This window comes from Undibacterium pigrum (genome assembly GCF_003201815.1).
Classification (GTDB): domain Bacteria; phylum Pseudomonadota; class Gammaproteobacteria; order Burkholderiales; family Burkholderiaceae_D; genus Undibacterium; species Undibacterium pigrum.
Map to the genome: position 1 here is coordinate 586612 of NZ_QJKB01000002.1, position 230686 is coordinate 817297.

At 51.3% G+C, this 230686-nt stretch carries 209 protein-coding genes and 1 pseudogene (2 of these 210 running past the window's edge); 107 read left to right on the plus strand and 103 right to left on the minus strand.

Annotated features, from left to right (window positions below):
• On the plus strand, window positions 1–26 hold the final stretch of the coding sequence (locus DFR42_RS09610) for a hybrid sensor histidine kinase/response regulator (RefSeq protein WP_110254727.1). Its footprint begins 1165 nt before the window's first position; 26 of the gene's 1191 nt are visible here — the last part of the coding sequence; its start codon lies beyond the left edge, outside the window; it ends in the stop codon at window positions 24–26.
• Window positions 27–35: 9 nt separating this feature from the next.
• On the opposite strand, the gene DFR42_RS09615 is transcribed toward DFR42_RS09610, so the two are convergent.
• The 6 genes from DFR42_RS09615 to DFR42_RS29130 form a co-directional block, all read right to left on the minus strand.
• Window positions 36–326, minus strand: a complete 291-nt coding sequence (locus DFR42_RS09615) for a hypothetical protein (protein WP_110254728.1) — start codon at window positions 324–326, stop codon at window positions 36–38.
• Entirely contained in the window at window positions 326–862 is a 537-nt protein-coding gene (locus DFR42_RS09620) for a DUF6985 domain-containing protein (RefSeq protein ID WP_110254729.1), read from the minus strand. The genes DFR42_RS09615 and DFR42_RS09620 overlap by 1 nt, the downstream gene beginning before the upstream one ends.
• A gap of 43 nt (window positions 863–905) precedes the next feature.
• The gene (locus DFR42_RS09625) at window positions 906–2102 is read right to left on the minus strand and encodes an HDOD domain-containing protein (RefSeq protein WP_110254730.1); all 1197 of its coding nucleotides are present in this window, start codon (window positions 2100–2102) and stop codon (window positions 906–908) included.
• Window positions 2103–2260: 158 nt separating this feature from the next.
• A complete protein-coding gene (locus tag DFR42_RS09630; protein ID WP_110254731.1) occupies window positions 2261–2842 on the minus strand; it encodes a gamma carbonic anhydrase family protein in 582 nt (193 codons plus the stop codon).
• Between the two features lie 52 nt (window positions 2843–2894).
• Entirely contained in the window at window positions 2895–3326 is a 432-nt protein-coding gene (locus tag DFR42_RS09635) for an MAPEG family protein (protein ID WP_110254732.1), read from the minus strand.
• A complete protein-coding gene (locus DFR42_RS29130; RefSeq protein ID WP_170133468.1) occupies window positions 3323–3589 on the minus strand; it encodes a tautomerase family protein in 267 nt (88 codons plus the stop codon). The genes DFR42_RS09635 and DFR42_RS29130 overlap by 4 nt, the downstream gene beginning before the upstream one ends.
• A 129-nt stretch (window positions 3590–3718) precedes the next feature.
• Here DFR42_RS29130 and DFR42_RS09645 point away from each other — a divergent pair, with 129 nt between their 5' ends.
• Complete coding sequence (locus tag DFR42_RS09645) at window positions 3719–4732, plus strand: GlxA family transcriptional regulator (protein WP_110254734.1); 1014 nt, start codon at window positions 3719–3721, stop codon at window positions 4730–4732.
• Window positions 4733–4749: 17 nt separating this feature from the next.
• Window positions 4750–5916: an NAD(P)/FAD-dependent oxidoreductase gene (locus DFR42_RS09650; RefSeq protein ID WP_110254735.1), complete on the plus strand. Its 1167-nt coding sequence runs from the start codon at window positions 4750–4752 to the stop codon at window positions 5914–5916.
• A 21-nt stretch (window positions 5917–5937) separates the two neighbouring features.
• Here DFR42_RS09650 and DFR42_RS09655 read toward each other — a convergent pair whose 3' ends face one another.
• Window positions 5938–6852, minus strand: coding sequence for an AraC family transcriptional regulator (locus tag DFR42_RS09655; protein ID WP_110254736.1), 915 nt, complete (start codon window positions 6850–6852; stop codon window positions 5938–5940).
• 104 nt (window positions 6853–6956) lie between these two features.
• Between DFR42_RS09655 and DFR42_RS09660 the strand changes: the two genes are divergently transcribed.
• Entirely contained in the window at window positions 6957–7703 is a 747-nt protein-coding gene (locus DFR42_RS09660; protein WP_110254737.1) for an SDR family oxidoreductase, read from the plus strand.
• 67 nt (window positions 7704–7770) lie between these two features.
• Here DFR42_RS09660 and DFR42_RS09665 read toward each other — a convergent pair whose 3' ends face one another.
• The 10 genes from DFR42_RS09665 to DFR42_RS09710 all read right to left on the minus strand — a co-directional run bounded on the left by DFR42_RS09665 (window position 7771) and on the right by DFR42_RS09710 (window position 17501).
• Window positions 7771–8799 carry an adenosine deaminase gene (locus DFR42_RS09665; RefSeq protein ID WP_110254738.1) on the minus strand — a complete coding sequence of 343 codons (1029 nt, stop codon included), beginning with the start codon at window positions 8797–8799 and terminating at the stop codon, window positions 7771–7773.
• Window positions 8800–9086: 287 nt separating this feature from the next.
• The gene (locus DFR42_RS09670; protein ID WP_110255008.1) at window positions 9087–9344 is read right to left on the minus strand and encodes a BTH_I0359 family protein; all 258 of its coding nucleotides are present in this window, start codon (window positions 9342–9344) and stop codon (window positions 9087–9089) included.
• Window positions 9345–9626: 282 nt separating this feature from the next.
• The gene (locus DFR42_RS09675) at window positions 9627–10016 is read right to left on the minus strand and encodes a GTPase (RefSeq protein WP_110254739.1); all 390 of its coding nucleotides are present in this window, start codon (window positions 10014–10016) and stop codon (window positions 9627–9629) included.
• 21 nt (window positions 10017–10037) lie between these two features.
• Complete coding sequence (locus DFR42_RS09680; protein ID WP_110254740.1) at window positions 10038–10760, minus strand: response regulator; 723 nt, start codon at window positions 10758–10760, stop codon at window positions 10038–10040.
• Between the two features lie 169 nt (window positions 10761–10929).
• On the minus strand, window positions 10930–13362 hold the full coding sequence (locus DFR42_RS09685; RefSeq protein ID WP_110254741.1) for a sensor histidine kinase: 2433 nt from the start codon (window positions 13360–13362) through the stop codon (window positions 10930–10932).
• A complete protein-coding gene (locus DFR42_RS09690) occupies window positions 13359–13946 on the minus strand; it encodes a DUF4390 domain-containing protein (protein WP_110254742.1) in 588 nt (195 codons plus the stop codon). Before DFR42_RS09690 ends, DFR42_RS09685 begins: the two co-directional genes overlap by 4 nt.
• 56 nt (window positions 13947–14002) lie before the next feature.
• Window positions 14003–15433: a 16S rRNA (cytosine(967)-C(5))-methyltransferase RsmB gene (gene rsmB, locus DFR42_RS09695; protein ID WP_110254743.1), complete on the minus strand. Its 1431-nt coding sequence runs from the start codon at window positions 15431–15433 to the stop codon at window positions 14003–14005.
• A gap of 187 nt (window positions 15434–15620) precedes the next feature.
• On the minus strand, window positions 15621–16505 hold the full coding sequence (locus DFR42_RS09700; RefSeq protein WP_110254744.1) for an alpha/beta hydrolase: 885 nt from the start codon (window positions 16503–16505) through the stop codon (window positions 15621–15623).
• A gap of 4 nt (window positions 16506–16509) precedes the next feature.
• Window positions 16510–16854: a DUF1840 domain-containing protein gene (locus tag DFR42_RS09705; RefSeq protein WP_110254745.1), complete on the minus strand. Its 345-nt coding sequence runs from the start codon at window positions 16852–16854 to the stop codon at window positions 16510–16512.
• A 143-nt stretch (window positions 16855–16997) separates the two neighbouring features.
• The gene (locus DFR42_RS09710; RefSeq protein ID WP_110254746.1) at window positions 16998–17501 is read right to left on the minus strand and encodes a hypothetical protein; all 504 of its coding nucleotides are present in this window, start codon (window positions 17499–17501) and stop codon (window positions 16998–17000) included.
• Between the two features lie 258 nt (window positions 17502–17759).
• Here DFR42_RS09710 and DFR42_RS09715 point away from each other — a divergent pair, with 258 nt between their 5' ends.
• Both DFR42_RS09715 and DFR42_RS09720 read left to right on the plus strand, forming a co-directional pair.
• Window positions 17760–18095: a hypothetical protein gene (locus tag DFR42_RS09715; RefSeq protein ID WP_110254747.1), complete on the plus strand. Its 336-nt coding sequence runs from the start codon at window positions 17760–17762 to the stop codon at window positions 18093–18095.
• Between the two features lie 6 nt (window positions 18096–18101).
• Window positions 18102–18602 (plus strand): GNAT family N-acetyltransferase, encoded by a 501-nt coding sequence (locus DFR42_RS09720; protein WP_110254748.1) that lies wholly within the window; start codon window positions 18102–18104, stop codon window positions 18600–18602.
• A 101-nt stretch (window positions 18603–18703) separates the two neighbouring features.
• On the opposite strand, the gene DFR42_RS09725 is transcribed toward DFR42_RS09720, so the two are convergent.
• Window positions 18704–18970 carry a DUF1161 domain-containing protein gene (locus DFR42_RS09725; RefSeq protein ID WP_110254749.1) on the minus strand — a complete coding sequence of 89 codons (267 nt, stop codon included), beginning with the start codon at window positions 18968–18970 and terminating at the stop codon, window positions 18704–18706.
• Window positions 18971–19367: 397 nt separating this feature from the next.
• Here DFR42_RS09725 and DFR42_RS09730 point away from each other — a divergent pair, with 397 nt between their 5' ends.
• On the plus strand, window positions 19368–21569 hold the full coding sequence (locus DFR42_RS09730) for an ATP-binding protein (protein WP_110254750.1): 2202 nt from the start codon (window positions 19368–19370) through the stop codon (window positions 21567–21569).
• Here DFR42_RS09730 and DFR42_RS09735 read toward each other — a convergent pair.
• A complete protein-coding gene (locus tag DFR42_RS09735; RefSeq protein WP_110254751.1) occupies window positions 21541–22743 on the minus strand; it encodes a DUF1501 domain-containing protein in 1203 nt (400 codons plus the stop codon). The genes DFR42_RS09730 and DFR42_RS09735 overlap by 29 nt on opposite strands.
• Before the next feature lie 21 nt (window positions 22744–22764).
• Window positions 22765–24402: a DUF1800 domain-containing protein gene (locus tag DFR42_RS09740; protein ID WP_110254752.1), complete on the minus strand. Its 1638-nt coding sequence runs from the start codon at window positions 24400–24402 to the stop codon at window positions 22765–22767.
• A gap of 320 nt (window positions 24403–24722) precedes the next feature.
• Here DFR42_RS09740 and DFR42_RS09745 point away from each other — a divergent pair, with 320 nt between their 5' ends.
• The 3 genes from DFR42_RS09745 to DFR42_RS09755 all read left to right on the plus strand — a co-directional run bounded on the left by DFR42_RS09745 (window position 24723) and on the right by DFR42_RS09755 (window position 27474).
• Window positions 24723–25832, plus strand: coding sequence for a hypothetical protein (locus DFR42_RS09745; RefSeq protein ID WP_146218814.1), 1110 nt, complete (start codon window positions 24723–24725; stop codon window positions 25830–25832).
• 33 nt (window positions 25833–25865) lie between these two features.
• Window positions 25866–26660 (plus strand): CHAP domain-containing protein, encoded by a 795-nt coding sequence (locus DFR42_RS09750; RefSeq protein ID WP_110254754.1) that lies wholly within the window; start codon window positions 25866–25868, stop codon window positions 26658–26660.
• Between the two features lie 76 nt (window positions 26661–26736).
• Entirely contained in the window at window positions 26737–27474 is a 738-nt protein-coding gene (locus DFR42_RS09755) for a hypothetical protein (RefSeq protein ID WP_110254755.1), read from the plus strand.
• Window positions 27475–27501: 27 nt separating this feature from the next.
• On the opposite strand, the gene DFR42_RS09760 is transcribed toward DFR42_RS09755, so the two are convergent.
• Window positions 27502–29025 carry a YifB family Mg chelatase-like AAA ATPase gene (locus DFR42_RS09760; RefSeq protein WP_110254756.1) on the minus strand — a complete coding sequence of 508 codons (1524 nt, stop codon included), beginning with the start codon at window positions 29023–29025 and terminating at the stop codon, window positions 27502–27504.
• 9 nt (window positions 29026–29034) lie between these two features.
• Window positions 29035–29277, minus strand: a complete 243-nt coding sequence (locus DFR42_RS09765; protein WP_110254757.1) for an accessory factor UbiK family protein — start codon at window positions 29275–29277, stop codon at window positions 29035–29037.
• A 410-nt stretch (window positions 29278–29687) separates the two neighbouring features.
• Here DFR42_RS09765 and DFR42_RS09770 point away from each other — a divergent pair, with 410 nt between their 5' ends.
• From DFR42_RS09770 to DFR42_RS09780, 3 genes are read left to right on the plus strand one after another with little or no spacing between them, the layout of a single operon-like run.
• Window positions 29688–30446 carry a TorF family putative porin gene (locus tag DFR42_RS09770; protein WP_110254758.1) on the plus strand — a complete coding sequence of 253 codons (759 nt, stop codon included), beginning with the start codon at window positions 29688–29690 and terminating at the stop codon, window positions 30444–30446.
• Between the two features lie 14 nt (window positions 30447–30460).
• The gene (locus DFR42_RS09775; protein WP_110254759.1) at window positions 30461–30799 is read left to right on the plus strand and encodes a P-II family nitrogen regulator; all 339 of its coding nucleotides are present in this window, start codon (window positions 30461–30463) and stop codon (window positions 30797–30799) included.
• A 19-nt stretch (window positions 30800–30818) separates the two neighbouring features.
• Entirely contained in the window at window positions 30819–32420 is a 1602-nt protein-coding gene (locus tag DFR42_RS09780) for an ammonium transporter (RefSeq protein ID WP_110254760.1), read from the plus strand.
• Window positions 32421–32673: 253 nt separating this feature from the next.
• Here the strand turns inward: DFR42_RS09780 and DFR42_RS09785 are convergent, their stop codons facing one another.
• The 3 genes from DFR42_RS09785 to DFR42_RS09795 form a co-directional block, all read right to left on the minus strand.
• Window positions 32674–33954 carry a tetratricopeptide repeat protein gene (locus DFR42_RS09785; protein WP_110254761.1) on the minus strand — a complete coding sequence of 427 codons (1281 nt, stop codon included), beginning with the start codon at window positions 33952–33954 and terminating at the stop codon, window positions 32674–32676.
• Window positions 33955–34061: 107 nt separating this feature from the next.
• Complete coding sequence (locus tag DFR42_RS09790) at window positions 34062–34685, minus strand: hypothetical protein (RefSeq protein WP_110254762.1); 624 nt, start codon at window positions 34683–34685, stop codon at window positions 34062–34064.
• Between the two features lie 54 nt (window positions 34686–34739).
• Window positions 34740–35045 (minus strand): DUF2288 domain-containing protein, encoded by a 306-nt coding sequence (locus tag DFR42_RS09795; protein WP_110254763.1) that lies wholly within the window; start codon window positions 35043–35045, stop codon window positions 34740–34742.
• A 237-nt stretch (window positions 35046–35282) separates the two neighbouring features.
• Here DFR42_RS09795 and DFR42_RS09800 point away from each other — a divergent pair, with 237 nt between their 5' ends.
• A complete protein-coding gene (locus DFR42_RS09800) occupies window positions 35283–37241 on the plus strand; it encodes a bifunctional diguanylate cyclase/phosphodiesterase (RefSeq protein WP_110254764.1) in 1959 nt (652 codons plus the stop codon).
• Between the two features lie 9 nt (window positions 37242–37250).
• Here the strand turns inward: DFR42_RS09800 and DFR42_RS09805 are convergent, their stop codons facing one another.
• Window positions 37251–37952 carry a transglutaminase-like cysteine peptidase gene (locus DFR42_RS09805; protein ID WP_211324223.1) on the minus strand — a complete coding sequence of 234 codons (702 nt, stop codon included), beginning with the start codon at window positions 37950–37952 and terminating at the stop codon, window positions 37251–37253.
• Window positions 37953–38096: 144 nt separating this feature from the next.
• Here DFR42_RS09805 and ltaE point away from each other — a divergent pair, with 144 nt between their 5' ends.
• Complete coding sequence (gene ltaE / locus DFR42_RS09810; RefSeq protein WP_110254765.1) at window positions 38097–39146, plus strand: low-specificity L-threonine aldolase; 1050 nt, start codon at window positions 38097–38099, stop codon at window positions 39144–39146.
• On the opposite strand, the gene DFR42_RS09815 is transcribed toward ltaE, so the two are convergent.
• The 3 genes from DFR42_RS09815 to DFR42_RS09825 form a co-directional block, all read right to left on the minus strand.
• Window positions 39147–40199, minus strand: a complete 1053-nt coding sequence (locus DFR42_RS09815; protein ID WP_110254766.1) for a hypothetical protein — start codon at window positions 40197–40199, stop codon at window positions 39147–39149.
• A gap of 97 nt (window positions 40200–40296) precedes the next feature.
• Window positions 40297–40599 (minus strand): hypothetical protein, encoded by a 303-nt coding sequence (locus DFR42_RS09820; RefSeq protein WP_110254767.1) that lies wholly within the window; start codon window positions 40597–40599, stop codon window positions 40297–40299.
• A 46-nt stretch (window positions 40600–40645) separates the two neighbouring features.
• Window positions 40646–41197: a hypothetical protein gene (locus DFR42_RS09825; RefSeq protein WP_146218815.1), complete on the minus strand. Its 552-nt coding sequence runs from the start codon at window positions 41195–41197 to the stop codon at window positions 40646–40648.
• Between the two features lie 199 nt (window positions 41198–41396).
• On the opposite strand from DFR42_RS09825, the gene DFR42_RS09830 reads away from it, so the two are divergent.
• Window positions 41397–42914 carry a sigma-54-dependent transcriptional regulator gene (locus DFR42_RS09830; protein WP_110254769.1) on the plus strand — a complete coding sequence of 506 codons (1518 nt, stop codon included), beginning with the start codon at window positions 41397–41399 and terminating at the stop codon, window positions 42912–42914.
• Between the two features lie 182 nt (window positions 42915–43096).
• Here DFR42_RS09830 and DFR42_RS29135 read toward each other — a convergent pair whose 3' ends face one another.
• The 8 genes from DFR42_RS29135 to DFR42_RS29170 all read right to left on the minus strand — a co-directional run bounded on the left by DFR42_RS29135 (window position 43097) and on the right by DFR42_RS29170 (window position 44901).
• Window positions 43097–43240, minus strand: coding sequence for a hypothetical protein (locus DFR42_RS29135; RefSeq protein WP_170133469.1), 144 nt, complete (start codon window positions 43238–43240; stop codon window positions 43097–43099).
• 79 nt (window positions 43241–43319) lie between these two features.
• Entirely contained in the window at window positions 43320–43469 is a 150-nt protein-coding gene (locus DFR42_RS29140; RefSeq protein WP_170133470.1) for a hypothetical protein, read from the minus strand.
• Between the two features lie 91 nt (window positions 43470–43560).
• Window positions 43561–43713 (minus strand): hypothetical protein, encoded by a 153-nt coding sequence (locus DFR42_RS29145; RefSeq protein WP_170133471.1) that lies wholly within the window; start codon window positions 43711–43713, stop codon window positions 43561–43563.
• A 92-nt stretch (window positions 43714–43805) separates the two neighbouring features.
• On the minus strand, window positions 43806–43949 hold the full coding sequence (locus DFR42_RS29150) for a hypothetical protein (RefSeq protein WP_170133472.1): 144 nt from the start codon (window positions 43947–43949) through the stop codon (window positions 43806–43808).
• Window positions 43950–44026: 77 nt separating this feature from the next.
• Complete coding sequence (locus DFR42_RS29155; RefSeq protein WP_170133473.1) at window positions 44027–44170, minus strand: hypothetical protein; 144 nt, start codon at window positions 44168–44170, stop codon at window positions 44027–44029.
• Between the two features lie 73 nt (window positions 44171–44243).
• The gene (locus tag DFR42_RS29160; RefSeq protein ID WP_170133474.1) at window positions 44244–44411 is read right to left on the minus strand and encodes a hypothetical protein; all 168 of its coding nucleotides are present in this window, start codon (window positions 44409–44411) and stop codon (window positions 44244–44246) included.
• 82 nt (window positions 44412–44493) lie between these two features.
• Window positions 44494–44649 (minus strand): hypothetical protein, encoded by a 156-nt coding sequence (locus DFR42_RS29165; RefSeq protein WP_170133475.1) that lies wholly within the window; start codon window positions 44647–44649, stop codon window positions 44494–44496.
• 81 nt (window positions 44650–44730) lie between these two features.
• Window positions 44731–44901, minus strand: coding sequence for a hypothetical protein (locus tag DFR42_RS29170; protein WP_170133476.1), 171 nt, complete (start codon window positions 44899–44901; stop codon window positions 44731–44733).
• A 242-nt stretch (window positions 44902–45143) separates the two neighbouring features.
• Between DFR42_RS29170 and DFR42_RS09835 the strand changes: the two genes are divergently transcribed.
• Together DFR42_RS09835 and DFR42_RS09840 are read left to right on the plus strand one after the other, a co-directional pair.
• Window positions 45144–46412 carry an HlyD family secretion protein gene (locus DFR42_RS09835; RefSeq protein ID WP_110254770.1) on the plus strand — a complete coding sequence of 423 codons (1269 nt, stop codon included), beginning with the start codon at window positions 45144–45146 and terminating at the stop codon, window positions 46410–46412.
• 47 nt (window positions 46413–46459) lie between these two features.
• Window positions 46460–48586, plus strand: a complete 2127-nt coding sequence (locus DFR42_RS09840) for a peptidase domain-containing ABC transporter (protein ID WP_110254771.1) — start codon at window positions 46460–46462, stop codon at window positions 48584–48586.
• Window positions 48587–48728: 142 nt separating this feature from the next.
• On the opposite strand, the gene DFR42_RS29175 is transcribed toward DFR42_RS09840, so the two are convergent.
• The 4 genes from DFR42_RS29175 to DFR42_RS09850 all read right to left on the minus strand — a co-directional run bounded on the left by DFR42_RS29175 (window position 48729) and on the right by DFR42_RS09850 (window position 52661).
• Complete coding sequence (locus tag DFR42_RS29175) at window positions 48729–48887, minus strand: cytochrome c family protein (protein WP_170133477.1); 159 nt, start codon at window positions 48885–48887, stop codon at window positions 48729–48731.
• A gap of 116 nt (window positions 48888–49003) precedes the next feature.
• Window positions 49004–49471: a hypothetical protein gene (locus DFR42_RS28980; protein ID WP_146218816.1), complete on the minus strand. Its 468-nt coding sequence runs from the start codon at window positions 49469–49471 to the stop codon at window positions 49004–49006.
• A gap of 128 nt (window positions 49472–49599) precedes the next feature.
• Entirely contained in the window at window positions 49600–51828 is a 2229-nt protein-coding gene (locus DFR42_RS09845; RefSeq protein ID WP_110254772.1) for a serine/threonine-protein kinase, read from the minus strand.
• Between the two features lie 245 nt (window positions 51829–52073).
• A complete protein-coding gene (locus DFR42_RS09850) occupies window positions 52074–52661 on the minus strand; it encodes an IMPACT family protein (RefSeq protein WP_110254773.1) in 588 nt (195 codons plus the stop codon).
• Window positions 52662–52829: 168 nt separating this feature from the next.
• Between DFR42_RS09850 and deoC the strand changes: the two genes are divergently transcribed.
• The 3 genes from deoC to deoD are packed head-to-tail and all read left to right on the plus strand — an operon-like array spanning window position 52830 to window position 55697.
• Window positions 52830–53630, plus strand: a complete 801-nt coding sequence (gene deoC / locus DFR42_RS09855) for a deoxyribose-phosphate aldolase (RefSeq protein WP_211324225.1) — start codon at window positions 52830–52832, stop codon at window positions 53628–53630.
• A gap of 1 nt (window position 53631) precedes the next feature.
• The gene (deoA, locus tag DFR42_RS09860) at window positions 53632–54987 is read left to right on the plus strand and encodes a thymidine phosphorylase (RefSeq protein ID WP_110254774.1); all 1356 of its coding nucleotides are present in this window, start codon (window positions 53632–53634) and stop codon (window positions 54985–54987) included.
• Window positions 54984–55697: a purine-nucleoside phosphorylase gene (gene deoD / locus DFR42_RS09865; protein WP_110254775.1), complete on the plus strand. Its 714-nt coding sequence runs from the start codon at window positions 54984–54986 to the stop codon at window positions 55695–55697. The genes deoA and deoD overlap by 4 nt, the downstream gene beginning before the upstream one ends.
• Window positions 55698–55709: 12 nt before the next feature.
• On the opposite strand, the gene DFR42_RS09870 is transcribed toward deoD, so the two are convergent.
• Window positions 55710–56123: a flagellar basal body-associated FliL family protein gene (locus DFR42_RS09870; protein ID WP_110254776.1), complete on the minus strand. Its 414-nt coding sequence runs from the start codon at window positions 56121–56123 to the stop codon at window positions 55710–55712.
• Between the two features lie 200 nt (window positions 56124–56323).
• A complete protein-coding gene (gene ettA / locus DFR42_RS09875; RefSeq protein ID WP_110254777.1) occupies window positions 56324–57991 on the minus strand; it encodes an energy-dependent translational throttle protein EttA in 1668 nt (555 codons plus the stop codon).
• A 267-nt stretch (window positions 57992–58258) separates the two neighbouring features.
• Here ettA and DFR42_RS09880 point away from each other — a divergent pair, with 267 nt between their 5' ends.
• The 8 genes from DFR42_RS09880 to DFR42_RS09915 all read left to right on the plus strand — a co-directional run bounded on the left by DFR42_RS09880 (window position 58259) and on the right by DFR42_RS09915 (window position 67166).
• Window positions 58259–58873 (plus strand): OmpW/AlkL family protein, encoded by a 615-nt coding sequence (locus DFR42_RS09880; protein ID WP_110254778.1) that lies wholly within the window; start codon window positions 58259–58261, stop codon window positions 58871–58873.
• A 451-nt stretch (window positions 58874–59324) separates the two neighbouring features.
• Window positions 59325–60572, plus strand: a complete 1248-nt coding sequence (locus DFR42_RS09885) for an efflux RND transporter periplasmic adaptor subunit (protein ID WP_110254779.1) — start codon at window positions 59325–59327, stop codon at window positions 60570–60572.
• 37 nt (window positions 60573–60609) lie between these two features.
• A complete protein-coding gene (locus DFR42_RS09890; protein ID WP_110254780.1) occupies window positions 60610–61272 on the plus strand; it encodes an ABC transporter ATP-binding protein in 663 nt (220 codons plus the stop codon).
• A gap of 9 nt (window positions 61273–61281) precedes the next feature.
• On the plus strand, window positions 61282–62517 hold the full coding sequence (locus DFR42_RS09895) for an ABC transporter permease (protein WP_110254781.1): 1236 nt from the start codon (window positions 61282–61284) through the stop codon (window positions 62515–62517).
• Window positions 62517–63719, plus strand: a complete 1203-nt coding sequence (locus DFR42_RS09900; RefSeq protein WP_110254782.1) for an ABC transporter permease — start codon at window positions 62517–62519, stop codon at window positions 63717–63719. Before DFR42_RS09895 ends, DFR42_RS09900 begins: the two co-directional genes overlap by 1 nt.
• 73 nt (window positions 63720–63792) lie before the next feature.
• Entirely contained in the window at window positions 63793–65208 is a 1416-nt protein-coding gene (locus DFR42_RS09905) for a sigma-54-dependent transcriptional regulator (RefSeq protein WP_110254783.1), read from the plus strand.
• Window positions 65205–66563 carry a sensor histidine kinase gene (locus DFR42_RS09910; RefSeq protein WP_110254784.1) on the plus strand — a complete coding sequence of 453 codons (1359 nt, stop codon included), beginning with the start codon at window positions 65205–65207 and terminating at the stop codon, window positions 66561–66563. Before DFR42_RS09905 ends, DFR42_RS09910 begins: the two co-directional genes overlap by 4 nt.
• A 93-nt stretch (window positions 66564–66656) precedes the next feature.
• Entirely contained in the window at window positions 66657–67166 is a 510-nt protein-coding gene (locus DFR42_RS09915; protein ID WP_110254785.1) for a DUF1993 domain-containing protein, read from the plus strand.
• 191 nt (window positions 67167–67357) lie between these two features.
• Here the strand turns inward: DFR42_RS09915 and DFR42_RS09920 are convergent, their stop codons facing one another.
• The 3 genes from DFR42_RS09920 to DFR42_RS09930 are packed head-to-tail and all read right to left on the minus strand — an operon-like array spanning window position 67358 to window position 71280.
• The gene (locus DFR42_RS09920; RefSeq protein ID WP_110254786.1) at window positions 67358–69085 is read right to left on the minus strand and encodes an MFS transporter; all 1728 of its coding nucleotides are present in this window, start codon (window positions 69083–69085) and stop codon (window positions 67358–67360) included.
• Between the two features lie 9 nt (window positions 69086–69094).
• The gene (locus DFR42_RS09925; protein WP_110254787.1) at window positions 69095–70186 is read right to left on the minus strand and encodes a M24 family metallopeptidase; all 1092 of its coding nucleotides are present in this window, start codon (window positions 70184–70186) and stop codon (window positions 69095–69097) included.
• Window positions 70183–71280 carry a proline racemase family protein gene (locus tag DFR42_RS09930; protein WP_110255011.1) on the minus strand — a complete coding sequence of 366 codons (1098 nt, stop codon included), beginning with the start codon at window positions 71278–71280 and terminating at the stop codon, window positions 70183–70185. Before DFR42_RS09930 ends, DFR42_RS09925 begins: the two co-directional genes overlap by 4 nt.
• A 516-nt stretch (window positions 71281–71796) precedes the next feature.
• Here DFR42_RS09930 and DFR42_RS09935 point away from each other — a divergent pair.
• Entirely contained in the window at window positions 71797–74607 is a 2811-nt protein-coding gene (locus tag DFR42_RS09935; RefSeq protein WP_110254788.1) for a TonB-dependent receptor, read from the plus strand.
• Window positions 74608–74669: 62 nt separating this feature from the next.
• On the opposite strand, the gene DFR42_RS09940 is transcribed toward DFR42_RS09935, so the two are convergent.
• Window positions 74670–75176 carry a helix-turn-helix domain-containing protein gene (locus DFR42_RS09940; RefSeq protein WP_110254789.1) on the minus strand — a complete coding sequence of 169 codons (507 nt, stop codon included), beginning with the start codon at window positions 75174–75176 and terminating at the stop codon, window positions 74670–74672.
• 407 nt (window positions 75177–75583) lie between these two features.
• Here DFR42_RS09940 and tagH point away from each other — a divergent pair, with 407 nt between their 5' ends.
• The 4 genes from tagH to DFR42_RS09960 all read left to right on the plus strand — a co-directional run bounded on the left by tagH (window position 75584) and on the right by DFR42_RS09960 (window position 79930).
• Window positions 75584–76822, plus strand: coding sequence for a type VI secretion system-associated FHA domain protein TagH (gene tagH, locus DFR42_RS09945; protein WP_110254790.1), 1239 nt, complete (start codon window positions 75584–75586; stop codon window positions 76820–76822).
• A 33-nt stretch (window positions 76823–76855) separates the two neighbouring features.
• Window positions 76856–77608, plus strand: coding sequence for a PP2C family protein-serine/threonine phosphatase (locus DFR42_RS09950; RefSeq protein WP_110254791.1), 753 nt, complete (start codon window positions 76856–76858; stop codon window positions 77606–77608).
• 93 nt (window positions 77609–77701) lie between these two features.
• The gene (locus DFR42_RS09955) at window positions 77702–79420 is read left to right on the plus strand and encodes a serine/threonine protein kinase (RefSeq protein ID WP_110254792.1); all 1719 of its coding nucleotides are present in this window, start codon (window positions 77702–77704) and stop codon (window positions 79418–79420) included.
• Window positions 79421–79432: 12 nt separating this feature from the next.
• Window positions 79433–79930 (plus strand): TssQ family T6SS-associated lipoprotein, encoded by a 498-nt coding sequence (locus DFR42_RS09960; RefSeq protein ID WP_110254793.1) that lies wholly within the window; start codon window positions 79433–79435, stop codon window positions 79928–79930.
• An 83-nt stretch (window positions 79931–80013) separates the two neighbouring features.
• On the opposite strand, the gene DFR42_RS09965 is transcribed toward DFR42_RS09960, so the two are convergent.
• Both DFR42_RS09965 and DFR42_RS09970 read right to left on the minus strand, forming a co-directional pair.
• A complete protein-coding gene (locus DFR42_RS09965; protein WP_110254794.1) occupies window positions 80014–81225 on the minus strand; it encodes a M24 family metallopeptidase in 1212 nt (403 codons plus the stop codon).
• A gap of 642 nt (window positions 81226–81867) precedes the next feature.
• Entirely contained in the window at window positions 81868–84639 is a 2772-nt protein-coding gene (locus DFR42_RS09970; protein ID WP_170133478.1) for a TonB-dependent receptor plug domain-containing protein, read from the minus strand.
• 483 nt (window positions 84640–85122) lie between these two features.
• Between DFR42_RS09970 and DFR42_RS09975 the strand changes: the two genes are divergently transcribed.
• Window positions 85123–86028 (plus strand): collagenase, encoded by a 906-nt coding sequence (locus DFR42_RS09975; RefSeq protein WP_211324230.1) that lies wholly within the window; start codon window positions 85123–85125, stop codon window positions 86026–86028.
• A 52-nt stretch (window positions 86029–86080) separates the two neighbouring features.
• Here the strand turns inward: DFR42_RS09975 and DFR42_RS09980 are convergent, their stop codons facing one another.
• The 6 genes from DFR42_RS09980 to DFR42_RS10005 form a co-directional block, all read right to left on the minus strand.
• Window positions 86081–86749 carry a cupredoxin domain-containing protein gene (locus DFR42_RS09980; RefSeq protein WP_110254796.1) on the minus strand — a complete coding sequence of 223 codons (669 nt, stop codon included), beginning with the start codon at window positions 86747–86749 and terminating at the stop codon, window positions 86081–86083.
• A gap of 28 nt (window positions 86750–86777) precedes the next feature.
• Window positions 86778–87218, minus strand: a complete 441-nt coding sequence (locus tag DFR42_RS09985) for a group I truncated hemoglobin (protein WP_110254797.1) — start codon at window positions 87216–87218, stop codon at window positions 86778–86780.
• Window positions 87219–87276: 58 nt separating this feature from the next.
• Window positions 87277–88125, minus strand: coding sequence for a DUF3034 family protein (locus DFR42_RS09990; RefSeq protein WP_245936915.1), 849 nt, complete (start codon window positions 88123–88125; stop codon window positions 87277–87279).
• Window positions 88126–88298: 173 nt separating this feature from the next.
• Window positions 88299–88736 (minus strand): group I truncated hemoglobin, encoded by a 438-nt coding sequence (locus tag DFR42_RS09995; RefSeq protein ID WP_110254799.1) that lies wholly within the window; start codon window positions 88734–88736, stop codon window positions 88299–88301.
• A gap of 10 nt (window positions 88737–88746) precedes the next feature.
• Window positions 88747–89604, minus strand: a complete 858-nt coding sequence (locus DFR42_RS10000) for a DUF3034 family protein (RefSeq protein ID WP_245936916.1) — start codon at window positions 89602–89604, stop codon at window positions 88747–88749.
• 191 nt (window positions 89605–89795) lie between these two features.
• Window positions 89796–90947, minus strand: coding sequence for a tetratricopeptide repeat protein (locus DFR42_RS10005; RefSeq protein WP_110254801.1), 1152 nt, complete (start codon window positions 90945–90947; stop codon window positions 89796–89798).
• A 338-nt stretch (window positions 90948–91285) separates the two neighbouring features.
• Between DFR42_RS10005 and DFR42_RS10010 the strand changes: the two genes are divergently transcribed.
• Entirely contained in the window at window positions 91286–92998 is a 1713-nt protein-coding gene (locus tag DFR42_RS10010; protein WP_110254802.1) for a sensor domain-containing diguanylate cyclase, read from the plus strand.
• Window positions 92999–93032: 34 nt separating this feature from the next.
• Here DFR42_RS10010 and DFR42_RS10015 read toward each other — a convergent pair whose 3' ends face one another.
• A complete protein-coding gene (locus DFR42_RS10015; RefSeq protein WP_110254803.1) occupies window positions 93033–95432 on the minus strand; it encodes a bifunctional diguanylate cyclase/phosphodiesterase in 2400 nt (799 codons plus the stop codon).
• A 34-nt stretch (window positions 95433–95466) separates the two neighbouring features.
• Window positions 95467–96090, minus strand: coding sequence for a methylamine utilization protein (locus DFR42_RS10020; RefSeq protein ID WP_110254804.1), 624 nt, complete (start codon window positions 96088–96090; stop codon window positions 95467–95469).
• A gap of 307 nt (window positions 96091–96397) precedes the next feature.
• Here DFR42_RS10020 and DFR42_RS10025 point away from each other — a divergent pair, with 307 nt between their 5' ends.
• Window positions 96398–97447, plus strand: coding sequence for a GGDEF domain-containing protein (locus DFR42_RS10025; protein ID WP_110254805.1), 1050 nt, complete (start codon window positions 96398–96400; stop codon window positions 97445–97447).
• A gap of 55 nt (window positions 97448–97502) precedes the next feature.
• Here DFR42_RS10025 and yedA read toward each other — a convergent pair whose 3' ends face one another.
• The gene (gene yedA, locus DFR42_RS10030; RefSeq protein WP_110254806.1) at window positions 97503–98390 is read right to left on the minus strand and encodes a drug/metabolite exporter YedA; all 888 of its coding nucleotides are present in this window, start codon (window positions 98388–98390) and stop codon (window positions 97503–97505) included.
• A 247-nt stretch (window positions 98391–98637) separates the two neighbouring features.
• Here yedA and DFR42_RS10035 point away from each other — a divergent pair, with 247 nt between their 5' ends.
• From DFR42_RS10035 to DFR42_RS10055, 5 genes are all read left to right on the plus strand, one after another.
• Complete coding sequence (locus DFR42_RS10035; protein ID WP_110254807.1) at window positions 98638–99084, plus strand: Lrp/AsnC family transcriptional regulator; 447 nt, start codon at window positions 98638–98640, stop codon at window positions 99082–99084.
• A gap of 3 nt (window positions 99085–99087) precedes the next feature.
• Window positions 99088–100026, plus strand: a complete 939-nt coding sequence (locus DFR42_RS10040; protein WP_110254808.1) for a LysR substrate-binding domain-containing protein — start codon at window positions 99088–99090, stop codon at window positions 100024–100026.
• Window positions 99993–101108: a sensor histidine kinase gene (locus tag DFR42_RS10045; protein WP_245936904.1), complete on the plus strand. Its 1116-nt coding sequence runs from the start codon at window positions 99993–99995 to the stop codon at window positions 101106–101108. The genes DFR42_RS10040 and DFR42_RS10045 overlap by 34 nt, the downstream gene beginning before the upstream one ends.
• Complete coding sequence (locus DFR42_RS10050) at window positions 101105–101803, plus strand: LytR/AlgR family response regulator transcription factor (RefSeq protein WP_110254810.1); 699 nt, start codon at window positions 101105–101107, stop codon at window positions 101801–101803. The genes DFR42_RS10045 and DFR42_RS10050 overlap by 4 nt, the downstream gene beginning before the upstream one ends.
• Before the next feature lie 145 nt (window positions 101804–101948).
• Complete coding sequence (locus DFR42_RS10055; protein ID WP_110254811.1) at window positions 101949–103148, plus strand: acyltransferase family protein; 1200 nt, start codon at window positions 101949–101951, stop codon at window positions 103146–103148.
• Here the strand turns inward: DFR42_RS10055 and DFR42_RS10060 are convergent.
• Window positions 103118–103600, minus strand: a complete 483-nt coding sequence (locus tag DFR42_RS10060; protein ID WP_110254812.1) for a nuclear transport factor 2 family protein — start codon at window positions 103598–103600, stop codon at window positions 103118–103120. The two genes, DFR42_RS10055 and DFR42_RS10060, sit on opposite strands and share 31 nt — an antisense overlap.
• Before the next feature lie 128 nt (window positions 103601–103728).
• Here DFR42_RS10060 and DFR42_RS10065 point away from each other — a divergent pair, with 128 nt between their 5' ends.
• From DFR42_RS10065 to DFR42_RS10205, 28 genes are all read left to right on the plus strand, one after another.
• On the plus strand, window positions 103729–104628 hold the full coding sequence (locus DFR42_RS10065) for a LysR substrate-binding domain-containing protein (RefSeq protein ID WP_110254813.1): 900 nt from the start codon (window positions 103729–103731) through the stop codon (window positions 104626–104628).
• A gap of 240 nt (window positions 104629–104868) precedes the next feature.
• A complete protein-coding gene (locus DFR42_RS10070; RefSeq protein ID WP_110254814.1) occupies window positions 104869–106110 on the plus strand; it encodes an ABC transporter substrate-binding protein in 1242 nt (413 codons plus the stop codon).
• 87 nt (window positions 106111–106197) lie between these two features.
• Window positions 106198–107022, plus strand: coding sequence for a carbohydrate ABC transporter permease (locus DFR42_RS10075; protein ID WP_245936917.1), 825 nt, complete (start codon window positions 106198–106200; stop codon window positions 107020–107022).
• Window positions 107022–107888, plus strand: a complete 867-nt coding sequence (locus DFR42_RS10080; RefSeq protein WP_110254816.1) for a carbohydrate ABC transporter permease — start codon at window positions 107022–107024, stop codon at window positions 107886–107888. Before DFR42_RS10075 ends, DFR42_RS10080 begins: the two co-directional genes overlap by 1 nt.
• A gap of 49 nt (window positions 107889–107937) precedes the next feature.
• Window positions 107938–109002: an ABC transporter ATP-binding protein gene (locus DFR42_RS10085; RefSeq protein WP_110254817.1), complete on the plus strand. Its 1065-nt coding sequence runs from the start codon at window positions 107938–107940 to the stop codon at window positions 109000–109002.
• Between the two features lie 99 nt (window positions 109003–109101).
• The gene (locus tag DFR42_RS10090; protein ID WP_110255013.1) at window positions 109102–110130 is read left to right on the plus strand and encodes a LacI family DNA-binding transcriptional regulator; all 1029 of its coding nucleotides are present in this window, start codon (window positions 109102–109104) and stop codon (window positions 110128–110130) included.
• A gap of 693 nt (window positions 110131–110823) precedes the next feature.
• On the plus strand, window positions 110824–112257 hold the full coding sequence (locus DFR42_RS10095; protein WP_110254818.1) for a GH1 family beta-glucosidase: 1434 nt from the start codon (window positions 110824–110826) through the stop codon (window positions 112255–112257).
• 278 nt (window positions 112258–112535) lie between these two features.
• The gene (locus tag DFR42_RS10100; RefSeq protein WP_110254819.1) at window positions 112536–115235 is read left to right on the plus strand and encodes a TonB-dependent receptor; all 2700 of its coding nucleotides are present in this window, start codon (window positions 112536–112538) and stop codon (window positions 115233–115235) included.
• 64 nt (window positions 115236–115299) lie between these two features.
• On the plus strand, window positions 115300–116130 hold the full coding sequence (locus tag DFR42_RS10105) for a glycoside hydrolase family 16 protein (RefSeq protein WP_110254820.1): 831 nt from the start codon (window positions 115300–115302) through the stop codon (window positions 116128–116130).
• A gap of 87 nt (window positions 116131–116217) precedes the next feature.
• Window positions 116218–118791, plus strand: coding sequence for a glycoside hydrolase family 3 protein (locus DFR42_RS10110; RefSeq protein ID WP_110254821.1), 2574 nt, complete (start codon window positions 116218–116220; stop codon window positions 118789–118791).
• Complete coding sequence (locus tag DFR42_RS10115; RefSeq protein WP_110254822.1) at window positions 118788–119792, plus strand: glucokinase; 1005 nt, start codon at window positions 118788–118790, stop codon at window positions 119790–119792. The genes DFR42_RS10110 and DFR42_RS10115 overlap by 4 nt, the downstream gene beginning before the upstream one ends.
• A 12-nt stretch (window positions 119793–119804) precedes the next feature.
• Entirely contained in the window at window positions 119805–121115 is a 1311-nt protein-coding gene (locus DFR42_RS10120) for a sugar MFS transporter (RefSeq protein ID WP_110254823.1), read from the plus strand.
• Window positions 121116–121250: 135 nt separating this feature from the next.
• Entirely contained in the window at window positions 121251–121697 is a 447-nt protein-coding gene (locus tag DFR42_RS10125; protein ID WP_110254824.1) for a hypothetical protein, read from the plus strand.
• 437 nt (window positions 121698–122134) lie between these two features.
• The gene (locus tag DFR42_RS10135; protein ID WP_110254826.1) at window positions 122135–125764 is read left to right on the plus strand and encodes an indolepyruvate ferredoxin oxidoreductase family protein; all 3630 of its coding nucleotides are present in this window, start codon (window positions 122135–122137) and stop codon (window positions 125762–125764) included.
• 87 nt (window positions 125765–125851) lie between these two features.
• The gene (locus DFR42_RS10140; RefSeq protein WP_110254827.1) at window positions 125852–126274 is read left to right on the plus strand and encodes a hypothetical protein; all 423 of its coding nucleotides are present in this window, start codon (window positions 125852–125854) and stop codon (window positions 126272–126274) included.
• Between the two features lie 222 nt (window positions 126275–126496).
• Window positions 126497–129775: a fused isobutyryl-CoA mutase/GTPase IcmF gene (gene icmF, locus DFR42_RS10145; RefSeq protein ID WP_110254828.1), complete on the plus strand. Its 3279-nt coding sequence runs from the start codon at window positions 126497–126499 to the stop codon at window positions 129773–129775.
• Window positions 129776–130099: 324 nt separating this feature from the next.
• On the plus strand, window positions 130100–130417 hold the full coding sequence (locus tag DFR42_RS10150) for a hypothetical protein (protein WP_110254829.1): 318 nt from the start codon (window positions 130100–130102) through the stop codon (window positions 130415–130417).
• A gap of 63 nt (window positions 130418–130480) precedes the next feature.
• The gene (locus DFR42_RS10155) at window positions 130481–130750 is read left to right on the plus strand and encodes a hypothetical protein (protein WP_110254830.1); all 270 of its coding nucleotides are present in this window, start codon (window positions 130481–130483) and stop codon (window positions 130748–130750) included.
• 53 nt (window positions 130751–130803) lie between these two features.
• The gene (locus DFR42_RS10160) at window positions 130804–131298 is read left to right on the plus strand and encodes a nuclear transport factor 2 family protein (protein WP_110254831.1); all 495 of its coding nucleotides are present in this window, start codon (window positions 130804–130806) and stop codon (window positions 131296–131298) included.
• A gap of 14 nt (window positions 131299–131312) precedes the next feature.
• Entirely contained in the window at window positions 131313–131609 is a 297-nt protein-coding gene (locus DFR42_RS10165; RefSeq protein ID WP_110254832.1) for a cupin domain-containing protein, read from the plus strand.
• Window positions 131610–131685: 76 nt separating this feature from the next.
• Complete coding sequence (locus DFR42_RS10170) at window positions 131686–132162, plus strand: VOC family protein (protein ID WP_110254833.1); 477 nt, start codon at window positions 131686–131688, stop codon at window positions 132160–132162.
• A 207-nt stretch (window positions 132163–132369) separates the two neighbouring features.
• Window positions 132370–132738: a hypothetical protein gene (locus DFR42_RS10175; RefSeq protein ID WP_146218818.1), complete on the plus strand. Its 369-nt coding sequence runs from the start codon at window positions 132370–132372 to the stop codon at window positions 132736–132738.
• 181 nt (window positions 132739–132919) lie between these two features.
• Window positions 132920–133417, plus strand: a complete 498-nt coding sequence (locus tag DFR42_RS10180) for a DinB family protein (RefSeq protein ID WP_110254835.1) — start codon at window positions 132920–132922, stop codon at window positions 133415–133417.
• 10 nt (window positions 133418–133427) lie between these two features.
• A complete protein-coding gene (locus DFR42_RS10185; protein WP_170133480.1) occupies window positions 133428–133859 on the plus strand; it encodes a GNAT family N-acetyltransferase in 432 nt (143 codons plus the stop codon).
• 76 nt (window positions 133860–133935) lie between these two features.
• A complete protein-coding gene (locus DFR42_RS10190; RefSeq protein WP_146218819.1) occupies window positions 133936–135519 on the plus strand; it encodes a hypothetical protein in 1584 nt (527 codons plus the stop codon).
• A 106-nt stretch (window positions 135520–135625) separates the two neighbouring features.
• Window positions 135626–137650 carry a PAS-domain containing protein gene (locus DFR42_RS10195; protein ID WP_110254838.1) on the plus strand — a complete coding sequence of 675 codons (2025 nt, stop codon included), beginning with the start codon at window positions 135626–135628 and terminating at the stop codon, window positions 137648–137650.
• Between the two features lie 74 nt (window positions 137651–137724).
• Entirely contained in the window at window positions 137725–138066 is a 342-nt protein-coding gene (locus DFR42_RS10200; protein ID WP_110254839.1) for a zinc ribbon domain-containing protein YjdM, read from the plus strand.
• Window positions 138067–138096: 30 nt separating this feature from the next.
• A complete protein-coding gene (locus tag DFR42_RS10205) occupies window positions 138097–138735 on the plus strand; it encodes an SGNH/GDSL hydrolase family protein (protein WP_110254840.1) in 639 nt (212 codons plus the stop codon).
• A gap of 82 nt (window positions 138736–138817) precedes the next feature.
• On the opposite strand, the gene DFR42_RS10210 is transcribed toward DFR42_RS10205, so the two are convergent.
• The 6 genes from DFR42_RS10210 to DFR42_RS10240 all read right to left on the minus strand — a co-directional run bounded on the left by DFR42_RS10210 (window position 138818) and on the right by DFR42_RS10240 (window position 145658).
• Window positions 138818–140740, minus strand: a complete 1923-nt coding sequence (locus DFR42_RS10210) for a M64 family metallopeptidase (RefSeq protein ID WP_110254841.1) — start codon at window positions 140738–140740, stop codon at window positions 138818–138820.
• Window positions 140741–141059: 319 nt separating this feature from the next.
• On the minus strand, window positions 141060–142535 hold the full coding sequence (locus DFR42_RS10220) for a sulfite reductase subunit alpha (RefSeq protein WP_110254843.1): 1476 nt from the start codon (window positions 142533–142535) through the stop codon (window positions 141060–141062).
• Between the two features lie 38 nt (window positions 142536–142573).
• Window positions 142574–143590 carry an FAD:protein FMN transferase gene (locus tag DFR42_RS10225; RefSeq protein WP_110254844.1) on the minus strand — a complete coding sequence of 339 codons (1017 nt, stop codon included), beginning with the start codon at window positions 143588–143590 and terminating at the stop codon, window positions 142574–142576.
• Window positions 143591–143617: 27 nt separating this feature from the next.
• Window positions 143618–144427, minus strand: a complete 810-nt coding sequence (locus DFR42_RS10230) for a DUF4198 domain-containing protein (RefSeq protein WP_110254845.1) — start codon at window positions 144425–144427, stop codon at window positions 143618–143620.
• Window positions 144428–144447: 20 nt separating this feature from the next.
• Window positions 144448–144966: a DUF2271 domain-containing protein gene (locus DFR42_RS10235; RefSeq protein ID WP_110254846.1), complete on the minus strand. Its 519-nt coding sequence runs from the start codon at window positions 144964–144966 to the stop codon at window positions 144448–144450.
• A 53-nt stretch (window positions 144967–145019) separates the two neighbouring features.
• Entirely contained in the window at window positions 145020–145658 is a 639-nt protein-coding gene (locus DFR42_RS10240) for a PepSY-associated TM helix domain-containing protein (RefSeq protein ID WP_110254847.1), read from the minus strand.
• Window positions 145659–145849: 191 nt separating this feature from the next.
• Here DFR42_RS10240 and glmU point away from each other — a divergent pair, with 191 nt between their 5' ends.
• Window positions 145850–147208: a bifunctional UDP-N-acetylglucosamine diphosphorylase/glucosamine-1-phosphate N-acetyltransferase GlmU gene (gene glmU, locus DFR42_RS10245; protein WP_110255014.1), complete on the plus strand. Its 1359-nt coding sequence runs from the start codon at window positions 145850–145852 to the stop codon at window positions 147206–147208.
• An 81-nt stretch (window positions 147209–147289) separates the two neighbouring features.
• On the opposite strand, the gene DFR42_RS10250 is transcribed toward glmU, so the two are convergent.
• A complete protein-coding gene (locus tag DFR42_RS10250) occupies window positions 147290–148027 on the minus strand; it encodes a hypothetical protein (RefSeq protein ID WP_110254848.1) in 738 nt (245 codons plus the stop codon).
• 307 nt (window positions 148028–148334) lie between these two features.
• Between DFR42_RS10250 and DFR42_RS10255 the strand changes: the two genes are divergently transcribed.
• The gene (locus DFR42_RS10255; protein WP_110254849.1) at window positions 148335–149384 is read left to right on the plus strand and encodes a porin; all 1050 of its coding nucleotides are present in this window, start codon (window positions 148335–148337) and stop codon (window positions 149382–149384) included.
• 122 nt (window positions 149385–149506) lie between these two features.
• Here the strand turns inward: DFR42_RS10255 and DFR42_RS10260 are convergent, their stop codons facing one another.
• The 3 genes from DFR42_RS10260 to DFR42_RS10270 form a co-directional block, all read right to left on the minus strand.
• Complete coding sequence (locus tag DFR42_RS10260) at window positions 149507–150325, minus strand: SDR family oxidoreductase (protein WP_110254850.1); 819 nt, start codon at window positions 150323–150325, stop codon at window positions 149507–149509.
• Window positions 150322–151077 (minus strand): class II aldolase/adducin family protein, encoded by a 756-nt coding sequence (locus tag DFR42_RS10265; protein ID WP_110254851.1) that lies wholly within the window; start codon window positions 151075–151077, stop codon window positions 150322–150324. The genes DFR42_RS10260 and DFR42_RS10265 overlap by 4 nt, the downstream gene beginning before the upstream one ends.
• 229 nt (window positions 151078–151306) lie before the next feature.
• Window positions 151307–151897: an HD domain-containing protein gene (locus DFR42_RS10270; protein WP_110254852.1), complete on the minus strand. Its 591-nt coding sequence runs from the start codon at window positions 151895–151897 to the stop codon at window positions 151307–151309.
• A 141-nt stretch (window positions 151898–152038) separates the two neighbouring features.
• Here DFR42_RS10270 and DFR42_RS10275 point away from each other — a divergent pair, with 141 nt between their 5' ends.
• From DFR42_RS10275 to DFR42_RS10285, 3 genes are all read left to right on the plus strand, one after another.
• Window positions 152039–152707: a Crp/Fnr family transcriptional regulator gene (locus DFR42_RS10275; RefSeq protein ID WP_110254853.1), complete on the plus strand. Its 669-nt coding sequence runs from the start codon at window positions 152039–152041 to the stop codon at window positions 152705–152707.
• 80 nt (window positions 152708–152787) lie between these two features.
• On the plus strand, window positions 152788–153612 hold the full coding sequence (locus DFR42_RS10280; protein WP_110254854.1) for a substrate-binding periplasmic protein: 825 nt from the start codon (window positions 152788–152790) through the stop codon (window positions 153610–153612).
• A 53-nt stretch (window positions 153613–153665) separates the two neighbouring features.
• The gene (locus DFR42_RS10285; protein WP_245936905.1) at window positions 153666–154493 is read left to right on the plus strand and encodes a substrate-binding periplasmic protein; all 828 of its coding nucleotides are present in this window, start codon (window positions 153666–153668) and stop codon (window positions 154491–154493) included.
• A 117-nt stretch (window positions 154494–154610) separates the two neighbouring features.
• Here DFR42_RS10285 and DFR42_RS10290 read toward each other — a convergent pair whose 3' ends face one another.
• A complete protein-coding gene (locus tag DFR42_RS10290; protein ID WP_110254856.1) occupies window positions 154611–155081 on the minus strand; it encodes an Lrp/AsnC family transcriptional regulator in 471 nt (156 codons plus the stop codon).
• A gap of 155 nt (window positions 155082–155236) precedes the next feature.
• Between DFR42_RS10290 and glmS the strand changes: the two genes are divergently transcribed.
• Together glmS and DFR42_RS10300 are read left to right on the plus strand one after the other, a co-directional pair.
• Window positions 155237–157054, plus strand: a complete 1818-nt coding sequence (glmS, locus tag DFR42_RS10295; RefSeq protein ID WP_110254857.1) for a glutamine--fructose-6-phosphate transaminase (isomerizing) — start codon at window positions 155237–155239, stop codon at window positions 157052–157054.
• A gap of 60 nt (window positions 157055–157114) precedes the next feature.
• Window positions 157115–157456 carry a YciI family protein gene (locus tag DFR42_RS10300; protein WP_110255015.1) on the plus strand — a complete coding sequence of 114 codons (342 nt, stop codon included), beginning with the start codon at window positions 157115–157117 and terminating at the stop codon, window positions 157454–157456.
• A 189-nt stretch (window positions 157457–157645) separates the two neighbouring features.
• Here the strand turns inward: DFR42_RS10300 and DFR42_RS10305 are convergent, their stop codons facing one another.
• Both DFR42_RS10305 and DFR42_RS10310 read right to left on the minus strand, forming a co-directional pair.
• Window positions 157646–158518, minus strand: a complete 873-nt coding sequence (locus DFR42_RS10305; RefSeq protein WP_110254858.1) for a hypothetical protein — start codon at window positions 158516–158518, stop codon at window positions 157646–157648.
• Window positions 158515–160248, minus strand: a complete 1734-nt coding sequence (locus tag DFR42_RS10310) for a caspase family protein (protein WP_110254859.1) — start codon at window positions 160246–160248, stop codon at window positions 158515–158517. Before DFR42_RS10310 ends, DFR42_RS10305 begins: the two co-directional genes overlap by 4 nt.
• Before the next feature lie 618 nt (window positions 160249–160866).
• Between DFR42_RS10310 and DFR42_RS10315 the strand changes: the two genes are divergently transcribed.
• On the plus strand, window positions 160867–163068 hold the full coding sequence (locus DFR42_RS10315; RefSeq protein WP_110254860.1) for an OsmC domain/YcaO domain-containing protein: 2202 nt from the start codon (window positions 160867–160869) through the stop codon (window positions 163066–163068).
• Between the two features lie 85 nt (window positions 163069–163153).
• Here DFR42_RS10315 and map read toward each other — a convergent pair whose 3' ends face one another.
• The 5 genes from map to DFR42_RS10340 form a co-directional block, all read right to left on the minus strand.
• Window positions 163154–163921: a type I methionyl aminopeptidase gene (map, locus tag DFR42_RS10320; protein WP_110254861.1), complete on the minus strand. Its 768-nt coding sequence runs from the start codon at window positions 163919–163921 to the stop codon at window positions 163154–163156.
• Entirely contained in the window at window positions 163918–164130 is a 213-nt protein-coding gene (locus tag DFR42_RS10325) for a ParD-like family protein (protein WP_110254862.1), read from the minus strand. Before DFR42_RS10325 ends, map begins: the two co-directional genes overlap by 4 nt.
• Window positions 164131–164759: 629 nt before the next feature.
• Window positions 164760–164885: a hypothetical protein gene (locus DFR42_RS29870; RefSeq protein WP_281275146.1), complete on the minus strand. Its 126-nt coding sequence runs from the start codon at window positions 164883–164885 to the stop codon at window positions 164760–164762.
• Between the two features lie 180 nt (window positions 164886–165065).
• Window positions 165066–165848 (minus strand): cephalosporin hydroxylase family protein, encoded by a 783-nt coding sequence (locus tag DFR42_RS10335; protein ID WP_110254864.1) that lies wholly within the window; start codon window positions 165846–165848, stop codon window positions 165066–165068.
• Window positions 165845–166708, minus strand: coding sequence for an NAD-dependent epimerase/dehydratase family protein (locus tag DFR42_RS10340; protein ID WP_110254865.1), 864 nt, complete (start codon window positions 166706–166708; stop codon window positions 165845–165847). Before DFR42_RS10340 ends, DFR42_RS10335 begins: the two co-directional genes overlap by 4 nt.
• 241 nt (window positions 166709–166949) lie before the next feature.
• Between DFR42_RS10340 and DFR42_RS10345 the strand changes: the two genes are divergently transcribed.
• Window positions 166950–167582 (plus strand): ABC transporter ATP-binding protein, encoded by a 633-nt coding sequence (locus tag DFR42_RS10345; RefSeq protein ID WP_110255016.1) that lies wholly within the window; start codon window positions 166950–166952, stop codon window positions 167580–167582.
• Window positions 167583–167647: 65 nt separating this feature from the next.
• On the opposite strand, the gene DFR42_RS10350 is transcribed toward DFR42_RS10345, so the two are convergent.
• Both DFR42_RS10350 and DFR42_RS10355 read right to left on the minus strand, forming a co-directional pair.
• The gene (locus DFR42_RS10350; protein WP_110254866.1) at window positions 167648–168373 is read right to left on the minus strand and encodes a substrate-binding periplasmic protein; all 726 of its coding nucleotides are present in this window, start codon (window positions 168371–168373) and stop codon (window positions 167648–167650) included.
• A gap of 140 nt (window positions 168374–168513) precedes the next feature.
• Window positions 168514–169437: a LysR family transcriptional regulator gene (locus DFR42_RS10355; protein ID WP_211324234.1), complete on the minus strand. Its 924-nt coding sequence runs from the start codon at window positions 169435–169437 to the stop codon at window positions 168514–168516.
• 118 nt (window positions 169438–169555) lie between these two features.
• On the opposite strand from DFR42_RS10355, the gene DFR42_RS10360 reads away from it, so the two are divergent.
• The 3 genes from DFR42_RS10360 (at window position 169556) to DFR42_RS10370 (ending at window position 172406) form a co-directional block, all read left to right on the plus strand.
• Window positions 169556–170104 carry an ester cyclase gene (locus DFR42_RS10360; protein WP_110254867.1) on the plus strand — a complete coding sequence of 183 codons (549 nt, stop codon included), beginning with the start codon at window positions 169556–169558 and terminating at the stop codon, window positions 170102–170104.
• A 45-nt stretch (window positions 170105–170149) separates the two neighbouring features.
• Entirely contained in the window at window positions 170150–171016 is an 867-nt protein-coding gene (locus DFR42_RS10365; protein WP_110254868.1) for a polysaccharide deacetylase family protein, read from the plus strand.
• 118 nt (window positions 171017–171134) lie between these two features.
• Window positions 171135–172406: an O-acetylhomoserine aminocarboxypropyltransferase/cysteine synthase family protein gene (locus tag DFR42_RS10370; RefSeq protein WP_110254869.1), complete on the plus strand. Its 1272-nt coding sequence runs from the start codon at window positions 171135–171137 to the stop codon at window positions 172404–172406.
• On the opposite strand, the gene DFR42_RS10375 is transcribed toward DFR42_RS10370, so the two are convergent.
• The gene (locus tag DFR42_RS10375; RefSeq protein ID WP_110254870.1) at window positions 172403–174730 is read right to left on the minus strand and encodes an ATP-binding protein; all 2328 of its coding nucleotides are present in this window, start codon (window positions 174728–174730) and stop codon (window positions 172403–172405) included. The genes DFR42_RS10370 and DFR42_RS10375 overlap by 4 nt on opposite strands.
• A 410-nt stretch (window positions 174731–175140) precedes the next feature.
• On the opposite strand from DFR42_RS10375, the gene DFR42_RS10380 reads away from it, so the two are divergent.
• The 4 genes from DFR42_RS10380 (at window position 175141) to DFR42_RS10395 (ending at window position 179476) form a co-directional block, all read left to right on the plus strand.
• Entirely contained in the window at window positions 175141–175617 is a 477-nt protein-coding gene (locus DFR42_RS10380) for a rhodanese-like domain-containing protein (RefSeq protein ID WP_110254871.1), read from the plus strand.
• A 48-nt stretch (window positions 175618–175665) separates the two neighbouring features.
• Complete coding sequence (gene epsC / locus DFR42_RS10385) at window positions 175666–176622, plus strand: serine O-acetyltransferase EpsC (protein WP_110254872.1); 957 nt, start codon at window positions 175666–175668, stop codon at window positions 176620–176622.
• A 108-nt stretch (window positions 176623–176730) separates the two neighbouring features.
• Entirely contained in the window at window positions 176731–177672 is a 942-nt protein-coding gene (locus DFR42_RS10390) for a family 2A encapsulin nanocompartment shell protein (RefSeq protein ID WP_110254873.1), read from the plus strand.
• Complete coding sequence (locus tag DFR42_RS10395; protein WP_110254874.1) at window positions 177647–179476, plus strand: family 2A encapsulin nanocompartment cargo protein cysteine desulfurase; 1830 nt, start codon at window positions 177647–177649, stop codon at window positions 179474–179476. The genes DFR42_RS10390 and DFR42_RS10395 overlap by 26 nt, the downstream gene beginning before the upstream one ends.
• A 74-nt stretch (window positions 179477–179550) precedes the next feature.
• Here DFR42_RS10395 and DFR42_RS10400 read toward each other — a convergent pair whose 3' ends face one another.
• Window positions 179551–180132, minus strand: coding sequence for a TetR/AcrR family transcriptional regulator (locus DFR42_RS10400; protein ID WP_110254875.1), 582 nt, complete (start codon window positions 180130–180132; stop codon window positions 179551–179553).
• Window positions 180133–180278: 146 nt separating this feature from the next.
• On the opposite strand from DFR42_RS10400, the gene DFR42_RS10405 reads away from it, so the two are divergent.
• Genes DFR42_RS10405 through DFR42_RS10415 form a run of 3 tightly spaced genes read left to right on the plus strand, consistent with a single transcriptional unit; the run spans window position 180279 to window position 183553 of the window.
• Complete coding sequence (locus DFR42_RS10405) at window positions 180279–181166, plus strand: alpha/beta fold hydrolase (RefSeq protein WP_110254876.1); 888 nt, start codon at window positions 180279–180281, stop codon at window positions 181164–181166.
• Window positions 181163–182560, plus strand: coding sequence for an MFS transporter (locus DFR42_RS10410; protein WP_110254877.1), 1398 nt, complete (start codon window positions 181163–181165; stop codon window positions 182558–182560). The genes DFR42_RS10405 and DFR42_RS10410 overlap by 4 nt, the downstream gene beginning before the upstream one ends.
• A gap of 60 nt (window positions 182561–182620) precedes the next feature.
• Entirely contained in the window at window positions 182621–183553 is a 933-nt protein-coding gene (locus DFR42_RS10415) for a LysR substrate-binding domain-containing protein (protein ID WP_110255018.1), read from the plus strand.
• Here the strand turns inward: DFR42_RS10415 and DFR42_RS10420 are convergent.
• From DFR42_RS10420 to DFR42_RS10445, 6 genes are all read right to left on the minus strand, one after another.
• Entirely contained in the window at window positions 183538–184170 is a 633-nt protein-coding gene (locus tag DFR42_RS10420) for a 2-hydroxychromene-2-carboxylate isomerase (protein ID WP_425450872.1), read from the minus strand. The genes DFR42_RS10415 and DFR42_RS10420 overlap by 16 nt on opposite strands.
• 13 nt (window positions 184171–184183) lie before the next feature.
• Complete coding sequence (locus DFR42_RS10425) at window positions 184184–185065, minus strand: CmcJ/NvfI family oxidoreductase (RefSeq protein ID WP_245936906.1); 882 nt, start codon at window positions 185063–185065, stop codon at window positions 184184–184186.
• A 148-nt stretch (window positions 185066–185213) separates the two neighbouring features.
• The gene (locus tag DFR42_RS10430) at window positions 185214–185768 is read right to left on the minus strand and encodes a riboflavin biosynthesis intermediates N-glycosidase (RefSeq protein WP_110254879.1); all 555 of its coding nucleotides are present in this window, start codon (window positions 185766–185768) and stop codon (window positions 185214–185216) included.
• Entirely contained in the window at window positions 185743–186306 is a 564-nt protein-coding gene (locus DFR42_RS10435; protein ID WP_110254880.1) for a protein-tyrosine phosphatase family protein, read from the minus strand. Before DFR42_RS10435 ends, DFR42_RS10430 begins: the two co-directional genes overlap by 26 nt.
• Window positions 186296–186850 carry an RNA 2'-phosphotransferase gene (locus DFR42_RS10440; protein ID WP_110254881.1) on the minus strand — a complete coding sequence of 185 codons (555 nt, stop codon included), beginning with the start codon at window positions 186848–186850 and terminating at the stop codon, window positions 186296–186298. The genes DFR42_RS10435 and DFR42_RS10440 overlap by 11 nt, the downstream gene beginning before the upstream one ends.
• A 9-nt stretch (window positions 186851–186859) precedes the next feature.
• Window positions 186860–187726: a TIGR02452 family protein gene (locus tag DFR42_RS10445; RefSeq protein WP_110254882.1), complete on the minus strand. Its 867-nt coding sequence runs from the start codon at window positions 187724–187726 to the stop codon at window positions 186860–186862.
• A 438-nt stretch (window positions 187727–188164) separates the two neighbouring features.
• On the opposite strand from DFR42_RS10445, the gene DFR42_RS10450 reads away from it, so the two are divergent.
• The 4 genes from DFR42_RS10450 (at window position 188165) to DFR42_RS10465 (ending at window position 193111) form a co-directional block, all read left to right on the plus strand.
• Window positions 188165–189028, plus strand: a complete 864-nt coding sequence (locus DFR42_RS10450) for a cysteine hydrolase family protein (protein WP_110254883.1) — start codon at window positions 188165–188167, stop codon at window positions 189026–189028.
• Between the two features lie 73 nt (window positions 189029–189101).
• On the plus strand, window positions 189102–190292 hold the full coding sequence (pncB, locus tag DFR42_RS10455; protein ID WP_110254884.1) for a nicotinate phosphoribosyltransferase: 1191 nt from the start codon (window positions 189102–189104) through the stop codon (window positions 190290–190292).
• 39 nt (window positions 190293–190331) lie between these two features.
• Window positions 190332–192029 carry an NAD+ synthase gene (locus DFR42_RS10460; protein ID WP_110254885.1) on the plus strand — a complete coding sequence of 566 codons (1698 nt, stop codon included), beginning with the start codon at window positions 190332–190334 and terminating at the stop codon, window positions 192027–192029.
• 47 nt (window positions 192030–192076) lie between these two features.
• A complete protein-coding gene (locus tag DFR42_RS10465; protein ID WP_110254886.1) occupies window positions 192077–193111 on the plus strand; it encodes a bifunctional nicotinamide-nucleotide adenylyltransferase/Nudix hydroxylase in 1035 nt (344 codons plus the stop codon).
• Window positions 193112–193147: 36 nt separating this feature from the next.
• On the opposite strand, the gene DFR42_RS10470 is transcribed toward DFR42_RS10465, so the two are convergent.
• A complete protein-coding gene (locus DFR42_RS10470; RefSeq protein ID WP_110254887.1) occupies window positions 193148–193969 on the minus strand; it encodes an NAD-dependent epimerase/dehydratase family protein in 822 nt (273 codons plus the stop codon).
• A gap of 51 nt (window positions 193970–194020) precedes the next feature.
• Complete coding sequence (garD, locus tag DFR42_RS10475) at window positions 194021–195586, minus strand: galactarate dehydratase (RefSeq protein WP_110254888.1); 1566 nt, start codon at window positions 195584–195586, stop codon at window positions 194021–194023.
• 399 nt (window positions 195587–195985) lie between these two features.
• Between garD and DFR42_RS10480 the strand changes: the two genes are divergently transcribed.
• The 6 genes from DFR42_RS10480 to DFR42_RS10505 all read left to right on the plus strand — a co-directional run bounded on the left by DFR42_RS10480 (window position 195986) and on the right by DFR42_RS10505 (window position 207100).
• Window positions 195986–196687 (plus strand): FadR/GntR family transcriptional regulator, encoded by a 702-nt coding sequence (locus DFR42_RS10480; RefSeq protein ID WP_425450873.1) that lies wholly within the window; start codon window positions 195986–195988, stop codon window positions 196685–196687.
• A gap of 252 nt (window positions 196688–196939) precedes the next feature.
• Window positions 196940–199633 (plus strand): TonB-dependent receptor plug domain-containing protein, encoded by a 2694-nt coding sequence (locus DFR42_RS10485; protein WP_110254890.1) that lies wholly within the window; start codon window positions 196940–196942, stop codon window positions 199631–199633.
• Between the two features lie 41 nt (window positions 199634–199674).
• On the plus strand, window positions 199675–201585 hold the full coding sequence (locus DFR42_RS10490) for a glycoside hydrolase family 28 protein (protein ID WP_245936907.1): 1911 nt from the start codon (window positions 199675–199677) through the stop codon (window positions 201583–201585).
• A 65-nt stretch (window positions 201586–201650) separates the two neighbouring features.
• Window positions 201651–202460 carry a rhamnogalacturonan acetylesterase gene (locus DFR42_RS10495; protein ID WP_110254891.1) on the plus strand — a complete coding sequence of 270 codons (810 nt, stop codon included), beginning with the start codon at window positions 201651–201653 and terminating at the stop codon, window positions 202458–202460.
• A gap of 44 nt (window positions 202461–202504) precedes the next feature.
• Window positions 202505–205165 carry a pectinesterase family protein gene (locus tag DFR42_RS10500; RefSeq protein WP_110255021.1) on the plus strand — a complete coding sequence of 887 codons (2661 nt, stop codon included), beginning with the start codon at window positions 202505–202507 and terminating at the stop codon, window positions 205163–205165.
• A 51-nt stretch (window positions 205166–205216) separates the two neighbouring features.
• Window positions 205217–207100 (plus strand): glycoside hydrolase family 28 protein, encoded by a 1884-nt coding sequence (locus DFR42_RS10505; protein ID WP_110254892.1) that lies wholly within the window; start codon window positions 205217–205219, stop codon window positions 207098–207100.
• Window positions 207101–207168: 68 nt separating this feature from the next.
• Here DFR42_RS10505 and DFR42_RS10510 read toward each other — a convergent pair whose 3' ends face one another.
• The 6 genes from DFR42_RS10510 to DFR42_RS10535 form a co-directional block, all read right to left on the minus strand.
• A complete protein-coding gene (locus DFR42_RS10510; protein WP_211324236.1) occupies window positions 207169–208062 on the minus strand; it encodes an SMP-30/gluconolactonase/LRE family protein in 894 nt (297 codons plus the stop codon).
• A gap of 204 nt (window positions 208063–208266) precedes the next feature.
• Entirely contained in the window at window positions 208267–209634 is a 1368-nt protein-coding gene (locus DFR42_RS10515; protein ID WP_110254893.1) for an MFS transporter, read from the minus strand.
• A gap of 92 nt (window positions 209635–209726) precedes the next feature.
• Entirely contained in the window at window positions 209727–211307 is a 1581-nt protein-coding gene (locus DFR42_RS10520; RefSeq protein ID WP_110254894.1) for an aldehyde dehydrogenase (NADP(+)), read from the minus strand.
• Between the two features lie 23 nt (window positions 211308–211330).
• Window positions 211331–212242: a 5-dehydro-4-deoxyglucarate dehydratase gene (gene kdgD, locus DFR42_RS10525; protein ID WP_110254895.1), complete on the minus strand. Its 912-nt coding sequence runs from the start codon at window positions 212240–212242 to the stop codon at window positions 211331–211333.
• Window positions 212243–212604: 362 nt separating this feature from the next.
• The gene (locus DFR42_RS10530; protein WP_110254896.1) at window positions 212605–213369 is read right to left on the minus strand and encodes a FadR/GntR family transcriptional regulator; all 765 of its coding nucleotides are present in this window, start codon (window positions 213367–213369) and stop codon (window positions 212605–212607) included.
• A gap of 105 nt (window positions 213370–213474) precedes the next feature.
• The gene (locus DFR42_RS10535) at window positions 213475–214776 is read right to left on the minus strand and encodes a TolB family protein (protein WP_146218820.1); all 1302 of its coding nucleotides are present in this window, start codon (window positions 214774–214776) and stop codon (window positions 213475–213477) included.
• A gap of 229 nt (window positions 214777–215005) precedes the next feature.
• On the opposite strand from DFR42_RS10535, the gene DFR42_RS10540 reads away from it, so the two are divergent.
• Both DFR42_RS10540 and DFR42_RS10545 read left to right on the plus strand, forming a co-directional pair.
• Window positions 215006–215608, plus strand: a complete 603-nt coding sequence (locus DFR42_RS10540) for a hypothetical protein (RefSeq protein ID WP_110254898.1) — start codon at window positions 215006–215008, stop codon at window positions 215606–215608.
• A 60-nt stretch (window positions 215609–215668) separates the two neighbouring features.
• A complete protein-coding gene (locus DFR42_RS10545) occupies window positions 215669–216691 on the plus strand; it encodes a DUF2804 domain-containing protein (protein WP_110254899.1) in 1023 nt (340 codons plus the stop codon).
• A gap of 9 nt (window positions 216692–216700) precedes the next feature.
• Here the strand turns inward: DFR42_RS10545 and DFR42_RS10550 are convergent, their stop codons facing one another.
• The 3 genes from DFR42_RS10550 to DFR42_RS10560 all read right to left on the minus strand — a co-directional run bounded on the left by DFR42_RS10550 (window position 216701) and on the right by DFR42_RS10560 (window position 220129).
• Complete coding sequence (locus DFR42_RS10550; protein ID WP_110254900.1) at window positions 216701–218131, minus strand: trypsin-like peptidase domain-containing protein; 1431 nt, start codon at window positions 218129–218131, stop codon at window positions 216701–216703.
• Window positions 218132–218303: 172 nt separating this feature from the next.
• Entirely contained in the window at window positions 218304–218714 is a 411-nt protein-coding gene (locus tag DFR42_RS10555) for a hypothetical protein (RefSeq protein WP_110254901.1), read from the minus strand.
• Window positions 218711–220129: an ammonium transporter gene (locus tag DFR42_RS10560; protein ID WP_110255023.1), complete on the minus strand. Its 1419-nt coding sequence runs from the start codon at window positions 220127–220129 to the stop codon at window positions 218711–218713. Before DFR42_RS10560 ends, DFR42_RS10555 begins: the two co-directional genes overlap by 4 nt.
• A gap of 365 nt (window positions 220130–220494) precedes the next feature.
• Between DFR42_RS10560 and DFR42_RS10565 the strand changes: the two genes are divergently transcribed.
• The gene (locus DFR42_RS10565; protein ID WP_110255024.1) at window positions 220495–220998 is read left to right on the plus strand and encodes a YHS domain-containing (seleno)protein; all 504 of its coding nucleotides are present in this window, start codon (window positions 220495–220497) and stop codon (window positions 220996–220998) included.
• A gap of 70 nt (window positions 220999–221068) precedes the next feature.
• Here DFR42_RS10565 and DFR42_RS10570 read toward each other — a convergent pair whose 3' ends face one another.
• Window positions 221069–222313: a nitronate monooxygenase gene (locus tag DFR42_RS10570; protein WP_110254902.1), complete on the minus strand. Its 1245-nt coding sequence runs from the start codon at window positions 222311–222313 to the stop codon at window positions 221069–221071.
• Window positions 222314–222519: 206 nt separating this feature from the next.
• The gene (gene rlmF / locus DFR42_RS10575; RefSeq protein WP_110254903.1) at window positions 222520–223533 is read right to left on the minus strand and encodes a 23S rRNA (adenine(1618)-N(6))-methyltransferase RlmF; all 1014 of its coding nucleotides are present in this window, start codon (window positions 223531–223533) and stop codon (window positions 222520–222522) included.
• A 356-nt stretch (window positions 223534–223889) separates the two neighbouring features.
• On the opposite strand from rlmF, the pseudogene DFR42_RS10580 reads away from it, so the two are divergent.
• The 4 genes and pseudogenes from DFR42_RS10580 to DFR42_RS10595 all read left to right on the plus strand — a co-directional run.
• Window positions 223890–224228 (plus strand): annotated as a pseudogene (locus tag DFR42_RS10580) (lysozyme inhibitor LprI family protein); the annotation flags it as partial.
• A 99-nt stretch (window positions 224229–224327) separates the two neighbouring features.
• On the plus strand, window positions 224328–224900 hold the full coding sequence (locus DFR42_RS10585) for a DUF3455 domain-containing protein (protein WP_110254905.1): 573 nt from the start codon (window positions 224328–224330) through the stop codon (window positions 224898–224900).
• Window positions 224901–224959: 59 nt separating this feature from the next.
• Window positions 224960–225418 (plus strand): Lrp/AsnC family transcriptional regulator, encoded by a 459-nt coding sequence (locus DFR42_RS10590; protein ID WP_110254906.1) that lies wholly within the window; start codon window positions 224960–224962, stop codon window positions 225416–225418.
• 68 nt (window positions 225419–225486) lie between these two features.
• Window positions 225487–225852 (plus strand): hypothetical protein, encoded by a 366-nt coding sequence (locus tag DFR42_RS10595; protein WP_146218821.1) that lies wholly within the window; start codon window positions 225487–225489, stop codon window positions 225850–225852.
• A gap of 17 nt (window positions 225853–225869) precedes the next feature.
• Here DFR42_RS10595 and DFR42_RS10600 read toward each other — a convergent pair whose 3' ends face one another.
• The 3 genes from DFR42_RS10600 to DFR42_RS10610 form a co-directional block, all read right to left on the minus strand.
• Entirely contained in the window at window positions 225870–227288 is a 1419-nt protein-coding gene (locus DFR42_RS10600; RefSeq protein ID WP_110254908.1) for an ABC transporter substrate-binding protein, read from the minus strand.
• Window positions 227289–227402: 114 nt separating this feature from the next.
• Window positions 227403–228095 carry a response regulator gene (locus DFR42_RS10605; protein WP_110254909.1) on the minus strand — a complete coding sequence of 231 codons (693 nt, stop codon included), beginning with the start codon at window positions 228093–228095 and terminating at the stop codon, window positions 227403–227405.
• 9 nt (window positions 228096–228104) lie between these two features.
• Window positions 228105–229610: an ATP-binding protein gene (locus DFR42_RS10610; protein WP_110254910.1), complete on the minus strand. Its 1506-nt coding sequence runs from the start codon at window positions 229608–229610 to the stop codon at window positions 228105–228107.
• Between the two features lie 257 nt (window positions 229611–229867).
• On the opposite strand from DFR42_RS10610, the gene DFR42_RS10615 reads away from it, so the two are divergent.
• Window positions 229868–230686 carry the 5' portion of a cytochrome C gene (locus DFR42_RS10615; protein WP_245936908.1) on the plus strand. 780 nt of this gene lie beyond the right edge of the window, so only the first 819 of its 1599 coding nucleotides appear in the window; its start codon is at window positions 229868–229870; its stop codon lies beyond the right edge, outside the window.

Here is a 230686-nt window from a genome sequence, read left to right on the forward strand (position 1 = left end):
TCGTATTGCCTTTGACAGAAACCTGAAGCCAATATTTATGGCATTGCAGTGAGCTGGAATTTTTGTATCAGAGGTAACAGGTAGTCGTAAGCAATGCCTGGTGTCACCAGCAATTGTGTTAAACGCTCATCCTGATAGTAGATGGTGATGGAACTGCCATCCAGGATTGATTCCCAGATCGACATGGCTGCGGTGAAATTCATGTAGTGCCATGTGCCACCGGCTTCCGATAATCCATCCCAGATCAACTGGGACAGCGTATCGGCTCCGGCAAAATCAGCCCAGCCTTGTATATTGATTGGGGGCTTGATCTCAAGTGTCGTCATCAGCCCCGGCTTTGATATACCACTTTATCGAGGCTGGCTTCACCAAAGGCATCGGCATTGCTGAGGTAATCATCAAAAGGACCTAGCTTGCTGATTTCTGCGCCATGGCGGAAAACCAGTTGCAAGCCGTTTTCTTCATCCCAGTCGCAATCACATTCAACAGAAACATACACTGTCTTGTCGCCATTCGGGCGCTGGCTGACCAGGGCTTCATAGCCATACTGTATGTGCTGCCATACATCTGCTGGCTGGACTATCTGCACGACATCCAGTTTTTCAGATTTGCGGTAGTTGGCTACATCCTGATAATAGGCAAAGATAGCGGCTTCTGCTTTTTTCAGGACGGCAGGATCAAGCTTGATGAAGTTGGCAATGGCAGTATGAAAGTCTGCCTTGCTGGCATCATCGGCTTCGTCATAGCCTTCCAGCAGGAATTCATATTCTTGCTCTTGCAAGGCGGGGATGAGTATGGGCTGGCTGATGTACCAGCCATTTTCTTCATCTTTTTCTACTTGCCCAAGTCCTGGGATATGCATGGTGGGTTTTCTTTAGTGAGTTGGGCAATATTTGCCATGACCACTATTGTCCCACACTCCTTGCCTGAGTTTGTGGTTCTGCTTCCGGATGTTGCTGTACCCCGGTTGTATCATATAGCTGGATTTCATTCAAATGATCCAGGCAGTGGATTTCATCCGGGCTGAGGCCTAGCCTGAGTTTTTTGTCGGCACTATTCAATTGCGCATGATTGACCAGCAAACGGGTCTTGGCAATCAGGTCTGCCGTATGCAGCAAGCGGCCCAGTGGGCTCCATTCTATGGCCTTGCTACCACCAGTCTGTTGTTGCAACGCCAGTATGACATGTGCAGGAAATTCCCAGCGCTGTGCTACGCGATAAGACAGGGTTGCCGCAACTGAGGCGAATATGGGCTGGAAGGCAGGCGAATACTTGAATTTGCCTTGCACGCAAACCTGGTCCAGCAGTCGGAAGGCGATGATAAGACCGACATTTTTCATCAAGCCAGTCAGGAATGCATGGAAGGGGTCCATATCGCGTGCCAGAGTATGACAGGCAACTGCACATTTTTCTGACTGTGCCCAGATATGCGGAGCCGCACGACGGGTGAACTTGCCTGCATTGAGGTTGATGATAGGCCTGAAAGCAACCTTGGAAATCACCAGGCGCAAGCCTTCTTCACCCAGTATCATGACCGCTTTTTCGAGGCTGTTGATGCGGTCAGCCGGGTTGTACAGGGCGCTATTGACGGTATTGATGACTTCACCGACCAGCACTACATCCTTGACGATCTGGCCCGACAATTCTCCGGTAGAGATAGTCTTGCTGCGCAGGCTGTTCAGCAACTGGGGTATGACGCTGGGTACTCGCGGCACGATGACGGCGTCGTTGAGGTCAGATGCCAGTAATTTATACAAGGCTTGCAAGGCATGTTGTTCATTGTCTATCAGGCTGCTGCCTTCGCCTGGGTAACCCATGATCCAGTCAAAGAACAGGCTGTCGACAGGGAGTGCCGGTTTCCATGCGATTAGTTTCTCTGGCGCGGCGGCGTTGGCTGCTGCCTCTGGCGTTGCCACTACGGCCGCTTGTGCCTGAGGTGTGACAACGGGCGCAGGTTGGGCAACGATGACTGGTTCTGGCGCTTTGGGGGCAGGTACGACTTCAGGGGGAGGTAAGGATACAGATCCAGGCTGGCTGCTGACAGGCGCGTCTTGCTCCGCACCGAACAGGCGGTTGAAGAATTTGCTCAGGGTATTCGCCACGGCTTCCCTTTCTGTTCAAACTACGCAAACTGCACAAACTGCGGTTGCGCCTTGAATGTGCTAAATGCGACCAGGCTTTCAGTTTGTATATTTGCCGTGGGCATGTCAATCCCATTCTGCGCGCTGATGAATTTGTGCCGCGTTTTTAACCTAAATTGTCATTCTCCGGCGGCAAGCTGGGCATTCAATATGGCAATTTCTGCCATGATTTCCGCGGGAAATTCTTCCCTGGCCCATTCCCTGTATTCACCACGCGCATAAGCCAAGCCATTCTTGTAATACATATAGGCATTCAGGCGGTTGCGCACATAATTGTTTTGCGTGCGTATGGCCTTGCCCGGCGTACCCATGACGATGGAATTGTCAGGAATGACAGTACCTTCTTTCAAAAAAGTATGTCCGGCAATAATGCAGTTATTGCCGATCACGCAGCCATCCATGATGGTGGAATTGATACCGATGAGGCAGTTGTCACCTATGGTGCAGCCATGGATGGTGCAGTGATGGGTAATGGAGCAATGGCTGCCTATGATGGTGGGCGTCTGGTCACCGATATGCAGCATGACAAAATCCTGGATATTGGTATAGGCACCGATGATGATTTCCTTGTGTTCTGACCGTGCCACCACATTCACCCAGATCGAGGCATTGGGACCTACGCTGATCTTGCCATACAGTTGCGCCGTGTCATGGATATACGCGGGCTTGTCGAGTTTGACGTCTGGACCTATGAATGCCATTTGCTCCCCCCAATAAACTGGATCAACCAATCAAAGATAACAGCATACTGGGTTACGGATGCATTTGCAGAAGTATTCTGATAACGATCATCCAGCACACCGCCATGCCAGACAGGTACAGTATGGCCCGCCAGGGTTGCAGGCCGCGCAGGTAGACGGCGGTATGCAGATAACGTATCAGCACATAGCTGCCAAACAGCCAGTTGGCGCTGGATTGTGTGCCACCGAGCAAGGTGTAAGTCAGTGCCAGGGCGAGAAAGAGTGGCAGGTTTTCTACATCATTGCGCCAGACTCTGGCGCAACGTTGGACCAGATCTGCCTCTGCTTCTACAGAGCGCAGGCCAAACATACCAGCGTCCTCTGGCAAAAGGTAGCGGCGGCTGCGTATGCGGCTGATGACCTGTACACCGCTCAACAGACTGGCTTTCAGGAATAGTGTAAGCAGCGCCAGGACAAAGCTGGACAGGGCAGGGTAGTTCATCATATTGTCACCTCAGTATTTTGTGTGCAGGATTTGGTATCTCTGGCTGTCGTAAATTGTGCGATTTGCTGGCTAGAGGGACGTAAGCCACTCATGGACCAGGCTTCTGCCTCGCTTTCCTGGATATTGATCCAGATGGATTTCTTGAATTCAGTATTGCCACCGCCTTCCACTTCCATCAGTACATCGGCAATTTTTTCCAGCAGGCGCTGTTTCTGTTCCGTGTTCAGCATTCCTTTAATCGTATTGATTTGCACGTAGGGCATGTCGTACTCCTTGTGTGATTGCTTGTAAGAGACTTCATTGTGCAGTCTGCGGAAAAGTACTACCATTGGCTGAATCGACAAAAAAAGGTGTTTAATGGACGGTGGGGGCAAATTGGACAGGATAGCCAAATGACAATGAAGACAACAAAAGATGGAATTATCCGTATAGGCGTACTGGTCTACCCAGGCTGCCTGCGCAGTGGGGCAGTCATGCCGCTGGATGTGTTCAACATTGCCAATACTCTGGCAGGCATACGTCCGGCGGGTAGCAAGCCTGTGCAATTCGAGGCATGTTGGGTCAGTGCTCGCGGCGATATCTTGCAGGAAGTCGATGGCCTGTATTTTCAGGCACATGATATTCATAAGCAGAAACTGGATGCCCTCATGGTGCCGGGCATAGATCACAGGGACAGCAGCCAGCTCGATGGCTTGCTGGATGCACTGGCACCGGAACAGGCGCTGATGGAGAGTTATCTGCGGGACGACGGTCTGCTGATTTCCAGCTGCTCCAGCACCAGCCTGCTGGCACGTACTGGCAAGCTTGATGGCCGCCGCGCTACAACGAGCTGGTGGCTAAGCGCTTATTTTCGCAAGAATTTCCCGCAGGTTTTGCTGGAAGCAGAAGAACTCATCGTGCAGGATGGCCAGCTGGTTTCTTCTGGTGGCGTGACTTCCTATATCGATTTGTCCTTATGGCTGGTAGGACATTTTGCGGGGGAAGAACTGCGCCAGATGACGGCCAAGATACTGGTGGTTGACGCCAATAGAAATAGCCAGGCACCCTATGTCGCCAAGGCCATCATGCAGGATCAGGGCCATGCCGTCATTGAACGTGCACGGCGCTGGCTGAACAAGCGACTGGATCAGCAATGGGCCATGGCTGACCTGGCCAGCTATTGCAATGTCAGCCAGCGTACTTTGCTCAGGCGCTTTCAGGAATCCATGAAACTCAGCCCCATCCACTATGTGCAACAATTAAGGGTGGAGCGCGCCAAGGCCTTGCTGGAAACCACGCGCCTGTCGCTGGAAGATATTACGACGCGCTGCGGTTATGAAGATGTTTCGAGTTTCAGTAAAATCTTCAAGCATTGGGCGCAGGTGACGCCCAAGGATTACCGACGCAGGTTTGGATTGAGATTCTAGAGTGCATAAGGATGACAATGGATAACAGACATATAGTGATCGTTGGTGGTGGTGTCATAGGCAGTGCAGTAGCTTATTTCCTGGCAGTGCATCCACGCTTCCAGGGCAGGATCACCGTGCTGGAACGTGACCCGACTTATACCCACGCCTCATCTGCGCTGTCTGCCAGTTCCATACGCCAGCAATTCAGCACGGCGCTGAATATACAGATGTCGCAATTTGGCATCGCCTTCCTGCGTGACCTGCATCATCACCTGTCGGTTGATGGGGAGTTGCCGGAACTGGGTCTCAGCGAACATGGTTACCTGTATTTGGCAACTGAAGCTGGTGCTGTCACTTTGCGTGAAAATCATGAGATACAAAGGGCCGAACAAGTAGATGTGGCTTTGCTGAATCAAGCCGTACTGAAGCAGAAATTCCCCTGGCTGAACGTTGATGACCTGGCTTTAGGTTCGCTGGGCCTCAGTGGAGAAGGCTGGTTTGATGGCTATGCCTTGCTGATGGCATTTCGCCGCAAGGCACGCAGTCTGGGTGTCAGTTATGTACAGGCAGATGCGCAAGATTTTGAACACGACAAGGGCAGGGTGACAGGTGTGCGCTTGCGGGATGGCAGAGTCATTAAATGTGATGTCGCCGTCAACGCAGCCGGTGCCTGGGCGCGGCCTTTACTGGCGGGCACGGGTTTTGATTTGCCCGTGGTTGGCCGCAAACGTACGGTGTTTGTGGTATCCAGCCCGGCGCAGACGCCGGCTTGCCCGCTCATCATCGATCCAACCGGTTTATGGTTGCGGCCAGAAGGCCAGCACTGGATATGTGGCTTGCCACCAGAAGATGATCCCGATGATGCACCGCTGGAAGCAGACTATGAGCAGTTCGACACGGTCTGGCAAATCATGGCGAATCGCGTTCCTGCTTTTGAAGCTTTGCGCATGCAAAGAGCCTGGGCTGGTTATTATGAATACCATGTGTTTGACCAGAATGCCGTCATCGGTGCACATCCGCAACTGGCTAACCTGATATTGGCGAATGGTTTTAGCGGACATGGCATGCAACATGCACCGGCCACCGGGCGCGGCATTGCTGAGCTAGTGGTTGACGGCGCTTACAGCAGCCTGGACCTGTCGCCACTTTCGGCGCAGCGCGTGCTGCTGAATCAGCCTTTAATGGAAAAGAATGTGATCTGAAGCTGCGCTTGCAAGGCAGCTTTAGCCTGCTGCCTTCATCACCTCTCTGGCGAAATGCGTGGGTGGCATACCAACATGGCGGCTGAAGGCGACGCTGAATGCACTGGCGGAGCCATAACCCACATGTTCTGCAATTTCTGTGATGCTGGCTTCTTGCTGTGCCAGCATTTTTTTGGCCTTAGCCATGCGCCAGGTTTGCAGGTATTCCATAGGCGCGATGCCTACTGTGCGGCTGAAGCGCTCGAAAAAAGTCGAACGTGAAAGTGCCGCTTGTCTGGCCAGTTGCGCCACTGTCCAGGGCTGCTGGATATTTTCATGCATGGAGCGCAGTGCGATCGCCAGTCTTTCATCTGCCAGCCCGCGTAGCAGGCTGGGCGATGCGTTACTCCCCGCAGTGGAACGCAGCGCTTCGATGAGCAAGACTTCCAGCAGATGTGCAAGTATGACTTCCCGCGCGGGCCGCTGCGCACGCGATTCTTCGCTGATCAGCTGTACCAGCGCGCTCAACCTCTGTTCACCGCGGACATGCAGCAATTGCGGCAGCAACGACACCAGCAAGGCAGCGTCTGGCGAAGCAAAACTGCAATGCCCTACCAGCAGTATTACTTCAGGCGCGCCATCTTGCCTGCCCAGCCTGAATTCACCATGCAACAAGGCCACTGGTTCGGTATCGGCATCTTCTTCAGCCAGTGCTTCCATGCTGGACATGCTAAAGCCCTGGGTGGCGGGGATGAGCGCAAAGTCACCCTGTTGCAGCAGGACTGGGGACTGCCCCATCACTGTCAAGCGGCTGCTGCCTTCAAGTATAAGGCAGTAGAAGGTCTGTCCTGATTCATGGCGACTCACCCGCCATAAACCCGCAGCCTTGACGACCTTTGCATGCCTGGCCTGAGGCTGGAGCAGGCTGACTACTTCGGCAAGAGGATCTGTGCTCATGAGATGTTCGGACGATTGCTAATAAAAGGTGGACTATTACTTATGGATAGTCCGGTTTCGACTGATTATAGTCTGATTTCCAAAAACTACTTTCGGATATCATCATGAAAACTGTACTCATCACCGGATGCTCATCCGGTTTCGGCCTGGTAACGGCACAATACTTTCTTGAGCGCGGCTGGAAAGTCATCGCCACCATGCGTACACCTCGCGAAGAGCTGTTGCCACGCTCAGAACACTTGCGTGTGCTGGCCCTGGATGTCAGCAATCCAGACAGCATACGCGCCGCAGTCGAGGCGGCAGGAGATATTGATGTGCTGGTCAATAATGCTGGCATAGGCATGCTGGGTGCGCTGGAGGGGACAGAGATGGCAACGGCGCGGGAAGTCTTTGAAACCAATACTCTGGGAACCATCGCCATGACACAGGCCATGCTGCCGCAGTTCAGGCTGCGCAAGCAGGGCGTCATCATCAATGTCACGTCCAGCGTGACCCTGAAAGCCTTGCCTCTGCTGGCTGTATATACCGCCAGCAAGGCGGCAGTGAATGCCTTTACTGAATCGCTGGCGCTGGAAATGCAGCAATTCAATGTGAGCGTAAAGCTGGTGCTGCCAGGGCGTGCACCAGAGACGCGCTTTGGTGACAATGCCAGGCCACGCATGCAGACAAGTATCCCACCTGCTTATGCTGAGCTGGCGCAGGGCGTGTTTGCTGGTTGGGCAGAATCACCAGCGCTGCTGACCCAGGCGAGTGATGTGGCAGAGGCTGTATGGTATGCCGCGACAGATGCATCCAGCCCCATGCGCATTGCGGCAGGGGCGGATGCCCAGGCATTGATGGATGTGGACTAAAGCGAGGTATATCAAGCGTTCCTGCTGCGGCTTCTGCCGTGGCAGGAATGTCCCAAGTTGATGGCGCTCAGTGTTGCTGCGCGTATGCTTCCAGCTCGTCCAGCCAGAGCTGTTTTTGCTCATCTGACACAAACGAAGCTTCAAAGGCATTGCGGGCCAGTTGTACCAATTCTTCTTTACCCAATTCCAGCGCATCGGCTGTGGCGATGTAATTCGCATTCATATAACCACCAAAATAAGCCGGATCATCTGAGTTGATGGTTACGCACAAACCTGTCCGCAGCATACGCGCCAGATTATGCTCACGCATATCCTTGACTACGCATAGTTTTAAATTCGACAGCGGGCATACCGTCAAAGGCATGCGGCTTTGTTGCAACCTGGCCATCAGCGCAGGGTCTTCTTCTGCACGCACACCGTGGTCTATGCGTTCAACTTGCAAGACATCGAGGGCGCTATGGATATAGGCTGGCGGGCCTTCTTCACCAGCATGCGCGACCAGACGAAAACCCATGGCTTGCGCTATTGTGAAGACATGGGCAAATTTTTCTGGCGGGTTGCCAACTTCGGCAGAATCCAGGCCCACGCCTGTCCACAGGTCGGCATATTCATCGCGCAGGGGCAGGGCTGCTTCCAGCGTGGCAATGGCATCTTCTTCACTGAGGTGGCGCAGGAAACACAAGATCATGGCACCAGAAAACCCGTTTTTGGCACGCGCTTCGCGCAAGGCGCGGGCGATGCCGGAAAATACCGTGGTGATGTGTATGCCGCGTGCAGTATGGGTTTGCGGGTCAAAGAACAATTCCACATGGCGCACATTGTCAGCCAGGGCACGTTCTATATAGGCATGTGTCAGGTCAAAAAAATCCTGCTCAGTTTGCAATACGGCAGCACCGGCATAATACAGGTCCAGGAAAGACTGCAAGTCTGCAAAGTCATAAGCTGCGCGTACTTCTTCTACGCTGGCGTAGGGTAATTGCACGCCGTTTTTTTGCGCGAGGGCAAACATCAGTTCAGGTTCCAGTGAACCTTCTATATGCAAATGCAATTCTGCCTTGGGCAGGCCACGGATAAAGTCGTGCAGTTGAGTACTCATGATCTTGAACCTGAAAGGGGTAATTCCGGATAATAGTATGGCAATGATACGCTGAAGATATCACTCCACCCTTTTCAGGATATCAAAACCAGATGATGTTCTGTATAGATGGCCACATATTGATACTGTGATACTGACCATTGCCTGATGCTGCGGGAATTGTGTTGCTGCCGGTATGTGAACAACGGGTTAACAGACGCGAAGCAGTACAGACGACAGCCATCGTCCCTATCTATCTTCGCGCCGTTTTCATAGTCTGTTGATGAAGCCGATACCTGTAGTGCAGATTAGTGCAATAAAACGCTTTGCCCCATATAGCCGTCAAACTGGCCGAGGAAGTCGTCGATTTCTTCTATGCTGGGTTCACTGGCGATGAGGTCAGTCACATCTTTACGGAAATTGATTGCCAGGGGGCCACCAATAAACCATTCACGACGTACTGCCTTGTCAGTGATTTCATAACCGCCAAAGCGCAGGGCTTCATGGTCGGTATCTGCGCCATATTCTATGACGCTGTATTGATCGCTGTTATAGATGATGTTCATTTTATGCATCCTTTCTGGCGGGAGGATAGTTCCTCTGGTTTTCCGTTCATGGTGCTTACATTGATGCAATGACAGCGAATTTCAAGCAATTGCCGCTGATGAAGCTAAACGCGACGCGATTTTGAGCCTGTGATGCTCGCCGTACCATTGTACGGCTGCGCTTCTCGGTTCAAACTAGCGCCGCTCGCTACGCTTCCTCAACGACACTTGCGATTGCGTTTCTGTGCTGTTATTAAGTATTACGGCATGGCAACGTCTGGACTTTAGCGACTTAACATTGGTTCACAAGCTAGTGTTGCTATTGATCTCAAGCAGTTGATTGTAGGTGGGATCCTGGAGTGTTAGCAGGAGTTTATCTAAATGGGCATCGCTGGCGATGCCTAGGTATATATTAGCTGGTTTTTGCCTGAGTGCGCGGTTCAGGGTGACGCGCAGGCTGAGGTTGCCTATACAACAAAAGCAGCCGGGGGCAATGCGGCTGACATGCAGCAGCTCGGTAGGATGCAGGATATCTTGCCCATCTGGCAAGCCTTCGAGTATGACGACATTCTTGTCGGCGTTATTGCCAGCACTGTTATTGCGTAAACGGGCAAGGGAGGCTGCGATTGCTGCCTCCCTCTGGGTATAACTCGCGCCATGTACCAGATGTAATTGCGCTTTTGCGGTATTCACACTGCTAGTGATACTTAAGGCTTACTCGCCACGCTTCGCATATTTCATGGACTCGACGCCCAATTGCTTGAGTTTGCGATACAGATGCGTGCGTTCCAGACCGGTTTTTTCTGCCACCCTTGTCATGCTGCCGCCTTCGCGGTTCAAGTGGTATTCAAAGTAGATACGCTCGAAAGCATCCCTGGCTTCGCGCAGGGGCAAGTCAAATGACAGGCTGGCGAATTGATTATTGGGTGCAGCGGCTACGGGCTGGGCAGCAGAAAAATGCCTGGCTTCATAGGCTGGTGCAGCACTGCCAAAGCTGCCTGAGATATTGGCGCTGGCAGGGCTGTCATTGCTGATCACGCGCAAGGCAGGGGCGGCAGGTTTTGCTGGTTCTGTGCTGCGGGTCAGGCCTTGCTGTACTGCTTTCAGCAATTTTTGCAGGGCGATGGGTTTTTCCAAGAAATTCAAGGCACCTATCCGGGTTGCTTCAACCGCAGTATCTATCGTGGCATGCCCGGACATCATGATCACAGGCATAGTCAGCAAGCCATCACGCTGCCATTCTTTTAACAGGGTAACGCCATCTGTGTCCGGCATCCAGATGTCAAGCAGGACCAAGTCCGGCCTGGCTTCTTGCCTGGCCTGACGCGCCTGCTGAGCATTTTCAGCAAGTTGAACCACATGACCTTCATCGCCGAGAATTTCAGACAACAATTCACGGATACCCATTTCATCATCTACGACCAATATGTTTGCCATAAATCTACCCTATTACCGCCTCTATGTTTTCTTGGGTGCTTCTTACCGTTAGATGTCCGGTTTTACATTCGCTACCGGATAAAAAATTTCAAAGTGCCCCTACTGCATTTTTTTCTGTATTCCTCTTTTGGGAATATCAGACGAATAGCCGTCAGCAAGTATGGCGAACTTATGCCGTATTTGCATCCGGTGCTAACTTTAACAGCAAAATCGCCACTTTTGCACCGTTTGTATCGCTGCGATTTTGAATATCGATCCTGCCACCATGTTCATCGATGATTTTCTTTACCATTGCCAGGCCCAGGCCAGTACCACGTGGCTTGGAAGTGGCATAGGGCTCAAATGCGCGTGCCAGGATTTTGCTGGAAAATCCCGGGCCGTTATCGATAATTGACAGGCGTACTGCAGAGTGAGCAATCTGGTCAGTACCGGTATAACGCACCACATCAGTAATGACATCAATGCGCGGCACGAAACCGGGAGTGGTATTGTCGGCCACCGCATCTTGTGCGTTTTGTAAAAGATTGTGAATTACCTGGCGCATCTGGGTGGCGTCACCCATGACCTTGGGTAAATCAGCCGCCAGTGTCAGCTTGATGGCATCGCGGCCATCACCGGCAATATACAAATGCAGCACTTCATCGATCAGGCCAGCCAGATTCAAGGGCATGAGAACTGCTGGTGGCGTACGTGCATAATCGCGGAAATCATCGACCATGCGCTTCATGGAAGTCACCTGGTTGACGATGGTGGTGGTGCTCTTGTTGAGTATCAGGACATCGGTTTCGCTGAGCTTGTCCTGCAATTTCATTTGCAGGCGCTCGGCGGATAATTGGATAGGTGTCAGCGGGTTCTTGATTTCATGTGCCAGGCGACGTGCTACTTCACCCCAGGCGATGGAGCGCTGGGCAGAAATGATATTGCTGATGTCATCGAACACAACGACATAGCCACTGCCTGAAGCCACCGGCAAATGCGAGCCACGCGCCAGCAGGGTAATGCTTTGTTCATCTTCCGCGACAACCGCCTCACCAGGCGCAGTTGATGTTCCTTGCGTTGCTGGCAATGTGGCTTTCTTGCCTTTATTGGGGCGGGGAACTTCGATTTGCTGTTGCCAGTGTTGTTCGCGTTCGTTTTCACCACCAGCGGCTGACTGTGCATGTTGTTCAGAAAAAGCCTTGGAAATGGCAAAGGCAAAAGCCTGCATGCCATCAATATCTGCCAGGGGTTTATTGATTTCGCTTTCCAGCCTGCGCTGCAATATGCGTTCTACCGATTCATTGCAGGTCACCAGATTGCCATTCTGATCCAGCACCATCACACCAGCCGACATGTTCGCCAACACTGATTCCAGATACGCCTTGGCGTTTTCCAGCTCGTTGCGGTTTTTTTCTACCGTGGCGCGGGCATCAAACAATTGCCTGGTCATGGTGTTGAAAGACTTGGTCAGGCTGCCCAGTTCGTCAGTACTGGTGACGATGGGACGGGGGGAGAAATTACCCTCGGTCACGGCCTTGGTGCCTTCTGCCAGCAGCAGCAATGGTCTGGCCAGCTCGCCTGAAATCAAAAAGGCGCTGGTGATGGCGGCGACAATTGCCAGCAATAATGTCAGCGTCAGGGTGATGATGTACATCTTTTTCAGATTCACCCGGCCTATGGAGCGCACCTGGTATTCACGCGAAGCATTGCTCAGGGCTTCGGCATGCATGGCCAGGTTGATGGGTACGGGTTGTATCAATTGCAGATACAGGGCTTCGTTTTGCAGGGAAATCCAGCCTGTGCTCATGCGCAAAGGTACGACCACGCGCGAACGCAGGATGCGGGCAGGTTCCGGGGCCAGAGCGGGACGGGTAGCTCCGCGGGTTTCAGTGATACCGCTGGCAGAGTTGGCGGCACTGTTGCTACTGGATGAGGCCGTAACCGGGTCGTCATCACTACCTGGGGTAGGAACGAGTTTTTCATCCCTGGCGGCATAAAAGCGCGACAACTTGACTTGCCTCAGCATCTCAGGTGTAGGCAGTTCAGGCAGCAGGCTGTTGACGTTTTCATTGGCAGAGGCAATCAGGCGGCCCTTGCTGTTGACGATGGTGGCTTCCTGTACCTGCATGCGTTCACGCAGGCGTGACAAGTGGATGGACATCGAACTTTCAGACGGGTCAGACAATTCCGAAGCCATGTCCTTGGCCTTGGATTGCAAGTCTGCCAGCAGGAAATCCAGTGCAGTCATACCCATGTTCTTGCCAGAATCGAGGGCAGATTCCACCTTGACGTCAAACCAGGATTCAATCGAGCGTGAAACGAATTGCACCGACACTACATAAATCACCGTGCCTGGCAAGATACCCACCAGGGCAAACAAGACCACCAGCCTGGTCATCAGCTTGGAACCAAACTCACGCGCCCGGAAACGGCGGAAGAGTCGTAATACCAGGGTCAGTACCAGGATCAGCAGGGCCAGCGCAACGACGGCATTGGCATCCAGCAGCCATTCATAATAGCGCTCGAAGCGCGAGGAATTCTCGGAAACGGTGGTCAGAAAGAACAGCAGGATGCTCATCAGAGCACCACCGATAATCAGCGCATACCGCAAAAATCTTGTCACTTGTCTTCAGCCTTGAAGGAAAAACGCTTCCACTCGGTTTTCTGACTCCAGTGACTGTCGTTGAAGCTGGGTATCTGCAAATGCATGGGGATCTTGCTCAGACCCATGCGCAATTGCACTGCTGCGTTGTAGTTGGCACCAGCAGACAGCAGGGATTTATCTGCGATCAGCCAGCGATTTGGCCGGGTGACCAGGTTCAGTGCGGTATCAAGCGAGGCAAAATTCTGTTGCAGGCCACCGTTGATAGTGACGTTGTATTGCTGCGTCCATTCATTATAGGCAATCCTGACCAGGTATTCGCTACGCACCACCTTTTCATCCACCCAGTACCAGCGTGAGCGGGTCAGTTCAACTTCGGTAGTAAATGAGACGGGGATGCCGTCGCGGATAGCCTTGCGCAGGCTGTCACTGAGTTCCAGGGAAAAAGTGGCCGCCAGCCGATAACCTTCGTCGCTGGCTTCTATTCTTGCCGTTTTGACTTCCACATCGGCGGCCTGGGCCGCAGGCGTCACTGCCATTGCCAGCAGCGCCAACATCAAAGTCAGCGATAACTGGCGCAGCAGGGAAGCGAAACGTCTGAACATGCAATCAATACGAAATCAAAAGTCTGCTAATGATAGCTTGAACTTGTTGGCATTCGTTAATTTTGCAGTGGTTTTTGAAACAATGCATAGAACAAACCGTCATGTTCGTTGTTGCTTTCGGACGTAGTTGCCATGCTTGGCAGTAATTGGCCAGGTGCATCCAGGCGCTCTGCGCCGTTGCGGGTAGCAAAAGCGGCGGCCTGGGCTTCGGATTCCAGCGGCCAGATTGAACAGGTGACCATCAGCATCTTGCCGCCCGGTTTCAGCATGCGCCACAGATTGTCGAGGATGCGGGCAGACAGTGCTGCCAGCTGGGCTGCATCAGTCTTGCGACGCAACCAGCGGCTGTCAGGGTGACGCCTGACCACGCCAGAAGCCGTGCAGGGCACGTCAGCCAGGATGCGGTCATAAGGCTGGCTGTCCCACCAGTTATTACGGGAAGCATCGCCTTCCTTGATGGTGGCAAACAGTTTCAGGCGCGCCAGGTTTTCATGGATGCGCTGGATACGGGCCGGGTCGGTGTCGACGGCAGTCAATTCTATGTCTGCCAGTTCCAGCAAGTGGCCAGTCTTGCCGCCTGGGGCTGCACAGGCATCCAGCACCCGCATGCCTGTTTGCACATCCAGCAAAGGCGCTGCCAACTGGGCGGCGGCGTCCTGTACTGATACGACACCAGCTTCAAAGCCAGGGATGTTCAGCACCGGCATGGGGCGGTCAAGGCGTACGGCAAACGGACCTATCTGGTTGGCACCGATTTGCAGGCTGGTCAGTAATTCCAGATACGCGGTTACTGTGCTGGCACGCTGATTGACCCGCAAAGTCAAAGGCGGGGCATGGTTGCCGCAGTTTAAGATGGCTTGCCAGTCTTGCGGATAAGCTGCCTTGCACTGGTCTACCCACCATTGCGGGTAATTCCAGGCTGCGGCTGGTTGCTTCATGACCAGCTTCAGTAATTCATCTTTTTCGCGCAGGTAACGGCGCAACACAGCATTCACCATGCCTTTGGCAAATACCATATGCGGGCTGGAAGTGGCAGCAGTGACTGCCTGATCCACCACCACAAATTCTTCATACGCCTTTTCCTCATCACCTTCATTGCCCACCAGCAAGGTCAGGGCGCAGCACAGCATGCTATATAACAAGGCCGGTTCTGGCGTCTTGTTGGTCATGATCTTCAACAAGGCATCAACCCTACCAACCTGGCGCATGGTGCGGTAGGCAATATCCTGTATTGCGCCACGGGCTTGCGGCAAGGGATTGGTTTGGGTGAAGACCCTGGTCAGTGCCTGCGGCAAGGCTGTACCTTCTAGCACATAGGCTACCGCCTGGGCTGCGCCAACCAGGCTGAAAGCCAGGGAATCAGTTTTGACTTCTATGGTTTCAAATTCCACCTGTGGCTTGCTGGGCACAGGGGAAGTGCTGCCTGTACTGGCACTGCGGGCAGGTTTGGCTGGTCGGCCCAGGGTTTTTCTTGGTTGATCTTGCATATGTCTGGATAGTTTTATTGCAATAAATTGCTTTAGTGGCAATTTAACATGGTCAGCCTGATAAGGCGAGAGGGCGCTAGTGTAACAGCCTTGTCGCCTGCATTCGCTTTCTGTGGTCCGCCAGCACGCCGGACCACGCTACCTGACTGTAGCCAACTTCTAAACCAACATCTGAAAATCCATCAGCTCAGGCTGCCTGTTGTATCTGTTCCAAAGGGGTAAATTGCTGCAGTTCCAGCCAGGTGCGCAAGTCATCGAATACCCTGGTGGCATCGAGCTCATTAAATATTTCGTGATAGAAGTCGGCATAAAAATGCGCGCTGAGCTGGTCATTGCTGAGCTTCTCCAGGAAACGGCGGCTGCCTGCCGGGTCAACCAGATGGTCGTCATCCGCCACCATCATCAGCAAGGGCATGCTTAATTCTGTTGCGTGTGCATGGCAGTAATCCATGGCTTGCAACATGCTGGTCAACAAGCGCGCACTGAGGCGATTATGTACCAGGGCATCATTTTCATAGGCCAGCACTACTTCACCATCGTGTGACAGATAGCGGGTTTGCAAACCATTCGGCAAGCCGACGCCGGGTATCAGGCTGGAAGCCACTTTCAGCAAACCATGCTGCAAGTTCGACATGCGTATCGCCAGCGCGGGGGAAGATAATATGAGTGCGCGTAGCGGTGTCAGTTGTTCGAGTGCATAGCGGGCAGCAAATAAGCCACCCATGCTATGCCCCAATAAGATGGGCGGCCCCGCCAGTTGCTGGCTAAAGTCGCTGATGACCATTTGGGCATCGCGCAAGAGGCACATGGAGTCTGGTACATCACCGCTGCCGCCGTCAGACTGACCATGGCCGCGGTGATCATAAGTGCGCACGACAAAACCCAGAGCATTGAAAAATCTGGCGACATGGGCATAGCGCCCGCAGTGTTCGCCCAGGCCATGCATGATGACCACCCCTTGCTGCGGCTGGGCCATGACGGCCTCTGCCAGTGGCCAGTCGCGCACAAAAATCGCCTTGCCATCGGCGGTCTGGAGTTCGAATTCCCTGGTATTTTCTACGTGGGAAGTCATGGCTTTATACGCCCCACATGACTTCGCGTTGCATCTTGTTGGCGGCGTGCAGCATTTCCAGCACAGGGAAGGCCCTGGTGGCAAAGCTCACCGGTTCTGGTGTTTCGTGTTCGTTGTCATCACCATTTTCATTATGGTGGGCATTCACATCGCGGCTGACTTCTTCGGAAATCGGGTGCGCCTTGCTTTCGGCGACTGCTGCTTCGATTTTTTGTATGGCTTGTGGCAGTTCCGGAGGTGTAATGATGCCGCGTTCTACATCCTTGTGCAGCAACTCAAGGATACGACGGGCATGTTCTTTGTACATGGTGATTTCTGTGGCAGCTTTGGATTTGAACGTGATCAGCATGGACACTTCCCCTTTTCTTTTAATCTTGTAAGTCTGATATAGGCAAAACGGGCAAGCCAACTCTGCGCTCGGGCACAGATGGCTGGCTAAGCTTACTCATATAATAATCCCAAAATGCCTGTTTGTTGTTTCAGATTGTTGATTCAGTGTGTTTTGAATGAGGTCATGAAGGTGTCTGTCACTTCCTGTTTCATGTCTTTTTCCTGGCCCAGCATGACGATTTGATAGACCCAGGGGCCGCGTATCAGGAAGCGGCCTACCATCATGATGGGCTGGCCATTGCGCAATTTGCCACGCACTTCCACGGTGTCCGGCGCTGTGGTTTTTGTGGTTTCAGGTGTTCCCTGGATATTATTGATCATGCCTTTTTTCATGGCTTCCATGATCTGGCCAGCCTTGCCTGCATCCTCAGCCCTGGTGCTGCCGACGGCAAAACTGATACCACCTGCTTCACCTGCCAGCATGCTCATCTTCAGGCTGATACCTTCAAGTTGCAAGTCCTTGCTATCGCTCAGAGGCTTGCCTGGCATCAGAATAGTGTACGGCGCGTCATTGCTGCGGGCGTCGCGCCAGTCAAATTTGGGGCTGCAGGCACTCAGCAATACCAGGCTAACAAACAATACGACACGATGGATGACAGATTTCATGAGGTGTACTTGAATAAGATTGCAAGAAGACATTCATGTTTATGGCTTTCTTGCCGTCAACAATAAGTCTGAACATAGCGCTACATGATAATTCCTTTAGACAGATTCCGGCTGTTTTTGCATGCAGATGGTGCGCCAGCCAGATAATTGGACGGTGATTCCATTGCTGTCCTCTGCAACAAGCCATTCTGTACAGGTATACACTGAGTTATCATAAACAGACCTGTTTGATTGTTTTACTTAATTTTTGGTGCTGTGATGTCATTTTCCAAGTTTTCCGGGATTTTTTTACTGATGCTGACATCGCTGGCTGGCTGCGACCGTCTGGGCTTGCCCGACCCTGCCAAGGATGCTGCCGCCCGTGAGTCGGATGCTCGTGCAACTGGCAGCGCCTGTCGCCATGCCGGTCGCGCCATTGAAGACTGTTATGCTCTCAACCCGGATGCTGCGAGGGCAGCCGTGTATGCGGGATGGAAGGAAATGAATGACTATATGCGTGAAAACAAGATCGATATAGTCAAGCCAGAGCTGGCAAAACCAGAAGCATCGGCTAGTGCTCAGGAAGGCAGTGCCAATGCCAAGGCCACCAAATAATTCTTTATGACCGTGTTGTTGCGCACTATGCAGGCAGATGATCTGGCTGCGGTTTATCAGATACAGACCCAGGCTTATGTGGCAGACATGGTGGAAGCACCTGCCTTGCTGGCAGCCCGCCTGGCCAGCGCGCCAGAATGTGCCTGGGTAGCAGTACAAAATGGCCAGGTACTTGCCTATCTGGCGGCTTATCCCTCAATACGTGGGAAAATTTCTGCTCTGGGGGAGGACTTTCAAATCGCCCAAGCTGCGAATGCGCTGTATTTACATGATATGGCGGTAGCTACTGAACATAAGGGCAAGGGCCTGGCACGCGCCATACTCGAATTTGCCCTCGCACATGCGAGGAAGCAGGGCTGGCAACATGCCTGCCTGGTGTCGGTACAAAGCACACGGTCTTACTGGCAAAGCCTGGGCTTTATGGAGCAGACTGAGCTGGATACTGAGCAAAAGGCCATACTGGCGACTTATACCGGCACTGCGCATTACATGCTGATGGATTTATAAGACAACAGTAAAAGCAAAACGGACCCGCCTGCTGCCTGCAGGCGAATCCGCTCTGGTTTTACTTTTTGCTGTGGCGTGATGTGGTGAGACAGCGGGCCTGATTACTCTTCAGTTTTACCACTGGCCTTTTCTTTTTTGTAAATAATCTTTTTCTTGCCGCCTTCGCAGCTGCCTACCACGCGGTGCTTGGTTTCTGTATCGCTGGAGACTACTTGCAGGCTGTAATTATTCACTCCCTTGCGTTCCAGTTTTGCTGCGACTTTGTCTTTAATGGTTTCACAAGAAGTGATTTCGGCCCACGCCGGGGCGCTGCTGAGCAACAAACTGATGACCAGACCCTGGCCTGAAATCAAAACGCTTTTTCTCATTTTGCCTGCTCCCTTTCTAATGGTTTGTTATAGCTTTATGGCAAGCTGGTCGTCACGTAGACGCTGGCTTGGCTGCATAAAACCGTAACATTTCCCCAGTGTTTTTGACAGGAAAAAATAGTTTCTTCTGTGAAAGCGTGGTAAATCGTCTGCAAATTTGCTGTAACAGATGTAATTTCTTGGGTTTCCCTTATATTCTTTCCTATGCTGCAGTTCGAGCTGGGCGATGGCTGGCTGCTGTCGGGGTAGAATGCGTTTTTTGCTTGCTTTGCTTTATCATTCTGGTAACTTGGTGATATCTGATAAGACAACTCTATATTCGGGCAACATGCAGGTTTCAGCAACTTGCCAGACTTGAGCACAAGGATGCGCTTTGAGCAAGACCGGACGACATGACATGAAGCCAGCAGGATTACCCACCAGCCGCTTAGCCATTGCGCTGGCGGCCAGTCTGGTGCTGGCTATCATCATCGGTGCGGCCACAGCCATCTGGATGTTGCGCATACAGGAAATCGGCAAATGGGAAAAACAGACCGAGACCTTCAGCATCGTGCTGGCAGAAACCGTCAGCCAGCAGATGGACTTTGCCTATACCGCCCTCGACAGTATTTCCGAGCGCATACAAGACCGCTGGAGCGTCAGTGCTGAATACCTGACAGTCAAATTATCTACCCATGATTTTCATCAGTTCCTGCGTGAAAAAGCGTCGCTCTCACCGGCAGTAGAAGTGATCTCCGTGCTTGATGTTAACGGCAATGTGATTAATACCTCGCGCACTTTTCCCGCGCCTACCTATAGCCTGGCGGACCGTGATTACTTCATTGCCCAGCGTGATAATCCTGTACAGGGGATATTCCTGAGTTCTTCAGTGCGCAGCAAGACCACTGGCAAATGGATGTTCTTCCTCAGTCACAGGCTGACGGGCAGCGACGGTGAATTCATCGGTGTCGTCATCCTCGGCATGTCGCCTTCTTTTTACTCGCAGTTTTATGAAAAACTCAGTGCCGACGGCCATGCCTCCATAGGCTTGCTGCGCAATGATTTCACCTACCTGGCACGCTGGCCTGAGCGCGGCGAAGTCATGGGCATGCGTAATCTGACTGGCAGCACGTATGAACTGGTGCATGGGCAAAATAAAAAGTCGGGTGTCATTATCGGCAATAATCCACGCATGGCCGAAGGTGGCAGGCAAATCACCCGCATGGCTGCCATACAGTCGCTGGAGAAATATCCGCTGATTATCAATTTTTCTGTCGATGAAGACTTGTACCTGGCTGACTGGCGCAAAATCAGTACCGGTATCGTCGTCATTGCCATGAGCGGCATCCTGGCTATCGTCGCCGCTTTCAGCGTGCTGGTGAATTTGCTGGAAAGACGGGAGCAGGATTTACTGGTCACCACAGAACTCAAGCAACAGGCTGAAGTCATCAACCGCAACCAGGCCCATTTGCTGAAAAACCTGACCGAGCAGCAAATCGCCTTGAAAGATTCTTCCGACAGGTTGCAGGCCATTTTCCAGAATGCGGCGGACGGTATCATCATGATCGATGACACTGGCAAGATAGAAGCACTGAACCCGGCTGCCGTGGCTATCTATGGGCATCCAGCCAATGAAGTAGTCGGCAAGAACGGCAAGTTCTTCTCGCCACCAGGCCAGCCTGATTTGCTGGGCCTGGCCATGAGCCGCAGGGAATTCCTGGAAACCGGTTGCCTGCGTACCGAGGCTGAACGCATGCGCAAGGATGGCAGCCTGTTCCCGGCAGAGCTGGCGATTACCGAGTATTACCATGCTGGCAGGCGCAAACTCATCGTCATCGTGCGCGATATTTCCGAGCGGCGCAGGATGGAACGCATGAAGAGTGAATTCATCTCCACTGTCAGCCATGAACTGCGCACACCTTTGACCGCAATCCGTGGTGCGCTTGGGCTGGTAGTGGGTGGTGCCATGGGCCTGGTGCCAGAAAAAATCGCTGCCTTGCTGGGCATGGCACACAAGAATAGCGAAAGCCTGACCCGGCTCATCAATGACTTGCTGGATATTCAAAAAATAGAAGCCGGCAAAATGGACTTTGTCTTTGAAAGTCTGAACCTGCAAAACCTCTTGCAGACGGCAGTGAATAATAATCAGGGTTTTGCGCAAAGTGTGGGTACGGAAATCGTCATCGGCAAGCTGGCAGATCAGGCGGCAATCATGGTCGATGCCGGGCGCTTTCAGCAAGTCATGGCCAATCTCTTGTCGAATGCCTGCAAATATTCTCCTGAAGGCGCAACCGTTACCGTGCTCAGCGTGGACAGGGGTGAAAATATGGTGCGCATAGAAGTCATCGACCAGGGTACGGGTATACCTGAAAGTTTCCGTGAACGCCTGTTCCAGAAATTCTCGCAGGCAGATTCTTCAGATACCCGTGCCAAAGGCGGCACCGGCCTGGGCCTGGCTATATCCCAGGCCATCATACGTCAGATGCATGGCGACATAGGTTATTACATGAGTGAAGACCCGGCACAGCCGGGCACACATTTCTATATAGACCTGCCTTTACACCAGGAAGGCCTGACTGGCCTCGAAGCGATTACAGCAAAGCCAGATCACGTGCTTTGACACCGGCGAACACCTGTTCTACCTGGCCAGCATTCAAACCATACAGACGGCTGAACAAACCACCAAGCACGGCACGGTATTCATTCAACACAGGGTAGTCACGGTTCTGGAATAATTTGCCTGCTTCAAGAGAAACTTGCTCACCAGCGATTTGCCCGCCCTTGATGCCACCACCCAGCACCCAGTACACCGTGCCATGACCATGGTCAGTACCGCGTTTGCCATTTTCGCGGAAAGTACGGCCAAATTCACTGATGACCACGACCGTGGTATTGCGCCAGGCGCTGCCCATTTCAGTACGATAAGCGGCCAGGCCGCGTCCCAGTTCCTCGAACTTGACGGCCAGCGTGCCAGTTGCTGCACCCTGGTTGACATGGGTATCCCAGCCACCGACATCAATAAAGCCCAGCGCATATTTGTCGCGCATGAGTTTGGCTATGCGTTGCGCTTCCAGCTCGAAACCCTTGGTCGAGATGGCATTGCGGTTGGCGCTGTTCATTTCTTCTGCCATTTCACGCGCCACTTCATCGCGCATGGCAAAACCATCCTTGACGGCTTGTGACAGGCTGGTATCGGCATACATCTGCATGATCAGTTCACGCTGGCGCTGATCCACATTCGCCTTGCTGACATTGCGCAGGGCGGTATTGGCGATATGTGCCTGCCCCTGCATGGCCAGTGGTAACTGATCGGTGAACGACATGGCACTGACCTTGCCGTTATTTCCCAATACTTTGGCCAGACGGTTCAAAAAGCCAGAATGGAAATCCCGGCTCGTATTCAGTGGCTGACCCATTTCTATACTGTCCTGGGTTTCAAAGTGGCTGCGCGATAAATCATCTGTACCGGCAAAGGGGATGAAGGCTGCTTCACCCTGCTGGAACATGGGGTAAATCGTGTCTCGCAGAGCCGGATGCAGACCCCAGTCGGCATTCAGTGCCAGTGCCGCATCCGGTATGGAGCCTGGCCTGGCGATGGCAATATTTGGCCTGGCTTCATAATAAAAATTACTGGAAGTAGGCACCAGCAAATTGCTGGCATCATAGCCGCCGCGCAAGAACACCAGCAGCAAACGGTTCTGGGTAGCGGGAGCAGCCATGACCTGGCTGCTCAAACCCAGCATGGCGGAGGATGGCAGCAGTGCCATCGCTTTCAATAAGTCTCTACGGTTCATGGTGGACCTTTCCGTAACAATTTAGCGACGCATCATTTCCGGCGATGCCAGGAACATGGTGTTCCATTCCTGCGCAGTGCGGGTTTGATTCAGGGCGGTTTGGGTAGCAGGGCTGAATTTTGTGCTCCAGCTCTTTACATAGGCAGATGCCGCCAGCGCCGGTTGCGGCGGTTTTTCCTGTGCGGCTGGTACTGTTGCTGGTCCAGCCTGAACTACCGATGCAGGTTGCATACCTTGCATGGCTGGTGCAGCTTGCACGGCCACTTGGTTTTCCACACGGAACAAGGCCGGGTTGCCGCCTGCAATTGATCTGGCAATATCAAAGCGCACCGTCATCTGTCCAGAACTGGCCCATGAACTTTCATTAAGTGCATAACCATCCGGCGTCTGGCGACCATTCAATTGCTGTCCCATCATGTTCAGCCAGTTCAGCATGGGGCCGGTATTGACGATGGTATTGCCGTCATAAGCCAGCCGCACGGAGGCCAGCATATAGTGCAGCGGGTCTTTGAATTTCTTGCCCAGTGAAGCGATAAATTCCTGGCTATTGAACATGGTGCGCAAAGTGGCTGCGATATCACCATCGGTTTGCAGGAAGCGTTGCGCCATTTTATCGATCAGGTCTTTCGATGGCGTGTCAGAGACAAAGAAGGTAGCCAGCTTTTGGCTGACAAAACTGGCAGTCGCCGGTTGTCGTGAAAGCAGCACCAGTACTTCATCAAGTTCAGCCATGCCGCGGCCCTTGATGGTTTTGCCTAATACCTGCTTCTCACCAAAATCATGACGTTGCGGGTTGAATTCAAACAAGCCCTGTTTGACATAGATTTTTTCCAGTTCAGGCTTCATGCGTGGCGCATCCTTGTTCAGATTGATACCCACACCTGTCAGCACCCTTGCCAGTTCCTGCACATCTTTCTGGCTATAACCACCATTCACACCCATGGTGTGCAATTCCATCAATTCACGGGCATAGTTTTCATTAATGCGGTTGGCAGCATTGTGTTCATTATCCAAATACCTGAGCATGGCCGGGTGCATCACCGTGGCCCGCAACAAATCGCGGAAATTACCCAGGGCATGTGGCCGTATTGCCTGTTCTTCAAAATCCCCCAGCATGGCACGCACATTGGCCTTGCCATTATGGATATTGAAATGATTCATCCAGAACCAGCTCATTTGTTCCTGCAACTGGTTGGGCGAGTAAACGTCACGCAAGAGTGCGCGGGTAGAGGCTTCCCTGGCCAGACGTGTCAATTCTTGCTGATATTCCTTGCGCAAGGTGTCGTCCGTTCCCTTTTGCTGTTCTGAGGCAAGACGACGTGCTTCCAGCTCGCGCATGAGATCCGGCAATGGCTGGCGCGAAATGCTCATCGCATCAATCTGGCTTTGTATCGCAGGCGGCAAGACGGCATTGCGAGCACGCAATTGCTGGTCCAGATAGCGATCAGGCCCGACCGCCTGCAAGGCTTGCAAACTGGAGGGGTTACTACCCCAGGTCAGGCGGTTCAATAACTGTTCTGGTGCAACTGCTGCCTGCGTCAGTGTCTTGCCCTGCCTGCCATTGTCATCAGCATGTTGCTGGGATTGGCTGCCACAGGCAGTCAGCAAGATCAGCAGGCTGGCGCTCAGCGCATGCTGCAGCTTGAATTGGATTTTCATGCTTGCCCCTCGATTGAGTATCTGTCTACAACGCGTCAGACAGCGAATTGTGATACCAAGTTTAGGCTTATTTTGCGAAATTTTCGTAACGTGCTGTAACAGTGGGAATGAAAGGCATCAAGAACAAGCATGAAAAACAGGCTATCCCCGAACGCAACAAGAGAATTTGCAGGCGGGCAATTTATGCACGTTATTAACGGAATTGGTATTAATAAAAATTAAATTAGTTGTTAAATTTGATAATGTTAATTATATTTAATGACCATTGAGCGCATACTTTTGCAACTTCTGTTTTTTAAATTTTAATGAAGGGCTTTGCGATGAAGACGCTGCTGGCAAGTTCATTGCTTGCCCTTGGATTGTTATCGTTTACTTCTCCCATCTGGGCTTTTAAATTAAAACCAGAAGGTTCTTTCATAGAAAGAAAGTTGGCGACACGTTCTCAAAGTGAATGGGAAAAACTGCTTGCAGCGGTGGCTTTTAGAGGGATACACAAGGTTGGAGAATCCGTACACGAAGAAATTACCAATCGCATACTGGGTTGTGAGGGTGATGCAGATATTTGCGGTGCACCTGATTACGAGCCGAAATTTGCTTATGTCCTGGCTGGTGTACGTTGGAATGATGATCCACCTTTTCGTTTTGAGCGCGGCCAAGGTGATTTCGGCGGTTGCCAGAATGGCGCTACGGTCAGACTGAATACTTTCCCACGCTGTTGGGCAAATGTTTTCAAGGATGGTGAAAAACGCTCAGTCAACGGTGTCTCGCTCAATGCTGATACCGCTCCTTTGCTGGTACGTTCGCATTTTGGTGACATGCAATTTTTGCATGCCATGGCATCGAAAGACAAAGAAGATGCCGACAAAGTCCTGAAGCGTATTCTGGTCTGGGCAGAATTCACATGGCGTACATCCCTTGGCGAATTTCCATTAAGTGCCACCGTCAAGGATGTAGCTGTTCCAGGAATCAGTGAGTTCTTTCAGACCAAGGGCTGGTCGGTTCAAGATTTGTTTGCGCTAGGCAATCCGCATGTACGCAAACCAGACAATATGGCTGAATTGGCATTTGGTAGTTTGCTGCACGTGGTGGAGGACTCTTTTGCTGGTGGGCATGTGGAGCGCGCCACGCCAGATGAACGTAATCAGTGCCCCAAAATGACTACAGCGGTTCCCATGCCTGGCAAAATTCTGGAATTTCATTCCTACATCAATCAGGATTCAAAAAAACATGGCGACGACGACGTGCGTAACGCGTTCTCCGCTGCTTGGTCAGGTGCCCGGCCGAATGTACTTGACGTGGGACGCACGCTCAATACCTATTTCGTTCGTCGTGCGACATGGGATGAAGTAAAACCTTACATCGAGTGCATATTTACCCTGCATGAAAATGTAAGGGCCGCCAGCGCTGGCGAAAAATACGCACGCGATTGAAGTCATTATTTTTAACAAAAAAACGGAGAACTCATGAGATATCCAGGACGCATCATTAAAATTGGTGAAAGCGACACAAAAGTGGTAATCGCTTTGAAGAAAGAATTAAACAAAATGCTGGTCATTTCGCGTCAACCCAGTTTAAAGCTTGACACCAGTCAGCCAGAATTTGATGCAGCTACCAAACAGGCTGTTATGCTATTTCAATCGCAAAAAGTCGATAGCAGTGGCGTCCCTTTAAAAACGGATGGGCAGGTTGGTTCACTAACCTGGGAAGCTTTATTTGGTGAGGAAAGTGTCGTCAGAAATGTCAATACTACTGAATTTTTAAGTCGGGTACTTGCTATAGCTGGCGACGCAGCAGATAAAAAAGTGGTCGAACAACCCCGTAATTCAAATAAGGGACCAGAGGTAGATGAGTATTTAAGAACAGCTGGGAAACCGTCCGGTCTGGCTTGGTGTGTAGCTTTTATTTACTATTGTTTTAATACAGCCGCGACTGCTCTGCAACGTAGTAATCCCATGGTCAAAACTGCTGGAGTTCTTGACCACTGGAACCGTTGTGTCAAAGAAAAGGGGGCGCGTCGTATCACTAGCGCACAAGCGATTGCAGATCCCAGTCTGATTCAACCCGGCATGATCTTCGTCATGGATCATGGTGGAGGACTTGGACATTCCGGCATGATAGAAAGTGTGGCTGGCGGCATTATTTTTACCATCGAAGGCAATACTGACGCGAGCAAAACCCGTGAAGGCGGAGGAGTCTACAGACTCAGCCGCAAGATTGCTGATATCAATAAAGGTTTCATTGACTACTCAGGACTCTAGATCCGGAATGTTGCCATTGCAGATACAGTTTTCGAACTTGCTTGCCTGATTGGAAAATTTACAGGATGGATAATTTATGTACCGCTATACATTTCAAATCGTGATCAGTATTTTATTATCCATTTTCCCAGTTCTTGTTATTGCTGGCACAGCGGCGACTGACGCGGAATTTGCCATACGATGGAATGTTGCGACTGGTGGACCAAAAACAGCAGATGATGTAATAAAATTACTTGGGTTGCCAGAGGTGGAAGCAGACAATTACGAAGTTTCGTATTTTAGCGTTGCAGTTCCTGCGGGCGTTCCCAAAGCTGACTCCATAATTGCCAGGCAAAGAATCAAGGGAGAGAAAACTCAGTTGATGATTAAGTACCGGAATAAGCTGCCGTTGCATGACAAATTCACTATCTCTAGATGGGAATGCCCTTTGGGACAGAAAGCGGAATCGAAATATGAAGCTGACATCACGCTGCTATTCAATAAAAAAAGCAAGGCGTTTTACAGCCAGCCAGCTTATTCACTCAGTTGCTCATTAAAAGCGAAAGAAAAAATCTCATTTCCCACCAAGCTAAATGCGAAACAACTTGGATATTCCAGGACAATGGTCAGGTATGAGTCAGAGGATATCAAAATTGAAGAGTGGACTTCCACTCAGTGTAAAGAAAAATTTATTGAAGTATCAAAATCTGCAAAAAACACAGATACTGATTATCAAGCATTTGTAGAGAAAGTTGGCGTCAAGCTGATTGATGCAGGAATAAAGCCAGAGGCCACGAGCAAATCCTCGAAAGGCGCGGGTTCGTGTACTGGCTAGGCTTCAAGTATCAGCATGTGATCATATTCACTGGTCTTTGAGCGCCCGCCGGTACTGTATCGCCTCCGCTACATGTGGCGTTGCTATCTGTGCAGAGCCAGCCAGATCGGCAATAGTGCGGGCGACTTTCAATACGCGATGGTAGGCACGTGCCGACCAGTTGAGTTTGTTCATGGCATTGCGCAAGAGCAGCCCGGCTTGTTCGTCCGGTTTGCAGTGCAGATCAATTTCAGTCGTGGACAAGAGATTGTTGGCCTTGCCCTGACGCTGCTGTTGTCTCTCAAACGCAGTTTCCACGCGTGCATGGATAGCGGCACTACGTTCACCATCGGCCTGCTTGAGCAAATCGCTATGCGGCAAGGCACCGACCTGTATTTGCATGTCTATGCGGTCCAGCAAAGGGCCGGATATCTTGCCCTGATACCGGGCAATAATGTCAGGTGTACAGCGGCATTTGCCATTGCTGTGCCCGAAGTAGCCACATGGACAGGGATTCATTGCCGCAATCAACTGGAAACGTGCCGGGAAATCCGCCTGCCTCGCCGCCCTGGAGATGCTAATGTGGCCTGATTCCAGCGGTTCACGTAATACTTCCAGCACTTTGCGGTCAAATTCTGGCAATTCATCAAGGAATAAAACACCCCTGTGTGCCAAAGAAATCTCGCCCGGCCTTGGTGTACCACCGCCACCTACCAGTGCCACGGCAGATGCTGTGTGATGAGGTGATCGGTAGGGACGTGCTTTCCACTTGTCTATCGAAAAGCCCGAGGTCAGAGATTGCACTGCTGCCGATTCCAGTGCTTCCTGATTGGTCATGGTGGGCAAAATACCCGGGAAGCGGGCTGCCAGCATGGATTTGCCAGTGCCTGGTGGACCAATCAAAATCACAGAATGGTTTCCTGCCGCAGCCACTTCCAGCGCTCGTTTGGCCTGGAGCTGGCCTTTGACTTCGGCAAAGTCAGGGTAATGCGGTCGCGCTGCCTGTGATGCAGGGCTATGGCGTTGCAGCTTTTGCTCTCCATCTACTCCAGCGAAGTGGGCGCATACTTGTAACAGTGAATCTGCCGGATAAATAGCTGCCTCACTGACCAGGGCTGCTTCGTCAGCATTCGCACGCGGCAAGATAAAGGCCGGTTCCTGTTGTGACTCTTGCTGGCTTTTGCAAATCGCAAACGTCATGGCAAGGGCGCCACGTATCGGGCGCAGTTCGCCGGATAAGGATAATTCACCAGCAAATTCATATTGTTCCAGCGCATCCGCTGGTATTTGCCCGGAAGCCGCCAAAATGCCCAGAGCTATGGGCAAATCAAAGCGGCCGGATTCCTTGGGTAAATCGGCCGGGGCCAGGTTAACCGTGATGCGCTTGGCCGGAAATTCAAAGCGGGCATTTTGCAATGCTGCCCTGACCCTGTCCTTGGATTCCTTGACTTCAGTCTCGGGAAGGCCAACGATAGTAAATGCAGGCAAACCATTTGCCAGATGCACTTCTACAGTCACCTGCGGCGCATCCATGCCATTCAGGGCGCGACTTTTGAGGACGGCTAAGGACATGCGTACTGCTTAAGCGTCTTTTTGCGGTGTTTCCAGTGCGGCTACCCTGGCTTCCAGTGCTTCCAGTTTGGCGCGGGTCTTGGCCAGGACTTGTGCCTGTATATCAAATTCTTCGCGTGTCACCAGGTCCAGCTTGGAAAACCCCTGGCTCATCATGGCTTTGACATTCTTTTCTATGTCCTTGGCTGGCGAATTTTCCAGCACCTGGCTGATCTTGGCCTGCATGTCATTAAAGAAATTTTGCTTATCCATTTTTATCCTCTATTTTGTAGTTGCACGATTATGGTGCAAATTCGGCTTTGCCATTTTTTTGTGCAAATCCACATGCTGCTCCATATTGGTGCGCAAACAGGTATTTTCGCTTGCAATTTTACCTATAGAGCAATGATAGCGCATCTTGCCCGGCCAGCCACTGGTATTGCGCTGCAATATTAATGTGGGGCTGTATGCAGATGAAGACAGGCACCTACGCTGCTGTATGCCAGATTAATTGAATAGATATTCATGGTTGGCACGACTCCTGCTAACAGGAAAGGGAAAGAAGAATTTAAGTGTCCTTCAGATGCAATGCACAAAGCCAGGTCTTCACAGATGTGCAAAAGGGATGCTGTCCCGGTTTCAATCCAATTAAATCAAATCTTTATTCAATAGGGGGAAGCGCAATGAAAAAATTAGTAATCGCCGCTGCTGTAGCCACATCATTCCTTGGTGGTTTTGCCCATGCAGAAGATGCCAAGCCAGAAGCCAAGCCAGACAATGAAGTGAGCTTCAACGTAGGCGTAGTCAGCGAATACCGCTATCGTGCAATTGCGCAATCACGTCTTGATCCTGCATTGCAGGGCGGTGCTGATTATGTCCACAACCCTAGCGGCTTTTATGCGGGTACCTGGTTGTCCACGATTAAATGGACCAAGGATGCAGGCGGTGGTGGCGATCTTGAATGGGATTTGTATGCCGGTAAAAAAGGCGAGATCGTCAAGGATATTTCATATGATGTTGGCGTATTGACGTATGTCTATCCATCCAACGGTTTGAACAAGGTTCCCGGTTTTGCTGATGCCAACACGACAGAAGTCTATGGTCAGGTAGGTATGGGTCCTTTCTATGTCAAGTATTCACACTCTGTTACCAATTTGTTCGGTTTTGTGGATAGTAAAAATAGTGGTTACCTGGATCTGGGCGCGAATGTGGAACTTCCAGAGGGTTATAACCTGGCAGTGCACGTAGGTCGTCAGAATATCAAGAATAACGGTGCCTACTCTTATGCCGACTGGAAAATTGGTTTGAATAAAGAGTTTTTTGGCGTGAATTTTGGTATCGCCGCACTGGGCACGAATGCAGAGAAAAAACTGTATGTCACTCCGGCTGGCAAGTTCACAGGCAAAACGACTTTGGTATTGTCTGCAGTTAAAACATTTTAATATTCGAGGCTAGCATGAAACTGATTACCGCAATTATCAAGCCTTTTAAGCTCGATGAAGTTCGCGAAGCACTGTCCACCATTGGTGTGCAAGGCATAACCGTGACTGAAGTCAAAGGCTTTGGCCGTCAGAAAGGTCATACCGAGTTATATCGTGGTGCTGAATACGTGGTCGATTTTTTGCCTAAAACAAAAATCGAAGCAGCGGTGGATGATGCCATCGTTGATCGCGCCATCGAAGCGATAGAAACTGCGGCCCGCACCGGCAAGATTGGTGACGGCAAGATTTTTGTCTATGACTTGCAACAAGTTGTGCGTATTCGTACCGGTGAAACCGGCAACGACGCACTCTGATAGCCTACCAGGAGTTCACATGAAAAAATTGTTGAAGAACATACTGGCAGGGACGGCCTTGCTGGTCACCGTCGGTTTCACCTCTGTGGCGTCAGCCCAGGATGCATCTGCCAAAGCTGAACCAGTAGCAGCTTCGGCTGCAGCGGCTGTTGCAACGACATCGGCATCGGCCAGTGCCTCGGCACCAGTTGCAGTTGCTCCGGCAGCTGCCGTGGTTGCGCCCGCTTCTGCCCCGGCAGCCGCGGCTGAACCAGCTGCCGCCAGTGCGGCAGCTCCTGCAGCACCTGCACCAACACCAAATAAGGGCGACACCGCCTGGATGATGGTTGCCACGCTGCTGGTTATCCTGATGACCATCCCTGGCCTGGCCTTGTTCTATGGTGGCCTGGTCCGCTCCAAAAACATGCTGTCCATCCTGATGCAGGTCTTCATGATCTTCGCGGTGATCGTTGTCCTGTGGTGCATCTACGGCTATTCGCTGGCCTTTACCGAAGGCAGCAGGTTCATCGGTTCGTTTGACCGCATGTTCCTCAATGGTATCTGGGACCCTGCCAAAGCCAGCTTCAGCACTGCGGCGACTTTCAGCAAAGGTGTCGTCATACCTGAATTTGCCTATGTCGCTTTCCAGGCAACATTCGCGGCCATCACTTGTGGCCTGATCATCGGTGCTTTTGCCGAACGTGCAAAATTCACGGCAGTTCTTTTGTTCGTGGTCTTGTGGTTCACTTTCAGCTACCTGCCTGTTGCTCATATGGTCTGGTTCTGGACTGGCCCTGATGCAATCAAGGATGCAGCTACCCTGGCGACTGAAACTGCCAAAGCTGGTTTCCTGTTCCAAAAAGGCGCGCTGGACTTCGCTGGTGGTACGGTTGTGCATATCAATGCAGCGGTGGCTGGCCTGGTTGGTGCTTACCTGATAGGCAAACGTGTGGGCTATGGTAAAGAATCCATGGCACCTCACTCCCTGACAATGACGATGATAGGTGCATCCCTGTTGTGGGTGGGCTGGTTTGGTTTCAATGCGGGTTCTGCTCTGGAAGCAGGCGATGTTGCGGCACTGGCCTTCATCAATACCTTGCTGGCAACGGCTGCAGCAACTGTGTCATGGGTGTTTGGTGAGTGGATGTCGAAAGGCAAGCCTTCCATGCTGGGTGGCGCATCCGGTGCGGTAGCTGGTCTGGTCGCGATTACACCAGCTTGCGGTTTTGTTGGCCCTATGGGCGCTCTGGTCATCGGTCTGCTGGCAGGTATTGTCTGCCTCTGGGGTGTGAATGGCCTGAAGCGTTTGCTGGGTGCTGATGATTCTCTCGACGTCTTTGGTGTACATGGCGTAGGCGGTATCCTGGGTGCCTTGCTGACCGGTGTGTTTGCTGCACCATCCCTCGGCGGTCAAGGCATATTTGATTATGTCACCAACAAAATGTCGGCTGATCCATATGACATCTTTGGCCAGGTCATGACGCAAGCAACAGCAGTAGGCACGACCATCATCTGGTCAGGTGTGGTTTCTTTCGTTGCTTACAAACTGGTTGATCTGGTCGTTGGTCTGCGCGTACCGGAAGATGAAGAGCGTGAAGGTCTGGACATCACCAGCCATGGTGAGTCTGCATACCATTCATAATTCACTGTAAATTTTGCCCGGGCCTCATCGAGGCCGGGTAGCAAGAGTATCCAAAGGAGTACCGTCAGTACCGTAATCAGAGCTTGCGGTCCTGAATTTGACAGGCTGTTTTGCATCATGCAAAACAGCCTTTTTTTATTCATGAGCCAAAAGTAGCCAGAAATAAAAAGCGCGGCATACCAAGTGGTATACCGCGCTAATTAATTACTTGTCCCGACTCAATAACTCAATAAGCCAGAACTGCTTCAATTACTTATTTGGCAGCAGGTGCAGCTTTACTGCCAGCAGGAGGAACCAGTAACCACAAGCGCGCCAGATCGGCAGCACCGTCTTTGCTTTGTATGGATTTGAGTATTTCTTTTGCCTTGTCACGATTGCCAGCCTGCAGGTAAGCCATGCCCAGATGCAGCTTGGCTTCATCAACAGATTTCAAACCACCTTTGGCCAGACCTTGTTCCATCAATGCCAGGCCTTTTTCATGCTGGCCATTGATGACATAGTTGTAGCCTATGTTCAGCAAGCCTACGCCAGTTTTTGCACTTTTTGCAGAGGCTTCACCTGCATCCAAGGTTTTGATATCGTCAGCAGCCTGTTTATTGACTTTGTCACGCAATTGCTTGTGCTTGGAAGCGTCTTTGCCTGTACCCAGCAGGTTGGCAGCATAGCCAGCATCAACGGTAGTCTTGGCTTCTGCAGGCAAACCAGCCAGCAAGGCCAGTTCTGTCATTTCCACAAACTGCGGACCTTCTTCCAGATTATTGGTTGCCAGCAGCAAGCGATACATGTCCAGACGCAAGCGGTCAGAGAAACCAGGGCGATTTTCTATCGTGTACAGAATGTCAGCCCAGTATTCTTTTTGCGGGTACAACTCGATCAGGCGTTCCAGTACGGTTGCGTAACCGTTTTTATCCTTGATTTGCTGATAAGAGCCACCCAGCAGTTTCAGGTTTTCCAGGGTAGGAGTGCGCTTGGCTTTGTCATCTTCTGCCAGTTGGGCATTCAATACCTTGATGGTATTGGCGTAATCATTTTCCAGATAGTAAGCGCGTGCCAGCAGATTATTCATGCCCTGATTGGCTGGGTCTTTCGCCAGATAACGGCTGGCCCATTCCCTGGCCAGCGGATATTTCTTTTCATTGAACCAGGTACCAGCCATGGCTTCCATCAAACGCAGTTTTTCTGGTTCTTTCAGAAATTCTGTGTTGATCATGTTGTCAAAGGAGCTTGCCAGCAGGGCTGAGTCATTGGTGCCGGACGCAACTACTGCACGCAGGCGGTGGATGGCAAACATTTCATATGGCGTTTTTTTGTCCAGGGCATCAAGAGCATTAATTTTTTCCAGTGCCTGAGGAAATTGCTTGGCGTTCAATAATTCTTGAATTTCATTCAGTGGCTTGCCCATTTCTGCACGCACGGTTTGCTTGGCAGGTTCGGCTGCCTCTTGCGCCTGAACAGCGTTCACAGTCACGGGGTAGAAGCCAGATCCAAGTGCTGCCAGCAACATGGCGGCGAACAGATAAGAAGTTTTTTTCATGAATGATCCAGATATAAAATGAAAATTGCCATTTAAGTAAAAATGACAACAAGTCAACAACAAATCAAAATGCGGAATCCGGCATTATAGCCGAGCTGGTCAAAGCATTACCATTTGCATCCAGTGTCTATAACGGTGCTTGCTACCAGAGGGATGACAGCCAGCACGCCTATGCCTGAAAATGCCTTGAGGCAATCTTTCTTTTCTGCCCTTTTGGTGCCTTCACCCAGGCGTTTTTCCAGGCTGTCAGCCTGACGGTGGCTAGCCTGCATTTGCTCGATTTCCGTTGGTTTGCGCTTGCGCTCCATCGCCAGGGCTGAGCTGCGTACGGTATCCAGATCCAGGCCGGGTGCGGTAATTCCGGGGCGTTCATCACTGCTGGCTTGCGGCGCAGGTGGCGTGTGCTTGTCTGTAACTTCAGCAACTGGTTCTGGGACTTGTCGTGCTGCCTGACTACGGCTTGCTGGCGCTGGCCTGTTGGTGGGCTTTTTCACCAGCACAGGTTTGACAGGCAGACTGGCTGTTTTTACCGGCTCTGTGACGACAGGTTTGGGGACTTGTAAAAACTCAAGGTAGTGAATATCCGTACTTTTGTGGGGATATAAAGAGCTGTTGGAACTTTGCAATAATTGCCAAAAAAGAATATGAGCCAGAATGACCAGGAAAATAGTCATCACGGGTAGCCCGGGTTTTTTGACAGGTTTGCCAGTTTCCGTCAGCACAAATTGCATTTTGTCCTTTCAAAGCCGATTTCCTGATTCAGACCCTGGCCACTTATTAAAAGTTCAAGCCTGTTTTTCGCGTTCCTGCACCAGTATCCAGGGCTTGACGACAACGGTCCAGTGCTGGGCATCCTGCTCCAGCCAGGCCTGGGCTTGTTCATCGCTGACTTTCGCCAGATAACCCTCTCCCAGCAAGGCGGCGATTTCATCGGCATGGTCTTGCGCCATCAACAGGGCTACTTCCACCAGGTCCAGGCCGGGCTTCACTACCAGTACCGTACCGCTGGCAAAGTGGCGCAATAATTCACTCCAGGGGTAAGCTGCGGTTTCCAGATTGATCTTGTTACGTAAAATATTGATATCGGTCATATAAAATTTATTAAAATACTTTGACGGGAATTGGTGCAAACCGCCTCACACCCTGTTTACAGTTGAAAGAGGCAAGCTGGATAAAGCCTGACACACAACTATAATTTTATGTAAATCTCGAAATAAAGCAGAAGAAATAAGTGGAAAATGCTATTTTCTTGTTAAAGTCACCATCTGGCCGTGGTTTATAAAAAATAACAGACTGAAACAGGGAATGAAAACACACAAAGAGACCATATGACGTTGAGACGCCAACTATTGCTCGCAATTTCCATCATCTTTTTTGCCGTGTTCCTTGGCTTGCAAACCTTGTCGGTGCTGACGACACGGGATTATTTGCAACAGCAACTGGCCTCACATGCACAGGATGCCGCCACGGCCTTGTCACGGCCGCTGGAAGAGGCACTGGTCAAAAACGACCAGACTTTGGCCAATATCCAGATTTCCACCCTGTTTGACCGCGGCTATTATAAGAAAATCGTGGTACTTGATCCAGCAGGCAAAGTCATCATCAATAAAGAACTGACGGGCAGCAAGGACAATGTACCTGCCTGGATGCCCTCGCTATTTGATTTGCAGACACCGGCAGGGGAAGCTTTCATTTCTTCCGGCTGGCGTCAACTCGGTAAAGTCATCGTCATCAGTCATCCTGCCTATGCCTATGAATACTTGTGGCGTTCGATGAAGGAAATGGCTTTATGGATGTTTGTCATGTATCTCATCGTGCTGGGCCTGACCACCGTTTTGCTCAGGATCATACTCGGCCCGCTGGAAAAAATAGAAGAAGTCGCCATCGCCATACAGGCCAAGCGTTTTCAGCGCATAGAGATCGTGCCGCAGACACGTGAGCTGCAGCGTGTAGTACTTGCCATGAATCATATGACGGAACGCATCTCCAGCATGCTGGATGCAGAAATCAGCCGGGCCGATGGTTTCAGGCGTGATGCCTTCATCGACAAAGTCACTGGTCTGGAAAACCGCCATGGCTTTGACTTGCGTTTCAATCATCTGCTGTCAGAAGACGGGCGCTTTGAAAGCGCGGTTATCTTCGTCTTTGAATTCGATGGCTTGAAAGAATACAACAACCACTATGGCTATCAACAGGGCGATACCTTGCTGGCCGACGTCGCGACAGTCTTGCAGGAAGTCGTCAGCAAATATAGCCATGTCCTTGGCCGCATAGGCGGCAGTTCCATGGCTGTAGTCTGTATTGATGTAGACCAGAAGGCCATGAACTTGCTGATTGATGCTCTGCATTACAGATTGAATCAAGTATTGCTGCGCGCATCGCGCCAGGTCAGGCTGGCGGCTGGTGCCGTGGTGTTTGGGCCAGCACAGCAGCGCGGCGATATTTTTTCTCATGCTGACCTCGCCATAGAAACCATGCGCCAGTCCGGCAACGGGCAAATCACCCTCACCGCGATGGAAGACAGCGAAGCGGTATTGGCCGGCTCACATGGCTGGCGCACCATGATCAGCGATGCCCTGGCAGAAAACCGCTGGGTCTTGTTTGCCCAGCCTGTCATGCGCCTGCAATTGCGCCAGCTGGTCCATCATGAAGTGTTTTCACGCCTGCTTGATACCCAGGGTAATCTGGTGCCAGCCAATCAATTCCTGCCCATGGCCCTGCGTCATCAATTGATGCCAGAGATAGACCAGGCTGTGATCACCCTGATTATGGACATGTTGCAAAAAAATCCCGGCAGCTACAAAAATATCGCCGTCAATGTCTCGCTGCAATCCATGGAAAGCAAGGAATTCCGCGACTGGCTGATCGCCCGTCTGAAATACTCGCCGGAGCTGGCAGCACGCCTGTCGGTAGAGATCAGTGAATCTGCCTGTGCCAGGGACCATGCCGTCACCAGGAGATTTGTCAGCGCCCTGCGTACTGCCGGTGTGCGCTTTGGTGTCGATCATTTTGGTCTCGACCCGCATGCCCTGAACTTTATCCGCGAAGTGCCACCAGATTACATCAAGCTCGATGGTGGCCTGGTGCAGGAAGTGTCCGAGAATGAAAACAGTCACGCGCATTTACGCGCCATCGTCAAATTTGCGCAATCCCTGGGTATTTCCCTGGTTGCGCAAAATGTAGAGACAGAAGCCAGCCTGCAATTATTGATCGCCGACCATATAGAATGCGGCCAGGGTTTCTATTTCGGCGCGCCAGAAAAGATTGTTGTGGCTGCAGCAGAGTGAGTAAGCACCTCACATGCGTTTTTCTTTGACCATCTTCTCTATCAGGTCTTTCCACAGGCGCACCGTCGATGCCCCACCTTTGCGGGTATTGCCGCTGGCCAGCCATAAATCATCATCATTGAAACTGTAGACAGGCACCAGGTCAGTACGGGCCGAGGCTGGCTGTATCTCATCTTCCAGATTGTCCAGTATCCAGGGTTCTGCCGCAGGGCTGGGATAATAAGCCAGTACCATATGGGTTTCACCTATGCGTGTCGCCCTGACATAGGTGATACGCAAACGCTCGGCTGGTATACCCAGGTCTTTCAGCGTCATGTATTTGGCCACTGCATAGTCTTCGCAATCACCACCCCATGAGGCAATCATTTCCACCGGTGTGGCCCAGTAATCATTGACGCCCCAGTGTTCCTGGTCGCTCAGATAGGGCACGCGATTATAAAAATCATTTACCTGCCGCAGGACCGGCATTTCATATAGTCCATCGGCAGAGCGCAAGACGTTTTTGGCAAAGTCCTTGCCGGCTGTGGCCTTGATCTTGTTGATGGCAACCTGCATTTGCGTCAGGCGACGTGGCCCCTCCACACCAAAGCGCTTGGCCACATAGTCAATCAGGCCCGGCGAAAAATCCACCAGACCAGATACCACCACCGGGCTGATAAAGCCCAGTAGCATAAACAGACAGGCAGCAAATAGGGCCGTGCGACTGCGCATGAGTGGTTGATCTGGTAAGCATGAACAAGAGCAACAGTGTAGCGTTTTCTGTTGCATGGATAGGCGCATTTTTGCTTTTAAAAATTGTCAGATGAAAATTGCTAGAATGCATGTATGCAAATAGCCAGTCTTACAAGGAAAACCATGTCAGAAAATCAAAGCAGCTGGATAGATCTGCGCAGTGATACTGTAACCCGCCCCAGCCCGGCCATGCGTGCCGCCATGCATGCTGCCGAGCTTGGTGATGATGTCTATGGCGACGACCCCAGCGTCAACCGCCTGCAAGACTATGCCGCAGACTTGTTTGGTTATGAGGCGGCCTTGTTTGCCCCCTCCGGCACGCAAAGCAATTTGCTGGCCTTGCTCAGCCATTGCGGGCGCGGTGATGAATACATCGCCGGGCAAGAGGCACATACCTATAAATATGAAGGTGGCGGCGCAGCCGTGCTGGGTAGCATACAGCCGCAACCTTTGCAAAACCAGGCCGATGGCACGATAGCCCTGGAAGATATCGCCGCAGCCATCAAACCAGATGACTTCCATTTTGCCCGCAGCCGTTTGCTGGCACTGGAAAACACCATAGGCGGCAAGGTATTGTCCCTTGAGTACACCGGGGCAGCCACCAGTCTGGCCCATGAGCGTGGCCTGGCCACTCATCTGGATGGCGCGCGTATCTGTAATGCCATCGTCAAACTGGGCATCAGCCCCAGAGAGGCAGTCAGGGGTTTTGACAGTGTTTCTGTGTGTCTGTCCAAAGGATTGGGCGCGCCGGTTGGGTCTGTACTCTGCGGTGACAAGGCTCTCATTGCGCAAGCGACGCGCTGGCGCAAGATGCTGGGTGGCGGTATGCGTCAGGCCGGTGGACTGGCTGCAGCAGCCCAGTATGCGCTGGGACATCAAATGGCACGGCTTGCTGAAGACCATGACAACGCAGAACGCCTGGCGCACGGCTTGCGCCAGATCGATGCCTTGAGCGTACAAACCCCACAAACCAATATCATTTACGCTGATTTGCCCGCAGCGGCCTGTGCTGGTCTTGACAGCCTGCTGCGCCAGCATGGCATCATTGCCAGGGTGACACCGCATATGCGCATGGTCACTCATCTGGATATCTCTGCTGCAGATATCGATAAAGTGCTCGCCGTATTCAAGACGTTTTTCAACAACTGGAAAACGGAGAGCAACATAAGCTGATTACTCCCCTACATGCATCATTGGGTTGTACAAGACGATGCGAGCGATATGCAAACTGGTCTGGTCATCACTGAGCCTGGCATTTTCCAGATAGGGCAGATGGTTCAGGTCTTGCCCCAGATTGCCCTGCGGGTAAGCGACTTTGGCGATGATATTGAACAGACTCAGGCACTGATATAAATCATCATTCCTGGTTAGCCCCTGGCGGGCTGGCAACAGTTTTTCCAGGCAAAAGCCCAGGGTGTTTTTTTCCTGGGCCTGCCCGGATTTTTGCGTCACTGATACCGGGAAAGACACACTGTTTTTATTACTGGTATTCGTGATGGTTTGCAGCCAGCTGCGGCTGGCTGCCTCATACACGATGCGGCAACTCAAGATATCGCCAGGGCTGACTGCCATGCAAGGTCCACCAAAGCAGGCTTGCACAGGGTGAGGTTTGCCACCAGCATGCACGTATTGCCCGCATACCCACCAGCCACCCTGGGCAAAGGGATGTGCAGCCATATCCGCACCGGCTTCTTGTGGCGGGCTATAACTGAGTACAGCCTGCAAGCCACCACCAAGCGATTCGCTACCATACCCCTGGCCTGGCAGCAGGCATGGCCATAGATAGGCATGCGCTTGCGTGCTGCTTAAAAAAGGTACCTGCATTTGTGCCTGTATGCTGACCCAGTTATTTCCGGGAGCCGCCGTGATGCTGAAACGGCTGCCTGTCGCTGCCGGTTTTTCAAAACTGTCAGCGCCGCTTTCTGCCACCAGCGTAGGCGTACCAGAAAAAAATACCACATCGCCCGCATGCAAGACCTGATGGCGGCACATGATGGCGTAATGTTTGACATAAAAGAAAAAAGTGATGCGGTCATCTGCGGCTGCAAAGGCCTTGGCTTCCGCCAGCGTCATGCAAGTCATGCGACAAATTTCCAGCGCCCAGTTGGCATCATTATGCACAGCCATGCCTGTGATTCTTTGCCATTGCAGACCAGGTTCCTCTGGCGCAAAATTGACGAGTGGGTCTAGTTCATCCTGGGCGAGCAATTTTTTTTCTGTCGTCATCTCTGATCCTGTTTTTTTTTTATGATTACTGGCTTGCCTGCTGCGCTTATGCGCTGCTATGTGTGCTGACGTGTGTTCATGTTGTGATCACATGAAGCTACATACTGTTATTGCTATCGTCGTTCTTGCGGCGCTGATAGTTTGCAGTTTTCGCCAGCCTGGCCGGGTCCAGCCGTCTGTCTGACTTGCGCCTGTCAAACCCATTTCTGGCTGCTCCATACAAAGCACGGAAGGTATCCAGTGCCGCCGCCTCTTCTGCCTCGGTGGGTATGCGTTCACCAAACAGATTGGCTTGCAGCCTCAGCATGGGTGGCAGGCATCCCTGGTACAGTTCAAAGTCACCAACCGGGTCTAGCTTCAATAACATGTCTGCAGTCGTGAATGGCTGTGCTGGCTTCATGGCTAACTCCTGAAATACGGTTGGCATTCTTCAGTGCTCCAGATTTTTAAAAGGCAACGCGCTGCATCATCCCCATCTCCAGCAAATCTGCGGCGGTCTTGCCGGGTGATTTGACGGGTTTGCGGGCGGGTTTTTCTTTGGCAACTTCGACGACAGGTTCAGCCACAGCCCCGGCCACCAGTGCTGGCTGTTTTTCCTGCTTCATGCTGACCGTGGTAGACCAGGGCGTATCTTTCGATGCCCAGGTGGTGGCCCATAAGGCATACGGTACTTCCAGCACTGACGGCGCCGCTTCTGGCAAAGGGCGCAGGCGCATGTGGGTAGATGTGTGGACTGCCGCAAACCAGGCCACTTGCGGGTCTTGCTTGCGGCTGGCAGGAATTTTGGCGATGCTGCTGATCCGGACGCGGCCGCAAGACAATTTGGCGCTCTCCATATTTTTTTGTATCAGCACGCCACGGGTTTCATGGTAATACACGTCGTCTGTCAGCAAACGCATGGCTATATTGCGGGCCAGCCTGGCTTTCAGCGCCATTTTGCTGAGCAGCATGAACAACAGCAGATTGAGTACAGCAAGCAAGATTTGAGTGGTTGGCATGATTCTCTCCTTCAGTTGGCAAGCAGGTTCACTTGCGCTATGCATGTCTATTTGCAAAGCCCGTGCCAGCATCGTTTCCCTGGGGAGAAGAGGTTTTTTCGACCACAATTGACATGTAAAGCATACAAATTTACATTGGCGCTTTACACTGTCGCTTACATTCAAGTACTAGCTAATTACCAGCTTCACCGCCAACACAATGACCGATACCGACTACACCCTGACCTCACCCCTGGCCAAACTGGCTGACAATGCCTCGGCCTTGCTGGGCCTCACCATCATCTGGCATCCAGACAGCCAGCGCATAGGTGAGCAGTTCATGGCCAGCAACCCTGATGGCAAGGTTGAGATCAATCGCTTCTTGCCGCTGTTCCGTCACCCCGGCAAAGACGGCCTGCCGCTGGGCTATGGCGGCATCTCGCGTGACCCCGTTCGCATCAGCCGCGATGGCTATGACAACATCCTCATCACGCCACCGGCCAGCCGCATGGTGGTCGAGGTCAATGGGGAAGAGATCAATGCACCTGTAGCATTCAGCCGCGAGCAGTTGGAAGCAGGCATCATCCTCGGCCTGGGTCGCGCCATCATCATCTGCCTGCACTGGATGCGCTGCCTGCCCAAGCATAATCCTGCTCTTGGCTTCATCGGTGTAGGCAGCGCCGCCATCGTCGCCCGCGACCAGATACGCCAGGTCGCCGGGACTGAGCTGCCCGTCTTGCTGCTGGGTGAAACTGGAACTGGCAAAGAAATCGCCGCCCGCGCCATCCATGCCTATAGCAAGCGAGCCAGTGCAGAACTGGTCAGTGTCAACATGGCCGCTTTGAATGAAGCCCTGGCGGCGGCTGATTTATTTGGTGCCGTCAAAGGTGCCTACACAGGCGCACAAAATGCCCGCAAAGGCCTGTTTGCCGAGGCAGAAGGCGCAACACTCTTCCTTGATGAGATAGGCAATACCCCGGGCAGCATACAACCCATGCTCTTGCGCGTACTGGAGAGTGGTGATTACCGCCCGCTCGGTGCCCAGCAAGACCAAAAATCCAGCGCCCGCCTGATCGCCGCGACGGACCAGGATTTATACAGCGAAGGCTTCAACCAGGCCCTCTTGCGTCGCCTCGAAAGCTTCATCATCCACCTGCCACCATTACGCGCTCGCCGTGAAGATATAGGCGTCTTGCTGCTGCACCTGCTCAGCACCAGCAAACTGTCGAACGAAATAGGCAACAGCCTGCCAGTGGCACTGGTTAGCGAATTTGCCAATTACGACTGGCCAGGCAATATCCGCCAGTTGTCCCACGTCCTGCGCCGCGCCCTGCTGGCCCTGCAACTGGGTGAAGTACCACAACTCGCCAGCCTGGTCAAAACCACGCACAAAGCTCCATCCAGCGTGGCACAAGCCAGCATGGTCACAGACAGCAAATTTCCGCAGCCAGCCAGCCCCCGCAAAAAACTGGCCGAGCTCAGTGACGACGATGTTTTACGCGCGATGGAAAACAACGACTGGTATATACAGGGCGCAGCGCAAGAGCTTGGTGTCTCACGCCCTTCGATGTACAAGCTGCTCGACAACCACAGCCAGATACGCCGCGCGGAACAGATACCCGTAGAAGAAATTCGCCAGTCACTGGAAACCAGTGCTGGCGATGTAGAGGCTTGTGCTGCTTTATTGAAAACGCCTAGTGAGGCTTTGAGGCGGTATTTGAAGGTGGTAGGGGTTTAATTAACTAGAATCTGGATTGCTCTGGTTTCAAAAACGTCACTGAATCTGAACCGATAAATGAGTATTCAAATTGGCAGTTCAGTATGGGTGCTGTGGAAGTTTGTTGGGAACGAAATGGCAAGTCCCCAACAAACCGCTGGTGTCGTTATGAATGAAGACGGCAGCCCCCAGAATTAATAGCCTCAAGTACCTGATTCAACATCGACTTCAGGACCGCCTGCCACGCTCAAAACTTCACAGTCGGTCAAAGTACGCATTTCGCGCTCTTGAGCAGGCTGCGGCTGTTTGATTTCAACTTCAGATTTTTTAGATTCAATGTTTTTCATGGTGATCCTTAAGTAGTTTTCTGATTGCCGTAAATTTGATGGATTTGGAAATGGCATCTTTTAAATACAGCGTCTATTTTTACCCGCCTGTTTCAACATCCACTTCAGGTCCACCAGCGACGTTCAAAATTTCATCATCTGACAACACGTGGATTTCGGCTAGCTGTGCAGTTTGAACATCCAGGCTGTCCGATGCTGTTTCAGGGATTATGGTGGCAGTTTCTTTCATACCTACTCCTTCCAGAAATATTCTTGTTTCATTAGCTTGATGGAGCTTGGTTATCTGAACTCTATCTGCAGTCGATTATTCAGCTTCAGCCTCAACCGCCTCCCACTTCGATATCTACTTCAGGTCCACCAGCGACGCTCAGAATTTCTTCATCTTTCAACACGCGGATTTCGGTTTGCGGTGTCGTTTGAACACCCAGGCTGCCTGATGCTGTTTCAGGGATTGTGATACCAGTTTTTTTCATATCAACACTTTCTATGAATATTCTTTTTCAATTCGCTTGATGGAGTTCGGTTAACTGAACTGCATTGCACAGTCGATTATTCAGCTACAACTTCAGCCTGCACCTGATTCAACATCCACTTCCGGTCCACCAGCCACGCTCAGGATTTCGTTTTCGCTCAGAACGCGCATATCTGACTCATAAGCGGGTTGTTGCTTAATTTCAATTTCAGATACATTCAATTCGATCTTTTCCATGGGTTTCCTTAACTGGTTGAATGATTACCAAAAATCTTTTGGATTAGACGGCGATGTGTTTTACTGGTCTGATTTGATTAACCGCCACTTCCAACGTCACATTCAGGGCCACCAGCAACACTCAAAACTTCATAGTCTGTCAAATCACGCATTTCGCACTCTTGAACAGGCTGTGATTGTTTGATTTCAACTTCAGTTGTTTTCTGTTCAGTGTTTTTCATGGGTTTTCTTAAATAGTTGATCGCTTATCAGAAATTTCATGGATTTAGATACAGGTTTTACATACAAATTATTTCAGCCTCCACCAGATTCGACGTCAACTTCGGGTCCGCCAGCCACGCTCAATACTTCGCTTTCGCTCAAAACGCGCATTTCATTTAGCGCATCTGATAGACGCGAATGATCTTGCACATCTGACAGGTTGGGTCCAGCCTGAGTGAGTTTGTTCAAGGTATTTTTCATATATTCTTTCGAGAAAACGTCTATTGATATGCGTTGATTGATGTTTGAAGCTCACTGTATAGCATTAATGGCGCTTGGTTGATTAACCGCCACCACCTGATTCAACATCCACTTCTGGCCCGCCAGCCACACTCAGCATTTCGCTTTCAGTCAACACACGCATTTCGCTTTGCTGATTTGATGAATCTTGATCAGTCTCTATAGTGGACTGCATCAATAGGGTATTTGTGTTTTTCACGTTTGTTCTTTCTATAGTCAATAATTGACAGGCATTATTGGGCTTGTAAATCAAAAGCTTTCGTTACCAGGACTTGAATGTCTAACCGCCACCTGTTTCGACATGTACTTCAGGCCCACCCGCTACACTCGATACTTCTTCATCAGACAGAGTACGCATGCCATCGATGATTTTTTTATCTGGTAGATTCGCAGAGATGAGGTTTGATTCGTCGCCATGCGAAAGCAATGTTTCGCCAGGGATATGATGCATACTTCCTCCAATATAGTGAGAGAATTCCGCTTGCAACCGCACATGTCGTGTTTGATGCACACGAAGGTTTGCCTGGATAAAGATATAGTCAAAGAATGTTAATTGCAAGTGCATGCACACATTTTTTATTTGATGATCTTTGCGGTATATTGTCAGACTTACTTTGTCGATACGGCGAGAGTGAGAGAAAAAATATGCTTGGCTACGATAACTAAATCCCGCAACTTAATGAAACCTTACGCATGAGCAAGCTGTTCCGCAAAGAAGCGCTCGATCATCAGTCACAGCGTTATCATGGCGCGATCTTGTTGACCCGTACCTGGTCTTATCCTGTGCTCAGTTTGTTCCTGTTCAGCCTGATTGTATTGATCGTTCTCTTTTCCCTGTTCTTTGGTTTCACCCGCAAAGAAACCGTCAGCGGCATGGTGGTGCCGGACCAGGGCTTGTACAGGCTGGCGACACCTCAGTCAGGTATCGTGTCCATCATTCATGTCAAAGAAGGGCAAGAGGTGCAGGCGGGGGACGCCTTGTTCACTCTCTCTGGTGAGCGCAATAATGGCAGCACAGATACCCAGGCTTCCATCAAGCAAAGCTTGCAGGCGCGCATTGCGCAATACCATCAAGAGCTGGATCAATTACAGCAGCAAACAAAAAACAGGCGGCTGGACATGGATGGTCGCCACGCCAAACTGCAAGCCAGTTTGCAACACCTGGAGAATGAACTGGTACTGCAACGCCGCCGTGTGCAGCTGGTACGTGAAAATGCGAATCGCCTGGCGGATTTGGGCAAGACAGGTAATGTCTCCAAAGCGGCAATCAATGAAAAAGCAGCCGACCTCATAGAACAAGAATCACGTCTGGCTAGCATAGAGCTTGAGCAACTGGCCTTGCAGCGTGAAGTTGCCACGCTGGCCGCCAGCAAGCTGGACCTGCCTTTACAGGCCGAGCGCGATGCCTCACAACTCAAGCGTAATATTGAAGAACTGCGGCAACAAGTGACAGAAAGCGAAGCCAGGCGGCAACTGGTGATACGTGCAGACCAGGCGGGCCGGGTTGCTGGCATCGTCGTCAACCGTGGCCAGTCTGTGTTCGCAGATCAGCGCCTGGCCAATCTCTTGCCTGCGGGCAGCAAGCTGGAAGTGGAATTGTACGCACCCACGCGCGCTGCCGGTTTTGTCCATCCAGGTACCGAGGTCATGCTGCGTTACGATGCTTTCCCTTACCAAAAATTTGGCCAGTTTCGCGGCGTCGTCAAAGAAGTTTCCGTTGCCACCATTGCTCTCGATGATGTACAGGTGGGTATCAATAATTCAGTCCGCCAGGTCGCTTCTGCAGGTGGCGGTGAACCTGTGTATCGCCTGCGTGTTGAACTCGACAGTGCGCAGGTCAAAGCCTTTGGCCGCAACTATCAACTCAAACCTGGTATGCAACTGGCGGCAACGCTGGTGCTGGAACACCGCACCCTGGCCCAATGGGTGCTCGAGCCTTTATATGGCATGGCCAGCCAGTGATGAAAACAGGGCTTCTGCAAAATTGCTCAGCAAAGAAAGTTTTTTGAATGGATAGACTAGGATTACGTCGCCAACTCCCCGTATTTTTGCAGACAGAGGCCACAGAATGCGGTCTCTGTAGCGTTGCCATGGTGGCCAATTATCACGGTTACCTGACTGACCTGGCCACGCTCAGGCTGCGTTTTTCTATCTCACGCAAGGGCGCAACCCTGCAAAGCCTGATCAGGATAGCCCGTGGCCTGAAGCTGGAAAGTCGCCCGCTCAAGCTGGAAATGAACCATCTGTTGCAACTGCAATTGCCGTGCATCCTGCATTGGGACATGGACCATTTTGTGGTGCTCAAATCCGTATCGGCAAAAGAAGTGGTGATCCATGATCCGGCCATAGGCTTGCGCCGCTTTAGCCTGGATGAATTTTCCAAACATTTTACCGGCGTGGCGCTGGAACTTAGCCCTGCCAGCGACTTCACACCTGCGACCAATAAACTGCAATTCACCCTGCGCAGCCTGATGGGGCGCATCACGGGTTTGAAGCGTGGCTTGAGTCAGATTTTCTTGCTGGCACTGGCGCTGGAATTTGTTTCTATCGCCCTGCCTTTTTATTTGCAGTGGGTAGTCGATCATGCCCTGGTTTCGATAGACCGTGATTTGTTAAGCACTCTGGCACTGGGTTTTGGTTTACTGGTATTGATACAGGCAGCAATCAGCGCTGTGCGCAGCTGGTTTGTGGTGGCGCTCAGTACCCGGCTCAATTTCCAGTGGATGAGCAATGTGTTTGCGCATCTTGTCAAACTGCCGCTGGAGTTTTTTGAAAAAAGACATATCGGCAATATCCTTTCGCGCTTTGGTTCTATCACCACCATACAAAAAACATTGACGACAGGTTTTGTGCAAGCCCTGGTCGATGGTGTCATGGTCATAGGCACTTTCAGCATGATGCTGTTTTACAGCCGCAGCTTGGCCTTGGTGGCGACGGTTGCAGTTGTGCTGTATGCCCTGATGCGCTGGAGCGTGTACACCGCCTTGCGCACAGCCACGGCCGAGCAGATTATCCATGCCGCCAAGCAGACCACACATTTTCTGGAGACCGCCAGCGGCATACAAAGCGTGCGCCTGTTTGGCAAAGGTGAACAAAGACGTGCTGGCTGGCTCAATATTCTGGCAGAACAATTCAATGCAGACCTGCGCATACAGCGCATACGTGTCAGTTACGAAACTGCACAAACCCTGTTGTTTGGTCTGGAGAGAGTCATCATCGTCTGGCTGGCGTCCCGTGCTGTCATGGATAATACTTTTACTGTGGGCATGTTGCTGGCCTTTATCGCCTACCGTGACCAGTTCTCTGCGCGTCTGGCTGCCCTGATAGACAAAGTCATTGAGTTCATGATGCTGAGCCTGCATGGTGAAAGAGTAGCCGACATCGTCATGGCAGAAACTGAACTGACAAGCCAGGATCATGATCATGAACTCGATATGAGCAAGGTCAAACCCAGCATACAACTACGCGATGTGTCTTTCCGCTATTCACCGACTGAACCCAATGTAATTGAAAACATCAATCTCAGCGTGGCGGCGGGTGAATGCATTGCCATTACCGGTGTTTCCGGTTGCGGCAAGACTACGCTGGTCAAGGTCATGCTGGGCTTGCTCACACCCACGCAAGGCGAGGTTTTGCTGGATGGCGTACCCATCAAACGCCTGGGCTTAAGCAATTACCGCGACATGATAGGCACCGTCATGCAGGAAGACCGCATGTTCTCTGGCTCTATCGCAGACAATATCTGTTTCTTTGACCCGCTGCCAGACTGGGAACGCATACACCACTGCGCCCAACTGGCAGCAGTACATGATGAAATCACCGCCATGCCCATGGGCTATTACACCATCACAGGCGACAGCGGCATAGGCATCAGCGGCGGGCAAAAGCAGAGAATACTACTGGCCCGCGCCCTCTACCGCCAGCCCCGCATACTTGTGCTGGACGAAGCCACCAGCCAGCTTGACGTCGCAAACGAACGTAGTGTGAATGCCACCGTGACTGAGCTGGGCCTGACCCGCATTATCGTCGCGCACAGGCCGGAGACAATAGCGATGGCGGACAGGGTGGTGGTGATTAAGGCGGGGAGGTTGGCGGATGAGTTCTTAAAAGACGGCTCTAATGATCAAATTAAATGACGGATGATACTCAAAGGTTTTTAAAGTAAAACATAGCCAAATTTGATTTAGCTATGTTTTTTAGTATTGCGTTGTGACACTGATAACTTAAAAGGCAGAGATGCTTATTTTGAAAATGGCACCTCTTCCTTTATGCGAATTTTCAGCCCCCACCTGTGCCTGTTTCAATATCAACCTCAGGACCACCTGCAACAGCAAAAATTTCTTCGCTTGTCAATGCACGCATATCTTGTTCGTTTTGTGCTTTGGGGTCAATTTTTTTTTGTGATGTCGTTGCATTTGATGTAATCGGATTTTTCATGTTATTTCCTTTAATGAAGAATTCTCAATATATGAATTTCGAACAATGCGGTAATATCTTTGATATTTTGCAGTTACAAAGATACGCACTGCCGATTTGATACTTGCGCGAAAAAATTAGCCGCCACCGCCACCTACTTCAACATCTACTTCAGGATCTGGCAGGTAGAAAAATTCAGAACTGACTATATCGCCTGCAGCATTTTTGAAATCGGCTGAAAATGAGATAGTAAAGCCCCAAAATCCAATACTGTCCGCAGTCATTGTCATTGTTACGCCATCAACTGGGCATGCCGTTACGGATGTACCAACTACGTTGGGCTGACCATTGGGTTGCGCACCTTTACAAATGGCGATAAAAGCGCTGGCAGTAACCGTTACGGTGTCTTGTGGGTTGGTTGGTGTACCCGAAAAAGCAAAAGTAACTGTATCGCCAACGCAGAGAAAGCGATGGCTTGTTGTGGTACTTATAGGTGGAGGCGGCGAGAATTTTCCTGTTGCTGAAACTGTAGCCCGACTTTGTGGGTTGCCTTGATTAAAGTAGGTCGTGAAGATGTAATTTACTGGTGGGGCTGGATCACTCATATTTAAACTCTCAATTGATTAAACTAAACAAATAAGCATGCATATTTATGCTTGCCGCCTCAATAATCATGTACTAAAGATTAAAGAACTCTAAAATCCGTAATTTGACCAGCAAAAATCGTTCCAGATTAATATTTGGATTCGCTAACCGCTTTCGTATACCGGGGGTCGCGCCTTAAGTTGAGCAAGTCCGGCTCAGTTTCTAAGGCTTTGATTGAATAGCCGTACTCAATCGCTTTGACTAATTCGACAATTGCATCATTCCTCTGACCAAGTAGTTCGTTAGCTAAGCCTGAGCGAAAATGAACATTAGCGTCTTTGGGACCTAACTTAAGGGCACGTTGCAAATATTCACTTGCATTCTCTTTGTCACCGACACGCGCCGAATATAGGCCATATCGCGACAGTAATGCCATATCATTTGGCGATTTTTGTATTCGTGGAAGAAGCAATTCACGTGCTTTTTCGTAAGCTTTTTTTGCCTCGGTTTCACGACCAGGTATCCAAAGTAAGGTATCACCTAAATTAGCCCAACCTAGATATTTTGCTGGATTTCCTTTGTCCGGTGAAACTGCTAATTCAAAAGCTTCTGCGGCAGTGACAAAATCCTTTTTCTTAAATAGAGCATTTCCTAAATTAGAATATAAAAGAGCACTTGGTCGAATTAGCAATCCTTGTTGAAGAACTTGCATTCCTTCATCATCACGGTTTTGTTTTACCAGTGCATTGTTTAGATTTGCATAAGCAAATACAGAGTCAGGTTGTATTTTTATGCTTAGTCTAAAGAATTGTTCAGCTTCTGCAAATTTACCTTGCTCAAAATAGTCAACACCTATTTCTTCAGCGAACAGCCTCTCTTGTGGAAATTTTTCGAGCCCTATGGACGCGTATTTGATCGCATCGCCAAAACGCTTCATTTTTCTGAGTACATTGACTCGGCCATAAATTGCAAAAATATTATCTGGGTCAAACGACAATGCTTTTTCGTAAGTATTTAGTGCCAATTCGTTTTTCCCCGCCTGTGTTTGCACACGAGCAATTGCGATATGGCTTAGTGCCAATTTATCATTTAGCTTTAGAGCTTGTTGGGCACTAGCTTCAGCTTTTTGTAACAAAACTTCGTCTTGTCTGTCACTGTCGTAACGATATGTGTAAATAATGGATAGACCTGCTACAGCTCCCGCATGTTCGGGATTCCGTTTCAATATTGCTTCAAAATTCGTTTCTGCCAAATCAAGACTACTAGGTCTGTCAAATTGTTTTAGAGCCTCCAACCCTTGCTTCATAGCCAATGATTCCGAAAACGGTTTCAACGACATCTTACCCAGTTCAAGGTAAGGCACAGCCTGCCAGGTACCGTAACCCAGTACGATTAAAACAGCCGAGATCAATATGGCGCGTGTGGGTGTGCTGAGTTTTTTCCAGCCTTTGCTTGAGTCTGTTGATTTGCTGGTCGTCACCACCGTTTTGACGGCCATCACACTAACCAAAGGCCGCAGTTCCTCATTCACTTCCTGCATACCTCCCAAACGCTTTTCAACCTGCTTCGCTGTCATCGCCAGCACCAGCTTGATCAGTTCTGGCTTGCATCCTGCCGGGAATTCCCAGGTGTCTGAATTCGATTGCATCAGGGCTGCGGCCAGGGCAAGGCCGCTGGCGTTGGCGAAGGGGCGTTGGCCGGTCAGGGTTTCGTAGAGGATGATGCCGAGCGCATAGATGTCGCTCTGGACACTGGCCGGGTTGCCCATCATGCGTTCCGGTGCCATATAGGCTATCGTGCCTTGCGGGTCGAGCTGGCTCATGGATGTGGTGGCCTGAGCATCGGTTTGTGATGCCAGGCCGAAGTCGAGTATGCGCACTTTGCCGTCGGGTTGCACCATCAGGTTCGATGGTTTCAGGTCGCCATGGATGAGGCCGCTGGCGTGGGCTTCCTGCATTGCTTCAGCGACCTGGCTGATGATGTTGATGGCTTGTTGTTCTGGCAGCGGCTGCTGGGGATGTTGTTGCAGCAATTGCTTGAGGGTCAGGCCGGGCACCAGTTCCATGACGATGGACTGGCTATTGTCTTCTTCTTCAATCGCAAATATCTTGACGAAGGCGGGGTGTTTCAATGATGCAGTCAGGCGGGCTTCCTTGAGCAGGCTGGTAGTCTGGATTGTGCTTCCCGGGCCCTCTGTGCCCGCTATGGCTTTGAGCTGTTTGATGGCGACAGGGCGGCAGAGTTTGCTGTCCCAGGCTTCATGGACTTGCCCAAAGCCACCTTCACCCAGACGTTTTTTGAATTCGTAATGTCTGAGGCTGACGCTTTCTTCATTCAAATCAGTAATGCCGCTGCTAGCCAGATTGGTATTTTGCATTTGTTTCTTGCATGGTTATTATTTTTGATGCCGCACTTACTACCTGCAGCTATCTATCCACGCGAGATAGCTGCCAGTCGTAACAAGATGTAACGGCAATAATACAGCGAACTTTATTACAAAACTATGTACTCAGAGTGACAAGTAGGCCTATTTTATATGTAAATGACATGTTAATTGACAGTAATTTACATGTAAAAAGCTGCTACGTCCAAATGGGCGTGAGAGCGGGAAGATGAAGGCTTTTAGTCAGGTTTGATGATGCTGACTTGTCCTTTTAGCATTTCTATCAATTCGGCTTCAAAGCTGCTGGCGATTTTTTGCTTGAGGCTGATGCTGATGGTGGCCGACTCGGTATAGGCCAGCTCGGTGACGCTGGCGGCAAACTTGTCGCACAGGCGGCGTACATGGGATTCATCGGCATAGGCGCAGACTATATCCCATTCAAACATATATTCAACTTCTGTCAGTTCTGCGACCTTGAATGCGTCCGAGATGGCCTGGCCATAGGCGCGTGTCAGGCCGCCTGCACCGAGCTTGGTGCCACCCCAGTAGCGCACGACCACGGCCAGCACATTGGTCACATCCTTGTGTACCAGCACGTTGTACATGGGTTTGGCGGCGGTGCCGGACGGTTCGCCATCATCATCCAGGCCAGAGTCGCCAGTGCAGATCAGCGCCCAGCAGACATGGACGGCATCCGGGTGCTGTGCCCGTATCTGTGCCAGTTGCTGGCGTGCTTCGGCGCGGCTGTTGAGCGGGTATAGCTGGCCCAGGAAACGGCTTTTCTTGATTTCTATTTCGGCAAAAGCAGGGGCAGCGAGCTGGAACATAAGGTACTGGATTGAGCAAAGTCGCTATTTTGGCGGCTAATTGGGCCGGGGTATACATAAACTGTATCGTCAATATGTGGCGCATGGCCCTGATGTCTGATGTATATCAAGCATGCGGTTCTGCAAGCGCCTTATCTTTTAGCTTTGGCAACCCCACGGAGCAAGCACATGTCTTCCACAACAGATACCGCCTTGATGCAGGCAGCCAGCCGCGCCTTGCGTCTGATGGATCTGACCAGCCTGAACGAGGATGACACCAGGGAGAAGATCACGGCCTTGTGCAATGCCGCCAGTAGTGCCCAGGGGCAGGTGGCGGCGGTGTGTATTTATCCGCGCTTTATCCCGCATGCAAAAAAGATGTTAATTGAATTTGGCACACCCAATATCAGGGTGGCAACCGTGGTCAATTTCCCGCACGGTGAGGCAGATGTGGCGATAGCCGTGGCTGAAACCCGTGCTGCGCTGGCCTATGGTGCCGACGAGGTGGACCTGGTGTTCCCCTATGTCGCACTGATGGCGGGAGACACCAGCACTGGGGCAGAAATGGTCAGGGCCTGCAAAACAGCCTGCGGTGACAAGCTGTTGAAGGTGATCATAGAAAGCGGTGAACTGAAGACCGCAGCCCTGATACGCACAGCCAGCCTGATTGCCATCGGGGCCGGGGCAGACTTTATCAAGACCTCGACAGGCAAGGTAGCCGTGAATGCCACGCTGGCAGCAGCGGAGGTCATGTTGACGGTGATAAAGGAAACCGGAGGCTATTGCGGTTTCAAGGCGGCTGGCGGGGTAAAAACGGTGGAAGAGGCTGCTGCCTATCTGGCGCTGGCGGATGGATTGCTGGGCAGTGACTGGCTCACGCCAGAACACTTTCGCTTTGGTGCCTCCAGCCTGTTGAGCAATTTGCAGGCTTGCCTTGGTGATGCTCATCAACACAATAAACAGAATCAGCAGATAGCGGCGGGATATTGAGATGCTGCTGGCACAAGAACTGATACGCAAGAAGCGTGCAGGCCAGGCGCTGGATCAGCAAGAGATCGCAGCCCTGGTCAGCGGCATGGTGGATGGCAGTATCACAGACGCGCAACTGGGGGCGTTTTGCATGGCAACCTGCTTCCAGGGCATGACAGCGGCAGAGGGCGCTGCTTTGACGCTGGCCATGCGCGATTCTGGCAAAGTCTTGTGCTGGGATGAGATGGATTTACTTGGCCCAGTAGTAGACAAGCATTCTACTGGCGGCGTTGGTGATCTGGTATCCCTGGTGCTGGCACCCATGGTGGCGGCTTGCGGTGGCATAGTGCCCATGATAAGCGGGCGCGGCCTGGGTCATACGGGTGGGACACAGGACAAGCTGGAAGCCATACCCGGTTATTGTACGACGCCTGATCTGGCGCATTTTCGTCGCGTGGTAAAAGAGTGCGGCATGGCCATCATAGGCCAGACTGCTGATCTGGCACCGGCTGACAAGCGTTTGTATGCGATACGCGATGTAACGGCGACAGTAGATAGTCTGCCTTTGATTACCGCATCCATCCTGTCCAAGAAATTTGCAGCAGGGCTGGACGCACTGGTCATGGATATCAAATGCGGCAATGGCGCGCAGACCCCGGAACTGGCGCAGGCACAGGCTTTGGCAAAGAATCTCATAGACACGGCCAATGCAGCGGGCCTGGCATGTTCTGCCCTGATGACCGATATGAGCCAGCCACTGGCACCCAGCGTTGGCAATGCTCTTGAAATACATGAAGCATTGCGCTACCTGCGCACGGATAGCTGCCCGCAGCGCCTGCACCGGACGGTACTGGCACTGGGAGCAGAGATGTTATTGCTGGCTGGCCTGGCAAACAATCCACTGCAAGCGCAGGTGTACCTGCTGGATGCCCTGCATAGTGGCAAGGCGGCGCTGGTGTTTGAGAAGTCTTGCGCAGCCCTTGGTGGCCCGGCAGATTTGCTGGATAAATTTGATCATTACCTGCCACGCGCCAGCTTGCGACAGGCCGTCTTTGCTCCTGCCGGTGTATACCTCAGCAAGATGGATACCCGGGCCTTAGGTTTGCTGGGCTTGCAACTGAGTAGCGGCCACAGAGGCAAGCCGGATGCCAGCACAGGCCTCAGCCAACTGGCAGAGCTGGGCCAGTTCATGGACAGCGATACTCCACTGGCCATCATCCATGCTAACGACGCTGATAGTCTGGCACTGGCCAGTAAAAACCTGCTGGCAGCATGCACATTTACCGAAACAGCCACGCCACGACCACCGCAATTATTGCAGAACATGCGCGGCAGTTTGCACCTGCCTGCATCAGCCTTTTCTATAGAAACAGTATGACTACTCCCCACATCAATGCCGCGCCAGGTGATTTTGCCGACATCGTCCTCATGCCCGGTGACCCCTTGCGGGCCAAGATGATTGCCGACCACTGGCTCAGTGATGCCTTATTGGTCAATACCGTGCGCAATATGCTGGGCTATACCGGCTGGTATCGCGACCAGAAAATCTCTGTGCTGGCTCATGGCATGGGCATACCTTCGATCAGCATTTATGCGACTGAATTGATATGCAATTACGGTGTGAAAAAACTTATCAGGCTGGGGTCCTGCGGCGCTGTGCGCGGCGACATGCAACTGGGGGATGTACTCATCGCCATGGGCGCAAGCACCGATAGCAAGGTCAACCGCATGCGTTTCATGGACCATGATTTTGCGGCGATTGCCGACTATCCCCTGCTGGCCAGGGCCGTGGAAACAGCCGCATATCTGCACAAGCCTGTCAGGGTGGGGAATGTGTTTTCCAGTGACTTGTTTTACAGCGTACAGCCACAGCTCTTCGATCTCATGGAAAAAATGCAGATACTGGCCGTGGAAATGGAACTGGCAGGCCTGTATTCAGTCGCTGCTGGACATGGCGTGCAAGCCCTGGGTTTGCTGACAGTGGCAGATAAGCTGCGCACAGGCGCAAGCATGACGTCAGAACAAAGGCAAAACAGCTTTAGCGATATGGTGGAAATTGCGCTGGAAAGCTGTTGTAATCAGAGCTGAAACAAATGGGTTTTACTGGATAACGAAGTTTTCAAAGAACACGTCTGTGACACCGTCGCGCTCTTTCAGGTCCAGCGTCTTGTTGACGCCATTCTTGATTTCTTCCATTAACTGATGCTTGCCATCCAGGCTCTGCAATTGGTCGCCATCCTTGCTGCTGAGTAGCAGGATCAGGGTATGCCTGACCTTGGGCATGAACATCTTTATCTTGTCGTTGACTTCTGCATTGGCAATTTGCAAGGCCATGCTGAGTTGCAGATAGCGCTCTGTGCTGGAAAGGTTGACTACAAAAGCTTCCAGTTTGGCTGTCGCTGCGCCTGCGCTGGCAGAGGAACTGGCTTCTTTGGAATTAGCCAGCACCAGACCGGATTGCAGACTCAGGGCCAGGCAAAGCAGGATAGGAGATAAATGTTTTTTCAGCATCATATTTTGTCTTTGCTCATGTTTGCTCAAGAAAAACCTATATTTTTCAGTAGCTTACCGCATTGCAACAAAACACACTGTTAAACAAACTAAACCAACTAAACCAATATGCCCAGTATGTTGTATTTTGCATATGCCTGTCGACCTATAACAGGCATATGCAATACTCATACCGGGCAGGCGGGGGTATTTACTTTGCCAAATTACACAGTCAAAGGCTTGTAACGGATACGTTTTGGTTTGGCACCTTCTTCACCCAGACGTTTTTTCTTGTCGGCTTCATATTCCTGATAGTTGCCATCAAAGAAGCTGACTTGGGAGTTGCCTTCGAACGCTAGGATATGGGTGGCGATACGATCGAGGAACCAGCGGTCATGGGAAATAACCATGACGCTGCCGGCAAATTCCAGCAAGGCATCTTCCAGCGCACGCAGGGTTTCCACGTCCAGATCATTTGAGGGTTCATCCAGCAGCAAGACATTGCCGCCTTGAAGCAGGGTTTTCGCCAGATGCAAACGGCCACGCTCACCACCAGACAGGTTGCCGACGATCTTTTGCTGGTCACCGCCCTTGAAGTTGAAGCGTCCCAGATAAGCGCGGGATGGCATTTCAAAACGGCCTACCGTCAGGATGTCGGCACCGTTTGCCACGTCTTCAAACACGGTCTTGGTATTGCCAAGGTCTTCACGTGACTGGTCAACCAGTGAGATTTTTGCTGTCTGGCCCAGTACAACTTCACCACTGTCCGGTGTTTCCAGGCCCTTGATCATCTTGAACAAAGTCGATTTACCAGCACCGTTAGGGCCGATGATACCGACGATGGCACCAGGAGGAATCTTGAAGCTCAGGTTGTCAATCAGCAGGCGGTCACCAAAGGCTTTGCTGACGTTCTTGAATTCGATGACTTCATTACCCAGGCGCTCGGCCACAGGGATAAAAATCTCCTGGGTTTCATTACGCTTCTGGTATTCATGCTCGCTCATTTCATTGAAACGGGCCAGACGCGCCTTGCTCTTGGCCTGACGCGCTTTCGGATTCTGGCGTGACCATTCCAGTTCTTTTTGCAGCGCTTTCTGGCGCGCAGATTCTGTCGCTTCTTCTTGCTTCAGGCGTGCTTGTTTCTGGTCCAGCCATGAAGAGTAATTGCCTTTCCAAGGGATACCATGGCCACGATCCAGTTCCAAAATCCACTCAGCCGCATTGTCGAGGAAGTAGCGGTCATGGGTAATCGCCACGACTGTGCCAGGGAAGCGCAACAGGAATTGCTCCAGCCAGTCGACCGATTCAGCATCCAGATGGTTGGTCGGTTCGTCAAGCAAGAGCATATCTGGTTTGGACAGCAACAACTTGCACAGGGCGACACGGCGTTTTTCACCACCGGACAAGACGCCTATCTTGGCATCCCATGGCGGCAGGCGCAGCGCATCGGCAGCCATTTCCAGTTGCAGTTCTACATTGTCGCCTGCGGAAGTAGAAATAATCGCTTCCAGACGCGCCTGCTCATTGGCCAGGGCATCAAAGTCAGCATTTTCTTCAGCATAGGCTGCATACACTTCTTCAAGTTTTGCCTTGGCTTCAAACACTTCACCCAAGGCAGATTCAACGGCCTGGCGCACGGTTTGTTCCGGGTCAAGTTGCGGTTCTTGCGGCAGGTAACCAATGTTCAGGTTAGGCATGGGCACGGCTTCGCCCTGTATGTCTTTGTCTATGCCTGCCATGATTTTGAGCAGGGAAGACTTGCCTGAACCATTCAGACCCAGCACGCCTATCTTGGCGCCAGGGAAGAAGGACAGGGAAATATCTTTCAGAATTTGACGCTTTGGCGGGACGATTTTGCCGACGCGATTCATGGTGTAGACGTAATTGGCCATTTTTCTTGATTTTTCATAGGGAATAAGAATGCCTGCAAGGATACCTCAAGCAGGCGTCTGCCGTCATATTTTGCCTGATTTTATATCTGCGCAGCATAGCTATGCTTGTCCCCCGGTTTGTTCTTGTACTGTCCGTGCAAGCTGGAATGGCATGCAGAAATCAGATTTTGTGCCCCGCAACAAGAGTTGAGCTAGCTCAAGTCCCTGTCGCTAGTGTGGATTTACACTTTCTTCATCCCTGTTGACTGTTAAGAAAAGGAAATAAAAATGAAAAAGCTTGTAATCGCACTCTCCCTGGCAGCTATTGGTTTCACTGCAACCCAGGCAATGGCTCAAGAACAGAGCCCATGGCAAGTGCGTGCCCGTGTCGTTAATATCAGCCCTGCAAACGGCTCTGACCCTGTGGGTGGCGTTGGCGCTGCCGACCGCATCACCGTCAGCAGCAAGGAAATCCCTGAGGTCGATATCACGTATTTCTTCACACCAAACTGGTCGGCTGAACTGATACTGACTTACCCGCAAAAGCATGATGTCATGCTCGATGGTGCCATCATCGGTACATTCAAGCATTTGCCACCGACACTGACAGCGCAATATCATTTCGCCCCTGGCTCACAGATCAGCCCTTATGTTGGCGCTGGTGTCAATTACACCCGCATTTCTGATGTGAACCTGCTCAAAGGTGCAGGCGGTCTGGAGAGCAATAGCTACGGTCTGGCGATACAGGCTGGCATAGATTTCAAACTCGATAAAAACTGGTCGCTGAACCTGGATGTCAAAAAAGTGCAGATACGCAGCGATGTGACGATCAGTGGTGCTAAAGTCAGTGCCGTGAAAGTTGATCCTTGGCTGGTAGGTGTCGGCGTCGGCTATCGCTTCTAATCGGACATACGAAAAACCGCCCCAACTGCGTTGTAGCTCCTAGCCGTGCTAAAGCACTGTCTGCGTCGCTACGGTGTAGTCGGGGTTTCGAACAGCATGCTGTTCGCCGACGAAACGAGCCTCCCTTGCAAGGGAGGCTTCTTAAAAGCGATAGCCTTGCTGGGACGGCTTTGCGTAAGTCCTGAGTCCTAAGCTTAAAAAGAATAAGCGTCTTATTTCCCCTTCCTGCCTGGAGGGGGATTTTTTATTTGGGCGAAAGATTTTCCTTAGCATCGCTGTGCTAATTCGCACACCAGCGTTCGACGACGAACGGATTACCCCTGCTTTTTATTTTAAATTCCTCTCTTTAAAATATATAAGTATTTGATTTTAAATAATTAAATATAATTCATAGACGTAGGCACGATGCTTGCAAACCTGATCTGGCAATTGACTCATTTCAGGTTATGCCATGGATCAGGCTCTCAGCCACGACACACTCAAGAAACGCAGGCGCAAGACTATCTTGCTGCTTGCCGTTGCCGCTATTTCTGTCACGGGTGCGGCGTGGGCTGTGAACCGGCTTGTCAGCCCCGGCGTCAGCCTGGGTGAGATACGTGTGGGGGAGGTCCGTGTTGGTGCCATCGACAATACCATCAATGCTTCCGGCGTCGTGGTCCCTGTCCATGAAGAGCAATTGTCCAGTCCCAATCAGTCGCGCATCAGCAAAGTCATCGCCAAAGCGGGCCAGACTGTGCGTGCAGGTGAACTGTTGATGGTGCTGGATGACCACACCATACGCTTGGCCATCGATAATTTGCGTGAACAGATTTCCCAGCAAGATATCAAGGGGCAGGTGCTGGCCATGGAAATGGACGCAAACCTGAAAAAAATTGCCAGTGAAATTGAATTGCTGGAACTGGATTTGCAGAGCAATAAAGTCAAGCTCGCACGTTATCAAAAACTGGGGCCGGTAGGCATTACTTCCGCAGTTGATTTGCAGGCAGCAGAGCTGGCTGTCAAACGCAATGAAGTGCAACTGCGCCAGCATAAAGAAACCCTAACCGATACCCGTCGCACCACACAAAGCAATATCGAGGCAGGACGACTGCAAAAATCCATCTTCCAGAAACAGATGGAATTGCAGCAAAGGCTGCTGGAACAAACCCAGGTCAAGGCACCTTTTGATGGTTTGCTGACCTGGATGCTGGCCGATGAAGGGGCCAGCCTGAACACAGGGCAACTGATTGCCAAGGTATCTGAACTGAATAACTTCAAGGTCGAAGCATCAGTGTCAGATTTTTACGCGCGCTACCTTAATCCCGGCCAGAAAGTGCGGGTTGAATGCAGTGGTCAAATCATGGCAGGTGAAGTGCAAACCGTCTTGCCCGAAATCCAGAATGGCACGGTGAAACTGATCGTCGTCCTGGATAAATCAAACCACCCTTCACTCAGGCACAAGCTCAGGGTGGAAGTGAATATCATCACCGAGCAAAAAGCACGCAGTCTTATCGTTGACAGCGGCCCTGCCATTAATGGCAAGGGACGGCAGGAAGTGTATGTGCTGGAAGATGGCAGGGCAATCAAGCGCAGTGTGGAAATAGGCCTGGGTGATAGCAAGGTGGTAGAAGTTTTGCAGGGCGTCAAGGCAGGTGACAGGCTGGTGATTTCAGATATCAGCCATCTTAAGCATTTAAGCAGTTTCAGGGTAACTCAGTAAGCCTTAAAAATAAAAATTGAATAAAAAGGGAAACATCATGATCAAGCTGGAAAACGTCAGCAAAACCTACCAGACAGATAAAGTCGAAACCCTGGCTTTGCGTGATATTAATTTGCATGTAAAAAAGGGAGAATTTGTTTCCATCATGGGCCCTAGTGGTTGTGGAAAAAGTACGCTGTTGAATTTGATCGGCCTGCTCGACAGACCGGGCAAGGGCAAGATCGCTGTTGATGGGAATGAATTGAAAGTCTGGCGCGACAAGGAGTTGGCCAGTTTGCGCAACCGCACTTTTGGTTTTATCTTTCAAAGCTTCCACCTGATCAATGACTTGCGCGTCATCGACAATGTCGAGCTGCCCCTGTTGTATCGCTCCTGTAGTGCCAAAGAACGTCGCCGCCTCGCTGAAGAAGCTCTGGCTAAAGTCGGACTCTCTGCGCGCATGGACCATTATCCCAATCAATTGTCAGGTGGTCAGCAGCAAAGGGTGGCGATTGCGCGTGCCATGGTGGGCCGCCCCAGTGTCTTGCTGGCCGATGAACCTACCGGCAATCTCGATAGCCAGATGGGCGCCGAAGTCATGGACATCCTGCTCAAGCTCAGTCATGAAGGCACGACTGTCGTCATGGTCACCCATGATGAGCGCCAGGCCAAACAGGGTGGCCGCATAGTGCGGGTATTTGACGGCCAACTGGTTGCTTAGGAGCAGGCGATGTTAAAGAATTATTTTCAGATCGCCTGCAAGGTGTATATGCGGCGCAAATTATTTACCGCTATTAACCTGCTGTGCATAGTGCTGACCATGGTGGTCTTGCTGGTGGTGACAGCGATCTTGCAAGCCACGTTTTATCCCACTGGTGTGGAAGGCAGGAGTGACAGGTTCTTGCAAATTGGCACCCTTACCATCACCAACAAAAACAGTGTCACGCGGACTCCACTGGGCTACAAGATCATAGATCAGTATTTGAGAAAAATGAAGACGGTAGAGAAAGTAGCGGGCGTGACCGGGCCAGAGTCTGTTTCTGTTTATCAAAAAGACAGTGTCAATGAAATCATGATGCGCCGCGCCGATGCAGAATATTGGCAGATACTCGATTTCAAAATTTTGTCGGGGCGCGTGCCCACTGATGAAGACGTCAAGCTAGGGCGCTTTGTTGCTGTGATCAATGAAAGTACTGCGAAAAAACTGTTTGGACCTGAAGCCGCCCTGGGGAAGAAAATTAACACCAGTGGACAGCAGTTTGAAATCATCGGTGTAGTAGACGATGTGCTGCATCTCAATGCCTATGCCGATATCTGGGTGCCAGTGACTACTTTCCCTTCTTCACAATATCGTGAGCAATTCTCAGGAAATTTTACTGCCATGCTGATGGGTAAGAGTCCAGCAGATTTAGCTTTGATCAAGGATGAGTTGCTACAGGTCGTGAAACAAATCAATGCTGACGATCCCAGGCACTGGGATCATACCTATATGTGGGCTGATGGCAAGCTGGATTTTTTTGCCAGAAATATCATGAGTCATGATGACCGCGCTGATTCAGGTGCCGCACAGTTGTTGGCTGGCATCGTTATGGCCATGCTGCTCTTCATGCTCTTACCTGCATTGAATCTGATCAACCTGAATTCTGGCCGCATCATGGAAAGAGCAGCCGAGATTGGGGTGCGCAAAGCCTTTGGTGCCAATAACAGCGAACTGGTCAGGCAATTTGTCATGGAAAATATCTTGCTGTGCCTGTTCGGTGGCGTACTGGGATTGATCTTCACCAAACTCACCCTGGTGTGGCTCAGCAATGCCAACCTGGTCCCTTACATGAAAGTGGATTTGAGCTTCATGGTATTTGCCTACGGCTTTGCCATCGCCGTCGTCTTTGGTGTTTTGTCCGGCGTTATCCCCGCATGGAAGATGTCGCGTCTTGACCCTGTGCTTGCCCTCAAAGGAGCTGCATAATGTTTTTCCATATACTCAAACCCATCTGGAAGCGCAAGTTCAAGAATCTGTTGCTGAGTCTGGAAATTCTTTTGGCTTTTTGTGTGCTATTCGGGCTGGCATTGATGAGTGCCCGTTATTTTCAGCTGTATCACATGCCCAGGGGATTTGAATACCAGGATGTATGGTCAGTCAGCATGTTAAGTGCAGGCGAAGAGGATAAAAAAAACAATCCTGCTGTGACTGAAAATTTCCAGCGCAGCCTGGCCGCTATGCCTGAAGTGGAGCAAGTGGGCTTCATCAATTTTTCACCTTACAGCAATGCAACCTGGCGTACGGATCTGTATTTGCCAGACAGTAAAACCAGTTATCCTGCCAATATGATAGACATGGCGGATGAGATTCCGGCTCTCTTGAAAATGAAATTGTTATATGGACGCTGGTTTTCGGCGGAGGATGAAGGCAAGTCAGAAAAACCCATACTCCTCAATAAAAGAATGGCCGAGACTATGTTTCCTGGCAAGAGTGCGGTGGGACAATTGATTGCTGATGATGAGCCCGGGGCTAAAACAAATCAGATGTTTCGTGTCACGGGTGTGTTTGAAGATTTTCGCAACAAAGGCGAATTCATGGCACCCACCAATTTCGCCATCATGCGTTTTTCCAGGCTAAGTGCAGAAAAACGTATGGACGTGGCATTGCTCAAAGTCAAGCCTGGCACCTCACGTGCTTTTGAAGAAAAACTGAACCAGCAATTGAAACTCATACGCAGCGACTGGGGCTACAGAATATCGCCACTGAAAGATATGCGGCAATCGAAGATGGCACAAGACACCATACCTTTGGTGATACTGGCGATCATCGCAGTCTTCCTGCTCATCATGGTTGGCTTTGGCCTGTTTGGCGTACTCTGGCAAAATACCACGCAACGCATACCGGAAATTGGCTTGCGCAGGGCTATCGGTGCGCATAGCGGCCATATCTACAAGCAAATCATCAGCGAGCAATTATTACTGAGTTCCATTGCCATGCTGGTGGGCATCGCCTTGCTGATACAACTGCCATTGACCGGTGTCATGGGCGAGGCTATCAACTGGACGGTATTTCTTACTGCCCTGGGGATTTCCATGTTTGCCATTTATGGCATGTCCATCCTGTGTTCGCTCTATCCGGCCTGGCGCGCCAGTCGTCTCAGCCCGACGGAAGCTTTGCACTATGAATAATGTTTTTAGCTAAAGAACAAAGCGTATAAGATAGCCAGAATTCATTTGCAATAGATAATAAATAGATAAACCCATGCCAGCAGTATTAGCAAACCAACGTATCCTGATCATAGATGACGACAGCTCGGTGCTGGTGTCGCTGGCTTTGTTACTGAAACAATCCGGTTATGCCAGTGTCAGTTGCGATGATCCGCAACAAGCCATGCAGATACTGGCAACACAAGAGATAGACCTGGTCTTGCAGGACATGAATTTTTCTCTGCAAACTTCGGGTGAAGAGGGGCTGGCTTTGCTGGCAAATATCAAGCGCCTGTATCCGGCCATGCCGGTCTTGTTGATGACGGCCTGGGGTTCAATCGCCCTGGCCGTACGCGGTGTCAAACTGGGGGCGGCAGATTTTTTTACCAAGCCCTGGAGTAATACCCAGTTACAGGAATTGATACGCACTACCCTTGACCTGGCGCAGGCAGCCGCGCCAGGCAGTGCTGACCGGCAGGCGCTGGACCAGCAATACGACTTTACAGACATCATAGGTGAACATCCTGAATTGCTGAAGGTGCTGGCAACCATAGGACGGGTTGCGAAGACCAATGCCCCTGTGCTTATCCTTGGGGAGAGTGGTACTGGCAAGGAATTGATTGCCGATGCTCTGCACCGTAATAGCCCGCGGACCAACAAGCCCATCGTCAAGGTGAACATGGGCGCTGTGACCAGCAGCCTGTTTGAAAGTGAAATGTTTGGTCATGTACGCGGCGCTTTTACCGACGCCAAAAGTGATCGCAAGGGCCATTTTGCCATGGCCAGCCAGGGCAGTTTATTCCTTGATGAAATTGGCGAACTGAACCGCAATGACCAGGTAAAGCTGTTGCGGGTATTGCAAAACCAGACTTATCAGGCAGTAGGTGCCAGCAAGTCTGAGCAGGCTGATGTGCGCATTATCTCGGCCACCAACCGCGAACTGGCCGAACTGGTTGCCAGCAATGAATTTCGCGAAGACCTGTATTACCGCCTGAACCTCATCACCATACGCTTGCCACCCTTGCGTGAACGCCGCAGTGATATCCCTCTGCTGGCGAATCGTCTTATGGCAAGCCTGGTCAATAGCTATGGCATGGAGGCCGTCAGCCTGGCACCATCAGCATTGCAATGGCTGGGCAGCCGTAGCTGGCCGGGCAACATACGTCAGCTCAGGCAATGTCTGGAGCGCACCCTGCTGTTGGTAGGCAAGCCTGTACTGGAGCAGCAAGATTTCCTGTTTGCCGAACAGCATGAAGAAGCGCAGGGCCAGGACATGAGTGCGAGTATGGCTGGCATGACCCTGGATCAGGTAGAAAAACTCATGATAGAAAAGGCCATGGAACAGCATCAGGGCAATATCACCCGCGTTGCCAAGCTACTGGGTCTAAGCAGGTTTTCTCTTTATCGTCGCCTCGAAAAACACCAGATCAGCACAAATGAAAATGATGCCGATACTGAGGACCAGCAATGAGCCTGAAGCGGCGTTTGCTGGCATATCTGTTCGGCATACATGGCATTTTTCTGGCACTGGCTTTCAGTTTTTATCTGGAGCGGCCCTTGCTCATCGTCTGTCTGGAACTGGGGCTGGCTTGCAGTCTGGGTTTGAGTCTTTACCTGGTCAATAAGGTTTTGCAGCCGCTGGACTTTGCCCAGCAATTCCATGACCTCCTGCAAGATGAAAATTACGCCAGCCGCATCAAGCCGGACCGCAATACTGAAATCAATGGACTGGTCATCTTGTTCAACCGCATGCTGGAAGCCCTGTACAAGGAAAGACTGGAACTTGGTGAACAGCGTGGCTTCCTCGATCGCCTGCTGGAAGCAACGCCGACAGCAGTCATCGTCTTTGATTTTGATGACAAGATCAGCTTGATGAATGCCAGCGCCCAGCACTTGCTGGAGGTAAAAGAAATTGCAGGGCTGAGCTTGCCGCAGTTATTGCAGGAAGAGAGCGGCGCGAGTAAGAATGATTTGCTGAGCAAGCTGCATCAACTGCTGCCGGGCGAGAGCGCAGTGTATAGCGATACTGAGGGAAGGCGTTATCGTTGCCAAAGAAATCAATTCACGGACCGCGGTTTCAAGCGAGACTTTCTGTTGATAGATGAAATCACTGCTGAACTCGCCAGCTCAGAAAAAGCCACTTATGAAAAGCTCATCCGCGTACTTGCACATGAAGTGAATAATACCGTGGCTGCAACTGGGTCCGTGCTGGAATCTCTGCTGTTTTACAGCGGCCAATTGCGCACTGAAGATAGCCAGGACTTCATGACTGCCATCGCTGCTGTCAGGAAGCGTAATGGCAATCTGGGTGAATTCATAGAAAGATTTACCCGCGTCGTCAAAATGCCAGAACCCGAGCTGAAACCCCACGACCTGGCCGCCATGCTGGATGGCATAGTCTATCTGTATCGCCAGCAATGTAGCGAACTGGGCATCAGTTTTAACTGGATAGTACGTGATGACCTGCCCTTGTTGATGCTTGACGCACCGCTGATGGAACAGGCGCTGTTGAATATCGTCAAGAATGCCATAGAGGCAGTCGAAGCTGCCATCAAAAGCGGCCAGCAAGAGGCTGGTTATGTGCATCTGTCTTTAAGACGCATTGAGGAAGACAGTCAAATACTGTTATCCGTGACCGACTCTGCCAGGCTTTTGTCAGATGTACCACACGGACAATTATTTACGCCCTTCTTTACCACCAAGAAAGGCGGCCAGGGCATAGGCCTGATGTTTGTACGTGAAGTCTTGAACAGGCATGGCTATGAGCACAAACTGAGGATCAATGGGGATGGAGAAACCAGTTTCGATATCTTGATAGATGGGTAAATCAAAAAAATTATAGCCTCATACGCAAATCTTCTATACACCCTATAATGCAGCTCCATTCGGCGCATTCTGCCAACTATTTAGGAGATTTCCATGTCCATTTCCATGTACGCTGCCTCTGTCCCCGTGTTCAACCAGATGCTCGATAGTCTGAGTGATGTTCTGAAAAAAGCTGAAGCACATGCCACAGCCAAGAACATCCCCGCAGAAAATTTCTTGCAAGCACGTTTGTTCCCTGACATGCTGGCATTGACACGTCAGGTGCAGATCGCTGCTGATTTCGCCAAAGGCGTAACTGGCCGTCTGGCACAAGCTGAATTGCCTGCCTACGAAGACAATGAGCAGACTTTTGCAGAACTGCAAGAGCGCATCGCCAAGACCAAGGCTTTCATTGCGACACTGGATGAATCCAAATTTGAAGGCAGCGAAACCCGCAACATCGTCTTGCGCCCAGGCACACCAAAAGAACAGACTTTCACTGGTCAGGCTTATTTGCTGAACTACGGTTTGCCACAATTCTTTTTCCATGTGACGACGGCGTATGCCTTGTTCCGTCATAACGGTGTGGAAATTGGTAAAAAAGATTTTATGGGTCTGCGTTGATTCAAACGATGTAAGCAATCTTGTAGGTTGGGCCGGGCCTCGCTAGGCTACGCCTCATCAGCCTAGCGAGGCCCGGCCCAACACTCGGTGTTACAATAACGTATTCGTTTATCAAAGGCCCAGTGTTGGGCTGATACCCCGTAGCCCAACCTACGAAGGCATAGCGTGCATGCGTAACTCAACGCATGCCTTTATACCGCCACCGCAAAACCCTGCACCGCCTTCTTCAGCCGTAAATTAAACACCAGCAGCGCAACAGAAGTAATCACTCCTATCCCGCCAAACAAACTCCACATCAACATCGGTTGATGCATTTGCCGCGCCAGCACGGTGTACGACCATCCCGACAAAAGCCCGGCAAACAGATTGCCAAGTGCCATCGACACGAAGTAATAACCCATGAACATCGCGGTTTTTCTTTTTGGTGCAATGGCTGCCACATATTCCTGACTCTTGGGCGAGGCGATCATTTCTCCAAGGGCAAATACAAACACAGCCATGCAGACGCTGACACCGCCAAACAACAGGGCATTTGACAGGCCAGCCATCCACAGACTGAGGCTCAGCACCAGCGTGCCCATGACCAGCACAGGCAGGGCTTTCCAGCGTTGTACATAGGTGCTGATGGCAATTTGCAAGAGCACGACTGCACCAAAATCCAGGTTGACGATGTATTCAGGGTTGACCTGACGGTAGGCCTGGCTCCAGTTCGCCGCCAGTTGTGCAGCACTGATCTGGCCCGCATGCAGGGCCTGCAAGCCAGACTGCAATTGCTCCAGAGGTGGCATGACCTTGTAGTTCACCAGTTCCAGCCGCAGTTGTTCCATGAGCTGGGTATCCGCATAAGGACCCAGCTTGGCAGCCAGGCCAGGCAAGACAGCAGTCAATTGCTCTGCATTGACCGCTGCCAAAAAGTCCAGTGCAGTGGGGCTGTATTTACCTATCAACAGCACCAGGTCAGTGGTATCGACAAAATCACGTATGTATAAGGGCAGGGTGATGAAGAGCTGGTTATAGATAGTCCAGAAACCTGTCATGATCAGCAGGTAAATGACGAATTGCGCATTGCCTATGCGAATGCCTTGCTGATACCAGTGTTGCTGATGGCCAGATTTGTTGAGTACACTCCAGAGAAAATTAAGACCCAGCCAGCCTGCCATTGCAATGAAATATTGGGTATAACTGATGCCGCCTTTTGCTGCGATCATGATACCGATGATGGCAGGCACGACAAGCAAGGCCAGCCTGCCATTGCCCAATACTTCCTGGGTTTCCAGCAAGACCTGATGCAGGCTGCGCTGATCGCTTCCACCTTCGTGATGCTCGGTGTCCTTGTACAGGAATATCGCCGGGATGAAGTTCAGAAAAATCCAGAACGAAGACATCAGGAATACCATATCCCAACTGATGGCCCTGACATAGCCAGCCACCAGCGGCCCCAGGAAGCCACCGACATTCACCATGGTATAAAACACACCAAATCCCAGGCCGCGATTGCTGTCATCGGTAGTGCGGCCGATAGTGCCAACCACCACGGGTTTGAAACAGGCAGCACCTACTGCCACCGCCAGAAAGACCGCGCAAAAACTCCAGAAGCCATGTACCTGGCCCAGCAGGAAATAAGCCGGGCACATGATGCAAAAGGCGATCAGGAACATGCGCCGGTAGCCGTAGCGGTCGGCCAGTGCGCCGGTGATTACCGGTAGCAGGTACAGTAGAAAGGGGATCATGCCCTGCAAGAAGCCGCGTTCCTGATCATTCAAACCCAGGCCACCTTGTGATACTGGGCTGGTCATGTACAGGGATGACAGGGTAAAGAAGCCATACCAGGCCAGACGCTCAAAAATTTCCATGCTGTTCGCCACATAGAAATTTTTATGAAAAGGGCTGCGGCTCGTTGCAGGTGTAATGGTGGACATAAGATAGGTTTAAATTGGCAGCTCAAAAACTTTGGGGGCATGGGTGATGAAGCTATAACCATCATCCAGGATGACAACATCATCTTCTATGCGCACACCGCCATAGCCGGGGATGTAAATGCCGGGTTCTATGGTGAGCACATAGCTGGCTTGCAGCCTGTCCTGGCAAACCGGGCTGATGAAAGGCTGTTCATGCAACTGTATGCCGACACCATGACCCAGACCTGTGCTGGTATAGGCAGCAAATTCCGAAGCTTGCAAAATTTCACTCGCTGCCGCACTGGTAGCGGTGGCGAGCTGGCCTGCGTGCAGGCTCTGTAATGCTGCCTGTTGCGCACTTTGTACTATGTCGAATATCTTTCTTTGCCGTGCATCTGCCCTGCCCGCAACAAAACTGCGTGTCATGTCTGAGCGATAGCCATTTATTACTGCACCAAAATCGATGACGACGAGATCACCTTCAGCCAGGGTCTTGCCTGAGGGTATGCAATGCGGCAGGGCAGAGCGCGGCCCAAAGCCGACTATGCTGGGGAAAGACAAGCCTTCAGACCCCAGCTTTTGCATGCGGTATTCAAGCTCCAGTGCAAAGTCACGTTCGCTGATGCCCGGGCGCAGCAAAGGCAGGCTGTCATGCAGGGCCTGGTCGGCAATAGCTGCCGCCTTGCGGATTTGCGCTATCTCCCATGCATCCTTCACTTTGCGCAATTCTTCAACCAGGCCTGAGCTGGAGGTGCAGGCAATGCCTGTCAGTTCTTGCGCTATGCCTGACCACATCTGTAAATTGATATGCCCGGCTTCAAACAGCAGCGTGCTGATATGGCTGGTATCCAGCACTACACGTATCGCCTGGCCCAGGCTTTGCTGGTCGCGGTTGCGGCAGATGATTTGGCATGCCAAGCATTCTTCTTTTGCCTGTTCGACAAAGCGATAATCAGTAATCAAAAATACCTGATCCATCGTGACGATGCCGTAGGCAGCTTCGCCAGAATAATTGCTGAGGTAACGCAGATTGTCTAATGAAAATACCAGCAGGGCTTGCTGCTCATCTGCCGCCATGCGCTGGCGCAGTGTGCTCAGTCTTTGCGTGAATTCGGGTTTCATCGGAATATGAATCCTTGTATCAAAGGGTCTTGCGGGTCCAGATAAAAAGTGCTGCGCCCTGTGATGTGGGCACTGCCTTCTACGCGGGGAATGATGGCGCTATGGTAGCCATAGCTATGCGGATGATAGGCTGTTACCTTGAACTGGCTGCCCAGTATGCTTTCTATGGTGATGCTTTCACCCAGGCGCAATTGCCCGCGCGCATACAGGATGGCGGCCTGGCCGGAGACGCCACTGCCAGTCGGGCTGCGGTCCAGCTCACCGTCGGCAAAGATGCAGACATTGCGGCTATGTACACCAGGTGTGGTCGATGGCGCAGAAAATATACAGCCATACAGGAAACCGAGCTCAGCATCATAGGGATGATGTATGGCGATCTGTGCCTGCACCGCAGCCTTGATGGCACGCCCCATGCTGATGATTTGCCGGTGATTATCTGCTGCCAGTGACAAACCCAGGCTGGAAGCATCGACATAGGCATAATAGGCGCCGCCATAAGCCAGTGTCACATTCACCGTGCCCAGTTTGGGTACGTCAACCATGACATCCATGGCCGCCACAAAGGATGGCACATTGTCGAAATAAGTGCGCGTGACCTTGCCATTGTCCATCTCGGCATAGGCGGTGATTTGTCCGGCTGGCACGTCTATCTTGATGGTCGTCATGGGGCCGTTGCTGGCAACCACGCCAGCTTCCAGCGCCACGCGGGTCAGGGCAATGATGGCATGGCCGCACATGGTGCTATAGCCCTCGTTGTGCAGGAACAGCGCACCAAAATCACTGTCTTCACGCTCTGCCGCGACGATGAGGCAGCCATACATATCGGCATGGCCACGCGGCTCAAACATCAGGGCAGTGCGCAGATGGTCATGGTGGGTCTGGCAATAGGCACGTTTTTCCAGTATGCGTTTGCCGGGCAGGACAGGGAAGCCACTGGTGATGATGCGCAGTGGTTCACCGCCAGTATGGCAATCTAGGCTGCTGATCTGCAAGACTTCGGACGATGGTGTCCAGCTGGAGAAAGCTCTGGCTGATGCTGCACTCTTTCCATTCTTTCCACTCTGCGCACTCTTGACACTCGTTGCACTTGGCATGTGCATGCTCCCGCTTCAAAAGCGCCAGCTTAAAGCGCACGGGGCTGGCTGTCTTGACGTTTTGCATCTGCTCTTTTGTGGAAATTGGCACAACAAAAAACTATTTGGATTTGCTTAAAAATTCCGCAAAAGTTTACGTATATTTAAAATATATTCATGATATATTAAAAAACGACATGGCAATTTTGTATCAAAAACAGCGTAGCGATGTCCATGAATTGGCATACACCAGCGCCTGATTGATCGCAGGCTGGTGATCGTGAAGAAAGCAGACAGCTTGTGATCCAGCCTGTCTGTCATTTGCATCAGATGATTCATACGATGAACAGAGCAAATACGGGGACTGGCAGTTTTTGCGTGCAGCCGTCTTCAACAAAAACAACCCGGGTTTTCCAGATCAGCAACAAGCAAACACCAATTCAGAAATTAATACGCGGGACCAATAAGCAAGACAGAAGCAAGACCATTGCAAGCAGCAAGAAAATCAAAAATATTTTCCAGATCCGGAGCAGACAAATGAAAGAAAAAGTATTATCCCATTCGTTGAGACTGATGTTCGCCAGCGGACTAGGCCTGAGTATGATGGCCGGTAGCGCACTGGCGCAAGACGCCAGCCCGGCCATGCAGCGCGTTGAAGTGACGGGTTCATCCATCAAGCGCATCAATCAGGAAACTGCATTGCCGGTGCAGACCCTGTCGCGTTCCGACATAGAAAAAAGTGGTGCGACCAATGTTGAAAGCCTGATCGCCGCACTCCCCAGCATGCAGGGTTTCAGCACAGCCAACCAGACCATCAATGGTGGTGGCGGTGGTTTGCAAACTGCATCCATCCACAACATAGGCGCAGCATATACCCTGGTTTTGTTGAATGGACACAGGCTGGCATCTTATGGCGCAGGCAGTACTGTCAACCTGGCCAGTATCCCCCTGTCTGCAGTTGAGCGGGTAGAGATTTTGACAGATGGTGCATCCACCCTGTATGGCTCTGATGCGATTGCCGGTGTCGTTAATTTTATCTTGCGTAAGAACCAGACAGAAGCAGCAGTTGATTTCAGTTATACCCAGCCACAGCAATCTGGTGGTAAATCATATCGTGTCGGTATTTCAAAAGGCTTTGGCGATCTGGAAAAAGATGGCTATAACGTGCTGGTGTCGTATAGCCATGATGAACAAAGCATGCTGAATTCTTCGCAGCGTTCATTTGCCGATACGGGTGTCAGAAGGTTCTCTGAAAACGGCAAGAATTATGCGACCTGGTTTTTGTCCGACAATTCCAGCCCATCCATCGCACAATTGAATTTCAAGAACGGTGCTGATCCCATCCTGTTTTCGCCAAATTTCTTGAAAGACAAGTCTTGCGGACCAAATACCTTTCAGGTAGAAAATCGCTGCCGCTATGACTATGCATCGACAGTGCAGTTGATCCCTGAATCCAAACGTGACAGTCTGTTTTCATCACTGAATTACAAACTCAATAGCGATACCAATATCTTTGCAGAAGCCGTGCTTTCCAAGTTTACGCAAACCGGCCGCTATGCACCTGCCGCCCAGCCTTTGAACCTGGGCCTGGATAGCCCGCTGTTTGCCAAATATGTGACGCCTTATCTGGGCGCACTGGGTGTCAATCCGGCAGACCTCGATTCAGCCAGGATGCGTCTGCGTATTTCTGATGCAGGTGGCCGTAACACTGCTTACACGACCGAAGCCCAGCATCTGGTATTGGGCACGGATGGCAATGCCTTTGGCTTTGACTATAACCTGTCCTACACGCATTCCATCTCCAAGCGCAAGCGTGATTTTGCTGGTGGTTTCCTCAGCAAGGATAAATTCTATGCCATCGTTGACAGCGGAAAATATGATCCTTTCGCACCAGCGGGTTCTTCTGCGGCAGTTCTGGCCCCCGCTGTATTGCATGAAAACTGGTCCAGCTCCAAGAGTACCCTGGATGTGTTGAGCCTGCGCGGCTCGCGTGAATTGTTCGCCATAGGCAGCGGCAAATCGCAACTGGGCCTGGGTGTGGATTTCAGCAAGCAACGCTATGACTACACCGCAACGCCAATAGGCATGGGTACCAATGCCTTGCAACCAAATTACACCGATGCGCCGCTGGGTGATTCGCCAGGTGATTTGCCGATTGCCGCCAGCCGTAAAAACTGGGGTACTTTTGCAGAACTCTTGCTACCTTTCAGCAAGCAATTCGATGTGACTGCTGCCTTGCGTTATGATGACTACAGTGCTGTCACCAACACGGCCAATTTTGATGAACAAGGCAAACCTATCGCAGCTGCGACTCAGGGTAACAAGGCTGACAAACTGACTTACAAACTGTCTGCTGCCTATCGTGCTTTCGATAATCTCTTGTTACGCGCCTCATATGGCACAGGTTTCAAGATGGCCAGCATGAGCGACATCACGTCGCCACTGACACATAGCGGTAACACCGGTGGCACTTATCCTTGCCCGGTCAAGTCACCCGATCCACGTGCAGTGAATTGCATGGGTTCTACCCAGTATGATGTGCTGACCGGTGGTAATCGTCTGACAGGTGAAAACGGTTTGAAGCCTGAAGAATCCAAACAAGCCACCATAGGTCTGCGTATAGAGCCGACTTCCAATCTGTCTCTGGGTCTGGATTTGTGGGACGTGAAAATGGAAAACCAGATTGCGCAACTGCCTGAAGCGATTGTTTTTGGTCATCCTGAGCGTTATCCCAACCTGTTCTCGACTTTCTATGAACCAGGCCAGGGCGGCAATATCCTGGTGGGCACACTGCCTTCCTACAATATCGCCAACGCACACTATCGCGGCATAGACTGGGACCATAGCTTCAAGACAGCAACTCCTCTGGGCAAGCTGAGCCTGAACTGGACCGGTACTTACATGCTGATGTCAGACTTTGATATTCCTGGCAGCCCGACAGTACGCAGTGTAGGCCGTTATGATGAAAACAATGCAGTGGCTTTCCGTGTCATCAGCAAACTGGTGGCAACACTGAAAACCTCAGACATCTTCACTCATGCCCTGACCATGAACTATCGCTCTGGTTATCACGATGCAGCAGCTTCCGTACGTGAAGTCAATGCCAATGGCAGCTTCGGTGATTTTGTAACGGTCAAACGCGATGTGTCGTCTTACACCACCTTTGACTGGCAGACCCGTGCGCAATTGCGCAAGAACCTGGCTTTCACTGTGGGCATACGCAATTTGTTTAACGTTAATCCACCGCTGTCTTTGAAAGAAGGTAATGGTGACCAGGTTGGCTATGATGGTCGTTACACTGATGCACTGGGCCGGACAGTCTACGTGACTGGTTCTTATAGCTTCTGATGCTTTTGATGGCACAAAGCCCTGCCTGTTCGTGAGAGCAGGCAGGGCTTGCAGGCACAGGCTTAATGCTGCAAGTTGAAATAAGCGTAAGCCAGTGCCGCAGCAATACACAGGCAGATCACTATGCCCAGAGGGAAAGCCTGATTTGCTGGCGGGTTGCCTGGGCGTTTGGTTGCACCTGACTGGGTGGCCTGTCGTTTTATCTTATCCGCATCGATCGCGATCAATGCCAGAATGGGGTCGGGGTCGAGTTTCACCAGCTTCGCATATGCGCGTGTGAAGCCTTTGACTATCGCTGCCTCCGGCAGGGTGGGGTAGTCGTCTTTTTCAAGTGCAATGATTTGCCGTGGTGCCAGCTTGAGCTGGGCAGCCACCTGTTCCACCGTCCAGCCCAGTGCTACGCGTCCTGCTGCCAGCTTGGCACCGGGAGACGCGGCCAGTCTTTGTGCTTCCGCTTCCAGCAAATCTGCAGCAATAGGCTGGCCCAGGCGCGACTCTATCAATTCCTGATAATGAAATGTGCCCGTAACTTCTGATGATGCGGGCTCATTGTGTTCAGACTTGCTCATTACCATTGCCTCATATATAACAAATATCCAGACTATATGCCGTTACGAAAACAGCGTCGACCTAAAAAACCTGAGATGCATTTCGCTAGATTGCGTTCAGTAATACTAAAATTCCATGACATATTTGGTAGCAAATGTCGTACTTTGTCTCAATGTTTGCTGCAAACCGAAAAACTTGACCCGGCTGAGTCGCCGATTTCATGATAATCGGGTAAGCTTCGAGTACGTGTTGACATGGCAAGTTATCAACTAGGGACTGAACGCAAAATGGCAGAACTGTTTTGCGCTAGTCCTTTGTTGTTCCTGCAAAAGTGTCAACATAAAAGCACTGTCGTAAGATTATCTCAAACGGCCTGTTCAGGATACTTATTTTACAGGCGATACAAAATGGTTTTGGAGTGCCACTAATGATTAAAATTGCCGTTGTTTCTTATAATAACGAAGCACCAGATACACCTGTTTTTGCAGTATTCGGACCAGAACCAGCAACGATAGGGCGTAATGTAGAGAATTTCCTGGCCTTGCCAGATCCAAAACACTTTGTTTCGCGTACCCAGGCCCATGTCTGGAGCACTGGTGGTCAGCATTTTATCAATAATCTCAGCCTGGCTAATCCTGTCAGCATCAATGGCAAGGAAATCAAGGCTGAGACAGCATTTGAAATTCATCCGGGCGACGAGATACAGATAGGTCTGTATGTATTGCGTGCTGAGGCCGCAGAGGCTGCCGCTGCCAGTGATGCAGCGCAGGCAGTTGTGGAAACTGCAGCTTCCGTACCTGCGGTGCCTGAATCTGCAACGGACAGCATTGAAGTGAAAGCTGTTGAGGAAGACAAGCCCCAGCCACAGGCTATTACACCAACTGCACCCACTACATCAGTTGCAAAAGAAGAAAGTACAGTGCAACCACCGCAATTCCTGTTGCGTCCTGAAGCTGTCAGCCAGCCAGTCGAGATAGTTGCCGGGCCCATCAGTAAACCTGTTCCTCAGGCTGAAGTTGCCGCAAATGATGGCCATGCCAACAAGGCAGAGACTGCCAAAGCTGTCGGCAATGCCAATGAACTCATCCAGGCCTTTTTGCAAGGCGCCGGTTTGCAGCAACTGAACCTGGCTTCTGGCCTGACGGTGGAATTGATGGAAACCCTGGGCAAGTTCATGGCGGCCTCTGTACAAGGGGCAATGGAAGAGCTTTCTCAACGTGCTCTGCTGAAACGTGAAGTGAAAGCAGAAGTAACCATGGTTGTGTTAAGGGAAAACAATCCCTTAAAATTTTTCCCGGACAGTAAAACCGTCCTGACCCAGATGCTGCGCAAGAAGATGCCTGGTTTCATGGCACCGGCAGAGGCGATGGAAGATGCTTTTTTTGACATACGTACCCATCAGATGGGGGTGGCAGCAGGCAATAAGGCGGTGACAGAAGCCATCCTGAAAAATTTGCAGCCTGCTCATGTAGAAGCACAGCTGGGTACGCCAGGCTTATTGGACCAGATTAACCCGGCAAGGCGCAAGGCGGCCATGTGGGACCAGTTCAGTGAGTTATTTGATACTATTTCATCTGGTAAAAAAGATGAGTTTCAAGCCCTGTTTGGTAAAGAGTTTTTGCTTGCCTATGAGAAAGAAGTAGAAAAAGCAGAGCAGAATCGCTAGTTTTCTGTGCAAAACCTTACACTTTCCCCAGTCATGCATCTGGATACAGCGCAATTCACCGCCATAGGCGGTAGAGATAATAATGAAGATGCGCTGGCCTGGGCTCATGAAGACGGCCTTGCCTGTTTTGTACTGGCAGATGGTACCGGTGGTCATGCTGGCGGCGAAATGGCAGCCAAGATAGCCATCGATGCCGTCATGGAAAAATTTGTCCAGGAAGCTTCATTCAGTTCCAGGGCTTTGCGTTCTTATCTGGACTGGGCCATTGTGAAGGTGGCGCAAAGCAAGCGTGATAATGCAGTTCAGCGGCATATGAGCACCACTATTGCCACGCTGCTGATAGACAAGAGTAATCGTTGTGCCCTGTGGGCACATATGGGGGATACCAGGATCTACCACTTTCGCAAGGGCAGGATCAAGATGGTGTCGAAAGACCATAGTCAGGCCCAGCGTATGGTGGATGCGGGGATGGCTGACTATCTGCGCATACGCCATCATCCTCAGCGGAATATGCTGTTTGCTGCGATAGGCGCAGAAGGTGACAGTAGCCCGGAAGTAACGGCAGATGCCATGGATTTACGCGAGGGCGATGCTTTTCTCATGTGTACCGACGGCTTTTGGGAATGGGTACATGAGCACGAAATGGAATTTTGTCTGGCAACAACAGGCAGTAGTGAGGCCTGGTTGAGTAAAATGAATGCCATTGCAGAAAAAAATATTAGTACGTCAAAAGCAATTAACAGGGATAATTTCTCGGCTTTTGCCATTTGTCTGCACGATAAATAAGATAACAGCTGAATTTATGCGTGAAGCAGTAGCCCGAGACGTGAATATCATGCCGCTGCTGCTTCAACCAAGAAACTACAATCCGAGTAAGCCTTGAACACAGAAAAAATACTCGCCACTGAAGCCTCAACTGCACCTGTAGCAGGTACCGAGAATTGTCTCGCTATCGGCACGCGGCTGAATGACTTTGAAATCACCGGAATTCTGGGTGAGGGTGGCTTTGGTATCGTGTATCTGGCCTTCGATCATTCATTGCAACGTACGGTCGCCATCAAGGAATACATGCCTGGTGCTCTGGCCGGACGTTCTGCCGATACCAGTGTCACCGTCAGATCTGAACGCCATAAAGCCACTTTTGAGGCTGGCCTGAAAAGCTTTATCAATGAAGCGCGCCTGCTGGCCCAGTTTGATCATCCTTCACTGGTCAAGGTGTATCGCTTCTGGGAAGAAAACAAGACTGCCTACATGGTCATGCGTCATTATGATGGCCATACCCTGAAGCAAATTGTCAACAAACGCCCCAAACTGGTGACCGAAGCCTGGCTCAGATTCATCTTCAAGCAGATACTCGAAGCCCTGGATACGCTTTACCGTTCCAAGATATTGCACAGGGATATATCACCCGACAATATCATCGTGCAAAAAAATGGCGTGGCTGTCTTGCTGGATTTTGGTTCTGCCCGTCAGATCATTGGCGACATGACTCAGGGCATGACGGTCATCCTCAAGCCCGGTTATGCGCCAATAGAGCAATATGCCGATGATGTGGAAATGCCCCAGGGCTCGTGGACAGACATCTATGCCCTGGCAGCTGTCATGTATTTCGCCATCATGAAATCGCCACCTCCTATATCGGTAGGCCGGGTAGTAAAAGACACCATGTTGCCCATGCAGGATGGTGAGCATGCAGGTTTTAGTACCAAGTTCCTCAAGGCCATAGACCTGGCGCTGGCTATCCAGCCGCAAGACCGCCCGCAGAGCATGGAAGAATTCCGCCAGCTTTTGGGAATCAGCTCTTTTGCTTCGGTGCGCAAGTCGCGTAAGGGCAGGGAAGAACACACTGCTGGCATACAGGCTGACGGGCCGGAAATGCTGAGCACAGCGCCGGGTAAAGACCCGACAGCCGTAAAAACCCACAGGCCAGAACCCAAGGCCCAGCAGGAGCAAGTGCAAGGTGGCGGGCTGGCAGCTAAAGTACGCGCTCGTCCTTTGCCATTTATCATGCTGGCGGCAGCAGCTGTCTTGCTGGCAGGCTATTTTGCAACACGTCCGGGTAGCAACAAAACAAGTGATGCTGCGCTTGCCCTGGCGCAGCAGTCAGTGCCCACTTCTGCCGCAGCTAGTGCGGAAACTGTGGCTGCACCGGTTGCTAAAACCGAGCCAGTTGCAGCCAGTAACGCCGCACCTGTGGCAGCCAGTGTGACGGAAGCGGAAGAAAAACCAGATCCGGAGAAACTGGCCTGGGACAAATTAAAAGACGATAATACAGTCACCCCTGAGACGCTCAGTGCATACTTGCAGCAATATCCACAGGGTAAATTTGCTGAAGCAGCGCAAGCGCGCCTGAAGGAAGTTAAAGCTGCCAAGGCTGCCGCCACCAAGCTCAATCTCAAGCTGGCGATCAAACCCTGGGGCACGGTTTTTGTAGATGGTGTGCAGCAAGGTGCCAGTCCGCCTTTGAAGCACATAAGTTTGACCGCAGGCAAGCACAAGATCAGGGTGACCAATCCTGGTTTTCCCGACTTCATTACTGAAATCGATGCTGGAAAAAACAGTGCGGCAACCATAGAACATGAATTTACAAATAAATAAAGCTGAACAAAAATGAAGAAATTAACCCAAGCGCTCTATGTGACGGGTCTGGTGATGGCATGCACCATCTTGCAGGGTTGCGAAACCGCACCCAAACAGGCACCGGCACCCAAGCCCGTAGTAAAGCCAAAAGAAACGCCGCCTCCACCGCCACCACCACCGGTAGAGCCAGCAGTTCCCGCGCTCAATGCAGATGTGCAGGCCTTGAAAGATGGTACTGCCCTGTATGATGCAGGTGACTACAACGGAGCCATCAAAAAACTCAATGCCGCGACTGAAATATGGAACGGGCATAATAAGGATGTACAACTCGGTGCCCTGAAGATTCTGGCATTCAGCTATTGCGTCACATCCCGTACGCAATTGTGCCGTCAACAATTCGACAAGGCTTTGAAGCTGGATCCAGCTTTCAATTTATCAGCCGCTGAAATTGGTCATCCGGTCTGGGGACCGGTATTCCTGAAATCCAAGAATGCGGTTAAAGCTCCTGTACCTGTGAAGAAAAAATAAATCTGGTACCAGATCACACCAGATCAGGTCTGGAAGTATAAAAAACCGGCAAAGCTATTTGCCGGTTTTTTTTGACCTGGTTTTTAGCCGCGGCCAAACGGCGCATCGACCGCATGGCTTTGACCAGTGAACCAGCGCGGCCCCTGTTCCGTCATATAGAAATGGTCTTCCAGGCGTATGCCAAATTCGCCCTCTATGCAGATCATGGGTTCATTGCTGAAGCACATGCCAGCCGCCAGCGGACGCTGATTGCCTTTGACCAGATAAGTCCATTCATGGATATCCAGGCCTATGCCGTGGCCGGTGCGATGGGGCAGGCCCGGTAACTGGTAGTCAGGACCAAAACCTGCTGCGGCCAATACCTTCCTGGCGGCGGCATCGACTTGTTCACACGGCACGCCGATTTGTGCCGCATCAAATGCGGCTGCCTGGGCAGCTTTTTCCAGCTCCCAGATATCTCGCTGGCGCTGGCTGGGTTTACCGAACACATAGCTGCGGGTAATGTCCGAGTTATAGCCATGCAGCTTGCAACCGGTATCGATGAGTACCATGTCACCTTCGCGCAGGAATTGCTCTGCATCCGGGCCATGCGGCATGGCAGTCGCTTCACCAAAGCTGACGATACAAAATGTTGATGCGCTGCCGCCATAGGCACGGTGTGCCTGGTCAATGAAGCGGGCTACTTCAAAAGAAGAGATGCCTTCATGCAGGATTTTTGCTGCTTTCTTTTGCACTTCCAGCGTCAGGTTCTTGACCTTTTGCATGATGGCCAGCTCGGCCACAGATTTATGCATACGGCATTCTGCCGTGATGCTGCTGGCATTGATGATTTGTGCCAGTGGCAAGACCTGGCGCAAGCCATCAAAGACAAAGAAAGGTGCGTTTTCATCGAGCGCGATGATAGCTGTTTTGTAGCCCGCATCCTGCAAAAAATTCTTGACCAGCAGACAGGGATCATTTTCTTCCTGCCATAAACGAATATCAGCATCTGCCCCCAGAGTTTCGCGCAGCTTGGAGTCTTCAAACTCAGGGCAGACATAAGTCAGCCTGGCATCTGGCGTCAGTATCGCAGCCGTCAGGCGTTCGCTGGGATACCAGCGCAAGCCAGTGAAATAATACAGGCTGCTGCCTGCGGGCAGTATCATCGCATCCACGCCTTTTTGCTGCATCAGTCTGGCTGCTTTTTCTACCCTGGCCTGGCGTTCTGCTGCGCTGATGGGGCTGACGTCGCTCAAGTCTGCCTGGATGCTGGCTAATTCTAGTTCTGCTGTGGAACCGCCTATGCCTGATGTCATGCTGGAACTCCGGTGTGGGTTTTTATGGATGCGGGGGAGGATAGTATAAGGCGGGGATTGGGTCTTGATGGTTTGTGTTGGTGGGGATGACGAAATCGGCATAGTGGCGTACGTTTGACGTTAGTATTTGCACGCTTGTCAATTGCGTTGCAGCGTAATGCACCGTGCGTATATTTACGTCACTCCAGCGTGGGGTTAGCTGGAATCCAGGGGTGTTTGTGACGTGCTGTCAGGTGCTTAACTTCACATACTTATTGTTTTACGTCTTTCCTTCTCAAATGCTTGCGCACGTATTTTTAGATTGCCGGCCGGTGGTAGACCGGCGGCTACCCACCTTTTTGTCTCGCCAAAAAAGGTGGGCCAAAAAGGCGACCCAGGCGTCGTCGCCCCCTAAAGGGGGTTCCCGTTTGTGCGGTACAAAAAATGGGAAGGCCCGAAACTCGCTTCGCTCAAACAGCGGTCCTTCTTAATCCATTTTCTGTACCGCACAAACGGCGTCGACACATGGGGAACTGCTAACGTCAAAAACAACCTCAACGTCAAAATCAACAGCAAAATCAAAGACAACCACAACGTCAAAACCGGTTGATTTATCGGTTTTGATTTGAATGTGATCGCCTTTGATCTTTTTAAATCACTGTCTTAAAACTTATGTTCCAGCGACAGTTTCAACACACGACCGCGCAAAGGCAAGGAGCTGCCTGGGCGCATTTGCATGACGGTGTCGCGGTTGAAGACGTTGAACAGGTTCATGGTCAGCAAGGTGTTTTTCCAGCCTTTGTAATTCAGCGAGAAATCCACAGTGGTATCAGCAGCGATCTTGCACTGGTCGGCAGCGACACCGCGGTCTATACAGCCTTGCTCGGTATTGGCGCTGTCGAGGTCACCCCAGCTCAGTGTTGTACCGCTGGTGTAGTAGATGCGTGTGCCTGCGTTCCAGTCACCTCTGGCCCAGCCCAGTTTGGCAATGGCGCGGATTTTTGGTACACCACGACGGCCTACATAGTTTTCACTATAGTCGTTCGTGAATGAACTCCAGCTACGATAGTCGGTCTGGTAATTCATTTCCAGGCCGGTATTGAGTTTGCCTGCTTCACCCAGATTCCATTTGCTGTTGACATCCACATCGACGCCGGCAACCTTGGTCTTGGTCAGGTTGGCATATTGCGCACCGATGGTGGCGATAGGGCCAATGGTAAAGCCCAGGGGTTTGCCTGCCAGTTCGGACGCGCGCTGGGCCAGGTCGATATCCTGGGTGGTCATGGCACCACGTTCAACCAGGCCAGCTTTCTTGTCTTCATTGGCCAGGGTTTCATCGACACCCAAAACAGAGATTTCATCGCGGCGCTTGATGTTGTAATAGTCGATGGTGATGCTGGTGTCCCTGGTCGCTTGCAAGACCAGGCCGAGGGTGAAGCTATTGGATTTCTCTGGTTTCAAATCCTTGTTGGGCAAGACACGGGCAGGGAAGCTGACTGAGCAACCAAGGTTGTAGGCAGTGCTGGCATTGGCCTGGTCGATGGCATTGCCCTTTTTCAAGGCGTCGGACATTTGTGTCGCCATGGCGCAGCGTTTGGGATCAAGATAACCATTATTGAACCAGGATGCGCCGCCATTGCCAGTCTCTGGCAAACTGGGCGCGCGGAAGCCTTCTGCTGCCGTACCGCGCAACATCAGGAAATCTGTGGCCTTGTAAGATAAGCCCAGTTTTGGTACGACCGCAACTTCAGTCGTGCCGGATTTATCTGCGCGCAGGGCAAAACTACCTTCCAGCTGTTTGGTGAAAGGCGCACTCAATTCGGCAAATGCTGCACCGACATTGCGTGAACCTTGTATAGACACGCCACTGAACTGGACGATTTGGGCATTCAATACATTGTCACTACTGGCTTGCTCGAAAGTTTCATGACGCAGGTCAAAACCAGTTGCCAATTGCAAAGGACCACCGCCCAGCGCCATCAGTTCACGCGAGGCCTTGAAGTCAAAAAAGGTTTGTGTGGATGTACCGTGCGACCCCATTTCAGGGAACATCTTGTCAAGCACGGCTTGCGAGTTGGTCCCGCCAAACTTGTATTCGCCCTTGACGATGGCATCGTAATAACCATAGCGGTCACGATACAGATGCTGTTTTTGTGTCGCAGTAGAACTCATCCTGCCGATGGCGCTATCCCATTCCCAGCCAAAGTGATTGCCTTCCAGGCCTGCTACTACACGGTATTGCCTGGCTTCACCGACATTCTTGAACATCTCTGGATTATCAGCGAAACGATAATTCAAACCTACCGGGAAAGAGTAAGGATTGAAAGCATGACCAACCGGCAGTTGCGGGTCGGTAAAGTACTGCATCTGACCCTTGATGGAGTCATACCAGGTCAGTGGTACGCCAGTGATATTACTGCGTGGGACAGAGGTGTAGTAAGTACTCTTGGTGTTGGAAAAATTGATTTCGGCAAAACCAGTCAGGTTGTCACCCAGTTTTTTCCTGCCCATGCTGAAGAAGGCGACGCGGTCTGCCGCAGGATTGGCATCACTGTCTTTCCAGTAGTCATAACGGCACAAGCCACCGATCAGCAATTCTGGTGCGCAACCTGGCGCAGCAGTAGTGAAGGATTTGCCAGCCAGGGTTTTATCTGCATAGTTGGCAGGGTAGCGGCCGGTATAGTTGCCAGGATACGCGCCGGTAGAGAGGGCGGCGCGGTCCGGATTCATTTTCAGGTACCACTCAGGCAGCATATTGAAAATGTCGCGATCTTTGTACGCGCCACGGTGATAGGCTTCCAGATGGCCAAAGATGTTATAGCCATCTTTTTCAAAGTCGCCAGTGCCGACGGTAATCGAAGCAGTCTGCGATTTGTTCAGCATGCTGTTGCGCAGCGATTGCTGGGCGCTGGCATTCAGGGTCACGCCCTTGAAGTCTTTGCGGGTAATGATGTTGATGACACCGGCGACGGCGTCGGAACCATAAATCGCAGATGCGCCATCTTTCAATATTTCGATGCGTTCAATCGCATTTGCCGGGATGGCATCAATATTGACGAAGGTCGCTTGCAAGCCATCAGCAAAACCATAGCTGGGCAGACGGCGGCCATTCAATAAAGTCAGAGTGGCAGTCAAACCGAGATTGCGCAGGGATACGCCAGACGCGCCGCTGGCCCAGGAGTTGGCACCACCCAGGTCACTGATGGCGCTGTGGTCATTATTGCTGAGATTGTCGAGGATGTCCTTGACGGTGTTGGCACCACTTTCCATGATTTCCTGACGTGTCAGGATTTGCACGGGAGAGGCTGTTTCGCTATCGACACGTTTGATATTGGAACCTGTAACGACCACTTTTTGTACAGGCGCTGTATCTTGTGCATAGGCGCTTTGCAATCCCATCAGCGCCAGGGAAATGGCCAATGCGGATTTTTTCATTGTTGGTAAGTTTTTCAAAGTATGCTCCATAATTTTGAGGTTGCCCTCAGTCTCACTATTCAATCCCTCGAATGAACAGCCACCTCCATTCCAGCAAATTAGCTAGGCTGAAATGGATATCTTCCGGGTCTGGCTCCTGCTTTTCTGGCGTCAGGCAAGGCCATCCTTCTCTTTATATTGGGCAAATCCATGTGCCGCTTTTCACGCTGCGTATGAGTGCAGTGGTGGTTTTCGCTGCTCGCATGTCATTGCTGGTCGCCGCCGGATTTGATACAGAAAAGATGAAATGCAAATTCCGGCGGGACTCAAATGTACCAATATAAATATATTTAAGGTATATTAATAAAATATTTGCGGCATATTTACAACGGGCTGATATCAAGATATAAAGCTTGTTATCAACAGAGAAATAGAAGCAGAAATAGAACCAGACGCAGAAGTAGACGCAGACAAATAGAAGCAAAAACAGAAAAAGGAGATGAATTGAAAATCAGAAATACCGGGCTAATAGCCCTGAGTCTGGGACTGGCTGCCTGCAGTACAAGTCCACAGCAAACACCAGGCCCGCGTGAGCTTGAGCGTGAACAGCAAATACAAAAAGTGCTTACGCATGTGCATGAGTGCAGCCCCACGCTGAGCCTGCGTTCACAGGCATTGACGCCGGAAGATGAACGCAAGTCCTGTCAGATGCTGGGTGCGCTTGAACAGCAATTCCACGATATGTTTGCGACCAAAGGCAAGCCAGTCAGGGATGACCACAACAGCAGCCTGAGGGCCAATATTTATCAGTCCAAGGAAGACTTCGTCAAATATGCTACCCAGCATTTTGATATGCCTACCAATAATGGCGGCATGTATCTGGAAGGCTATCCTGAAAGACCAGGTAACCAGGCTGAGTTTGTCGCCAACCAGAAAAAAGATGGCAGTGTGCTCAACCTCGGGCATGAGTATGTGCATTACCTTGATGGCCGTTTCAATCTATACGGAGACTTTTGCGCCAACCTGCATGACTCACATGCGCCACCAGAAAACTGCGCCAGGCCCGCACCGCTGACACCTTATCTGGTGTGGTGGACAGAAGGCATCGCCGAATATGTTTCCAGGGGCAAGGATAATCCTGCTGCCATCAAGGCTGCAGGAGAAAAGACTTATGCCTTGAGCCAGTTATTCGATACCGGCTATGAAAACAATAATGGCACGGCTCGCATCTATAGCTGGGGTTATCTGGCAGTGCGCTTCATGATGGAAAAACACAGGCCGGAGATAGAGCAGATGCTGGTGTTCACCCGCAGTGGTGATTATCCGCGTTATCAGGCCCTGGTCAGGTCCTGGGGCACAGGCATGGATAAAGAGTTTGCCGCATGGCTGGAGAGTTTGAGCAAAGCCTAGTTGATAGACAGCAGGTAGGATGAGGCCGGGCACTCGCGCCCGGCCTCATTTTTTAGCCCGGAGATTTTGACTTTCTTGGCACAGGTACAAAATCAAATTGCCACTTGACCGGTGCAGACTGATCATTGACTTTGATGCTCTGGCTCAGAGCAGGCTTGATACTGCCCAGGTTGGGATGCCAGGCTTTCAGCTCGTAATTCCCATCCGGCAGTTTATCCAGCATTGCCACACCATTCTGGTCAGTCTTGACAAAGTAAGGTGTATCCAGCACCAGCACATAGGCACGCATCCAGTTATGCAAGAGGCAGTAGACGATGACGATGCCAGGTTTGTCGAAGATCACTGGTGGTGGCACGACACCACGCTCATAGGTCTTGATTTCAAATTCCTTGACTGCCGAGAAGGACTTCACATGATGTTCCATCTTGTCGTAGTTAGGGAATTTGACTTGCGAGCCCGTGCGTATCGCCGTCACATACGGTGAAAACTGCATATCACTTTGCGCTATGGTTGCTTCTGTTTTTTCAGTCGCTGGTAAGGGCATGCCTGTTGGCGTTGCATACACCACGACATCAGGCATGGGATTGCCATTTTTATCGACCGCCAGGAAGTTCAGTTTGGCTGCATGCGCCAGCATGGGTGAGCTTGTTGCCAGTAGCATAGCCAGAACAAGCAAGAGACGATGTTTCAATAGACGATAATTTTGCAGAAATGGTTTCATCTTGATTCCAGTCAGTCTTTACGATTTCTTATTTGGTGACGATAGGGCGTTGCATGGGAGCGAGTTTGGCGATCAGCCTGTTTTGTACAGATGATGGTATGTCATGTTTCTCCATGGCGATTTGCAAGTCTTCTGCCAGGGCATTGAAATGGGCATTGGTGACTTGCATGTCCTTGTGCGATTCTGCCATGCTGCGGCCACTGTATTTGCAAGGGCCGCCGCTGAGTTCGCAGAATTGTTCGGTTAGCAGGCTGGCCAGTCTTTCAGTATCGGTCTCTTTGAAAGCCTTGTTGATGCGCGTATCTTCGAGCACGATGGCAACGAAGGAATTGACGAAAGTGCTGATGCCGGTCTTGCCGCCCAGGCTTTGGTACAGCGCGTCGCTGCTGCTTTGCGCATGGGCGGACAAGCTGCTCAGCAGGAAGAAGCCGACAGCGATTTTGCTGATACGGGAGAGTATGTTGTTCATGATGTGATCTTTCAAATGTGTCGCTATGAGTTGCCACGTGTTGCTATCAGTGAGGGTCTTAGAATCCGGCTTGCAGGGACAAGTACCAGCCGCGCTGGTTTTTGGGATTGAAGATGGTGATGTCGCCGAGCGTTGCATAGGCGGCAGTGACAGACACATTTTTGCTGGGGAACCAGGCAAGGAACACATCGTAATAATCTTTTTCATTATCCACGCCCAGATTGCGTGGTTTCATGCGGTACTCAGCACCGACTGCCAGTTTGCGGTTGAGCAGATAAGCAACCGAGGTTTCCAGCATGGGGCGATAGCTGTCTTTCTTGTCGCCGCCAAAACCCAGTATGCCCATCTGGTTGGCCTTGGTCATGCGCAAGGTGCCGTTCAGCAGCAGACTTTGTTCCAGCAGTATCTTGGTGGCGGACACATAGTAGTCAACACCGCTATCGTCTTTGGCACCCAGTTGCTTGACATTCGTTACGCCCAGTGCACCCAGGCCACCTATGCCCTTGTTACGCTTATACATGGCACCGACTGCGATCTGTGGCATCCAGCTATCTTGCTCATACACAGCGTCGCCTGCGAGCTTGACCTTGAGGCCAAAAATGTCTTGCTTGATATTCAAGGCATTCAGGGGTGCTAATGAACCGGTGAATTCCTGGCTGGCCAGTGACAGCTCGACGCGGTCAGCTATACCAACAGCGACGCCATAGGTTTTCAGGCTGTAATCCTGGGTATTGACTTGTGTGTAATGGGCATTTGCACCATAGCTGTCACGCGTGCCATAGCCAGTGATGAGTGCCCAGGGTGTCAAACCGCCACCACCCGCGCCTTCCAACTGGCTGACGCCACCAGTCGCGGTCAGCTTGCCCATATCGGGTTTCAACATGTCCTGTGCCAGGCTGGTTTGCATGCAGGCAGCACTGCTGCTTAGCAGGGCCAGGCTGATAATTTTTTTCCTTATTTGCATCATATCTCCTCTAGATCAAGCAGCAATACTGCACGACTACATCACACATCAGTCGCACATCTGTTCTATATACGAAGGCTACTGAAAATCAGATTCAGGGATGATGCAAAAAATAATCAAGTCCTGGGTTTTGGGAAAACGATGTCGCGCTTCATGGGCGCGAGTAAGGCCATCAGGCGATTTTGTGTGGCAGATGAAATACCCAGTTTATCCATGGCGATTTGCACATCTTCTGCCAGCGCATAAAACTGCGCAGCATTGATGCCCAGGCCCTGATGCACGACCTTCATGTCGTCGCCACTGTATTTGCAGGGACCGCCGCTGATGACGCAAAATTGTTCTTTCAATAATTGTGCAAGACGAGGAATATTGGTTTCCTTGAATGTGTCCTTGATACGTGCGTCCTGCAAGAAGATGATAATGCTTTCATCAACAATCTTGCTGATACCAGCTTCGTTGCCAAGGTCCTGGTACAAACTGGCTGCACCTGTTTGCGCGTGAACTGCCGTATTGAAGCTCAGTAAAATCGCCAGGATAAAGCTATATATTTTCATGAGGCCTTCCTTACTGAGCGATTTGCAGAGAGACATACCAGCCACGCTGGTTTTTAGGATTGAAGACTGTGATGTCGCCCAGATGCGCATAAGCCAGCGTCAGTGATATGTTCTTGTTTGGGAACCAGGCCAGGAAGGCATCGTAATACGCTTTTTCATTATCGACTGCCAGGTTCTGAGGCTTGCTGCGGTATTCCAGGCCAAGTACCAGCTTACGGTTGATCAGATAGCCCAGCGATACTTCAGGCAAGAGTTGATACTGCTTGCGCTTGTCACCCCCAAAACCCAGCAAGCCCATCTGGTTTGCTTTACTGAGGCGCAAAGTACCATTGATCAGCAGGCTGTGATCCAGCAGCAGCTTGGTGGCAGACAGATAGTAATCCACACCGCTGTCATTGATGGCACCAAGCTGTTTGACACTGGTGATACCCAATGCCTCCAGGCCCTTGATGACATGATTGCGTTTATACATGGCACCAATGGCTACCTGGGGTTGCCAGCTGTCCTGATCGGTGACCAGGTCACCGGCAATTTTGAGTTTGATGCCAAGGATGTCCTGCTGTAATTCCAGCTTGTCCAGCGGTGCCAGACTGCCAGTAAATTTTTGATTTGCCAGCGAGAGTTCCAGTCTGTCGGCGATGCCTATGGCGACACCGGCTGTGCGTAAACGGTAATCCTGCGTGCCAACCTGGGTGATATGCGCAGTCACACCATAGCTGTCTTCACTGCCATAGCCGGTGATGGTTGCCCACGGCGTCAGCCCGCCGCCGCCTGCTCCTTCCAGTTGCGTGACCCCGCCAGTGGCCAGCAGCCTGCCCTGGTCAGGCGAGGGCAAGACTTGAGCGACAGCCAGACTCGCATGCATCATGCAGAGCAGGGCCAGGCTGGAAATAAGTAGTTGAGATCTTGGCTGCATGTGAATTGTTGCGGCTGAAAAAATGAAGCAAAGCGAACGAAGCAGAGCTAAGCAGCATCTTGCCGGTGCGAAACTGTACAAGATTTATTTATACAAGCTTGGCGAAGCTTATACAAGCCGAATGCAAGCCGATACAAGCCGAATTAACGCTTTGCAACAAGTGCCGCAGTTTTGCTGGTAGTGGCTTCGCGTGTGGTGGTCTTGAGTTTGGCCTGGGCCCTGGCTTGTCCGTGGCTTGCTGTCTCTTGCAAGTCCGCCTGTTCCTGTGCGCCCGGCAGCATGCTGAGCTGGGTAAACAGATTCAGTGCAAGATGATAGTCACGGCGGTCCAGTGCCACATCGGCCAGCACGCTGATGGTGAGGGCATAATTGCGTGAATTGGTGAGTTTGGCCAATTGCTCCAGGGCTTCATGCAACATATGTTCAGCCGCATCAAGTGAGCCCATTCTGCGCAAAGTGTCGCCGATTTGCATCAGGCAATTTCCTATGCTGGGCGACCAGCCTGTGGGTTTAGCCAGCTTCAGGGCTTTTTGCAGCCATTCAAGTGCAGATTCAAAATCATTTGCATTGCTGTAGTTGTAACCAATATTGGCTGCCGTCAGAATACCGCGTCGTATCTGGCCAGATTCCAGGCACTGCTCATAAGCTTTTTTCAGGAAAACACCGGATTCATCGACTTGCCCGTTAAGGCCAGCATACAAACCCAGGAAATCATTCATCAGCGCAGCCAGTCCGGGATGGATTTCTCTGGGAGGGTTGCGGGATTCAAAATGGCGGTCAAAATAAGACTTTGCCAGCTTGTCATCGCGTAAGACGGCGACTCTGGCCAGTGCTGCAGCAGTGCTTTGCTTGCGCAGGATATCATCGGCCTTGCTGGCTTCGTCTATGGAGATGGCCATCTCTATGTCGCATTCGACATGCTTGCCCTGGTCTGAAAATATAAAACCCAGCATGCGGTGAGCATCGCTGAGACTGGCGCGGTCTAGATGGATGTCGGGGTGCCTGAGTATGGCCTGTACAATGGCAGCAGCACCATCAAGGTCGGCATGCAGCCATTTTTCTTCTGCCCGTATTAATTGCAGGCGAAGGTAGACCAATGCCTTGTCAGTGTCGCTACGGCTGGAGTTATTCAGTAAATTGCTGATCGTTTCACATAACAGCAAGGCGCGGGCGCTATTGCGCTGGCGCAAATGCCAGGCCAGCTTCAGCGCCTCATCCAGTTGTTCTTGCGTCACCGTACCGGTCAAACGCCGTTCTAACTGCGCAACTTCGCTATCGGTGACGTATAAGTCCATAATAAGTTGGTTGCCTCAGGGAAATTTCCTTGGGCTTAACCGGTTCAATTTATTAAAAATGGATGAAAAACCAGGCTGAACTTAGTATCTTGCTCAGTATCTTGTTTGGTATATTGACGTGATGCAAGCGTCCCTTTACCACAATACGCAAGATTTAATTTCTGTGTTGTGGCATAAGTTGGTTTTAACAATTTTTAACGGTATATACTTAAGCCCCCTGAATTTCCTTCTGGGAATAATTCTGAAAAACGCTGACACATGCAACATGTCGGGATTGGAAGGATGCAGGACAGAGCAAGCAAGAGAAAATTACCGATCGCTTTTTTTTGAGCCCAAGTATGAGTCGTTCGTCTTTGCGTAGAGAATTGGTGATACCGATTACCGTGCTGGTTATCGGTGTGTCTGCCGCCATAGGCTGGGTCTCCATGAAGGCCGGGACGGATGCCGTCTATACCCTGACCCAGCGCATTCTGGTGGACATGGTGAACCGTATCAATCATGCGACTGAAAAACACCTGGATGGTGCCCTGATCGCACTGGAATCAGTAGCGCCCAGCACCAGCAATTTGCCAAAGGAACAAAATTTTTCTTCCGACATGAAATCCCTGGAAGAGAAATTCTGGGCAGCCAGCGGCTTGTTCATGGATGTGAATAATTACGTCTACTTCGGTGGCAGTGACGGCCGCTTTGTCGGCGTCTACCGGATCTCTAAGGAGACCGTGCAACTGTTCTGGCGTGAGCCTGATGGCGACAAGCGCACGGTATTTCGGGTCAGCCATGTTGGCGACCGTTCAAATGTTCTGCGCAGCGATGACTTTGACCCGCGCCTGCGGCCCTGGTACAAGATAGCGCAAAATTCGGAAAAGCCGGTATGGTCAAAAATCTATAATAATTTTTCTTTCCATTACCCGACCATTACCCTGGCCAAGTCCGTCTATCAAAAGAACCATGAATTTGCTGGTGTCATGGCAACGGATTTGACCCTCAAGGAATTGTCAAATTTCTTGCGCAAGCTGGAAATCAGTAAAAACAGTGTTGCCTATATCGTCGATGCCGATGGCTATATCGTCGCGACTTCAGGGCAGGAACTGCCTGAGCGTACCGTCAATGGCACACCTGAGCGCATGCGTGCCATCGATATGAAAACCCCCTTGATCAGCGAAACCTTTCAAAAGGTGGGGAACTTGAAATTGCCTGCTACCCAGACCCAGTCCATAGAGCTGAGCAGTGGCACAATTGATGTGGCGATCTCACCGCTGGGTAACAAGCAGGGCTTGAACTGGCTGACCGTGGTCGCTGTGCCGCGCGCCGATTTCATGAGCAGTATCAATCAGGGTTTCATGCAAAGCATGGTGATAGCCGTGGCTTGTATCATCTTTGCGCTGACCATAGGCCTGACCATCGTTGAACGCGTCATACGTGATATCCGCAAGCTGACTTCAGCGGCAGAAAAATTTGGCAACGGCGAACCCATGCCCAGCCTGCAAATCCTGCGTACCGACGAGATAGGCATGCTGGCCCAGACTTTTGTCGAAATGGAAAACAAGCTGCGCTATGACAAGCTGACCCAGGTGGCAAATCGTGAATCCCTGTTCGCCCAGATCAATTATCTGCAAAAACAGGCACTCGAAAACCCCAGTGCCAGCGAAGGCTTCAGCCTCTTGTTCATCGACCTGGATCGCTTCAAGTACATCAATGATAATCATGGCCATGACGCCGGTGACAAGGCGCTGGTCATCATTGCTGCCCGCCTGCGTTCAGCCATACGCGATACCGATGAGGTAGCGCGCTATGGCGGTGATGAATTTGTCTTGCTGCTGAAAGATACCAAGAATTCCATAGACATCAATAACATGGTGGAGAAAATCTGCAATGTTGTCGAGCAACCCATTTCACTGGACGATATCGTCGTCAGTGTTGGCGTATCGATAGGCTGGGCCAGTTTCCCTGAAGACGGCAGCGACTATGTGCGCCTGATCAAGATTGCTGACAGCCGCATGTATAACCGCAAGCGTGACCGCAAGTCCAGCCAGTTTGTGCATCTGGCCTGAGCTGGTTTCAGCCTGGCTGTGAGTATGATTGTGATTACGATGGTGCTTGCGTCTGTTGTTCTTGCCATTTGCCAAGCCAGGCAGGCAAATCGGCTGAAGGCATGGGTTTGCTGATGTAATAACCCTGAGCCTGGTCGCAGCCCATTTCTTTAAGCAGATTCATGACGGCCAGGTTTTCCACTCCTTCGGCAACCACGCGCAAGCCCATGTTGTGACCCAGGTCTATAGTGGACTTGACGATCTTGGTATCGTCAATATCCTCTTCCATTTTCAGCACGAAAGATTTATCTATCTTCAATTCGTGGACTGGCAGGCGTTTCAGGTAAGCCAGGGACGAATAGCCAGTACCAAAATCATCTATCGATAATTCCAGTCCCATGGCATGCAGGCGATCCAGCGTCTGGAAAGCCCTGACCGGGTCATCCATGATGGCACTCTCGGTAATTTCCAGACAAAATGAAGCTGCTTCAACATGATTGGTCTGCAGTATCTGGGCAAATTTGCCAGGCAAGTCCTGGTCCAGCAAATCACGGGTAGAAATATTCACTGAGATTTTCAATTGTATGCCCTGTTCTTTCCAGACCTGGCATACCCGTGCTGCCTCATTCATGACCCAATGTGTGAGCTGGCGTATGAAACCGGTTTGCTCGGCAAAGGGGATGAACTGGTCAGGGAAGATAAAGCCGCGCTCAGGATGTATCCAGCGTACCAGTGCTTCAACTGCCACGACCTTGCCATGATCCAGCCCAACCTTGGGTTGCACATACAGGCGGAAGGCTTGCTGCTCCAGCGCAGCCCGCAGTTCACTGAGTAGTGACAGGCTTTGCTGGCTGGATTTATCAATGTCGGGTGAATAGATGATGGCACCGCTATTTCCCAGTTTTGCCGCATACATGGCGACTTCGACCCGGCTCAGCAAGCCTTGGGCATCACTGGCATGATCAGGGAAACCGGCGATGCCTATACCCGCACCCAGATCAACAGTCTGGTCTTCTATGGAAATCGGTTTTTCCAGCGAACGCAGGATGCGGTTGGCCAGGTCCTGCGCATTTTCCGTGGTGCTGTTTGGCAGCAGGATGGCAAATTCATCACCACCCAGACGTGCCGGTTTGGTACCACCCGGCCCCAGTTCGGCAGACAGGCGTATGGCAACCTGGTTCAACAGGATGTCACCAAAGCGGTGGCCCATGACGTCATTGACATGCTTGAAACGGTCAAGGTCCATCATCAGGACATAGCAGGACTTTTCGTGGGAGCGTGCGCTGGCGATGGCTTCTTCCAGCATGTCGGTGAACAGCGCACGGTTGGGTAAATTGGTCAGCGTATCCCAATAAGCCAGGCGGCTGATTTCTTTTTCACGCTGGGCGATGCCATCGCGCATGGTCATGAAGGTGCGCGCCAGATCGCCAATCTCATCCTTTTGTTTGACATTGATGGTGGCTGTGTAATCACCTGCACCCAGGCTGCGTGCTGTCTCGGCCAGTTGCCGCACCGGCCCGGTAATGCGGCGGGCCGTGATGGCACTGATGATGCTGGCAACGAGTGCACCGAACACCGTCAGTATCAGGATATTGCGTTGTAATTCCTTGTAGGGGGCAACTGCCTGGCTGATGGACAATTGCAATACGGCGATGGTGCTGAATTCTTCATTCTGTGCCAGTTTGAGTATGCGAGCGCTGTATTGGTCTTCATCGATTTGCAAGGCAGGCAGGTAACTGACCTGTTTTTCCGCACTTGGTAATTGTTGCGCCAGCCTGTTGGCATTGTCATCACTGAGGCTGGAGACATTGGCTGTCCAGCGCCCCTGTTTTTCAGACGTCAGCAAACTGATTTGCATGCGTGACAGTTCATGCATATCCGTCACCAGGGCTTTACCTATGGGGATGGCCATGACTACCCAGCTAATCGTGACGGGCGCCTCGATAGGCACGACCACCATTTGATAGGGTTTGCCATCAACTATGGCCGTGCTGGCAGCACTGCCGGATTTTTCTGCCGTATGTATCAATGCGGCAACCGATTGTTGCAGGCTGCTGCTCAATTCATCGTTCGCTGCGTTGTTACGGTTGCTTTTGCTGGTATTTGAATAGGCTGTGATTTTCCTGTCCAGGCCGACAAGCATGGTCAGGTCTGAGCCTATGCGCTTGCCGTGATTGGACAGAGTGGAAACGATGGTTTCAGTGTCATGCGTACCTATGGCTTCGCGAAAAGCATAATCCTTGGCGAGTACGATCGCGCCTTGTATGAGTTTTTGTGCGTTCTGATCCAGCAGGCGCAACAGGAATTTTTCATTGATTTTCAAATTCTCTTCAACTGCAGTGCGCGCGTTCCTGTCTATGGCATTGCCAATGGCAAAATAAGCTGCCAGTTGTACCGTCAATAGCAAGCCTATGAAGAGGGTAACGACACGGCTTTCCAAACTATGCAAACGCATGAACTTTCCTCAATATGTACATGGAAAAGTAATCTTAAATGGCCTTGTAATTCAGTTTGACCGCCACACCAGGGTTGCTATTGTCCATTTGCAGGCCTTGCTCCTGCACGCTGGCTGTTGTTGGCTGTTTCGGGTGCCAGGTCTTCAGGACATATTTACCGACTGGCATATTCGGTAGCCGGGCCGTGCCGGCAGCATCGGTCTTGGCGAAATAGGGTGTGTCGACTATATGGATATAGGCCACCATCTGGTCGTGGATATTGCAGCCGACCACTACCGTTCCTGCTTTGTCAAAGATGATGGGGGCAGCAGGTTTGCCTGAATACAGCTTTAATTCAAAGGGCTTGGCCGGTGAAAATGAATAGGCGTGATGCCTGACCGTGTCATTGTTGGGAAAAGAGATCGAGGTGCCAGTTTGTACCACCGTGACAAAGGGCATGAATTTTTTGTCTTTTTGCTGTATCTCGGCATTGGCCGTTTTGGCAAGCTGGGGGCCGCTGGCAAGTTCTGCGTAGACCACCGCATCCTGGACAGGCTGGCCACTGATGTCGGTGACCTGGACTACAGCGCCAGCATATGCGGCGCTGCTTGCCAACATGACAGACATCAAAATCGCCATCATGGCTGGGGAGGAGAACTTCACGGGTCGATTACGCATGGTTTCATCCTGCCAATAAAGTGGTTTAAATGCTCTCTTGTTATATTACTTTAGTTCTGCGCCGGACAGAAAGCTTGTCGTTATTTGCAAAAATTTTTGTCGGAATATTTAGTACTTTTTACCTAAAACATGTCCGCGCTGGAATTGTTTGCAGAATATCAGGTAAAGCCAGCCCTGTTTGTTATACTATTGTATAAGGGCAATTTGCGCACTGGTAAGCTACCATGCTGTTTATTGTCGGCGAGTTCGTACTGGTAATGATGCAGGGATCGGCTGGAATCGGCAGGAAGATGCAGGAATACAGGGCATGGAATCAATCATTAAACACCTGGTAGAAATTACCGGGCACCGCGATCATGACTTACTGAATATTTCAGTAATTACTGCGCTGCGTCAATTGACGCACGCAGAGTCGGCGCGGGTACTCGATGTTGTTTCTGTCGGTCAGCAAGTCTTTATCAAACCGCATATCAGTATCAAGGAGGGGGATGTCGCCATTGCCGACGAAACCCATACTGCGCCCTCATCCAGCGATTCCATAGAACTCTACCCTCAGTTGAAAGAGGGTATTGCACTGCAGCAGCAAGTCATAGAACATTCCATAGACGGTGGCAAGATCATCTGGCTGCCCATCTGGATCAATGAAAAGCTGCATACTTGTCTGGAAATCTACAAGCCCGCCAATTACACGACCACTACCATGGAAGTCGTCAGCGGCATGCTGATTGTCTATCGCAACTTCCAGAACCTGCTTGACTATAGCGAACGTGATTCATTGACTGGTTTGCTCAATCGCAAGACTTTTGATGACAATTTTTCCAAAGTCTTGCGCAGCAGTGCCTTGCAACAGCAGGCCAGCACGGAGGCAGAGCGTGAAGAAGAAGAGCGTCGCAGTCATGAGCCCGAGCGCCAGCACTGGCTGGCGGTACTGGACATTGACCACTTCAAACGTGTGAATGACCAGTTTGGGCATTTATATGGCGATGAAGTCCTGATCCTGATCGCCAATCTCTTGCGCAGTTCTTTCCGTCCTTCTGATCGGCTCTTCCGTTTTGGTGGGGAAGAATTTGTGATTTTGCTACGTTCGACTTCACAAGAAGATGCGCACAGCATTTTTGAGCGTTTCCGCCAGAATGTAGAGCAACATCATTTCCCGCAGGTGGGGACGGTGACCATCAGCATAGGCTATGCCCGCATAGACCCGTTCGAGCCCGCCGTAGCCATCGTTGGCCGGGCTGACCAGGCCCTGTATTTCGCCAAGAGCAGTGGCCGTAACCGTACCTGTTATTACGATGCCCTGGTCACCAGCGGTGATTTGCATACCGAAGTTTCCAACGATACGGCAGAATTCTTTTAAGGCTGGACAGGACAGCATGCCGCTCAGGCTTTGCTGTCGCTGGCTATATTCCAAATCAACTGGCAGTCTGTTCCTTGGGTTTTTGATGCGCACTGGTCAGCACAACCACGCTGCCCAGGATGATGCTCATGGCCAGCATTTCGCGCATGGACAGATGTTCACCACCAAATACCACACCCAGCGCAACCGCAATCACCGGGTTGACATAGGCATAACTGGCAGCCAGGCCAGCCGGTACTTTGGACAATAAATACATGTATGCAGTAAATGCCAGCAGCGAACCGGCGACTACCAGATAGGCCCAGGCTGCCACCGCGTTGACGGTGACTTCGCCAGTCAGTTGCTCACCCTTGAACAGGCTGATGATGAACAGGAACAAGCCACCTACCAGCATTTCACTGGCAAAGCCCATGCCGCCCGCCGCCATCTTGAGTTTCTTTTGCGACAAAATCGAACCCACGTCCCAGCACAGTATCGCCCCCAGCAAGAACAAGATGCCCAGAGGTTGTGCCGAGAATTGGCCATCAGATGCCAGCAACAGGGCACCAGCAAAGCCGCAGAGTATGCCAGTCCATTCACGACGCTTGGGCCAGTCACCAAACATGCCAGACAAGCCAGACAAAATCATGGGTGAGCAGGCAATGAAGACTGCAGTCAGGCCAGAAGATACATATTGCTGTGCCACTGCCGTCAAGCCAGTCCCACCCCCCAGCATCAAAATACCGACTATGCCGCCATCGCGCCATTCACGCAAAGTCGGGTTGGCTGCACCGCGCCATTTTTGCCAGGCATACAGAATGGCGCCTGCCACCAAAAAGCGCGTGCCTATCATCATGAAAGGCGGGAAAGCCTTTAGTGCCACCTGTATGGCAAAGTAAGTGGAGCCCCAGACTATATAGACGGTGAGCAGGGCGAATAAGACTTTACGTGGCAAATGGCGCATGGCAGTGGCAGCTTGGATTGATTTCAGTAGGATTTACGCAAAACCGCCCCAGCTGCGTTGCAGCTCCCGCATTTTGCAAGATTCGGTACTAAAGTACTGTCTTCGTCGCTGACGCCTTGCTGGGACAATTTTGCGTAAATCCTATTCGGATAAACAGTGTATGTTAGTGACATTGAATTTTGAATGGATAATCAAAGGTAAATCAGGTACATTTCTTTTAATCTCAACGAAAAAGCAGGTTTTTCCCATGAAAATAGAATTGGACCTGATGGATGGAAAAATCCTCGAGATTTTGCAGGCTGATGCCAGGGTCACGATGGCAGAGATAGGGCGGCGCATACATCTGAGCCAGCCTGCCGTGACTGAAAGGGTCAAGCGCATGGAGGCGGCCAATGTCATCACCGGCTACCATGCCAGGGTCAATCCAGAAGCACTGGGTTATGGCATCACCGCTTTTGTCCGCATTGCCAGCCGCGCAACTGATACGCCAGTTTTAAAAATTGCTGAACAAGTACCGGAAGTAGTTGAATGCCATGCTATTACCGGCGAAGATTGTGTGATTGTCAAAGTCGTTGCGCCTTCGGTACGTGAGCTGGAGCGGGTCATCACCAGCCTGGCGCGTTGCGGTGTGACGTCGACTTCCCTGATCCTGTCTTCATCGATAGAAAGACGGGCCATCAAGCCTGTGGAATAAAAAATGGAATTGCGCCAGCTACGTTATTTTGTCGCCATCGTTGACCACGGCTCGCTGTCGCGCGCCGCGCGCGTGCTGCATATCGTGCAACCAGCACTGACCCAGCAATTGCAGCAACTTGAAGAAGAACTGGGTGCGACCCTGTTGCACAGGTCAGCGCAAGGCATGCAAGCCACTGATGCCGGTAAAATATTCTATGAACATGCACTGGCGATTTTGAAGCAAGTCAGCGATGCCAGGTCAGCCGTCGCCCAATCGACAGACAAACCCAGCGGCACCGTGGCGCTCGGTATACCGCAAAGTGCTTCAGGCGCGCTGGCCTTTCCCTTGCTGAAAGCTGTACGTGCAGCTTACCCAGATATCGTCTTTCAACTGACAGAAGAATTGACGGGCAACCTGACCGAGCAATTACGCTCAGGCCGCCTGAACCTGGCCATCCTGTTCGATGATGGTCAACTGGGCGGCTTTGCCAGCAAGCCACTGGTAGAAGAAGAAATGATGTATATCACACGCACGGATTCGCAATTTGCCTGCAAGCGCAAATCGATTACCCTGGCCCAGGCTTTGCAGGCCACCCTGATTTTACCCAGCATACAACATGGCGTGCGGCCACGCATAGAGCAGGTCGTCAGGGAGCAGGGCAAGCACATAGAAAATGTCATCGACATCACTTCCATCGCAATTTTGAAGTCAGCACTGCTGGCTGACATGGGTGCTACCATCTTGCCCGTCTCACCCATGCTGGCAGAAATTGAACGTGGCGAAATGCGCGCCTGCCCCATTAGCGATGTACAACTGTCGCGCACCGTAACCCTGTGCGCATCCAAGAATATCCCTCTAACGAATGCTGCCATGGCTGTAGAAAAACTGGTGCTGGAACTGACGCGTGATTTGAGCACGAGTGGTAAATGGTTGGGTACCAGTATTCTCGTGGCGCAATGATGGACGGGCTGGCGTATTGGGACAAGATCAAAAAACCAGTGTTCACAGGCTGGTTTTTGTTCTGGATATTGATGGTGGCTGTGGCCGTGCAAGATCATCTCAAAGATGGCGGCAAGCATATCTGGGAACCCATATTCTGGGAAAGCTCATCTGCTCTCGTCGGCACACTGCTGCTCTTGCTGCAAAGACGCAAACTGACTGACAGGCATTTGTTGCAGACGCCAAGAAAATGGTTCTGGCAACAGATCAAGCCCTTGCCCCTATTCAGTAGTTTGTTTGTCGTGCTGGTGTACAGCCTGCGTCACGCAGTCTATGCCTTGCTGGGGCTGAGCTATCATCACGATGGCTGGATCACGGTTTATATCTACGAGTGCAGCAAGATCTTTATGTTCTTTGGCATGTTCTATGTCGTCATCTTTGGCCTGCAAGCCTATGCCTCTTTGCTGGAAGAAAAAGAAAACGCAGAAAAATCCCAGGCACTATTACGCGAAGCGCAATTGCACAGGCTGACACAGCAAATGCAGCCGCATTTTCTGTTCAATGTACTCAATACCATTTCATCGCTGATGTATACCGATGTCAAACTGGCCGACACTGCCCTGAGCCAGATTGCGACTTTACTACGTGCCAGCATGGAACTGGGGCAGCATAGCGAAACCACTCTTGCAGATGAGCTGAAACTCTTGCAAGCCTATGCAAAACTGATGAGCCTGCGTTTTGTCGACAGGGTGGAAATTAACTGGGATATTGCTGACGATGTGCTCAGCACTAAAGTGCCGGTCATGAGCCTGCAAACCATACTGGAAAACAGTTTCAAGCACACGGTGGAAAAACGTAGCCAGCTTACTCACATCAAAATCAGTGCATATAAAGAGGCTGGGCAAGTCCTCCTGCGTATTGAGGATGACGCAGGTCATTTGCAGGAGAGTGGGCAAGGCTCAGGCGTAGGCATCAGCAATTTGCGCCAGCGCTTGCAAGTCCTGTATCAGGATAAAGCCAGCATGGAATTGATTAATCTGAAGCCATCAGGTGTCATGACCGAATTACGCCTGCCCATTGATGCCGGAGGCATAGCGCCTTGAAAATTCTCATCGTCGATGACGAAGCCTATGCGAGAGACAAACTCAGACGCCTGGTGGCCGAACATGCGGCAGACGCCCTCGTATCAGAAGCCAGGGATGGCAGGGAAGCGCTGGAGTGCATACAAAAGCAGCAGCCCGATCTGGTTTTCCTCGATATACAAATGCCAGAGATGGATGGCATCACCGTCGCCAGTCAACTGAGCGCGCCTGTGCCACTGATTATTTTTGTCACTGCCTATGACCAGTTTGCCCTGCAGGCTTTTGATGCAAATGCGATCGACTATCTGCTCAAGCCCTATGATGAAGCAAGGTTCTTGCGCGCTCTGCAAAAAGTGCAAGAGCGCCGGGTCGGTACAAAGAAAGCCCAGGCAGAACAGCATTTGCTCTTGAATGAAAAAGGCCGTGTCACCGTCATCAGGCTGGCAGATATCCTCAGGCTGGAAGCCGCAGACAATTATGTGATGATCCATACTGCGCAGCAACAACATATGATGCGGCAAACTTTGTCGGGTTTGCAGGAAAGGCTGGGCCAGGGTTTTGTGCGTTGCCACCGCAGCCATATAGTCAGGCTGGATCAGATTGCCCAGATATTGCCTGCGCAAAAAGGTGATGCAGAACTGGTGCTGCTGAATGACACGAGATTGCCATGCAGCCGTCAGCACAGAGATGAAGTCGTGCAAGGCCTGTCCAGATAAGTTCGGATAGGTGGAGACAGTAGTGGATAGGCCCTGCTTTCCATTTCACCCCTGCTCACATCCAGTCTGCCACATTTTTCTGGTGTGAATTTGATCATGATTTTAGTATTGCGCCTGTGTTCATCAACAGCCAATCATTGGAATCATGTCAAATTCAAGCATAGCAGTGTCAGGTTTGCCATCCCAGCGTTTATATTTCCTCGACTGGGTCAGGATCATCGCCTTCTTCCTGCTCATCCTGTATCACGTAGGTATGTACTATGTGGAATGGGGCTGGCATGTCAAAAGTCCGCATGCCAATAGCGCGATACAGCCGCTGATGATGATGACCAATCCCTGGCGTCTGAGTTTGCTGTTTTTTATCTCTGGCGTGGCATCTGCCTTTATGCTGGAAAAAATCGCCACCGGCAAATTCCTGCGCAGCCGCAGCCTGCGTCTTTTGTTGCCGTTGATCTTTGGCATGTTCGTCGTGGTGCCGCCACAGGCGTATTTCGAAGTGGTAGAAAAGCTGGCCTATGCAGGCAGCTATAGCGAATTCATGCAGCTCTATCTGCATCACTACCGTGGCTTCAAGATAGAAGGCAAGGTACTGGACCTGCCTACCTGGAACCATCTGTGGTTCGTCACTTATTTGTGGGTATATAGCGTTTTGCTGTGGTTCTGGCTGGCTTACAACCCTGCATGGTTCCAGGCTGCCCGCAACTGGCTGCAAAAGCAGATGAGGGGCTGGCGCATCCTGGTTTTGCCTGTCGCTTATCTGGCACTGGTGCGCATGGGGCTGTTCAGTTCTTACCCACCGAATAATGGCCTGGTGGCTGACTGGTATAACCATGCCTGCTACCTGTTTATCTTTACATTCGGTGCACTGATCGCCAATTCCCAGGCATTCTGGCAAGAGCTTGCTACCATGCGCTGGCTGGCACTCAGAATAGCCGCATGTGGCTGGTTGTTCCTGATTATCTATTTCAGCTTTGAGTACGATGCAACGCCACAGTGGCTCATCATGTTCCAGCGCTGTATCTGGGTTTGCATGGCCTGGTCCTCAATTATTGCGGCCTGCGGTTATGCAAAGCAGTACCTGAACTTTGACAGTCCGGCAAGGCGCTATCTGACGCAGGCAGTGTTCCCTGTGTATATCCTGCATCAGACTTACATCGTCATCATGGCGCACAGCATGAAGCCGCTGGCCTTGCCGGCCCTGCCAGAAGGTATCTTGCTGGTTGCGCTGACCGGGGCAAGCTGTTTCCTTAGTTACGAGATCATACGCCGCGTGTTTTTCCTGCGACCCCTGTTCGGGCTGGATCTTGGTTTGACTTATAAACCAAGAGCACTCAGCCCGGGATGATCATCCGGCCTCCTGCCCTGGGGCCAGTGGAATAAACGCTGATCTGCGCTGATGCGCAGATCATTGATGCTGGCAAGCCTTCTGTGCATGAGGCCGTTGTCAGCAAATTCCCAGTTCTCATTGCCGTAAGAGCGCGTCCAGTTGCCTTCGTGATCGCAACTCTCATAGGCAAAGCGCACGGCAATGCGGTTCTCGCTAAATGCCCAGATTTCCTTAATGAGGCGGTATTCACGTTCAGCCGCCCACTTGCGCTGTAAAAATTCTCTTACCTGTTCACGCCCCTGAGGGAATTCATGGCGGTTGCGCCAGACCGTATCCACAGTATAGGCCAGCACCACCTTGTCCGGGTCACGGGTATTCCAGCCATCTTCAGCCATGCGCACTTTTTGTATTGCCGTTTCCAGCGTGAAGGGCGGCAAGGGTGGGCGCGCGATTTCCTGTGATTTATCCATGTTTATTCGTCCTTAAGTAAATTTTTGCTGAGTTATCGATACTCAAATTTACGCAATATCGTTTGTCTGAAGAATACCCATCCATTACAATTAATTATTGTAAATAATGGAATAATCGCCGGAGCGCCATGGATAAGCTGCACCTGATGACCGTATTTGTCGCTGTCGCCGAAGAAGAAGGCTTTGCCGCAGCCGCCCGCCGTCTGGCCATGTCGCCACCGGCAGTCACGCGTGCCATTGCTGCGCTGGAAGCCAGGCTCAGTGTCAAGCTGCTGAATCGTAGTACCCGTTTTGTCAGAGTCACAGAAGCAGGCCAGCGTTATCTGGAAGATGCACGCCGCATCATTGCCGATGTAGAAGCGGCTGACGAAGCCACTGCAGGTATCAATGCAGAACCGCGGGGCCATCTGGTCGTCACTGCACCCGTCATGTTTGGCAAGATATTTGTCATGCCCGGCATCGTTGAATATCTGCAACGCTATCCTGCCATGGATGTGTCAGCCTTATTTCTTGACCGTGTCGTGAACCTGCTGGAAGAGGGTATAGACGTTGGTGTGCGTATAGGTGAATTGCCAGACTCCAGTATGAAAGCCATACGGGTAGGGCAGATACGTCGCGTCCTGTGTGCTTCGCCTGCCTATCTGCAACAACATGGCACGCCTGTCAGCCCGGATGAATTGAGCAGACACAGCATTATTGCCGCTACCGGTGTCACGCCCATGGTGGAGTGGCGCTTTAGCCATGCCGGGCAGAACATGGCCGTCAAGGTCAAACCGCGCCTTACTGTCAGCAGCAATGATGCAGCGATAGAGGCGAGCCTGGCTGGCCTGGGCATCAGCCGCATGTTGTCTTACCAGGTGGATGGGTGTTTTGAGGATGGGCGATTATGCCGCCTCATGCAGGACTATGAAACAGCACCCTTGCCAGTGCATGTGGTGCACAGGGAGAGTCGCTATGCTTCTGGCAAGGTCAGGAGCTTTGTTGATCTCATTGTTGCGCAATTGCGTGAAAAGATGGTGAGACACTGACAGTAATGTTTGCACCCTGAATAATCTGTGCAACAAAAATTGCGATATGAATTTACTTATTTTGCTTCAAGATGACAATGTGTTGACACTAGAAAACCCTGGGTGGTATATTTTGCCAGGATTTATGGTAACGTTTCCAATTGTGTTAAATTGACACAAGCAAGAAACGTAAAACTGATAAGCCACCAGAAAAAAGCAGGCCATGAACTGCTGTCTGGATGCCGTCAACGCGGAGACAAAATGTGTACACTGAATAAACTGGCGCTGGCCATGTTGTTGGGCAGCCTCGCATCCATACATTTGCCTGCACAGTCTGCAGGACAAAAGACAGAAGTCATGCACTGGTGGACTTCCGGCGGTGAATCAGCCGCAGTCGCCAAGTTTGCTGACGCCTATCGCGCCGCGGGTGGCATCTGGGCAGACACTGCGATTGCAGGCGGTGACCAGGCCCGTTCTGTTGCCATCAACCGCATGGTCGGTGGCAATCCACCGACGGCTGCACAATTCAATATTTCCCGGCAATTCCAGGACGTGGTCGAGCAAGGCATGCTGAATAATGTCGATGATGTCGCCGCCAGAGAAAACTGGGACAAAACCCTGCCCGAACCCATACGCAATGTGCTCAAGATCAAGGGCCATTATTATGCCGTTCCAGTGAATATCCATATGCCGACCTGGATATGGTACTCAAAGGCTGCTTTCAAAAAGGCGGGCATAGACAAGGAACCAGTCACGCCGGATGAGATGTTTGCAGCCCTCGATAAACTCAAGGCAGCAGGTCTGGTACCGCTGGCACATGGTGGTCAGGCCTGGCAAGAGACTATCGTCTTTATGGCCATGCTGGCGAATGTTGGTGGCAGAGATCTGTACCTGAGTGTGCTGCGCGACCGCGATGCTGCCGCCATGAATTCTGAAGCCTTTCGCAAAGTGCTGCTGAGCTTCAAGCGCCTGCACTCCTATATCGATACTGCATCCCCGGGGCGCAACTGGAATGACACGACCGCCTTGCTCATCAATGGCAAGGCTGGCATGCAAATCATGGGTGACTGGGTCATGGGCGAATTTGTCGCCGCCAAACAAGTGGCGGGGCGAGAATATGGCTGCATGCCAGGCCTGGGACCAAAAGCGCCTTACCTGATACAGGGCGATGTTTTTGTCTTCCCCAAGACCAGCAATGCAGAAATCATCAAGTCACAAAAACTGCTGGCCAGCATCATGGTTGCCCCCGGCCCGCAACTGGAATTCAATAAACTCAAAGGCTCCATTCCAGTACGCAATGATGCTGATGCCACGCAAATGAATGTATGCGCGAGAGCAGGGATGGAAATCATGAAAGACAAAAGCCGTCATGTCGGGATAGGTGAAATTTACCTGACGCCTGATCAAAACGGTGCCCTGACTGATGTGCTGACCGCGTACTGGAATACCAATATGACGGTAGAAAAAGCACAAAAAAATATCATCGCTGCACTGAAAAATTAAGTACAAGTCATGCAAGCGAAATCCCGTGGCACCACATCAAAATCCAGGCTGCACTTAAAGCTCATACCTCATGCAGCCCTGCTGCCCATGAGCTTGACGGTGGTGTTTGGCTATCTGGCGACGGTGCTATGGACCTTGAAAATATCGCTGAGCAGTTCGCGTACCTTGCCTGTCGATAATTTCGTCGGGCTGACGCAATATGAACGCCTGTTTGATAATGAGCGCTGGTTGTTGTCACTGAATAACCTGGCATTGTATGGCGTGCTTTTTATTATCGCCTGCGTGGTCATTGGTTTTCTTCTGGCAGTTTTCATAGATCAGAATGTCACTGGCGAAGGTGTCTTGCGTACCATCTTTCTGTATCCCTATGCCATGTCCTTCGTTGCCACTGGCCTGGTGTGGCAATGGATGCTGACACCCGGCATAGGCATACAGCAAGGCATACGCCAGCTGGGTTTCAAGGATTTTCAGTTTGACTGGATCATAGACCAGGACATGGTCATCTACACCGTTGTCATTGCCACAGTCTGGCAGGCATCTGGCCTGGTCATGGCCATGTTGCTGGCAGGTTTGCGTGGCATAGATGAAGATATCTGGAAAGCTGCCCGCATGGATGGCATACCAGCCTGGCGGGTGTACCTGTCCATCATCATCCCCATGCTGGCACCCAGTTTTGCGACAGTCTTCCTGTTGCTGGCGACTGCTGTCGTCAAACTGTTTGATGCGGTCGAAGCCATGACTCAGGGTGGCCCCGGCACAGCCAGCGAAGTTCCGGCCAAGTTCATCATGGACCATTTATTTGGCCGCGCGAACCTGGCGCTGGCTTCTGCCGGTGCCATCATGATGTTGCTGCCGGTACTGGCTTTGCTGATACCCTACGCTTATGCGCGTGCCCGCAAGGGGAAATCATAATGCTGAAGGCAAGGCGCAAATGGACACCGGCACGCCTGGGCATTTATGCCTTCCTGCTGACTGCTGCGGCATTCTTTTTATTGCCACTGTATATCATGCTGGTGACTTCTTTCAAATCCATGGATGAAATCCGTCTGGGGAATATCTTTGCCTTGCCCCTGCACATCACCATGGAACCCTGGCGACAAGCCTGGAGTACCGCCTGTACAGGTGTGGCTTGTGAGGGTATCAGCGGTGGTTTCTGGAATTCAGTGGCGATTACCTTGCCCAGCACGGTGCTGGCGATTTTCTTCGGTGCGCTGAATGGCTATGCGCTGACTTTCTGGCGACCGCGTGGCGCGCAAATTTTGTTTGGTATCTTGCTGGCGGGCGCTTTTATTCCTGTGCAGGTCATGATGTTTCCTCTGGTGCGGGTGCTGGCTACTCTGAATATCTTCAGCACCCTGCCTGGCATCGTCATGGTGCACGTGATCTTTGGTATGCCCATCATGACTTTACTGTTCCGTAACTATTATCTGGGTATACCGCAGGAGCTGTTTCATGCCGCACGCATAGATGGCGGTGGATTTTTCCGTATCTTTGTACAACTGATGTTGCCCATGTCCCTGCCCATGATAGTCGTGGCAGCCATCATGCAGGTTACAGGGGTATGGAATGACTATATCCTGGGCCTGGTATTTGCTGGCCGTGAACATTTGCCCATGACGGCGCAACTCAATAATGTCATCAATACGACGACTGGCACCAGAATGTATAACGTCAACATGGCAGCGACTATATTGACTGCCCTGCTGCCACTCGCCATCTATTTCATATCAGGCCGCTGGTTCGTACGCGGCATCGCCGCTGGCGCGGTCAAGGGCTAGGGCTAAAGGGTGAGGCTAAAATGCGAGAACAAAGGGCAAAGGTGAATGCGTGGCATATGTAAGCCTTAACAATCTGGGTATAGAACTAGGTGGGCAAAAGATCATAGACCAGTTGAATCTGGACGTGGAAGAAGGCGAGTTTCTGGTCTTGCTGGGGCCGTCTGGCTGCGGCAAGTCTACCTTATTGCATAGCATCGCTGGCCTCATCGATATCGCAGCAGGCAGCATAGAAATTGCTGGCACCGATGTCAGCCATGCTGAACCTAGCGACAGGCAAATAGGCATGGTATTTCAATCCTATGCCCTGTATCCGACCATGACAGTGGAAAAGAATATGTCTTTTGGCTTGCGCATTAATGGCGTACCAAAAGCCGAGATACAAAAGCGTATAGCGCGGGTAGCAGAAATGCTGCAATTGCAAAGCCTGTTGCAGCGCAAACCAGCGCAATTATCTGGCGGGCAAAGACAAAGGGTAGCGATAGGCCGCGCCCTGGTCAGAGAGGCCAGAGTATTCCTGTTCGATGAGCCCCTCTCCAATCTGGATGCCAAGTTACGTACAGAACTGCGTCGTGAACTCAAGCTCCTGCATCAAAACCTGGGTTCCACGATGCTATACGTAACCCATGACCAGGTCGAAGCCATGACGCTGGCCACACGCATCGTCGTCATGCGGGCAGGCAAGATACAGCAACTGGGTACACCGACTGAAGTGTATGAAAGGCCAGCCAATCTGTTTGTGGCTGGCTTCCTGGGCGCGCCTGCGATGAACTTTATTCCAGGCAAACTGGACACCGCACAAAATTTTTCCAGCGAATATCTGAAACTGGACTTGCCAGCCTACGTCTGCGCAGCGCAAAGCGCACACTCAGACGATGTAGTCCTGGGTATCCGGCCCGAGCATCTGCAAATACAAGAGCATGGCAAGTACAGCGGTCAGCTTGCGTTGGTAGAACCTATGGGCAACCATCAGTTACTGTGGCTGACTATGGGCAAGCAGCAATTGTGCTTGCTCGATCACGATAATCGACACTTCGTTTTGGGAGACGCCGTGCATTTTGATATTGATGCTGCCAGGGCTTCGCTGTTTGACGCTGTATCCGGCTTGCGTCTTTAGTTAATGAATAGTTGCTGAGCAGTCGCTAAAAATTGTTAACAACAATCAGGGTAAATTTTTTATATACTGGCCTGATCTTCAATGAAAGAAAAGAATCAAGTGGCGACGATCAAGGATGTAGCCCGCCTGGCGGGTGTGGGATTAGGGACGGCTTCGCGCGTGGTCAGCGGCAAGGGTTCCGTGTCGGCAAAAACTGGGGAGCGCGTCAGGAAGGCAATAGCAGAACTGGATTTCCGCCCCTCCCATGCGGCACGCAGCCTGCTGTCCGGCAATTCGCAAATGATAGGCGTGTACATCCCTGTGCTCAAAGGCACGTTTTATATGCCTATCCTGCAATCCATCGATACTGAATTGCGTCTGGCGGGCCTGCATATGGTGGTTGCCTTTGGCGTAGGTATAGGGGATGAGCGGCGTCAAGGTATCGAGGGCATAGAATTTTTGATGGAGCGTGGTTGTGATGGTCTCATCGTCATGAGTAACGTGTTGACGGATGAAGATTTCTCCATCCTTGGCCCCAAGCGTGACCGCCTGGTAGTTCTGAATCACGAGTCAGAAACCATTGCTGACCAATGCTTTGCTGCTGACCATACCTATGGCGGCGTCCTGGCTGCGCGTGCCTTGCTGGAATATAAGCATAAGAAAATTGCGGTCATTGCCGGACCTGCTGCTTCACCCGACAACGTGGAACGTATCAATGGCTTCCTCGGTGAGTTGGGCCAGGCTGGCATCAAGACCGCAGATATGTGGATAGCCGAGAGTGATTTTTCTCCCGAAGGTGGCTGGAATTGTGCCAAGGAATTGCTGGAATCCGGCCATGCTTTCACCGCCCTGTTTTGCGCCAATGATGAAATGGCCCTGGGGGCCTTGTCTTACTTCCAGCAAGCCGGTATCTCGGTGCCGCATGATGTCTCCGTGATTGGCTACGATGACACCATCAGCGCAGCCTATGCCGCACCGCCGCTGACCTCTGTGCATATACCCTGGCGTGACGTAACGCTTAGTGCATTGAATGAATTATTGAACCGTTGCTATGATATGAAGCGACCGGTGGTGCGTGATTATCCTATCAAGCTGACCATGCGCGCTTCCCTGGCCAGGCCTGCGGCCCAGAAGCGTAAAGCAGGTTGATGTGTGATTTCGCTTAATTGGAAATTTGGAAATCGGTATTAGCCGGGAATCCCTGCATTTTGTAGGAGCGGCTTTAGCCGCGAACGATGTGCCGTGACGATCATTGCTACGTATCAAAATTCGCGGCTCAAGCCGCTCCTACAGAGGATAGATACGTCGTTGTGACTTCAAGCAGTGCTGATGGAATAAATAGATTTCCCGGCAGAATGTGTTGTGGAAATACTGCAAATAAATTTAAAAAGAATGAATGGAACTTCTTGACTGTCCATTTTTTTTATGAAAAAATGGAAACCTTTCCATTAAATATAAATGCAATTAATATAAATGCAATTAATATAAATGGAATGATTCACTGAGTATTGCAGTCGTGGTAAGTACAGAAGTCGGGAATTCAGCTCGCTGCTTTACCAGGTTTTGAAACACTGCGGGCAGTAATTTCGCAATCAAACAGCCTGAGCCTGTGGCGTGTGTATTTGCTTCTGGCAGAGTGGAATGGCAAGTGCTTGAACGAGTCGTTAAATACCTTGAAAACTATGTGGCTGCAGGCTGGCAAGAAACACTGGTAAAAGTTTGCATGAAAAGAAAAATGATGAGTAGCAGCTACTCAAAATTTTTTAATCGCAATTGGAAACGTTTCCAATTAATCTTACCTTCAATTATTGATTTGATTCACCTTTAGTGAGTACGCAAAATATGAGCAAAAGTCTTCTTCATCCTGGCGCGGCACTTGGTTTGCAGTTGCGGCGCACAGACTTCAATAGCGACTTCCTGTGGGGCACGGCAACTTCTGCATATCAGATAGAAGGAGCCGCAGCAGAAGGTGGCAGGGTAGCCTCTATCTGGGACAGTTTCTGTGAACAGCCAGGAACGATACGCGATGGCAGCAATGGCTCCATGGCTTGCGATCATTATCATCACTGGCCAGAAGACCTGGACATAGCACAAAACCTCGGCAGCAATGCCTATCGCTTTTCCATCTCCTGGCCACGCATATTTTCCAGTCCGGGCAGTGCCCCCAATCCCGAAGGGCTGGCATTTTATTCACGTCTGGTAGACGGCATGCTGGAACGCGGCCTGCAACCATGGGCCACGCTATACCACTGGGATTTGCCACAATACCTGCAAGACCAGGGCGGCTGGCTGCAACGTGATACGGCGCATGCCTTTGTTGAATTTGCTGATGTCATGAGTAAACATCTGGGTGACAGGGTCAAGCACTGGATTACCCATAATGAACCATGGTGTACCGCCATGCTGGGTCATGCCGATGGCATACATGCGCCCGGCATTAAAGACTTCAAGACTGCCATACAGGTATGCCACCACGTACTGTTGTCCCATGGTCTGGCGACACCTGTGATCCGTGCCAATGTCCCGGACGCCAGGGTAGGCCTGGCCCTGAATCTCCACCCCATCTCAGCGGCCAGCGACAAACCGGAAGATTTTGCCGCGGCACGCCTGCATGATGGCTTGCGCAACCGCTGGTATCTCGATCCCTTGTATGGACGTGGTTATCCGCAAGACGTATGGCAGGCGCTGGGAGCATATGCGCCCACCGTGCAGGATGGCGACATGCAGGCCATGGCTGTTTCCACGGACTTTCTGGGCGTGAATTTTTACTTCCCTGAAATCATAGAACATGCACCCGGCGCTTCACCATTGAATACGCGCCTGGTCGAAGCCGTTGGTGTAGAGCGCACCGCCTTTGGCTGGGAAATTGCACCGGAAGGCATGACCAGTTTGCTGAAACGCATACAGGACGATTACCAGCCACACGCCATGTACATCACAGAAAACGGCGCTACCTATGACGATCATATAGACGCCAATGGTGAGGTGAGGGATGAGTTGCGGCGTGATTACCTGATACGCCATCTGCTGGCCGTCAGGGAGGCAATACGCCTGGGCTGTCAGGTCAAAGGCTACTTCCTCTGGAGTTTGCTGGATAATTTTGAATGGGCAGAAGGTTGTTCGCGTCGCTTCGGCATCGTCTACGTCGATTTTGCCACGCAAGAACGCATACCTAAGCTGAGCGCATATTGGTACAGGGACTTTCTGTCACAGGCTGACATTTCAGCAGAGAGCCGTAGTTTGACAACACCACTCAGGGCATCCTCAGCAGCATGAGTTCGTCAGCAAAACTTCGTCTGCTGGCGCAGTGCAGGATGCATTTTCATTGACAAACAGAAACGGGGGTTGCACTATGTTTTTTCGATAAAATTGGAAACCTTCCCATAAAATGGGGCTAGCAAGACAGTGTTTTCAGCAGGACATGTGCATGGTGCGAAAGACACCAGCCAAAAATACCAGTAAAAAAATACCAGTAAACCCGCCATGCAAATTCATGTGCGGACCACGGCGACCGCCAGCGCGCGCCGATAACTGAAAATAATATGGGAGACATGATGTTTCATCAAATAACCAAGCGTACCCTGATCAGCCTGGCAGTCGCCAGCGCCTGCGCACAATTGACGACATACACCTGGGCACAAGATCAGGAAAACAGCAAAACAGTAGAAGTCGACAGCAAATCCAAAACAAAAAAAGCAGATGCAGATAAATCTGAAGTACAGGAAGTCACCGTTACTGCCACTCGTCGCGCCACATCTTTATTAAAAACACCATTGGCTGTCACCGCCTTCAGCCAGGAAAAACTGAGCAAGCAAGGTATCACCAATTTGTCTGGCATCTCTGGCGAATTGCCAAACGTGCAGATGGATGGCCAGGCCAATGACTCAGCCGTCAAGATCACCATACGCGGCATTACCGCCACCAATTTCACCGAGATTGGTGACCCGTCCGCAGGCTTGCATATCGATGGCTTGTACTCGCCACGCCCGCAAGGTGCGCAGGCACTGATGTTTGACCTGGATCAGGTCGAAGTCTTGCGTGGCCCGCAAGGTACTTTGTTTGGCCGTAATTCCACTGCAGGCAGTATCAATATCATCCCGGCCAAGCCAGAATTTGGTTCTACCTACGGTAGTGCTTCATTTGAAACCGGCAGCCTGAATCTGCGCAATCTCAATGTCATACAGAATATCGCAGTCGGTGACAATCTGGCCTTGCGCGCTACCCTGATGAAAGTGACGAGAGACAGTCCGTTCAACCAGATGCAGGATTTCTCTGAAGCGAATGTCCCGGCGCTGGGCTGGAAACCGGATGGAATACCTGACGTGACCCAGCGCTTTAATAGCAAAGTCTCCAAGGCTGATGGCTATAATAATCAGAACCAGTGGGCAGGCCGGCTGGCTGCCAGGCTGAAAGTCAATAATGACCTGGAATGGCAACTCGCTTATGAACACTTCCAGGATTCTGGTGCCGGTTACATAGGCATGCGTGATTGCGATCAGTCTGCTGGTACGCGCTGGGCTTGTGTACGCGGTCAATATGATGTGCTCATCAATGTGCCAGGCAAAGTGGATATGTCGATAGACACAGTACGTTCCAAGGCCATCTGGAACATGAACAAGAACACCACGCTGGAATATGGTTTTGTCTACGCGAACCAGAAACGCAGCCAGTTGCATGATGATGATGGCGGTGTTTCACCCTATGCGTTTGAGGTCACTGGTCGCAATCCTGTAGATGGCAACTGGTCAGTCTGGCCTATCTCGGATAACCTCACGCGTACGCTGGACTCCAAATACCTGTCCACCGTACACGAGCTGCAAATGAAGCAGAGTTTTGATAACTGGCAGTATGTAGCTGGCGCATTCTGGATGCATGAAAAGAACGCCATCAACTTTGGCCAGGAACAAATGCACTATGGTCCCAATAATATCCCTATCAGCCAGTTCTATGCTCAGCCTGACCGTCAGATAGATTCCAAGGCCCTGTTCGCGCAGGCAGACTGGAAATTCACACCGGTCTGGACCGCCACGGTGGGCGCACGCTACACACGTGATACCAAGACCGACGTAGGCGGCATGAACTACGGCGGCAATAGCTGGGGCGGCCAAAGCTACGGCTATTACAACGGCATGTTTGATTACGGCACACCAGGCACTGACAGTTACCGTACACCAAACGGCAATCAGATCACGCCACAGATGGGCACGCTGGGTGGAGCCGCCGCTTATGCAGGTTATGGCCCCGGCACCAATAATGACCATAGCGACAGCTGGAGCAAAGGCACTTACCGCCTGGGCCTGCAAGCGCAACTGACGCCAAGCGACATGGTGTATGCAGCCCTGGCTACCGGCTATAAATCTGGCGGCTTTGGTGACCGCACCAACAAGTGCGGCCAGACTACCTGCGTGTACGGTGACAACAAGAAAGAGCAGATTACCTATCTGACCTACAAGCCAGAGACAGTCACCAATTTTGAACTGGGTTACAAGGGCAAATTGCTGGATAACCGTCTGGCGCTGTCAGTCGTCCTGTTCGCCATGCAGTACAAGGACATGCAGCAAACCGGCAGCAACTTCCTGGCCAAAGTCACTACGCCCGACAATTTGCCATGCCCTTCATGGGCACCAACTTGTGATGTGGCAACTGCGTGGCAAACCGTCAACGTCGCCAAGGTCAACTTGTCAGGCATAGAGACTGAGTGGGACTATCGTCCATGGCCGGGTGCCAAACTGGGTGGCTTCTTCAGTTACCTGAAAAGCGTGATCCATGATTATGATTCTTATGATGATGGTTACGCCTGTGACCAGCGTGCAGAATTTGGTGCAATTCCCTGCCCGGCAGTTTATCTGGGTACTGATGACAGGTTGCGTGGCCGCCGTGCCTACAACCTCGAAGGCAATCAAATGCCGAATGCACCCAAGTTCACCTTTGGCATGAACTTCTCACAAGAGTTTGCGCTTGATAACGGCTACACTCTGACACCATGGATAGGCATGCGCTGGCAAGACAAGGTTTACTTTGACTTGCGCAATTTTGAAAATGCCCATATCGGTCTGACACAAAAAGCCTATGCCAAGGGCGATGTGTCACTCAAACTGGTGGCACCAAATGACAAATGGTTTATCGAAGCCTATGTACGTAACTTCACCGATGCCAAGGCCAAAACCAATGGCTGGAATGCAGGCGGTGGCAAGATGGGGGCCAGTTATATAGACCAGCGTTCTTTTGGTATCAAGGTCGGTGCCAGTTATTAAGCAAGTGATGGCCTGATGGAGGCAATCGCATCCATCAGGTTTCTTATCTTGAAAAGCAGACAGCATGAAAAAACAAATTTCCTTGCACGCATGTTTGACGTACTTGAGTTTGTTATTGCTCACCGCTTGTGGTGGCAGCAACAACCTTGTTCAAACGCAAGTCACACCCAGTTTGCAGCAAGGCTGGGAGCTGGTCTGGGCTGATGAATTTGCTGCCGATAAACTGGATTTGCAAAGCTGGCAGATAGAAACTGGCGGCCATGGCTGGGGTAACCATGAGCTTGAAAATTATACAGGCCGCCAGGAAAACCTCAGACTGGAAAATGGCATGCTGGTCATTGAAGCCAGGCAAGAAAAATTTGGTGGCAGTGACTATACCTCAGCACGCATCAAGACCGCTGGTTTGCGTGAATTTACTTATGGCCGTTTCGAGGCACGTATCAAGATACCGGCAGGCCAGGGTATCTGGCCTGCATTCTGGCTGCTGGGAGCAGAGTCTGCGACAGCTGGTTGGCCAGAGCGCGGCGAAATCGACATTATGGAAAACATAGGCAAGGAGCCCGCAACCAGCTATGCCACCCTGCATGGGCCAGGCTATTATGGCGCTACCGGTTTTGGCGGTTTGAAAAAAATCGCACAGGGCAAACTGGCTGATGATTTTCACATTTATTCCGTCGAGTGGGATGCGACGCAGATACGCTGGTATCTCGATGGTCAGTTGTATCATCAGGCCAGCCCTGCAACAGTACCTGGCAAGTGGGTATTCGATCACGGATTTTTCATTATCCTGAATCTTGCCATAGGCGGTGACTGGCCGGGCGCGCCGGATGCCAGCACCAGGTTCCCGCAACAGATGCTGGTGGATTATGTGCGCGTATATAAAAGAAAAACCTGAACGCAGGATAAAGAAGTAAAAGCTGGACATCATCAATAAAGAGACAAAAGCGGATCAACAGATTCCTTCCATAATAAAGAGCACACCATGATGAATTTGAAGCACAAGACCATACATCTCAGTTCTGCCATCTTGCTGGTCTGCGGAGCAGGCCATGTCGCTGCGGCAGATATCACAAACCAGTACGGACCGGGGAAGATGCCGGACAAAAATCTCGCTGCCTGGCCTGCTGTCCAGAGCGTCATCAGCAAAGACCCGGCTATCGAGGCAAAGGCCGCGGCCATCGTCGCAGGCATGACGCTGGAACAAAAAATAGGCCAGATGACGCAACCGGAAATCAAATCGATTACGCCGGATGATGTGCGCCGCTATTACCTGGGCTCAGTATTGAATGGTGGCGGCAGCTGGCCAGACCGCAATAACAAACATGGCACAGCGGCTGACTGGGTCGCGTTGGCTGACAAATATTATGAAGCGTCGATGGCAACTGACATGGCTGTCAAAGTGCCTGTGGTCTGGGGCATCGATGCGATACATGGCAATAGCAATGTCTATGGCGCGACTCTGTTCCCGCACAATATCGGTCTGGGCGCTGCCCATAACCCGCAACTGGCTGCACAGATAGGTCGTTCCATGGGCAAGTCTGTGCGTGCCACTGGCATCGCCTGGGTATTTGGCCCTACGCTGGCAGTGGTGCGTGACGACAGATGGGGCCGCACTTATGAAAGTTTTTCTGAAGACGGTGCACTGGTACGCCAGTATGCGGGCGAGTATGTCAAAGGCCTGCAAGGTGCTTTCATGGATGATGGCAATGTAATCGCCACCGCCAAGCATTTCATGGGTGATGGCGGTACGGATCAGGGCAAGGACAGGGGTGTGAATTTGTCCACCAATGCGCAGATGCTCAATACCCATGGGCAAGGCTATATGACTGCCCTTGCAGCAGGCGCACAAACCGTCATGGCATCCTACAATAGCTGGAATGATAAAGCCTCAGGTGCTGACTACGGCAAGATGCATGGCAGCAAGGCATTGCTGACTGATGTATTGAAAACAAAAATGGGCTTCGATGGTTTTGTGGTGACTGACTGGGATGGCATAGGCGAAGTGCCAGGTTGCCGCAATGATAGCTGTGCACAAGCGATCAATGCCGGTATAGACATGGTCATGGTGCCGGATGCCTGGAAGGCATTTATCAGCAACACCATAGCCCAGGTCAAGTCTGGCGAAATACCCATGAGCAGGATAGATGATGCAGTGACGCGCATCATACGTGTCAAATTGCGTGCGGGCCTGTTCGGTAAAAAACCTTCTGACAATGTCCATGCAGGCAAGCCCGAGGCCTTGCAAGACCGCGAGCTGGCCAGACAGGCCGTGCGCGAATCGCTGGTCTTGTTGAAGAATGATGGCGCGACACTGCCACTGGCACGCAATAAAAAAATCCTGGTGGTTGGCAAGACTGCTGACGATATCTCCAACCAGACCGGCGGCTGGTCATTGACCTGGCAGGGTACGGACAATAAAAATGCAGACTTTCCGAACGCTGATTCCATATTGACAGGCATCAAGGCAGCTGTAGGTGAGGCTAACGTGGAATTTAGCGCAGATGGCAAGGGAGTGGATGTCAGCCGCTTTGATGCCGTGATTGCCGTCATCGGCGAAACACCGTATGCAGAAATGTATGGCGATATAGGCCCGGCTGGGACATTGCGTCATACAGGCCGTTATCCAGAAGACCTGGCAGTCTTGCAGGCAGTATCCGGCAAGGGCAAGCCAGTAGTGACCTTGTTTGTTTCTGGTCGCCCGTTATACGTAAATGACCTGCTCAATTTATCTGACAGCTTTGTCGCTGCCTGGTTGCCGGGATCAGAAGGCAAGGGCGTGGCCGATGTTTTATTCCGCAGTGCCGATGGCAAGCTGGCACATGATTTCAAGGGCACACTGTCATTCTCCTGGCCCAAATCTGTTTGCCAGACCAGCTTGAATTTTGATGAGACTAACTACTCACCTCTTTTCAAACTCGGTTATGGCTTGAACTATTCCAGCAAGACAAAATTAGGAAAACTCGACAGCAAATATCCTTCCGGTGGCTGCGGCGTAACCAACGCTTATCCAGTCTTCAACCAGGCTGATCGTGCAACTTATCCGCTGTATGTTGTCAGTGGCAATGAACAGCAGGCAGTTGGTGCAGACCTGAACCGCGTATTGAATATGCCCGGTATCAGCGTGCAAACTTCGCAAGTGAATAGCCAGCAAGACGCCAAGCTTGTCACTTGGAGTGGCGCAGCGAGGGTGGAAGCGCGTGCTGCTCAAGCCAGGGCCATCCCCGCTTTTGCCAGCAAGGATGGGGCGCTGACTTTCGATACCATCGTTGCCACTGCTCCGGCTGCAGCCGTCACTCTTTCCATGCATTGCGGGAATAACTGTGCGGCTACTCTGGATGTGACAGAAGCCTTCAAGCGCCTGGCTGGGAAAAAAGAAAAACAGACAATCAAGATACCGCTGTCCTGCTTTGTTGCCAAAGGTGTGAAATTGCAGCATGTTGATATTCCATTCAGCATCACTACCACATCGACATTTAGTGCTGCCTTCACCAATATACAAATTACAGGTGGTGCAGCCAAAGACCCGGATGCTGTGCCTTGCGCAGAGTTGAAATGATGCTCAGTCAAAACACCAGGCCGACTTATCCACGCTTGCTGGCTGACATAGGCGGCACCAATGCCCGTTTCGCGCTGGAGACGGCAGAGCGCCAGTTTGCCGCAGTCAGGGTGCTGGCCTGTGCTGACTTCCCCAGCTTATCTGATGCCATGCAAAGCTATCTTGCCAGCCCTGAACTTCAACAGGCGTCGGACAAGGCTGAGCTGCACATCAGGCATGCAGCGATTGCCATCGCCAACCCTGTCGATGGCGACAGCATCAGCATGACCAATCATCACTGGAGCTTTTCTATTGCTGCCGTGCGCCAGCAACTGGACTTCAGCACCCTGCTGGTCATGAATGACTTTACTGCACTTGCCATGGCCCTGCCTTATCTCGATGCCAGCCAGCGCCAGCAAATAGGTGGGGGCGTGGAGCAGCCTGGCCGCACCATAGGTCTTATTGGTGCCGGTACTGGCCTGGGTGTATCAGGCATCATCCCGGCAGGCAACTCATGGGCGCCGCTGGCCAGTGAAGGCGGGCATGCCAGTTTTGCACCTGCCAATGATGAAGAAGTAAAGATATTGCAAAGCCTGTGGCAGCAGTATGAACATGTGTCGGCTGAGCGCCTCTTGTCCGGCAAGGGCCTGGAGCTGATTTGTAATGCCATTTCCGGCGAGACCCTGAATGCTGCCGAGATCACGCACAAGGCGCTGGATGGTAGTTGCAGCGCATGCCTGCGTACCGTAGAGCACTTCTGTGCCATGCTAGGCAGCATGGCAGGCAATGTCGCCCTGACTCTGGGTGCAACGGGCGGCATGTATATAGGTGGTGGCATAGTCCCCAGGCTGGGCCCCTTGTTTGCCGCATCTGCTTTCCGTGAACGCTTCGTTGCCAAAGGCAGACTGGGCAACTACCTTGCGCAAATACCGACTTATCTGATTACCGAAGAATATCCCGCCTTCCTGGGTGTTTCAGCCATGCTGGCCCGGCATCTTGAACAAGAAAAAGTAAACATATAACAGGAGACATTGATGGAAAATTCCTTACCCGTCACAGCCACAGCTACAACTACAACTTCACCTGGTCAGCAAGCCAGGAGTCAGACCAGTTCTCTCGTCATTGTGACCATACTGTTTTTCATGTGGGGCTTGCTGACTTCACTCAATGATGTCCTGATACCGCATCTGAAATCGATCTACACCCTCAGTTATCTGCAAGCGACGTTGGTGCAATTCTGTTTCTTTGGTGCTTATTTCATCGTCTCTTTACCGGCTGGCATGCTGATCAAAAAAATCGGTTATCAGAGCGGTGCTGTCACTGGCCTGGTCATTGCCGCGGGTGGTTGTGCCCTGTTTTATCCTGCTTCCATGGGCAGTTATGCCTTATTTCTGCTGGCGTTTTTTGTGCTGGCCTCCGGCATCACGATCTTGCAGGTGGCAGCCAATCCTTATGTGACCGTGCTGGGCGATGCAAGAACTGCATCCAGTCGCCTGACGCTGACACAGGCTTTCAATTCTTTGGGGACGACAGTAGCGCCGATTTTCGGCGGCATACTTATCTTGTCTGGCGCTGCTCTCACAGCCGTGGAAATCAATGCACTGCCAGCAGCAGAGCAAACTGCTTATCGCAGCAGTGCTGGTGCTGCTGTGCAAATGCCTTATCTGATGCTGGCGGCTGCTTTGCTCTTGCTGGCGATCTTATTTGCCTTTGCGCGTCTGCCCAAAATCAGCCACACAGAAGAAGCTGACACAGGTGTCAGCAGCGGCAAAGCATCGGTGCTATCGCATACGCATCTGGTGCTGGGTGCGATAGGTATTTTCCTGTACGTTGGAGGTGAGGTCAGCATAGGCAGCTTTCTCATTAGTTTCCTGGGTGAGTCACATATTGGTGGGTTGACGCCTGCCGTGGCTGCTCATTATGTGAGTTTTTATTGGGGTGGTGCGATGGTAGGTCGCTTCATAGGTTTTGCTGTCATGCGCAAGTTTAGCCCGGGCAAGACTCTGGCGTTTAATTCTGCTGCCGCCATAGCCCTGATTTTGACTGCCATCTACAGCCATGGTTCTCTGGCGATGTGGGCCATACTGGCAGTGGGCCTGTGTAATTCCATCATGTTCCCCACTATCTTCAGCATGGCATTGAACAAGCTCGGCAAATTTACTGGTCAGGGTTCGGGCATCTTGTGTATGGCGATAGTTGGTGGTGCGCTGGTGCCTTTCCTGCAGGGTTATCTGGCGGATACCCTCGGCCTGAATCTTTCCTTCTATGTGCCTGCAGCCTGCTATACCTTCATCCTGTATTTCGGCATACGTTATGCGGGTATGTACTCAAACAAAGCTGAATAGTTTTTTCCTTGCGCGGAAATTCGGGAGCTTCATGCTCCCATTTTTTTGCCTGTACTTTTTTCCTATGTTTTTTGCAAACACTGCCTGGATGAATAATAATGCACGCTCATTATTTGCATACTGGCGGCTGGGAAAATGACTGCTGTTAAAAAAGAAATCTGGGCGACACTGGCAGGCATCTCTGCCTTTCTTGGTGGCTTGTTGCATGTCATTGCCCTGATAGGCGGCGCAGACTGGATTTATTTTTTCCATGCGCCGCCCTCAGTGGTAGAGTCAGCGCGCCTGGGCACCTGGCTTGCCTCGGTGAGTACTTTATTCATAACAGCCCTGATGTGGCTGTGCAGCCTGTACGCATTTTCCGCCGCAGGATATCTGCGCCGCCTGCCATTGCTGCGCACAGGTTTGTTGGTGGTGGCCTTTATTTGCATAGTGCGCGGCCTGATCTTTTTTCCTTTGATCTTGATTAACTCAGCCTGGTTAAAGCGTCTGGATACTTTTGAGATAGTCGCTTCCGTGATCTGGCTTGCGATAGGTATATTTTTCGCGTTGGGCCTTCGTGCTGTTTGGAAAAAGTCTTGCTGAGCCTGTGAGCTACTTATTCATAGAACAAGTTGAACTTGAATTGCATGGCTATCATTTTTTGTGATACCCCTATTTTAATTCCATATTTTCCATCAACGCGTATTCCACCTACACTGTGAACACAGCAGATTTCAAAGGAAGTCGAAGAAGCGCTGCAGCGAAATTTCGAAAGCTTCTTTTGATGTCTCTTTGATTCGACCAGAGTGGTGTCAAGCATCGCGTAATCACCCCGTAGCATATCTGACGTTGGCAGATGTGATACAGATAGCGTCTTGATATCGAATTTTGTGTCGAATTCGAATAAAATGGTAGTTATCACTACCAACGCAACGAGAGCCTATCTCTGATACCTCGCTATAGGCTCCGAGCAAAATTGTGTCTTACCGGATACAACGCATGCTCTTTGCGATCTAAATCACAAATTTTGGAGCCACCTTATGTCATCCGACACCACCCTGGAGTCTGCTGGACTCTCGTCCCTGCCATCCCCGTCGTCTTCTGCCAAAGAAGTTCACACCGAGCCCGTCCAGGATGCGCTCGAAGCCAGCCAGATCACCAGCCCCCCGCAATTGAATGATGTGCAACTCGACGATAAATATACGTCGAACAGCGGCACGATCTTTTTGTCAGGCATACAAGCCCTGGTAAGGCTGCCCATGATGCAGCGCCAGCGTGACCTGGCTGCGGGCTTGAATACGGCGGGATTTATTTCCGGCTATCGTGGTTCCCCGCTGGGTGGCCTGGATGAAACATTGTGGAAAACCAAAAAGCTGCTGGAGCAAAACCATGTGCAGTTCGTGCCCGGTGTCAATGAAGACCTGGCAGCGACTGCAGTATGGGGCTCGCAAACAGTAGACCTGATAGGCCCTGCCAAATACGATGGTGTATTTGGCATGTGGTATGGCAAAGGCCCTGGCGTGGACCGTAGTGCTGACGTATTCAAGCACATGAACCATGCGGGCACATCGAAACACGGTGGCGTCCTGCTGGTGGCCGGTGATGACCATGGCGCTTATTCATCAACACTGCCGCATCAGTCTGACCATATTTTTTCGGCCTGCATGATACCCATGCTCTACCCCAGCAATGTGCAGGAATACCTGGACTTGGGCCTGCATGCCTGGGCCATGTCGCGCTTCTCTGGCTGCGCAGTGGGCTTCAAGGCGCTGGCGGATACGGTGGAATCCACTTCCTCGGTCGATGCCGACCCTTTCCGCCTGCAAATCAAGATACCGCAAGATTTTGTCATGCCTGAAGGTGGCCTGAATACGCGCCTGTCGCTTGATACCCTGGGCATACAGGCACGCAAGCAGGAAGCCCTGATGCAGGATTACAAAATCTATGCGGCCCTGGCCTATGCCCGTATCAACAAACTCAATCATGTCACCATAGACAGCCCGACTGCACGTCTGGGCATCGTCGCCTCTGGCAAGTCTTACCTCGATGTGCTGGAAGCGCTGGAAGAACTGGGCATCGATGAAAAATTCGCTGCCGAGATAGGCATACGCCTGTTCAAGGTATCCATGCCATGGCCGCTGGAACCGGATGGCGTGCGCGAATTCGCCCAGGGTCTCGATGAAATCCTGGTGGTTGAAGAAAAACGCCAAATGGTTGAGTACCAGCTCAAGGAACAACTATATAACTGGCGCGACGATGTGCGCCCGCGCGTCATCGGCAAGTTTGATGAAAAAGGCGAATGGGTACATCCTCGCGGTGAATGGCTGCTGACTTCCAAGGCTGATTTTTCAGTGGCACAAATTGCCCGCGTGATTTCTTCACGCATCGCACGCTTCCATACCAGCGATCTCATCAAGGCGCGCCTGGCATTTTTGGAAGCCAAGGATGTCGTGCTCAGCAAGCAGGTCAATACACCGGCACGCCCAGCTTATTATTGCTCAGGCTGCCCGCACAATACTTCGACCAAGGTGCCGGAAGGCAGCCTGGCGCTGGCAGGCATAGGTTGCCATGTCATGGCAACCGCGATTTATCCTGAATTCAATAAACTGACTACCCATATGGGCGGCGAAGGTGCGCCGTGGATAGGACAGGCCGCATTTTCGACCTTGCCGCATGTATTCCAGAATCTTGGTGATGGTACTTATTTCCATTCCGGTTATCTGGCAATACGCGCAGCAGTCGCTGCCAAGGTTAATATCACCTACAAGATTTTGTATAACGACGCGGTAGCGATGACGGGTGGGCAACCGGTCGATGGCATTATCAGCGTACCGATGATGGCGCAACAGATGGCCGCAGAAGGCGTCAAGCGCATCGCCCTGGTGACTGAGGATTTGTCGCGCTACACAGACCGTTCCAACCTGCCCAGCTTTTTAACTCTGCATGACCGCAAGGACATGGATGCCGTGCAACGTGAATTGCGCGATATCCCCGGTGCGACCGTACTCATTTACGACCAGACCTGTGCCGCCGAGAAACGCCGTCGTCGCAAAAAAGGCGAATTCCCTGACCCCAACCAGCGCATGTTCATCAATGAAGCAGTCTGCGAAGGTTGTGGCGACTGCGGTGTGCAATCCAACTGTACGTCCATCATGCCGGTGGAGACAGAATTTGGCCGCAAGCGCAGCATAGATCAATCGTCTTGCAACAAGGATTATTCCTGCGTCAAGGGCTTTTGCCCTAGCTTTGTGACCGTAGAAGGCGGCAAGCTGGTCAAGTCCAAAACCGGCACGGCAAAGACGGATGATTTTGGTGCTCTGCCAGAACCACAATTGCCAGCCTGTGAAAGCTCTTACAATATCCTGCTGAACGGCATAGGCGGTACGGGTGTCATCACCGTTGGTGCCCTGCTGGGCATGGCCGCACATCTTGAAGGCAAGGGCGCATCGGTACTCGACATGACAGGCATGTCGCAAAAAAATGGCTCGGTGACTTCGCACATACGCATCGTCAACCAGGCTGGCAAATTACGTGCACAGCGTATAGCGACGGGTGAAGCTGACCTGATCCTGGGCTGCGATATCCTGACTGCTGGCGCACATGACGCGATTTCCAAAATGCGTGCAGGCCGCACTCGTGCCGTCATCAATACCCATGAACAACCGACCGGTCCGTTTGCCAAAAATCCTGACTGGCAATTCCCGCTGGAGTCAGTTGAACACCTGATTTCTGAATCAGTCGGTGGCAATGTTGATTTCATCAATGCCACCAAACTGGCAACCGCCCTGATGGGCGACTCCATCGCCACCAATTTGTTCATGCTGGGTTTTGCCTACCAGAAGGGTGCGATACCCGTATCTGAAACGGCTTTGCTGCGAGCAATAGAACTGAATGGTGTGGCGATAGAGGCCAACAAGAAAGCCTTTCTCTGGGGCCGCCGTGCAGCGGTGGATTTTGCCCGCGTGGAAAAAATCGCCATCCCTGGCCAGCCTGTCGTCATCCAGATGCCGCAAAGCCTGGACGCCCTCGTCAAGCGCCGCATCGCGGTATTGACGGATTACCAGAACGCCGCCTATGCCCAGCAATATGCTGATCTCGTCGATAAAGTGCGCAAAGCGGAATCTGCATTGAATGCCGGTAACAAGTTCAGCATGGCAGTTGCCAAATACGCCTTCAAACTCATGGCCTACAAGGATGAATATGAAGTTGCACGTCTATATACCAATGGCGATTTCACCGCAAAACTGAAGCAACAGTTTGAAGGCGACTTCAGCCTGAAATTCAATCTGGCTCCGCCTATCTTCTCAAAAAAAGATGGACAGGGTCATCTGGTCAAGGCGCAATACGGCTCCTGGGTCTGGCAGGCATTCAAGCTGCTGGCCAAACTCAATGGCTTGCGTGGTACGGCACTGGATATCTTTGGCAAGACCGAAGAACGCAAGGCCGAGCGTGCGCTCGTTGTTGAATACACTGCGCTGATGGAAAAACTCGCTGCTGGTTTGAATGCGGATAATCTGGAGCAAGCCATTGCTCTCGCAAGCCTGCCTGAAAAGATACGCGGGTATGGTCATGTGAAGGAAAAGGCCATGCAGGCGTATCATGCAGAGAAAGCAGTTTTGCTGAAGCCTCAAAATACAACAGTGATCAAGGAAGTGTCGCGCGTAGCGTGAACGATGATCAGGCCAGGCTCACTTTCACAAAAGTGAGCCTGGCTGAATGTTGCAGAACAAGCTGACTAAAACTTTATCCTGTTCCGTATGTTCAAAAAACTCTTGTTGATATCAATAGCCGCATCTGGCCTGTGCATGGCAACTGCCGATGCTGCACCAGCCTCAATTTTGCGCCTCTACTTACCCCGGCTGGCGCTGGCTGGGGAAGATGGCGAACGGCTTACTGAATTCAAACTGACGCAAGCCTGCGGAGAATTCTGGGGCCTGACTGGCATCCCTAAAGACTGGAGTGTGGAAATTATCAGCCCGAGTTCTGGCACTGCGGTCTTGCATGCCAGTGCAGGTCATGGTGCTTCCAGTCTGTTTGATGTGCGCGCATGGAATGGGGTAGTACGCATAGCGGGTGCTCATGCTAGCTGCAAGGACTTGAGTGTGGTGCTTGTCACCGAAACAGGTGACAGACGCAAGGAATACCAATTGTCAGGGCGTGAATTGCAATTGCGCAAGTGAATGGTGCAATTAAGCAGAATATTCAAGCGGGATACTTAATGCAAGAATTGTCAATAAAATAATATGAGTGAATGCATGCAATTGAAGAATTGCATGAAAACTATGATTTCAATTTTTAATTGACGTTTACGTTAACGTCATATAACTTAGCCTAACCCAAACACAGTGATTATTGCCAAAAAGCAATAATCACTGTGATAAAACAAGACCGATGAGGAAGACATGACTGACCTGTCCGTTGCCCAGAACCTGACTGAATACAAACCTGCCAACAAAGTGCGCTTTGTTACCGCCGCTTCCCTGTTCGATGGCCATGATGCCTCGATCAATATCATGCGCCGCATTTTGATGGCAAATGGTGCTGAGGTGATCCATCTGGGCCATAACCGTTCGGTAGAAGAAATCGTCACTGCCGCCCTGCAGGAAGATGCCCAGGGCATCGCCATTTCCAGTTACCAGGGTGGTCATGTTGAATACTTCAAATACATGATAGACCTGCTCAAGCAACGCGGTGGTGCGCATATCAAGGTATTTGGCGGTGGCGGTGGTGTCATCGTGCCGGAAGAAATCGCCGATCTGCATGCCTATGGCGTGACCCGTATTTTCAGCCCTGAAGATGGCCAGCGCATGGGCCTGGTGGGCATGATTTTGTCGATGATACAGGCTTGCGACAGCGATCTGTCCGGCTACGCACCGACAACGCTGGCAGTATTGCAGCAAGGCGATATCGCCGACAAACACCGCCCGCTGGCACAATTGATTACCGCGCTGGAAAACGATAAGGTAGCGCCAGAATTGCGCACGCAATTGATGGATGCAGCAAAAGTCAGCAAGGCACCTACCCTGGGTATTACGGGTACTGGTGGTGCCGGTAAATCGTCACTGACAGATGAACTCATACGTCGTATACGCCTGGACCAGGATGATCACCTGAACATCGCCCTGATCTCCATCGATCCTTCACGCCGCAAATCTGGCGGTGCCTTGCTGGGTGACCGCATACGCATGAATGCCATCAACCCCTGGAAGGGCAAGCTCAAGGTTTTCATGCGTTCGCTGGCAACCCGTGAAGCGGGCTCAGAAATTTCACAAGCCTTGCCAGATGTGATTGCTGCCTGCAAGGTCGCCGGTTTTGACCTGGTCATCGTCGAGACTTCTGGCATAGGCCAGGGTGATGCGGCGATTGTGCCGCATGTTGATGTCTCGATGTATGTCATGACACCAGAATTTGGTGCTGCATCACAGCTGGAAAAAATCGACATGCTCGATTTTGCCGATTTTGTCGCCATCAATAAATTTGACCGCAAAGGTGCACAGGATGCCCTGCGCGATGTCGCCAAACAATACCAGCGAAATCGTGAATTGTGGACTCAGAAGCCAGATGAAATGCCAGTCTATGGCACGCAGGCTTCACGCTTCAATGATGATGGCGTGACTGCGCTGTACCAAGGCATTTTGCCAGCACTGGTGCAACGCGGTTTGCTGGCCAAGCCCAGCAAGCTGGCAGCCATCAGCGTCAAATATTCCAGCGCCAAAAACGTGATTGTGCCACCGGCACGCAGCCGTTACTTGGCTGAGATTGCTGATACGGTACGCGCCTATCACAAGAACACCGGCAAGCAGGTCTTGATTGCCCGTGAACGCCAGCAACTGCAAGAGACCAAGCGCATGCTGTCAGTGGCAGGCAAGTCTGCGGATTTTGATGACCTGATTACCGAGCGCGAAAACCGTTTGGATGGCGAATCCAAAAAACTCATCAGCATGTGGCCAGACATGCAGGCTGCCTATGCCGGTGATGAATATGTCGTCAAAATCCGAGACAAAGAGATACGCACCCGTCTGGTACAGCAATCCCTGTCTGGCACCAAGATACGCAAGGTGGCTTTACCGCGCTTTGTCGATCACGGTGAAATCCTGCGCTGGCTGATGCTGGAAAACGTTCCCGGTTCTTTCCCTTTCACTGCCGGTGTATTCGCCTTCAAACGCGAAGGTGAAGATCCTACCCGCATGTTTGCCGGTGAAGGTGATCCTTTCCGTACCAACCGCCGCTTCAAGCTGGTGTCGCAAGGCATGGATGCCAAGCGCCTGTCGACTGCCTTTGACTCGGTGACGCTGTATGGTGCAGACCCGGCCATACGTCCGGACATCTACGGCAAGGTCGGCAATTCCGGCGTTTCAGTCGCGACGCTGGAAGACATGAAGGTCTTGTATGATGGCTTTGATTTGTGTGATCCCGCCACATCGGTATCCATGACCATCAATGGCCCGGCACCGACGATACTGGCTTTCTTCATGAACACCGCAATCGATCAGCAGATGGAAAAATTCCGCGTCGATAACAAACGCGAACCGACTGCCGATGAATCCGCCAAGATACGCGCCTGGGTATTGCAAAATGTACGTGGCACGGTGCAGGCAGATATCCTGAAAGAAGATCAGGGGCAAAACACCTGCATCTTCTCGACAGAATTCTCGCTGAAGGTCATGGGCGATATACAGGAATATTTCGTCCATCATCAGGTGCGCAATTTCTATTCAGTTTCCATCTCTGGTTACCATATTGCTGAAGCAGGTGCGAACCCGATTTCTCAACTGGCCTTCACACTGTCAAATGGTTTCACATTTGTCGAAGCCTATCTGGCACGAGGCATGCACATTGATGATTTTGCGGCCAACCTGTCTTTCTTCTTCAGCAATGGCATGGACCCTGAATACACAGTACTGGGCCGCGTGGCCCGCCGTATCTGGGCAGTGGCGATGCGTGACAAATATGGTGCGAATGATCGCAGCCAGAAACTGAAATACCATATCCAGACCAGCGGCCGTTCCCTGCATGCGCAAGAGATCGATTTCAACGATATCCGCACCACGCTGCAAGCCCTGATTGCGATCTACGACAACTGCAACAGCCTGCACACCAATGCCTATGATGAGGCCATCACCACGCCTACTGATGAATCCGTACGCCGTGCTTTGGCTATCCAGCTCATCATCAACCGTGAATGGGGCCTGGCGAAAAACGAGAACCCTATCCAGGGCAGCTTCATCATCGAAGAATTGACCGACATGGTAGAAGAAGCCGTTATGCAAGAGTTTGAACGCATCGCTGAACGTGGTGGTGTACTGGGTGCCATGGAAACCGGCTATCAGCGCGGCAAGATACAGGAAGAATCCATGCACTATGAACACCTGAAACATGATGGCACTCTGCCCATCATCGGTGTGAATACCTTCCGCAATCCTAAAGCCAATGACACGCCGCAAAAGATAGAACTGGCGCGTTCTACTGAAGAAGAAAAGCAATCGCAGTTGCAACGCCTGGCGGATTTTCATGGCCGTCATGTGGACGTGGCACCGAAGGCGCTGGCAGCCTTGCAGCAGGCGGCGATCAATAATGAAAATGTGTTTGCCAGGTTGATGGATGCGGCGCGGGTTTGTTCGTTGGGGCAGATTACTACTGCGCTTTTTGAGGTAGGGGGACAATATCGACGCAACATGTGATGTCACGCTGATAAATCCATTAAGCGGGCGCATTACTGCGTTGCAAATGCTCGCAATACCGACGTATTGCTGTGCTTTGCGCCTTGTACTGCATCCCGCTGAATGAATTTCTCAGCGTGCCACGGATACGGTTTGTTGGCGGCGCTGCGCGCGCCTTTGTAAAACCCGTCAATTGCAGTTTTTTTTTAAATCCCGGACTTGTTCCGGGATTTTTGTTTTAAGCACGGCTAGACTTTTATCGGGAAAACATTGTGTATTGTTTGTTGATCTGATAATTTGTGCATTCTGCTTTGAAAGCATCAAATTATCAGTTGCAATATACTTATGCCAAGATTTTTTTCCCACGATTTCCCTCAATTTGAAATGCCGGATTTGAAAGAGCTTATTGAAAATCCTGGGCTCGACTTAATCGGAAGTACGTTGGGAGAACTTGTTATCGACCTTGAAAATAAAAAGGGAATTTACGTTATTCCGGACGATGCTCTCAAGTATTTCAAGTACTTCCAAAATCGACAATCTTCCGAATTTATGCTTGTCGATATTCATATCAGACGCAATGGTGAGGAAATTTGTCCCAAACAGGATTTAATGTTCCCTCTTTTCCCCGACGATACGGTAGAAGCAGGGATGCTTATTTGCTGAGCTTGAGTTTGTAATTGCTATTTACCAGGCCTTATTAGCCTGGCCACGAGATGGAGTCTTATCATGCCAATTAAATTGCGCAATATAGCGAAAGCCTTAGCAGGATTGTCTTGTCTGTTTGTTCTTAGCGCCTGCAACAAACCACCTGAGCCCAAGGTGGATGCCAGTGCTTCTGCTTCGGCTAATTTTCTTTCCGAGCAGAAAGCGCAGATGGATAAGGCGAAAGAGGCGGCGCAGTTGATGCAGCAAAAGGCGGATGAACAAAGGGCGATAGTTGAGGTCCAAACTGGTGGGGCTGCTGCCAAGCCTGCCAAGGGTGATGCTGGTAAGTAATCTTCAGCCTGGCAGGAGTGCTTAGCAGTATATTTTTTCCTATAGGAGCATACATGTTGATATCTTTTCGCCGTCTCGCCCTGGTGTCCTGCCTGGGCCTGCCCTTGCTTGCTCACGCGCAACTGCCTGTGCAAGCCAATCCTGATCATGAAGCCATGCTGGCCAGTACGGATGCGCGGCTGGCTGCCAACAAGCGGCTGGTATATGACTTTTGGCGTGAAGTGTTTGAAGGTGGGCATATGGAGAGGGCAGATAAATATCTGGCGGAATCCTATATGCAGCATAATCCCAATGTAGCGACCGGGCGTGCGGCTTTTACTGAGCTTTTCAGCAAATTCGTCAAACCAAAAGATATACAGGCAAAGGTCAAGGCACCGCTGGTGGCGATTACTGCTGAAGGTGATAAAGTGATCCTCAGTTTTGTCAGCACCGTGCCTGACCCGAAAGATGCGGGCAAGAAATACACGACAACCTGGTTTGACATGTTCCGTATAGAAAATGGGAAAATTGCAGAGCATTGGGACCCGGCTTTAAAAGACAATAATTGAGAGGTTTGCACTAGATGCTGCATAAGAATTTGATTTCCGAGGCTGCTGCTTTGCCAGTCGCCTGGCGTTCTACAGTACTGGGCAAGGCAGGCGGTGCGCAAGTCAAGGTCTTGCGCATGGATGAATGCGACTACCCCGATGAAACCCATGATTTTACTGAAGCGCTGCTGGTGCTGGACGGGCAAATGAATCTTGATATCCACGGTGAGATTGTCGCCGTCAAGGCGGGTGAGCTATATCTGGTGCCTGCCCATACACCGCATGCGGTCGCGGCTGGCAGCAGGGGTACTTTGATCATCATTGATCAATAATGCAGTAATGCAGAATTGAGTTTTGGCTGTAGCTTGTAAATCCTCTTGTATCTATATTTAAAATGGAGACGGCATCATGCAAAAAATTACCCCTACCCTCTGGTTTGATCACCAGGCTGAAGACGCAGTCAATTTTTACCTCGACATCTTCAAGGATGCAAAAATCCTGGATGTAGTGCGCTATGGCGAAGGTGCGCCCTTGCCCAAGGATACGGTACTGACCATCAAGTTCACCATGGCAGGGCAAGAATTCGTCGCCCTGAATGGTGGGCCTGTATATAGCTTCACTCCTGCCGTTTCTTTCGTCATCGATTGTGAAACGCAGGAAGAGGTGGATTATTACTGGGACAAATTGTTGGCTGGCGGTGGTCAGGAAAGCCAGTGTGCCTGGCTCACTGACAAATATGGTCTGTCCTGGCAAGTCGTACCGCAAGCATTGATCCGTTATCTCGGTGATGCCGACCCTGCCAAGGCGCGGAGAGTCATGATGGCCATGTTTCAGATGAAAAAAATCATTATTGCTGATCTCGAAAAGGCTTACGCGGGCTCCTGATTTGTAAAATGTGTAAGTGTTTTTACCCGCTGTAAACATCCCGCTTTATTTATGTAAAAGTACCAGACATGTCAGCTTCAGATGCATTTTCTGAGCCTGTTTTTTCTGGATTTTATACAACTCTCATGCATGCAAAGGTACATACAATTGAAATTCTTGAAATCATCAATAGCGGCGTTTTTCCTATTCGCCATCGCAGGGTTTAGCATGGCACAAACCGCCGTTGTTAACCCTTACGGAAAATTCCTCGAAGGCGAGGATGTAGAAATCGAAGTAGCGCATTTTGCGGCCAAAAACGCCAATGGCTTATATGATGTCTTGCTGAAGATGCGCGGCGCCGCTGCTTTCAATGCAGGCATAGATGGCAAGACTATTAAATACACGGCTGTGCCTGGCGGCTCTGGAGTTGATTATCAGTTCAACGGAAAAACCCGCATGACCATGCGCCAGAATAATGGCATTTCTCAATATCAGGTCTACCTTGATGGCAGAGGCATTGCTATCAGCGAAGTCAGAGTACGCTCCCAGGAAGTGCGGCCCCTGCATTTGCTGACGGCCTCAACAGAAGGCAAGTAAATAGTTTCCATCAAATGCCTGTTCAACTGACAGGCATTTTTTTCGTCTGCACTATTTCATGCCGCCAGTGCCCTGCAAAATTAAGCATTAGTAGCTAAAATGCATGTTGCTGATGTTATCTGTTCGTTTGTCTATGCAGACAAATGCAGGTCAGAAATAAATAAGTATTTTCAGAGACTATATGCATACCAAAAAACTTTTATTGAGCTTGTTTGAATACAAGGCCTGGGCCAATGCTGAGTTGTATCAGTTGATGACCAGTGTGTCTGGAGATACTTACGCACGTGAGTTGCATGATGCTATCCGCATTCTCAATCATATCTATGTCGTTGATCAGATCTTTGTAGCCAACCTGCAAGGGCAGCGCCATGCTTACACATCTTTGAATACCAAAGAGACTCCCGTGCTGGCAGATTTGCAGCAAGCTGTGCAGACAACAGACCTGTGGTACCAGACTTACATCGCTAGCCAGACAGAGGATAGCTTCGGCGAAGATATCCATTTCACTTTTGTCGATGGCAAGCCGGGCTGCATGTCACGCGGTGAAATGCTCTTGCATGTGGTTACGCACGGCAATTATCACCGCGGTGCCGTGGGCCGCATCCTGTTCCAGATCGGAACGCAACCACCTCGCGATACCCTGACAGTATTTTTGAGCCAGGCTGCGGCGCAGTCCTGATTTTTTTACTTTGACCATCATACGCAAAGCCTGTGAACAGGACGCTGATGCCTTGCAGGCTATCTACCGCGAATGCGTCATAACGGCCGCATGGCAGCAACGTGCAGCAGACACCATTCCTGATTTTGCTCAGGTCAGTCGCGGTGAGACGGTGTGGCTTGCCGTTGATGACAACGATAATGCCAGGGCTGTTCTGGCTGTACAGGAAGCCGGGGCGTATATCCACCACTTGTATGTAGCTCCTGATATGCAGGGGCGGGGACTGGGCAAGGCATTGTTACAGCACCTTCAAACCTGCATCCCTTTTCCCTGGCGTTTAAAATGCGTGGCGAAAAACCATGTGGCGCTCGGTTTTTATGAACATCTGGGCTGGCACCAGATCGAACAGGGACAGGGAGAAGACGGGATATATTATCTGCTCGAGCACACCGGACCAATCTAAACAAAAACAACACTGGGGAATATTGACGATGAGACCTGGCCATTTTTTTGCGTGCTGCCTTTTGACATTTGCTGGCATGACCAGGGCAGATGTCGATATCAACATCAGGCTGCTGCCATCAAAGGCTCTGGAAGTAAGTTATCAGGTGCCACTGACATGTAATGCTGTCACCTTCAAGAAAAATGGTAGCGATGTGGCAAAAATGCGCAGCACCTGGCTAGCACTTGATGATTGCGGCAAGGCAGATGGACAGCAATTGAGTCGGCAGCAGGCTGCATGTACACACTGGCGTTTTCAGGTGCCGGCATCAACGGATGGGATCTGGGGTTATCCGGCGGCTTTTCCAGTGGGTGATGCAATGTATGTCCACACCAGCAATTTTGCTGTCGATGACAGTTGCGGCAAGTCCAGTTACAGCTTCAGTGCACCAGGCATTGCCATGCATGCACAGGTGCTTGCAGAGCATGCTCAGCCTGCTGTGGAGAAAGCGGCAAATATGTCGGTTTTGTTGATGCCAAAGGTATTCAGGGCTGATGGCGACTTCATTGGCTATTTTGATCCTGCACTGGGGGAAGCCAATATCAGCAACATACGCAGGGTGGCCGGTGACAGCATCGCATTCCTGCGCCGGGCCATGCCGAAAGCGACTTTTGAGATGCCTGTTATCGCTGCTGCCAGGGTCAGCGGCCCAGGCGGCCCCAGACCAGACGGAGATGCCAGTGATGTCTTGCGCCTGGGACTATTCAACTGGCCAGCGCAGCCGGATGCAGGGACACAACGCATGATGACCTTGTTTGTGTCACATGAATTCAGCCACCGTTTCCAGATGCGGGACGCGGTTGATGCCTATGCTAATGCGCGCCTGATGCATGAAGGCGGGGCAGAATTCATGCGCTGGCTGATGGCGCTACAAAAGGGATGGTTGACGAAGGAGCAGGCGGCTGAAGACCTGGACATGGCCCTGAGTGAGTGTTTGCTAGGGGTGCGCAATGCTAGTTGGGGCAAGTTGAGCGCAAGGCAGATACGCAATGGCAGGCTAGAATACCATTGTGGTCTGGCAGCCTATGTTTATGGGCTTGCTGCGAGGAAGGGCAAGGCCAGTCCCTTTGAACGTCTGGATGGTTTTTATGAACAATTGCGGCTGGCAAAGACACAGTCACCGCCAGACTTTGCCTATGCCCTGGAATGCGGCCAGGAACAGGCATGTCAGGCTATATGGTTACCACGTCTGCTGGGCAAGGATGAAAGCATGCAGGCAGTCTGGGCAGACTTATTCGCACAAACCGGGTTTGCCAATGCCATTGCTGCCAGCCTGCAGCAAAAAAATGCCATGATCAACATGCTCATGCAGGGAGTGATGACAGAAGACTGTGGCAGCAGCAGTACCTACCCACAGACAGACAAACTGGGCATAGGCGAGGTCAAGGGTTGTAAACTGCTCAGGGATGGTATGAATATCATCAAGGCAGAAAACCTGCCTCTGTATAATCATCCCGATACCCTGGCGGCGGCTGTGGCTGCCTGCAAGCTGCGTTCACAGGTCAGGCTGAGTATGGAGTCGGGGCTGGAAATGGATTTGCCCTGCAAGCAGGTTTATCAGCCGGTTGGGCAATTTTACGCGGTGGACATGACAAAATTGCTGGCTGGCCTGAACCGCTGACAGTATTAATTTGTAGCAAGCATATTTGCCGCTTGTAGTCTGGACGGGTTTGAGGAATACTGGAAAAATCTGTTTCTGTACTGTTTCAACTTATTCAAGGCTATTCATGTCAGGCAAAGTTGAGGTATCCGGAGTTGCTCTATACCGCGCCATGGTAGACCAGGCTCTGGATGCCGTGCTGGTGCTGGAAGACGGTGCCGTCAGGGATAGTAATCTCGCTGCCACAACCATGTTTTGCTTGTCGGAAGAGCAAATACTTTCTAGCACATTCATGCAACTGTCTTCCGCAAGCCAGCGAGAAGCGCAGCATACATTTGAGATGCACATGGGGCTGGCCATGCAAGGCCAGCCCCAGCGCTTTGAATGGTCTTGCTGCCGCGCAGATGGTAGTTCGTTTGCCTCTGAAGTAAGCCTGGGCTTGCTTGAAGACGGTGCCAGAAAAATGTTGATTGTTACTGTACGCGATATCACAGCCTGTCAATATGCTGAGCGCTCGGCTTACCATAAGGGGGAAAAACTGCGCGTCCTGCTCGAAAATTTCCCCGGTGGCGTTTCCCTGATTGATGAAAACCTCAGGGTTGTTGCCTGGAATTCTGAACTCCTGCGTATGCTGGATTTACCCGCAGCCTTGTTTGATGGGCAGCCACCGCTTGCGCGAGAAGTGTTTGAAGCCAATATCAGACGTGGTGAATACGGTGAATTCAGCAACGCCAGCGATGAAGAAAAACTGGCCAAGCTCATGGCCATCATACAAAGTGACACACCTTATACTTACGAACGTTTGCGTTCTGATGGCAGCATCATAGAAGTGCGCGGGGTGCCGGTAGAGGGAGGCGGTTTTGTCACCACCTGCATGGATGTGACTGCCAAGCGCCGCATAGAAATCGAGTTTCGCAAACAATCCCTGTTCCTGAAAGCCGTGCTGGCCCACATGCCTCAGGGATTGAGCGTGTTCGATGAGCAGTTAAAGCTTTACCTGTGGAATCAGGGTTTTCTCGATGTACTTGATTACCATCCTGATACCATCTATCAGGGAGTGGCTTTTGAAGATTTATTGCGCATCATGGCCGAGCGCGGCGAATATGGCGAAGGTGATATAGAAGAACTCATCGCCACCCGCCTGCAACTGGCCAGGCAGTTCCAGGCGCATGAATTTGAACGAACGCGCCCGAATGCCCACACTCATCTGGTACAGGGCAAGCCCATCCATGAAAACGGCAAGTTGCAAGGATTTGTCACTACTTATACTGATATCACCGAGCTCAAGAAAGTGCAGACTGCCTTATCCAAGGCTAATGCCCTGCTAGAGCAGAATATCGCCGAACGTACCACTGAATTGCGCCATACCCAGGATGATCTGATGCGCAGCGAAAAACTGGCTGCCATGGGCGCACTGGTGGCCAGCGTCGCGCATGAACTCAATACACCTATCGGTAACAGCCTGCTGACTGCCAGCACCCTGCATGCGAGAACCCGGGAGTTCGCCCAGAAAATAAGTGATGGCAATATCCTCCGTTCGGATCTGGCAGCTTACCTGCAGGCAGCACAACATGCCAGTGAGCTCATAGAACATGGCTTGAACAATGCGGCTGACCTGGTGGCCAGTTTCAAGCAAGTGGCTGTAGATCAGGCCAGTTCCAAGCGCCGCCGTTTTCAGCTCAACAAGGTTTGCCATGATGTGATTGCCACCATGATGGCCAAGATACGTCAGGCAGGCTTGCAGATCAGCGTGGATATTCCTGAGCATATAGAGCTGGACAGCTTCCCAGGCCCACTGGACCAGGTGATCTGTAATCTGATTGACAATGCCATCCTGCACGCTTTTGAAGGCAAGCCTGATGGCCAGATATGGATCAGTGCCATCCTGCCAGGGCAGGACAGGGTAGAGCTGCGTTTTGACGATAATGGTATCGGCATACCTGCAGAAAATCTGGGCCGCGTATTTGATCCCTTCTTCACTACCAAACTGGGACAGGGCGGTACCGGGCTGGGCATGAATATCGTCTATAACATCATCACCAGCCTGCTGGGAGGTGATATACGCATAGAAAGTGAAGAGGGGGCAGGTGCCAGCTTCATCATGCAAATCCCACTGGTCGCAACTGTCAATGACACAGGGCCTGCTGACTAAGCTACTCGGGTATTGCCAGTTTCAGGCAGGTGGTCGGCTATACTGTCTTTCTTTTTGCATCAAGAAAGTCCAGCATGTCTCAATTCCCCGCCTGTCCCGTCTGTTCCATGGAAAATACTTATCCTGACGGTGACAATTACATCTGCGCTGATTGCGCCCATGAATGGCCCATGCAGGCAGTCAGCGCCGCTGATGATAATGATGAGCGCATCGTCAAGGATTCCAATGGCAATGTGCTGGCAGATGGTGATGCCGTGGTCATCATCAAGGACTTGAAAGTCAAGGGCTCTTCCACCACCCTGAAGATGGGCACCAAGGTCAAAAGCATACGCCTGGTCGGTGGGGACCATGAAGTCGATTGTAAAATGGATGCAGGCAATTTCATGCTGAAAGCCTGTTACCTGAAAAAAGTCTGAGCCAACTACAAACATAAGCTGGAGCCTAGCATGCGACACATACTGGTCTATGGTGATTCCCTGTCCTGGGGCCTGATCCCAACGACGCGCAAGCGCCTGAATTTTGAAGAACGCTGGCCGGGCGTGCTGGAGATAGGCCTCAATAGCGCCGATCATCATGTGCGTGTGGTGGAAGACTGCCTCAATGGTCGCCGCACTGTCTGGGAAGATCCGTTCAAACCCGGGCGTAATGGTAGCCAGGGCCTGGCGCAACGCATAGAAACCCTGACCCCGCTGTCACTGGTGATCGTCATGCTGGGCATCAATGATTTCCAGTCCATGCACCAGAATGACGCTTGGTTATCGGCCCAGGGTCTGGCTGTGATTATCAATACCATACGCCAGGCGCCTATAGAGCCGGGCATGCAGGTGCCGCCCATACTCATCGTCGTGCCACCTCCGCCCAGCATACCCAGAGGGGCGATCGCTCCCAAGTTCACAGGCTGCGAAGAAAGGTCTGCCGGTCTGGCCGATGCCTATAAGGAAGTTGCTGCCGCTGCAGGCTGTCACTTCTTTGATGCGGGCAGCGTAGTCACTTCCAGCGAATATGACGGTGTGCACCTTGATGCTGACCAGCATTTGATACTGGGCTGGGAGCTGGTCGGTGTGGTGACTGCCATCTTGAATTAGTACAGTTTGATATAGAGTTCAGGTAAAAAATAAGCCAGCTTCATGCTGGCTTATTCTTTTGTTGCATCAAGAATGTCGAGACTCAGACAAATTGTATTTGTCCATCTGTAATGCCGATCAGGGCGATGGCCGCTGCGGTATCTGTTGCCGTGACAGCTGAAGCTATCGCAATACCATTCGTAATCGAAGCTTCTGGCGTCAGGTAATTCAAGCCCCATTCAACGGCGAACTGGTTGGCGACCTTGATTTTATTATCAAGCAAATTGACGACCCAGCCCCAGGTAGCATCTCCTGTAAAGGCACGTGCGCCCGCCAGTATGGCACCAACCATGGAACCGCGGCTGTGTACACCAGATTCCAGCTCGTTGAGCCAGTATTTCAAACCCGCAGCGTCAGCACCGTCAGCCCTGCCCATGGCATTCTTGTAAATGATATTGATAAAATCAGTATTGCTTAGTCCGGCGCTATAGCCAGTTTGTGCAGGGAACTGCGCTGCCGCGATAAAGAAGGCATCACCGATCTGCTTGAAACTCATGCCTGCCTTGAACTGGTTGATCCAGTAATCGAGGCCGTCGGCATCCGGTACGCGGTTGAAATAAGCGACATACAATTCTTCCAGCGATTTCAATTCTGCCGTCTTGATGGTGCGGGCATTGTCGTACACCGTGGTGTTGACGATAAAGTCTGAGAATTGAATTCTTTCCACATTATGGGTAGCCCAGTAAGCCGCATGCTGATAACCCAGCAACATGGTGTTACCGCCGATTTCATTGACGAAATAAGTGCCACCACCAGGGCCCAGCCTGGCATTGATGACCAGCGTGTCGCTGCCGCTACCGCCATCAATATAGTCATAGCGCACGGTGTCAACCGCGCTCAGGCCAATGACATTATTACTGCCGTCAAACTGGTAGATGCTATTGCTGCTATTCATGCTGCCACTCTGGCCAGCGACATTGATGATGGTCTTGTCCAGCGTGGTGTTTTCAACTTGCTGGGTAGTACTCAGGTTCTTGCGTATATAGCCGGTGTTATCTACCGTCGTCAGGCTCAGGCTGGCACCGGATTTGTAGGCGCCTGAGGAATACGCATCAAAATAGACTTTGTCGGTAGTATTAACCGTAGTGCCATTGATTTTCCAGGTATAGGATAGCAAGTTGCTGTCAGGTACATCGGGCTGGTAAATGCCGGGTATGCTGGAATACAGGTTAAGGTAGTCACCAATGGCCGCATAATATTTCAAGGCAAAGGCTTCTTTTTCAGGTGCGCTGAATGCCACGCCCAGATGATTCATTTTGGAATCCTGGGTTGCGCGCCAGATGCCGGTATTGCGATAGTAGCCGCCCTGGTAAGTGCCAACCACGCCCAGGTCGCCATCCTGAAATCCCACCCAGGCAGACCATGGTATGCGGCTCAGCGAATCTGTCACATGCGGGCTGGCCAGAAAGCCGGGATCCGTCAGCGGGTAATTGCTGGAGATGGCGGTATCCACATATTCATCCTGCAGAGCAGCAAAGCTGTGGCCTATCTCATGCAGCACCACTTCAGCCGAAGAAATATTCCCGGCCGAGGCCCAGGCGATGGAACCACCGGCACCGCCATAGAGTGCGGTATTCACCAGTACGATGACCAGCTCATGTGCATTGCTGGCGACGGCATCATTGACGACCGTATTGACCTTGCTGAAATCACCATACAGCAAACGCCCGTCACTGCCATGCTGTGTCGCATCAAAATAAGTATTGACGCTGACGCCCTGGTTAGGCTGGTCAGTACCTGATTGTGCCGAAGCTACAAAAATGGCATTGGCATTGAACAGGTTTTTGTACGATGAAAACGGCGCATTCAGCTTGGCATTGGCATCACCCAGCATATTGTCCAGGAACTTTTGCGCGTCAGCCAAAAATTTGGCGCGCTCGGCAGCCGTATAACCTTCTGCGACAAAAACAATATCAACGCGATTTTTGCTACTGCCGGTATTCAGTATGGTGGTAACGTCTGCCATGATGGGTGGACCTTGTAAATAATAACGAACCAGAAATCAGGAATAAATCCCGTAAATATATTAACAAAACGGGAAACGCTATCGTACAACAATGTCTAAGTTAAAAGACACGTATTTCATGCAGGATTTTGCAACAAGTGTTGCAAAATTGAATTGTGCTGCTGGTGTTTTATTTTCTGGCATGGGCAAGCTGCGCTGGTAAGTGCCTGCAGTGGGATGCAACACAGAAAGCGAGGTATCTGCAACCGCATTGTGCCCCTGACTGGTTCGCAGAGCATATGCCTTCAATTCCGCTTGCTCTGTTACCGCCTATTCGCCCTTAGTAGACATCCCGCCTGTACAGCCCTGCTTCTGCCATGTTTTCCAGTGTATCCAGACCCAGCAGATTACTCAAGGTCTGGTGCACATCTTCTGCCATGCCTTGCAGGCTGCCGCAGATGAGTATGGCTGCGCCATGTTCCACCCATGACTGTATTTCTGCCGCTTGCTCTTGCAGGGCATGTTGTACATAGCGACGTTCGGCCTGGTCACGCGAGAAGCAGAGGTTGAGTTTGCTAATCGCACCCTGGGTTTGCCAGGCCAGAATTTCTTCGCGATGGAAAAAATCATGCGCCTCATTTCTCTCACCAAAAAACAACCAGTTGCGTAAATGACCACTTACTGCGCGGGCCTTGAGATGGGCACGCAAGCCTGCCAGGCCAGTGCCATTTCCTATCAATATCAGCGGGCAGTCATGCGCAGGGGTGTGAAAGTTGCGGTTCTCGCGTATGCGCAACTTGATGGTCTGCCCAATTTCTGCATAGGCAGTCAGCCAGCCCGACCCTATGCCCAGGCTGCCATCGGGCCTATGCATCTGGCGTACCAGCAATTCCAGTTTGCCATCAGCAGGCAAGGACGAGATGGAATATTCACGATGTGGCAGGGGCGGGCGCTCGACCATATTATTTGCTGGCTTATTTACCTGATCCTTATCCGGTGGATAATCAGGGCCAACTTCCGCGATGTCGCCCGCCTGCCAGGCATAGTCTGCGCCGTTGGCACTTTGTGCGGGAACACAGGCAATACGATAGGCAGGTCCACCCAGGCTACCCGGATTGAGTAATTCTCTCTCGGTCATTATCCAGTCCTGGTAACCAGGCTTGCTCCAGTCTGCCATTTCAGTGTGACCACTGAGCACACCCAGATAATGTTGCCAATGACGCAGTGCACCCTCATCGCCATTATCGACTTCTATCATGTCAAACAGGCAATGCGCCTGCTGGTGCTTGAGCCACAAATCTACCCTGTGAGCAAAGGCACAGAATTGCTGGTAATGCCGGTCACCCAGGGCCAGCACGGCAAAATGCAAATGGGATAAATCGACTTTCTGGCTCATCACCAGGCGGGTGAAGGCTGCTGCATTGTCGGGTGCATCTCCTTCACCCGTGGTGCTGAGTATGAACAGCATACGGCTGGTCTTGGCCAGGGTTTCAGGCTTGATGGCTGCCATGCTGCTGACGGCAACCGTCATACCTGCGTCCTGCAAATGCTGTGCAGTTTTCAGGGCGATCTGTTCTGCAAAACCTGTCTGGCTGGCATAGGCTATCAATATGCTTTGTGCATTGGCCTGCTCCAGCTCAGCGCTAAAGCCCTGATGTTGGGTGGCCAGTTCATCCTGATGCCTGCGCAGGGTTTGCAGGCAAAAACTCAGATAACTGATAATGACCAGCACCGTGCTCCATTGTCTTTGTGCAGGCAACGGGAGAAAAAAACTGGCCAGGCACAAGATTGTCAGGGCCAGGCAGATACGGTTCATCCAGCTTAGAGAAGGTAAAGAAGGCAGACGCATCGTGCTTAATCCAGCATGGCAATCAGGGCCTGGCTCATTTTTTCTTCAAAGCCAGATGCTGTTCTTTGCAGGAACAAGGCAGCGATCTGATGTTGATTGGCATATTCCAGTCCTGCGCTACAACCCAGCACGGTCAGTGCAGTTGCCAACGCATCAGCCACCATACATTCAGCATGCAATACCGTGACGGATGCCAGATCATTGTTTACCGGGTAACCAGTGCGCGGGTCCAGGGTATGCGCATAGCGATGGCCGTCCTGTTCAAAATACTGGCGATAATCGCCGGATGTGGCAATCGACAAGCCGTGCAGGGCGACCAGATATTCCTTGTCCGGCTTACCTGCATGATCGTTTTCTACCGGGCTTTCTATCCTGACCCACCAGGGTGACTGGTCTTTTTTCATGCCCAGCCCGCGCAATTCTCCACCCAGCTCTATCAGATAACTGCTGATTTTTTGTGCATCAAGGTAACGAGCGATCTGGTCCAGGGCAAAGCCCTTGGCAATCGATGATAAATCCAGAGCGATGCTGCCGGTGCCTGTCTGGCGCAAGCGCTGCTCCAGGTGGTCAAGCTCCAGTGATTTCCAGTTGCCCGCTTGCAGGGCGCTGTTGATCTCGGCCTCAGTAGGTTTGTTTGCGCGTTTGCCTGCAGGACCAAAGCCCCACAGGTCAACCAGCTTGCCTGCCGTGATATCGTAAGCCCCGCCTGTCTGCTGCGACAGGTAGAGGCTGTAGTCGACCAGCTTGAAAAACTCTGCTGGCAAAGATTGCCAGCTACGCGCCGGTGCGCGGTTGAACTCGCATAAATAAGAAGACGGGTCCCAGGTACTCATTTGCAGGATGACCTGGTTCAGTTCTGCCTCTATGCCAGCCTGTAGTTCATGTGCGTCGTGGGCTGGCAGGCAGAGTAGCTGCACAGTCCAGCTGGTGCCCATGCTATTGCCACCGAGTGTAAGGCTGATGGCATGGGCAGGCGGAATTTGTGGTTCCGCCACATCCAGCGGTATAAAAACACGACGCATATTACTCAGTATTGAAATTAAAAACTATTACTGCGGCAAGACTTCCAGTGTTGCTACATAGGTGGCAACTCTGGATTTGGCCGGGGCCTTGACTTGCTTGTCATCCTTGATTTCTGCTTCCATCCAGTAGAGGCCAGCATTTGTCCAGCTCACACTGAACTTGCCTTCGCTGTCTGTGACAAAAGTTTTTTCATCCAGCTTCTGGCGATAACGCAGGCCGCCAGGGATCAGAGTAATACTGACCTTTGCTGCCGGTTTGCCATCCAGGGTCAGGCGGAACTGTGCTGTTTCACCAGCCACCAGGTCATTAGGGTGAGTAGCACCACTCAATTCCAGGCCATTGCCTGTGATCTCTATGGCTTTGCCGCCGGGTTTGCCATTGGTGACAAAAGTTTCGATACGGCCGCTGCGTTGTGTGACTTGCAGTTCTTCTGCATTGGCTGGCACTTCCTTGGCAAATGTTTCTGCCGTACCGCGCCAGCGTTTGACCTTGCCATCTTCTTTATAGCTGGCAAACAAGCCTTCATTCAGGATGCCGATTTTATAGCTGCCGGTTTGACTGAGTTTGACATCAAAGGTGCTGCGGTATTTGCCGGTATTGGCGTTTTCTGGTTTCAGTGCCGTGCCATCAGGCGCAGTGATGAACAGGTTGTCCAGCTTCAGCGCATTGTGATCAAAAACAAAAACATCGGTAGCAGCCGCGGCGTCAACAGTCACCCAGGGGGCATTGCCAGCAACCACAGTGGAAGACGGCACCAGGAAGGCGCGGTGAGCCTGGGCAGAGAAAACAGCTCCAGCCAGGGCCGAGAAGAGGGCGATTTTTTTTAAAGTTTTCATGATTATCCTTGAGCCGGTTTTTATTTGATCGTCACAGCAATGGTTCCCAGCTCATGGCTGCCCTGGGCTTTGAGGTTTTGTTCGCCTTTGGCTTGCCACTGGAATGGCACTTTCACGACTTCACGACCACCGCCTTCACGCGCCGCTTCAACGATGAGCTGGTATTCACCGGCTGGCAATTTAGCCAGTACACCCTTGTCACCAGCAAAGCTCAGGGTTTGCTCACCTGTGGTGCGGGTTGCGCCACTGACACCTTCGACCGGCATCTGCAATTCACGACCACTACGACGCCACCATTGACGCATGTCCTTCAACCACTTTGTGCCTTCATTGTCCTTTTTCTTCATGTCATACCAGACAGCGAGGTTGCCAGCAAATGTCTGGTCTGGTTTTTCCAGCCAGATGGCAACATAGGGTTTGTGATATTCAGCCACATTCAGGCGCGGTACTTCGACTTTGAGGGTCAGATCAGCCGCGACAGCATTCATGGCCGGGACACCCAGCAAACTGGTGATGGCAAACGGGAGCAATTTACGCATGGATATACAACCTTTTTATGGACAAAGAGTGGACGGTTTAAATTTTTTAATTATTAATGGATGAACATGAGGGCGAGTATGAGTGGCAGCACCAAACCAAACACCACCACCGGCCAGGTGCTGGGGCGTTTGCCAGCATGCATTTTCAGCAGGAACAGGCCCGTCACACAAAAAATCAGGCAGACCACGGCAAAGACATCAATAAACCAGTTCCAGGCAGTGCCGGTGTTGCGGCCTTTATGCAAGTCATTGAAGTAGGCAATCCAGCCACGACTGGTCAGCTCATATTCAATCTCGCCATTCTCCAGTTCTATGCGCAGCCAGGCATCGCCACCGGGGCGCGGCAAACCCACATACACTTCTTCAGGCGACCATTCAGGTACCTGGTCATTCAGTTTGATATCCAGGTCTTTGGCCAGGAAGTCGCTGACGTCACGCGGTATCGCGGCATCATCCGTATTCTTCACTGCATTTAGTTGTGACAACAAGGCCAGCGGCAGTCTGCCTTCTTTCTTGCTCACCACTGGATGCGCTTCTATCTGTGCCGAGTGATTCAGGGTGATGCCGGTAGCGGCAAACAGGATCATGGCGATCAGACAAAGTGCTGAGCTGATCCAATGCCATTGATGTAAATGGCGCAACCAGAAAGCCCTGCTTTGTTGTTGCGATAAATTGTCCGTACCCGATTGCATGAATTATTTCTATTTATTCTAAATGATAATTATTCTCAATTGTACATGCAGTCTTACTCAAAAAGCGGGCCGAATTGTACATTTTTGTTTCGCAAATGCTGTGGAATAAGCAATTTGGCAAGTCTTTGGCAAAGTTTGCATTAAGCGCACGTGATAAACTTTTACGGATTTCAACTTATATTTACCCCACTATGAACGTCGTTATTCTTGCAGCAGGCATGGGCAAACGCATGCAATCTTCCTTGCCCAAGGTTTTGCATGCACTGGCTGGCAAACCTTTGCTGAACCATGTGATCGCTACGGCGCGCCAGCTCCAGGCCAGCAATATTTGCGTGATCTATGGACATGGTGGCGAGCAGGTACCAAGGACGGTCGCGGCAGAAGATCTGCGCTTTGCATTGCAAGAACCACAACTGGGAACGGGCCACGCAGTTGCCCAGGCTTTGCCGGTGCTGGATGTGAACCAGCCTACCCTGGTCCTGTACGGTGACGTGCCTTTGACGACGACAGCCAGCCTGGCACGCCTCATCGCGGCGGCTGGCAAGGACAAGCTGGGTGTCCTGACCGTTGATATGGCAGACCCCACAGGCCTGGGTCGCATCGTCAGGGAAGACGGCGTCATCAAACGCATTGTCGAACAAAAAGACGCCAATGAAACTGAGCGCCAGATCACCGAAACCAATACCGGCATCATGGCGATACCGACGGCGCATTTGCAAAAATGGCTGGGCAATTTATCCAACAAGAATGCCCAGGGCGAATATTATCTGACCGACATCGTCGCCCAGGCAGTGGCCGATGGCGTGGAAGTTGTCTCAGCCCAGCCAGATGCAGTCTGGGAAACCCTGGGCGTCAACAGCAAGGTACAACTGGCCGAGCTGGAGCGCACGCATCAAAAAAATATCGCTCTCAAATTGCTGGAGCAAGGCGTGGGCCTGTACGACCCGGCACGCATCGATGTACGTGGCAACCTGCAATGCGGGCGTGATGTCACTATCGATGTAGGCTGTGTTTTTATCGGTGAAGTCCATCTGGAAGATGGCGTGAGCATAGGCCCTAACTGCGTCATCAATAATGCGCGTATTGCAGCAGGCAGCAACATCAAGGCCTTCTGCCACATTGAAGATGCAGTAGTCGGTGCCAAATCACAGATAGGCCCTTATGCCCGCCTGCGCCCTGGTACAGAGCTGGCAGAAGACGTGCACATCGGAAATTTTGTCGAAGTAAAAAACAGCCAGATCGCCGCACACAGCAAGGCCAATCACCTGGCTTATATCGGTGACGCCACCATAGGCAGCCGCGTCAATATCGGTGCAGGCACGATTACCTGCAATTATGACGGCGTGAACAAATCCCGCACCATCATCGAGGATGATGCTTTCATCGGCAGTGATACGCAACTGGTGGCACCGGTACGGGTAGGCAAGGGCGCAACTCTGGGCGCAGGTACGACACTGACCAAGGATGCACCAGAAGGCAAGCTGACCGTCTCACGCGCAAAACAAATCACGATAGATGGCTGGCAGCGTCCAGTCAAAATCAAGAAGTAAATATTCATGGTGTAGCGGCCAGCCATTTCAATCATGTCAGTCATACCGGCTGGCCGCTACACAGTAATACACATCAAAAAATCAGGACAATGTTTGCAATAACTGCGCAGCTTTCTGGGCTTGCGGAGCATTGTTTTTGACTATTTCGTCCAGATATTTTTTCGCTTCATCTGCACGGTTTTTCTCTGCTGCCAAAGTCGCCGCACGCATCCACACCGCACCGCGGAAATTCACATCAGTCTGGGCAAACTGGCTGGCATCGATCACATCTTTCAGCAATTGTTCACCCTTGTCATGGCGGTTCATTACTTTTGGTACGGCCAGATAAGTGCTGGCTGCGACAAAGCGCACTTCCAGTGCCACAGGCACGCTGCCATGCATGGCTACGCTATTGCTCGCCAGTTGCAAAGCCTGTTCCACCATTGCCGTGCCATCTTCCAGTGCCGTGGTTTTTTCACCTTTCGCCAGTTTATCCAGTGAAGACTTGGCAGTCGCTGCACCGGCATAAGACATCAGCAAGGGATTGCCAGGTTCCTGTTGCAGCATGTTGTTAAAGGTGCTGGCAGTTTGCTGATTGGCAGTGCGGCTGACATCAATCTCAGCTTGTGCCAGTGAATTGACGTAGTCCTGGTTCAACCATGCATTGACGGCATTGGCGACATATTGCTCCTGGCTGATGCTTGGTGTGTTCACCAGTTGTTTGACTGCAGTTTTAAATTCAGTTTCAGAAAAAGCCATGGCATTGCTGGCGGCCAGGGTAGCGATACCTGCGGCAAGCAACATGGCTTTGATGGTTGTTGTAGTAAAAATGTTGTTCATGATGGACTCCAGTGTTAAGTAAGTAGTTTGTGTTGTTGGGGACAGCAATGACAGATTAAGACCTGGCTACGCAAGTCACTACCCGTATGAGATCAGTGGCAGGAATCTGGTGTGAAGCACAAAGAAACTGGCGTGAAAGGAAAAACTGGACGGCAGACAGGGAGGCAATTCCGCAACACTATATTGTCGATTTGATCAGTGAGGCTGGCTTAGAAAGGCAACTGAAAGCTTGCACTCCTTAGCATGTGAACTGACCACATGACACGCATGTTGTCTGCAAAACAAAAATTTCTAAAGGAGAACACCGATGAAGAAACTACTCGGCGCGGCCACGCTGGCATGCATGGCAACTGCGGCACAGGCGCAAACCAGTGTCACCATCTACGGCCTCATTGATGCCAATATCACGTACAACAACAATGCCGATGCCAACAAGGGCAGCCAGTTCAAACTCAATAGCGGTGGCATGAATACCTCGCGCTTTGGCTTGCGCGGCAGTGAAGACCTGGGCGGTGGCCTGAAAGCCATCATGCAACTCGAAGGCGGCGTCTTGCTCGACACGGGTGCTTCTGATGGTGACATCTTTGGCCGTCAGGCCAATGTTGGCCTGCAAGGTGATTTCGGTCGCATCATTGCTGGTCGTTCTTACAGCACCACTTATGATTTCATCCTGCCATTTGACCCCATGGGTTATGCGCCGCAATATTCCTGGGCAACTTCTGCCGGTGCCACTGGCAACCGTAAAGATGGCATGCTGACAGGCGTCTCCAATTTGCTCAAGTACCAATACGATGGCAAAGGCTATAAACTCGGCGCAACCTATGGCTTTGGTGAAGTCGCGGGCAATACTTCGGGCAATGCCAAATACATCGTCGCTGCCAGCGCATTCGATGGTCCCTGGGCTGCAGTCATCACCTACGAGCAAAACAATAGCGCACCGATAGCCAATGGTTCTTATGACCAGGCCAAGGTCTTGCATCTGGGCGGTTCGTATGATTTTGGTCCTGCCAAAGTGTTTGCCGGCTACCGCAACTTCAAGAAAACCCTGGCGACAGGTGCGGCAGACCAGCGCAGTGATACCTTGTGGCTGGGTGCGAATTACTCAGTCACACCTGCCTGGACATTGACTGGCGTCTACTACTATCAGGATATTAAGAATGTTGCAGCAGGCGCAGATGCTGATCCTGGCATGCTGGTACTGCGTGCCAAGTATGCGATGTCGAAACGCACGGATATCTATATCGCCACAGGCTATGCCAAGGCCAGCAATAACAAGCTGACAGGTGTGTCACGTGATGACGCAGGGTTTGCGTCGAACCAGACTTCGGCAACGGTAGGCATACAGCACCGCTTCTGATCTGGTGAGTTGATAAGATTGTGTAGGAGCGGCTTCAGCCGCGAACAGCATACTGTTACGGCAAAAAATGTTCGCGGCTAAAGCTGCTCCTACGAGGAAATTGATGCTTCAGCTTGCACAATTCAGTGCGGCCTGACTTCCTTCTTCAACGCCGCCATCGCCATTTTCTCTACCAGGCCAGGCGCGATCAGTTTCAGCCAGCGTCCCAGCTTGCCCTTGAAGCTCATGACCACTTCGCGGTCGCTGCGTTCATAGCCACGTATGATGAGTGATGCACATTCTTCCACTGACATGGCATCGTCCTCTTTCAAGCCACTCTTGCCTGCTGCTTCGCCCGCTGCGTTATAGCCGTGGTAGCGTATTCTGGTAGCGACTACGCCAGGGTAAGCCAGCGTGACCCTGACGCCAGCCTCTTTCAATTCTGAACGCAGGCATTCAAAGAAACCAGCCATGGCAAACTTGCTGGCACTATAGGCGGTGCGGCCTGGTACGCCTATCAGTCCTGCCAGTGAAGAGACGGCGACGATGGCACCGCGTGATTTTTTGAGGTGGGGCAGGGCAGCATGGGTACACCATACACTGCCCCAGAAATTGATACGCATCAGCTCCTGATACCAGCCCAGGTTATCCACTTCTTCCAGCAGCGCCTGGGCAGATTTGCCTGCGTTATTGATGAGTACATCGATACTGCCAAACTGCTCTACTGCGGCTTCTATCAGGTTGCGGCAATTGGCTTCCATGCCCACATCAGTTTTTACCACGAGTGATACGGCACCAAAGGTCTTGCATTCGGCAGCGACTTTCTTGAGTGCGTCTTCATTGCGCGCTGCCAGCACCAGTGCCAGGCTGGGGCCATATTTCCTGGCCAGTTGACGCGCAATCTCTGCTCCTATTCCATCTGAACTACCGGTAATGACAACGACCTTGTGCTTTGCCTTCATAGTTTGTAGCTTTCATCCGTTCGATCAAGTTTGCGTATCAGGGATGGCCAGACAAAGGCACCACCCAAACCACCAGTCTGCACGCGCATGGCTTCGGCCACTCCTTTGACGATGAGTGGATTCACATGTACCAGTTCACCGCCAGCCTGCGCTGCCAGTTGTATCTGGCAAGTCGCTTCAAAGGTGTACATGGACAGGAAGGCATCAGCAATTGATTTGCCCGCTGTCAATAAGCCATGATTGCGTAACATCAGGAAGTTAGCCTGTCCCATGTCAGCTTGCAAGCGCGGCTTTTCATCTTCCCTGAAAGCAACGCCCTCATAATCATGATAAGCCAGCGATGCCAGCACAAAAGTCGATTGCTGCGACAGCGGCAGCACGCCACATTTTTGTGCGCTGACAGCAACACCGGCACGTGTATGCGTATGCAAAACGCATTGCACATCTTCCCTTGCAGCATGCACTGCACTATGAATGACAAAGCCAGCCGGGTTCACCGGAAAGGGAGAATCAATCACCTTATTGCACTGCTGATCCACCTTTACCAGAGAGGAAGCCGTGATTTCATCAAACATCAGGCCATAAGGGTTAATCAGGAAATGATGCTCAGGCCCGGGGATGCGGGCGCTGATATGGGTAAATACCAGATCGCTCCAGCCATACAATGCGACGAGGCGATAACAGGCGGCCAGGTCGACACGTAATTGCCATTCTTCTGCGCTGACCTGATCTTTGACTGAGGGGATATGCATATTGTCTCCGGTGTTGTTTTTATGTGACGAGGGCTTACACAAAACTGCCCCAAAGCGTTGCAGCTCCCGCATCTGGCAATACTCTGTACTAAAGTACTGTCTTCGTCGCTACGGTGTTTTGGGGTTTCAGACAACATGTTGTCTGCCAACGTAACGAACCGCTCCTGCAAGAGCGGTTTCCCATAACGATAGCCTTGTTGGGACAATTTTGTGTAAGCCCTATTGATTATTATTTATCGTTATTGGCGCTGACAGCGGCTTTGTAAATGGTATTGCGCGGCTGGCTGAACAGTTTGGTCAGCATGGGTTCAAATTCCACCAGCGGGAAAGTTTCTGCATGCGCATCAAAAGAGGGGTTGTCATACAGTGCGCAAAATTCTGCCGTGCGTTCAAAATGCGGGTGCCCACGGAATTGCTCGCGCATGTCCCTGTCCATGCCTATGTGATGGAAGAAATAATTGCCCTGGAATATGCCATGGTGTTGAACCATCCACAGGTTTTCTTCGCTGACAAAGGGCTTGAGTATGGCTGCCGCAATATCCGGGTGATTGAATGAGCCCAGCGTGTCGCCTATGTCATGCAACAAGGCGCAGCAGACGTATTCATCATCACGGCCATCGCGCAAGGCGCGTGTGGCGGTTTGCAGTGAATGGGTAAAGCGGTCGACCGGGAAGCCGCCATAATCACCTTCCAGCAAACGCAGATGTTGCAAGACCCTGTCCGGCAAGGCCCTGGCAAATTCCCTGAATTCACCACCTATCAACTGCCAGTCTTCCTGGGTACTGTCCTCCATACGGACAAATTGCGCACGATGTTGCATTTGTATACTCCCTGATTAGATGGATAGACATAACAGCCATACCTTAAACGCAGTTTTTATCTCAAACTGTCAAATACTTTACAATTCAATTTATCTATTCATGCGGGTAACATATCTTTCATGGCATCACAGGCAAACTTGATGAGCATCTTGATGGCCGACCCCTGGTTCGCCAGCTTGCCTGTGGCAGACCGTAAGACCATGTTAGCCTCTTGTGAACATTTGCGCTTGCGGCCCGGTGAAATGTTGTTCCGGCAAGGTGATGCGCCTGATGGGCTGTATGCCCTGCTCAGCGGCAGCGTCAAGATGTCCACCCTCAGCGCAGAAGGGCGCGAAGCCATACTCATATTTCTGGAAGCAGCGACCTGGTTTGGTGAAATTTCTCTCATCGATGAGCAGCCGCGTACCCATGATGCCACTGCACTGACTGAGGTAGAACTGCTGGTGCTTGATCCAAAAGTGTTTCGCAGCCTCATGCAGCGCAATAGCTTTGCCACAGCCATCGCCCGTATGCTGGCAAGACGCATACGTTTGTTATATGGCATAGTTGAAGATGCAGGCCTGCGTTCAGTACGGGCCAGAGTTGCGCGACGATTGTTGTTGCTGGCCGAAGTGGCTCAGCGGCCACAAGACGGCCATGCCATCGTGCCAGTAACACAAGAAGCCCTGGCCATGATGCTGGGCATGACGCGCCAGACCTTGTCGAAAGAATTAAGATTTTTTAAGCAGCATGGTTTGATACGGCTGGCTTATGGCAAGATAGAAATCCTGTCGGAAAACAAACTATCCGCCTTATGTGACAAAGAGTGACTTTCTTGACCGCAATCTTGCTTGCAGCCAAGCATCATAATGATCTATCGTGTACTGGTTCATGTTCAAGGTGAATCTTGATGAATATGCTGACAAAGTGCCACGCCAGGCATGTCGTTCTGATGTTATTTCTTAGTCATTTCTCATTGCAGACTGAGGCTGCTTGTTCGCGTGTCATCAATGCGCCTGTGGCACCGCTGGGTTTCAGTGTGATAGTCAGTGGTGATAGTGTCAGTGGTATTTATCCTGATATTTTCCGCAGCCTCTCATCCCGAGAAACCTGTCGCTTTCATTTTTCAGCTGTTCCCCGTGCGCGTCTTGAACTGTTGTTTGAAAATGGCCAGGCTGATGTTTTGTTTCCCGCCATACGCACGACAAAAAGGGATGAGCATGGTTATTTCATTCCTCTGATTTATACGCGTGCAACATTGATTTCCCTGCAGTCTGCCCGGCCTGTCATCCAGAGTCAGCAAGAATTGCTGGAACAAAAAAACCTGAAGGTGGTTGTCGTGCGCGGCTATGACTATGGAGAAGCCTATCAGGCCATCACAACAGAATTACAAAAGCAGGGCAGGCTGGTGGTCGAGGCTGATGCCGTTTCCGCAGCACGCATTCTGAAAGCCGGAGGCGCAGCAATGTCCATCATGGCCCCCTATATTTTTGTCGGAGCTGCGCAAGGTGATACCAGGGTAGAAGACATCGCCGACAAGCTCAGGTTTGAAGTCTTGCCAGAATTAGGCTGGAGTGACAGCGGCATCTATCTGTCTAAAAAAAGCTTGAATCAGGATGACCGCAATGCGCTGCAAGAGATGATGGAACGTGCAGCCCGTTCAGGCCTGGTCTGGAAGGCATTTTCACGCTACTACAAACCAGAAGTGTTAAAAGAAGGTAATCGCCCGCGCTAGGATGAGCTTGCGCTCCAGGTGCTTACTTGAAATGGCTATAATCAAACCAAATAGTGTTGGGTTCTCAGATGCAGATTGCCGTATTACGCACGATATTGTTTGCTGCCCTGCTGGTATTTACCCAGCAGATTTTTGCCGCCTGTTCACGCATTATCAATGTGCCAGTCGCCGTCACTGGCCGTAGTGTCATCATCAATGGTGAGCAAATCGATGGCATCTACCCTGACATCCTGCGCAGTCTGATGGAAAAAGACACCTGCAAATTTGCCTTGTCCGCCGTACCCAGGGCCAGGATGGAACTGATGTTTGAAACCGGCAGGGCAGACTTGCTCATCCCCGCCAGCCGTACCCCAAAGCGCGATGAACATGGCATTTTCGTGCCCATGATCTACAACCGCGCCACCCTCATTTCCCTGGAAAGCAATCGCCCCGTCATCACCTCAATGCAGGAATTGCTCGATAAAAAAGACTTGAAGGTTGCCCTGGTGCGCGGTTTTGACTATGGACCGGCTTACCAGGAACTGATCAAGGAACTGACCAGGCAAAAGCGCCTGTACTTTGATACCGACCCCCTGTCAGTTGCACGCCTGCTCAAGGCCGGTATTGCCGATGTCACCATCATGGCACCCTCCATCCTGGCAGGCGTCATCATGGATGATGCACGCGTACAGGACATGCTGGAGAAATTGCGTTTCGAACCCATCCCCGAACTACCCTGGGGTGACAGCGGTGCCTATATATCCAAAAAATCTCTGGGTGTGGAAGATACGGTCGCACTCAAGGACATACTGGAACAGGTCGCCAAATCCGGCATGGTCTGGAAAGGCTTTCAGCGTTACTATCCGGCGAATGTATTGAAAGAAAGCATACGTCCACGCTGAACGGGCTTACCAAAAACCGCCCCAGCTGCGTTGCAGCTCCCGCATTCAACAAGACCTTGTACTAAAGTACTGTTTTCGTCGCTACGCCTTGCTGGGACGATTTTTGGTAAGCCCTGCTTACAGGGCGATAGCTGTTTCAAACTTGCTACGCAAGATAGAAAAAAAACTACGCACATTGCGCACATTCGCATGCGTCGCAAACAGCCTGTGCGCCAGTGCATGATAAGCCGCCATGTCTGCCACCTGTATCACCAGCACAAAATCCGGCCCCTGCGAGACGCGGTAACATTGCTGCACCGCCCCTTCCTGCGCCACCAGTTGCTCAAATTCCACCAGCTTCTCCGTCGCCTGATGGTCGAGTGTGATTTCAACGATGGCAGTCAAACCTGCCCCCAGCTTGCTGGCATCCAGCAGCGCCACCTGGCGGCTGATGATGCCTTCATCCGTCAGCCGCTTGACGCGACGCAGGCAGGTCGGTGCAGACGCATGCACCCGCAAGGCCAGCTCATGATTGGTCAGCGAGGCATCTTTTTGCAATTGCTGCAAAATGCGTTTATCCAGTTCATCCAGCTCATTGATAGTCAGCATATGATTGATAATTCCAAATTTTCTTATATATTGAAATAATAGTTCAAATAGAAAATCGATGTTCTATAAATTTCAATAATAGATTAATTTTGAAAGAAAATATCAAGTCATCTGCTTTAGCATGAACACATATTCATTCTTTATCAGAGGTCATTATGTGCGGTATCGTCGGCGCAGTTGCTCAACGCAATATCACCCCCGTCTTGCTCGAAGGCTTGAAGCGGCTTGAATACCGTGGCTATGACTCATGCGGCGTCGCCCTGCATGTAGATGGCCACTTGCAACGCTCTCGCAGCACCTCCCGCGTGGCCGATTTGCAGGCACAGATAGACCAGTCCGGCCTCGCTGGCTTTACCGGCATTGCCCACACCCGCTGGGCCACGCATGGGGCCCCATCTTCATCAAATGCCCACCCGCATTTCTCGCGCGAGCGCATTGCCCTGGTACACAACGGCATCATAGAAAATCATGAAGAACTGCGCGCAGAACTGACACAGGCTGGCTATGTCTTTGAAAGCCAGACCGACACCGAAGTCATCGCCCACCTCATAGACCACCTCTATAGCGGCGACCTGTTCGAAACCGTGCAAGTCGCCATCAAGCGTCTGACCGGTGCATTTGCGATTGCCGTCTTTTGCCGCGACGAACCACACCGCGTGGTTGGTGCACGCCAGGGTTCCCCATTGATCGTCGGCGTAGGCCAGGGTGAAAACTTCCTCGCATCCGACGCCATGGCACTCGCAGGCACCACCGACCAGATCATCTATCTCGAAGAAGGTGATGTCGTTGACCTGCAACTGCAAAAAGTATGGATAGTCGACAGCGAAGGCAAATCAGTCCAGCGCGAAGTAAAAACTGTACACGCTCACAGCGGCGCAGCAGAGCTAGGCCCTTACCGCCACTACATGCAAAAAGAAATCTTCGAGCAGCCACGCGCCATTGCGGACACGCTCGAAGGCGTCATCAGCATCATGCCCGAGCTGTTTGGCGACGGTGCCTACAAAGTCTTCAAGCAGATAGACTCGGTATTGATACTCGCCTGCGGCACCAGCTATTACGCTGGCCTGACGGCCAAATACTGGATAGAAGCAATCGCCAAAATCCCAGTCAATGTAGAAATCGCCAGCGAATACCGCTACCGCGAAAGCGTGCCCAACCCCAATTCACTGGTCGTCACGATATCGCAAAGTGGCGAGACCGCAGACACCCTGGCCGCACTGAAACATGCACGCAGCCTGGGCATGCTGCACACCCTCACTGTCTGCAATGTCGCCACCAGCGCCATGGTGCGTGAATGCGCTTTGTCATACATCACCCATGCCGGGGTAGAAGTCGGCGTCGCATCCACCAAGGCTTTCACCACGCAACTGGCAGCACTCTTCCTGCTGGCACTATCCCTTGCACAAAGCAAAGGCCGCCTCAGCGAGACTGACGAAGCAGAACACATACGCGCCCTGCGCCACCTGCCCGTCGCCATCAGCGCCGTGCTGGCACTGGAACCGCAAATCATTTCCTGGGCAGAAGAATTCGCCCGCAAAGAAAACGCACTCTTCCTCGGTCGCGGCCTGCATTACCCTATCGCCCTCGAAGGCGCATTAAAACTCAAAGAAATTTCCTACATCCACGCCGAAGCCTACCCCGCAGGTGAACTCAAACACGGCCCCCTGGCCCTGGTCACCAAGGAAATGCCGGTAGTGACCGTCGCCCCCAACGACACCCTGATAGAAAAACTCAAGTCCAACATGCAGGAAGTCCGCGCCCGCGGTGGCGAACTCTACGTCTTCGCCGACGCCGACTCCCGCATCACCTCCAGCGAAGGCGTACACGTGATACGCCTGCCAGAACACTATGGCCAGTTGTCACCGATACTGCACGTAGTGCCACTGCAATTGCTGGCCTACCACACGGCACTGGCAAGAGGGACGGACGTTGACAAGCCACGCAACCTGGCAAAAAGTGTGACTGTTGAATAAGGCAAGGCATTGAGTTACATTGCCATGATCACCAGCCCCCCATTCTTGGAGACGCAGATCATGGCAAAGTACCTCATTTCATTCCCCAGTGCTGCAATGAAAGTCCCCGACAGTGAGATGGAGACAGTAGGGCGAGACGCCCACGCCGTGATACAGGAGACCAAGGAAGCAGGCGTCTACGTTTTCGCAGGTGGCATTGATGAAACAGCAGCGCCCGTCCTGGTGTCTGCCAATGGAGTAGTCGCTGAGGGAGGTTACCCGTGGGCACCTCCACTCAATGGTGGATTCACTGTGCTTGAGCTTCCTTCAAGAGAGGAAGCCATCGCCTGGGCCGCACGTCTCGCGAAAGCCTGTCGTTGTGAGCAGGAACTTCGGGTGTTTTGGTTTGATCCTGAGTCGTGAGAACCTGCTACGATCTGTAGCAATCGTGTGTTGAGGGGGCACAAAAAAAATGCACTGCAGAAAAACGGAATGTACTTTGGTATATGAGCATTTTGAGCGGCACATAAGCACAGATCACGCACACGCAGTAAAATCGTAAGAAGGTTCTGAAAAGAGTTAGACTGCATGTTCGAGCAGTAAGATGGTCTGCTATAGAGCTTTTTTCAGCGCATCGATAACTCCCTTGTGAGGAAGATAGCCAATAACTCCATGGGAGTTGAAGGTATCGTTATCAACGGTGCCATCGTTATAAATGTTGCTTGCGAAATTTTCTTCGTTCAACGGCTTGCCAAGCGTGACGAAATCAGAAGGGTCATAAAAATTCATCCACTGCTCTACAAAAGCTGGTTTGCGCCGAGGCGCGCCAAGTTTTGCCTTGAACGCTTCCAGACCAAGCGGTGATCCCAAGGTTATGAGGAGTGGAATCTGAACGCCAGTTCTCGTTTTTTCCATTTCTCGCAGCAGCTTGAAGGCAATAACGGTTCCAAGTGAGTGAGTAATCAGCACTTGTGGACTTCTTTGCAAGAGTGGTCGCACGATGTCGTCGACAGCTTTTGCTGCCCCAGGTGACGTGAGGTAGGTATGTCCCTGTCTTATGACTCGAAGAAGAATAGCGCCCTTTGCCGGAGAAATCTTCTCTACCACGCGCATTAAACCGACGAGATGCCTTGCGATGAAGTTGTCCATTGGTATGGCATTGCCCCACACAGAGTCCATTGCAGATTCAATTTCAGCGTCGCCGATTCCGTGCGCGCTGACGAACTCCGCCATCACGGCACTGAGGAATTTCAATTCATCAGCATTATCCACATCAACTGCTGTCGACTCTGCGCCCATACCGACTGCAGTCTTTGTATTCCCGTTCGTCCAGTCGGCAAGCGTTGCTCCGTAATATGCCATTTCGACCGATTCCTGGTCAAGTAAGCCCGGCTGAATGGCTTGGAGAGAGCCTACCCATTTACTGAAAAGTTCATCTTTGGTTGAAGCCTCTTGACCAATCCCGTGAATCATCAAAACGTTCATATACTTCCCTTCAGGTGAAATTTGTTAATCAAAATTCGTGCGCCTTCTTCTTTAAACGAAGAGAACTGCGAGGGTAATAGGAAGTTGGTGACGTCACGCAATTCTTCTGCCGCCATTTCTTCTTGTGGCTCTGGATCTTCCATGAATTGCCATCCCTGGCGGAGCCAAGGCCACAAGCCTGCAACCTCTCCCGAACTTTTCATTGTCTCTTTTGTAACCCAATCTGGTAACTTATCGTTTGCTGGAGACTGTGGCCTCGCAGGAACCGATGGCACGTCCGCCACAGTGCGGCTTTGTCCGATGAATTTGATTGAGAGCAAGCCCATAAATGCCACGTCGAAAGGCATGGGTTGACCGTGGTAGCAGTAAAAGTATGCCATACGGCGTATGCTATCCATATCACCCGTGTAGTCATATAAATAGCTAGCGATGGCACCGAGGGTTGGATTGACGTGCTTAAATTCTCGAATGTGCGTTGCGATATCGTCCACTTGGTCAGCAGAAAGATTGCCGGTCTGAAGATTTTTGATAGCGCGGAAAGACTCACCCCAAAGTTCCTCAAATCCCGGAAATTCAGAAACACAAGACCAACTTATATCGCCACCCTTGTCTCGACTCATTAGTGTGGTGAGGCGCTCATAGACTACGGCTGACGCAAACACTGCATCGTCAAATTCGACAAGTATCTGAACTGCACCGCCCAGTGCGCAATCTACTAAATAGGCTCCTCCATCATTATCGCTTGATGTTTTTTTGATTTGAGCTGTACTCCAAATATTTTTGGGCACAGCACCGCTAATAACGAGATTGCAGGTTAGTGGATTGTCAAAATGCCGCCATATGTTTCCGAAGGAGCGACGAGAAACTGAAAATTTGACCTCATGAAGAGATGGCTGAAGGTCTTCGGGGGGCTTATCTTGTACTTGATTGCGGGCAGAAGGAGCGGGCCATTTGAGGGAGGGCTGGCCATTTGAATTACTACCACGCTTGAAATAAACCACATGATCCCTAGGGTTACCAGTAGCGCATTCGGGAGAACATTTCAGATCGTATGTTTCACCAATCTCCTTTAATCGCTTCTTTGAGAAAAACTCAAGCGACTCTGGAATCACCCAATCCGTTTGATACGTGTCAAATGCCTCTTCCTTGAGACCGCAAAGCCCTTCGAGCAAGACAGTCGAAAAAATGCAGCGAGAAGGGGCGGTGTCATCTCCTTGCAGCATGTAGGCTTGTTGACCATCTGCAACAGCATTGAAACGATCAATGACGGGAGGCACTGCATCATACGGACCTCTCGGGAGTACTGGATCACCGAAAATATCTGCAGCTTCAATATCGGAGGGAAGCGAGCGACAAGCATCGCTGAAAATCGACAAGTTCTTTATCCCATGTCTGTAGAGCTGCCTTTTCAACCCTTCCACTGATATAGCACGCATTTCCTCGAACCAGTCGCTAGGGAGCCAGACGTTTTGTTCTGCTCCAGATCGAAATCCATGTCCGGCGAAGTGCAAAATAAAAAAATCCACCTCGTCATTGGGTGGAAGCATTTCAAGCAACGTCTCACGGATTCGCACAATCGTGACGGGTGTTTTGTTTTCGTCTGTTATAACTTGTGTCTTGAATCCGGATTTCCGAGCCCAATCCCCCATTTCGTGAGCTACTGTAATCGCCCCCGGCAAAGAAGAAAGCTGTTGTGTTTTCGAAACCCCGATAGTCAGGCACAGCTTCATAATTTCTCCTCCGTCACCAAAATTACAGCGTACGTTTGGTAGTATGCTTTTTCTTGTATATGTTCAGCGCTATTACGCCAAACCCACGGCTTACATGTAACCCAGATCTTTGTACTCAAAGACGTTAAATAATGCACTGGCAGGACAACTATTAGTATCATCCAGACTCCAAGGATCAGGAATTTAAGGATGGGAGATGTATGAAATAAATTCGGTTCGACTACTTCGACTTTTGGGCCTGTTTGCGGTTGGCAGACATGTGATACGAAAGACAGTTTTGGGGCGGTATTTTTGCTCTCTTTTAAGTAACTGAACACAGCGTTTAGGTTGAACTATACAGTCGAGCAAATTTTTCGTTGACCGACGGAGTCATCGCAGCCACTTAGTCGCGAAGTTAAAAAGCCCGCTCATGTAACTCCAGGCAATTTTTAAATGTATTGTATATTGATTATTATAATTTGTGTAAGTATGTTGACTTATTAAACTTGGATCGCGACTTTGGAAATCAGCTAGCGAAGTGCGTGAATTAACAAGCGGCTCAACAAGCCTCCCTCCCCACCCCAGAAAAGACGGATAATACCGCCTACACGTTTTCGTACATTATTTTGGAACTCCCCCATGGAAATTAAGGTTAACTTTCTCGATAAGCTTCGTCTTGAAGCCAAGTTCGATGATTTTACGGTGGTGGCTGATCAGCCTATCCGTTATAAGGGGGATGGTTCTGCGCCTGGTCCTTTTGATTACTTTTTGGCTTCGTCGGCCTTGTGTGCAGCTTATTTTGTGAAGCTGTATTGCAATACGCGCAATATCCCTACTGAAAATATACGGCTGTCGCAAAATAATATTGTTGATCCTGAAAACCGTTACGCACAGATTTTCAAGATACAGGTGGAGTTGCCTGCGGATATTTCTGCCAAAGACCGTGAAGGTATCTTGCGTTCCATCGACCGTTGCACGGTTAAAAAAGTGGTGCAGGCGGGACCGGAGTTTGTGATTGAAGAGGTCGAGAACCTTGATGCGGATGCACAGGCTTTGCTGACCTTGAACCCTAATGCCGATGCGGCTACCTATATCCTGGGCAAGGATTTGCCGCTGGAGCAGACCATTGCGAATATGTCTGGCTTGCTGGCGGGGCTGGGGATCAAGATAGAGATTGCTTCATGGCGCAATATTATTCCCAATGTGTGGTCGCTGCATATACGCGATGCGCATTCGCCCATGTGTTTTACCAATGGCAAGGGCGCGACCAAAGAGAGCGCGCTGGCATCAGCCCTGGGTGAGTATATCGAGCGCCTGAGTTGCAACCATTTTTATGCGGGTTCGTTCTGGGGGGAAGACATCGCCAATGCGGCCTTTGTGCATTATCCGGAAGAGCGCTGGTTCAAGCCTGGCAAGAGGGATGCGCTGCCTAAAGAGATACTGGATGAGTATAGCCGGGAGATTTATGACCCTGAAGGTGAGCTGCGTGGCTCGCATCTGATCGATACCAATTCCGGCAATGCAGAGCGCGGCATCTGTTCGCTGCCATATGTGCGCCAGTCAGATGGCGAGGTCGTGTACTTCCCATCCAACCTCATTGAAAACCTGTTCGCCAGCAATGGCATGAGTGCCGGAAATACCCTGGCCGAAGCGCAGGTGCAATGTCTGTCTGAAATTTTTGAACGTGCTGTCAAGCGTGAAATTCTCGAAGGTGAAATCGCCTTGCCGGATGTACCGCAAGAAGTGCTGGCGAAATATCCTGGCATCTTGGCTGGCATACAGGGGCTGGAAGAGCAGGGCTTCCCTGTGCTGGTGAAGGATGCCTCGCTGGGTGGGCTATACCCTGTCATGTGCGTGACCCTGATGAACCCGCGCACAGGTGGTGTGTTTGCCTCTTTCGGCGCGCACCCCAGTCTGGAAGTGGCACTGGAACGCAGCCTGACAGAATTGCTGCAAGGCCGCAGTTTTGAAGGCCTCAATGATTTGCCACAGCCTACCTTTGTCAGCAATGCAGTGACTGAACCAAATAATTTTGTTGAGCACTTCATCGATTCCAGCGGCGTGGTGTCGTGGCGCTTCTTTAGTGCCAAGGCTGATTACGAATTTGTTGAGTGGGATTTTTCTGCTGAAGGCGAAAGTGCCAACGCGGATGAAGCCGCGACCTTGTTCGGCATACTCAAAGAGATGGGCAAAGAAGCCTACATGGCCGTGTATGATCACCTGGGCGCAACTGCCTGCCGTATACTGGTGCCAGGCTATTCTGAAGTGTATCCGGTAGAAGACCTGATCTGGGATAACACCAACAAGGCCCTCCTGTTCCGCGAAGATATCCTGAATCTGCATGCGCTGGATGATGAACAACTGGAAGACTTGCTGGAACGTCTGGAGAATAATGAGCTGGACGAGTACAGCGACATCGCTACCCTGATAGGCATAGAGTTTGACGAAAACACGATCTGGGGCCAGCTCACGGTTGTTGAATTGAAACTGCTGATCAACCTCGCCTTGCAGGACTTTGAAGAAGCCAAAGAACTGGTAGAAACCTTCCTGCAATACAACGACAACACGGTTGATCGCGGTCTGTTTTATCAGGCCCTGAACGTAGTGCTGGAAGTCACGCTGGATGATGATCTGGAGCTAGCTGACTACGTCATCAATTTCCGCCGCATGTTTGGCAATGAGCGTATGGATGCTGTACTGGGTTCAGTCGATGGCAGCGTGCGCTTCTATGGTTTGACACCAACCAGCATGAAACTGGAAGGGCTGGACAGACATGCACGCCTGATAGACAGCTACAAGAAGCTGCATGCGGCACGCAGCAAGGCTGCTGCATCGAACTAAGCTGCTCATGTATGACTGGTCTGCAATGATGTGTTCATTGCAGACCAGGCTGGTGCATATCCACTCGCATTTCCAACGTCGAGCTTCAGGCTAAAGCTTTTTCCCCGGCGCGCAGCGTCAAGACCTGTACGCCGGTTTTTGTGACGGCTACAGTATGCTCGAACTGGGCGGATAATTTCCCGTCTATGGTGACGACAGTCCAGCCATCATCTTCGGTCTCTACATCGTGGCGACCCTGGTTGATCATGGGTTCTATGGTGAACACCATGCCTTCCTTTAATATCAGGCCTGTGCGTGGCCGTCCCCAGTGCAGCACTTCGGGCGGCTCGTGCATTTCGCGGCCTATGCCGTGTCCGCAATATTCCCTGACGACCGAGTAACCATTTTTCCTGGCATGGCTTTCAATGGCATGGCCTATGTCACCCAGCCTGGCACCAGGCCGCACGGCTTTGATGCCTTTCCACAAGGCTTCATAGGTCACTTGCACCAGACGTTTGGCAGATGCTGTTACTTCACCGACCAGATAGGTTTTGCTGGAGTCAGCAATAAAGCCATTTTTCTCCAGGGTGATATCGAAATTGACGATATCACCGTCCTGCAAAATTTCTGTTGCAGATGGTACGCCATGGCACACCACGCTATTGCGCGATGAGTTCAATGCATAGGCATAGCCGTACTGGCCCTTGCTTGCGGGGCGGGCCTTGAGTTCATTGACGATGAAGCTGTCGACCAGGTCATTTACCTGCATGGTGGACATGCCGATCAGATTCAATTGATCAAGGTGGGTAAACACGCTCGCCAGCAGCTTACCTGATTCTGCCATCAGGGCGATTTCTTCTGGTTGCTTGGTCATGTTAACGCTCCCCTGAAAGCCAGGGGTTCCACACCTGCAGCTTTCAGTTCGTGTACCACGATCTCATTGAAAGACATGGTCGGGTTCATTTCGCACAGCATGCCTATCTTGATCCAGAAAGCAGCTTGCGCATTGATGGAGCGGCAAGCCACAGAGCTGGCTTTGCGCATCTGGTCGTGCAGATCATCGTCGATGTTGACTATGCCCATATGGCACCTTTATATATGAAACATATATGAATTGTATATTCATCTCATGTACTTGTGCAAGTGGCTTTTAAAGTGGCTTTTAAACCGGATTATCTGGAAGACAGGTTTGCGCTGGTCAAAATTGCTTGCTGCATATATAGTTTTTTTAATATCTTTGCCAAATTTCTGTCAGCTGCTGCAGCAATCAAAGAAAAGGAAAAGTACATGGGCCCGACCAAAATCATGATCATCCTCCATGCAGAAAAACCTGGCACATAGGGTGCAAACACTTTGAGCGGCGTGAATTTATTGGGTGGCAGTGATAGTCAGTCATTGGTTACCCTGGCTTGGGAAAGGGCAGGCGGGATTGCCAATTTGCTTGCTCCCACCAATGGGTAATTCCAGGGTGCAGAACTGGCCACGCCAAGTGTCATTTATGCGGCAAGTCCGGCACTGGATGCAAACAAGGAACCCAGCCAGAGGCTATACCAGACCATCTCGGCGCTGGCAGCCAAGTTGAATCTGACGCCAAATATGTCATTTGGCAAGGGGCAATACAAGCACGGCGATGGCATGGTGGCGGATGTGCTTGCGCAATCTGCGACCGTACTGATTTCATGGCAACACTAAGATATATGGCAGGGGCCAGGTCAGGATTCCATCGTCAATGAATTATTGAAGAAGACAGGCACAACTTCCTTGTCCAGGCTGCCTTCATACGACATGGTTTTTGTACTCGACAGACCAAGCGGCGCAGGTGTGTTTACAGCCTTCAACCAGGCGCCGCAGATGCCGCTGGCAGGTGAGAGCAGTGAGCCCTTTTGATTGATTGTGGAGATGATTTTCGGTCGAGGATCGCCTTCATCCCGGAAATCGTCGCCTGACCGACCAGGTCATCCATGCATGGTGACGACCTGGCTGTCCTGATCAATTCTGTATCAATGGCGAAGCTGGCATTACACGCGCTTCAAAAATCCATCTGGTGCAACGGTAATCAGAAGCTGGTTTTGTATTTCTTTGTCGATGACGAAATTCAATTGACCATTGTCCCTGGCTGGTACCGGATTAGCTTCCAGCTGTTTCAAATATTCCCACACGGCGGTTTTAGGATTATTGGATTTACCCCATGGTCTGGCGGGGCCGTGTCCTTCCGGGAAGTCTTCAATGATGGTATCAAACACGACGCAATAGCTGCCCTTGCTGACCAGTGGCGCATACAGCTTGAGTTCTTCCAGTACGTGATCATGGGTATGATTACTGTCCAGGCAAACCAGGATTTTTTTGTAGCCTGCCGCAAACTTGTGTACGGATGCAACAATGTCAGCAGCAATGCTGGAGCCTTGTATCATCTCTATCCTTTTGGACATTGGGTGTTCGATGATGGCCTGGCGATTGTGCTCACGTATATCGATGTCTATGCCCAGCACTTTGGCATCGGGATTGCCACCGCACAGTGCGATCAATTCCAGTATGCTGGCACTGAATATCAATGAACCACCGCGGGCTATACCAGTTTCTATGACGAGGTCTGGCTGTATATTCCACAGCAATTGCTGCAGGCCTATCATGTCCTGTGGATGCTGGATGATAGGGCGGCCCAGCCATTCAAAATGGTAAGAATATTTATGCTCAGCGGCCACAGTGATCCACTCATTGGTCAGCTTTTGCAATTCAGGGCTGGCACCTTGCTGGGCGATTTCAGCCTGGCATTCAGCTTTGAAATTTTCATGTTCAGTCATTTTATTTCCTTGTTATTGATACCCCAGAATGCCATAGGCTCGTAGTCAGGGTAGGGATAGTAGCCCAGGTTGAGGTGTATGGAGGCACCACGTTCTTTGATTCTTTCTTCGACCAGTCGCCTGATGGAAATAGCTTCGCCACTGCAGACATTGAAGGCACCAGCCTGCTTTGATTTTAATATGTCCAGCAGTTGTTGTGCCACAGCTTCTACCGGCAGGTAGTCGCGCAATTGTTCGCCGCCACTCATATTGAAGACGCTGTCGCCGTTGGCAATGGCAGTGTCAAGCTGTGCCAGTATGGACTTGGGGTTTTGACCTTTGCCATACATATAGAAAAGCCTTGCCCATTGCAGCCTGAAACTGAATTCTGCCTGCAAATACCCCAGGTACTGGCGCAGGTTATCCTTTGCCAGCGCATAGGGGTTGGCAGGCATGGGCGTAGCTGTCGCTGCTATGGGGCCATATTGAAAACCATATTCAAAGCAGGTGCCTGTCACCAGCACATTGCTGACACCAGCTTTGACCAGCTGTTTGATGAAGTCATAATTCTTTGGGAGATTTTCTTCCAGGTGAAACAAGGATTTATAGTTGGGCAAACCTTGCCAGGCCAGGTGTATCAGGCTTGCTCCTGGTTCAGGCTGGAAATCCAGTTTGTCCTGATGAAAATCCAGGCTGATGAACCTGAGCTTGTCATACCAGTCAAAAGCGCGGGCTTTTTGTTCATCCCTGGCGATTGCCACGACCTCGTAATTTTCCGCAAGCAGCAAGGGGATCAAGTGCTGACCAATAAAGCCAGTCGCGCCACTCACGATGAGCTGGCGGCAGCCGCTATTGTTTTCACGCACCTCGTTGAGTGTCATGTTGTGTTTTTGCGTATTTTTAAGATGAAAAGCATTTTACTTTGTCATAGCTGCTCTGTATATGCAGGAGGAAAAGGGTGGCTTTCTTTGTAGTCAATATTGCCACTATTGAAAATAAAGCAATCTTGATCGCCTCCGGATGCAAACTCCGTCCGGCAAACTGCACCTTGATTTTCTGCATGATCCGCAAGGACACTGGAAAACCTCTGTAAAATCAGTAAAATTTTTTTGGAATTCGCGCATGAAAAATCAAGGCAAGGCTCTGTTGCAAGTTCATGATCTCAGTTTTTCCTATCCCGGGCAGGTATTGTTCAGCGACTGGTCTGGCGAGATAGTCGCTGGCATCAATCTGGTGCGTGGTGGCGATGGCCGCGGCAAGACCAGTTTGCTGCAATTGCTGGCAGGCGAGGTACAGGCACAAAGCGGGCAATTGCAGATACAGGGTGTTTTCCTGCATGAGCAAGCTGCGCAGTATCGCAGTCAGGTATTCTGGGTAGACCCGCGCACAGATGCATTTGATCAGCTTGGCGTACAAGAATATTTTGCGGGTGTGCGTGGCAGTTACCCGCAATTTGATGATGGGCTGCTGGAAAATGCCATTGAAGGCCTGGGATTGACCCCACATCTGCACAAGCAGTTGTTCATGCTATCGACAGGCAGCAAGCGCAAGGTCTGGCTGGCGGCAGCTTTTGCTGCCGGTGCCAGGATAAATTTACTGGATGATCCCTTCGCCGCGCTGGACAAGGCATCGATAGAATTTATCGTGAAGACGCTGAATCAATTTGCGCAAGAACCTGAGCGGGCCTGGGTGCTGGCGATGTATGTCACACCGCAGGGTTTGCCTTTGTCTGGGCTGATAGAGTTAGGAGACTGAGTTGGGTGACTGAGTTGGGCGATAGATTCAGATAGCAGCGCCGCTGGATGGCGCTGCAATGCGCTTTATTCGCCGCGCTGCCATTCTGCCATGACGCTGGTCTGTATATTTTCTATCACTTTGTCTTTTTGCATTTTTTGCAAAACGGCGGTCAAGGCAGGCACCAGGGCCTCATGTTTTTTATTCACATAATGGAAGACCGGGAAGGTCGCCAGTGGCGGCATGAGTATGCCGATATCGGTTTGCTTTAATTCATTCAGGGCTGCCTGACCCGATATGCGATTGGCTACGACGACGTCAGAGCGACCCAGCAGCATTTTCTGGAAAGCCTGGCGCACGGTCGGTGCTGATTCCAGCTTCATGCCTAAGGTATTTTGCTCTATGATCTTGATGCCTTTGACAAAACCTATTGTGTAGGGGCGCAAACTTTCCCAGCCGGTGACGACGAAATTGGTGCCATAAGTGAAAATGACAATTTCATAAGTCATCAAGGGCACGGGCACGATAATCAGATTGGGATAATCCCTCTCCATGCCAAGTTTTCTGTACAGCTCGGCATCCATTTCGCCATTGTTGGAGCTGCGCAGCGAACGTTCACCGGGCAAGTAATGGACGTTGAAGTTGATGCCCAGCTTGCGATACGCAGTTTCCATGATTTTTTCTGCAATGCTGGTGGCAGGATCTTTTTCTATCAGGGTGGAGATTTGCAAGACCTTGTTTTGCTGGGCAAGTGCAGGCAGGCCTATCAGGCCAGACAAGCTGGCGAACTGCAATAGTGTGCGTCTTTGCATGATGCTCTCCTTGGCTCTCTTGGCTTTCTTGCCTCCACTATGGGGAGTTCCATACTCCAGCATAGACCTGCCAGGGATAAACAGCACTCATGTTTTGCCAAAAGTCACATTGTTAAACAAATTGATCAACATGCATGTTGTCAGACAGCCTGATCGAATACCCCGACCAGGAAGTCGATGAACAGGCGCGTGCGCAAAGGCAGGTGCTTGCGTGAAGGGTACATGACATGGATGGGTGTGCTGTCGCTGCTCCAGTCTGCCAGCACCTCTATCAGGCTGCCGTTTGCCAGCGCTGGTGCCACGTCCCAGATCGAGCGTCTTACCAGACCCAGGCCAGCGATGGCCCAGTCATGGGCTTGTTCGCCATTATTTGTCAGCCAGTTGCCATTGACACGTACAGTCTGCGCCTCCCCGGTTTTATTTGAATGCAAATGCCAGTCTGCATGCATGGCACTGCTTGGCTGCATAAGTATGCAGCTATGCTGGCTCAAATCAGCAGGCGTGTGCGGCTGGCCTTGCAGGGCGAGATAGGCCGGGGATGCACAGATGACACGGCGGTTATCTGCCAGCTTGCGTGCCACCAGGCGTGAGTCACTATTCGCCCCTATGCGCACGACACAATCAAAGCCGGATGCGATGACATCCACTACATCATCATTGAGCGAGAGTTGTACCTGCAAGGCAGTATGCTGGCTGGCGAATTTTGCCAGTGCCGGGCCTATGTAATGCCGGCCTAGCGCGACCGGGGAGGAAACCCGCAACAAGCCGCGTGCTTCTGCCTGGCCCTGCCCCAGTTCAGCTTCAGCATTGGCAATGTCCAGCAAGATGGCCTGGCAGCGCTCAAAATACAGTGCGCCTTCTTCGGTCAGGCTCAGGCGGCGTGAACTGCGCTGCAGCAGGCGCGTACCCAGGGCCGCTTCCAGGCGGCTCATGCGCTTGCTACCGACCGCTGGGGAAAAGCCCAGCTCGCGTCCTGCTGCTGACAGGCTGCCACTCAGCACTGCCTGCACAAACAGCTTCATATCAGCCAGTTCTATCATCTGCAATCCATGCATCTTTTCCATATTGGAATAGATACTTTAGTAAATAAGTCTATTTTCAATAAATTGGAATGGTAGCACAGTAGCGTTCAGGCGAATTTCGATCAGCGAGCCAAAATCCAAATTTAGTAAAGGACATACCATGCATACCAAACTTTTATCCAGCCTGGGCTTCATGTTGCTCAGTGCTCTGGCTGCCCACAATGCTCAAGCTGCGCAAGCCGAAGATAGCTTGCCGCAGCCTGTGAACACCATAGTCGACAAGTCGATTCCAGCAGCACAGCAGCAAAGCATGGCCCTGGCGGCACGACGCTACTATGCATTCTGGAATACCGGCGAGGCGCAGTATGCGCAAACTGCCCTGGCAGCCAACTTCATCGACAGGAACCTGCCTGCAGGCCGTCCACAAGGGCCAGAAGGTGCTTTGTTTGCTTCAAAAAACTTTCGCGCTGCGGTGCCTGATTTGAAACTGCAAGTGGAAGAGATGTTACTTGTGGGTGACCGTGTCATAGGTCGCTTGCATTTCACTGGTCATTACAGCGGCAGCTTCCATGGGCAGCAGGGAGATGGCCGCAAGGTGGATTTTATAGCGACAGACATTTATCGCATTGCCGATGGCCGCATCGCTGAAAACTGGCATCTGGAAGATAACCTGACGCTGTTGCAGCAAATGGGCGTGGTCAAAAACTGAGATCAAAATCTGAAGTCAACATTCAAGTCGAACAGGAGCAAGAAAATGTCAGAAAAAATCATCCTGCCAGCAGGCCAGTATTGGCCAGACGGCATACGCATGGTTGTCTCTGTTTCCATGCAGTTTGAAGCCGGTGCACAATCAGAGCATCAGAACGGTTCCCCTTTCCCCGCCATGGCAGACCAGAGCCTGCCAGATTTGCCAGCGCGCACCTGGTTTGAATATGGCGCGCGGGAAGGCATACCGCGTATGCTGGATTTGTGGGACAAGTTCAAAGTGCCAGTCACCTCGCACATGGTAGGTCAGGCAGTATTGCACAGGCCAGCACTGGCGCGCGAGATTGTCGAACGCGGTCATGAAGCGGCTGCCCACGGCCATAGCTGGACACCGCACTGGAGCATGACTGAGGCAGAAGAACGCGCCTCGTATGTAGCCAATAGCGATGCGATATTTGCAGCCACGGGTACACGTCCTACCGGTTTCAATGCCTTCTGGCTGCGTGGCACAGTGAATACCCTGAGCATCTTGCAGTCACTGGGCTTTACCTATCATATCGATGACCTTAGTGCCGATGAACCCATGCTCACCACCGTCAATCAACAACCCTTTGCCATCGTCCCCTATACCTTGCGCAATAATGATATTGCCCGCTTTGGCGCAGAAGGGCCGCTGACGGCGCAAGCTTTTGGGCAAGAGTTGCGCGATGAGTTTGATCAACTGTATATGGAGGCTGGCTACAAACGGCGCATGATGTCCGTGTCCCTGCATGACCGCATAGGCGGCACGCCAGCGCGTGTCAGGATGATGGGCGAGTTTCTGCAATATGCCTTGCAGCATCCCGGTGTCGTCTTTATGCGCAAGGACCAGATTGCGGCTCTTGCACTCAGCTTGCCAGATGTACCGCAGAAATGACAACGTACATGAGTTCATCTGCGTTTTCTGGATAAGCAAATTCCAAATCCATCCTTGTGATTTTTGTAAGTCATTTGTATGATCTGAGCAGCTCAAATCACATAAAAGGATGTCTGGAATGAAGTTGGAAACTATTGCCGTACATGGTGGCTATACACCCGACCCGACCACGCGCGCAGTTGCCGTGCCTATCTACCAGACCGTTGCCTATGCCTTTGATAATACCCAGCATGGTGCAGACCTGTTTGATTTGAAAGTACAGGGTAATATCTATTCACGCATCATGAACCCCACCAATGATGTGCTGGAAAAACGCGTGGCTGAACTGGAGGGTGGTATTGCCGGTCTGGCGCTGGCATCTGGCCAGGCGGCGATTACTTATGCAATACAGACGATAGCTGAGGCCGGTGACAATATCGTCTCTGCCTCTACCCTGTACGGTGGCACCTATAATCTGTTCGCTCACACTTTGCCGCAATTCGGCATAGAAACCCGTTTCGCTGATTATCGTGATCCTGAGTCCTTTGCAAAACTGATTGATGGCAAGACCAAGGCGGTGTTTGTTGAGTCTATCGGTAACCCGCTCGGCAATATTACGGACATCGAAGCGATTGCCAAGGTCGCCCACCGTCATGGCGTGCCACTGATTGTTGATAACACCGTGCCTTCGCCGTATCTGTTGCGTCCTATAGAATTTGGTGCTGATATCGTGGTGCATTCACTGACCAAATACCTCGGCGGACATGGTAATTCCATAGGCGGCATCATTGTTGATTCTGGCAAGTTCCCATGGGCTGAACATAAAGAAAGATTCAAACGCCTCAATGAACCTGACGTGTCTTATCATGGCGTGGTGTATACCGAAGCCTTGGGTGCTGCTGCCTATATAGGCCGTGCCCGCGTCGTGCCTTTGCGTAATACCGGCGCAGCCCTGTCACCCTTCAATGCCTTCCTGATCTTGCAGGGCATAGAAACCCTGGCCCTGCGCCTGGACAGGATCACGGATAACACCATCAAGATAGCTCATTACCTGGACAAGCACGCTAAAGTAAAATGGGTGAATTATGCTGGCCTGCCTGAGCACAAAGACCATGCGCTGGCGCAAAAATACCTGGGTGGCAAACCGTCCGGCATCCTGACCTTTGGCCTCGAAGGCGGGCGTGATGCCGGTGGCCGCTTCCAGGATGCCTTGCAGTTATTCACCCGTCTGGTGAATATCGGTGATGCCAAGTCCCTGGCCTGCCATCCGGCCAGCACCACACACAGGCAATTGAATCCAGATGAACTGGCAAAAGCCGGTGTCACTGAAGACACCGTACGTTTGTCAATAGGCATAGAACATGTAGACGACCTGATTGCTGATCTGGAACAGGCGCTGGCAGCAGCTTAATTCCCCTCAATAAGACTGGCAGAATTCAAGGTATTGGCTTCTGCCAGCGGCAATTCAAAAAAGAACTGGCTGCCTACATCCACCGTCGACGTAAAACCTATACTGCCATCCATTTTTTCCATGATGGTTTTACAGATATTCAGGCCCAGGCCGGTTCCACCTTTTTTGCGGGTGTTGGAACCATCGACCTGACTGAATTTCTGGAATATCTTGCTATGGAAATTAGTCGGTATGCCACAGCCATGGTCGGTGACCATGACTTTCACTCTTTGTTTTTCCAGGTTCAACTCCACTGTGACTTCAACTTCCCCGCCCTTATGGGAAAATTTGATGGCATTCGACAGCAAGTTGGCGAGTACCTGGGCCACCCGCTGGCGGTCCACATTCACCAGTAAATCTGCATACCTTTCCTGGTAAATCATGGTGACACCATATTGGTCTGCATAGGCCTTGTTGGTGTTGATTGCATCTTGTATCAAGGGGCCAATAGGGCTGAGCTGGAAGCTGAATTCCATTTTCCCTGAGGCGATTTTTTCCAGGTCAAGAATATCATTGATAAGGTGTAACAGACGGTCACCATTGCGCATCGCAACGGTAATCAGTTCTTGTGCCTTTTCTGGAATTTGACCAGCCACGCCTGCTGCAACCAGGCGTAGCGCACCATTGATCGATGTCAAAGGTGTGCGTAATTCATGGCTGACCATGGAGACGAATTCATTCATCATCATCTCTACGCGCTTGCGATCAGCAATATCAAAACTCATGGCATAGAAACCATCGACTTCACCAGTATCATTGTAGGCAGGCACATACACGGACTGATAATAATAGTCGCGTTTGTTCAAATTGCCTTCACCCTCAAAACTCACCCTTTCACCTGACAGCACTGCGCGCACATGCGGTGCATGGGCTTTATAGAAATCATCACCGACAACTTCGCGCATGGTCCTGCCCAGCAGGTGATGGGGTTTGACGCCAAATTCTGTCGTTACGAAGGCGTTCACGAATATGTAACGTTCCTGCCTGTCCATGAAGGTGATAATGCAGGGCAGGTTATCGGCAATTGCCTGCAGGCGGCTTTGTACGCTGCGCTGCTCTTGCAAGGCGTTTTCCAGTTGGCTGGCTTTCAGCTCAATTTCGCGCGTGCGTTCAACCACCGTTGCTTCCAGGTCCTGGTTGCTGCGCTCGATTTTTTTGAGATATTGCTCTTCTTTTTCCAGCATCCCGGCTATCGTGGTGGATAGCAAATAGGCTTCGTGGAAACTTTGAACCACAGGGAAGACTGGTGGAGCCGTCTGAGCACTGCGAGTCTGGGTACGCTGTTCCATGAAAGAGCTGAGTTTGGTCAGTGAAGATGACATGCGCCGTGCCATCAGCGATGCCAGCAGCGCCAGCACGACGCACAGTATCGCCCCAGAAATCATGATTTCGCGCTGCAGATTATACAGGCCAGCCATGGCGACATCCTTGGGCTGGCGTACCAGTATGCTCCATTGCAGGGCGGGATAATTGCGCGCCTGTCCGGTCATGGTATAGGCAGTCAGGTATTTCTGGCTGCCTTCCCATACTTCTTCCGTGACGCCACTTTTTCCTGAGCGTGACAGCTTCAGACTGTTCGCCGTTATTTTGGTTTCCTCCATCTTCAGCGGCCCCAGTAAGACGGTGCCATCTTCACGCGCCACCAGAACTTCTGCCGCATATTGCTTGTCGGCTGGTGCCAGTATGTTTTGTACCAGATTACGAGTCCAGTTCCAGCTCAGGTGTACACCCAGCACACCGCGCATTGTGCCGTCTGACCTGTAGACAGGAATCGACACATCCACAAAGCGCCAGGGATCTATGCTGTAAGGCAGCAGCTTCTGTAATAACAGGGCAGGGTGGTAATCGCCCGCATACAAGGCTTTCTTGCCCTCAATAAACCACGGGCGCTTGCTGACGTCCTGGCCCTCCAGCATGCCCTTGGTAGATGCCAGTACTTTACCGTCAGGGTCGGCCAACCCTATCCAGGCGTAGTCTGGAAAATTGTGTTGAAGGTGATCAAGGATGCGGCGTGCATCTGCCGGGTCTTTGCCGTCCTTTATCTCATTAAGTTGCGATAGTAGCTGCACATCGCTGACCGATTTTTGCATGACCTGATCCAGCGCATCGCGCATTTGCCATGCAACTTGCTGCAGTCTTTGCTCTGCTTCTTTTTGCGCATAATTCTTGGCAAAGTGATCGACCAGCAACAGGGCAGATAAAACCGTACACAGAACGACGGCACTGACGCCCAGCGTCAGCAGGGTCGTAAGTCTGGGGTAAGGAGTAGATTTAGCTGTAGCCATAGTAGCGATAAAGTTGGAGTGCTTTAAGCTTGCTAGAACTCATTTCATCAATAGGGGGAGTGCGCCCAAATCGTCAGTTCCTGAAGGCTTTGTATCATAACGTGGGCTGGACTGCAGCTGTTGACAATTCGACTCGTTATCAATAGCACCGCTATTGATTGCCTCGTCCGCCTTGGCAGCCCACGTTATGATACAAACGCATCTCATCCCTATTGATGAAATGAATTCTAATCATACGCCTAACAAGCAGCAATACGATATTTTGCGCACTGCAACAAATTCTATATTGTGGTGATAATCACAGCATATTTGAAATTTGGATAATTAACTTCATTTTTATTCGTTTTCTGTCTTAGGTAATTTCTGTACATTCAATCTCTGTGATGAAAACATAAATACAGAGAACGTGTATGACAGCTTCCCCCACTATCGAGACTACCATTGAATCACCTGTACTGGCTGCGGCTCGCCAGCGCGCCAAAGATGCTGGCCTGCCCTTTGCCGGTAGCATTTCTCCGACAGATGCCTGGGATTTGCAACAGCAAGGCCTGGCAGTGATTGTTGATGTGCGCAGTAATGAAGAACGCAAATTCGTCGGCCATTTACCAGACAGTGTACATGTAGCCTGGGCAACAGGCACGGCACTGACGCGCAACCCGCGCTTTGTCAAAGAACTGGAAGGCAAACTCAAGGATAAGCAGACTGTGGTCTTGCTGCTTTGTCGTAGCGGAAAACGCTCGGCACTGGCAGCCGAAGCCGCCAGCAAGGCGGGTTTGCCAAATGTCTTCAATATAGAACAGGGCTTTGAAGGTGACCTGGATGAAGCGCAGCAGCGTGGGTATAGTGGCGGCTGGCGTTTTCACAAGCTGCCCTGGGTGCAGGACTAAAGTAATAGAAGTAATTGAGGACTTAAGTACTTGAAAAGGCGGAGCATCATGGGACAAGCATTGCAACAGACTAAAGAGATACGCGCCTCGCTGTTCGGCATAGAGCAGGTTGTCAGCGAACTGGCAGTAGTGCGTCATGCCTGGCGGCGTCGCCAGCAAAGATCTGCGGAACCTGGCGGGCGTGAATTGCCATCGCGCGATGCACTGGCAAAAATCCTCAATGACTTACGTGGTGCCTTGTTCCCCATGCGCTTGGGGCCGCCTGAATTGCGGCAAGAGAGTGAAGATTTTTATGTAGGCCATACGCTCGATACTGTCCTGCATTCTCTGCTGAGTCAGGTCAGGCTGGAACTCAGCTATGCCTCGCGTTATCACGAAGAAGAAGGTCTGCATATCGATGACCGGGCTCTGACTATAGTACGTGAATTTTCCCGGGCTTTGCCTGGCATACGCTCATTGCTGGACAGTGATGTTATCTCAGCCTATCAGGGTGACCCGGCAGCGCGCACGGTAGATGAAGTCTTGCTGTGCTACCCCGGCATACTGGCGATGATACATCACCGTATTGCCCATCAACTGTATCAACTCGGTGTCCCGCTGCTGGCACGCATCGTCGCCGAGATTGCCCATGGCCAGACCGGTATCGACATCCACCCCGGTGCCAGCATAGGTGCAGGCTTTTTTATTGATCATGGTACTGGCGTGGTGATAGGTGAGACTGCCGTCATCGGCCAGCGTGTGCGTATTTATCAGGCCGTTACGCTGGGGGCAAAACGCTTCCCCAGCGATGATGACGGCAAGCTGCAAAAAGGTTTGCCACGTCATCCCATCGTTGAAGATGATGTGGTGGTCTATGCCGGTGCTACGGTATTGGGCCGCGTCACCATAGGCCGTGGTGCCATCGTTGGCGGCAATGTCTGGGTTACCAGCGATGTGGCGGCCGGCAGCCATGTCAGCCAGGCCAGCTTGCGGCACGAACAGCAAAATCCCGTTTCTTTGGTTTGAATAAGTGAGCTTCAAATAAACAGCCGTGAACTACATCACACGGCTGCTTATCCCCGCACGCCTGTTCATGTTTATTTTTCGATACACTGACTTTCATGGAGTAGAGTAATGACAGATGCAAGTAATGAAGTAACTGCAGGTAATTTCGCCCTCAGCGACAATGCCGCCAGACAGCTAGCGAACGCCACCAAGACCGTTCCGCAGTTATCCACCATCTCGCCACGCTGGCTGGTGCATCTGCTGCAATGGTTGCCGGTAGAGGCAGGTATCTACCGCCTCAACAAGGTAAAAAATCCCAAGGATGTGCGGGTAGCCTGCTCGCAGCGCGATGAATCTGAATTGCCGCAAACCTTTGTCGACTATGACGAACAACCACGCGAGTATTTCCTCAATGCAGTAGCGACCGTGCTGGACGTACATACCCGCATTTCTGATCTGTACAGCAGCCCGCATGACCAGATCAAGGAACAATTACGCCTGACCGTAGAAACCATCAAGGAACGTCAGGAAAGCGAACTGATCAATAATCCTGATTACGGCCTGCTGGCAAATGTGCATGATGATCAGCGCATCTCCACCTTGACAGGTGCACCTACACCGGATGACCTTGATGATTTGCTGACCAAAGTCTGGAAAGAACCTGGCTTCTTCCTCGCCCACCCATTGGCGATTGCTGCTTTTGGTCGTGAATGCACACGCCGTGGCGTGCCACCACCAACAGTCAGCCTGTTTGGTTCGCAATTCCTCACATGGCGCGGTGTACCATTGGTGCCGTCTGACAAATTGCCTATTGAAGATGGCAAGACAAAAATCATCCTGTTGCGCGTTGGTGAAAAACGCCAGGGTGTGGTTGGCTTGTTCCAGCCTGGCCTGGCGGGTGAACAAAGCCCTGGTTTGTCCGTGCGCTTCATGGGCATCAACCGCAATGCGATTGCCTCTTACCTCATTTCCCTGTACTGCTCGCTGGCAGTGCTGACAGATGATGCAGTGGCTGTTCTCGATGACGTAGAGATAGGTAAATATCATGACTATCCTGACACCTACAAATAATACTGGCGCGGCAAACTCTGGTTTGCCGGATGAAGCCGCACTGAATCGCATGGCATCAGAATTTTTTGCCCTGGTGCCTGGTGCGGCGCAAGCTGCTGCGCAATTCTTACCAGGGTTTAGCCAGGGCAATACGCCCGAAGCGCCGCCGTCAGCACGTACACCAGTGCACGACGGCAGCTCGGTGCAAAGCCAGCCTTCTGTCTCCGCCAGTGGCGTGCCACAAAATGGTGGTAGCAGCGTAGCGCCATCACGCCCGCAAGCGGGTGGTGCCAGTTCCAGTACGCCCTATTATTTTGTCGGGCAAGAGCATGGCTATCCTATTGCTGACAATAATCTTGACAATCTTGCTGCGCAGGGAACAGGCAAGCAATCCGGGGCCAGTGCTTTCAACGTGCCGGGGCAAGAGCAATTGCAACGCATACTGGGTGAACTGTATTCAACAACGCCAACAACGCCAACAACGCCGGCCTCTGCGCCCGCACCGCAAGCTGGCGGCAATGCGACACATCCTGCATATTATTTCCAGCAAGGCGAGCAAGGCTATTGGGATCAGGCACCTCGAGCCGCTAATCCATCCTTGGCAGCGCCCTTTGACATTAATGCCGTACGCAGGGATTTCCCTATCCTGGCTGAACGTGTCAATGGCAAGCAACTGGTGTGGTTTGATAATGCAGCGACGACGCACAAGCCTAAGTCAGTGATAGACCGCATCAGTTATTTCTATGAGCATGAGAATTCAAATATACATAGAGCGGCACATGAACTGGCTGCACGTGCCAGCGATGCTTATGAATCGGCACGTAAAAAGGTAGCCAGGTTTCTTGGTGCTGCCTCTGAACAGGAAATCATCTTCGTACGTGGCGCAACTGAAGGTATTAACCTGGTAGCGCAAACCTTTGGCAAGAAGTTTATCGGTGCAGGTGATGAGATCATCGTCTCTGAGCTTGAACATCATGCCAATATCGTGCCCTGGCAACAACTGGCGGCTGAAAAGGGCGCGGTCATACGCGTCATTCCTGTGGATGACAGTGGCCAGGTCTTGCTTGATGAGTACCGCAAACTCCTGAACAGCAAGACCCGTCTGGTGGCGGTAACCCAAGTGTCAAATGCCCTGGGTACTATCGCCCCTGTGCATGAGATCACTGCCCTGGCCCATGCTGCTGGTGCCCGCGTATTGATAGATGGTGCGCAAGCCGTTTCACATTTGCGCGTGAATGTGCAGGCGCTGGATGCTGACTTTTATGTCTTCTCTGGTCACAAGATATTTGGCCCGACCGGCATAGGCGTGGTATATGGCAAGAAGGCTTTGCTGGAGCAACTGCCACCCTGGCAGGGCGGCGGCAATATGATTGCAGATGTGACTTTCGAGCACACCCGTTATCAGCCAGCACCGGCACGCTTTGAGGCGGGTACTGGCAATATCGCCGATGCTGTCGGCCTTGGGGCAGCGCTGGATTATGTCGAGCGCATAGGCCTGGAAAATATCGCACTGTATGAACATGCCTTGCTGGAATACGCAACGCATGGACTGAAGAGCATACCCGGTGTGCGCCTGGTCGGTACTGCGCATCAAAAAGCCAGTGTCGCGTCTTTTGTGCTGGCAGGATATGAAACGGCAGAAGTCGGAAAGGCGCTCAATGAGGAAGGAATCGCAGTACGTTCCGGCCATCATTGCGCCCAACCCATCTTGCGTCGCTTTGGTCTGGAAGCAACGGTAAGGCCTTCGTTTGCTTTTTACAATACTTGTGAAGAGATAGACCGTTTGCTGGCTGTGGTACGCAGGCTGGCGAACAATCGTAAATAAACTTCTGAAGTGAATTAAAGAAGTTGATTTATCGCCTGCCCTTTTGAGAAAGGGCAGGCGTTTTTACTTCATCATTATTTCTGTACTGCCTTCAGTACAAAATCGCTGGTGTCACGCAATACCGCCTTAACGTTTGCTGGCTTGTCCATCATGCGCGACAACAGCAAGCCACCGATCAGCGAAGACAGGACTCCATGCGCGGTAGCTGCATCATCCTTAGCACCTGAACGCTGCAATTGTTTGCTGATGATGGCGAGTAACTCATCTACCCCTTGCGCCATCACTTCCTTGCTTGCCGCTTCGCCACGCGCGGCTTCTGCCCCCAGTGCTGCAATCGCGCAACCATGGCCTGGATGTTCGCTATGCGCCCGGCTCAGATAGCTATGCACCAGGCTGGCGATGGCTTCTTCGTCGCTGACCAGTTCTGTCTTGCGCAGCAGTTCTGTGCGCGTGCTTTCAAGCGCGGTACTACAGGCTTCGGCAATCAGGGCTTCCTTGGATTCGAAGTGCTTGTAAAAACCGCCGTGCGTGAGTCCGGCTTCTTTCATCAGGTCGGCCACGCCTATGCCATTGATGCCATGTTCACGATACAGGCGGGCAGCGGTTTCTACTATGCGCTCACGGGTTTGCGCGGCTTGTTCGCGGGTAGTTCTCATTGCTTTATTCCTCAAAAATCTGTCAGTCAAAGTTCTCTTTTTAGAAAGAAAGACTACTGTCTTTAATCATGTTTGACACGAATCTCTATTTTAGATGATAATCAACATCCATTGGATTATATTCGTCATCTAATTTCGGGGGCAGCATGAATACACCAGCCAGAGCAGCAAATAGTGCATTAAATGATGTAACAAGTAATGCAACAAATAAGCCCATCATGGACATGATCTTGCAGGCATTCACCAGGCCACAAAGACAGGCAGAAACTGAAGATGATAAAAAGGCACTGACGCATGCGCGGCCCGTCAGCATTCCATATGCCGGGCTGGAATTGCGTGCCTGGACCTGGGGACAGGGGCCGCAAGTCTTGCTGCTACATGGCTGGGAAAGCCGCGCCAGCCATATGGCAGGCTTTGTCGCCCCCTTGCTGCAAGCAGGTTTTAGTGTGACGGCGCTGGATGCACCGGCACACGGTGCATCGCAAGGCGAAACGACCAATGTGCTCGACTATGGCAAGGCCGTTGTCGCCGTGGCCAATCATCTGGGGCCACTGACTGCGACTATCGCCCATTCAGTAGGTTCAGCCGCCAGCCTGTATGCGTTTGCGCAAGGTGTGCAAGTCAGAGCCAGTGTGCATCTGTGTGGCCCGGCCTCACTGACACGCGTATTCCAGTATGCGGCCAGGGCAGGTGGCCTGGATGAAGCAAGCAGGCAGCAACTGGAAGACATGCTGGCAAGCCGCATAGGCTCACCACTGTCAGCCATGGATCTGTCGCAACTACAGCATGGCATGCGTCACCCCGCCCTGATCATGCATGATCCTGAAGACAAAGAAATGCCCTATTCAGAAAGCCAGGCCCTAGTCGATGCCTGGCCGCAAGCCAGTCTGGTGGCAAGCGCCGGAACCGGACACCGGCGTATCTTGCGCACGCCAGAGATTCATTCCGCAGCAGTGCGCTTTCTTATTGAAGGAGTCGCCGCCGCCCTGGTTGGCAAAATTGCAGAGTTTGAGAAGACAGGAGAAACATCATGAAAAACCTCAGCCCCTGGCCAACTTTCGCCCTGGCCAGCGTTGCCGTATTTCTGGTGTCACTGGATGCCACCATAGGCTTTGCTGTCTTCCCTGCCTTGCGCCATGCCTTTCCGGATGTCAGTCCCAGTGAGCTGTCCTGGGTGTTGAACGCCTATACCATTGTCTATGCTGCATTGCTCGTGCCGGCCGGTCGCCTGGCAGATTTATTGGGGCGCAAGCGTTTGTTCATCATTGGTGTGGGCGTATTCACCCTGGCATCGGGTTTATGCGGTGTGGCGAACAGCACGGGCATGCTGATCTTTTTCCGTGTCTTGCAAGCGGTTGGTGCGGCCTTGCTGACGCCAACTTCTCTGGCGCTGGTATTGCAGGCTTTTCCTATCGAGAAGCGTGCCATTGCCGTCAGCCTGTGGGGTGCGGTTGCTGCGCTGGCGGCGGCAGTCGGGCCCAGTGCAGGTGCGCTCATCATAGAGAGCATCAACTGGCAATGGGCATTTCTGATCAATGTTCCTATAGGTATTATTGCCATGATCAGGGCGGCGCTAAGCCTGTCAGAATCACGCAACCTGGAAACCGGCCATCGCTTTGACTGGCCAGGCGTGTTCTTGCTCATCGCAGGCAGCGGCTTGCTGATACTGGGCATAGTCCAGTCTGACAGCTGGGGCTGGCTGGCACCATCTACTCTAGCCACCATTAGTGCTGGCGTAGCGATACTTCTTGTCTTTATTTTTTGGGCTAAAGGCAAGCCACATGCGGCAGTTGATTTGAGTTTGTTCGAGGACAGGAATTACCGCTTTGTGAATGCCGCCACCCTGGTATTTGGTGCAGCTTTTACCGCCATGTTCCTGAGCTTCTTTTTATTCATGACGGCAATCTGGCATTATGGCCTGACCAAGGCTGGCTTTGGCATCACACCCGGCCCTCTCATGGTTATGCCAGTGGCAATTATCTCTGGTCGTTATGTTGCTCGCTTTGGGCACAAACCTTTGCTGGTCGCAGGTGGATTGATCTACGCTTTGAGCGGCTTATGGTTTTATCTGAACACCAGCCTGACGGCCGATTATCTGACTGTCTGGCCGCCCGGCATGCTGCTCAGTGGCATAGGTGTAGGCCTGGTGCTGCCATCGCTGTCAGGAGCAGCAGTGGCTCGCTTGCCTGCCAAGCGCTTTGGTGTGGGGAGTGCCGTAAACCAGGCTGTACGCCAGTTTGGTTCTGCCCTGGGTGTGGCTTTCACCGTGACCATACTGGGTGGACAGGTACAGAATCTCCAGCAATTCCGCTATGTTTATCTCTTCCTTATTGCCGGTGGCGTCTTGACTGCCTTGCTCAGCATGTTCATCAGGACGCAGCCTGTATCGATTCAGGAAGCTGGGGGCAAGGTGGCAACAGCAGCTTGATCTTAAGACTATACTGCAAGAAAATCCTTATTTAATTTACGACTGACATGCACCATGGGAATGTCATTACCACTTTCCAGACTGGCTTTCCTTGACCAGCTCAGGGGTTTTGTCGCAGTGGGCCGCCACATGAGTATCACGCTGGCGGCGGATGAACTGTGCCTGAGCCAGTCAGCAGTCAGCCGCCAGATACAGGCGCTGGAACAGCAGCTAGGCCTTAGCTTGCTGGTGCGTGGCTATCGCAGCATTGCGTTCACCGCCGAAGGTGAACGCCTGTTCCGCAGCGCTGACGCTGCCTTGCAACAGTTGCAGGATATTGCCGGTGATATTCTTGCACAATCGCAGGCCAAACCAGTCAGGCCAGTCACCATCAGCGCCAGCATAGGCTTGACGGGTTTGTGGCTATTGCCCAGGTTGAATGCCTTCCAAAAACTGTATCCATCCATAGATGTGCGCATTTCAGCCAATAATAAAATCATAGACCAGAACAAGGATGGCATAGACCTGGCGCTACGCTATACCAATGCCAGATCTGTGCCTGCAGATGCCATACGCCTGTTCGATGAAACCATCGTTCCTGTCGCTCATCCCTCGCTGGGCATGAAGTACAAAAAAAATGGCAAGCTGGCACTGCAATGGCCGCTGCTAGAATTTGAAGAATCAAAAAAAGACTGGCTATCCTGGCATGACTGGCTCAGCAAGGAAGATATGCAGGCGGCCAGAGCACGCGGCATCCTGCATTTCAATCAATATGATCAGTTGATACAGGCAGCAGTTGCTGGCCAGGGCATAGCACTGGGACGGCGTGAATTGATACAGGACTTTATCGCCGATGGCAGGTTGATGGCACTGGCACCCGGCAAGAGTCAGGGTGAACATGGCTTTGCTTACTGGCTGCTGGTTTCGGACGCAGGGCTCAGCGTGGACGCCCTGCAAGTCAAAGACTGGTTACTCAGCGAAGCCAGCAAAACAAAGGCTCAGGCATCAGGATGAATCAATAAGTCATTGCAAAAACGCAGGGCATCATCCAGTCTGTCATTCCCCCAGAACATCTGCTCGCCAACAAAGAAAGTTGGTGCGCCAAATATGCCCTTGTGCATGGCCAGTTCAGTTTGCTTGCGTAGCTTGAGTTTATTTTCATCACTGAGCGCCTGCGCAATGATTTCTGCTGCGGGCAAGCCCATATCATTTAATACCGCAGTCACCACTTCCCTGTTATCAATATCGCGGTCATGTGCAAAGTTCATTTGCATGATGCGGCGACAATATTCTGCCATCCAGCTTTGTTCTGCAGCCAGCACAGCCACTCTCAACGGCAAGATGGCAGAGCGCGGGAAATTGCCAGGCTTTTTCCATGGCAGGCCATACTTGCGGCATTGCCTTTCCATGTCCAGCCAGACGTAGTCACCCTTGGCTCTTTGCAATACGAAAGGTGAGGTGTTCCAGCCCAATGCCTGGAAGATGGGGCCAAGCAAGAACGGTTGCCAGCGCACCCTGACACCTGCCCTGGCCGCATCCTGCTCTATGCGCATGACGCTCAGGTAGCTGTAATTGCTACCAAACTCAAACCAGAAATCAATGACAGGCATGGTCGTAATGGGCGTATCCATCATGATCTCCTTTTCAAAATACTACCAGGCAACGCAGCTCTATGCTTTCTCTTGGCGGCGCATCAAGCGGTGCATGGGGGTGATCAAATGCAGCATGTGGTGTAAAGCGCGAGACGCCACTGAACTGGCTGTCATACTGCTTGAAGATCAGTGCCTCATGCGGCTGCATTTCAGAGAAGTAAGACCAGCGATGCCTGGGTGAGAATCTGGATAAATAAATTTCACCAGTGCGCTCAGGGTATTTGACATCGCAAGCCAGCAAGTGAGATTGCCTGACCGTGCGTGCATCACAAACTGCCAGCGGCGTATCCAGTACTGTATTGTAGGTAGGACGCCAGATATTGATGATGCAATAGCGCCGTATCTGTGCCATTACTTCCATGTTGCGAATGACCAGGGCCAGGCGCTTTTGCCCGGATTGTTCTGTATAGTCATTATGGATGCGGCCATTGGCTGCGGCCAGGCCACTCTCTGCGCGCTTGCCGAAAGACAAAGTGGCTTGTCTGGGTTCACGTCGCCGCACGAGGTGATCGAAGACATAAGCCTGCCTGCCACCCGTGACAGCCAGCGCCAGTTCACGCGCTTCCTGATAATAATCAGACCTGACTTCTTCATGATCCATGAAGTTCTTGACTGAGGTAGGCGCATCCCACAATTCAAAACCCTCACGTTCAAGCTGAGCTTCCTGTTGAGCCTGCCTTGCGTCATGTATCGCTACTTCACGTAAATCATAAGTGGCGTTTTCCCAGGGTATACCTGCGGGTGGTTCAAAGGTATAGCTGACGGGCCGCTGCTCGCCAGGCAAGACATAGCTCATGGGAGCCAGCACATAGTTGCTACCCTGCATGGCGATTGCCAGTGAAGATTCGTGTTGACGCTCAGTGATGATATCCATATTGCCTCCGGCCATAGTGCGACTAAGCCGCGCTCCCGGATGGTAAGTTCAGGGCTGTCGTCTATGGATATTTAAACGGATGCTGAGACGGTATTCAAACGACATTTTTGCGTAATTCGCATGCGTGGGATGCATGCGAATGTTTGCTTCAATTTTTGTTTTCTGCGAGCAGTCTGCGCCTGACTTCCATCAGCGCAAAGCCCAGTAAATTCAAGCCCGGCCATAGACGCGGACTATTGCAGTCTGGATGATCTTGCGCCAGACCCGTACCCCAGATTTGGTCGAGCGGGCTGGCTTCGACGATGATCTTGTCTGCGGTACTGAGCAGATATTGTGCCAGTTTCGGGTTTTGAGAAAATTTCGCATAATTGCCATCGACCACAATCTGCAAGCGATGTTCTGCCCATGTTGATTCATCATAATTTTTCACTTTCCTGCCCAGGCGCTTCACCATGTCAGGATTGCTGCTTGCCAGTATTTCCCTGAGCACGATCTCGTCACCAAACAGCCTGGCCTTGCCAGCCATCATATAATGTTCTGCCGTAGGGTAAGTGATGCCATTGACCTGAAACGGCGCAATAAACCATTGACTGAAGCAAGCCTTGTCTGGCTGTAAGCCAGCTTGCCTGTGTCCCCAGAAGTGCAGGTAGTTAAACTGCTTTCCTTCATCTATTTTCTTAAGCAATTCTTTCAGTGTTCTCATGTTTTTTCTCGTTTTCTACGGGCCAGGCCATTACCCAGGCATGCTGCTCTGAGGTTTGTGGCGTATCTGGCCAGTAGTTTTTCTTTTCCATCTGTTGCCATAGCTGCGCCAATTCTGCCAGGCCTGCTTTTGCATCCTGATGCTCTTCACTCAGATAACATCCTATGACAGTGCCAGTACGGCCTATGCCACCAAAGCAATGCACATACACGGTACGCTGTTTCGCCAGTGCTTCGCGTAAAGTGTGCAAGATATCCTGCATCAGCTTTGCTGAAGACGGGGTGTTGCGGTCTGGTATGGAAAAGCGGTGATGCTGTACTTGCACGCCGCGTTCTGCAGCCAGTTTCTTCAACAGTCTTGCATACGGATGCAATTCATTTTCTTCTGTCAGGTCGATGAAATAATCGACACCACAGTCAAGAAATTTCTCCAGTTTTATTGCTGCACTTGCCTCATCCAGGGCGCCGGGATATTCACCCGCCAGCAATTGTCCTGGCCTTACCCAGTAAGTATTGTTATGTGGTCGTTTACTTGTCATCTATCATCCTGATCAAATATTTTGATGGCACATTGTCACACAGCCATACACCGTTCGCCGATACCAAAAATTGGAAGCCATCGGCATGCATTTGTTGTGCCATGACCTGCAAGATAACTGGTGCGCCATGCCTTGCACCTACGGTGCGCGCAGTTGCTATGGTAGTCGACAAATGCACATGATGACGTGAGCCGGGACGCAAGCCTTCTTTCATGATGGGGGCGATGAAGCGGCTGGCCGTACCATGATACAAAACATCAGGCGGTACGCTTACAGGCAGGGCCAGATCGACCTTGACTGAATGCCCCTGGTTGGCACGGATACGCAAACCATCTTCACTGATGGCGAAACGCTGCTTGTCAGAAGAGCGTACGGCCTCGTGCAAGTCTTCCAGCCTGAAGCGCTTGCCATGCTTTGCGGCCTGACTCATTAAACTGCTTATTTCTGTCCAGCCTTGTTCATCCAGTTTGATACCTATGGAGTCAGGCTGGTGACGCAGCACATAGCTGAGGAATTTGCTGAAACTTTTATCTTTATTATTCATTTTATTTTTTTATTGGTTATTTGCATTATTTTTAAATCTTGTTTCGAAAGCCTGAAAGCTTCCGGTGTTTTTCTTGTCCAGTACGGCAAATGCTATGTTCTTGAACGCACCGTGGAAAACTGATCCGGGTGACAAGGCTTGCAAGAAGTAGTTAGCAACATCCCCGGGGTCATTGCCAAATACACCGCAGCCCCAGGCACCAAGTACCAGGTGTTGATGCCCATGCTGTAGCGCCAGCGCCAATACCAGATTGACCCTGTTCAGCATTACGCTGGCCACTTCATTGACGCGCTCAGGGTCATTCTTTTTCAATGCACCCAGGTTGACCGCGGGTGCCGTGATAAAGGATGCGTGGTAGAAATGATCCAGCAGGGCATAATCGTTATCCCTGAAGACAGGTACGCCTGGCGAATAAATCATGTCATCGCTATACAGACAGGATTGCAAGGCACGGTTCTTTTCATACATGGCCGTCATCTGCGCAATGCAGGGATACAGGCCTGAAGACTTCGCCAGGTTTTCTTCCTGCGCCTCTGAACCACCCAGAAAGCCACCACCAGGATTTTTTGGCGAAGCAAAATTCAGGCAAAGAGGGCGCGCACCATCTTCTGATGCCATGCGCCTGGCTACTGTCAGGCAGCCTTCATTGCTGACACTGATTGCGGTATCAAATCTTTCGCCAACTGAAAGCGCAAGCAAGATTTGCTGTAATTCTTCCGGCAAATAATGGACAGATGCATTTTTCGCTGTCGTCAAACTGTCCTGTATGCTGACTTCATCGCCATGCTGATTCATGTAGTTGCCACGTGCCAGTATTGCCAGAGTTTCCTGGGCAATATCAGCTCTTTGTTTTCTATTGATGACTGTAGTTTGCATTGTTTTTCTCTATCTTATTATTGTTAGCAAGCATAAGAGTATCTCGCATAAGCGAACTATAAACTATCTTAGTGAATTAAATCAACTAAGATAGTTTCATAAATTAACTAACATGTAGTGCTTGTTGTTTTCTTGCAAGGACAAACAGCAGTGATTAATGGTGAATATCAGACAAATAGTGCTGGAAAGCAAATTCAGAGTGTAATTTATTGCAGAGTCAGGTTTTACAGGCGCTGAATTTGCAAGACTTTGTAAGTATGACTATGGAAGAGCGGTGCAAGGGGATAAGGATTTTTTATGCTAAGTTATTGAAAGTAAATAGTTTATTCTGGGGTTTTAGCATTTTTTGCGTAGCGGCGCAGAATATATGACTACTTAGTTGCAAAAAATAACTAAGTATCCTAGAATAGAATCAGCTTCAAAAGAAAAGGAAATATCATGAAACGTAATTTGCAAGTCCTCATCATTGATCCGCAAAATGATTTCTGTGATTTGCCACCTGCTTATCTGGCACGAGATGTACATAATGCAGAAGCATTATCTCCAGCCCTGCCAGTGCCCGGTGCCCATGCTGATATGTTGCGTGTGGCTGAGCTGATCAATAAAGGCGCAGATGGCATCAGCGGCATCAGCATCACTCTGGATGCACACCATCGCTATGATATTGCTCACCCTACATTCTGGAAGACAGGGCAGGGTGAGGCAGTTATACCTTTCACGTCTATATCCGCGGCAGCAGTGCGCTCTGGCGAATACCAGCCACGTCAGGCTGAAGCTTTGCCGCGCGCCCTGGCCTACCTGGATGCACTGGAAGCAGAGGGTCGCTATCAACTCATGATATGGCCGGTACATTGCGAAATTGGTTCGTGGGGTCAGAATGTGCATGTCGATGTGCGTGCAGCCTATAATGCCTGGGAAGAAAAACAACTGGGTGTGGTCACCAAGATCAACAAGGGTTCCAACCCCTGGACTGAGCATTACTCTGCGGTCAAGGCAGAAGTGCCGGATGACAGCGACCCAGATACGCAACTGAACCAGCAATTGATCACAGAACTGAGCAAGGCTGACCGCGTGTATATTACTGGCGAAGCAGGCAGTCATTGCGTGAAAGCGACTACTGAACATCTGGTAGAAAATTTCGCCACAGCCGATTTGCACAAGCTGGTGCTGGTAACTGATTGCATGAGTGCAGTCACCGGCTTTGATGCACAGTTTGAAGGCTTTGTACGCGATATGGCTGCCAAGGGTGTGCAGATTGCGAAGATGGCAGATGTATTGCCTGAGTTGCTGGCGAATGCCTGATATCTTTCAGGCGATAATTGTAAGGTGAGATTCATCAGGTAATACTTGTCAGGTAATACTGGAAAAGAAAAATATGAAACCCGTAGTTCAAAGTTTGCTGGAAACTGATTTATACAAATTCACCATGTGGCAGGCCCTGCTGCATAGTCATCCAAATGCCCAGACTGAATATGCTTTTGTTTGCCGCAACTCCACTGCTTATCCACTGGCAGAACTGAAGACTGATGTTGAGCGTGAAATCGATCACTTGTGCGCGCTCAATTTTACCGAAGATGAACTCGACTATCTGCGCTCATTGCGTTTCATCAAAAGCGACTTCACTGATTTTTTGACAGTCTTTCATTTTCAGCGCAAATTCATCAAAATCAGTACCGATGGCGACAATTTGCAGATCGTGGCAACTGGCCCGCAAGTGCATGTCATGGGCTTTGAGATTTTTGTACTGCATATCGTCAATGAATTATATTTCCGCCGCTTGCAAACGGCAGACACGCTGCCTGAAGGCAGGCGCAGGCTGGCAGCCAAGATAGAGCAAGTCCGTGCATTTGGAAAAGAAGCGCCAAAAACCCATCCCTTTGAATTCTTTGATTTTGGCTTGCGCAGGCGTTTTTCAGGCGACTGGCATGATGAAGTCGTCGCCACACTGGCGCGTGAAGTGCCACAGTTTTTCAAGGGCACATCGAATGTCTATCTTGCCAGGAAATACAAGCTCGTGCCCATAGGCACCATGGCCCATGAATATCTGCAGTCTTATCAATCTTTTGGCGTGCGTTTGCGTGATTTCCAGAAAGCGGCACTGGAAGACTGGGTGCAGGAATACCGTGGTGACCTCGGCACTGCACTGACCGACGTGGTAGGCATGGATGCTTTCCTGGCTGACTTTGATCTTTACTTCGCCAAACTGTTTGATGGCTTGCGTCATGATTCTGGTGATCCGGTGGTCTGGGGCGAGAAAGCCCTGGGACATTATGCCAAACTGCGCATAGATGCCCATACCAAGCGCCTGGTGTTTTCAGATGGACTGAATCTTGAGACTGCCTTCAGCCTGTATCGCCATTTTGCTGACCGTACCATGACAGGTTTTGGCATAGGCACCAATCTGACAAATGACACTGGTATCAAGGCCCTCAATATTGTCATGAAACTCAAGTCCTGCAATGGCCAGCCTGTCGCCAAATTATCTGACTCTGCGGGCAAGACTTTGTGTACGGATGAAACCTTCCTCGCTTATATGCGCCAGGTTTTTAATCATCCTCTCATGTAGACCAAGCTCAACTCAGAACTTTCACTCAGGACTTTCATCATGTTGAAACTGGCAGTTGCACAATTAAATTATATGGTGGGTGATTTCGCTGGAAACTGCGCCGCTATCATCAGCCATATGCAAAAAGCTGCGGCGGCAAGCGCCGATGTCGCGGTATTCAGCGAACTCTGTATCTGTGGTTATTACCCTGGCGACTTGCTCGAAGACAGTGCTTTCCTGGCCAAGGCAGAACAGGCATTGGCGAATATCATGCAGGCTTCACGGGACTACCCCAGTCTCGTCAGCGTGATAGGTACAGTACGTTCAAATAAAGGACAAGGCAAGGCCCTGCATAATGCCTTGCTGGCGATACGCAATGGTGAGATCGTTGCCGAATACTATAAGCAATTACTTCCCACCTACGGCATCTTCGATGAGCGCCGTCATTTTGAGCCTGGCAAGGAAGTTGCCAGTACCCTCGATGTGGCAGGGCACAAACTGGGTTTCATGGTGTGTGAAGATGGCTGGAATGATGAAGAGCATGATTACCAGGTTAATCCCTTCAATGCCCTGACTGCGGCAAAAGTGGATTTGATCATCAGCATCAATGCCAGCCCATCGGACATAGGTAAGCGCCAGCAAAGACATGCGATGTTTGCCAGGGCAGCAGCCCATCATCAACTGCCCTTGCTATATGTGAACCAGGTTGGCGGACAAGACCAGCTGGTGTTTGACGGCGCTTCATTTGCGGTCACATCCGATCATGGCGTGACTTTTGAAGCCGCACGTTTTGAAGAAGATTTTCAATTGCTGGGATTTGCAGATAAACAGTTTACTGCGATAGATGGCACAGCATTGCTCAAGCCGGACAGCATAGGATTGTCCGTGCCAGAATTTACCCGTCGCCAGATCGTGCTGGGGCTGCAAGACTATGCGCGTCGTTGCGGTTTCAAACAGGTGGTGGTTGGTTCTTCGGGTGGGATTGATTCGGCATTGACGATAGCCCTGGCAGTGCAGGCGCTGGGTGCTGAAAATGTTATCGCCATCACCATGCCATCTGCGTATTCAAGCACAGGTTCAGTGTCTGACTCGGTCAAGTTATGCGACAACCTGCAAGTCAAGTTATATACACATCCGATACTGAGTCTGGTAGAGCAATATGCCAGGGGTTTTGAAGATGCATTTGCCTCACCCTTGCGAGGTCTGACGCAAGAGAATTTGCAGGCCCGCATACGCGGCACCATACTCATGGAATATTCCAATGCCTTCGGCGCACTTTTACTGACGACTGGTAACAAGAGTGAAATATCTGTCGGTTACTGTACCCTGTATGGTGACACCAATGGTGGCCTGGGCTTGATAGGTGACTTGTACAAGACAGAAGTCTATGCCTTGTCGCAACATGTCAATAGCGCAGCCGGGCGTGAAATTATTCCGCAAGATGTGCTGACCAAACCACCATCAGCAGAACTCGCGCCCGACCAGCTTGATACAGACAGCCTGCCACCGTATGATGAGCTTGATGAAATGCTGAAATGGCATATAGAGGGCAAGCGCCTGCCTGCCCATGAATTTGCAAAAGCCCAGGCCTTTGTTGAGCAATTGCAAAAGACAGAAGCTGGGCAGAAAAGCCTGAGCCGTATCATAGGCATGGTGGCGCGCAATGAATACAAGCGCCGCCAGGCACCGCCCATCATACGGGTACGCGCCCGTGCATTTGGTAGTGGACGCCAGATGCCGATTGCGGCAAAGTATTGAAATCCAGAAGATCAAGTTCAACCTTTACCATTATTTAGAAGTCATCCATGCAAATCGACGTTGCAGTACTGATAGGACGCTTTCAACCTTTTCATAACGGCCATGCCACGCTCTTGCAACTGGCACTGGAAACCGCAGAAGAAGTAGTCGTGGTATTGGGCTCATCTTTTCATGCGCGCAGTACCAAGAACCCTTTCACCTGGCAAGAACGGGCAGACATGATCAACGCCACCCTGTCACCCGCAGACCGGGACCGGGTGTCGTATATTGCCGTGCGCGATTACTATGATGATGCGCGCTGGTCAGCGGCCATACGCGGCAAGGTCGAAAGGCATTTTCCCTATGCAAAGCGGATAGCCCTGATAGGCCATTTCAAGGATGCTTCCAGCTATTACCTGAACCGTTTCCCGCAATGGCAGTTGGTCGCGGCTGAACAATTGCTGGCGATAGATGCCACTGTCATACGCCGTGTCTTGTTTGAAGCGGAAGACATGCGCGTCTCGCTTGATGTGATTTCTCATTACCTGCCACTGAGCATAAGACAATATTTGAAGGCCTGGAGTATCTTGCCGCACTATGCCGTTCTCGTAAAAGAGCATGCACAATTGCTGGCATACCATGAATCATGGAAGCCAGCCCCTTATGCACCTATGTTCGTCACTCTGGATGCCGTGGTCAAGGCCGCAGGCCATGTCTTGCTGGTACAGCGCGGCGGCTTTCCTGGCAAAGGCCTGTGGGCCTTGCCAGGTGGTTTCCTGGACCAGAATGAAAGACTGTTCCAGGGTGCAATACGCGAATTGTTTGAAGAAACCAATCTGGCTGTACTGGCATCGACCCTTGAGCATTCACTAGTTGATGTCAAAGTGTTCGATCACCCTGGCCGCAGCCTGCGTGGCCGCACGATTACCCATGCGCATTTCTTTGATTTGCAGACTGAACACTTGCCTGATATCCGCGCTGCCGATGATGCGGCACAGGCAGCCTGGGTCAGTATAGAGAAACTGGAAGGCATGGAAGAAATGTTCTTTGATGACCATTTTCATATCCTCGATCAATTCCTCAATTTGACTGAGGGCGAATAAAACCAGGAGGGCGGGCCTGAGCCTGCCCTTTCTGTTTTATTTGTACTGGGGACCAGTCAATAAAAACCCCCCACCCTGATAGATGGTCGTGATGTCATCCTTCTCTGGATACGCACTGCTATCGGGAAATAGATGAGTAAATGCCGTAGAGCTGTCTTTAGCTTGAAAGCCCAGATGCGCAGCCTTTTTATTATCCCACCATTTGCCTGGATTATCAGATACGCCAAAGCTGATGGTATGGCCTACCCGCGGCGCAAATACTGAGCAGCGCAATAATTCAAACAAGTCGTCATAGCTGAAGTAAGTCACCATCATGCGGCGCGTAGTCGGCACCGGGAAGGACGAGCCTATGCGTATGCATACGGTTTCTATACCAAAGCGGTCATAGTAATAACGTGACAGTGACTCACCAAAACATTTGCTGATGCCATACATGCCATCAGGGCGGGTGGGCATGTCGGCATCAATGTAATCGGTAGTGCGGTAATAGCCAACTGCATGATTCGAGCTGGCAAAGATGACGCGCTTTACATGATGCTTGTGCACGGCTTCATAGATATTATAAGTACCCTGGATGTTTGCATGCATGATGGCTTCAAAATTGGCTTCAGTAGAAATGCCGCCAAAGTGCAGCACGACATCCACGCCTTCCATCAGCGCCAGCACGGCAGCTTTATCAGCCAGATCACATTGCACGATTTCTTCGCCTACTCCTGCCGCGCCCAGATCGGCAATGTCACTGAGGCGAACGATATTGGCCCATGCCTTGATGCGTTCACGCAAGACCTTGCCCAGTCCACCGGCAGCACCGGTCAGCAAGATGCGGTTAAAAGGTTTTTCTATGCTAGTGGTAGTCATGGGATTCTTTCTCTTATATTGAATTCTTTATGTGTGGCTAAGACCTGGCTATCAGGTAATCGGTGCCGGGTTAAACAGGACAAGTGCATTATGCAGCTTCCAGTGCTCGGCCCAGGTTTCCTTGCCACTGGCAACATCCAGCAGCATCTGGAACAACTCCCATCCTACATCGGCTATCGTCGCTTCGCCGCTGGCAATCTTGCCGGCGTTGATATCCATGAGATCATGCCAGCGCCTGGCCAGGTCATTTCTGGTGGCGACCTTGATGACAGGGACTGCGGCCAGGCCATAGGGGGTGCCGCGTCCGGTGGTAAACACATGCAGGTTCATGCCTGCTGCCAGTTGCAAGGTGCCACAAACAAAATCACTGGCTGGAGTAGCAGCATAGATCAAGCCTTTTTGCGTAAGTTTGTCACCAGGTGACAACACACCGGAAATGGTAGAGCTGCCAGACTTGACGATGGAACCCATGGCCTTTTCAACGATATTCGACAGCCCGCCTTTTTTATTGCCAGGCGTGGTATTGGCGCTGCGGTCTACACCACCACGTTTCAGATAATCGTCATACCAGGCCATTTCCCTGATCATGGCTTCTGCCACTTCAGCATTGGCGGCGCGTGAGGTCAACTGGTCTATACCGTCGCGCACTTCGGTCACTTCAGAAAACATCACCGTGGCACCAGCGCGCACCAGCAGATCTGTCGCAAAGCCAACGGCCGGGTTGGCCGTCACACCTGAGAAAGCATCACTGCCACCGCATTGCACACCCACCACCAGTTCCGATGCAGGGCAGGGCACGCGGCGACGCTTGTCCAGTTCTGCCAGTTGTTTTTCTGCTGTCTTCATGATGGAGGCAATCATGGAATTGAAGCCTACATGTGCCTGATCCTGCAAGCACACCAGTGCAGGTTCGCCGCTGCCTTCATCGTCTTTCTTGATCGGGATACTACCCTTGGGGAACAGGCGCGTTGGTTGCAGTTTTTCACAACCCAGGCTGACAACCATGGCTTGTCCGCCAAAATTTGGATTCAGGCTGATATTGCGCAGCGTACGTATGGGGATATTTGCATTCGGTGCATCGATGGCAACACCGCAACCATAAGTATGTTCCAGGCCTACCACATCATCAACATGTGGAAACCTGGGCAAGAGTTCTTCTTTGATACGTTGTACCGCATGTTCAACCACGCCAGAGACGCATTGCACTGTCGTGGTGATTGCGAGGATATTGCGCGTACCCACACTGCCATCGGCATTCCTGTAGCCCATGAAAGTATAGCCTTCCAGGGGAGTCGTGTCGGGTGCAGATACCGTGGCGATGGGCAAGTCCAGCAACTCCCTGGCGGCTGGCATGCGTATCAGAGATTCTTCTACCCAGCTACCTTGCGGTATGGCGCGCACTGCATAGCCTATCGTGACGTTATAGCGGGTAATCGCTGCACCTTCGGCAAGGTCTTGCAATGCCAGCTTATGTCCTTGCGGGACGTGCTCCAGCAATGTTATCCCGCAGGGAAAGCGGGTCGCCGCAGGCAGGCCGCCATCATTGGCAACTATCGCCACATTGTCACTGGCATGCATGCGTATATAAAGCGGCAAGCTGGTGCTGGATATCGTCATTTTATTTTTCCCCTTCTCCGCTGCATGAGGCTGTTAGTGCAAAAAACAGACACATCAGTCCAATTATTTTTGTTGAAAAATCTGATTTTCATGAAATTGGTCTTACCAAAATAAAACTGGCATGAACATCTGCCATGAAAATGGACTTCAGGTGTGCACACTGTGCTTGTGCTGTATGAAAACCATTTTTCTCTATGAAAATCGCTTATTTCTACTGTCAGATTTCTCTTTTTTTACCAGTAGGGAAGGTAGAGTCCGCTATAATCCCTGAGGTAGTATTTGTGGCGAGTATGCCACCAAAAAAAATATCTGGCTAGTCCACATTGCATATTTGGTCTGACCACATTAGAATGGCCTGACCGAATTGCTTTTATTAAGCTTTTCTATAAGTTGCAAATCATGATGAAAAAAAATATTGCGCAGAATGAAGCTTTGCCGCATGAACCCAGGTTGTACCGGGTTGTGGCTGACAGGATCCAGGCGCTGATTGCAGAAGAAAATATTGCCGCTGGAGAGCGTCTGCCATCTGAGCGTGATCTGGCAACCAAGCTTAGTGTCAGCCGTGCTTCCTTGCGTGAAGCCCTGATCGCACTGGAGCTGGGTGGCGTGATTGAAGTGCGTGGTGGATCTGGCGTCTATGTCAGCGGCTTGCCGGAAGAGCAGGCCGATGTACCAGAAGCCGGGCCGGGGCCGTTTGAAGTCTTGTCTGCGCGGCGCTTGATTGAGTCGGAAGTGGCGGCGATTGCAGCCAGGGTAGCAACCGATTCAGCCATTGATGAAATTTTGAAAGCCGTGCTGGAAATGGAAAAGCATCATGCCAATTATTCCAGCAATGAAAACGCCGACAGGAATTTTCATTTATCCATCGCCAGGGCTACAGGTAATAGTGCACTGGTGGGTACGGTGGAATACTTGTGGAACCAGCGGGGCCGTTTGTGGCATAAATTGAAGGAGCATTTCCAGACTGAAGAATTACGCCAGCAAACACTGACGGATCACCGCAACATACTGGAAGCAATTGCTTCCCATGATCCGGCTGCAGCGAGAAAGGCCATGCGCGCTCATCTTGAAAGAGTGACCAGGACTTTTTCGCGCGGATAAGCGGATGAACGGATAAACGTATAAGCAGGCAAAGGATCAGTCAACAAGCAAAGAATACATTTGCGACTGTATCCCCGGGGCTGACAGCAGTCCCAAAATCGGATTTCTATCTTGACCGGCTGTGACCCCGGTGGGGCTTCTTGCGCCCATCTTCGTCGCAGTGGCACAGAGTACGCGAGGTGCTCCAACTAGTGACTTATGCAAAACAGCATAGGCACGAGAATTCCATGAAAAACAGGAGGAGACTGAATAATGAAAGACGATAAAAAATTCCCGAGGCCAGTGTTTGTATTGTCATCCATTGCGCTGGCAGTGCTAGCGGTAGTGAATCAGGCACAAGCGCAGGAAATACAAAGGGTAGAAGTCACTGGTTCATCCATCAAGCGCCTGGCGACGGAAGCATCTTTGCCAGTGACCATGGTCAGCGGTGAAGAACTGGAAAAACGTGGCATGACCACGCTGGCAGATCTGATGATGGCCTTGCCTGAATCAGCCTCGCTGGCACCATCGAATGCCGGGTCTGGTACCAATATCAATTTGCGTGGCCTGGGTGTGAACCGCACTCTGGTGCTGCTGAATGGCCGTCGCCTTGCCAATGAAGCGATTGCTGATGGTTATGCCAATCTGGATGTGATACCCATGAGTGCCATCGCCAGGGTAGAAATCCTGCGCGACGGTGCATCTTCCATCTATGGTTCTGATGCTATCGGTGGCGTAGTCAACTTCATCACCAAGCGCACCGTGGTTGGCAATTCTGTTTCTGCCCAATATGTCAAACCGCAAAAAACTGGCGGTGGTGATGAACAAAGGGTAAGCGCAACCGTAGGCGTAGGTGATCTGGAAAAAGATGGCTGGAATCTCTACGGCACGATCGATGCACATCGCCGTAGCCGTTTGCTGGCATCTGACCGGGCTGAACTGAGTACCACTGAAATGCTGACCAGCATAGGTCGTGCCCCGACTTTGGGTAGCGGCGGCTATGCCATGCCTGCCAACTTTACGACAGCCACCAACAAGACTGCTGCCAACCCTTACTATGCTAGCAACTGCCAGGGGCCGTACAGCATACAGGGCGCAAAAAATACCTGCATACTGAATGCGGCTTATTACGGCACTGCGCTATATGGCAATGAGCAAGTGACTTTCTATGCCAAGGCGACCAAGAAATTCAATGATGAGCATATCCTCAGCATTGATTACATGCGCGGCCAGGAACATATACTCGGCACTAAAAATCCTACGACCAGTCTGGCAGCAAACAATGTGAATGCCTTGTTGCCATCGACCAGTAAATGGTATCCCGGTGGTACAGGTGGAGTGCCTGCCGTGGCTGGTTTGAAAGGCGAGCCATTGACCGTGACCTGGAGTGTTGCTGACCTGGCTGAGGCTGTCACCAAGGATGTGCAAGTCAATCAGCGCATCGCCATCAATGATGAGGGGCGCTTTGGTAACTGGGATTACAAGGCTGGTTTTGTCTATGGCCACAGCCAGCGTGATAATTACTATGAGTCAGGTTATGTGGATGGCGCTGCCCTGCTGACTGGAATTGCCAACGGCACCTTGAATCCTTTTGGTTTGCAGGATGCAGCAGGCAAGGCTTACCTGGCAAGCATAGGTGTCGATGGTGCGCAAAATCGCCACTCTGTGAGTACCTTTACCGGCATTGATTTTACTGCCTCCACAGAACTCACCAAGCTTGCGGGCGGACCGCTGACGCTGGCATTGGGTGCAGACTTGCACAGAGATACTACTGAAGATACCAAGACCGCAATCACCTCGATAGTGACATATGCAGCTTCAGGTCCTTCACGTGGCCAGGGTGCACGTAATGTGGCTGCACTGTATGCGGAAATGGAAATCCCTGTCACCAAGGACTTGAATTTCAACGTGGCTGTGCGTGACGATCATTTCAGTGATTTTGGTAATACCATCAACCCCAAGGCCAGCTTCCGTTATCAACCGATGAAGTCTTTGATGTTCCGTGGTTCTGCCAACACCGGTTTCCGTGCACCTACCTTGTTTGATCGTTACGGCTACCGTGTCGCAGGTGCCAATGCCACGACAGCCGCGAAATGGGATGATCCTGTGCAATGTCCTGGCGGTACGCCAGGTGTGGCAGGTACGGGCAAGGCTTTGCCAGGCCTGGTGGCTTCGGCAGTATGTAATGTTTCCCTGCCGCGTCAGACTGGCAGCAACCCGGATCTGGTGCCAGAAACTTCACGCGGCTTCACACTGGGGATAGTGACGGAGCCTTTGCAAAACCTGACGGTGTCTGCAGATTACTGGCATATAGAAATGAAGGACATGCTGGCTAACCTGCCTGAGCAAGTCTACTTCCTGAACCCGACCAAATATGCCGATCTGTTCGTGCGCAATGCTGATGGTTCCCTGGCTTACATCAAAAATATCACGATGAATCTGGGTGGGCAAAAAGCTTCAGGTATTGATGTCTCGATGGCTTATGATATTCCCCGCACTTCCATAGGCAATTTCAAGTTCCAGCTGAATGGCACTTACCTGACGCAATTTGATAACCAACTGGAAAAAGACAGTGCTTATGTATCCAATGTAGGTCGCTTCGGTGTGGCCAGCAATGGTACGACCAGCAGCTTGCCCATCATTACCTTCCGCTGGAAACATACGCTGACCATGTCCTGGACCAAGGGTGACTGGAGTTCGCAACTGACGCAAAACTATAATACTGGTTACCACGATCAAAACCTGATCGCTGCCCAGTATTTCAGAGATATCGAGCCCTACCAGGTATGGAATTTGACAGCAAGTTACCGCGGCTTTAAAAACCTGACCCTGTCCGCCGGTATCACCAATCTGCTGGATGCCAAACCACCGATTACCAATCACAGTGGTTACACCTACGGTTACCTGAGTAGTGCTGCCAGCCCCATAGGCCGCGCTTTCAATGCACGTCTGTCTTACAACTTCTGAGGATAAATCCCCCATGCCTGCATGGGGGATGTGGAGCCATGATGCAAAACAGTAATCTGAAAAACGGTTTGAATTTAAGTATGAGCGTGAGTATGAAGCGCCGCAGTTTCCTGCAAGCGGCGTCTGCCGGTGGTTTATTGCTGGGTAGTGGCATGACAGCCAGTGCTATGGCTGCCGCTGCTGGCAAAAAAGATCCCTGGAAGCAGGCACAGGACATCATCAACCGTTTTGCCAAACCCATACAGTTCCGCAAGGAAGATTTCCTTATCACCAGTTTTGGTGCGGAAACCTGCCAGGTCGTGCCCACTGTGGCCTGGGTTTCCTTTGTTGAAAAAGCCAATCTGTCTACACCGGCCAAGGGTTCGAAAGACTGCTACCCCGCGATTGCTGACGCTATCGCGGCATGCCATAAGGCAGGTGGTGGTAGGGTTGTGATCCCGGCGGGTAACTGGTATTGCGCAGGGCCTATCGTATTGCTATCGAATGTCAATGTACATTTGCAGGCCGGTGCGCATGTCTACTTCAGCAATGACCCGGCTGACTACGCAAAATACGGTAAATTCAATTGCGGCAAGAATGGTAATTTATCGATGACGCGCTGGGAAGGTAATGACTGCCTGAACTTTTCGTCCATGGTCTATGCGTTTGGACAAAACAATATCGCCCTGACTGGCGAAGACTGGACTGCCATACTCGACGGCCAGGCTGGTGTCGATTTCCCGGATAACCCGTATTGCTGGTGGTCCTGGAAAGGCAGGGAAAAACCAAATACCAGCGGCGACATCGCCGCAGGCAATAGTGGCAACTATGTCAAACATGTCAAAGGCGAGACTGAAGTTTCTCTGAACCCGCTGAACCCGACTTCTTTGCAGGAAGTTGCACCACATCTGAGTGCACAAGAAGCCAGTTTCATCCAGGGTGAGGGCGACAAATGGCGTCGTGATTCCAATTACCTGCGTGCACTGGCAGAAGCCCGTGTACCTGCAGAAAAACGTGTTTTCGGTATGGGGCATTTCTTGCGGCCACATATGGTGCAATTCATCAGTTGCACGAATGTGCTGTTCCAGGGCTATCAGGTGACCAATACGCCATTCTGGCAACATAATCCTGTGAATTGCCGCAACGTGCATGTGAAGAATATCTATGCCAATAGCATAGGCCCGAACAGCGATGGTTTTGATCCTGAATCCTGCGACCATGTATTGATAGAAGACTCTACATTCGATACCGGTGACGATTGCATTGCAGTTGATTCTGGCAAGGGGCCGGACATACAGTATGGTCCTTCACAAAATATCGTGATCCAGAATTGTAAGATGCATAGCGGCCACGGTGCCATGACTTTTGGCAGCATCATGTCTGGCGGTATACAAAATGTGTTTGCGCAAAACCTGGTATTTGAAAACAGCCACTGGAAAACTGATCCGCTGAATATTGCGATCAGGCTGAAATCAAATATGAGCCGCGGCGGCTTCTTGCGCAATCTGCATATACGCAATATCACGGTGCCCAATGGCATACGCACCACGCCTGCGTTTTATTCGACCTTGCCAGGCTCGGCCATCCCTACCAAATCAGTGGCGACATCGGCTGGCGGCATCATCACCATTGATTGTGGTTATGACCCCATCAATGACAATGTACGTACACGTCCACCGGTGGTGTCCGATATCCATATCTCGAATGTCAAAGTGGCCAATGTCGATACCAAGGATGGCAAGTTCTCTTGCTATCAGGCGATAGTCATACTTGGGCCAGTGGCAAGCGACTATAACGGTACGGCTAAACCGGCACCACATATTGTTCCTGTCACTAATGTCACTATTACTGATTGCGATTTGGGTACGCCTGCCAATGCAGCCAATCCTCTGTATCTGTACAACGTCAAGGGCCTGACCCTGAAGAATGTCAGAATAGGTGACACTATCCATAACAAGACCTTGTCTGCCTAGACTTTAGGAAAATCACGGGGTCTGCTTGCAGGCCCCGTTTTTATAGTAAAGATCAAGAGTATTCCATGAAATCATTTCTCCGCTCTGTCGCCTTGACTGCGATCAGTGCCATGCTGGTTTGCGCTTGCAGCCAGCCCAGGCAAGCTGAATCCCAGTCTGGCAAGGCAGTCCGCATCATCCTGGTGGGTGACTCCACCATGGCCACAAAAAGCGGCTATGGTGATGCCCTGTGCCAGCGTTTCAAACCTGATGTGACTTGTCTGAATCTGGCCAAAGGCGGGCGCAGTTCTGGCAGTTATCGCGCAGAAGGTTCGTGGGAAGTGGTACAAAAACTCATGGCCAGCAATGCTCAGTTCAGCCAGACACTGGTGCTGATACAGTTTGGGCATAATGACCAGCCCGGCAAGCTCGGGCGCTCGACGGATCTGGCGACAGAATTCCCCGTCAATATGGCAGGCTATGTCGATGAATTGCAAGCTGCCGGTGCGCAGACAGTATTGCTGACACCCTTGACCAGGCGCAGTTTCAAAGGCACGCAACTGCAAAATGACTTGCGCCCCTGGGCAGATGCCAGCATCAAGGTGGCGACAGGCAAACATGTACCCTCCATCGATTTGAATGCCATCAGCTATAAGGCCGTGCAAGCCATGGGCGAGGCCGAGGCTGATACCCTGGCAATGGCACCACCACCTTCTGCACAGCCAGCTACAGCAACTGATCTGGCCAACATAGAAAAAGCAGGCGCTGCAAAATCTGCTTTTGACCGTACCCATCTGGGTAATAAGGGTGCGACATATTTCTCTGGCATGGTCTTGAAAGAATTACTGCTGGTTGCGCCTGCCTTGCAATCGCATGTGAGTGCAGAGAGCAAATGATGAGTCAGCACAAGTATCTCCCCGCAACTTGCGTTGCTGCTGTCATGACAGCTTTGTTATTTTCTGGCACTGCAAATGCGCAAGATAGTCGTCAGGTAAAAGAGCCACAGACGCCAGCTATTTGCATTGTCTTGGCCGCACAGATGGAGAGTGGCAAAGCGGGGGCTGAAAGCCGCGCACCAGATACCCAGCTTTTGCAGACCGCGATAGATGCCTGCCGACCCGGGCAGGCAGTACGCTTGCGCAGTCGCAATGGCAAGACTGCATTCGTATCCGGCGCTTTGCAATTGCGTAGCGGCGTTTCACTGTTGATTGATTCTGGTGTCACGCTGTATGCATCCACCCGTCCACTGGACTATGACCGTGGTGCTGGCACTTGTGGCACAAATGATGACAAGGGTAAAGGCTGCAAGCCCTTCATCACCATTGACCATGCCAAAGGCAGCGGTATTTATGGCGAAGGCGTGATTGACGGACAGGGGGGAGAGCGTATCAGTGGTAAAGAAGAAAGCTGGTGGCAAATTGCCCGTAGAGCGCAGAGAGAAAACAATCGTCAGAATGTGCCAAGGCTGATAGAAATCACACAGTCGAATGACATCACCCTGCACAATATCACTTTGCGTAACTCCCCTAATTTCCATGTCACCCTCAACCAGGTAGATGGCTTTACTGCCTGGGGTGTGCGCATAGACACGCCTGCCAATGCCAGAAATACTGATGGCATAGACCCGATCTCATCGCGCAATATCACGATTGCCAATAGTTATATCCGCACCGGTGATGATAATGTCGCCATCAAGGCGGGCAATAATGGGCCTACAGAAAATATCACCATACGCAATAATCATTTCTATTCCGGTCATGGTATGTCCATAGGCAGTGAAACCAATGGTGGTGTCAGCAATGTGCTGATAGAAAATCTCAGCATGGATGGCACGACTTCAGGCCTGCGCATCAAGAGTGATATCTCACGCGGTGGCCTGGTGCAAAACATCAGCTATCGCAATGTATGCATACGCAATGTAAAAGCACCTATCGATTTTGATACGCATTATGGAAAAACAGCGACTGGCGATCTGATACCTCAGTACCGCAATATCAAGCTGGAACATGTGCAGTCACTGACACCTGGCAAGATCATATTGCGTGGCTACGACGCTGCTCGCCCCATACAGTTCGCATTGCAAGACGTCAGTGTGGCAGATAAAAGTAGCAGCCAGTTTGAACATGTGCAATTGGCTGGAAGCGACAAAGTTATCTTTGATAGCCTTGCAGCCAACCCCCAGCAATGCACGCAGGCATTTGCCGCCTATCCTGAACTGCAAACTGTTAGCAAACGTCCTCAACTTGATGCGCAGACAGCCAGAGACTTTGCTTATGCCGAGGTATTGAAATACGCAGGCTTGCCAGGCAAGGAACAGATATCACCATGGGATCCCAGGTCTGAACCCATCGCTGCTGATCCGCAATTGACGCCTGACTACATCGTCGATGCTAATGCTGTACCAGATGGTGTCAGGATATTCAGGCAAGTGCAGGCCGCTGTCAATCAGGCGATTACCGATTTGGATAAAGGCAAGACCAGCAGGCAGCGTATCCATATCTTCATCAAACCAGGTACTTACCGTGAGCTGGTGTATGTGCCGGATACTACCGTTCCAATTACCCTGTATGGCAGCGACGCTGCAACTACCCGTATCACTGTCAATCTCGATGCTGCAACCACTGGTAGCAGCTACACTGCGCAATTTTCTGCACAGTTTTCTGGCACACATCAAAGCATCAAGGCCATGCATGAAGGTTTGAAAGACAGGCCCACACTCGGTACTTTTGGCACTGCCGTATTGTGGGTTAAAAGCCCCGGCTTCCAGGCAAAAAACCTGACTATAGAAAATGCCTACAACAAGGATAAGGGTAATGCGCGGGCAGATTGCCAGCCAGGTAATTGTCCCGATGAAAATAGCATCTATGCGCGCAGCCAGATGGTGCATCACCAGGCTCTGGCCGTCATGCTGGATGGCGCAGACAAGTCGCATTTCGACGGCGTGCGCATGCTGGGTTTCCAGGATACCTTGTATATGAAGTCAGGCAAGGATGGCCAGACTGCCAGGCAGTTTTTCCAGCGCTCTTACATAGAAGGCGATGTGGATTTTATTTTTGGTGATGCCACGGCCTATTTCTTTGAGACGGAAATCAAAACCCTGGGTGAGCGCAACTCATCCTATGTAGGTGCGCCCAGCACCAATGTGAAATCACGCTATGGTTTTGTCTTCGATCATTGCCGCTTTACTCACGATGGTAGCAGCCATGCCCTTGCAGGTAAATTCAGCCTGGCCCGCCAATGGTTTCATAATGAGCGCTGCACACCCTATGCACCCGTGCCTGTCCCTGGTTATGACTGCCAGATAGGTGAGGTGGATCAATTCAATTCACCCACTGGCACGATCAGGCGGCAGACGCTGGAATCGGTAGGCAAGATGGTGGTCATGAATTCTGTGATAGGCGCGCATATCAATAAAAAGCAGCCGTGGTCAGACTGGAACAAGAAAGGCACCTTGCCTTATCGCCCTGCGCAATTTTCCAGTGATGATTACTGGGCAAATTTGCTCGCTGCCAAAATCGACCCGATCAAGCAAATGGGCTATGCCGGACCGTTTTCGCCGGTACGCATATTTCTGGCTGAATTTAATAATACTGAAGAGTGAGTCCGTGACTGGTTTACACGCAGGCTCAGCAACAAGCACAAGAGAGACAATATGAAACAGGAAAAACAAAAGCCATCAAGCCAGACTGCACGCCGCAGTTTTATGAAGAAAATGTCGCTGACTGGATTGTCCGCCACTGCTGGCAGCGCATTGCCTATGGGCCAGGCGCTTGCTGCGACCATGATAGAAGATCCCTGGCAAAAAGCCCAGGATATCGTGGATCGTCTCTCCCGGCCTTTGAAGTTTCGCAAGGCCGACTATCGCATCACCGATTTTGGCGCAGTCACCTGTGAATTGAAAAGCGTCAAAGCCTGGATATCCTATGAAGAACAGGCCAGCGTGCAAACGCCAGTGGCAAATTCCAAAGATATTTATCCAGCCATTACTCAGGCCATCAAGACCTGCCATGATGCTGGCGGTGGTCGCGTACTGGTGCCTGCCGGGAACTGGTATTGCGCCGGGCCTATTGTCTTATTGTCGAACGTGAACGTGCATTTGCTCAAAGGCGCGCACATCTATTTCAGCAACGACCCTGAGCATTATGCAAAATATGGCAGCTTTGATTGCGGGCCAAATGGCAAACTGGTGATTTCGCGCTGGCAGAGTAATGACTGCCTGAATTTTTCACCCATGGTATATGCCTATGGCCAGGACAATATCGCCCTGACTGGCGATGACTGGACCAGCATACTTGATGGTCAGGGTGGTGTGCCCTTTGATCAAAATGGCGATTGCTGGTGGACCTGGAAGGGCAAGCAAAAAACCATCAATTCAGTCGGACAAAACACCAGTCCCAATTACAAGCATGGCAAGCGTTCTGAAAATACGGCGAATGACTTGAACGCCACCAGTCTGGAAAAAATTGCGCCACAAGTCGATGAAAAACACAGGCTGCGCATACAGGGTGACAATGACAAGTGGCGCGCCGATGCAAATTACCTGCCATCCCTGTCAGAAGCTGGCGTGCCTTTGGGTAAGCGCATCTTTGGCATGGGACATAATCTGCGTCCACCCATGATACAGTTCATCAGTTGCACGAATGTGCTGATGCAAGGCTACCAGGTCAACCACACGCCTTTCTGGCAGCACCATCCTGTGCATTGCCGCAATGTTGTGATACGCAATGTGCTGGCAAAAAGCCATGGCCCCAACAGCGATGGTTTTGACCCTGAAGCCTGTGACCATGTGCTGGTTGAATCCTGCACCTTTGATTCTGGTGATGATTGCATCGCCATCAAGGCAGGCAAGAATCTTGATACCCAGTATGGTCCATCACAAAATATCGTCATCCAGAATTGCACCATGCAAAGCGGCCACGGTGCGGTGACACTGGGTAGTGAAATGGCGGGTGGCATACAGAATGTCTATGCACAAAATCTCTTGTTCGAGAATATGCACTGGGCTACCAATCCCTTGAATACGGCGATACGTCTGAAGACGAATATGAACCGCGGTGGTTATCTGAAAAATTTCTATGTGCGCAATATCACGATACCGAATGGCGTACAGACCAGCCCGTCTTTTTATACCTCATTGCCTGGTTCACCGATACAGTCAAAGACGGTGGCTACAGCAGCCGGTGCGGTGATTACTTTTGATTGCGATTATGCGCCCGTCAGTGACAATGTCAGGACCAGGCCACCAGTCGTGACGAATGTACATATCTCGAATATCAAGGTGGGTAATGTCACGACAAAAAATGGCAAGTTCTCCTGCTTCCAGGCCATTGTCATTCTTGGGCCCGTCGCGTCTGACTATAATGGCGACGACAAGAATCCCATGATCTTCCCTGTCACCAACGTGAGCATCAGTGACTGCCAGTTTGGCACGCCAGTGAATGCTGCCAGCCCCCTGTATCTGTATAACGTGCAGGGTCTGGAATTGAAGAATGTACAGATAGATGACAAGCTGCACAATTCTGTATTGTCAGCGTAAAAAAATGCGCATAAGAGAAAATCTCTTATGCGCTCAAGTACCGCCGCGCTTTTCTACGAGACGAAAATTTAACTGGCAAATCTTGTTTCTGCCACCCCTGCCACTCCAGGCCTGACCAGCACCAGCGTGCCTGCCCACTGGTCATGTTCTACCTTGCCAGCACCGATGGAAGTGACCAGCAGTGTGCTCATATCCGGCCCGCCAAATGTGCACATGGCGGGTTTGTTCATGGGCAATGCAATGCTCCTGTCGAGTTTGCCTGCAGGTGTGAAGCGCAGCAGACAGGCGCCATCATTGCCGCATATCCAGTAACATCCATCGACATCCATGGCAGCACCATCAGGGCGGCCTGCCATGGGTTTCATGTCGGCAAAGACACGCTTATTATGTGGCAGGCCTTCTGCGACATCGTAGTCAAATGCCCAGATAGTCTGGCTGGCAGGATGCGAGTCAGACAGATACATGGTCTTGCCATCCGGTGACCAGGCCAGGCCATTTTGTGTCAACAGATTACTGACAACGGGGGCAGACAAACCCGACTCATGCGTATAGCGATATAGCTGACCTACGGCTTTTGCTGCAGCCATGTCCATGAACATGGTGCCGCTCCAGAAGCGCCCCTGACGATCACAGCGACCATCATTAAAACGCATGCCAGCACCCAGTTCTTCCGGCGCCGCCAGCCTGGTTTGTATGACATGAGAATCATTGCCCAGATGCAGGCTGAAAATACCGCTTTCCATGCCTGCAATAAAATTACCGTCCTCCTGCAAGGCGATGCAGGCCACCATTTCCGTGGTATGCCATGAGCGTAGCTGGCCGGAACGGGCATCAAGTTTCCAGATGGTTTTTGCTGGTATGTCTACCCAATACCAGGCTGCCTGTTCTGCATGCCACAAAGGGCTTTCACCGACGATGCAACTGACATCTGGTATTGAGACTATGTGAGAAGTTTGAGTCATGTAGTAAGTAATAAAATTCATTTAATTGTAACTTGCGCAAAATTGTCCCAGCAAGGCTATCGCCTTAGAAAACATCTCTTGCAAGAGATGTTCGTTTCGCTGGCAGACAACATGTTGTCTGAAACCCCAACTGCACCGTAGCGGCGAAGACAGTACTTTAGTACGACTAGGCGCTACAACGCAGCTGGGGCGGTTTTGCGCAAGTTACAGATCAGTAATTTCTTTGTGGGTAGGTACCAGTGTCTTCATCATGCCCCAGGCCAGCAAATAGGCTACAGCGCAGAATGCAAACATGATGGTGTAACCAGTCTGGATTTGACCAAGCTGACCGTAATAGTCAAACAGCCAGCCACCGGTCTTGGATACCAGCACACCACCCAGACCACCCGCCATGCCGCCTATGCCGACGATGGAAGCCACCGACTTTTTCGGGAACATGTCAGAGACCGTCGTGAACAGATTGGCTGACCAGGCCTGGTGCGCAGAAGTGCCTATGCCTATCAGCAATACTGGCACCCAAAAGCCGAGGTAGCCGAATGGTTGCGCCAGCAGAACCACCAGAGGAAACAAGGCGATCACCAGCATGGCTTTCATGCGGCCATTATAGGCACTGTCACCTTTGCGCATGAAATAACTGGGGAACCAGCCACCTCCTATACTGCCTATCATGGTCATGCTATACAAGACAGCCAGTGGCACCACGATATCCGTTTTTTGCATCTTGTATTGTGCTTCCAGATATTTGGGCAGCCAGAACAGGAAAAACCACCAGACTCCATCTGTCATGAATTTGCCGATGACAAAGGCCCAGGTTTGTTTGTAAGACAGCAGTTTGAACCAGGATATTTTTTGTGCTGGCTCGTTGCTATTAACTTCAATAACCTGGGTGTCGCCGCTATTGATGTAAGCGAGTTCTGCTGCAGACAGGTATTTTTGTTTTTCCGGTTTTTCATAAAACAACTGCCAGAATATCATCCATAAAAAACCTATCGCACCAATGATGATGAACGCCGCCTGCCAGCCCCATAACTCGGCAATCAGGGGTACGGTCAGTGGTGCCAGGATAGCCCCAATGTTGGCGCCGGAATTAAAAATGCCAGTGGCCAGAGAACGTTCATGCTTGGGGAAATATTCGGCAGTTGCCTTGATCGCTGCAGGAAAATTGCCTGCCTCACCAAATGCCAGCACAGCCCTGGATATCATGAAACCCGCGACTGATACCGGTATGACGGCCAGGCCCAGGGCAGTAAATACCGATGCCAGTCCTTCCCCCCAGAGTATGGAGTAGGCATGCATGATGGCACCGAGAGACCAGACCGCAATCGCCAGCAGATAAGCTTGCTTGGTGCCTATCTTGTCGATGAGTCTACCGGCAAACAGCATGGATATCGCATACACAAACTGAAAGGCTGCAGTGATATTGGCATAGTCGGTATTGGTCCAGCCAAATTCTTTGGACAGATCAGGTGCCAGCAGGCTGAGTACCTGTCTGTCGAGGTAGTTGACGGTAGTGGCGAAAAACAGCAGGGCGCAAATCGTCCACCGGTATTTTCCTATAGATTGTTGGCTCATGCGAGCGTCTCCATTTTTATAATTTGTTTTGTCATGCTACACATCTATGTGTGCTTTTTGCATGAGCTTGACTTGTACAGTAAGCAGTATGCTCAGGATGCCAGCGTCAATTTGCCATCCATCATACGTGCGACTTGCAGTGGATTGTTATCTTGCAGTGCTGCTGGCAACAAATCTGCCGGAAAACCCTGATAACAAACCGGACGCAGGAAACGCTCTATCGCTGCAGCGCCAACGGAAGTGCTGCGGCTATCGGAGGTTGCCGGGAAAGGGCCGCCGTGTACCATGGCATGGGCCACTTCCACGCCGGTAGGAAAGCCATTGAACAAGATGCGCCCGGCTTTCTTTTCCAGCACTGGCAAGAGCTTCCTGGCCTGTGCATGATCGTCGCTTATGGCATGTACCGTTGCTGTCAACTGGCCTTCGAGAGATGAAGCGACGGCGATGACTTCCTCAAAATCCTTGCATAAAATAGCAATGGAAGAAGGACCAAAGATTTCTTCCTGCAAGGCAGGCGTAGTCAGGAAAGTAGTACCCGAGCAAACCGACAATACGGCCTGTGCCGCACATACTGATTCTGCTTGCTGGCCTTTGGCGACCAGTTGCAATTGGCTTATCTCAGCAAGATGGCTGGTGCCTTTGAGATAGGCCTGATGTATGCCAGGCGTCAGCATGGTTGCCGCATGCTTGTCTTCCAGCGCCCTGGCAGCATCTTGCAGGAACTGGCGTGCCGCTGCGCTTTCTATGGCAATCACCAGTCCTGGATTGGTACAGAACTGGCCCGCACCCAGCGTCAGTGAATCGACAAAATTTTTCGCCAGTGTTGTGGTTTGTGATGCCAGTGCCTGATCGAGCAAGAATACCGGATTGATACTGCTCATCTCTGCATAGACCGGGATAGGCTCTTTCCTCTGACTGGCCGTTTTCACCAGGGCCAGACCGCCGGAACGGGAGCCCGTGAAACCCACGGCCTTGATGGCTGCATGGGCAACCAGTTGCTGACCAACCTGGCTGCCTGCGCCTATCAGCATGGAAAACACGCCTTCATGCAGTGCGCAATCTGCTACTGCTCTTTGTATCACGCGGCCTACCAGTTCCGAAGTGCCAAGGTGGGCATTATGCGCCTTGACGACGACCGGGCAGCCAGCAGCCAGGGCAGAAGCAGTATCGCCACCGGCGACTGAAAACGCCAGAGGGAAATTGCTGGCACCGAATACAGCAACCGGGCCAAGCGCAATCTTTTGCAGGCGCAGGTCAGGCCGTGGTGGAGCGCGTTCAGGCAGGGCGCTATCTATGGTTGCATCCAGCCAGTGACCGTCGCGTACTACCTTGGCAAACAGGCGTAATTGATTAACGGTACGGCCACGCTCGCCTTCGAGGCGAGCGACAGGCAAGCCGGTTTCCTGTGCTGCGCGTTCTATCAGTACCGGCCCCAGGTCCATGATGCCAGTGGCTATCGCTTCCAGAAAGCGCGCTCTTTGTTCCAGACTGGTGGTGCGATAACTATCGAAAGCCTGTTCTGCCAGCAGACAAGCCTGCTCAACTTCGTCTGTGATGGCAAAGCCAAAGACAGGCTCGATTTCCTGATTGATGGATGGGTCTATGGCTTTGGCATTGCCTGCCAGACCAAACACGACTTTTTTACCGATCAGCATTTGCCCGGTGATTTGCATACTGTACTCCCTTACTTCTGAATTTATTGTGGGCCTTGTGCCAGGATCAGTTTATGCAGCATCGCATCTTCTTCTTCCGTCAGGTCAGTCAGCGGTGCACGTACCGGGCCAGCGCTATGGCCCACCAGACGCGCACCCGCCTTGACGATACTGACAGCATAACCAGCCTTGCGATTGCGAATTTCCAGATATGGCAGGAAAAACTGGTCGAGCAGGCGATTCGATGTGGCATGGTCGTCAGCAGCGATGGCATGGTAAAAATCCATGGCCAGCTTGGGCATGAAGTTGAACACGGCAGAAGAATACACTGGCGTACCCAAAGCCTTGTAGGCAGCGGCATACACTTCTGCAGTAGGCAAGCCGCCAAGATAACTGAAGCGATCGCCCATGCGACGCCAGATCGATACCATCAATTCGATATCGCCTATGCCATCCTTGAAGCCGATGAGGTTGGGGCAGCGTGCGGCCAGCTTTTCCAGCGAGTCAGCAGTCAGGCGGCAATTGCCGCGGTTATATACAACCACGCCAAATTTTACTGATGCGCAGACTTCTTCTACGTGACGGATCAGGCCATCCTGACTGGCTTCAGTCAGATAATGTGGCAACAACAAGATGCCGTGCGCACCCAGACATTCTGCTTCCTGTGCATAGGCGATAGCCTGGCGGGTAGGGCCGCCAGCACCAGCCAGGATAGGTACTTTGCCACGGCAAGTATCTACCGCAGTCTTGATGATGTCTGAATATTCACCGCCAGTCAGCGAGAAAAATTCACCCGTGCCGCCAGCAGCAAACAGGGCACTGGCGCCATAGGGTGCCAGCCACTCCAGGCGTTCTGCATAAGTTCTGGCATTGAAATCGCCAGCCGCATCAAAGTCAGTCAAGGGAAAGGACAGCAAGCCAGAGGACAGGATTTGTTTCAGTTCTTGAGGATGCATGGTGGCTCCGGAAATGGCAACCTGGACAGCGTCTTGACCAGGTTTGATGGTTTTTAAAAAGTAAGTGTGTGCGTCATTGCTAAATTAAGTCATACGTCATCGTACAACTTAAAATGAGAGATCGCAAGAAAACTTTCCTAAACTTTCCCAAAATGTGAAAGTGCTGTGGTTTGACAGGGGTAGGTTGGCAATGACCAGGTCTGGTCCGGGCCTGACGTTGGTCCGCTATATGCAGACTTGAATCTGCATGAAATCATGCTTGCCACGCTTTCATGGACTGGACTGATCTCAGCCTCGGATAGTGTTGAAGCAGGTGGTTCAGTTTGAGATGGGGCAGAGGATGTACCCTGATATGGCCAGAATTATTCCGGCGTTGCCTCTATGCGCTGTTGCGCCTGACGCAATCTTTCTCGGCTATTGCTGAGATGGGTGCGCATCGCAGCCCTGGCAGCTTCCTGGTCTTTGCGCAAGATGGCAAGGTAGATATCTTCATGCTCGCGGTTGACTCTTTCCAGGTAATTATTGCTGGCATTGCTGCTGCCATCGAGGGCCAGCATGGCAGATTTCAGTCTGGCGCGCGGGATGATGGTAGTGCCAAGATTGCTGAGGATGTCAACAAAATAACGGTTGCCGGTAGACTGCGCGATCAGCAGATGAAAGCGTACATCGGCATTTACAGAGGCATTTTCTTCAGTCTTGTTGCTGAGGATATCTTCCAGCGCCTTGCCCAGCGCTAATGCCTGATCTTCGGTACGGCGTGCTGCCGCCAGCCAGGCAGCTTCAGTTTCCAGGCTGATCCTGAGTTCCAGTATATCCAGTACATCCCTGACGGTGACGATGGCTTCACGCAACATGCCATTGCTGGCCTGGCTGGGTTCGAGTATGAAAGTACCTATGCCATGGCGGGTTTGTACCAGCCCGGCTGCCTGCAGATGCGATATGGCTTCCCGCACCACGGTGCGACTGACATCATACAAGGCCATGATGGCTGATTCGGTAGGCAGCTTGTCACCTGGCTTCAGCGCACCACTCTTGATATTATTGCTGATACTTTCAACAACTCCCTGGGACAGGCTTTTATGCCGCCTTTTGGCAGGGAGGGTGCTGGTGTAGTCTGGAGTGTCCATGTTGTGGCTGCTTGCATGAGGTAGTAAAGGGATTTTAACTCAAAACAAGCAGAATAGATGTATGACAACCTATGACAGCTAAAGTATCCGTGGTCAGTAGCTACTTTATTGGGCAATCACATCAGCCACCAGCTCGCTCTTCAGGATCAGGCTGGATTGCCTGCCATTACCCAGCAAGAAGACACCACGGCCGTTGGAATAAATGATGCTGCCATCGGCGCGCATATCATAGGAGACTACATTGGTGGCCAATACGGTTTCATGGCCCTGGCGATTACGGCTCACCAGTTGCCAAGAGGCTGGCACCAGTGAGGGGACGCCATTGATCATATTTTCTTTTTGCAGAGCTTTTTCTGCATCGATGCGCTTACCCTTCAGGATGATTTCCTTGAGGTCGGCATTCAAGGCCGGGCCAGATGCACTGGTCAAGGGCTTGCGGCTATACATCATGGAGAAAAAATTCAGGTAGTGAAACAGTGCGCGCAATAAACGGAAAGGGAAAAGCAAAACATCCAGCAGGGCATTGCTGGTTTCATACCTCGGTACTTCATAAGGTCGGCGTATGAAATGCAGATTACCTTGCGGGCATACCCGCGGATGCAGGTAATCATAGGTCGGGTCATCGAGTACTGGCGAGACCGAGCCAGTCTTCATATCCAGCATCTGTATGCTGGCATTTCCAAAAGCCAGGGTGATGCCGCTTTGATTGCGGGCGATGCCAGTGGATTGATACAGTATCTGTTTCTCTGCATCGGGTATCCAGCAGGGGCTGGTATCGAGGGTATCACCACCGGTCAGTTCGCGGTAGTCATCGCCTTCGCGATTAAGCATGACCAGATTGGCAATGCCGCCCTTGTTCATGGACGATGCCAGCAATCTGCCACTGGCCTGGTCCAGGTTCATGTCTGTCAATGCCAGGTTTTGCCTGTGCAGTATGCGCCTCTCCACTCCGGTTTCCAGCTCATAAGAAAACAGGCCACCCATGCCTGAGTCCTGCAAGAAATACAGGATGCGGCCTTGTTCATCAAATTGCATGGCCGTCGCATTGATATGCGCACCCTCGCCATTAAACTGGCGCATGGCACCGGAGGCTGACACGCCGAAACTGGTATTTTGTTTCCAGGCATTTCTTTCCCTGTGTTTTTCCATTTTATCCAGCATTTCCTGGACGTAAGGGCTGTGCAATTGCCTGACCTGGCCATGAGCGGCGCGGTAAAACAATTTACCTTCCGAAATAAATGCCACTGCCGTGCCCGGCGCGGCATTATCCAGCCTGCTTTGCTGGGCTGCATCATGCGGAATATTTTGCAGAGCCGGGGCAGCATGGCCTGACTTGTCTTTCTGCATGGCCTGATTGACGACATAGGCCAGCGCCAGCAAGACGATGATGATAATGAGTATATGCACAGCCAGTATCTCCTGTATTGCCTGCATAGTATGTCAAGCAGGCGCAAATCAATCGCAAAGCAATATTATGCATGCAAGTGATATCCGGCATGTAAGTCACGCTGTTTCAAGGCGTAACAGTCCGTCTGTACATATATGACAATTGTCACCTGCAAGTCCTGACACTTTGCTCTGATCAAATGGGTGGCCTTCATGGATACTGGCTCTACTTAAACAAGGAGTGTCCTTCATGACTGATTTCAATACCGCCACATTGTCGTCTTATTCTGCCCGCGCCAAGGGGGCAATGTTCTTTGCCATTTTTGGTACCGCCTGGCTGGCGTTGTGGAATCAGCGTGCCATGCAGGGTAAAGGACTGGGCTATCTGCTCATCGCCGCATGCGGCCTGGCTTTGCTTGTTCTGGCCATGCTGCGCCAGCGTCAGTATCAGGCGTTCGCTCCTGAAGATAATCCTGCTTCAAGAAGGGTTGCGCGCGTGTTCCACCTGATCAATGCAGCGCAATGGGTCATCATACTGGTAGCAGGAAATGTGCTTGCCAATCTTGGTTATGCAGACTGGGTCGTGCCCGTGGCCATGCTGGTCATCGGTTTGCACTTCCTGCCTTTATCCAGGCTGTTCAATGCACCTGGTCATTTCTGGCTTGGCTTGCTCATGAGCCTGTTTGCCATTGCTTATCCCTTCCTGCTTTCTGGCGGGCCTGCTGATCCTTATGGTTGCATGGGTGCTGGTTTGCTGTTGTGGGGCTATGCATGCTTGAAATTGTTGGCGATTCCGGCGGCAGTTCCAACGACAACTGCAACGACAACTTCGCGCAAACTGAATGCGTTTTGAAATAGACGCTCTAGACAAATTGCGGCAGAATCGCTGGCATATAAAAAAGATGAAGACACCATGCCAGCCAATTTCCTGCCGCCTGCCCCTGCACTAGTACTCAGCCCTGAAGGGCAGCCCAGATTTGGCAAATATGCTGGTGCGCCTCATGCCATAGACTGGTCCGGCCTGGCTTTGCCTCACAGACGTGGCAAGCTGTGGCAGACCCTGCACCACAAGCACTGGCATTATGTGGCATTGGCAACGGAAGAAATATTTTGCGGCATTGCCATCGTCGATGTAGGCTGGACCAATACGGCCTTTGCCTATGTGTTTGACAGGCAGGAAGGCAAGCTCATCGCCAGTTATTCTCAGGATGGTTTGCCTGGGCTGACAGCAAAACTGAACCCGCACCCGGCTGCAGGTGCTGCCTCGCAATTCCAGTTATTTGGCAAGAAAATCCGTTTCCAGCATTTATCTGAAAGTGAACAAGCTCAGGCGCAATTTCAGTTGCAACTGCAATGCGGCTCTTTTGTCATTGATGCCCTGCTTGATGCCAGCCAGGCCGCGCCTTCATTATTGGCGATAGGCGAAGTGCAGGGTGGTACGGTACATGCCACCGTCAAATCGGCAGGCATGCCACTGACCGGGGAGGTCAAGGTCGGGAATCGTAGTTTCAGCCTGCAAACAGGTACCGGCAGCTATGACCATAGCAATGGTTTTCTGGCACGTGAAACCGGCTGGCGCTGGGCTTCAGCGCATGCGCAGCATGTGGGATTTAATTTGCAGGCAGGCTATTTTGGCAGCAATGAAAATGCCCTATGGCTGGATGGCAAACTCATTGCCCTCGGTGCTGCACAGTTTGACTTTGATGCCAGCCAGGCTATGGCCGACTGGCATATTCATACTGATGATGGCTTACTGGACTTGTATTTCCGGCCCGAGGGTTTTCGTGCAGAAAACAAAAATCTGTTGATCGCCAGCAGCCGTTATCTGCAGCCCATAGGCCAATTCAGTGGCTGGGTCAGGGCCAGTATCGATAGTCCAAAGCGGCAGATAGAAAAACTGGTCGGTGTGACTGAAGACCATTTTTCGAAATGGTAGGCAACATACTTATCGACGGTTGCATACCATGCGGTCGGCCTTGCCAGGATTGACCACCAGTTTGTTATCCGTAAATTCTTCAACGATGCCAGAAATTCTGGCGCCTATGCTGAGTGACATAGATTTGCCGTCGAAAAGATAATTGCCAGAAAATTTCTTGCCATTCATGGTGCCGCTCAAGCGGGAATCTCTTTCAAACAGCACATCCATGCTGTAGCCAGTCAGTACGCCATAACAGTTCCAGAGGCCAAGAATTTTTGTGGCGGCTTGCTGGGCTGTTGAGGCTTGTGAATTGCCATCCCGGTTACTGTCCCTATTGCCTTCCCTGTTCCCTTCCAGGCTGTTCATGGTTATTGCGCCCACACTTTGATTGCTTGCCCGGCGGGTTGACATGGTGTTGATCCAGTCTGCAGGAACGGCGAAGTTCAGGTTTTGTCCCAGCTTGTGCTGGAAAGTGTTGATGCCTACCAGTTTGCCATAAGCATCAAACAAGCCACCTCCGCTGGACCCAGGTGAAATTGGCGCGGTGGTTTGTATCACCTTGCCGGTAGACAGAGGGCGCAAAGCAGAAACGATGCCATCACTGATCGTCAGGTCCAGGCCCAGTGGCGCACCAATGGCAAATACTTTTTGGCCTATGCGCAAGTTATCTGTGCTGCCCAGGGCCACCACTGGCGCATTGGCACCAGGGACGCTGAGGCGACATAAATCATATTCTTCATCCGCCATGATGACCGTGGCTGCCAGTAATTGCTTGCCTATTCGGGCCTTATATTGCACGCCACTGCGCGTTACATGGCAATTCGTGATCAGGACTTCGGGTGCGATCATGACACCGCTGCCTATCGCCACCTGTGTACCTATTGGTGAAAACACCTGGATGAGGGCGATACTGGGAGCGCGCAACGCATAAATTTCTTCGGCGGTTTTACCTGCTTCTGCATTAATGTTATTGCTGGCAACTGGCTCGGCTATCTGGCTTGGTGGTGCAGGTACGACTGCACGCAATGGTGGCTCTACTGGCGATGCAGGAGTGACTTCGCTATACACGGGCAATTCTTGTTGCCTGTTGCGTTCTTCTTTTTGTTTCACTGACCACCAGGTTGCTGCGGCTGCCAGCAGCACTGCCATTAAGGCTATCACGCTGATCCAGTTTCTGGCCGGGGCCGGTGTTGGGGTGACGGGTGCTGTTGCTTGCTGCTCCCTTGCTATGCTGGCCTGTGACCGCAAACTTTCCTGTCTGGCCAGGCGTGCATCATAACTGCTACGTTTTTGAGGTGTGGAAAGTAATTCGTAAGCCTCGCGCAAGATGACCTTTTTATTGTGGTCGTGCTGCGCCGTGCTGTCCAGCTCGGACATGGCATGCTGATAGGCCGCGCGTATCTGTTCCACAGTCGCGTCCTGCGGGACTGAGAGTATGTCGTAAAGAGTTTGTTTCATTACATGTCCAGAATAAAGGGCCTGCTTTTATCCTTTGCAGGAACAAGCTTTTTTCTGGGAATTGTAACTGAAGATGTGACAGAGCCCCAATTTAGTCGCTATCAGCGTTCACCCATGTTCACCAAAGCAAGGTATAGCTTGCCTACTGTCCATGCAAACAAGTGCTTTGTGCCTAGCGCAAGCGGCCTATATAAGTCTGGTCCACCATGGCATTGTGATCCAGCACTGGCATGCCAGCCAGCGGGCTTGTTTCTACCCTGCTATTGACCAGCATACCGGATGTGGAACTGGATTTTTTAGTGACCAGTCTGCTCAGCAAGGGATCGGTTGGTGGTGGCAGGATGAACAGGCCAGCTTCACCAAAGTAAATATCTTCCAGCTTGTGACAGATGTCATGCAAAGCTTCGTTTGGTAATTCCATGGCCAGATCAAGTATGGCGCGGCAATAAGCGGGATTGATGCGCATGTATTCTATGTCGGTCACGCGACCATTTTGCCGCCGCAAAATCACATGCAGACGTGCCATGAGTGAAAATGCCAGATTATCCGACATCGCATTTTGGACTAAGCTGCTGGTGCTCATAAGATATGCTCCCCATGAAGTTCAAGATCCAGTCCTTCTCTTTCCTGTTCTTTCGTAACGCGCAAGCCCAGGGTGATTTTCAGCAGCCATAAGATGAGGGCAGTCACCAGGCCAGAATAAATCACCGTGACGACGACGCCAAAAGCCTGCGTCGCCAGGCTTCCATCCGCCCCGCCTATGCTCTTCATGGCGAATACGCCAGTCAGCAGTGCGCCGACTATGCCACCTATCGCATGTACGCCAAATACGTCCAGCGAATCATCATAGCCGCCCATGGACTTGAGTGAAGTCGCACCCCAGTAACATGCCACTCCAGCCACTGCACCTATGACCAGTGCGCCGGTCAGATCAACAAAGCCAGATGCGGGTGTGATCGCCACCAGGCCAGCAACCGCACCAGAGACTATGCCCAGCACCGAGGGTTTGCCACGGCGCAGCCATTCCACCAGCATCCAGGCCAGTGCAGACATCGCAGTAGCCACCTGTGTCACCAGCATCGCCAATCCGGCGCGGCCATCTGCAGCACCGGCAGAACCAGCATTGAAACCAAACCAGCCTACCCACAGCAAAGATGCACCGACGGCTGTCAGCAATAAATTATGTGGTGGCATGGCTTCCTTGCCAAAACCCAGGCGTGGCCCGATGATCAATGCCGCCACTAGGCCAGATACTCCGGCATTGATATGCACCACAGTGCCACCGGCAAAATCCAGCACGCCACGCGCTGCCAGCCAGCCTGCCGGTTCCCATACCCAGTGGGCGACTGGCACATACACCAGCAAAGACCACAGACTGATGAACAGCAGCAGGGCAGAAAATTTCATGCGCTCCGCAAAGGCGCCAGTGATCAGGGCCGGGGTGATAATCGCAAACGTCATCTGGAACATCAGGAACACGCTCTCCGGTATCGTCGGCGCCAGTTGATGTACGCTGAGTTGCCCGGCTTCTTTCAGGAAACTCACGCCGTGCAGCATGAACCTGTCCATGCTGCCCAGATAAGGTGAACCCGCAGTGAACACCAGGCTATAGCCCAGCACCACCCATAAAATAGTCACGATGCAAGTGGTGGCCAGGCTGTGCGCCATCGTGCCCAGGGCATTTTTCTTGCGCACCATGCCAGTGTAAAACAGGGCCAGGCCGGGTATGGTCATCAACAATACCAGTCCAGTCGATGTCATCATCCAGGCGGTGTCGCCAGCGCTGATCTTGTCTGCGGCGATCATGCCTGGCTTGGTCATGGCTGGTGGCGTGGCCGCAGCCACTACAGGTGTTGTTGTGACACTTGCTACAGAACTGGCAGGCGCGGTTTCTTGTGCATAGCAGATGCCCCCATACAGGAAAAGGCTGATGGAGAAGAAAAATGAGAGGAAAAGTGAAACAGAAAGCGGGAAGCTGGAGAGCACGCGTATTTTCATCAGGCTGGCCTTTTCAAAAACATCGTCAATGACACACAAGCATGTGCATTGCAGCATTTTTCATGCCAAGGCTGATACCAGTACATTTGGTCTTGCTCGCAACTAATCAGGGAAAGAAATTGCTTGTGATACCAGCGCGGGCGGATGACTGCACCAAAATGTAAGCAAATATTTCTGCATGGCATGAGTTTGCACACAGAGGGTGCCAAATCAAATTCGATGGCATTTATTCCATTTTAAGGAATAATGAATTCAATCTTATGGTTATTCTTTACTTTGATGAACTGAATTAAAGTGCCCGTCATTCGCTGCGCATGAGCAAGGTGAATCTCAAATCCGCTTTCAACCATTTAAAGGAGCACGCCATGTCACTCACATCCATATCACGCACTTCCAGCAGCCTGGTCAGCAAAATCAAATTCATCTTCTTGTTAGCCGTAGCCGCATTATCACTGGCAGCAGTGCCAGGCGTCAGCGCAGCTGATACGGTCGCCAATAGCGTCATAGGTGCACGGGGCTACGATCTCACGACTTTCTTCACCAGTGAAAAACCGGCGCATGGTACAGGCCACCATGTAGCGACTGTGGATGGTGTAGATTACCTGTTCACCAGTGAAGAAAACAAAAAGACTTTCCAGGCGAACCCAGAGAAATACCTGCCAGCCTTTGGTGGTTACTGTGCTTATGGCGCTTCCATAGGCAAGAAATTTGTTGCAGACCCGGATGTGTATGACATCGTTGATAACAAACTCTACTTCAATCTCGACACCAAGATTCGTGCGATCTGGGCAAAGGATATTGCAGGCAATATCGATCTTGCAAAAACCAACTGGAAAACCATCGCCAGCAAGAAGCCATCTGAACTCTGATTGCTTGTGTACATAAAATACGCCGCTTAGCGAGCAGCTTAAGCGGCGTTATTTTGTTCAGATCAATAAATCAGACTGGCAAGGCAATCTGGTGATCAACACTGAATTGATAATCGCGGAATACATGTTCTGCACTCAGCAATTCATAAGTGCCGTCAGCCAGTTTACGGGTAGTGTCTTTCAGGCGATAAGTCGTCTGGCCGCAAGTCCAGCAATTGAAGTTGCGCATATGGGTACACAGGCAAGTCTTGTCCATGACCGAGACTTTCTTGGCATCCGGATTTGCCGCCACTTCACGGTTATAGGAAGTGATGTAAGCGCAATTGCCATTACCATCGAGCAGGTAACCATAGGATTCACAACCAGGGCGTATGCCATCACCTATCGCAGGCGTGTTTTTCAGCATGCGCATGGGGTAACCGGTAGGCGAAATATTATTGACTTCGATGTCGCCTTCACTGGCCTTGAAGTATTCCTGCTTCACACTATTGGGCAAGCCGCATTCCTTAGTGACAGTAAAGCGGGTCGCGACCTGTACACCGGCAGCACCGTTTTCCATGAAAGAGACAGCATCGCTACCTGTGAATATGCCACCGGCGGCGATCAGCGGGATATCCAGGTTTTCAGCTTTCAGGAACTGGACAATTTCAGTGATGATGGTTTGCAAATCATATTCAGCCCAGTCCAGGCCAAAACCCAGATGGCCACCAGCCAGCGGGCCTTCGACGATGACATAATCCGGCAGGCGGTTCAGGCGGGAATTCTTGCGCAGGAATAACTGCAAGGCACGTACTGAAGAAACGATGATGCCCAGCTTGGCATCGCGAAAACGCGGGTGGTCAGCGATCAGGCCAAAAGAACCCAGATGCAGGCCAGCACTCATGGTGATACCGTCAATACCCGCATCGAGTGAAGATTCCAGGCGCACTTTCAGGGTTTCACGCGGACCATTCATGGTCAGCTTTTCCATGCAGTTGACGAAAATCATGCCGGAACCCTGCTTGGCTTCCATGGTCTTGCCTACGTGCAGGCGGGTAGCCTCGGCCAGTTGATCCAGGTTGAACTTGATGTCAGTCTTGTCGGAGTTGTTAATATTATATTTGTAGAATTTTGTTTTTTCTTTAACAAAGCTGGTGTCGAAACGACGGTCAGAGACATCCTGCACCATGGCATCAGAAATATGGCCAATACCACCGAGACGTGCAGCAACCAGAGCCAGTTCAGCAGTGGAAATATCGACGCCCATGCCACCGATCATGATAGGAACCAGCTCATCTTTGCCCAGCTTCAGGCGGAAATCATCTACACGTTTCATTGTTATCCTTGACACATTTTGCTCAAAAGTAAATCACGCGATGCTATGCAATACTGCCACTTAGTATTCTTACTCTACAGATACATATTGCTTATTCAGGTTCATTCCGGCTTGCAAACCGGAAGACGAACGAGATTGTAAGCCAGGGCTAGTCGCTATAGCTAAGATTATATTCTGTACGGCAGCCAAATACGCTGTTACAGCATTCATTTCTTGCCATTTGACCAACGTAATTTAGCCCAGGCAGCTTGTTGACTTGCATTTAAGAAAGTCCAGGCGACCAAGCGACTCTCTTTATTGCCCTGGCTCATAATAATTGTTTTCTGATCACATGCCTTGACCTGCTTCAATGCCGCTTGGATTGCTGGCAGGTTTGCCGACTTTGATACCAGTGTCGAAAACCATAAAATTTTTGTGGGTATGGCAGCGCTTTCCCTGAGCATTCTCTCTATAAAAGCCAGTTCGCCGCCTACACACCAGAGTTCTGCTGCCTGGCCACCAAAGTTCAGCAAAGGCTCAGTGCTTGCTTCCGGCTGGGATGATGTGCCGGTTTTGTTCAGGTTTTCCCATTTCCGTACACTGCCTGCACGCGCTTCTTCTGCCGAAGCATGGAATGGCGGATTGCAGAGGCTGACATCAAACCAGTCATCCTCTGCGACTATACCCTTGAACAAGAATTGCGGATTAGCCTGATGGCGCAACTGTATCTGCCTGGCCAGAGCAGGATTGCGCTCAAGTATGGCCTGGGCATTGGCCAGCGATGCAGGATTGATATCGCTGGCACAAAACGACCAGCCATAGTCGCTGGCACCGAGCAGGGGGTAGATACAACTGGCACCTGTACCCAGGTCCAGGGCCACTACCTGTTTGCCTTTGGGAATGCGCCCCTGATTGCTGCCAGCCAGCAAATCAGCCAGATAATGCAGGTAGTCTGCCCTGCCGGGTACAGGCGGGCATAAATTCTCAGACGGAATATCCCAGTCGCGCACAGCGTAGCTGCTGTGCAATAAAGCCTTGTTGAGCAATTTGACTGCGAGCGGATCGGCAAAATTGATCGTCGCCAGGCCCGCCGGATTATTGCTGACGAGACTAGCCAGTGCCGGTTCAACCCGTATCAGGGCGGCGAAATCATACAAGCCCTGATGACGGTTGCGTGGATGAAACGGGCTTTTTGAGTCAGGCGAGGAGCCTGGCCTGTCAGTTTTTTTTCTTTGCGTCATGGGGAGGAAATTCCCGTACAAAGAACGGGTGATTTGATATGGATGGCATAGTGATGGCATTGTCCCATACCAGAGCAATGCCAGAATTGAATTTTTCATTGCAATCGAGCTAATGCAAACCGATACCTAAGTATGGAAAGACCCTGAAATGCCTTTATTTTTCGTGCTGGAAGACGAATAAGATGTAAGATAAAGTAAGTAATTTGGCAAGCTTATATGGCGTTGATAAAATTCTGACTTTGAATGAATGATGATATTGATGCGCCCGGTTTTTCTGTTGCTTGCGTTTTTTTTCAGTACAAATAGTCTGGCTCAGGAAAACCAGCAAGAATTAAAAAAAACCGTGCGCCAACCCTGAGGTTCATGGGCAAACAGGTATCAATACATGCAAGAAATATACCTTTGATCAGACGGAAGCTGAGTTGAATGCCGTGTACAAGAAAATCATGCGCGTGTATGCCGAAGACAAGATTTTCCTGCGCCAGTTGAAAGTCTCACAAGCGCTTTGGCTCAAGCTTCGTGAGGCCGAGCTGAGCACAAAGTATCCGGATTACAGCGCTATCGGCAAGCTTGAAGGAAGTTCCTTGCCGGGCTGTGAATACAGCTATCGCAAACAAACACGCTTGAGCGCATTGCCCATCTCAAACGCTGGTTACAGGGAGAGCAAGATGGTGACTATTGCTCAGGATCAGTAGAGCTGACGAGTGTTCTTAAATCGAAAAATAAATAAAACTTGATCGCGTGTGAACATAAAAATGCTGTAAAAATGTTTTAATTTTGAGAGGTATTATTAAATGAAAAAAATCGCTTTAATCTCCAGCCTGTCTGCCGTAGCTGTCTTGTCAGCCTGCTCGACCGCGCCTGTAAAACAAGCTGGACCAGCTACGCCAGCATTGCAGACTGTAGGCGTGCCCGCCAGTCTGAAAGCCCCGGCTGGTGAAGTCCTGGCTTTCCAGATGGCAGCGACAGGCGTGCAGATTTATGATTGCAAGGTCAACAAGGAAGCCGCCAAGAAATTTGAATGGGTATTCCGCGCCCCTGAAGCTGAACTGTATGCCAGTCATGACAGCAGCAACGCCAAACTGGGTAAACATTATGCGGGTCCAAGCTGGGAAGCGAATGATGGCAGCAAGGTTTTAGCTGAAGTCGTCGCTAAAGCAGATAGCCCTGATACCAGTGCCATCCCATGGTTATTGTTGAAAACCAAATCCACTAGTGGTTCAGGTACTTTCTCCAAAGTTACCAGCATACAGCGCGTGGTCACGGTGGGTGGCAAGGCACCACTGAGCGGTTGCTCGGATTTCCAGATTGGCGCAGAAACACGTACACCTTATAAAGCAACGTATTATTTCTTTACGGCAAAATGATTGTCCCCTGATGTCAATATGAGTTCATAATAGACTTCCCTTTATGAACCCATATTGCGATGATACTGGACGGTTTTGATCTCGCCATCTTGCGCTATCTGCAAAAGAATATCCGCCATTCAGCCGAGCTGATAGGGGCTGATATAGGCTTGTCTGCCACTGCAGTGCAAAGACGTATACGCAAACTGCGAGACGAAGGCGTGATCAGGGCCGAGGTAGCAATCGTCTCTCCACAGGCGGTTGGTTATCCGCTGACAGTCATGGTCGAGGTCGCTTTCAAGAAGGGCCTGGGTGACATCATCGACAACTTCAAGCAGGATATGCAGGCGCTGACCGAGGTCCAGCAATGTTTCTACCTGGCAGGCGAGTTTGATTTCATGCTCATCGTGCAAACCACGGATATGGCAGCCTACGAGCGCTTTACCCGTGCGGTATTGTTTATCAATGAGAACATCCTCAAATTCCGTACCACAGTCGTCATGGATACTGTCAAGCAAAGTTATAGCCTGCCGATTTAAAAGTCGTAGGCAAACGCACTTTTTCTGCAAACTGGAGAATGATGGTGCCTGGATTTAAGCTATCCCAAGTGCTACAAGCCATATTGTTTGCCTGTGTCCTGACAGGCATATTGACAGGTGTACTGGTACAGCAAATGGGATTTGGTTTGCTGGTCTCACTGGTCAGCCTGGCACACGCGCTGGTGCTGGGTTTGCCTGCATTTTGGTTGTTCAGCAGGGCAAAGGCTGCCAATGTCTGGACGACAGTAAGCTGTGGTTTCCTGATAGGCCTGATACCCGTCAGTCTATTGAACTGGAATATCACATTTCTGTACCTGGTATTTGCCTGGATAGGCAGCGTCATTGCCTGGCTGTTCTGGGTCAGTCTGACGCTGCTTGCAGCGCGAAGCAAGTCCACCACCGACACTGAATCCAGACCCGCCAAGCCAGAATAAGCTACGTGCTGGCCTGCCTATAAATCAAAAGGGTCGCGGCAAAGCGCTTGCAAGTGCAGGTTATTGTCGTGAAATATCCTGTGATGATCGTGGCATATATTAATACACAGGTATTCATCATCCAGTTCCTTCATCGCCAGTGCATAAGCAGCAGACCTGATGTCGGGCTTGTCGAGATGGCGGGCCGCGGCGACAGCCTCATAAAACCGCATATAGGCTGCACGCGCCTCAGGCTGTGGTGCCTGTTTTTCATAGACGCCAAAGTACTGGTCGGCGTCATCATAATCTTGTATCCAGCCCCGGGCGACTATATCAAATTCTCCGCTGGCCACGTAGTCATAGACTTGCTCTGCATTTTTTGTACGTATCAATTCACAGTGAATGCCGCAAGCCTGTAACACTGAGTTGGCGCAATCAAGGGCGGCTGTCAAAGGCCCGCGCCCGATTGCATAAATGATGCGGACTGAAGTCGCAGAAAAGTGCGCCTGCCAGCGTTGTTGGAATTCAGCCAGGCTGAATTCATGCGCCGGTCTGGCAGGGACAGTCAATATATCCGCTGGAATAAAATCGGCATGGAAAACTGCCGCCAGTTTTTCTCTTGCCTGTTGTTGTACCAGTGTATGAAAATCCTTGCGCATCTCCGGCTTGTTGAATATCCCCGCAGCATTCAATATCAGCATGCCTGACCAGCGGTCACGCAGTGGTGTCGACCGCATTTTTGGCATGCTATCGAGCACAGCGTCAAGCTTCAGTTGATGCTTGCGCTCCAGCAGTGCTGCATTCGCCCTGCCTGTTTGCAAGGCCTGTAATACATCGTCAAAACGGTCATATAGCTGTATGCAGACATTCTCAGGCAGGTGCCGCGCCCCAGCATAGCCGGGATTGTGCTGAAATTGTATTTCAGTGTCAGTAGCCATCGATACCATCATGGGGCCAGAGCCTGTCAGCTCGCCAGTATCAGTTTGCAGACAAATACCCATGGCAGGATGAGCGATAATTTCCAGCAATGGACAGTAGGGCCGCTGCAATTGTATGAGCAGGCGATTCTGTTCATCATCTGCATACAGGCCTGCCGGTATTTCGCCTTCACTGCAAGTGCCTGCATCCGTATTTATGCCAGCCAGCAGTTCGCGCCAGGTGTTGGCAAAGATGGAAGTGGATGAAGGCCAGACATGGCGTGCAAAGCTGCGTGCCACATGGCTGGCCAATACAGGCTGGCCATTCTGAAAACAGGCAGGGGCAATCACAAACGACCATTTAGTAAAGTCGGCAGAATGCGTCCAGCTACTCGTCAGTTCTGCAAGGGGAGCATCACCTGAGTGATTAATGCGTAGCAAAGTCTGGTATAGCAGCGAGCTCAGCGGGTGACAGACGGCATCTGTCTTTAGCGGGTCTATATGAAAGAGATTATGTATGGTCGCGATATGCAGGGTCATGGGCGAACAGGATAACAGTCAAAACACTATTCTCCCTTTTCAGCCATGCAGGCAAGCGGCGTATTTCATCTTGAAAAGCCGCCATGCGGCAAATTTGGACAATAGTGTTGCAGATCAAAGTGGTAGTTCAAATCTGTAACCTACGCCATACACAGAATGCAGGCATTCATTGTCAGGTAGCTTGCTCTGTATTTTTTTACGGATATTTTTGATATGGGTGTCAACTGTCCTGTCATTGATATCACGCTGGTCTTCATGCGCAAAGTCCAGCAATTGCTGGCGTGAAAAAACCCGTTCGGGATGGCTGATGAATTCAGCCAGCAAACGGTATTCTACCGGCGTCAGGTTCAGGGGCTGGCTATCCAGCAGTATGCGCAGTTGCTGCTTGTCGATGGCAAAACGCGATGGAGTGGCAAGCGGTTGCTTGTCGCGAGCAGCCATGGTGCGGCGCAAATGCACCTTGACGCGCGCAACTACTTCACGCGGGCTGAAGGGTTTGCAGACATAGTCATCGGCTCCGGTTTCCAGGCCCAGCAATCTGTCGACCTCTTCCACCCTGGCAGTCAGCATGATGATGGGGAGCTGGCTGAACTTGCGCACTTCCCGGCAAATGCTGATACCGTCCAGTTCAGGCAGCATCAGGTCCAGCAAGATCAGATCAGGCTGTGATGATCTGATTTGCTCCAGCGCCAGCCTGCCATTGATTTCATGGCTGACCTGATAGCCAGCCGCCAGCAAATAATCTCTCAGCAGGGCAGCGATTTTCAGATCGTCTTCAACGACAAATATGTGAGCCTTGGTTTCCATGACAATCGCCTATGCTGTTTTGATGCAGGGTAATTGTATAAGTATTTTCACGCCACCCAGGTGTGATGGCATTGCGCTGATATGTCCGCCATGTGCTTCCACGATGACTTTGCAAATGGATAGTCCCAGGCCACTGCCACCATTGGCGCGGCTGCGTGCATAATCAGCGCGGTACAGGCGGTCAAACAGCAAGGCATGCTTGCCATCAGCGACGCCGGGTGCGCTATCTTCCAGGCTCAGTTCCAGCATTGCACCATTCCGTATCAGGCTGCAGACGATGACACCACCGCTGTCAGTATAGCGTATGCAGTTTTCCAGCAGATTGCCGAATACCTGGGTGAGACGGCCACCATCCGCCTTGATCCATGCAGGCATGTCACCCAACTGGCTTTCCAGCCGCAGGCCAGCTTGTTCCAGTCGCAAGGCAAAGCGTTGCAGCAAATCTGCCAGCAAGGGGCGCAGGTCCATGGACACAAATTGATAATGCAGGTCGCCGCTATCGGCCAGCGTCAACTGACGGATATCATCGACCAGCTTGTTCAGATGGCGCACCTCGGCATGCAGGGATTCCAGTGCAGCTGGCGTGATGTGGCGCACACCATCCATCAGGGCTTCTATCTCGCCTTGTATTACCGTCAGGGGAGTGCGCAATTCGTGGGAAATATCGGCCAGCAATTTGCTTCTTTGTGCCTCATTTCTTTCCAGGTTTTGTGCCATGCTATTGATATCACGTGCCAGGTCGCCAAGTTCGTCCTGGCTGATCATTTCTGCCCTGGCATCCAGCTGACCCTTGGAAATTTTTGCAGTGACCTGATGCAGGGACTTCAATGGCCGCAATAAATGCCTGGCCAGCCATAGCGAAAATGCCAGCGATATCAGTATCAGTACCAGGGCCAGCCATAAGGTATGGCGTATCTGCACACTGACAAAGTCCATCGCACTGGCATTTGAGATTTGCCGCAAGGGTGCCAGTCTCAGCATGCCTATTTTCTCATTGCCCAGCATGATGGGGACGATGTTGCCACCCGGTGCATCGCCGGGGCCTATCAAGGCAATGCCATGCTTGTCTATCAGTGACAGTCGTTGCCCGAAGCCCATGGGATCTATCGGTGGTCTTTGCTCCGGTGGTGCATCGCGTGGTGGCCTGTCCTGGCCGCGTGGCGGCGGTGGCGGGCGTCGTTCATCACGGTCTTCCGCTTCACCTTCACGCGGCCTTCTGCGTGGTGGCGGTGGCGGGGCATCTTCATTTTGCGGGCGCGGCTGGCTGCGTATCTGGTCCAGCAAATCGCGCATGGGGCGGCGGTTGGCCTGGAAACGGTCAAAATTGCCATTTTGACGATAATCTTCTGCCAGCAAATTGCTGAGCCTCACCAGGTCTTGTCTTTCCAGATCGCTGAGATAGGCAATAAAGCCACTTTTCAGGTTTTGACTGGTCACCCAGGCCAGTGTGCCTATGCTGATAATCACAATTGCCATAATGGCCAGAGCAAGCTTGCGGGCGATCGTCAGACGCATACTTCAGGGCTCCTGGATTGTATTGAATATTATTGACTTGCCATGGTGCCAGTCAATTATGGAGGAATCATGAAGTTATGACGATGATCTCTGAATAAATATTTCCCTGTGATTTTTTTGTACAACAGACGAAAAAAACCAGGGTCTCCATTTTTTCTTCACATTCAGCAGCCATCCTGTACTCAGTCTCAGATTTTGGGCATGGGTATGTCCGGTTTCTTGAGTAGGAAAAAATGACACTCTAAGGGAGACTCACCATGAATTCATCTGCACAATTACACTGGCAGCTCAGCAAACGCAGAGCGCAAATGTCCATTGCCATATTGACGCTGTTAAGCCTGGCAGCCTGTGGCGGAAGTAGCACGACGGCAGGATCGGCAGACAATGCAGCACAAGCCGTACCACCTGACACCATCTTGACAGGCCTGGTTACAACAGCGCCCGCTCCTGCTCTTGCTGCTCCACCGGCAGACCAGCCCAGCCTGATACCTTTCGCCAATGAAGAGGGCGCAGTATTGACGGTGTCAAGCACCGGCAGCATAGACAAGAATAATGCTTTCTTTAAAGCCTTTGGCAACGGCCGCAGTTGCGCCACCTGCCACCAGGAAAGCCAGGGCTGGAGTATCAGTCCTGATTCTCTGCAGGCGAGATTCGCACAAACAAATGGCGATGACCCGGTTTTCCGTCTGGTGGATGGAGCAAACTCACCCAATGCCCTGGTAGCGACCATAGATCAAAAACGTCTGGCCTATAGCATGCTGTTGACCAAGGGATTAATCCGTGTGGGTTTGCCAGTGCCTGCAGATGCTGAGTTTACCCTGATCAAGGTGGATGACCCCTATGGCTATGCCAGCACAAAAGAAGTGTCATTATTCCGCAGACCTATGCCGACTACCAATCTCAAGTTCTTGAGTACAGTCATGTGGGATGGCCGTGAAACTTTCACAGATGCACGGTCCAATATATGCATACGCAATACCCGTCCCCTGCAATGTTTTTCCAGCACCGATGTTGATTTGCTGCATCAATCCAATAGTGCAGTCACTGGTCATGCACAAGCAGCACAAGGTTTGACT

What these genes read in the sequence shown, in the direction of transcription:
- DFR42_RS10335 (WP_110254864.1), bottom strand. Translation starts at nt 165,848, where the DNA reads ATGACTGAACATGAAAATTTCAAAGCTGAATGCCAGGCTGAAATCGCC.
- DFR42_RS10015 (WP_110254803.1), bottom strand. Translation starts at nt 95,432, where the DNA reads ATGCGTTTGCATAGTTTGGAAAGCCGTGTCGTTACCCTCTTCATAGGC.
- DFR42_RS10315 (WP_110254860.1), top strand. Translation starts at nt 160,867, where the DNA reads ATGGAAATTAAGGTTAACTTTCTCGATAAGCTTCGTCTTGAAGCCAAG.
- DFR42_RS09670 (WP_110255008.1), bottom strand. Translation starts at nt 9,344, where the DNA reads ATGAACATCATCTATAACAGCGATCAATACAGCGTCATAGAATATGGC.
- DFR42_RS10410 (WP_110254877.1), top strand. Translation starts at nt 181,163, where the DNA reads ATGAAAAACCTCAGCCCCTGGCCAACTTTCGCCCTGGCCAGCGTTGCC.
- epsC (WP_110254872.1), top strand. Translation starts at nt 175,666, where the DNA reads ATGGGACAAGCATTGCAACAGACTAAAGAGATACGCGCCTCGCTGTTC.
- DFR42_RS29160 (WP_170133474.1), bottom strand. Translation starts at nt 44,411, where the DNA reads ATGAAAAATACCTTGAACAAACTCACTCAGGCTGGACCCAACCTGTCA.
- DFR42_RS09870 (WP_110254776.1), bottom strand. Translation starts at nt 56,123, where the DNA reads ATGATGCTGAAAAAACATTTATCTCCTATCCTGCTTTGCCTGGCCCTG.
- DFR42_RS09825 (WP_146218815.1), bottom strand. Translation starts at nt 41,197, where the DNA reads ATGCCAACCACTCAAATCTTGCTTGCTGTACTCAATCTGCTGTTGTTC.
- DFR42_RS10065 (WP_110254813.1), top strand. Translation starts at nt 103,729, where the DNA reads ATGGATAAGCTGCACCTGATGACCGTATTTGTCGCTGTCGCCGAAGAA.
- DFR42_RS09780 (WP_110254760.1), top strand. Translation starts at nt 30,819, where the DNA reads ATGAAAAAATTGTTGAAGAACATACTGGCAGGGACGGCCTTGCTGGTC.
- DFR42_RS09970 (WP_170133478.1), bottom strand. Translation starts at nt 84,639, where the DNA reads ATGAAAAAATCCGCATTGGCCATTTCCCTGGCGCTGATGGGATTGCAA.
- DFR42_RS10495 (WP_110254891.1), top strand. Translation starts at nt 201,651, where the DNA reads ATGAAATCATTTCTCCGCTCTGTCGCCTTGACTGCGATCAGTGCCATG.
- DFR42_RS09645 (WP_110254734.1), top strand. Translation starts at nt 3,719, where the DNA reads ATGACAATGAAGACAACAAAAGATGGAATTATCCGTATAGGCGTACTG.
- DFR42_RS10350 (WP_110254866.1), bottom strand. Translation starts at nt 168,373, where the DNA reads ATGCAAAGACGCACACTATTGCAGTTCGCCAGCTTGTCTGGCCTGATA.
- DFR42_RS10210 (WP_110254841.1), bottom strand. Translation starts at nt 140,740, where the DNA reads ATGGCAGACGTTACCACCATACTGAATACCGGCAGTAGCAAAAATCGC.
- DFR42_RS09820 (WP_110254767.1), bottom strand. Translation starts at nt 40,599, where the DNA reads ATGAAGCCAGCACAGCCATTCACGACTGCAGACATGTTATTGAAGCTA.
- DFR42_RS29135 (WP_170133469.1), bottom strand. Translation starts at nt 43,240, where the DNA reads ATGAAAAACATTGAATCTAAAAAATCTGAAGTTGAAATCAAACAGCCG.
- DFR42_RS10290 (WP_110254856.1), bottom strand. Translation starts at nt 155,081, where the DNA reads ATGCTGACTATCAATGAGCTGGATGAACTGGATAAACGCATTTTGCAG.
- DFR42_RS10200 (WP_110254839.1), top strand. Translation starts at nt 137,725, where the DNA reads ATGTCTCAATTCCCCGCCTGTCCCGTCTGTTCCATGGAAAATACTTAT.
- DFR42_RS10490 (WP_245936907.1), top strand. Translation starts at nt 199,675, where the DNA reads ATGCAAAACAGTAATCTGAAAAACGGTTTGAATTTAAGTATGAGCGTG.
- DFR42_RS09660 (WP_110254737.1), top strand. Translation starts at nt 6,957, where the DNA reads ATGAAAACTGTACTCATCACCGGATGCTCATCCGGTTTCGGCCTGGTA.
- DFR42_RS09710 (WP_110254746.1), bottom strand. Translation starts at nt 17,501, where the DNA reads ATGAAATCTGTCATCCATCGTGTCGTATTGTTTGTTAGCCTGGTATTG.
- DFR42_RS10125 (WP_110254824.1), top strand. Translation starts at nt 121,251, where the DNA reads ATGACTGCTGTTAAAAAAGAAATCTGGGCGACACTGGCAGGCATCTCT.
- DFR42_RS29145 (WP_170133471.1), bottom strand. Translation starts at nt 43,713, where the DNA reads ATGAAAAAAACTGGTATCACAATCCCTGAAACAGCATCAGGCAGCCTG.
- DFR42_RS09815 (WP_110254766.1), bottom strand. Translation starts at nt 40,199, where the DNA reads ATGACGACAGAAAAAAAATTGCTCGCCCAGGATGAACTAGACCCACTC.
- DFR42_RS10005 (WP_110254801.1), bottom strand. Translation starts at nt 90,947, where the DNA reads ATGGACTTATACGTCACCGATAGCGAAGTTGCGCAGTTAGAACGGCGT.
- DFR42_RS09960 (WP_110254793.1), top strand. Translation starts at nt 79,433, where the DNA reads ATGAAGAAATTAACCCAAGCGCTCTATGTGACGGGTCTGGTGATGGCA.
- DFR42_RS10435 (WP_110254880.1), bottom strand. Translation starts at nt 186,306, where the DNA reads ATGACAAGTAAACGACCACATAACAATACTTACTGGGTAAGGCCAGGA.
- DFR42_RS29130 (WP_170133468.1), bottom strand. Translation starts at nt 3,589, where the DNA reads ATGCCCTACGTGCAAATCAATACGATTAAAGGAATGCTGAACACGGAA.
- DFR42_RS10510 (WP_211324236.1), bottom strand. Translation starts at nt 208,062, where the DNA reads ATGACTCAAACTTCTCACATAGTCTCAATACCAGATGTCAGTTGCATC.
- DFR42_RS10150 (WP_110254829.1), top strand. Translation starts at nt 130,100, where the DNA reads ATGCCAAGATTTTTTTCCCACGATTTCCCTCAATTTGAAATGCCGGAT.
- DFR42_RS28980 (WP_146218816.1), bottom strand. Translation starts at nt 49,471, where the DNA reads ATGAGTGATCCAGCCCCACCAGTAAATTACATCTTCACGACCTACTTT.
- DFR42_RS10160 (WP_110254831.1), top strand. Translation starts at nt 130,804, where the DNA reads ATGTTGATATCTTTTCGCCGTCTCGCCCTGGTGTCCTGCCTGGGCCTG.
- DFR42_RS09980 (WP_110254796.1), bottom strand. Translation starts at nt 86,749, where the DNA reads ATGAAACCATTTCTGCAAAATTATCGTCTATTGAAACATCGTCTCTTG.
- DFR42_RS09795 (WP_110254763.1), bottom strand. Translation starts at nt 35,045, where the DNA reads ATGACCGATATCAATATTTTACGTAACAAGATCAATCTGGAAACCGCA.
- DFR42_RS10010 (WP_110254802.1), top strand. Translation starts at nt 91,286, where the DNA reads ATGAGTCGTTCGTCTTTGCGTAGAGAATTGGTGATACCGATTACCGTG.
- DFR42_RS10325 (WP_110254862.1), bottom strand. Translation starts at nt 164,130, where the DNA reads ATGGGCATAGTCAACATCGACGATGATCTGCACGACCAGATGCGCAAA.
- DFR42_RS10045 (WP_245936904.1), top strand. Translation starts at nt 99,993, where the DNA reads ATGGTTGGGTACCAGTATTCTCGTGGCGCAATGATGGACGGGCTGGCG.
- DFR42_RS09765 (WP_110254757.1), bottom strand. Translation starts at nt 29,277, where the DNA reads ATGGATAAGCAAAATTTCTTTAATGACATGCAGGCCAAGATCAGCCAG.
- DFR42_RS10600 (WP_110254908.1), bottom strand. Translation starts at nt 227,288, where the DNA reads ATGACCCTGCATATCGCGACCATACATAATCTCTTTCATATAGACCCG.
- DFR42_RS10250 (WP_110254848.1), bottom strand. Translation starts at nt 148,027, where the DNA reads ATGAACAACATTTTTACTACAACAACCATCAAAGCCATGTTGCTTGCC.
- DFR42_RS29170 (WP_170133476.1), bottom strand. Translation starts at nt 44,901, where the DNA reads ATGCATCATATCCCTGGCGAAACATTGCTTTCGCATGGCGACGAATCA.
- DFR42_RS09615 (WP_110254728.1), bottom strand. Translation starts at nt 326, where the DNA reads ATGACGACACTTGAGATCAAGCCCCCAATCAATATACAAGGCTGGGCT.
- DFR42_RS09620 (WP_110254729.1), bottom strand. Translation starts at nt 862, where the DNA reads ATGCATATCCCAGGACTTGGGCAAGTAGAAAAAGATGAAGAAAATGGC.
- DFR42_RS10355 (WP_211324234.1), bottom strand. Translation starts at nt 169,437, where the DNA reads ATGGAAAAGATGCATGGATTGCAGATGATAGAACTGGCTGATATGAAG.
- DFR42_RS09705 (WP_110254745.1), bottom strand. Translation starts at nt 16,854, where the DNA reads ATGCTGATCACGTTCAAATCCAAAGCTGCCACAGAAATCACCATGTAC.
- DFR42_RS09900 (WP_110254782.1), top strand. Translation starts at nt 62,517, where the DNA reads ATGTTTTTCCATATACTCAAACCCATCTGGAAGCGCAAGTTCAAGAAT.
- DFR42_RS10190 (WP_146218819.1), top strand. Translation starts at nt 133,936, where the DNA reads ATGACCAGGGCAGATGTCGATATCAACATCAGGCTGCTGCCATCAAAG.
- DFR42_RS10445 (WP_110254882.1), bottom strand. Translation starts at nt 187,726, where the DNA reads ATGCAAACTACAGTCATCAATAGAAAACAAAGAGCTGATATTGCCCAG.
- DFR42_RS10515 (WP_110254893.1), bottom strand. Translation starts at nt 209,634, where the DNA reads ATGAGCCAACAATCTATAGGAAAATACCGGTGGACGATTTGCGCCCTG.
- DFR42_RS10040 (WP_110254808.1), top strand. Translation starts at nt 99,088, where the DNA reads ATGGAATTGCGCCAGCTACGTTATTTTGTCGCCATCGTTGACCACGGC.
- DFR42_RS10255 (WP_110254849.1), top strand. Translation starts at nt 148,335, where the DNA reads ATGAAGAAACTACTCGGCGCGGCCACGCTGGCATGCATGGCAACTGCG.
- DFR42_RS10380 (WP_110254871.1), top strand. Translation starts at nt 175,141, where the DNA reads ATGACAGCTTCCCCCACTATCGAGACTACCATTGAATCACCTGTACTG.
- icmF (WP_110254828.1), top strand. Translation starts at nt 126,497, where the DNA reads ATGACTGACCTGTCCGTTGCCCAGAACCTGACTGAATACAAACCTGCC.
- DFR42_RS10390 (WP_110254873.1), top strand. Translation starts at nt 176,731, where the DNA reads ATGACAGATGCAAGTAATGAAGTAACTGCAGGTAATTTCGCCCTCAGC.
- DFR42_RS09890 (WP_110254780.1), top strand. Translation starts at nt 60,610, where the DNA reads ATGATCAAGCTGGAAAACGTCAGCAAAACCTACCAGACAGATAAAGTC.
- DFR42_RS10055 (WP_110254811.1), top strand. Translation starts at nt 101,949, where the DNA reads ATGTCAAATTCAAGCATAGCAGTGTCAGGTTTGCCATCCCAGCGTTTA.
- DFR42_RS10405 (WP_110254876.1), top strand. Translation starts at nt 180,279, where the DNA reads ATGAATACACCAGCCAGAGCAGCAAATAGTGCATTAAATGATGTAACA.
- DFR42_RS10115 (WP_110254822.1), top strand. Translation starts at nt 118,788, where the DNA reads ATGATGCTCAGTCAAAACACCAGGCCGACTTATCCACGCTTGCTGGCT.
- DFR42_RS10605 (WP_110254909.1), bottom strand. Translation starts at nt 228,095, where the DNA reads ATGGAAACCAAGGCTCACATATTTGTCGTTGAAGACGATCTGAAAATC.
- DFR42_RS10060 (WP_110254812.1), bottom strand. Translation starts at nt 103,600, where the DNA reads ATGGATAAATCACAGGAAATCGCGCGCCCACCCTTGCCGCCCTTCACG.
- DFR42_RS10025 (WP_110254805.1), top strand. Translation starts at nt 96,398, where the DNA reads ATGGAATCAATCATTAAACACCTGGTAGAAATTACCGGGCACCGCGAT.
- DFR42_RS10240 (WP_110254847.1), bottom strand. Translation starts at nt 145,658, where the DNA reads ATGCAATCGGGTACGGACAATTTATCGCAACAACAAAGCAGGGCTTTC.
- DFR42_RS09990 (WP_245936915.1), bottom strand. Translation starts at nt 88,125, where the DNA reads ATGCAAACCAGCCTGGCACAGGACATGTTGAAACCCGATATGGGCAAG.
- DFR42_RS10365 (WP_110254868.1), top strand. Translation starts at nt 170,150, where the DNA reads ATGTCAGAAAAAATCATCCTGCCAGCAGGCCAGTATTGGCCAGACGGC.
- DFR42_RS10395 (WP_110254874.1), top strand. Translation starts at nt 177,647, where the DNA reads ATGACTATCCTGACACCTACAAATAATACTGGCGCGGCAAACTCTGGT.
- DFR42_RS10560 (WP_110255023.1), bottom strand. Translation starts at nt 220,129, where the DNA reads ATGAAAATACGCGTGCTCTCCAGCTTCCCGCTTTCTGTTTCACTTTTC.
- pncB (WP_110254884.1), top strand. Translation starts at nt 189,102, where the DNA reads ATGAAACCCGTAGTTCAAAGTTTGCTGGAAACTGATTTATACAAATTC.
- DFR42_RS10035 (WP_110254807.1), top strand. Translation starts at nt 98,638, where the DNA reads ATGAAAATAGAATTGGACCTGATGGATGGAAAAATCCTCGAGATTTTG.
- DFR42_RS10260 (WP_110254850.1), bottom strand. Translation starts at nt 150,325, where the DNA reads ATGAAGGCAAAGCACAAGGTCGTTGTCATTACCGGTAGTTCAGATGGA.
- DFR42_RS09920 (WP_110254786.1), bottom strand. Translation starts at nt 69,085, where the DNA reads ATGTCCACCATTACACCTGCAACGAGCCGCAGCCCTTTTCATAAAAAT.
- DFR42_RS10100 (WP_110254819.1), top strand. Translation starts at nt 112,536, where the DNA reads ATGTTTCATCAAATAACCAAGCGTACCCTGATCAGCCTGGCAGTCGCC.
- DFR42_RS29150 (WP_170133472.1), bottom strand. Translation starts at nt 43,949, where the DNA reads ATGGAAAAGATCGAATTGAATGTATCTGAAATTGAAATTAAGCAACAA.
- ltaE (WP_110254765.1), top strand. Translation starts at nt 38,097, where the DNA reads ATGTCAGAAAATCAAAGCAGCTGGATAGATCTGCGCAGTGATACTGTA.
- DFR42_RS09925 (WP_110254787.1), bottom strand. Translation starts at nt 70,186, where the DNA reads ATGAAACCCGAATTCACGCAAAGACTGAGCACACTGCGCCAGCGCATG.
- DFR42_RS10305 (WP_110254858.1), bottom strand. Translation starts at nt 158,518, where the DNA reads ATGAACGTTTTGATGATTCACGGGATTGGTCAAGAGGCTTCAACCAAA.
- DFR42_RS09715 (WP_110254747.1), top strand. Translation starts at nt 17,760, where the DNA reads ATGTCATTTTCCAAGTTTTCCGGGATTTTTTTACTGATGCTGACATCG.
- DFR42_RS10135 (WP_110254826.1), top strand. Translation starts at nt 122,135, where the DNA reads ATGTCATCCGACACCACCCTGGAGTCTGCTGGACTCTCGTCCCTGCCA.
- DFR42_RS10300 (WP_110255015.1), top strand. Translation starts at nt 157,115, where the DNA reads ATGGCAAAGTACCTCATTTCATTCCCCAGTGCTGCAATGAAAGTCCCC.
- DFR42_RS10155 (WP_110254830.1), top strand. Translation starts at nt 130,481, where the DNA reads ATGCCAATTAAATTGCGCAATATAGCGAAAGCCTTAGCAGGATTGTCT.
- DFR42_RS10340 (WP_110254865.1), bottom strand. Translation starts at nt 166,708, where the DNA reads ATGACACTCAACGAGGTGCGTGAAAACAATAGCGGCTGCCGCCAGCTC.
- DFR42_RS10120 (WP_110254823.1), top strand. Translation starts at nt 119,805, where the DNA reads ATGGAAAATTCCTTACCCGTCACAGCCACAGCTACAACTACAACTTCA.
- DFR42_RS09835 (WP_110254770.1), top strand. Translation starts at nt 45,144, where the DNA reads ATGAGCAAGCTGTTCCGCAAAGAAGCGCTCGATCATCAGTCACAGCGT.
- DFR42_RS10570 (WP_110254902.1), bottom strand. Translation starts at nt 222,313, where the DNA reads ATGAAACGTGTAGATGATTTCCGCCTGAAGCTGGGCAAAGATGAGCTG.
- DFR42_RS10430 (WP_110254879.1), bottom strand. Translation starts at nt 185,768, where the DNA reads ATGAGAACACTGAAAGAATTGCTTAAGAAAATAGATGAAGGAAAGCAG.
- DFR42_RS10180 (WP_110254835.1), top strand. Translation starts at nt 132,920, where the DNA reads ATGCATACCAAAAAACTTTTATTGAGCTTGTTTGAATACAAGGCCTGG.
- DFR42_RS09655 (WP_110254736.1), bottom strand. Translation starts at nt 6,852, where the DNA reads ATGAGCACAGATCCTCTTGCCGAAGTAGTCAGCCTGCTCCAGCCTCAG.
- DFR42_RS10275 (WP_110254853.1), top strand. Translation starts at nt 152,039, where the DNA reads ATGAGCATCTTGATGGCCGACCCCTGGTTCGCCAGCTTGCCTGTGGCA.
- DFR42_RS10505 (WP_110254892.1), top strand. Translation starts at nt 205,217, where the DNA reads ATGAAACAGGAAAAACAAAAGCCATCAAGCCAGACTGCACGCCGCAGT.
- DFR42_RS10500 (WP_110255021.1), top strand. Translation starts at nt 202,505, where the DNA reads ATGACAGCTTTGTTATTTTCTGGCACTGCAAATGCGCAAGATAGTCGT.
- DFR42_RS10540 (WP_110254898.1), top strand. Translation starts at nt 215,006, where the DNA reads ATGACTGATTTCAATACCGCCACATTGTCGTCTTATTCTGCCCGCGCC.
- DFR42_RS09790 (WP_110254762.1), bottom strand. Translation starts at nt 34,685, where the DNA reads ATGCAATTTGTGCTGACGGAAACTGGCAAACCTGTCAAAAAACCCGGG.
- DFR42_RS10545 (WP_110254899.1), top strand. Translation starts at nt 215,669, where the DNA reads ATGCCAGCCAATTTCCTGCCGCCTGCCCCTGCACTAGTACTCAGCCCT.
- deoD (WP_110254775.1), top strand. Translation starts at nt 54,984, where the DNA reads ATGACTACTCCCCACATCAATGCCGCGCCAGGTGATTTTGCCGACATC.
- DFR42_RS09770 (WP_110254758.1), top strand. Translation starts at nt 29,688, where the DNA reads ATGAAAAAATTAGTAATCGCCGCTGCTGTAGCCACATCATTCCTTGGT.
- tagH (WP_110254790.1), top strand. Translation starts at nt 75,584, where the DNA reads ATGATTAAAATTGCCGTTGTTTCTTATAATAACGAAGCACCAGATACA.
- DFR42_RS09755 (WP_110254755.1), top strand. Translation starts at nt 26,737, where the DNA reads ATGTACCGCTATACATTTCAAATCGTGATCAGTATTTTATTATCCATT.
- DFR42_RS10110 (WP_110254821.1), top strand. Translation starts at nt 116,218, where the DNA reads ATGATGAATTTGAAGCACAAGACCATACATCTCAGTTCTGCCATCTTG.
- DFR42_RS10450 (WP_110254883.1), top strand. Translation starts at nt 188,165, where the DNA reads ATGAAACGTAATTTGCAAGTCCTCATCATTGATCCGCAAAATGATTTC.
- DFR42_RS10220 (WP_110254843.1), bottom strand. Translation starts at nt 142,535, where the DNA reads ATGAACCGTATCTGCCTGGCCCTGACAATCTTGTGCCTGGCCAGTTTT.
- ettA (WP_110254777.1), bottom strand. Translation starts at nt 57,991, where the DNA reads ATGGCCAATTACGTCTACACCATGAATCGCGTCGGCAAAATCGTCCCG.
- DFR42_RS10070 (WP_110254814.1), top strand. Translation starts at nt 104,869, where the DNA reads ATGTGTACACTGAATAAACTGGCGCTGGCCATGTTGTTGGGCAGCCTC.
- DFR42_RS09785 (WP_110254761.1), bottom strand. Translation starts at nt 33,954, where the DNA reads ATGAAAAAAACTTCTTATCTGTTCGCCGCCATGTTGCTGGCAGCACTT.
- DFR42_RS10270 (WP_110254852.1), bottom strand. Translation starts at nt 151,897, where the DNA reads ATGCAACATCGTGCGCAATTTGTCCGTATGGAGGACAGTACCCAGGAA.
- DFR42_RS10590 (WP_110254906.1), top strand. Translation starts at nt 224,960, where the DNA reads ATGATACTGGACGGTTTTGATCTCGCCATCTTGCGCTATCTGCAAAAG.
- DFR42_RS10230 (WP_110254845.1), bottom strand. Translation starts at nt 144,427, where the DNA reads ATGAAAACTTTAAAAAAAATCGCCCTCTTCTCGGCCCTGGCTGGAGCT.
- DFR42_RS10170 (WP_110254833.1), top strand. Translation starts at nt 131,686, where the DNA reads ATGCAAAAAATTACCCCTACCCTCTGGTTTGATCACCAGGCTGAAGAC.
- DFR42_RS10345 (WP_110255016.1), top strand. Translation starts at nt 166,950, where the DNA reads ATGAAAAATCAAGGCAAGGCTCTGTTGCAAGTTCATGATCTCAGTTTT.
- DFR42_RS10205 (WP_110254840.1), top strand. Translation starts at nt 138,097, where the DNA reads ATGCGACACATACTGGTCTATGGTGATTCCCTGTCCTGGGGCCTGATC.
- DFR42_RS10175 (WP_146218818.1), top strand. Translation starts at nt 132,370, where the DNA reads ATGGCACAAACCGCCGTTGTTAACCCTTACGGAAAATTCCTCGAAGGC.
- DFR42_RS10020 (WP_110254804.1), bottom strand. Translation starts at nt 96,090, where the DNA reads ATGCGTAATCGACCCGTGAAGTTCTCCTCCCCAGCCATGATGGCGATT.
- DFR42_RS09630 (WP_110254731.1), bottom strand. Translation starts at nt 2,842, where the DNA reads ATGGCATTCATAGGTCCAGACGTCAAACTCGACAAGCCCGCGTATATC.
- DFR42_RS10280 (WP_110254854.1), top strand. Translation starts at nt 152,788, where the DNA reads ATGAATATGCTGACAAAGTGCCACGCCAGGCATGTCGTTCTGATGTTA.
- kdgD (WP_110254895.1), bottom strand. Translation starts at nt 212,242, where the DNA reads ATGCATCCTCAAGAACTGAAACAAATCCTGTCCTCTGGCTTGCTGTCC.
- DFR42_RS09995 (WP_110254799.1), bottom strand. Translation starts at nt 88,736, where the DNA reads ATGAAAATATATAGCTTTATCCTGGCGATTTTACTGAGCTTCAATACG.
- DFR42_RS10235 (WP_110254846.1), bottom strand. Translation starts at nt 144,966, where the DNA reads ATGCGTAAATTGCTCCCGTTTGCCATCACCAGTTTGCTGGGTGTCCCG.
- DFR42_RS10165 (WP_110254832.1), top strand. Translation starts at nt 131,313, where the DNA reads ATGCTGCATAAGAATTTGATTTCCGAGGCTGCTGCTTTGCCAGTCGCC.
- DFR42_RS09690 (WP_110254742.1), bottom strand. Translation starts at nt 13,946, where the DNA reads ATGTTCAGACGTTTCGCTTCCCTGCTGCGCCAGTTATCGCTGACTTTG.
- glmS (WP_110254857.1), top strand. Translation starts at nt 155,237, where the DNA reads ATGTGCGGTATCGTCGGCGCAGTTGCTCAACGCAATATCACCCCCGTC.
- DFR42_RS10225 (WP_110254844.1), bottom strand. Translation starts at nt 143,590, where the DNA reads ATGCGTCGTGTTTTTATACCGCTGGATGTGGCGGAACCACAAATTCCG.
- DFR42_RS09915 (WP_110254785.1), top strand. Translation starts at nt 66,657, where the DNA reads ATGTCCATTTCCATGTACGCTGCCTCTGTCCCCGTGTTCAACCAGATG.
- DFR42_RS09800 (WP_110254764.1), top strand. Translation starts at nt 35,283, where the DNA reads ATGACGTTGAGACGCCAACTATTGCTCGCAATTTCCATCATCTTTTTT.
- DFR42_RS10140 (WP_110254827.1), top strand. Translation starts at nt 125,852, where the DNA reads ATGTTCAAAAAACTCTTGTTGATATCAATAGCCGCATCTGGCCTGTGC.
- DFR42_RS10550 (WP_110254900.1), bottom strand. Translation starts at nt 218,131, where the DNA reads ATGAAACAAACTCTTTACGACATACTCTCAGTCCCGCAGGACGCGACT.
- map (WP_110254861.1), bottom strand. Translation starts at nt 163,921, where the DNA reads ATGACCAAGCAACCAGAAGAAATCGCCCTGATGGCAGAATCAGGTAAG.
- DFR42_RS10310 (WP_110254859.1), bottom strand. Translation starts at nt 160,248, where the DNA reads ATGAAGCTGTGCCTGACTATCGGGGTTTCGAAAACACAACAGCTTTCT.
- DFR42_RS29140 (WP_170133470.1), bottom strand. Translation starts at nt 43,469, where the DNA reads ATGAAAGAAACTGCCACCATAATCCCTGAAACAGCATCGGACAGCCTG.
- DFR42_RS09845 (WP_110254772.1), bottom strand. Translation starts at nt 51,828, where the DNA reads ATGCAAAATACCAATCTGGCTAGCAGCGGCATTACTGATTTGAATGAA.
- DFR42_RS29175 (WP_170133477.1), bottom strand. Translation starts at nt 48,887, where the DNA reads ATGAAAAATCCGATTACATCAAATGCAACGACATCACAAAAAAAAATT.
- DFR42_RS09895 (WP_110254781.1), top strand. Translation starts at nt 61,282, where the DNA reads ATGTTAAAGAATTATTTTCAGATCGCCTGCAAGGTGTATATGCGGCGC.
- DFR42_RS10440 (WP_110254881.1), bottom strand. Translation starts at nt 186,850, where the DNA reads ATGAATAATAAAGATAAAAGTTTCAGCAAATTCCTCAGCTATGTGCTG.
- DFR42_RS09805 (WP_211324223.1), bottom strand. Translation starts at nt 37,952, where the DNA reads ATGCGCAGTCGCACGGCCCTATTTGCTGCCTGTCTGTTTATGCTACTG.
- DFR42_RS09850 (WP_110254773.1), bottom strand. Translation starts at nt 52,661, where the DNA reads ATGTTCCAGCTCGCTGCCCCTGCTTTTGCCGAAATAGAAATCAAGAAA.
- DFR42_RS09735 (WP_110254751.1), bottom strand. Translation starts at nt 22,743, where the DNA reads ATGAACCGTAGAGACTTATTGAAAGCGATGGCACTGCTGCCATCCTCC.
- DFR42_RS09635 (WP_110254732.1), bottom strand. Translation starts at nt 3,326, where the DNA reads ATGATGAACTACCCTGCCCTGTCCAGCTTTGTCCTGGCGCTGCTTACA.
- DFR42_RS09840 (WP_110254771.1), top strand. Translation starts at nt 46,460, where the DNA reads ATGGATAGACTAGGATTACGTCGCCAACTCCCCGTATTTTTGCAGACA.
- DFR42_RS09760 (WP_110254756.1), bottom strand. Translation starts at nt 29,025, where the DNA reads ATGTCCTTAGCCGTCCTCAAAAGTCGCGCCCTGAATGGCATGGATGCG.
- DFR42_RS10000 (WP_245936916.1), bottom strand. Translation starts at nt 89,604, where the DNA reads ATGATGCATGCGAGTCTGGCTGTCGCTCAAGTCTTGCCCTCGCCTGAC.
- DFR42_RS09720 (WP_110254748.1), top strand. Translation starts at nt 18,102, where the DNA reads ATGACCGTGTTGTTGCGCACTATGCAGGCAGATGATCTGGCTGCGGTT.
- DFR42_RS09775 (WP_110254759.1), top strand. Translation starts at nt 30,461, where the DNA reads ATGAAACTGATTACCGCAATTATCAAGCCTTTTAAGCTCGATGAAGTT.
- DFR42_RS10565 (WP_110255024.1), top strand. Translation starts at nt 220,495, where the DNA reads ATGTCACTCACATCCATATCACGCACTTCCAGCAGCCTGGTCAGCAAA.
- DFR42_RS09650 (WP_110254735.1), top strand. Translation starts at nt 4,750, where the DNA reads ATGGATAACAGACATATAGTGATCGTTGGTGGTGGTGTCATAGGCAGT.
- DFR42_RS09935 (WP_110254788.1), top strand. Translation starts at nt 71,797, where the DNA reads ATGAAAGAAAAAGTATTATCCCATTCGTTGAGACTGATGTTCGCCAGC.
- rsmB (WP_110254743.1), bottom strand. Translation starts at nt 15,433, where the DNA reads ATGCAAGATCAACCAAGAAAAACCCTGGGCCGACCAGCCAAACCTGCC.
- DFR42_RS10425 (WP_245936906.1), bottom strand. Translation starts at nt 185,065, where the DNA reads ATGGATATCATCACTGAGCGTCAACACGAATCTTCACTGGCAATCGCC.
- DFR42_RS29155 (WP_170133473.1), bottom strand. Translation starts at nt 44,170, where the DNA reads ATGAAAAACACTGAACAGAAAACAACTGAAGTTGAAATCAAACAATCA.
- deoC (WP_211324225.1), top strand. Translation starts at nt 52,830, where the DNA reads ATGTCTTCCACAACAGATACCGCCTTGATGCAGGCAGCCAGCCGCGCC.
- DFR42_RS10370 (WP_110254869.1), top strand. Translation starts at nt 171,135, where the DNA reads ATGAAGTTGGAAACTATTGCCGTACATGGTGGCTATACACCCGACCCG.
- DFR42_RS10400 (WP_110254875.1), bottom strand. Translation starts at nt 180,132, where the DNA reads ATGAGAACTACCCGCGAACAAGCCGCGCAAACCCGTGAGCGCATAGTA.
- DFR42_RS10080 (WP_110254816.1), top strand. Translation starts at nt 107,022, where the DNA reads ATGCTGAAGGCAAGGCGCAAATGGACACCGGCACGCCTGGGCATTTAT.
- DFR42_RS10360 (WP_110254867.1), top strand. Translation starts at nt 169,556, where the DNA reads ATGCATACCAAACTTTTATCCAGCCTGGGCTTCATGTTGCTCAGTGCT.
- DFR42_RS10075 (WP_245936917.1), top strand. Translation starts at nt 106,198, where the DNA reads ATGAGCTTGACGGTGGTGTTTGGCTATCTGGCGACGGTGCTATGGACC.
- DFR42_RS10265 (WP_110254851.1), bottom strand. Translation starts at nt 151,077, where the DNA reads ATGCATATCCCCTCAGTCAAAGATCAGGTCAGCGCAGAAGAATGGCAA.
- DFR42_RS09910 (WP_110254784.1), top strand. Translation starts at nt 65,205, where the DNA reads ATGAGCCTGAAGCGGCGTTTGCTGGCATATCTGTTCGGCATACATGGC.
- DFR42_RS09700 (WP_110254744.1), bottom strand. Translation starts at nt 16,505, where the DNA reads ATGACTTCCCACGTAGAAAATACCAGGGAATTCGAACTCCAGACCGCC.
- DFR42_RS10610 (WP_110254910.1), bottom strand. Translation starts at nt 229,610, where the DNA reads ATGCGTCTGACGATCGCCCGCAAGCTTGCTCTGGCCATTATGGCAATT.
- DFR42_RS10555 (WP_110254901.1), bottom strand. Translation starts at nt 218,714, where the DNA reads ATGAGCACCAGCAGCTTAGTCCAAAATGCGATGTCGGATAATCTGGCA.
- DFR42_RS09725 (WP_110254749.1), bottom strand. Translation starts at nt 18,970, where the DNA reads ATGAGAAAAAGCGTTTTGATTTCAGGCCAGGGTCTGGTCATCAGTTTG.
- deoA (WP_110254774.1), top strand. Translation starts at nt 53,632, where the DNA reads ATGCTGCTGGCACAAGAACTGATACGCAAGAAGCGTGCAGGCCAGGCG.
- DFR42_RS09665 (WP_110254738.1), bottom strand. Translation starts at nt 8,799, where the DNA reads ATGAGTACTCAACTGCACGACTTTATCCGTGGCCTGCCCAAGGCAGAA.
- DFR42_RS10375 (WP_110254870.1), bottom strand. Translation starts at nt 174,730, where the DNA reads ATGGCTACAGCTAAATCTACTCCTTACCCCAGACTTACGACCCTGCTG.
- DFR42_RS10470 (WP_110254887.1), bottom strand. Translation starts at nt 193,969, where the DNA reads ATGACTACCACTAGCATAGAAAAACCTTTTAACCGCATCTTGCTGACC.
- DFR42_RS10195 (WP_110254838.1), top strand. Translation starts at nt 135,626, where the DNA reads ATGTCAGGCAAAGTTGAGGTATCCGGAGTTGCTCTATACCGCGCCATG.
- DFR42_RS09885 (WP_110254779.1), top strand. Translation starts at nt 59,325, where the DNA reads ATGGATCAGGCTCTCAGCCACGACACACTCAAGAAACGCAGGCGCAAG.
- DFR42_RS09880 (WP_110254778.1), top strand. Translation starts at nt 58,259, where the DNA reads ATGAAAAAGCTTGTAATCGCACTCTCCCTGGCAGCTATTGGTTTCACT.
- DFR42_RS10465 (WP_110254886.1), top strand. Translation starts at nt 192,077, where the DNA reads ATGCAAATCGACGTTGCAGTACTGATAGGACGCTTTCAACCTTTTCAT.
- DFR42_RS09985 (WP_110254797.1), bottom strand. Translation starts at nt 87,218, where the DNA reads ATGAACAACATACTCTCCCGTATCAGCAAAATCGCTGTCGGCTTCTTC.
- yedA (WP_110254806.1), bottom strand. Translation starts at nt 98,390, where the DNA reads ATGCGCCATTTGCCACGTAAAGTCTTATTCGCCCTGCTCACCGTCTAT.
- DFR42_RS09905 (WP_110254783.1), top strand. Translation starts at nt 63,793, where the DNA reads ATGCCAGCAGTATTAGCAAACCAACGTATCCTGATCATAGATGACGAC.
- DFR42_RS09680 (WP_110254740.1), bottom strand. Translation starts at nt 10,760, where the DNA reads ATGGCAAACATATTGGTCGTAGATGATGAAATGGGTATCCGTGAATTG.
- DFR42_RS10585 (WP_110254905.1), top strand. Translation starts at nt 224,328, where the DNA reads ATGAAAAAAATCGCTTTAATCTCCAGCCTGTCTGCCGTAGCTGTCTTG.
- DFR42_RS10420 (WP_425450872.1), bottom strand. Translation starts at nt 184,170, where the DNA reads ATGGATACGCCCATTACGACCATGCCTGTCATTGATTTCTGGTTTGAG.
- DFR42_RS10520 (WP_110254894.1), bottom strand. Translation starts at nt 211,307, where the DNA reads ATGCAAATCACCGGGCAAATGCTGATCGGTAAAAAAGTCGTGTTTGGT.
- DFR42_RS10485 (WP_110254890.1), top strand. Translation starts at nt 196,940, where the DNA reads ATGAAAGACGATAAAAAATTCCCGAGGCCAGTGTTTGTATTGTCATCC.
- DFR42_RS09940 (WP_110254789.1), bottom strand. Translation starts at nt 75,176, where the DNA reads ATGAGCAAGTCTGAACACAATGAGCCCGCATCATCAGAAGTTACGGGC.
- DFR42_RS10530 (WP_110254896.1), bottom strand. Translation starts at nt 213,369, where the DNA reads ATGGACACTCCAGACTACACCAGCACCCTCCCTGCCAAAAGGCGGCAT.
- DFR42_RS10480 (WP_425450873.1), top strand. Translation starts at nt 195,986, where the DNA reads ATGATGAAAAAAAATATTGCGCAGAATGAAGCTTTGCCGCATGAACCC.
- DFR42_RS09750 (WP_110254754.1), top strand. Translation starts at nt 25,866, where the DNA reads ATGAGATATCCAGGACGCATCATTAAAATTGGTGAAAGCGACACAAAA.
- rlmF (WP_110254903.1), bottom strand. Translation starts at nt 223,533, where the DNA reads ATGACGCAAAGAAAAAAAACTGACAGGCCAGGCTCCTCGCCTGACTCA.
- DFR42_RS09965 (WP_110254794.1), bottom strand. Translation starts at nt 81,225, where the DNA reads ATGACATCAGGCATAGGCGGTTCCACAGCAGAACTAGAATTAGCCAGC.
- DFR42_RS09730 (WP_110254750.1), top strand. Translation starts at nt 19,368, where the DNA reads ATGAAGCCAGCAGGATTACCCACCAGCCGCTTAGCCATTGCGCTGGCG.
- DFR42_RS09950 (WP_110254791.1), top strand. Translation starts at nt 76,856, where the DNA reads ATGCATCTGGATACAGCGCAATTCACCGCCATAGGCGGTAGAGATAAT.
- glmU (WP_110255014.1), top strand. Translation starts at nt 145,850, where the DNA reads ATGAACGTCGTTATTCTTGCAGCAGGCATGGGCAAACGCATGCAATCT.
- garD (WP_110254888.1), bottom strand. Translation starts at nt 195,586, where the DNA reads ATGACGATATCCAGCACCAGCTTGCCGCTTTATATACGCATGCATGCC.
- DFR42_RS10105 (WP_110254820.1), top strand. Translation starts at nt 115,300, where the DNA reads ATGAAAAAACAAATTTCCTTGCACGCATGTTTGACGTACTTGAGTTTG.
- DFR42_RS10460 (WP_110254885.1), top strand. Translation starts at nt 190,332, where the DNA reads ATGTTGAAACTGGCAGTTGCACAATTAAATTATATGGTGGGTGATTTC.
- DFR42_RS09740 (WP_110254752.1), bottom strand. Translation starts at nt 24,402, where the DNA reads ATGAAAATCCAATTCAAGCTGCAGCATGCGCTGAGCGCCAGCCTGCTG.
- DFR42_RS10095 (WP_110254818.1), top strand. Translation starts at nt 110,824, where the DNA reads ATGAGCAAAAGTCTTCTTCATCCTGGCGCGGCACTTGGTTTGCAGTTG.
- DFR42_RS09745 (WP_146218814.1), top strand. Translation starts at nt 24,723, where the DNA reads ATGAAGACGCTGCTGGCAAGTTCATTGCTTGCCCTTGGATTGTTATCG.
- DFR42_RS09930 (WP_110255011.1), bottom strand. Translation starts at nt 71,280, where the DNA reads ATGCCAAGTGCAACGAGTGTCAAGAGTGCGCAGAGTGGAAAGAATGGA.
- DFR42_RS10415 (WP_110255018.1), top strand. Translation starts at nt 182,621, where the DNA reads ATGTCATTACCACTTTCCAGACTGGCTTTCCTTGACCAGCTCAGGGGT.
- DFR42_RS09830 (WP_110254769.1), top strand. Translation starts at nt 41,397, where the DNA reads ATGACCGATACCGACTACACCCTGACCTCACCCCTGGCCAAACTGGCT.